Here is a 230,686-nt window from a genome sequence, read left to right on the forward strand (position 1 = left end):
GGTTCCACTCGGAACGGATGCGAGGACGGCGGGATCCAGAATGGCCGAAAACACGGCCGAATCATCTGCCAACATCGACAGCACAACACCGGACTGGAATGCCTCGGCAACGGTTTTCGCGCCGATCGCCCCTTCCTCGACCAGTTCGGCTACCGCTTCAGGGCTACGATTCCACACCGTCACGTCGAAGCCTGCGCCCAGTAGATTTCGAGCGATGGGACGGCCCATCGCGCCCAAGCCGACCACGGAAACAGAAGTCATGGATTTCCCTCTCGAAAGTGCTGAACCATCTAAGACGGTTCAAGACTCTCACACGGGTACAGTTGCTGTCGAACCGGTTGAGATGGTTCGCCACGAAGGAGGACGAAAGTGAACGAAGCAGGAGCTGATCAATCCGCTCGGGACGTGTTTCGACTCGACAACGACACGCTCGCCTTCCGCTTCACCGCCACCCTCACCAATCGGAACGGCTCGAGGTTCGAACGACTCACGAGCCCGCAGCGACTCGAATTATGGTTACGCGCCAACGATCTGATGGGCGCCCCCGCAACCGCGACAGAAGACGACCTCCGCGGCGCGCAGGATTTACGTGAGGCCATTCATCGCATCGGAACCGCCGTATGCGAGAACCGCCGTGCCTCACGCACCGATGTCGGGATCGTCAACACCGCATCCGAGCTCGGTGATGCCCACCTCGTCCTCGAGAGTGGCCGGGCCCTCTGGAAATCAGCCGGAGACAATCCGATCCGCGACGCTTTGTCGATAGTGGCTGCCGACGCGATCGCGGTGCTCGGTGGAGCCGACCGGGACCGCGTCAAAGCCTGCCAGGGCGACGGGTGCACCGGCCTCTACGTCGACACCAGTCGCGGCAACAACCGACGCTGGTGCTCGATGAACATCTGCGGAAACAAAGCCAAGAAATCCGCGATGACCGCTCGCACCGACTAGCTCATCTCACCTTCACCGCGACTCCATTTCGCCGCCACTCGGTTCCACAGCTTCTCGATCGGCGTCGACAGCAGGAGAAGAAACAGCGGGAAGTACGACGTCACCGGAACGAGCACACTGACGAGCAGCGCCACCACCATGATCAGGAAAGTGACGATTTCAGCGGTGAAATGCGGCTTCGCATTCTCTTCACTCAACGACGGGTTGCGAACCAGACCCCACGCGACCACCGCCAGGCACGCAGCACTGGCTGCCATTGTCCCGATGTAGAGAGCCCTGGTTCCGAGATCCTGCGACGGCGCCGCAACGAGCGCTGTCGGGAAGGGCAGGAACACGATGGTCATCACCCACAACCCCAGTCCGCGAACGACCACCTTGTCCGCGTCGACCACAAAACGAAGCAGCCGATGCTGCGACCACCAGAGCCGGAAGATCACCAGAAAGCTCAGGGCGAACGAGTAGAACTGCGCAGCGTGATCGCGCAGCAGTTCCGACGTGGTGCCGTGGTGGTCACTGGTGAGTTCGACCAGCGGCAGTACGAGCAGCGTGATCGCAATGGCGACAATCGCGTCGATGAAAGTGACGTAGCGCTCGAAGTAGCGGGTGCGTTCCGCAATCTCAGCCATTGCGGAAGCATAAGCCTCACAACAGGAAACAGACCGGCGACGCCACTTTACGGAAGCACGTACCCGGAAACATACAATTAACGAATCAAATTCGTTAGATCTCTTGACCGTGGCGGAGCCCATCCCCATACTTAACGAATCACATTCATTAAGTGACTCGCATCACGCCACCAGGGGTCGGTTCAGCCACCCCCTTCAGGACATGGGGTTGCCCTAGTGCCGATCAACGCTTCGACGAATACGCAGTCCGACCGGGTTCCACTCACCGCCAACCGCGGTATTGCCGTCTTCAGTATCGGCGTCATGGGGTTCATCACCGCGAACCTCATCCCCCTGATGATCGTGGCAATGGTCGAGGGCCTCGGTGTCACCGAATCCGCTGCCGGTGCCGTTCTGACCGCATCGCTGCTGGTCTGCGCCGTCACCTGCCTCGCCACCACCCGAATCGCCTCGGGCCGGCATCGCCATCTCCTCGGCCGCGTCAGCCTGATCGCGATGGCAGCCGCATTCGGCGTTGCGGCCATCGCACCGTCCACGACGATCGCATGCGCCGCGATCATCGTCGGCGGTATCGGCGCTGGTGGATCCGCATCCGTTGGCGGAGCGGCACTGGCCGCGCTCACGAACCCGGACCGGGCGTCAAGCATCAGCGGCCTCGTGAACCGTGTCGTCGTCACAGCCGTCCTCGCTCTCATACCCATCCTCGGCACACACATGACCAACGCATTCGGCATCGTCGCAGTCCTGGCACTGGCTACCGCAGCAACGGTCACCTGGTTGCCGTCGTCCCCGGTGAAAGAGTCGCCGGAGACGGCGAAGTCCGCCAATACGACCACAGCTCTCCCCGCCGGGGTCAGCGCGAAACGACTCACTTTTGCCGGAACCGCATTTCTCGCGATGCTTGCAGTCTGGGCGATCAGCGAGGACTCGTTGTGGGCAGTACTCGGCATCATGGGTTCCGAGCACGCCGGGCTCTCGGATCAACAAATGAGTCTCGCACTGAGCGCATCAACGGCGGGTGGTGTGCTCGCGGCTGTTACCTTGACCGCGTTGGGTTCTCGGGTCAGTCGGACAGTATCGATCTCCGTGCTACTGATACTCGGGGCAATTCTGAAGCTGTCTGCCGGCCTCACCACCGATCCCACGATCTACCTGGTAGTGATCATCGCTTGGAACACGATCTACGCGGCCACGTTCATCGTCCTGGTTGCCATCTCGGCCGCGCTCGACGCGGCCGGCCGATGGTCGGCGCCACTACTGGGCACCTACCTCATCGGCTCCGCGTTCGCGCCGCTGTTCGGAACTTCGGTGACGGCCGGCCTCGGGTATCCGACCTTCGGAGTCATCATCTCGGGGATCAGCTTCGTTCTACTGGTCCCGTTCGCCTTGGTTTCCCGACTCTCCGCACGTACCGAAGGTGCGTATCGTCACCACAGCGCCGCCATCACTACTACCGTCATCGCGTAAGGATCACGTAGAAGTCATGAATGACAGCATCACTCACTACCGCAACGGAAAGATCTTCACGGCTGCCGACGACGGATGGGCCGAGTCGATAGTCGTCGAGGACCACAAGCTCAGATTCGTGGGCGAAACCGTCTATGCCGATATCCTGGCACCCGACGCCGAGGTGATCGATCTCGAAGGTGCCGTCGTGCTACCCGGTTTCGTCGACGCCCATACGCATTTGGTGATGATGGGATTCGCGCTGCAGAAGTTGGATCTGCGTGATGCCGCCGATCTCGCCGACATTCAGTCCAGCATCAAGCAATTCGCGGAATCGAACCCGGACGCACCACGACTGCTGGGTCGCAGTTGGTTGTTCTCCGCGCTGGATGAAGGGCACCCGACGCGAGAGATGATCGACGCCGTCGTACCCGATCGCCCGGTGTACCTCGACGCCAACGACGTACATTCGGTCTGGGTGAACACTGCAGCACTGCGAGAACTCGGCATCGACGCGGACACTCCCGATCCGATCGGCGGTCGTATCGGCCGGGATCCGGACACCGGAGAAGCCACCGGAATGCTGTACGAGACCGCCATGATGCTCTACGTCTGGCCGAAACTGGCGGAGCTCGCATCCGACGAAGACCGGGACGCCGCCCTCGCTCTCGCCTTCCGCCACTATCTCGAGGACGGCGTGACCGGTGCGGTCGACATGGCTCTCGGCGCGGACGAATTAGCCTCGCTGGAAAGAGCATTGGACGCAGGAGACGGAACACTGCCGCTGCGCGTCGCGGCTCATTGGCTGATGACCCGCGAGGACAATGAGGCCGACAACGTCCGACAAGTTCACGACGTGATCGAACTCCACGAGCGTGTCCAAGGTCCGTGGCTCCGTATCGCCGGAATCAAGATCATCATCGACGGTGTGATCGACAGCTGCACTGCCGCAATGAAAGAACCGTACTCGGACGGCACCAACGCCGAGCCCATCTGGGATCTCGAATCCTTGATCCCCGTCGTGACAGCCGCCGACGCCGCAGGCCTGCAGATCGCGATGCACGCGATCGGCGACGAGGCGTCGGAGATCGGTTTGACGGCACTCGAGTACGCGATCGCCGCCAACGGAGACATTCCCCGCAGGCACCGAATGGAACACTTGGAGTCCATCACCCGGGACAACGTCGAAAGGCTTGCCCGCCTGGGAATCATCGCCTCGATACAACCGGTTCACGCTGACCCTGCAATCCAGGAGAACTGGCAGGCGATGCTCGGCGACTACCGGGTGAATCGCGCGTACCCCTGGCCTGAATTCACCGAGGCCGGAGCGGTTCTGGCCTTGGGTTCGGACGCTCCGACCGCTCCCCACCCGCCGCTGCCGAACATGTTCATCGCCACCACCCGTCGATCCGCAATCGATCCGTCACTGGCACCCAACCTGCCGAAGTACGCACTCCCCCTCGCGGACGCGCTGGCTCACGCAACTCGCGACGCTGCCTACTCGTGCCGGTGGGAAGATGTGACCGGCCAGCTGGTTCGGGGTAAAGCAGCCGATTTTGTCGTACTGAAACAAGATCCGTTCACCGAAGGGGTCGATTCTCTCCTGACCACGGAGATTGCGATGACCGTCGTTGCTGGATCCGTGCGATACGACGCGGCCGGGGCCAAGAGCACCGAAGCACGGAACACCGAGTCCGATAGCTGATCGTTACCGGTTGTTCGATAACGCACGCACGCGGCCCGGCGACAGAACGAAGGAGGGACTTGAACACGTGAACCCATACACTCTGGAGGACGCATGCGCAGGAAAGCTCCGATTTCGGCCGCCGTCGCAGCCGCTGCACTGGTGACGGCCACTGCCCTGACGGTCGCCGGTTGTGGGTCGACCGAAGGAACACCTGAAGCGGCGGCGAGTTCCACGGCAGCTAGTTCAACGGCGTCGGCGACATCGACGGCAAACGAAACCGAGACGACGGTAGCGAGCTCTCCCCCGCCACAATCGAACACCCGCACAAATGCATCCACGACGGCGACTACGACAGCAATCCCCGCTTCGGGTCCCTGTCTCGACGTCGGCTCCTCGCTCGTCACCGACGCCATCGGCACGCTGGGCACCGACATCAACGGGGGCAATTGGATACCGAGATCCGCGAGCGAAGAACAGATCGGGAATTGTCCTGACCTGCTCTGGGTTTCGGTGGACGGCGACGGCGTCGGCGATGCGACTTACCAGTCACACGTCCTGTTCTTCCACGACGGAACATACCTGGGCACGGCTACCAGTGAGCCGTACTCGTACACACACGTCATCGACAGCAACAAGGATTCGGTATCCGTCCAATACCGTTGGCTGCTGGACGACGATGCATTCTGCTGTCCCCAAGGCGGACCGAACATAGTGAATTTCACGTGGAACGGCAGCGCCGTGGTTGCCGACGGCCAGTTCCCGCCCTCCTGAACCTGCCTGGGTCCGAGAAGGCCCTGAATGCAACTGTGCCCCAGCGACGACGGTCACTGGGGCACAGTCTTGTTCGATCTACTCGCCGGCGCTCCTACTCACCGACACCGAGTTCGCGCAGGCGAGTCTTGTACAGCTCGATGTTGCCGAGCTTGATGTCTTCGTAACCGCGAACCACGTCCGGCAGTGCCGCGATCTCGACGGCGCGATCGTATCCGTCGGTTGCGAGCGTACGAGAGAGGTCAGCGATCATGGCCTCGTACTCGGCGAGCAGTTCACGCTCGACCTTGCGGACGTGCATGTAGCCGAAGGGGTCGAGCTTGGTACCGCGAAGCTTCTTACCCTTGGCCAGAACCTTCAGTGCAACATGCGACTTGGGTCCGAGACCGATCTTCTTCTTGCGGCCCATCACTCGAAGGATCGGCGGGTGGAGCTTGTAGGTCAGGTTCTCCCCGGCCGGCACCTGAGACTTGACGTCCTCGATGAATGCGGGGTCGACCAGCATACGAGCAACTTCGTACTCGTCCTTGTACGCGGTGAACTTGAAGAGGCCGCGGGCAACAGCCTCGCTGAAATCGGTCCGCTCGGTTGCGGCACGTTCGGCGGTCCAGACTGCCTGAACCTGATCGATGTAGCGCTGGGCGATCTTGACGGACTGGAACTCGATGAGCTGCGCCGCACGCAGTTCCACCAGTCGCAGGGTTTCACCGGTGAAGGTGGTTCCGGCGAACATGTGAGCCGGTGCGACAACGGGTTCGCGGACGGACTTGGCCGGCGTGGTGACGGCCGAGAACGCTGCGGTGTCGGCAATTGCTGCACGACCCCAACGGAATGCCGCGATGTTCGCGTCCACGGCAACGCCGTTGATGCCGATCGCTTCTTCGATGGCCTCTGCCGGCAGACGAAGTCCGCCGCTCTGGTAGGCCGCACCGATCAGCAGGAAGTTGGCTGCTGCGGTGTTACCGAACAACTCCTGCGCCGCGGCGAGTGCGTCGAACGAACGCAGGGTGCGCGACACCTTGTCGAGACGGGCGAGGAGTGACGTCTCCTCGGGGTAGCGAACAGCCTTGTCGTAGACCATGTCTCCGGTCGGCGTCTGCGACGTCGAGGCGATGGAGACCGTCTTCTCGGCGTTGCCGTAGTCGAGGTTCTTGTTGTCCGTCGCGGTCAGCAGGTCGAAGGCGACAATGCAATCCGCGCTGCCCGGAGTGAGGCGGTTGGACGGCTCGAGCGCGCTGGAGCTGAAACGCAGGTGCGAGACAACCGGTCCGGCCTTCTGGCTCAGTCCGATCTGGTCAAGGCTCTCCACCTCGAGGCCGGCGCGCAGTGCAGCCGTTGCGAGCACCTGGTTGACGGTCACGATGCCGGTGCCGCCGATGCCCGCGAGGAAAACGTTCTGCGTGCTGGTGAGCGGTCCGAAATCGGGGTCTGCGACGACGGGCGGGGCGGGACGTGCGGCCTTGGGAGCCTTCTTGCCCGGTACCAATTCGACGGTCACGAACGACGGGCAATCGCCGTCCATGCAGGTGTAATCGGTGTTGCAGGACGTCTGGTCGATCTTCGTCTTGCGGCCGTACTCGGTGTCCACGGGCTGGACCGAGAGGCAGTTCGACTTCACACCGCAGTCACCGCAGCCTTCGCACACTGCCTCGTTGATGACGACGCGAGTGTTGCGAGTGGGCAGCGTGCCACGCTTGCGCTGGCGACGAGCGTCGGCCGCACAGTGCTGGTCGTAGATCAACACTGTGACGCCCTTGATCTCGCGAAGCTCCTTCTGGGCCTCGTCGAGGCGATCGCGGTGCCAGAGCTTGGTGCCCTTGGCCAGAGCGCGCTTGTTGTGACGCGAAGGCTCGTCGGCGCAGATGATGATCTGCTTGACGCCCTCGGTGGTCAGCTTGTGGCTGAGCTGAGCAACGGAGAGGGCACCTTCCGCGTCCTGTGCACCGGTCATCGCCACTACTTCGTTGTAGAGCAACTTGTAGGTGATGTTCACGCCTGCGGCGATGCATGCCTGGACAGCCAACTGACCGGAGTGGAAGAAGGTGCCGTCGCCGATGTTCTGGAACAGGTGAGGCACGTCGGTGAACGGTGCCTGCCCGATCCACTGGCTGCCCTCGCCGCCCATTTGCGTCAGGCCGGTGACAGCGCTGTCCTCACGGCCGGACATGGTGACGAGTGTGTGGCAACCGATTCCGCCGCCGCCGATGGAACCCTCGGGGATAGCGGTGGAACGGTTGTGGGGGCACCCGCTGCAGAAGTACGCGGTTCGCTTGGCGGAAAGCACGTTGAGCGACAGCGGGGCCGGGAGGGTGCGCTTGAGCTCGACGTGCGGCTTCAGTACGCGGCGCAACGGGGCGAGCAGCCGGCCTGCGGTCAGTTCACCACTGGCAGGCATGAGCAGACGGCCCTGGCCGTCACGCTTGCCGATGATGCGAGGGGCATCGTCGGTGCCGTACAGGACTTCCCGGATCTGAGCTTCGATGAACGCGGTCTTGTCCTCGACCACGACGATCTGCTCGAGGCCTTCGGCGAACTCCTTGATCTTCTCGCCCACGACGGGGTAGCACATTCCGATGCGAAGGAGACGGATCCCGGCGCGGTGCAGTGCGGCATCATCGACGCCGAGGTCTGCCAAAGCTTGACGGACGGAGTCGAAAGTTGTACCGGTGGCGGCGATACCGATCTTCGCACCGGAGGGGTTGACCTCGATCACATCGAGCTTGTTGGCAGTTCCGTACGCGTGCACAAGATCCCATCGCGGGCCGTACAGATCGGCCTCGGCGATGACACTGTCCGGCGGCGCGGCCATCTGACGCTGCTTGTAGACGAAGGGCTTGCCCTCGAACTGCACTTCCGGAACCACGATGTCGAAGTCCGCGATGCTGCCGTCGATCGTCCAGGCACCGTCTGCGACGTCGGCGACGATCTTCAGCGCTACGACGCAACCGGAGACACGCGAGAGAGCAACGGCGTGCATACCCATCGTGATGATCTCTTCGGCATTGCGTGGGAAGAGAACCGGCACGCCCATCGCGGCAAGCGAGCGCTCGCTGACGGCCGGAACCGTGGAGGACTTCGACGCGGGGTCGTCGCCCACCAGGAGGACGACGCCGCCCTTGGGGTTCACGCCGTACATGTTGGCGTGGCGAATGGTGTCGGTAGCGCGGTCGACGCCGGGGCCCTTGCCGTACCAGACGCCGGTCACGCCGTCGTGGGTCGCGGTTCCGGCAGGGAGATCCGTCTGGCTTCCCCATACCGCCGTGGCGGCGAGCTCCTCGTTGAAGCCAGGGATGAAGGTGATGTCGTGCTCGGCGAGAACCTTGGGCATGCCGTGAAGCATCTTGTCGACGCCACCGAGGGGGCTGCCCTGGTAACCGGAGACGAAGGTGGCAATACGCTTACCTGCCCGAATGTCGCGAACGTGCTGCTCGACGAAGCCGCGTGCAATTGCCTGAACACCGGTCAGCAACACCGGTCCCGATCCCGACCGGTACCGATCATCGAGGTCATAGGGCTTGGCCTGGGCTACGCCCGACACCAGTTCAGTCATCGTGGACCACCGTTCCGTCTGCAGTGCATTTCAACTACCGTGCATTTTCAACAACCGCGTAACTCGATCTGTTCAGATGATCGTGGTCGAGGTATGTGAAAGCGTCAACAGAGGCTTTTTCAACTATTCAAATTGACAATTTGTGAGCCAAATCACGTGACCTAGGTCATCGAATCAATCAGTTGGAGACCCGTTCGTGGCGATACGGCGAAACGGACATAAAACGTTCCCGACAATGCACACCGAGAACTTTCTTGACATTGACGCAACGTCAACTTGCATGCTGAATGAGCACAACCGATCCGAGAGTAGGAACTCCACGTGAGCGAATGGTCCATCCAAGAACTCGCCAAATCCGCAGGTACCACCAGCAGAACGCTGCGTCACTACGGCGATTTGGGACTCCTGGAACCGAGTCGCATCGGCGCCAACGGCTACCGCTTCTACGACGAAGACGCCCTGGTGCGACTGCAACGCATCCTTCTACTTCGGGAACTCGGACTCGGATTGCCGGCCATCGCCGAAGTCCTCACCGGCGAACGCGATACGGCCGCCGCACTGCGTACGCACCTCGAACTCCTCGAGCAAGAGCGCACGCGGATCTCGAGACAGATCGAATCGGTCAACAGGACCTTGAACAAGACGAAGAATGGTGAATCACTCATGCCGGAAGATGTTTTCGACGGGTTCGACCACACCCGATACAAGGACGAGGTCATCGAGCGCTGGGGCAAGGACGCCTACACCAGCGGCGACAACTGGTGGCGGTCGATGTCGGAGCAGGACCGTAAAGCTCATCTGCAAGCTCAAGCCGACATCGCAGCGGCATTCGGAAAAGCACTGACAGCGGGGCTGTCCGCGGAAAGCGACGACGTCCAGACGATTACCCGAAGACAGTTCGAGTGGATAAAGATCGGTTGGCAGGGAAGGACTCCCAGCGCCGACGCCTTCACCGGACTCGGCCAGATGTACGTCGACGATCCCCGCTTCACTGCAAACTACGACAAGTACGGAGAAGGCACCGCTTCGCTGGTCCGTGACGCGATGAAGGTCTACGCCGAGCGCAATCTGCACTGACGCCGATCAGTCCTGCCCACTGCCGAGGAGGTTGTGTCGGTGCGCTGCCGCGACAGCCTCTTCCCGGGAATGTGCACCGAGTTTGCGATACAAGGCTCGGAGGTGACTCTTCAGCGTGTTGTTGGATACGAACAACCGCCGCGCGATCTCACCGATCGGAATGCCGAGACCCAGTTCCACGAGAACGTCCATCTCCCGTTTCGTCAATTGGACCCGAACGATGGCCGCCGGATATATCTGCGCCGCTTCGGATTCGAGAAAGGTCGCGACGGCACTGCTCGAGCCCTCGGCCCGATCTTCGAGTTGCCTGATCAGATCACGCGGTATCGTCGCCAGGGCCGACAGGACACCGGAGGTTTCGAGCAGTCCGCGAGCTTCCTCCCATGTACTCGCGGCAGCGGGGATCCTGCCCAGTTCACACAGAGCAGCGCATTCGATCAGCAGAGATTCGAGCCGAAACCTCGTGAGATACTGCCCGCTCCAGTCGATTTCGCGGCACAATTCCAATGCCTGGGACGGCGACCCGGTCAGGAGATGCGTCCGCGCCACGGAGACCGTGACAACTGCAAACGTATGTGGCGCAGCGACTGATTCTTCCAGCGCCTTGGTACCCTCCCCGGACGCCAACAGAAGATCGATACGTGCCGCGGTGAGAAGCGCGTCACCGAGCGATCGTTCACACGGATTCACGTGCCCGTGCGTTGCCACTGCGCGCTGGAGGGAAATCAGCCCCGAGAACGGGTCCGATTGCAGCAGTGCAAATCTGGTGTAAGTGTAGGCCGCGAACGCCCACAGGTCGCCCGGCGGTGTAACCTCGGCGAGTGCGTCCATCGCGGCAGCTCCGGCGTGCAGGTCCACGCTGTCGCACGCCACCAGTGCCCGCGCGATCGCTCCCCCCATGTGCGAGGGCGGTCCCAACCATCCCGAAACGTCCGGGTGTGTGCTTTCCAGGTGCAGCCAGTCCGTCGCGTGCGCGACGTCCCCGATCAGCGCGGAGTTGAGCGCGGCATTGCCTGCGGCGTGACGCAGGACGAACTCCGGACCATGTTGCACCGCACCTTGATAGGCGAGTCGCAATTCCACCGCGGCATCACCGAGGTCACCGGTCAATTGATGCGAGACCCCCCAGATCAGCCGCAGGGCGGGCAGTTGAGACCCCAACGCGCCCAACGACTCGTCGCCGAGGCCGTACACGACGTGCGCCAATTTGCGCGTGATCTCGGTAGAGCGTTGGTACTTACCGGATGTTCTCAGCACCACCGATTGGACAGTTCCGACGTTCAACAAGCTGTGCGCATGCGGACTACCACCTATCGCACGCAATTCCGCCGGTTCCGTCGGTAATGAATCGCCGTTGATCAACTGCGGCCGCAGACGTGATTCGAGCAGGTCACGACCCACCAGAATCGAAGGGTTCGAACTGAGTACGTCACCGGGTATGGATTGCAACGCAGTCCGGACCAATCCGGTGTGATCGACCAGAAGATCAGCCCAGTGGCGCTCGAGTATGTCGAGCACCCTGGTCCACTTGCGTCCGTCCAAGGCGTAGTGAACGGCACCGGCTATATCCGAAGTCCCGAGAGCGTGATCGACGAGAACCTGGAAGGGATCTTCGAATCCATCCCCTTGTTCGGCCCGTATCTGTATGAATGCCAGTCGAACTGACGGCGCGAAGTACCAGGACGGTTCTCCCTCGAAACCATTCCGGAAGATCAGACCGAAAGACTCGAGCAAGTCCAGTTTGCCCTCCACGTCAAGATCGTCGGACAAGACACGAGCGATCTCTGGTGTCACCGTGCGGGCAGCGGCGATCGTAGTCGCGAAGTCGAACAACTCGAGCGACTTGCCCGACCGAGGAGCGGTCCGACTGACGTACGCGTGGATCGCCTGGTCCACTCGCTGCTGAACGCGTTCGCGTCCACGGCTCGGTTCACTCAGCCCCGCAACCGCACTCAGAGCAACCTTCATCAGCACGGGAACGCCGGCGACGCGTTCACAGATCGAATGGACGATGCCCGAGGGAAGGTGAATCCCTGCCTCCGCGAACAGAACGGTGGACTCGTCGAGCGTGTATCTGAGGTCGTTCGCGCACAGGTACTCGTCCACACGGACGTCTTCGAGCAAGTCCGTCGCAGACCGATCCTGCAGCGTGACGATTACTTTCAATCCGGGAAGCCGCACGATCAGATCCACGATTCGGCGTCCCACCTCGTCACCCTCAACCAGGTCGATGCGGTTGAACACCAACACGAATGGTGCGGGCGACGAGTCGAGGAGTGATTCGATCGCGCCCACTGGATCCTCGCGCATTCGTGGCGGGGCCTCGAGTGATTCCAGCGAATCCTGAATTACTGCGAGCGCGGTGTTCCAGTACTCGAGGGGGGTCATCCGATGCGATGGCGCCGGCACCCAGACTACCGGTCTGCTCGGCACCTGCCCGAGAGTCGTGAGCCACAACGCGGCGAGTTCCGTCTTGCCGAACCCAAGCGGCGAATCGATGACAGTCAATCCCGCCGAGCGTTCCATCAATCCGAGGAGGCGGGGACGAATCGCCGTGGCTCCACGCCCGGCAAGCCGCCTTTGCAGCGTGCCCCTTCCTCGAGGATTTCGCTTTGCTCGAGATAGCTGCGATCGATTCGAAGTGGACGTCATGATGGCCGACAAACGAGCAGTCGATCCCCGCCGAACTCGAGATTTCGTTCGAGCATCGAACTCCCAACCTGTCCACCCATAACGAACAACATAGACAGCTTCGCCGCGACACGCGAGCACTGGCCGTCTCACAAATACGCCCGATTTGTCTCATTATGTGGGCTCGGTCACTATTGACGTCTATTTGCGGGAGAGTGACTGCGACCTGCGGGATCTGACATATCATGCCCGCGTGTCGATGAATTCCGCCCGCATCCGCGTGTCGACCCGATCGGTCGATCCTGCGGACGCCGACGACTTCTGGCGCAGTGTCACACGTCCGTTCTTCGTCACCGACCGAATTGACCCTGACACATCTCTCGAAGGCTCGATCACAGCGCTTTCCATCGGAACCTCGTTGATCGGTCAAACTACCTTCAACGCACAGAAGTACACCCGAAACAATCGGCTGATCGCCGAGAGCGGACTCGACGATGAATACATGGTCCAGGTCGTCCTCGACGGGCAGTTGAGCGGCAACGCCGACGGAGTCGATTTCGTCGCACGTCCAGGCGATGTCACATTCTTCGACCTCGGGCGTACCTGGACCGCCGACGCGGAGGCGGAATCGACAGGGCGCACCATCACGCTCCTCGCACCGCGTTCCCTCGTCGAGGCCGAGTCGAAGGGTCGTTCTCTACACGGGACGGTACTGCGCGGAGTTCCTGCCGTCGTGCTCGCTCAGTGCATGCAATCGGTCGTACTCGCGCTACCGCATCTCGATCCCGATGCTGCGGCCGGCTACGAGGACGTCGTCGCTTCCCTCCTTCGTGTCAGTTTGGGTATCGCCGAACCTGATCTGTCGCCGCGGCCCGATCACTCTCTCCGCGATCGTGCGTACGCCCACATCGCCGAGCATCTCTCGGAGACCTGGCTCGGCCCGACGAGCATGTGCGCAGCATTGTCCGTCTCCCGGGCACAGCTCTATCGCGCATTCGCATCCGACGGCGGAATAGCTCTTGTCATTCGGCGGAAGCGTCTCGAACTCGTCTACCGCGAATTGACCAGAACCGAGATGCCGAACGAAACGATCGAAGCGTTGGCCCTGCGATGCGGCTTCACCTCGAAATCCCAGTTGGCGCGAGCGTTCAAGGACTTCTACGGGATGACCCCGAGCCAAGCCCGAACCGACGGCAGACGCACGATCGGGGACCCGTCGATCGCACGCCTGCGCCGCCGACTCGAGTTCTTCAGCCCCTGAATCCGAGATACTCCACAGCCTCGCGAGCGTGCCTGTGTTCTAGTTGATCCATGAGCTGGGTCGACAAGGAACTGAGTCTGGCTGCGCTCACAGGTGCGGTCACAGGTGTCGCCGTGATGATCCCGATAGTCGGAGATGGAGCCTGGTCCTGGATAGGACTGTTCATGTCGGCTGTCGTCGCTACTGGTGACCCGGTGCGAGATGCCGCAGGGTTCCCGATGTCCTTGATCGTACTGGCGGTCATCGCCGCAGTTACGTACGTGTTCTCCTACCTGCTCGCCCCCGCCCAGGCCTCCCAGACGCCGTAAGAACCTCTATTTCATCGCAATTCATCACTCGAACCGCGGAAGCGACGACTGAACTATCCGCACCCGGCAACGAGCTCAGATCACTTCAGCTGGAAATGAACCGGAGAACAAACTGCTCGATGCCTTCCGATATGACCTTGGTCAGCGCGGTGAAGTCGTTCGACCAGCGTTGAATATCCAAGCTGCTCATCACTTTCCTCCGTTCTTCGTCCCGCTGCCCGTGACCGCACAACGTATGCGGGACGTTGGGGCGCGCTGGAACTATCTGCGACAACGCGGTTTCCGTTACCAATTGACCGGTCGAACAGCACAGCTTTTCGCTACCGCATCAGACGGTCACTTCTTCGACCGGTTTCTCCTCGTGGCTCGCCGCGCCGAAGACGGCCACGGCGACGGCGCCCGCGATTGCCCCGACGAAGCCGACCACGGCAAGCCATTCCAGGCCCGGTCTCGACGCGTCGCCGAGCACCACGACGCCGACGATTCCCGGAACCACCGTCTCGCCGACAACCAGAGCCGCTGTCGCTCCGTTGACGGATCCCAGTTGCAGCGCCACCGTGTGCAGATAGAAACCGCCCAGGCCCGAAACGAGGATCGCCCAGCCGGCCGGATCGCGGAGCATCGTACCGATTTCGAACGGATCGATTCCGTAGACCACGCGTACGGCAATGGCCAGACAGCCGAACAGCACACCCGAGATCAACCCGGCGACAACTGCTGCGCGTGAGCCCAACCATCGGATCAAACCGATGCCGATCAGCAAGATCAACGCCGAGCCCACGAGGACACCCCAATGGACGACGTCGTTGGAACTCCCACCGCCCGCGTGACCTGACGACAATCCGAGCAGCAGGAGCGATCCGATCACCGCAGCGATCGCGAACCAGTCGCGACGATGCAACTGGATGCCGAGGACCACGGTCCCCAGCACTGCCGTGATGACGAGATTGGCACTGACCACTGTCTGCGACAAGAACAGTGGAATGAGCCGCGCGGAGATGGCACTTCCGGCGAATCCGACCGCATCGAGCACGGTGCCCAGGATGAACGACGCCGTCAGCGCGGCCGCGAACGTCGAACGCAAGGTCGGGCCACCCGACGCCGTCACGTGTCCGGCCTCGCCACGCTGCTCGGCGGCAGCTGCCGACTTGCGCGCGCCGTAGGCTTGCAGCACGGATGCAACGCCGTACCCGACGCATGCCACGATCGCGGCAATCAGTCCGATCAGCATCGAAATTCCACACGAAGTTCCTGGGCAATGGTCATGGAGATAGACCCTGCCTTATTTCCCCAGGCCTGACATCACCCTCAGGTATTCGAACAAGTGCTACCCGAGAAGTACACCGACCGCCCCTGACCGGTACCTGGGGACACCCCGACCCCTAGTGGAATTGCTTGAGAGCCCTGATCTTGTTCATGACGTCGAGCGCCGCCACCTTGTACGCCTCGGACAGTGTCGGATAGTTGAAGACGGCGTCGACAAGGTATTCGACGGTCCCGCCGCACCCCATCACCGCTTGGCCGATATGCACGAGATCCGTTGCACCCGAGCCGAAGATATGAACACCGAGCAGTTTCAGGTCATCCGTCGACACCAGGATCTTGAGCATCCCGTAGGTGTCGCCTGCGATCTGCCCGCGTGCGAGTTCGCGGTATCGGGAAACCCCGACCTCGTACGGCACCGATTCCTTGGTCAAATCGACCTCGGTGGCGCCCACGTACGACACCTCGGGAATCGAGTAGATGCCGATCGGCTGCAGATCCATCAGCTTCGCGCCTGGTTCGTCGAAGGCATGATAGGCCGCGAGTCGACCTTGATCCATCGACGTCGCCGCCAACGCCGGGAATCCGATGACGTCACCGACGGCGTAGATGTGTTCGACCTTGGTGCGGAAATTGTCGTCGACGTAGATACGGCCACGTTCGTCGGCTTCGAGCCCGGCGTTCTCCAGCGCGAGTGGCGCCGTGAGGCCTTGCCGTCCAGCCGAGTACATCACGGTCTCGGCTGGAATCTGCTTGCCGCTGCGCAGCGTCGTGAGCGTTCCGTTCGCTCCGACGTCGACGGCCGTCACTTCTTCACCGAATCGGAAAGTGACCGCCAGATCGCGTAGATGGAATCGAAGCGATTCGATGACCTCGGGGTCGCAGAAGTCCAGCATCGACGTCCTCTTCTCGACGACGGTGACCTTGGTGCCGAGTGCCGCGAACATCGATGCGTACTCGATACCGATCACTCCCGCGCCCACGACGACCATGGTGGTCGGGATGGAGGTCAGATCGAGGATTCCGTCGGAGTCGAGCACCCGGTGACTGTCGAAGGACACCCCCGCCGGGCGAGCAGGCAACGTTCCGGTCGCGATCACGACGAACTTCGCCGTGATCGTCATCTTGTCTCCGCGCGAGGAGTCCTCGACGAGGATGGTGTGCTCGTCGACGAACGAGCCGACCCCTATCAACAATTCGACGCGGTTGCGCAGAAGCTGAGATCGAACGACTTCGATTTCTTTGGTGATGACATGCTGGGTTCGCGCCAGCAGGTCGGCCGGAGTGATGTTCTCCTTGACGCGGTAACTCGCGCCGTACAGTTCGCGTTGGTTCATCCCGGTGAGGTAGAGAACCGCCTCACGCAACGTCTTCGACGGAATGGTGCCGGTGTTGACGCACACTCCCCCGAGCATGTTGCCCTTCTCGACCATCGCTACCCGTTTACCCAGCTTGGCCGCCGCGATGGCAGCCTTCTGCCCACCCGGGCCGGAGCCGATCACAACCAGGTCGTATTCCATCGGATCAGTCATCGCTTAGAAATACCGTCTGCATACGACCGGCAGATGCCGAGCATGTCAATACTCGGTGAACAATCCGCGCGCCGAAACGACACGACGGCAGTACACGAACCCTGTTGCAATTAAAAGAGATACAGCCGAATCTATACGAAACTTGCTACACATAAACATATTCCGACGTTCGCATGCGCACATGCTTCGTCGCCGACGGAATTCACAACGGTCTGTTGAAATTTGTTTCACCACAGAGTGATTGATCGATCAACTGACAGGTGACCAGGGCCGTAAACCGGATGTCCAGTATTCGAATTGTCCGAAATAACGAGCGGAATGTTCCTCGTCACATCCCGCACCGAAGCAGTTGCGCGGAGCCTCGGGCCGCGTTCTACTTGCCTTGACTAATCATCTGTCACTCTCGGTTACAAACATCCGCCCCGTTCACGATCCCCACCTTTCGCCATCTCGAGAGATCAGGTTTCCCAATGGAATTCACGGAACTTGCCGACTATCCCCTACCTCCAGGGACCGTCACCGAGTGGACTCCCGCCGCGGTGAATCCGCCCGAGCTGTGGCCTGTCGACCAGCGTCCCGCCAGCTACATACACGAGGCACACTTGAAACATGCCGAGCAGGCGAAACGGCAGGTGCACCATCAGACCGACGTGTGCACTCCGTCGTGGCTGGGCACCTCGTTTCGCATCCACGACCGACTCGACCGAAGGACCTGGGCGGCCGCTCTCGATCACTGGATCGATCGCCACGAAGTGCTCCGAACACACGTCGCCGTGGAGGGCGAAACGATAGTCCGACGCACCGCGGCGTCTGGAGACGTTCGGATTCTGGGCGCCGAGGTCGGACACCTTGCGTCCTCGATGTCTGTCTTCACGCATCTGCAGCAACTGCTCGACCGATCGACCGATCCACTTGTCTGGCCTGCGTATCAGTTCGCGACGATCGAAGGCCCCAACCACTTCACCGTGGTTTTTGCCGCTGATCATGCTCTGCTGGACGGATATTCGGTGGCGTTGACCGCGCACGAACTGCAGACGATCTACCGATCGTTGAGCGAGGGAAGCCCTCCCTCGCCGCCGGAGACCGGAAGCTACATCGACTTCGGCACCAAGGAACGAGATCTCGTGGGACACGCGGACCGCTCTCACCCGGCAGTGCAGACGTGGCGCGAGTTCTACGCGCAGGGCGAGGCTCCGTACTTTCCAGCGCTACCCGAACCGGTCACCGGACGCCGAGTCCCTCAGCAGAGCCTGTCCGCCTGGCTTCTGAGCGCCCGGGGAGCCGAACGCCTGGCAGAAGCGAGCAAGCGCAGCAACCAAGGATTCCTGGCCGCGATACTCGCGTGCGCGGCCAAGGTGACCGGCGATCTCACCGGTGCAGACGAATTCCGCGTCGTCGTGCCGCAACACACCCGTTCGGAGCTTCGATGGGCCGCGTCGCTGGGATGGTTCATCGGTGTTGTGCCGGTGAGGATTCCGATTGCCCCCGCCGCAACCGTGAGCGATCTGGCCAAGGTTGCCGGCACGGAGATACGGCGCGTCCGCCCCGCCGCGGCACTGCCGTATTCGAAAGTGTGCGAGCTGATCGACTCCCCGCAGCACCTGCCGTTCGTGCTCTCGTACATGGACGTTCGTCACGTTCCTGGTGCCGAGCAATGGACGAGCTGGCAGACCAGGGGCCTTCGTAGTCGAGATCATTCGGGAACCGACGTCTACATCTGGCTCACGCGGACTCCCGAAGGGCTGAATCTGGCCATACGCCACCCGGGCAACGCGCGCACGAGCCGCCACATCCATCAGTTCGCGGGACTCCTACGCCGCGAAATGGAGGACTTTGCCTTCTCGACCGACACTTTCGCACCTCCGACCAACACCGCCGTACCGATCAATACCGCTGCACCGATCGAGGAGAACTCTCATGGAAATGACACCCATCGATCTCTGGGCACCGAAAGCCGGGACGCTCACCGAGTTCAGGCCTACTGAACAATCCCTGGCGGCGGCATCCGGGGCACCGCGGAGCGACCAACCGCTCTCGTTCCTACAGGAAGGACACATTCGTACCGCCGATCACAAGCGCGCACAAGGCGTCGACTGGTCACCGTGGATCGGATTCACGTTCACTCTGCCCGGTGATCTCGATCGGGAGGCACTGCGTCGGGCGGTCCAGGCGTTTGTCCTGCGGCACAACACACTGCACAGTTGGTTCGAGGTGAGATCATCCGAAGATCCCGACGGTAGCGGGGTCATCGACCGTCACGTGGTGGATGCGTCGACGATCGAACTCACGCCGCACAGCGTCGGTTCTCTGAACACGACAGATGCGGTTCGCGAGCATGTGAGCCGAAGTTTCGCCGGCGATACCAGCCCATTGCAATGGCCCTCGTTCATCAGTGGCGTCGTCGAGCACGGCGCCGGCTTCACCGTCTACTACGGCGTCGATCACTCGCACACCGACGGCCTGTCGTTGATGCTGGGCGTCGAAGAACTTCGTGCGCTGTACATCGCCGAAAGCGCCGGCATCGAGGCTCAACTTCCCTCTCCCGGCAGCTACGTCGAGTACAGCGGCGAGGAACGGACATCCGCGGGGAACCTCGACCTGGCCGCAGCGCCTGTGCAGCAGTGGATTTCGATTCTCGCCGCCAACGCCGGCCAACTCCCGACGTTCCCCCTCGACCTCGGTGTCGCGCGGGGCGAACAGGCCCGGTCGACCCGCACACACATCGACGTTCTCGACAGCGACGAGTCAGCCGCGTTCGCAGCGCTGTGCAAGTCCAATGGCGTCGGCTTCTCCACGGGGATCTTCGCAGCCCTCGCCCTCACCGAGATCGAAGTTGCGGATCGAGCGAACTACTTCGCGCTCAACGCAGTCGGCACTCGCTCCGATCCGAGATACCTCTATTCCCAAGGCTGGTTCATCAATCTCGTCCCGGTCTCGTTCACGCTGAGCGGTGTCACGAACTTTACCGATGCACTCCCCCTTGCCCACGCTGCTCGCGCTGCGGTGAAGGGACTCGCGGACGTGTCCATTCACTCGGTGATCGCCCAGGTGTCGAAGTTGACCGGATCCGACATCGGTGGAACCTCGGTCCCGCCGATGGTGTCGTACATCGACATGCGCCTGATTCCAGGTGCCGAGCACCATGACGAACTCGAGGCGCGGGCACTGGGTGGGCCAGGAACGACGGGTGATCTGTCGATGTGGATCAACCGGAAGGAAGACCGTACGTACGTGATGGTCAGTTTTCCGGACACCGAGCAGGCGCACACATCGGTGAATCGGTACCTACGACACCTTCGCAACGTCCTGAGAACGGTCGCTGATACCGGCGACTACCGTGTCGTGCGTCAGGCGGATGCACGTCAGGAAGTGGAGACCGCCTGATGCACATCACGTTTCTCGACAGGTTCGAGGCACGGCCGGGCCGCATTCTGCAGTGGACGCCGAGCGAAATCTCCACCGGAACGACGTATCCGGTTCCCCCGACCTCCAATCAGCAGCTGCATCTTGCCGGCAGCCGCGGCGATACGACTTGGCTCGCTGCCACTTTCGACGTTCCCGGCCCCATCGACACGGACGCACTCAAGGCCAGCTTCGAGGAATGGACGTCCCGTCACGACGCCCTGTCGTGCTCGTTCTCCCAGGCCGAAGAATCGGGTGAATCCTCGGCACTGTTCGTCGACGTCGCCGACGTCGGCGATCTGCGCCTGCGTGAGGAAACAGTGGCTGACGCGAGAACACCGGAGCAGGTGCGAGAACTCTTGGGCGAGCGCTTGGATCGATGGTGCAATCCTTTCGCGTTTCCCGCGTACTTTCTCGGTGCCATCACCCGCGAGGACCAGTCGACAGTGGTCTGCGGGTTCGACCATGCCATCTGCGACGGCTGGTCCATGAGCATCGCAATTACCGAGATCAGCACTCTGTATCGCGAATACACGCGGGCGGACCGTGATCCGATCGCGTCTGATCTCCTTCCGGAGCCCGGGAGTTTCCTCAACTACTGCTTCCGGGAATCGGCAACCGCGGATCCAGAGCCCGGCGACCACCGGATTGCGGGTTGGCGGTCCTTCCTCCGAGCATGCGGGGGTGACACTCCCCATTTTCCCGTAGATCTGGGACTGCCCGCCGGGGCGATGTCGCCCCAGGGCACAGACACCCGAATGCTCCTCGACGCCGACGAAGCAGAGCTGTTCGACCAGAACTGCGCCGATCATCGACACTCCTCGTTCGGTGCAATTCTTGCGTCGATCGGTTTGGCCACAACACAATTGACCGGCAAGAGGGACACGCACCTACTGTTCCCTGTTCACACGCGTCGGGAACCGCGACACAACCACACCTTCGGATGGCTGGTAGCCAATGCGCCCATCACCGTGACGAGCATGGACAATCTTCACAGCACTGCCCGGGCAGTCAATCTCGCTTTCCACGAGTCACTTTCACTGTCGTCCGTGTCGTCGAGGCAGGTTTTGCGGAGCTTGGGGCCCGAGGTTTCGCCCACTCGCAGAGACATCTTCTCGGTGTCCTACGCCGACTACCGAACCATGCCCGGTGGATCTCGCCCCCGTAAATCAAAGTCCAGCGAATCACAGCCTGCGCCGATCAATCCGCAGCAACTCAGTCGCGTCTCGAACGCCGACGACGTTCAGTTCTGGTTCTCACGAACTCACGACGGATTGGCAGTGCGGACCAGGTTTCCTGCGCCCGCTACCCGGACAGTGCACACCTTCCTCTCGCATGTCTCCGAGATCCTGTCGACGCCGTAGACGAACGGCCGCCTATCCGTAGATCTATTTGACACTTCTTTGTTGTGCACAACTTAACTGTGCGCTACAGTTGTTCTCGTGACCAACCCACTCGCCCTCGAACGCCAGGTCTGCTTCGCCCTCTATTCGGCGTCGCGGGCCACGACGGCCGCGTACCGGGCGATGCTCGACGACCTGGGAATCACGTATCCCCAGTACCTCGTCCTGTTGACACTCTGGGAACGAGACGGCCGCGGGGTGCGTGAGATCTGTGAGGCACTCGATCTCGATACCGGAACTCTGTCGCCGCTGCTCAAGAGGCTCGAGGGTCTGGGATTCATCGAGCGCCGACGCCTCACCACCGACGAGCGTCGCGTCGAGATTCACCTGACCGAGGCGGGTTCCACCTTGCGTAGCAAGGCCGAGGACATCCCGGCCAAGCTCGCAGGCGCCACTGGTCTGAGTAACGACGAACTCACCGAACTCCGAGACGTTCTCACTCGTCTCGGTGAGTCACTTCAAGCATCCAACGCCCACTCCGACGGAAAGAAGAAGTCATGAACATCGTCTACACCGCAGAAGCACTTGCCACCGGCGAAGGCCGCAACGGTCACGCTCGCACCTCGGACGGACGCCTCGATCTCGGCCTCGCCATTCCCAAGGAAATGGGTGGCAGCGGCGAAGGCACCAACCCCGAGCAGCTCTTTGCCGCCGGATACGCAGCATGCTTCCACTCCGCTCTGCAGATGGTCGCCCGTGCCGAGAAGGCCAACGTGGCTGATTCCGCAGTCGGCGCGCGGGTCGGCATCGGCCCCAACGGTGCAGGAGGCTTCGGACTCGCTGTGACGCTGGAGGTTTCACTCCCCCATCTACCCCATGATCAGGCCGTCGAGCTGACGGAGAAGGCACACCAGGTGTGCCCGTACTCCAATGCAACTCGCGGCAACATCGAGGTCACCCTCGAAGTAAGTAAGGACGACGAATGAGCACTACCACTGTCAGCCGGGAAATCCGTCTCGCTTCACGCCCGAACGGTTGGCCCACGTCGGAGAACTTCGCCACCGCCGAAGTAGAACTCCCCGAACTCGAAGACGGCCAGATCCTGGTCCGCAACATCGCCATCTCCGTCGACCCGTACATGCGCGGCCGAATGAACGACGTGAAGTCCTACCTTCCGCCGTTCCAGGTCGGTGCGCCGCTCGACGGTGGTGCCGTCGGCGAGGTCGTCGAATCCAAGTCGGCTGATCGCGCCGTGGGCGACGTCGTCGTCCACGGCCTCGGATGGCGTGAATACGCCATCCTCGACGGATCCGCAGTGACTCCGGCCGACACGTCCATCGCGCCGGCGACGGCCTACCTGGGTGCCCTCGGCATGACTGGCCTCACCGCGTATGCCGGCCTCACCGCGGTTGCGGAGTTCAAGGAAGGCGATACCGTATTCGTCTCCGGCGCAGCAGGTGCCGTCGGATCGCTCGTCGGTCAGATCGCCAAGTTGCTCGGAGCGAAGCGAGTAATCGGTAGCGCCGGTTCACCGGCGAAGGTTGCCCGACTTCTCGAACTCGGATTCGATGCGGCATTCGACTACCACGACGGCCCGATCACCGAACTACTCGCCGCTGCCGCCCCTGACGGCATCGACGTGTACTTCGACAACGTCGGTGGCGAGCATCTCGAAGCCGCAATCGATGCCATGAACCAGGGTGGCCGGATTGCCCTGTGCGGAGCCATCGCTCAGTACAACACCACCGAGAAGCCCACCGCTCCCCACAACCTGGCACTGGTGATCGGCAAGCAGCTCACACTGCGCGGATTCCTCGTGGGCGGCTACCGTCACCTCGGTGGCGAATTCCGCACCCACATGGCAGGGTGGCTCGCCGACAACAAGATTCAGTGGGACGAGACCATCGTCGAAGGTCTGGAGAATGCACCGCAAGCGTTCATCGACCTGATGCGCGGCGCGAACACCGGCAAGATGGTTGTCACGCTGTAACCCGAACAACATCTAGCTCGAACGGATATGAAAGTGGCCGCGAACTTCTCGAAGTTCGCGGCCACCTTCATATCTGAATCAAATCCCGAACGAGACTCCGGTCAACTTCTCCGACAGTGTCCACAAACCCGAGGCTGTCTTCGTATCGTGTGACTTCTTGTTCGACCCCACGACCTTCGGATACCCTCGCTGCTCGAACGGACCGTCCGGTCCGATGTAACTGCCGCCGAAGGCATCCGGCGCGGTTGCCGCCCACAGTTCGGGAAGGGCGCCCATCTCCGCGGACTGCGCGAAGATCGAATTGCCGATTCCCATCAGCTTGTCCTGGATCGACTCGGTGTGCCCCTGCAGGTTCGTCGACGCGTATCCCGGATGCGAAGCGAGCGCTTTGAGCGAAGATCCCGACGCCGCGAACCTGCGTTGAAGTTCGTACGTGAACAACAGATTGGCAAGCTTGGACTGCCCGTAGGCCAACCATCGGTTGTACTTCCGACGCTCGAAATTGAGATCGTCCAGATCGACAGTTCCGAGCTGATGCAGGGCACTGGACATCGTCACGACACGATCGGTGAGCTTGTCCTTCAGCAATCCGGTCAATGCGAAGTGTCCGAGATGGTTTGTGCCGATCTGCATTTCGAATCCGTCGACCGTCCGGCGGAACGGAACCGCCATCACGCCGGCGTTGTTCACCAGGACGTCGACCTTCTCCGTTGCGTCGGCGAAGGCTCGTACCGACGACAGATCCGAGAGGTCCAATTTGCGGACAACCGCGTTGGGCCCGATCTCGGCGGCTACGGCGTCGGCCTTCGTGGTGTCACGACAGGCGAGGACGACGTCGGCCCCGGCTTTGCCCAGCGCTCGTGCGACTACCTCACCCAGTCCGCTGTTCGCCCCCGTGACGACAAATGTGCGGCCGGTCTGATCGACTACGTCTTCTGCGGTCCATTTGGTCATGCTTTCCAGCGTACGTGCCTTACTCGCTGGTAGGGAGGGGTCGCTTTCCGTCATCGCCTGCGCTTGGCGCGGATGGGCTTGGCGCCCGGCAGCGGCGGTGCAGCCACTCTGGGCGACGGGGGCGCGGTCATTCCGGGAGTCGGCGACGATTCGGCTTCCTTCTGCTCCGCAGCGATGCGTCCGTACACAAAATGCTGTTGTCCCAGCGTCCAGCAGTTGTTACTCACGAAATACAGCAGGATCGCCACAGGCGCGAACGCACCGAAAGCGATCACCCCCACCGGAAACACCCACAATGCGAGCTTGTTCATGATCGCTGTTTGAGGGTTGACGGTTCCGGTGTCCACTTGGCGCGCGATGGATGCCCGCGATGTGAAATGTGTAGCGACGGCGGCAAATATCATCAGCGGTACAGCTACCAGAATGATGGAGATACGGCTGACGTCGCCGAATGCTTCCAGTTGTGCTGCCGGGCTCGAAATCATGGCGGACAACGGTGCGCCGAACAGTTTGGCGTCGAGAAAAGACTGCACGTCCGAGGCACTGAAGAAGTAGTTGGCCGTGTTCGCGTTGTCCGCCACCGACATCGGTTCGGTCGGGCTCAGAAACGGGACGTGCGATGCCGCTCCGGTCCGATTGAACGATCGCAGGACGTGATAAAGACCAATGAACACCGGTGCCTGAACCAGCATCGGCAGACAGCCGAGCAACGGACTGTAATTATGTTCTTTCTGCAGCTTGGCCATCTCTACAGTGAGTTTCTGCCGGTCACCCGAATACTTCTTCTGCAACGCCTTGATCTGAGGTTGCAGCTTCTGCATCACCAGTTGAGTGCGGACCTGCTTGACGAAGGGTTTGAACAGCAGGGCTTTGAGCGTGAAGACGAGAAATACGACCGACAACGCCCACACGACGCCGTTGTCGGGTGATCCGGAGACCAGTGAGAAGACCTTGTGCCAGAACCAGAGGATTCCGGACACGGGGTAGTAGACAAAATCGAGCATGACGAATGAACCTCACCGAAAGGCACGCTCAGAGAGATGAGAGCGCGGGAATTGTCGTGGACGCAAGACGTCTGACCGACCTACGACGAGTTCACACCCGCCGACTGCCGATCTACAGACCGATTCCCGGAGCTCGAGGTTGCGGACGACCGGGCGCGTCCGGGCTGCTCTGCCTGCGGAAAGCACCACGCAGGCAGCGTTCGTCATCAGACGGGCCAGTGGCCGAAACCGCGCACAGTTGCAGAAGTTCGTACTTCGAGGAAGTTGCGAGCGCAGCGACCACGAAGACGGCAATCGCAGTTCCCAGCACCGCGGCGCTACCCGAGGAACCAAGCGGAGGCACTGCGAGAAGAGCGATGAACGGCAGCAGAAGCAGCAACAGTGACCGTGTCACCGTTCCTGTGCTCCGCTGTTGCATGACTGCGAGAGTACAGAACGTCCGCCGAATCCAGCCAGACGCTTGCCTCACGTACTTGTTCGCGCAGCCATTTGTGCGCAGGATCGTGGTCCATCCGACCGTGCCACTGTTGAGCGTTCGGCGCTCCCGCTGCGAATCGCCTGACCGGAGCCGGGGTGAGGCCGGCCGCCGTGCCCTCCTTGATTCGGATCACGAAAGTCCGTCGAAGTTCTCGCGATCGATCAACAGGCCTTGCACCCACAATGCCGCTCGAAACAGGTATGCACCCCGTCCAACTGACCGATGCGAACACGTCGAGGCGCAACCAGGCTGAGTGTCGCAAGCCGAAGCCCGATCACACCCAGCTGGACACCTGCTTCGGGACGCATCGACGCAAAGGCAACACAAGAAATGTCGCACCACCGATTCACCGACCCCCGCACGAAGAAGCATGCACTCGGAAGAGCGCTTGTCGTCGGCGTTCTTTCCCTGACAACCCTTGCCGTGAGTATCGACACCGCGAACGCTCAGGCCCCCGTGCTTCGGGACTGGAACATCGCCGCAGTTTCCGTCGACACGAATCCGGCGAAGGTGTCAGCTTTCGCTTCCTCGGATACAGGCCGCGTATTGGCAGCCGCAGAGTCCAAGATCGGCGCTCCGTACGTCTGGGGCGCGACCGGGCCGGACTCGTTCGACTGCTCCGGTCTCGTTCAATGGGCCTATGCACAAGCGGGCGTTTCGATTCCGCGAACCAGCTACGACCAGGCGGTTGGCGGCACTCCAGTTTCCCGGGACGATCTACAGCCGGGTGACGTGGTCCTGTACTACGGCGGGGAGCATGTGGGGATCTACGCCGGAGGCGGTGAGATCGTTCACGCCCCGACGTCCGGGGAGTCAGTCGAACGCGCACCCGTGGACTCGATGCCGTACTACCTCGCCCGACGTTACTGACATGAATCCCGCAAGCTCGATGAAACAGCGTGTATCGCGGCGATATTCGAATCGCTCGTCGCGAGCCGAACGATTGACACTCCCCCATTGCGCGGAATGTGATGTCATCCTCTCGCCCGCGAGCGCGGTCTGCGCCAGGTGCCGTGGGGCGCGGTTGGACGTGACGCGGTGTTGCGGAGACGGCACTGTCGTGTCCTGGCGAACGGTTCACGGCGACCCCTCGACCGTTCTCGCCATCGTGGAATTGGACGAGGGGCCGTGGCTGTACACTTTCCTCACCGAATCCCCTCGCGCGGATGCGCCTGGACCGCTAAGAGTGTCGTTTCAGGGGCGTGAAGAAGGTAAGCGCTACCCGCTGTTCTGCTTGTGCGGCGACGACCGTGGTGAACTGCTATCGGACGTCAACTCCGGCCTGCTGAGCCATTGACCTCACGCGAGTCACGCTCCTGCGCGGTCGAGACGTACCACGCTGCGATCTGCGCTCTGGAACTGAATCCCAGTTTTGTCAGTACGTGTTCCACGTGTCCCTGAGCGGTGCGCAGCGAGATTACCAAGTGCTCCGCAATCGCGCGATTGGTCAACCCTTGGGCAACCAGTTCCGCAACTTGCTGCTCACGAGGAGTGAGGTGAGGCCCTTCAGCCGACGACGCAGTAGTGACACTGGAGCGCTTGTCGAGCGCATATGCGACAGCTTCACCCTCGGACATCGCAAACCCGCTGCGAAACGACTTGTCGAAAGCATCGTCACCCATGGCTTTGCGAGCAGTCTCTGCAGCAGTGTCGTGATGAGCTGACAAACCCGGCAGGCCCGCCAGCCGTCCCCCGACCTTCTGCCAATACATGGCTGCCGCGCCGAGCAGAACCGCTGCATGCTTCCAATCACATTGCGCTGCAGCAATCCACGCCAACGGCTCGATACACCACGCCGAGTTCATCGGGGCATCGAGAATTCTCAGACTTCGAGTCAAATAGTCACTTGCGGCATCCAATTCACCTCGGAGCCAGCTCACGAGCCCGAGAGTTCCCAGCGCAAATGCCTGGAACATCATCTCGTCGGCGGGCACGGTGATCGCGAGAATCTCTTCGTTGCACTCCACAGAGCGATCAAGAGCGCCGGACAGGAAGTACGCGACTCCCAAGGTGTCCAGGCCGATCACAACATGCAGCAGATTCTTGTCGAGTCGAAACAGCGTCAACGCGGATTCCAGCTTGGCTGTAGCGGTATCGAAGTTACCTCTGAAGGTATCGACGTATCCGTCTCCCCACGTCGCCAAGCCGCGCGAGCGCACATCCGCCAAGTCGTTTGCCAGGCGCCAACTCTCGTCGACCAACTCTTCTGCCCGTTCGAGCTCCCCCTGCATCGCGTGATTCACGGCGTCGATGGCCAAGACATCCACTCGGAACGGATCCAGCTCTCGATCCTCTGCATTCAAGGCTCGATCCGTCCAGTAACGCGCCTGCACAAGTAATCCACCTGCAAGCCAGAATCTGTACAACGCACCGACCATTCGCGTTGCAGATCGCGCCTCTCCGGCAGTGGAAATCGAGTACTCCAACGCATCGTTGACGTTGCGCTGTTCACGACCGAGCCTTGCGATCCAGGCAGCTTGCCGGCCACTGATCCACTCGGCTTCCGCATGAACGACCAGTGCCTCGAACCAATCACGATGGCTTCGACGCAGAGCGGAATACTCACCGGCGGACTCCAACTTTTCATGTCCGTACTCGCGGAGTAGGTCGAGGAGGTGGTACCGAACATCCCCGTCGGTTTCCTCACGAATCAGGATGGACTTCTCGACCAACGCGGTGACGAGATCGAGCACTTCGGTCGAATTCATGTCCTGCCCACACACGCCCTCAGCGGCATCGAGATCGAACCCACCCGAGAACACCGACAACCTCCCCCACAACTGCTGTTCGGTTGGCGAGCAGAGGTCGTAACTCCAATCGATCGACAATCGCAGCGTCTGTTGACGACTCGGAACGTCGCGTCCACCCGTTGTAAGAAGTCGGTATCGATCCGAGAGCCTGTTCATGATCTGCTCAGCAGACATACCACGCAGGCGAGCTGCCGCCAGTTCGATCGGAAGTGGGAGTCCATCCAAGTCGTGACAGATATGCGCAACGGCGCGCTTGTTCTCCTCGGTGAGGGTGAAACCAGGTACGACGGAAGCCGCACGCTCGGTGAACAACGACACCGATTCGTACTGGGCAATTCCCTCGAATTCGGGCGGCTGTTGCTGCGGTGTGGTGAGTGAGGGAACGCGCATCGTCACCTCACCGCCCAGGCCCAGCGATTCGCGGCTCGTCGCCAGGATCTTGACGCCGGCACATCGCCGTAGGATCGCGCCTACGAACACAGCGACGGCATCGACCAGATGTTCACAGTTGTCGAGCACCAACAGCAGACTCCGATCGGCGCAGTAGTCGATCAATGCCTGCAGCGGGTCCGCCGACGAGACCGACCGGACACCAAGGGTCACGGCGACATGATCTTCGAGGAGATCCGAATCTGTCTGCTCCCCCAGTTCCACCAACCAGGCACCATCTCGAAACACCCGTTGCAACGCGCCCGCAAGTCGGATCGCGAGCCGTGTCTTGCCCACGCCACCGATCCCGGTGAGTGTCAACAAACGGGACGTCTCGAACAATCTCCTGGCGTCGGCCAACTCACGCCGGCGACCGACGAAACTCGTCAGCTCCAAGGGCAGGTTGCCGACAACTCGCTGGTCGGCTTCTGAGCGCACAGCGGATGCCATCGACCGACTCGCTTTCTGCCATACCACTACACAACAACGCTACCCCCACGATCGGCCTCCCGAGCAGCACTCACGCGAGCATGTGATCGGAGCCCACTTGTTCTCCCCCGAGTGCGAGATGCACGACGGCCACACCGGTGTCACGCAGACGAAACAACGTATTCCTACTCTGGCAGACAGACGAAGGGAGAGCGACATGCCGCCGCGCCGTAGATCGGTACTGCTGACGCAACTGGTAATCGATGCTCCCGGAAGTCCACAACAAACGATCCTCGACGAACTGCGGCGAGTGATTCTGTCGGGTTCGGCGCCTCCGGGTACCCCGATTCCTCTCGGCGACGTGGCTGATGTGTTCGGTGTCAGTCGAATACCTGTGCGGGAATCACTGAAAACACTGGTCGGAGAGTCCTTGGTCGACCATCGACATCAATTCGGCTACACCGTTGCTCAGCTGACGCCGGCAGAACTGCGAGAGATGTACATCGTCCGCGAAACTCTCGAATCAGCTGCATTGGCCGTCGCCGTCGAGCAGGCAACCGAAGAGGATCACGAACACGCCGTCGAGGTGAACTCCCGTTTGGAGATCGCATTGCGCTACGACGACTCTCAGTCCTATCACTGCGAGAGCCGAAACTTTCATCTCGCACTGACCCGACCGTCTCAGATGCTTCGACTGCTGCACATGTTCGAAGCTGCCTGGAACATCACCGAACCAGTACAGCCGATGGTCCATGTTGCCGGCGTCGATCGCCGGGTTCTGCACTCGGATCACACCGCGATGCTGGACGCATTCCTGCGTCGGGACGCATCCGCACTTCTGAGCGCTTCCGAAATCCATCATCGCCGACTCGATACCGTGATCGCGACTCTACCGACAGACACCGGTCTATTGGCCGAAAAAGATATACCGATCACGCAATAGTCGTGCAACACAGCATCGATACCTTTCTCTCAACACAGTTTTCATCACTGACGCTGAGAGCTCGTGGCACCGTCCGCTGATTTCCTGCACTGACGCACAGGAGCTGTCATGACCGACATTCTTCCGTCCCGAACGACCACTACCCCCACTCCCCCAAAGGAAACCGGATCGGGTGACCTTGTCGAAGCCGCGGGTCACCCTGTCGGAAGCGGCCTGATCAAGCCGGGCTACGACCCTCGTTTGACCAACGAGGACTTGGCGCCGCTTCGCAAGCAGACCTGGTCGTCGTACAACATCTTCGCCTTCTGGATGTCCGACGTACACAGCGTCGGCGGATATGTCACTGCCGGTAGTCTTTTCGCACTGGGATTGGCCAGCTGGCAAGTACTCGTCGCCCTGCTGGTCGGTATCACGATCGTCTACTTCTTCTGCAATCTCGTCGCCAAGCCCAGCCAAGTTACCGGCGTGCCGTATCCGGTGATCTGCCGCAGCGTGTTCGGCGTCCTCGGCGCGAACATCCCGGCAATCATTCGTGGCCTGATTGCCGTGGCTTGGTATGGAATTCAAACCTTCCTCGCTTCAGCAGCCCTCGATGTCGTACTGATCAAACTCTTTCCGTCACTCGCGCCCTATGCCGTCGTCGAAGACTACGGATTCGCCGGACTCTCCGCACTGGGCTGGGGAAGTTTCATGCTCCTGTGGGTACTTCAGGCCTGTGTCTTCTGGCGAGGCATGGAATCGATCCGCCGCTTCATCGACTTCTGCGGGCCGGCTGTGTATGTCGTGATGTTCATGCTGTGCGGCTACCTGATCTACAAGGCAGGCTGGAGCGCCATCGATCTCACGCTCGGCGACGTCAAGTACTCGGGTTTCGACGCCGTGCCGGTCATGCTCGGTGCGATCGCTCTGGTTGTCTCGTACTTCTCCGGACCGATGCTCAACTTCGGCGACTTCTCCCGCTACGGAAAGTCGTTCACTGCCGTCAAGAAGGGCAACTTCCTCGGTTTGCCGTTGAACTTCCTCGTATTCTCGGTGTTGGTCGTCGTCACTGCATCGTTGACGCTGCCGGTGTACGGCGAACTGATCACCGATCCCGTTGCGACCGTTGCACGAATCGACAGCACCTTCGCCATCGTTCTCGGCGCACTCACCTTCACCATCGCCACGATCGGCATCAACATCGTGGCCAACTTCATTTCCCCGGCCTTCGACTTCTCCAACGTGAGTCCGCAGAAGATCAGCTGGCGCGCCGGCGGAATGATCGCAGCGATCGGCTCGATCCTCATCACGCCGTGGAACTTGTACAACAATCCGGACGTCATTCACTACACACTCGAAACCCTCGGAGCCTTCATCGGTCCGCTGTTCGGAATTCTGATTGCCGACTACTACCTCGTGCGCAAGCAGAAGGTGATCGTCGACGAACTGTTCAGCATGTCGCCGACCGGAACCTACTGGTACAGCAAGGGATACAACCCTGCTGCAGTGATCGCCACCGTGGTGGGAGCCGTCGTCGCGATGGTCCCGGTCCTGGGCAAGGACCTCACCGGGATGTACACCGCAGCGCAGTACAGCTGGTTCATCGGTTGTGGGCTCGGATTCACCGTCTATTACCTACTCGCCGCGCGCTCTTCCTCAGCTGTCCGGAATGTTTCCTCTCCCGACACTGTGACGGTCGACTGATCGTCATGAGAATCAAGGTGATCAACCCCAACACCACGTGGGCGATGACCGCCAAGATCGAGGAATGTGCCCGGACCGTCGCAGGCTCGGGCACATTCGTCGAGGCCGTCAGCCCTGCCATGGGTCCCGCGTCGATCGAAAGCCACTACGACGAAGTTCTCAGCGTCCCCGGAATCCTGACCGAGATCGCCGCCGGAGAAAAGAACGAAGTCGACGGCTACGTCATCGCTTGCTTCGGTGACCCAGGTCTTGATGCAGCCCGAGAGTTGGCCAAGGGCCCCGTCGTAGCTGTTGCCGAAGCGGCAATGAACTACGCAAGTTTCCTGGGTCGCGGATTCAGCATCGTGACCACTCTCGGTCGAACCCGCGGCCGCGCCGCCGATCTGGTGGACCGGTACGGCATGCAGGCTCGGTGCCGAGGTATCCACTCCTGCGAGATTCCGGTTCTGGAACTCGATCGTGATCCCGACGCGCGAAAGGTGATCTTGGAAGCCTGTTTCGACGCATTGGAGCAAGACGACTCGGACGTCCTCGTGCTGGGTTGCGCCGGCATGGCGGACCTGTGCCAGGACTTGTCCGACGAACTGGGTGTCCCGGTAGTCGACGGCGTTGCCGCTGGGGTCACGATGGTTCAGTCGTTGGTCACCCTCGGACTGTCGACCAGTTCGCGCGGCGAGTTCGCACGGCCACTTCCCAAGAACTACACCGGTACACTGACACCGTTCTCGCTGTGAGCGTGCCTGAGCGAGAGTCGAACACCTGTCACCAGCAGCGCCAGGATCGCGAACAATACTCCAGCCCAGACTAATTGGCGGGTTTCGAAATGCGCGAGAAACAGTCCACCGACCGCAGTGCCGAGCGTGATCCCCAGGTTGGAGAACGAGATGAAAAGGCTGTTGCCGAATTCAGGCGCGTCGACTGCGTCTCGCCCCATCCAGCTCTGCGAAACCACCAGTCCACCGGAATGCACTACACCCCAAACCAACACGGCTACAACCATCGCGCCGAAGTACGGGCCCGCCAGATAGAGCATCACGTAGACGACGATGTACAGCAAGGGAAAAGCCACAACCGTGCGCACCACCCCCTTGGCGAGCAGAGCCCCGAAGACGAAGTTGCCGAAGATCATCACGACACCGAAAGCCAAGAGCATCGCGCTGATCCACGATCCGCTCATGCCGGTCACTTCGCCGAGGTATTCGGCAAAGTATCCGTACACCGAGAACATGGCTGCGAAGACGAAGGTGACGGAAAGAATGGTCAACCACACGCGCGGCCGGCGAAGTATCCCGACCTGTGCACCGTACGACAGGCGTTGTGTCACAGGAGCCGAGGGCAGAAGTACGACAATCCCGAGAAACGCGAGAACGTTGACCACGGCGCCGAACACGAATGCTGTCGACACCGAAAAGTTCTCGGCCAAATAGGACGTCAAGGGCACGCCGAACGCGAATCCGACTGTGACGCCTGCAAATACCTTGGTCACCGCGGCGGTCGCCTGTTCCGGCGATACCAGACGAACCGCACTTGCAAGCGCGACAGCGAAGAAGACCGGATGAACCACGGCGGGGATGATCCGAAATGCAAACATCACCTCGAAACTCGATGTGGTCGCATACACCACATTGGAGACCGCAAAGACTGCAATCGCTACCAACAGAACGGTTCTCCTGTTGATTCCCGAGGTGATCAGCGTTGTGAACGGACCGGTCACCGCCACGACGAGTGCAAACACACCGACCAACCATCCGGCAGTCGACGCGGTGATACCGAACTTTTCGCTGATCTGAGGCAGAACCCCGATAATGCCCATCTCCGTAGTGATGATTCCGAATACACCCAACGCCAGAACCGGTATCAACAATTTCGACTTCACGACACACTCCTCACTACTACGTCACACGAGACAGTTACATATCTAGATATGTAGATATATTTGGTTGAACAAACCGGCCGACGAGGGCAATTCGGCCGCTACAGCTTTTCGCGAACGAATTCCCTGAACTCGCCGATCACGGATTCGTTTCGTCGGTAATACGTCCACTTCCCGATGCGCTCGGACTCGAGCAGACCCACATCTTTCATGCCCTGCAGGTACCCCGAGATCACCGACTGGGCAAGTCCCGATCGCCCCTGGATGTCACCGACACAGACTCCGATGTGAAACCCGAGATCCTGCTGCGTATACGAGTCCTCGTCGAAATACTTCGCCGGGTGCGCGAGCCACTCCATGATCTGCAGGCGAGTCGGATTGGACAGCGCCTTGAAGATCGCCAAAGCATCCATGGACCACACCCCTCTGCACGACAACCGGAACGCATCTACTTTTGTGGATATGTTTGGCGAAGTCAAGCCCGATCCGGACCGAAAGCCGTCTGCGTCACATCTGCGCATTCGAAGTGAGCTGTGACACTTACGTTTCGACGACCTGCGGAAATCTCAGCGCCGACTTTCTATCTGTGACGACTTGTTTATAGTTATCGCCAACAACGAATTGCCGGAAGTTTCCGGTTCACCTCAGAACGTCCGTGGGTGAACACAATTCGCTCAACACCAGCCGTACCCGGCTTGTCATTCGGGAGTCGAACCATGAACACACCGCATCAGTTCAGGGTCGTCACCTCATGGTGATGTCGAAGCTCGCCAAATGGCAGCTGGTCGCCCTCGTCGTGGTTGCACTCCTGGGCTTGATCTATGTCGGAGCGAAATACGTACGGCTGGACAATCTTCTGGGATTCGGCCAATACACGGTCAAAACCGAACTGGCGACGTCCGGTGGCATCTTCACCAACGCCGAAGTGACCTATCGCGGTGTACCCGTCGGACGCGTCGGTGACATGTCGCTCACGTCCGACGGAATCGAAGTCGACCTCTTGATCGACAGCAGTGCTCCGCAGATTCCCGCATCTGCGCGGGCCGTGGTGGCCAATCGCTCAGCCATCGGCGAGCAGTACGTCGACCTTCAGCCCGATACCGACCAGGGCCCGTTCCTCGAAGACGGCTCGGTGATCGCCGTGGGCGACACAACCACGCCGATCCCGATCGAGAATGTCTTGACCAGCGCCAACGGTCTGGTGCACTCCGTTCCGGTCGACGCACTCCACACCGTCGCGAAAGAACTCGGCGCGGCATTCAACGGCAAGGGCGAAGATCTGCAGGTACTTGCCGACTCGCTGTCGGGGATCTCCCAGTCGGGCCTCGACACCCTTCCCCAGACCCTCGGACTGATCCGCGACAGCCAGACGGTGCTCACGACCCAGTCCGATCAATCGTCGGCGATCAAGCAGTTCAGCACCGACCTCGACGCACTGACGGCGCAATTGCGCACCAGCGACCCCGACATCCGACGCGTGATCGACAACGGCATACCGGCCAGCGAACAAGTCGGCTCTCTCGTCACCGAAGCCGGCCCCGCGCTCACGACCAACCTCTCCAACCTTTCCGCCGTTGCAGCGGCAGCCGCACCGACACTGCCCTCGCTGCAGCCCTTCCTGCTCTTCCTGCCTGCGCTCGCCGGGGCGGCGCCCACCGTTGCACCGGGAGACGGCACAGTACATCTGGGCTTGGTACTCGAGACCAACAACCCGCTCTCGTGCACCGTCGGTTACGAAGGGACCATGGCGATCCTCGACGAGATGAAGCGCAAGGACCCGAACTTCGACGACACGACGCAGAACTTCCCGTTGAACACTGCCGCCAACTGCCAGGCACCTCAGGGCAGCGAAACGGGAGTTCGTAGCGCCAACCGCATCGCGTTCGCCGACCCGAACACCTCGCAACCGTGGGACAGCAAGCCCAAGGTGGACCCGGACAAGCTCAACCTGAACCCGATTGCCACTCAACTCGCACCGATGCTCGGCGCCACCCCGAAGTAGCCGTAAACAACTGGCACCGTCGCCCCTCCGCGACGATGATGATGTGATGTCGGAAGGAACGCCTGAAGGCGAGTCACAGAGCATGTCACGAGGTTTCGACGAACTTGTCGCCGAAGCGGAATCCGCCTCCGTCGACGGGTGGGATTTCTCGTGGCTCGACGGACGCGCCACGGAGCAGCGTCCGTCGTGGGGGTACCAGAGGCTGATGGGTGAACGTCTCGGCCGCGCCGGCGCCGCATTGGACATCCAGACCGGCGGCGGCGAAGTCCTCGCCGCTGCACCGTCACTCCCGCCGGTGATGGCAGCAACCGAATCCTGGCCACCGAACATCGCCAAGGCCACCGCCCTTCTGCGTCCCCGAGGTGTGGTGGTGGTCGCGGATCCGGACGAGCCGCCGCTACCGTTCGCCGATTCGGCTTTCGACCTGGTGACCAGCCGACACCCAGCGACGGTGTGGTGGACCGAAATCGCGCGGGTACTCGAACCGGGAGGAACGTACTTCGCTCAACATGTGGGTCACGCCAGCGTGTTCGAACTGGTCGAGTACTTTCTCGGTCCTCAGCCGCAGGCTCGTCGCGGACGGCACCACGAGGACGAAACTGCCGACGCGATTGCGGCCGGGCTCACCGTCGTCGACCTTCGTTTCGAGCGTCTGCGCATGGAATTCTTCGACATCGGCGCCGTTGTCTACTTCTTACGCAAGGTGATCTGGATGGTTCCGGGATTCACCGTCGCGCAGTATCGGGACCGGCTCCGCGAACTCGATCAGCAGATCCGTCGCGACGGATCTTTTGTCGCCCACTCGAGTCGATTCCTGATCGAGGCACGCAAGAGCTGAGCGCACCGCGACGGGCCGCACATCCCGAACGTGATCGATGCTGCTAGTCGGACTCGTCGGCGTCGCTCCGCGAGCCGATCGCAGCGGCAAGATAGTCGCCGAGTTCACGCTGAAGGTTCGCGTCGAGTGCCCGGGCCAGTGCCGAATGTACCGACGCCACACCGAGTTCACGCATCGTCTGGAGCATCTCGGCTGTTCCGGCAACCTCGTCGCCCTCCGGGAGCCAACCGACCCCGTGCTGATCGACGATGCGATCCTTCGCCGCCTGAATCAGGTCTTTGGCGATCCCGTCCACAGCGTTGTGAAGCTTTTCGTGCACATCGACCAGTTGATCGAGAGTGAAACCGTAGTCGAGGAGACTCGAAAATCCGCTGAGCAAAGCAGGATCGGTGAAAACGCAGTTCTCTCCTTCGATCTGTACCAGTCCGAGATCTACGAGACGATCCAGTTGACCATCTGCATCTCCCCCGAGAAACTCGCGTACGACGGCCATCTCGATACTCACGGTGTCGCTGCGGGACCATGGTTCGGTGACCGCGTGCTGCAGACCCAGCACCTCTGTCAGGTCTTTCCCGCTTTCCCACCCGGTGATGAAGTCGTCGATATGCGCAGTGGTGAAACCTCGTTGAAGAAGCGTGTCGATCAGCTTGAGGCGTTCGAGGTGCGCGTCGCCGTAGATGCCTACCCGCCCACGCTTCTCCGGCGGAGGAAGCAATCCTCGTTCCTGATATGCCCGTACATTCCGCGAGGTGGTGCCCGCAGCGCGCGCTAGATCGTCGATGCGGTACTCAGTCACCGCCTCGTCTCCTCTGCCGCGTCGGTCGTCACGATTCCAACTTAGTGGCAACACCAGGCCGATCAGAACCCGGGATCAGGTCTGCGCGGTGTCTTTCTCGCGCACCGTGCTCGTGTAGTCCCGAAGATCCACCGATTTCAATTGGTTCACGTACTGGGTCGCGAAACCGGGAAACATAGTGGCATTGAATCCTTCGTCGGTGAGATACCAACTCGAACATCCCGAGTTCCACGTGGTCTTCGACAGCCGACGCTGCAACTCTACGTTGTACGCATCTTCGACATCTTGACGAACATCGAGTGCCTTGAGGTCGCGCTCGAGAACGATCTTGATCGCTTGGGCGAGATAGTCGAGTTGCGCTTCCATGTACACAAGGGCGGAACTGTGCCCCGGACCCGAGTTGGGTCCGAAGGTGAAATACAGGTTGGGATAACCGGATACCGCAATGCTCTTGTACGCACGCGCCCCGGATTTCCACTCCTGGGCGAGCACACGTCCGTCCCGGCCGATGATCGGGACCGGTGTTCCGGTCTTGCAAACGTCGAAGCCGGTGGCGAAGACGATGCAGTCGAATTGATGCTCGATCCCTTCGACCGTGCGAATGCCATGTGGCGCCAATCTCGCGATCGGCCAGGTCACGAGTGTGCAATTGTCTTGCTGGAGAGCCGGGTAATACTCGCTGGTCATCAGCAACCGCTTGCACCCTGCGCGAAAGTCGGGAGTGAGTTGTCGCCGCAACCACGGGTCCTTCACCTGCATGCGCAGATGAAGACGCCCGACTGTTTCCACCACCCTCGTCAACGGGGATTCCCACACCACCCCGAGAGCTACCGATTCGTGTCCCCAGTACCAAGCCCGACGCGCCAGAGTCTGGACGACCGGATGACGACGGTACAGATCCTTCGTGCGAGATCGGGTGCGTAGGTTTGCTCGCGGCAATGCCCATCCCGGTGTTCGTTGGAAAACCTTCACTGATCGTGCAGTTTTCACGAGTTCAGGGACGATCTGGACGCCACTGGCCCCGGTTCCGATCACTGCGACCCGCTTGTCGGTGAAGTCGTAGTCATGGTCCCAGCGAGCACTGTGAATCTTGTGTCCTTCGTAGCTCTCCAAACCCGGAACAGCAGGAAAGCTGACGTTCGCCAGCGGACCGGACGCCATGACGACGGTCCGGGCAATGACCGCTTCACGGCCCTCGAGCGCGATCGCCCAGACACCTGTCTGCTCGTCCCACTCGACGCCCGTGACGTTGCACCGAAACCGAATCTTCGGCTCGAGGCCGAACTCTTTCACCATCGTTCGGATGTAGCCGAGGATCTCCGCGCTGGCCGAGTAGGTGTGCGACCAGTCCGGGTTCGGGGCGAAACTGTACGAGTACAGACGGGACGGAATGTCGCACGCAGCTCCCGGATACGTGTTGTCGCGCCACGTCCCGCCGACCTCCGTGCCGCGTTCGAGAATGACGAAGTCCTCGATACCGTTCTGCTTCAACCGAATCGCCGCTCCGATTCCTGCGAAACCTCCACCGATGATCGCCACTGACAGTGGCTCGGCAGTACTCATGCGAGTGGCTCGTACGTAAGTTCTTTGGCCCAGGTCGGCTCGGAATTGAGCCTGCTGCCGGAAAGTCGGCCAGTGACCTTGACCATCCGATCGGCAAGCAGATGGTAGGGATGGTTGCGATTGATGACCATGTTGCCGTGCCACTTCACCACCCGATACATCGGGACGCGGAGCGCGGCCGGACTCCGTTCGCCTACGTTCCTGAATCGCTTCATAGCGGTGTAGAGCCGTTCCTCGTTCACTCCCATGTCGACGATGTTGTCGCGCATCTTGTTCAGCAGCGGGATGTAGCGAAGTGTCCCGATGATCAACGCCGGATTCAACCAGGCGCCGACGGTTTCGACAACGAGCTTGCGCGTCGTCGAGTGCCCGAGCATCTCGATCACCGCAAAATCGACCGCCAGATGCCTGGACTCGTCTGCATTGATCTTCTTGAACACAGCCTGACAGACCGGATCCTCGATCTCGTCCATGATGAACTTGACCAGGGCTCCGTCGAGCGCCACCTCGAGCATCGGTATGACGGTCCCGAGAATCGAGAGCGACAAACCGTCGGAATGCTTGTCCAGCCAGTCGATGACGAGCTTGACGTTGATGTTGGGCTCGGGCATCTCGTCGCCGTCCAGCATTCCCCACCGACGCATCAGCGCGAGTTCGGCGTTGGCGTGCTTCTGTTCCTCGGCGTGGAAATGCCGATAGATGTCTCGGAGAGTTTCAGTCGGCGCCTTGAGAGCCATCGCAGCGAAGCCACGGGCACCGACGTTCTCGATCCACATCAGGTCCGACATGAACGGTTTCAGCTTCGCATGAAGCTCTGGACTGATCGTCTCGGCGCCCGGAGCATCCCAGTCGATGTCCACCAGAGCCCATTGGCGGTCCTTGATCTTGTGCAGCATGCCGTCGAAATCGAAGGACATGTCACGCTCCTTTCGTGCTCGGCGAGTTCGTCTCCGGCGCCGCCGAATTTCCAGATGATCCCGACTTCTGTTTCGGTGCAAAGCGATTGAGAACTCCACAGCCCCACGTGTATGCAACGGGCAGATACCGTTTGAGTCGCCAGATCACCTTCGCATCGAACTGCGGCACCACGTAGAGTCGACCCTTGTCGTAGGCGTCGAGAGTGGTGACGGCGATGCGCTCCGGCGAAAAGCCGGTTCGCCGCATCAACGCTTGCGCCAATTGTGTTGCTTCCGCGGTGATTCGGCCGTCGAGAGCAACATTTGTCTTGACGAAGGTCGGACACAGCACCGTCACCCGCACTCCCGTACCGGCAAGTTCAGCGGACAAGGTCTCCGAGAGCGACATCACGGCGGCTTTACCGACGTTGTAGGGCGCCATCAGTGGCGCAGCCGCAAACCCAGCAGCCGAGGCCACGTTGATGAATCCCCCGGCCCCGCTCGCACGCAGTTGTGGAGCGAATATCTCACAGCCGTGCACGACACCCCACAGATTGATCCCGAGTGCCCACTCCCAATCGTCGAAACCGATCTGGCCCACAGGTTTTCCACCGATACCGACCCCGGCGTTGTTGATCACCAGCGAAAGCGGACCCGCAAGTTCGAGTTCCGCGAACAACGCCAGGTCCTGAACCTGCTCACGAATTGACACATCGCATTTGACGGCGTGCGCGGTACCACCGATCTCATCGATGAGTGCCACTGTTTCCTTGGCCCGTTCCAGCGAGATATCCGCGCAGATCACCTCACCGCCTCTGCGCGCCAACTCCAACGAAAAGGCACGGCCGATTCCGCTGCCGGCGCCGGTCACCACTGCGCGGGCATTGTGGGACACCTTCGATCCGCGGTTCTTGGTCGGTTTCTTGGTCGGCACCGGTCGGCTCACCTTGAAGACGCTTCGACTGCTGTGTGTTTCTCCATCTCCAAAGAGTCATCCACAACCGTGCCAGTTGTCAATGGCCTAGAATTCGATGGCGGAATACGCGGCAGTCGAACCAGTACCCGGACTGCTCGAATGAAGTCTTTTGTCGACCGACCGTGATCTAAACGGGGTGCGCGGTCTTCCAGTGCTCGGCGATGTCGATGCGCCGCGCGATCCAGACCTTCTCGTGTGACTGCACGTGGTCCAGAAATCGCTCGAGAGCGGCCGCACGGGCAGGGCGGCCGACTATGCGGCAGTGCAACCCGATCGAGAGCATCTTGGGCGATCCGGCCGTCCCCTCCGCATACAGCACGTCGAAGGCATCGCGTAGGTGCGCAAAGAACTGATCACCGCTGGGAAATCCTGCGGGAGAGGCGAAACGCATGTCGTTGGTGTCAAGGGTGTACGGAACGACCAGGTGCTTCACCGATTCTGCGCCACGCGGAACGTCGACCCAGTACGGCAGATCGTCGGCGTACGAATCGGAGTCGTAGACGAAGCCGCCGTGCTCGACCACCAATTCGCGGGTGTTCGGTGAATCGCGCCCGGTGTACCAACCGAGGGGCGCCGAACCCGTCAGATCTCGCAGAATCTGCACTGCCTCGGCCATGTCTGCGCGTTCGCGCTCGATGTCCACGGATTGGTAAGACTTCCAACGTAATCCGTGGCACGCGATCTCGTGGCCCAACTCCTGAAAAGCACTGACTGCTTCGGGGTTCCGCTGCATCGCCCGCGCCACCGCAAAGACTGTGAGAGGCAGGTTTCGCCGCTCGAAGGTTCGCAGTACACGCCACAACCCGGCCCGGGAGCCGTACTCGTACAGCGATTCCATGCTCATGTGTCGATTCGGAAATGCCTCTGCCGGAGTCATTTCCGACAGAAATGTTTCCGAAGCCGCGTCCCCGTCCAGGACGTTGTTCTCGGCTCCCTCTTCGTAGTTGAGCACGAACTGAACCGCTATCCGCGCGTCGCCGGGCCAGTGCGGATGCGGCGGATGAGGGCCGTACCCCACCATGTCCCGGGGATAGTCGTCGCTCGGATAGTCGCTCATGCCAACAACTTTACCGTCAGCGCCCGGAGATCACAGCGCGAGCAGCGTCGGTGAGTACGCCGAAGACTCTCAGCCGCGCCAGGCCACCGTCCGGGAAGATGTCCAGACGAACATCGGTGACCTGGACTTCGGAATCGATCGGAAAGCGATGGCGCGTATCCGGACGCAGCGTCGTGCGCGGCAACAGTTCGATCCACTCCCCCTCCGACGTCCGCCCGGTCAGAGCGCCCTCACCTGGACTGTTTCCGAGGAAGTACGAGGTGTCGATCTCGACGAAACTCAGCACGCCTTCACCCGCGAGTTGTACTTGCACCCAGTCGTTTCCGTTGTCGCGGCGCCTGGCGGTCTCCCACCCGTCACCCATCGAAGCAGCGCGTCCGGGAAACAGGATGTTCTGCGGTGAGCTGTAGAACATGTTGGAGCAATCGGTCACGCGGCCACCGTTTTCGAGTGCTGCGAGGTCCAACGGCCCGGCATCGAGGAAACGCGGGTCCGGCCGCGCTTCGCCGTGAACACGGAATCTCGCCACGCCGCCGTCCGGGTAAATGGTCAGCTTGACGTGCGTCCACCGCTCCTCCGACGCCACCGAGAACGGATTCTCCGAGTCACCGTGCACGGTCGAGCGCTCGACGATGGTTGTCCACTCACCGGATACGGCCAGGTCGGCGGGATCCGGATACCCCTCGACCGAGATTGCTTCCACCGAGATCTCGGGCGGGTAATTGCCCTTGAACCACGCGGTGTCGACCACGACGCCTCGCACCACTCCGGGAACACCGAGTCGGACGATCGCCTCGTCATGGCCTGCCACCCGGCGGCGACGCGTCTCCCAACCGTCGTACACCTGCCCCTTGTGACCGAACGTCGCCGGCTGGTACCCGGCCTTGCCTGGGCGGATCAGGGCCTCACGCTCGGCAAACGCCTCGTCGTTCGCCCAGATGACGGCTCCGCCGAGGGTGCGCAGTGCCAGATCGGGCAGCAAGGTGAATTCGGTGGTGCTCATCGGTCAGTGTTCTCCTGTGATCGGTGTGGTGCGTCCTACGAGGTGACGGAGTGCGTTGGTGTCGGCGCTCGGGGCGAGTCGGAGAACTTCGGATTCCGGATAAGCCCCCGCGTCGAGCCCGCGCAGTACCACCGCTGCGAGCGCCTGGGCAGTTGCAGGTTCGTCCATCACGTCGCCACCTTGGCGCCCCAGGTACGACTGGATGCGCGGGGCAGCGGCGCCGAGCGCGTTGCGATAGAAGCCGAACGTGGCGAGCCAGCGGGTGACCAGATGCCCGGGGTGCATGTCCCACCCCTGGTAGTAACCGCGTTCCAGGGACCGCGTGACGAGGCGATGGTGCCGAGTGATCGCGTCGCGGATCGCCGTGGCGCTCCCGACGGGCGCGACCTGAGTCGACCCGTCGCACACCCAGACGCCGGTCTGCGCGGCAGCAGCCAACATGACAGCCTTTGCGTGGTCTGCCACCGGATGTTCGAGCGACTGATGACGCGATGCAATTCCGCAAGCTGCACTGTAATCGTAAGTACCGTAATGCAAACCGGTCAGACGACCGGCACCACGATGGATGGCCTGAGCAACTGCCACCGTTCCGTCGGCCGCGATGACCGCCTGCGGGCTCTCGATCTGCAACTCGAACCGAAGCGAACCGAGCTCGAGTCCGTGCGCCTTCTCCAGCTCTTCGCAGAGCAACACCGTCGCCGTGACCTGCTCCACCGCGCGCAGTTTGGGAACGGTGAAGACAAATCCGTCCGGCACTCCGCCGGCCGCGTCGAGCACAAGCTCGAGCGTCCTGATCGAGCGCCGACGCTCACCGGCCGGCAACCCCTTGAACCTGATGCCACTCCAGTTCGGCCCGGCAGGATCAGCGCTGAGCGCGGCAAGCGTCTGTCCGGCCGACGTCGCTGCATCGTCTTCTTCTTCGTCGCTGCGGCGTCCGTACCCGTCCTCGAAATCGATCCGAAAGTCTTGGACCGGCTTGCGGCCGAGTTGAACTCGCACATCAGCGAGCGCATTCTCCGTGTCGAGATCGGCGAACACATGAGCATGGGAATCGAGAAGCGCGATCGCCTGCTCACCCCAGAGTCGAGGGGTGTCGACGGTTGCATCCGCGGCACTGACGTAAATCGTGTGCACGGGTTGGATCTCGTCACGGTTTCCCGGGTACTGCGCCGCGAGCCGCTCGTCCACCGGATCCAGAAGTCCGTCCAGACGATCGTGGACGGCGGCGGAGAGTCGGGATTCTGTCATCGGACGATCTTCTCAGAACGTCCGCGAGCCCGCAGGTTCTCACGCCGCCGATCCAATCCGAGTCAGCGGCCCCCGACGAACGGAACGTTGACGAAGCTCGGCCGGTCTGCAGCCAACTCGATGTGCTGCGGTTTGAGTTGGCTGTCGGCGAGCATCGGGCCGAGCGCCAGGTATCGCGGCACGCTGGCAGCGTAGACGTCGACGCGGAGCCGGTGCCCCGGTTGCAGCACTGCGTCCGTCGGGAGCATGTTGATGTCGACGGTGGTGACCTCACCGGGAACCACCGGCTGACGCGTGTCGATCGTCAGATAGTGGTGCGGTTCACTGTAGTCACCGTTGGCCGAGCGAGTGCTCTTCGAATCGTCGACTGCCCGCAGCGACGCAGTCAAAGCGCCGTTCGTGATCGGTGTCGATGTTCCGTCCGGTGCTACGTCGTTGACCGTCGCTGCCCAGAATCCGTCCGTCGCGTCCAAGACTGTCTCGAGATGGACGTTGATCGGGCCCGAGAGTGAGGTCGGCTCCGTCACTGCCTCACCGGTGAACGTCAGGCCCTCCGCTTCCTGGAATCGGGAATCCTTGGAACACGTCGCACCGAGCACCACGGAGATCCCGGCAGTTCCCTGAGTTCCGTCACCGGAGCAGAAGCCTCGCAGTCCTGGTGCGACTGTCAATCGCGCTGCGGCACTGGGCGGGTCATTCGTCAGCGAACCGTCATACGATGCGTGGGCGGCAGTACCGCTGGGCGCAGAGTTCAGATACATACGTTCGTAGCTCGCACCGGCTCGCGGGAACTGATCGTCCGTGATCCATCCGCCGCCTTGCTGGAACATCGTCACCGGACCGTAACGATCGATTCCGTTGTCGATGCCCTTGAGCCACTTGTCGAACCACGCACGTTCGAGCACGTCGAGGCGCGGCGGCGCACCGTCCTTGCCGAATCCTCCACCGGGAGTGACGTGATAGCCGTTCCCCATGATCAACTGCTTCTGCCCGGGCGGCAGATCGATTCCGTTGTAGATCCGCGGCTCACTGTTGGCGAAGATGTCGTGCCAACCGCCGTAGACCATCGTCGGAACGGCGATGTTGCCGACGTCAGCGGCTCGGTCCTGATAGAACTGCCCGTCTTGCGCGACTTGCAGAGTCGACGGCGACACGTCCTCGATTCTCTGAGCCGTCATCGCTTGCACCAGTTCGGGAATCAGCGTTCCCGGATCCTCGAGGCGGCTCGCCAACCACAGGGGATCGAAGTTTCCTTGCAGGATGTCCTGAACGTTCGGGATGAGTTTGAGCCCGTTGACCGCGGTCAACCACAACGGCATGAACCCGACTCCGAGGCCGCCACCGGTTCCGACGATGTCGCGCAGCAGATCGTTGCCAGGTTCGACCGGGAAGATCGCCTTCAGTGCAGGTGGATTGTTGCTCGCCGCCTGCACCGAGTTGATCGCGGAGTACGAGATGCCCGCCATCCCTACTTTCCCGTCGGACCACCCCTGCTTGCTCATCCAGTCGATGACCTCGACCGAATCCTGTTGCTCGCGCTTACCGAGCACGTCCCAATTACCTTGGGAGAAGCCGGTTCCACGTGCGTCGACCACTACCTGCGTGTATCCGTTCTGGACCAGATCACGGTTGACGCCGAGAACCCTGGCGCCTCCGCCGGCGATGACGCCCGTCAACTCCGACACGCCGTCGAACGGCGCCGCGAGGTCGAGCGAGTTCGCAACGTCCATCAGCGTCTCACCGACCTGCGGGATCGACAGAGCTGAATCCACCAGTGTGTCCAGCAGTTTCGTGTACGGCGTGATGTTGAGGACCGATGGCGTCTTCGATTCCACGGCCCGCCCGGATGCATCCGCCGGTCGGTACACATTCGCTTGCAGAACTGTGCCGTCACTCATCGTGATGGGCACGTCCCACTCGATCGAGACCCCCGGATACTGCGGCGTCGCCTCCGTTTCCGCGAGCCAGGCCTGCCCGTCCGACCCTCCCGTCGGATCCGCAGAAGCGACGGCGCTCGGCACCGCCAATCCCACGACGCACAGCCCCACCGCAATCGTTGTCGACCTTCGACGTAGAAGTCGTGTCCTCACGAAAACTCCAATTTTCTGTTGTGATGACCCAGCCCTGCCCCCACGACAGTGACCGGTGTCACGAACTTACCGGATAGTAACTTCCGTCCCATATGTCGTCAATAGGTCTGAATGCCGACCGGACGGCTAGCTTTGAAGATGTGTCACGATCACCGCTTCCCGTCCGCGACGGCCTGAACCCGAGTCGCATCCGTCAGCCAGACGACGGCATGTGGACGACGACGCTCGACTACCTGCTCGAACGGTTCCCCCAGGACGCCGTCCGATTGCGCGAGAAGGTCGCAGCCGGGGAGGTCGTCGACGAGAAGGGTGTCGGAATCACCGAGACGAGCGCTTTTGCTCCCCGGCGGTTCGTCTACCTGTACCGCGACCCTCCCGTCGAAACGCGGGTGCCGTTCGAGATCGACATCCTTTATCGGGACGAAAACATCCTGGTCGTGGACAAGCCGCACTTTCTCGCGAGCACGCCCCGCGGGCGATACATCGCCGAATCGGCCTTGGTGCGGTTGCGTCGAGATCTCGATTTGCCGGAGTTGAGTCCAGCGCATCGCCTCGACCGCGTCACGGCGGGACTGCTGCTGTTCACCGTGCATCAGTCGGCCCGGCGCGGCTATCAGACCATGTTCGCCGAGCGCCGCGTCGCCAAGGAATACGAGGCCATCGCGCGTTACGACGCGCAGGTGAGCACTCCCGTGGTCGTGCGCAGTCGCATCGTGAAAGAACGCGGCGTGCTCAAGGCCGCGGAGATCGAGGGCGAACCCAACAGCGAGTCGCGGATCGAACTGATCGAAACGCGAGACGGCTTCGCGCGGTACCGGTTGATTCCCCATACCGGCAAGACCCATCAACTTCGCCTGCACATGACCTCGCTCGGGCTACCGATCCACGGCGACAACTTCTATCCCGACTTCTACGACGTTGCCGCAGAGGATTATTCGAACCCGCTGCGCCTGCTGTCGAAGGTTCTCGAGTTCGAGGATCCCACGACCGGCCGGCTGCAACGGTTCGAAAGTCGGCGGACCCTGTCCTGGCCGGACGAATCAGGCAGTGGCGACTCGCCGTAGGGACCCCGGACCCTTCCACTGCGCCTCCGATACCGGGAGGATGGAAGCGCAGACCGCACCGCAAGAGGAGACCAGATGAGCAAGACCGCCGTCGTACCCGAAGCCGTACGGGAGATCGAGCGCAAGTACGAGGCGCCGGCCGAGCAGGAAGTTCCCGCCTTGGGCGGACTTCCCGGTGTTGTCGGCGAACCGGTCCACGACTCGATACAGCTCTCTGCCACCTACTTCGACACCGCGGACTACCGGTTGCTGGCCGAGAAGATCACGCTGCGCAAGCGTGAGGGTGGCGACGACGCGGGGTGGCACATGAAACTTCCCGCAGGCCAGGACGCTCGAACCGAAATCCAACTTCCCCCGGACGAGAGCACCGATGTGCCCTCGCCGCTGTCGAGTCTGATCCGGGCGATCATTCGCGGTCACGATCTGGTGCCGGTCGCCCTGATCATCACCGATCGGGAGCGCACCAGGCTCAATGGCGAAAACGGTGTGCTGCTTGCCGAAGTGGTCTCCGACACCGTCATCGCCTGCAAGGCAGACGGTTCCGGAGAGTCGACGTGGCAGGAAGTCGAGGTCGAACAAGGCGCAGGCGGGCAAGAGCTGGCCGATGCAATCGAGTCGGTTCTACTGGGTGCCGGGCTGGAGCGCTCTGCGAGTCCGTCCAAACTCAAACGAGCACTGGGCACGTCGGTCACACCGTACGCCGGTCACGAGGTCACCTCGGGCAAGGCGTCGAATCCGCGGATTCTGTTGCGTAATTACCTCATCGAACAATTGCGCGCACTGGTCGCCGCGGATCTCGGCACGCGTCGGGCCGACGACGAAGCCGTTCACGACTTCCGGGTTGCGGCACGTCGCATCCGCAGCGCTCTGCAGTCGTACGCCGGCCACTCCCCCAAGACCGACGATCTCATCACGGATCTGCGGTGGATCGGTGGAAAGTTCGGTGACGCCCGCGACGTCGAGGTCCAGTGGGAGCGTCTTGTGGAACGCCTCGGCGAAATCGACGAGATGCCCGAGCGAGAAGCTGTGCGAGCTCGAATCGACGAGTTCTTCTCTGCACGTGGTGAAACCGCCCAGGAAACAGCCCTCGAGGCGCTCGATTCCGAGCGATACACCACGCTGCTCGATCGCCTCGACGAGTACGTCGGCGACCTCGAATTCGACACCGCCACCCACCGCGTCGGAAAGAAGGCATCGGCACGAGAGTTGGCCCATACCCTGCGGCACCTGGCACACAAGGTCGGTAAGCGGGTCGATCACGTCTTCGATGCCGATAGCCGCACCGAGCGTGACGAGCGAATGCACCGCGCCCGCAAGGGAGCCAAGCGGATGAAGTACGCGATCGAGGTCATGGAACCCGTGTCGAAGAGCCGAGCGAAGCGTGCACTGAAGCATTTCAGCCACTTCCAGGATGTTCTCGGCGAGCACCAGGATTCCGTTGTCGCCCAACATCATCTACTTGCAATGGCAGCCGAGCAGGAGCATACCTCGCTCACCAGTTTCGGATTGGGCATGGCCTACCGACGAGAACTGGAAATAGCCGACGGGCAATCGACCCTGCTACGCAAGACGTGGAAGGAAGCCGTGAAGTCAGCATCGTCACTCTGGTGACGTCGCTGTAACCAGTCGACCGATCTCGATCATTTCAGAGGGAGTAGACATGAACACACTTGCAGGACACCAGGATGTCGTCGCCGGTATCGACGGATCCGAGGCCTCGACGGCGGCGGCCCGGTGGGCGGCCTCCGTCGCGAACGCGGTGAACTCACGACTGATTCTGGCGCACGCCCTGCCGCAAGAGGGCCCGATCTACAGTCCCGCTGCGGTGATGTTGCAGTCACAGTTCCTCAGCCAGATCCGCGAAGACGGCGAGGCGATCGTCGATGCCGCCGCCACGGTGATTTCGGCCGAATTCCCCGGACTGACCATCGAATCCGAGATCGCGCCAGGGCCGGCGTCGACGCATATCCTCGAATCCTCGGGTACCGCACGCCTGATCGTGATGGGGTCGACCGGATCGGGTGCACTGCGCTCACGGCTGCTCGGATCGACCGCACTGAAGGTGGCCAATCATGCAACCTGTCCGGTCACCGTGTGGCGTGGTTCGGCGGAGAATCCCGGTCCGGATCAGCGTCCCGTCATCGTCGGAGTGGACGGAAGCGCGTTGAGCAAGAAGGCCGTCGAGTACGCGTTTCGTTATGCCGATCAGTTCGACGCGCCGCTCATCGCGGTCCACACCTGGCAGGGTTCGTCCACCTTCCGCGAAGGCGGAGCGGGAATCCTGATCGACTGGGAGGCTGTCGAGCAGGAGGAATCGGCGCTACTGGCGGAAAATCTAGCCGGTATGGCCGACCAGTACCCGGACGTGCCGGTCACCCGCATCAGTGAACCCGGTGCCGCTGCTCCCGTCATGCTCAAATACGCCGACGACGCACAGTTGATAGTTGTCGGAAGTCACGGACGCAGTGCGATGGCCGGCGCCGTGATGGGCTCCACCAGCCAGAATCTGCTGCACCATGCGCCAGGGCCGGTCATGATCTGTCGCGCCTGAATTGCTGTGCGCCTTTATTAACCCCCCGCGGTTAATAAAGGCGCACAGCAGGGGTCAGGCGAGACCCGTGCCCACCAGCTGACCTACTCCGTACGTCACGGCCATGGCCAGCGCGCCGCCGATCACCACGCGTAGCACCGCTCTGGTCTTGCGAGCTCCGCCGAGCGTCGCGCTGATCGTCCCGGTCAGCGCAAGTGCGATCAGCACCGCGAAAAATGCGATGGGGACGCGGATGCCTGTCGGCGGCACCAGAATTGCGACCAACGGGATCGCCGCGCCGATCGTGAACGAGATTGCCGACGAAATCGCTGCATGCCACGGATTGGTGAGATCGTCTGGATCGATACCCAATTCGACTTCTACGTGCGCTGCGAAGGCGTCGTGCTCGGTTAATTCTTCGGCGACGCGGCGGGCCGTCTCCGGACTCAATCCCTTGTTCTCGTAGATCTCGGTCAGTTCCTGAAGTTCAGCCTCCGGGGTCTCGAGGAGTTCCTTCTTCTCCTTCTGCAGGAGTGCGCGTTCGGTATCCCGCTGAGCGCTGACCGAGACGTACTCGCCCAACGCCATGGACACAGCGCCGGCAACCAGTCCAGCAAAACCGGCTGTGAAGATCGCGGAGCGCTCGGTTGTGGCTGCCGCAACACCGACCACGAGGCCCGCGGTCGAGACGATTCCGTCGTTTGCACCCAGAACACCTGCACGCAGCCAGTTCAGGCGATTGTTCAAACTCGGTGCATGAGGTTCCGATTCCCCACCGGGCGCCCCGTCGGTCAACTGCACACTGTCTCCGGACATGGCAACAGATTAGGACGATCAGTCCGGTTGCGATAGCAATCTGAGCCTGTCCTTCGCGCACTGATATATTCCGATTGGCACCCCAACCAAGCATTTGTTAGGTTTGGAATCGGCAGACATCTGGAGGCATTGTGAGCGCAGTACGCACCGCTTTTGTCAGCGGCGGAACCGGTGGAATCGGGTCGGCGATAGCCCTGACCCTTGCCGAACGCGGACACGACGTCGCCTTCACCTACCGAAACAACAAGGGCGCTGCCGAGCAACTGAGCGAGCAGATTCGAGCGCATGGCGTGCGCGCCCACTCGTACTGTCTCGACTTGACCGACGAGTTGTCGATCAGCGCCGCCGTCAACGATGCGGTCGATGATCTGGGCACATTGACGACGCTGGTCCACGCTGCGGGACCGCACGTCCCGATGACGCACCTCTCACGTGTGACGCCGGCGTTCTTCACCGAACAACTGAACCAGGAGGCCGCGGCGTTCTTCACCCTCGTCCACACCGCCCTGCCTGCGCTGCGTGCATCCTCGGGTTCGGTGGTGGCGGTGACAACCGCGGCAACGGATCGCTTTCCCGTGCGCGACGGACTCTCCGCTGGCACCAAAGGGGCTGTCGAACAACTTGTTCGCGGATTCGCCGCAGAGGAAGGACGCTACGGCGTCCGGTTCAACGCTGTAGGACCAGGCATGTTGACGGACGGAATGGCGGAGCGCCTGATCAGCTCCGCCGAACTCGACCAAGGCGCGCTCGACGTGACGATGAGCCGAATCCCGTTGAAGCGCTTCGGATCAGCTGCCGACATCGCCGAAGCAGTATGTTCCCTCGCAAGCGACGCGGCCGGATTCATCAGCGGTCAGAAGCTCAACGTCGACGGTGGCTACACCGTCTGAGCGCTATCCGCCCAACTTGCGAAAGACCAGTCGCACGGCAAGTTCCAGGTGCGCCATCACCTCGTCCGTCGTCATCCGGCCCGCAACCCACGAGACGAGACTCGACATCCAGACGTCGTCGATCACCTTCACCGCGTCCAACTGCTGCTGCGAGACTTCCTCGACACCGATCGCCTTCGCGAACATCTCGGTCACGACCCCACCGAGCGCGTTGAGTTCCGGGGTCGCCGACGCGTCCGCGAACATGTACGCCCGAACCAACGCTTCGTAACGGAGGTGATCGGTCTCGAGGACCTCCGTATTCTTGCGCAGCACAAACAGAATCCGGTCCGACGGAGTCTCGCCCGGGATTACAAAGTCTTGGAATCTGTCACGCAAACCCTCGAACATCCACAACAATGCGACGACAAGCATGTGGTTCTTGGACGGGAAATACCGGTAAACAGTGCCGATCGCGACGCCGGCGCGATCGGCCACCGATCGCATCTGCACCGCGTCGTAGCCGCCTTCGGAGGCGGATTCCATTGCGGCGTCGACAATCCGGCGAAAACGCGCTCGCTGCGACGGCGTCGTACGACGTCCGGTCACCGAGCTACGTTCGACCACCGACTGGTCTGCCTTGTCGCCACCTGCCATGTCCACAACCCTTTTTAGACGTCGTTTTGCCGACTCCCAATGTAGCCGCCCAACGCAATTGTCGGGTGCATGACTGCCCGCTTCCGAACTGCCCGCCAGTGGAACTGGCCCAGATCAGGAAGCGCGCCGCGGCCGATCGGATCGGCCGCGTCTACGTGGATCTTCCGACCAGTCGCGAGAGGGTGCGCGTCGGCCCGGAGCTGGAGCCCGGCGTCTGTCGGGTTGTGGTGCCCGTCGTTCCGGTCGGCGTTGCCCAGTTGGAGCAGGCTGGGCGCGGCGAGCTGGCGGCCTCCGTCGATCGGTCTGTGGCTTCTTGGCAATGCCGAACCGAGGCTTGCCGAAGACCAGAGGAATCCAGCCGCGACCGCTGCTCTCGGCCGAGGCGACAGCCTCGGGCTCACGGAAGGCTGCGTGCGCGATGAGCCCGAACATCAGCAGGGTGGTGATCATCGACGTTCCGCCCGCCGAGATGAGCGGTAGTTGCAGACCGGTCACCGGAATCAGGCCGACGACGTAGGCGATGTTGATGAACGCCTGCACGACGATCAACGTCGTTGCCGTCGCTGTCATGACTTTGAGGAACGGATCAGTGGACCGTTTCGCGATCCGCAGCCCGACGATCAGAACCGCGGCAAAGAGAGCGACGACGATCAGCGCGCCGACCAGACCCAACTCTTCACCGATCACGGCAAAAATGAAGTCGTTGTGCGCCTGCGGGAGATAGCTCCATTTGGCGTCGGACTGTCCTAGACCGCGCCCGAAGATGCCTCCGTTCGCCAGTGCGTACTTGGCCTGAGTGCTCTGGAAGTTCAAACCCTGCGGGTCGAGATCAGGATTGAGGAAAGCCTTGATGCGATCCGAGCGGTAACCAGCAGTAAGCCCGAGCACGAGAAATGCGACTGCGGAACCGAGCGTGAGGCTGATGAACGTCTTCATCCGGAACAGCCCGAACCACAGCACCGACATGAAGATGATGCCGATGGTGATGGTGGTTCCGAGGTCCTTCTCCAACACCACCAGAACCAGAACCAGCAGCGTCGTACCGCCGATCACCGGCAGCGCGCGGTTGACGTCCATCCGCGCCTTCATGAACGACGCAACCGTCGCTGCGGACCAGATCGCCAGAGCAAGTTTGGCCAGCTCCGACGGCTGGAAGGAAATGCCCGCGATCACAAACCAGCTGCGAGCACCCATTTGTTCCGAGCCGATACCTGGAATCAGCACCAGGACAAGCAGAACAAGACACAGGATCAGCAGCCACGGGGACGCTCTACGCATCGTTTCGGTCGGCAACCGCACGACTGCCACGAACATCACCAAGCCGATCGCCGCGAACATGCACTGGGGCCAGAATCTGGCATAGGACGTCCCGGACAACACATAGGATTCGACGCCCGAAGACGACAGCACCATCAGTAGTCCGAACGCGACGATCAGCACGACCAGACCGACGATCATATGGAAATCGAACAGAGGCCGATTGGTCCACATCGCCGTTCGAGCGCGGAAGGGTGTCGATGTGCGGTCACGTTTGTCCGACGCTCCACGGGGTGAGTTAACTGGCTCTCCACTCCCGCGACCGTTGGGCTTGTCTTCACTGCGACCGGTCACCACACAAGTATCGTCCCACGACTCCTAACCCATGGGTAACACAAGTCCCATGAGTCACACGGGCTCGGCCTCCCGAGGTCCATGTAGACCCACGAAATACCAGGTCACGTCCTTCGCCGGCGTCGGTCTGCCACCGCTCCCGCCAACGAGAGCGTCAACATGACCACGCAGACGGCAAGCGCGATCCCGAACGCACGTCCGTATCCGTCGGGCGACGATCCGAGCACACCGAGATACAACCCCGATACCGCGGCCAGCGAGATGGTCGCTGACAGGCGCTGAGACAGTTGAAGGAAACCCGCCGCAACACCGTTCGCGCCCGGCGGTGCATATTCGAGAGTCAGCACCCGATTGGGCGCGTCGACCAAACCGCTGGCAACTCCCGACAACACCGCCAGGACCACCAGCACCGGGATCAGATGTTCCCGCGGAATCAGATTGACCGCTGCGATGTAGCCGAGGATGACAAGGATCTCGCCGACGATGGCAAAAACCACCGCACTTCGGCCGAACCTGGCAACCAGCCGCCATCCGAAAGCCGACGTCAATGCCATCGCGAGTGAGCTACCGGTCATGATCAACGCCGCACTCAGCGGGGCGAAGCCCAAACCCTCGATCAGATAGAGGCTGAGCACCGCGTTGACGGCGAGGATGGATCCGAACCAGAAGAGTGCAACCGTCGTACCCAACCGGAAGCCCCTCGAGGCGATCAACGACGGAAGCAGTACCGGCGTCCCGCCGCGCTCGGCGTACCGACGTTCCCAGAACCAGAAGGCAACGGCAGCGCCGAACGCACCGATCAGGAAAGCCGCAGCCACAGTGACACTGGTTCGGGTCACGATGGGCCACAACAGGAGCCCGGTCGTAGTCGCCAGCAGACACAGCCCAACCGGATCGATCGATGCGCCCGATCGGGTAGTTCGATCACGGCGCAGAAAGCGAAACGCCAGAATCAGTGTGATCAGAGCAAACGGCACGTTGAGAACGAGAAGCAACCGCCATCCGAAGTCGGCGTCGGAATACTTCAGCAGAACGCCACCGAGGATCGGTCCGGAAACGCCGGCCAGACCACCCGCGGTGCTGTACGCGCCTAACGCCTTCGCCCGAGCCTTTCCGGACACCCGGTCGGTGATGATGCCGAGCACCTGCGAACTGATGGTGCCTGCGCCGATCCCTTGCCCAAGACGAGCCAACACGATCATCGACGGATCCGACGCACATGCCCCGAGGATTCCCATCACAGCGAAAATGCTCAGCCCCGCCAAGAACAAGCGTCGACGCCCGACGACGTCACCGAGTCGGCCCGCCGGCACAAGGGCCAAGCCGAAAGTCAGCGAATAGCTCGCAAGGATCCACTGCACCTCGGAGGTCGACGCGCCCAGCGACGCCCGGATCGACGGAACCCCGATTCCGAGCACCGCCGAATCGAGAAGAGTGGTGAAGCCCGCGGCTACGCAGACGATGATCTCCCAGCGGACGGCCGAATCGAGCTTGGTGGATTCGGCCGCCGCTGTGACCGTGTGGGACAGGACCCGTTACCCCGCAGCTTCAGACGCGGCCCGACGCGTGAGCGGCGGTCGCAACCCCAAGTGCTCTCGCAGCGTCGACGTGGAGTACTCGGTGCGGTACGCCCCACGCTCCTGCAGTTCCGGGATCAACCAGTCCACGATCTCGTCGAGGCCGGTCGGCACCAGGTACGGCGAGATGTTGAAGCCGTCCGAAGCTCCGTTGCGCACCCAATGGACCAACTGATCTGCGACCTGCCCCGGAGTGCCCGCAAAACCCGAACGCTGCGAGGTCTCGATGGCGACCTGACGTAGGGACAGATTCTTTGCCTCGGCGAGAGCCCGCCATTCACGTGCGATCGCAATGGGGTCGTTGCCGTCTCGTGCGGAACCGCGCGTCTCGGACACCGGGCGGGCAACCGGATCTTCCTCCGGTAATGGACCGTCCGGGTCTCGGTCGGAAAGGTCCTTCCCCCACACCAATCCGACGAGGGACAGTGCGGTTTGGCCGGTGAACTGACCTTCGAGGACCCACCGCGCCTTCTCTTCGACCTCGGACTCGTTCTCCGCCAACACGATCTGCGTGCTGGGCAGGATCTTGACGTCGTCCTCCGGTCGCCCGACGCTACGCAACCGAGCCCGAATGTCGTCGGCGAAGTCGAGTGCGCCGTCGAAATGCGTCCCGTGTCGCGAGAAGATGACGTCGGCGTGCGTCGCCGCGAAATCGCGTCCACTCGGGGAATCACCCGCTTGGAAGATGACCGGATGCCCCTGGCGGCTTCGGGGAAGCGTCGGCGTCACGGAGATGTCGAACTGTGAAGTCTGCCTGCGCACGTCGCCGACGGCACCCGGAGTAGACCAGTTCTCGGACGTGCGAGAATCCGAGATCGCGTCGTCGGCCCACGAATCCCACAGTGCCCGCGCGGTTTCGATGAACTGCCCGGCACGCTCGTAGCGCAGGGAGTGGTCGAGGAAACCACCGCGACGGAAGTTCTCTCCCGTCCACGCGTTGTCGGTGGTCACCGCATTCCAGCCGGCCCGTCCGTCGGAAAGTAGGTCGAGGCCGGAGAGTCGACGCGCAAGGTCGGCCGGTTCGTTGTACGTGGTGTTCTGTGTCGCGACCAACCCGATCTTGTCGGTGATACCGGCGAGGGCGGCCAACTGCGCAATGGCGTCGGGGCGGCCGGCGATATCCAGATCGAGAATCTTGCCGTTCTGCTCGCGAAGCCGCAGGCCTTCACCGAGGAAGAAGGCGTCGAACAGACCTCGCTCGGCGGTGAGTACCAACCGCCTAAACGTCTCGAAGTCGATCTGGGATCCGCTCGCGGAATCGGACCAGATGGTGGTGTGGTTGACCCCCTGGAAGAAGACACCGAAGTGAACGTGAGCGTCGGGTCGAGGTACGGCGGAGCGTGATGCAGTCATGGCCGAAATATCCTTAGCGCGAAGTCAAGTCAGGAGGAGTGGGCGAATCGATTTGCGGGCCGCTGCAGACCGAGGTTGCCCCTCAGGGTCGATCCCGGCACCGGGCGTCGCGTCAACCCGGCCTTGGACAGCGTCGGAAGCACGAATTTGGCCAGCACCGGAAGGTCCTCGTCGATCACGAGAGCATGGAAATGAACACCGTCGAGGTGTCCGGCCAATTCCTTCAGAACCACGGCCGCTTCCCCCGGATCTGCAGCCAGGAGCAGTCGGCCGGTGACGACGGCATTCCCGTACGAGTTCAGCTCGGTCCTCCGCTGCGCCGCAGACAGATTCGGCGTATCGAATGCCACATCGAGCTCGGCGACCACCAATGACGCGCCCTCATCGCGCGCCTTGGCAGCCGACTGTGCAATGGTCTCCACCGAATCACCGGAAACGAGAACAACATCCGGCTGGCGTGGATCGATTTCGCCGTAGCGGCCGAACACCACCAACTGGCCTTGAGGCGGCCGCGGAACGATTGCGGGCCCCTTCACCGAGAACGTGTCGCCCTCGAAATTGACGTAATGCAGACGATCACGCTCGAGGAAACGCCCACTGAGATAGTCACGAACGACGGCGTCGTCCTCCCACGAGTCCCAGAGATCGGTCACAACGGTGACCGAATCCCGCTGCTCTTGCTGACGCGCCGACTCCGTTGTTACCGGAGCCCTCCCCCACGCCCTCGCCGCGGCATCGTCTTCGACCGGAACAGCAAGCCAGCCGCCACGCCCACGCGAGGAGTAGTCCAACGTCGCCAATTGCGAGGACGTATGAAACGGTTCGGCGTACGTGGTCCCGACGACGGGGACCAGCCCGATCGTGCTGGTTGTCGCCGCCACGTACGACGCCCTCGAGACGGCATCGATGCGGCCGACGACGTCACCACTCGGGGGAGGATGGAATCGTCGAACGTCGCGAACGTGAAGCCGGCATTCTCGGCAGCCGCGACGCGATCGCGCACGGCTTTGCCCGTGAGCAGCTGGTCCGGGCGGTGTGAGCTTCGGCGCCAGGCAGCGGGCTGAGTGCCCTCGCCGTCCAGTTCGATACCCACGGCAAATACAGTCATGTGTCCTCCATCGGTCCTGGCGGTAGCACCCACACTGCGGTTAGGTAGCGGGTTGCTGCGGCATCATCGAGCCAGGTCTCTCAGCCACTCTGGATGGTGGATGCAATCTATGCGGGCCACGCTGGGCAAGTCAAATCGCGCTTGTCGAATCATATTGACCTACAACATATTTCAATACAATCATCCTGATCGAAAGGGTTGCGCAACGCTAGCCGACGTAGACACGAAAGAGCCCCGCCCGACTCGCGTCGGACGGAGCTCTCGGTGTGCGCTGGAACGCTACTTCGCGCCCATCCATGCCTGATCGAACAGCATGATGCCGGTTGCAGTCGGAACCACACCGTGCACGTTCTTCTGCCAAGCCCAGAACGACGTGAGCCCGCCGATCGGCGCCGACGGAACCGTCTCGTTCCACAGCGTCTGAATTTTGCCGATGATCGCAAGAGTCGACGAATTGTCCTTGGCCTGTTGTAGATCTGCGATCAGCTGATCCATCGCCGGGTTCGCATATCCAGCAGTATTCGCCATCGAGGTGCTGTTGGTCGTGGAGAACAATCCGAGATCGAGAATCGACTCGTACATTCCGATGCCCGCGTGCGCGAGGTCGAAATCGTGCTTGACGTAGACGTTCTGCACGATGTCTCCGGCGTTGTTGGCCAAGATCAAGTTCACCTCGAACCCGACGGCCTGCAACAGTGACTGCACGGCGAGGCCGATCGCGTGGTCCTTCGGCTCACTGAGAACGACGTAGTCGAGGCTGCCGTCGTACCCGTCTGCCTTTGCCTGATTCAGAAGTTCCTTCGACTTTTCGGGGTCGTAGGCAATACCCGGTGTGTCTACATGCCATTGCGACGTCGGACCGAACAACTCCGAGCCCGGCAGTCCCTCACCGTTTTCCACTCGCTGATCGATCAACGTGGTGTCCAGCGCGTAGCCGATGGCCTGGCGAACGCGAACATCCGAGCCCGGTCGGCCTTCACGGTTGTTGACGATCTCGGCACTGCCGGCATTGAGCACGTCGATGTAGCCGGGGTAACCAGCGGACTTGGCAGAATTGATCGCCGACGTGAGGCCGCGAATGTAGGCGACATCGAGCTGACCGCTGTTCAATGATTCGAGATTGGCCTGCGGGCCGTTGAGCGCAACCATCCGCAACTTGTCCAGCTTGGGAGCGCCGCCGTAGTAGGACGGGTTGGCTTTGAAGATTCGCTCGACGCTCGGTGTGAAGACATCTTCGGTGAAAGGTCCGGCTCCGACGGCGGTGAACTTGTCGCCTTGCTGCGAACTCGGGGCGACGATCATCCCGTGCCCGAGTGCGAGCATCGACGGAAAGCGCATCCACGGCGTCTTCAGCTTGAATTCCACCGTCGTCGGACCGCTTGCCTGCGCCGATTCCACCGAAGCCAGCCACAGTTCGGCGCCATTGCCCTTGCCCGCGTTGTACCGATCGATGCTCGCGATCACGGCGTTGGCGTCGAGGGTGGTGCCGTCACTGAACTTCACACCGTCGCGAAGTTTCAGCGTCCAGGTGGCTCCGTCGTCGGCTGTCTCGAGCGATTCAGCCAACTTGGGCTCGAACTCGCCGCTCGCAGTGTCGTAACTCATCAGGACGTCGTACACAGCAGCGAAGGCCTCACCGCCGGAACCGCCGCGAGCGGCCGTCTTCGTCGGGTCGAGTGAGGGAACGAGCACCTGTACGCCGTACGTCATGGTCCCGCCGGCCACCGCAGTTCCCGGATCGGGCTGCTCGTTGACCATGCCGGTCACGATGTCTCCCGACGCGGTCGTCGTATCGGTACCGCTGTCGTCATTGCTGCTCGCGCAGCCCACCAACAGGACACCGGCACCGATCAGCGCCACGGCGACCCGGCTGACTTTCCCGATAGGCCAAGATCTCGAGTGCGACACGGAGATTCCACCTCACTTCCAGTAGACGCGGCCAGGGATCGGCCGCAACCGGCTAATAGTGAGGTTCTTGACGGAGTGACGCGCAGCACGTTCCCGGTCACCGGAATCATTCACGGAGACAAAGGATGCGTATAACTCAGATGATCGAGCCGAGCGGTTTACGGCGACTGACATCCGAATACGAAAAAGCTCCAACCTTATGTTCGAAGAACATGAGATTGGAGCTTGTCGATAAGAATTATGGTGGCCAGGGCCGGGATCGAACCGGCGACCTTCCGCTTTTCAGGCGGACGCTCGTACCAACTGAGCTACCTGGCCGGACGGCACCCGAACCGAATGCCTATCGCATTGCTTTGTTCTCAACCGATTGATTGAGAACAAAGCTTTGCGACCCTGACGGGACTCGAACCCGCGACCTCCGCCGTGACAGGGCGGCGCGCTAACCAACTGCGCCACAGGGCCTTGCTTTTTCCTTGCTGTGAAACCGTACTACATCTTCGAGCCGCTCCCAAACCACTGTCCTGGCCTGGCATTTGTGCATCTCAAAGCGTGTCGTGCGGGTCAAACCATACTGCATCGTTTCGCTTTCGCAAAACGTACCCCCTACGGGATTCGAACCCGCGCTACCGCCTTGAAAGGGCGGCGTCCTAGGCCGCTAGACGAAGGGGGCCCGCCGGATCTCTCCGAACTAGTACCCCAACGGCGTTCCGTTGGGAGCTTGGATAGCTTATGGCACGGCATTCGGAAATCACAAATCGCCTGTTCACGGGCAGAAAAGTGCACTATTCAGTGTCAGGGAACTCGACTTGGGGCCACCCGTCACGATGGAACGTCTCCAACCACTGCGGCGTAGCCATGGCTTCGAGGACTACTTCGAGAGACTCCTCGAACCACTCGCCCAGATCTCCACTGGAGGCAATCAGGTCTGCCATGTACCGCTGGCCGGCAAGGCTCGCTGCCAGTACACGCGTGAATTTGTCCGGGTCGGCGTCTTCTCGGAGCAAACCGTCGTCCTTGGCACGCAATGCCAACTCATAGGCGGTCTTTCCCCAGACCTGCCCACCACCGGACTGCACATCCTTGTAGAACTCGGGCTCGATGATCAGCCGGAATTCCGCCTGCACGATCACCTCGGCACGGAAGACCTCGGCAATGTCGAGCACGAGACCGTGCAAAGCGACGAATGGATCGAGGTCTGTTCTCTTGGCCCAACGATCAGTAATTCCAGTGAAGGTTTCGATAGCCGAGGTCAGAACCGCTCGCGCCAACTCTTCCTTGGACTGGAAATGGAAATACATGGCGCCTTTGGTGGCGCGGGAGCCCTCGAGGATCGTGTTCACCGACGCAGCTGCATAGCCGCGCTTGGCGAATTCGACTGCAGCCGCTTCGACCAGGGCGGCGCGGGTACGCCGCGCACGCTCTTGTTGACGTGCCATTTACGGTGTTGTGCCTCTCGCAGAGTTGGTACGCAGAGCCGCCGTGATCGGCGCCTGTCATCCCCCGAAACTTCACAATATCCCCTCCAACACACCCTACGTAAGGACTAGAGCCATACCCGCCAAAAGTACTAGACGCAATCGGCTGTTCAGGGGACAAGAACCGACTTTATGCCCAAAAGACACCAAGTGGTATGGTTTTGGCCGCTCGGGTGCGCCGCAGGGGTGCGCATCCGAGCTTTTTCGTGCCCGAGATTCTGATAATTCGACCTCGCAGACGGAACTGCTTCGCCGACCGATGGACAGCAGTCCCAAGGTTTTAAACAACTAGTGCAATTGTTTATTCCCCCTTTTCCGTCGAAACCGTACTGGCAGCATCGAAACAACACAGTTAGACTGTCTAAATGAATGTTGGAGAGGGTCGCAGCAAGGCTCGAGACGAGATCGACGTACTTTGGGACGATCTGGGTGCCTTCGTCCGACGTCTACGCACCAAACGCAACGACCACAAGCTCACGCCGAGCCAGATCCAGGCCCTCGGCCACCTCGACCGACAAGGTCCGTCGACCGCCAAAGAATTGGCAAAATTCGAGCGCGTCACGCCGCAATCAATCGCAAAGACCGTGGCCGCGCTCGAAGAGCAGGGCATGGTGACGCGAAGGGCGGATCCATCGGACGGCCGCGCGGTCTTGGTCACGATGACCGAACTCGGCACATCGACCCTTCACGAAGACCGAACGAAACGAACAGAGTGGCTGGCCGAGGTCATCGACGCCGAGTGCACCGAAGCCGAGCGTGACTTGCTTCTGATCGCCGGCCGAATCCTGCGAAGACTCGGCCAGGGCGAGTCCCCAGCATCGACATCGATATCAGAGGAGTCACTGATGAACTCGTGACCACCGTCGTCGAAACGCCGACCCCCCAAACTCCCGTTCCACTGAAACTGAGTCTTGCTCTCGGCTCCGGAACCGTTCTTCAAGCGCTGAACTCGTCGATGATTGCGGTGGCAATCGTCCCGATCGCCACATACTTCGGTTCCAGTTCAGGCACAGCGTGGGTCATCTCGGCCCTCTACATCGCGACTGCGGTCACGGCACCGGCGGCTGGTCGACTCGGATCGATCCTCGGCGCCAAACGCGTCTACCTCGCCGGATTGGGCCTGATCGCTGCCGGATCGATCCTCGGCTCGCTCGCCCCGTCGCTGGGCTGGCTGATCGCCGCACGAATCCTGCTCGGAATCGGCACGGCGACACAGTATCCGAACGCGATGACCGTCATCCGCGAATACGCTGACCGCCACCGGACTCAAACCCGTTCAGCTATAGCAACACTCACCATTTGCGCTCAATCGGTCGTCGCGCTGGGGCCCACTCTCGGCGGGTTGTTGGTCGGCACACTCGGTTGGCAATCGATCATGTGGGTGAACCTCCCACTTGTCGTCGTCACTGCCGTATGGGTCTTCTTCGCCGCCCCGAGCGACTCCGCCCTGCCCGACCGGGCCGGCGCCGCTGCGTTGTTCAAGTCTCTCGACCCACTCGGTATCACCCTGTTTCTGGCTCTGACGACATCGACGATGCTCTTTCTCCTCTCTCTCGCCGAGCACGCGAAGTGGTACCTCGTCCCGTCGACGGCCCTCTTCGCGTTCCTGTTCGTCTGGTGGGAACGTCGAACGGCCTCGGCGTTCATCGACGTCCGCGCCGTCGTCCGAAACCGCGCACTGAGCATGACTCTCGGCCGGACCCTGCTGACTTACACAGCGTTCTACTGCATCTTCTTCGGACTCCCCCAGTGGCTACAGGTAGCCCGCGGAATGTCACCGATCAGCGCCGGGCTCTTCATGCTGCCCGTCGCTGCGGTCGGGATCTTCGCGACCATGTCCGCGTCCAGGGTGTACGGGAAATTCGGCGCACGGATCACCCTCCTGATCGGCACCGCCGCGTTGGCTGTCGGCGGGATTCTGATCGCCTTCGTCGAATCGAGTTCGACTCCCCTTGTGGCACTCCTGCTGATTGCGGCGATCCTGGGCATTCCCAACGGCTTCAACAACATGGGAAACCAGAACCTGATCAACTCGGTGACCACCTCCGCCGACGTCGGAACTGCGATCGGTCTGTACCGAACAATCCAGTACATCGGCGCCAACCTTGCTGCCGTCGTCATCGAGTTGACCATGCGCGGAACCATCGACGACGCGGGTCTGCATCGCACGGGCGGGACCATCGCCGTCATCGGAATCGCCCTTCTGGTGGGGGTGGTGTTTTCACGGACTCTGCGGTCCCGTTAGACTCTGCGCCGCGCCCCTATAGCTCAGTTGGTAGAGCTACGGACTTTTAATCCGCAGGTCGTAGGTTCGAGTCCTACTGGGGGCACAAACACAGACCCGGCGCCTCATTCGGAGGCGCCGGGTCTTGTGCATTCGTGCCACATCGATTCGTGCCACATCAATGCATCAGCAGGTCATCGAAGCAGGAACTCGAGGGTCACGCGCTCGAATGCCTCCTTGGCTTCGATCATCACCCAGTGCCCGCAGTTCGGGAATACGTGCAGTTCGGCGTTCGGAATCAGTCGCATCGGAATCATCGGCATGTCCGGTGGACACTGCCGATCATCGAGCCCCCATGTCAGCAAGGTCGGGCATTGCACCTTGTGCATCATCGACCAGTACGGCGGCACATCCGAGTTGGACATCATCTGCTGCTGAGCGGCAAAGGCTTTGGATCCGTACATCGCGGTCAATGCCTGGTGCGAGGCCGGATCGTTGGCCGTTTGCCATCGTTCCTCGATCCGCTCCTCGGTGATCACGGATCTGTCGTAAACCATGCACTCGAGCCAGCGAACCAACTTCTCACGGCTGGGAGCGTCGGCGAATTCCTGGAGGAGACGCGTACCTTCGCTCGGGTTCTGACTGAAGATGTTCGGGCCCACGCCTCCGATGGTGACCAATCTGCGGACGCGGTCAGGGAACCTCATCGCGACGTTGACCCCGACAACTCCGCCCATCGAATTGCCGATCATCGCAGCGGATTCGATTCCCAGCGCATCCATGAATCGAACCACCGCCGAGGTTGCCGTGAGAACTGGATGACCGTCGACGGGATCGCTCACGCCGAACCCCGGGAACTCGAGGAGGTAGCAGTGGAAGTGCTTTGCGAACACCTCGAGGTTCCCCCGGTAATTCCGCCATCCACTCACGCCGATCCCGGAGCCGTGCAACAGGATCAACGGCGGACCATCGCCCGCCTCGTGATAGCGCAAAGTCCCCCTGTCGGTAGCGACTTCGCGTTTGGTCCCTTCGTAAGTCACGTCCATACCGCAAGATTAGAACGTGTTACAGATTTGCGACGGCTGATTGCGGAACTTCGCAATCACTGTCAGAAGCATCCCCCGCTGCCTCGACGCCCACTGCGATTCGTGGACTTCTGCTCGCTCGGTTTCGACTTCCCCGTCCCGGCCTTCACACACCGGTTGGGGCGCCGCACCTGCTCGAAGTGCCCGGCGCTCACCACATGACCGGCCACGCTGACCTTGACCGGCGCATCCGCGCGGGCGGTTCCGACTTGCGCCGATCCCAACGTCAGGGCGCAAGCAGCCACAACGACCAGCGCTACCTTCTTCGAGATCTTCATATGCACAGCCACTTCGACACGGGTCCACTCCAGATGCTGAACAGGTGCGCGCACCGAAGGAACACGCTCGGCGTCGATGATATTCAGTCAGGGTGGCCGGCCGCGATCCTTTTGCTCACCAGCATCTGAACAGTCGACGACAAAAGTTTTGGCGGCACGTCAACATCCCGAGGGCGTCAACGAGCCGACGCCCAACGTACGCACCGTTACTGAGAAATCCGTAAATCCGGGCAACCACACAGCGACGGGCGTGGACGTTCGCGTTTGGACTCGCTACGCCACAATCAAACGCCGAACCGCCTCGACTGCCGCCTCCCGACGTCGAGGGATGGAACGAGACGACTTGAGCGCGAGCATCCGGGCGATATCCGTGATCAGCAGGATCAACTCCGTGGGATTCCACGCGGGGTCGATGTGTCCCTCGAGCTGCCCCTTGCGGATTTCCGCAACTTTAGGCCGGAAGGTCTTGCTTCGTATGTCGTCCTCGCTCATGACGTCCGGCGCTTCGAGATCCGCCCATTGCTGCAATCGGGCGTTCTCGGGATGGGCAACGTAGTTGTCGAAGAGGCGACCTGCATAGCCCGGCAAGTCGTCACCTCGAAGTGCTGTCTCCGCGGTTGTTTCGGACGTCCACTGTTCGGTCACGGCAGCGAACAACTCTTCCTTGCTTGCGAAGTACGCATAGAGACGGTCTTTGCTGGCACGCGCTTGCGCGGCGATCCGATTGATCCGCGCGCCGGCCAGCCCGTACGTGGCAAATTCGTCCTTTGCGGCCGCCAGAATGCGGTCCCTCGTAGCTTCCCCTGCTGAGCGCATGTTCACAGCCTAGAACGAATCGACCGTTGCCGAACCATCCGGTTCGGCGTAGCGTGCAGAGTTGACGAACAATTTGGTTCGCGAACTTCGGCCAACTCACCCGCCGACGCAAGGAGAGACATGAATCTCGATGACGCTCGAACCGCATTCACCCGGCTCCGTGCTGCGGAAAGTGGTGTATCACCAGCAGAACTCGACGAAGTGTGGGCCGCGCTGGAAACCGTCGCCGCCGAAGAAATCCTCGGCGAGTGGAAGGGTGACGACTTCGCCACCGGTCACCGTCTTCACGAAAAGCTGTTCGCGAGCCGTTGGTACGGCAAGACCTTCAACTCGGTCGAGGACGCCAAGCCGTTGATCTGCCGAGACGAAGACGGCAACCTCTACTCCGACGTCAAGAGCGGCAATGGCGAGGCAAGTCTGTGGAACATCGAGTTTCGTGGCGAAGTCACGGCGACGATGGTCTACGACGGCGCGCCGATCTTCGACCATTTCAAGAAAGTCGACGATTCGACGCTCATGGGCATCATGAACGGAAAATCGGCGTTGGTTCTCGACGGCGGACAGCACTACTACTTCCTGCTCGAGCGAGCGTGATTCGCGCCGAACAGAATTCGACGTCCGCCATGCAGATGACAGCGGCGCTCTCACACGGCCCGCACTCCCCCTTCACACTCGACACCGTCGAGATCGACGAACCCCGCGCAGACGAGATCCTGGTTCGCATCGTCGCGACCGGCCTGTGCCACACAGATCTGTTCACGAAGTCGGTGCTACCGGAACGACTCGGCCCCTGCGTGTTCGGGCACGAAGGGGCGGGGGTGGTCGAGGCCGTCGGCTCGGCGATCGACAAGGTCGTGCCCGGCGATCACGTGTTGTTGAGCTATCGCAGTTGCGGTGCGTGCAGGCAATGTCTCAGCGGTCATCGGGCGTACTGCGAAAGCTCACACGCGCTCAACAGCTCTGGCGCACGCACCGACGGCTCGACGCCGATCCGGCGAGACGGAACCCCGCTACGGTCCGCCTTCTTCGGCCAGTCCAGCTTCGCGGAATACGTCATCGCCTCTGCCGACAACACCGTCGTCGTCGATCCTGCGGTGGACCTGACCGTCGCGGCTCCCCTCGGCTGCGGATTTCAAACCGGCGCGGGTGCAGTGCTGAATCTACTTCGCCCCGAGCCCGACTCGACGTTTGCCGTTTTCGGGGCAGGCAGCGTCGGACTCGCAGCGCTGCTGGCGGCGAGGGCTGCCGGCGTTTCCACCCTGGTCGCCGTGGACCCCGTTGCGCAGCGGCGCGAACTCGCCGAGGAATTCGGCGCCGTCACTGTCGATCCGACCACCGAGGACGCGGTCGAAGCAGTACGCGCCGCCACCGACGGAGGTTCGACACATTCCCTCGACACCACCGGAATCGGCTCCGTGATCAATCAAGCCGTCACATCACTTCGAGCACGGGGAACACTGGCAGTAGTCGGACTCGGAGCATCCACGGTCGAGGTGAACATGGCCGACATCATGCTGAGCGGAAAGACAATTCGAGGATGCATCGAAGGAGAGTCGGAAGTCTCGACATTCATCCCCGAACTCGTCGAGCTCTTCACCGGTGGCCGGTTTCCGATCGACCGCTTGGTGACGCGCTACGCGTTCTCCGACATCAACAAAGCCGTCGAAGATCAGGCGTCGGGCCGAGTCGTCAAACCCGTTCTCGTGTGGTGAGGGGCGAAATGTCTCATTCGTCGACCCGACGAAATTCGCCCTAGACTGCGCTCCTGCACTACACGTCGGAGCAAGGTGGGGACGATGACAGAACACACCAGTACAGGCGCGGGCCACGGCCGGGCCGTAATGCCGATCATCCGGATGCGCGCACGCAGCCGCGACGAGGACCATCGAGCATCGACGCCGCTCGAACTGTTCTTCGACCTGTGTTTCGTGGTTGCAGCCGCACAGGCCGGAGTGCAACTGGTGCATGCTGTCGCCGAGGGCCACTACGCCGACGGCATCGCCGGCTATATGTTCGTCTTCTTCGCGCTGTGGTGGGCGTGGGTGAACTTCACCTGGTTCGCGTCTGCCTACGACACGGACGACGTCCCCTACCGGGTCGCGACCTTCGTACAGATTTGTGGCGTGCTCGTCTTCGCCGCCGGAATCCCCGACGCATTCGACGGAACCGACCGTACGACGGCCATCGTCGGCTACCTCATCATGCGAATTGCGCTCACCTGCCAATGGCTTCGAGCCGCCAGCGGTGAATCCGGTGCAGCGCGAACGACTGCTCTGCAATATGCCGCCGGGCTCGTGATCGTCCAGGCCGGCTGGATCGTGCTGCTCCTGATGCCGGCGTCGGCGTGGATACCCGGCTTCTTCGTTCTCATGATCGCCGAACTCGCGGTGCCGGCGATCGCCGAACGCAACCACCAGACGCCGTGGCACCCGCATCACATCGCCGAACGCTACGGCCTCTTCACCATCATCATGCTCGGCGAAACCATTGCTGCCGCCACCATCGCGGTCCAATCCGGCATCCGGGATTTCGACGCCGCCGATCTACTGATTCCGATTGCCGTCGGCGGAGTTCTGATCGTGTTCTCAGCGTTGTGGATCTACTTCGCCGTCCCGATCCACGAGCACCTCGCAGACCAGGGCAATCGCGCCGTCCTGTTGTGGGGATACGGGCACTACTTCGTATTCGGATCCGCTGCGGCCATCGGCGCCGGCATCGAAGTAGCCGTCGAGGAAGCAGTTGGCGAAGCGCACATTTCGACGTTCGCAGCATCTGCCGCGGTCACGATTCCGGCCGCGATGTTCCTGATCTTCGTGTGGCTCATGCATTCACGCCACTTCAAGCGCGACAGGATCGAGCAGGCCGTTCTACCAGTGAGCGCAATCCTGGTTCTCGCCTGCACATTTGCCGGACACTGGGCTGTCCCGCTCGCCGGACTGGTGGCGGCGGGAACCGTCGGAGTCGGTGTCGGCCTGAGTACTCGGTCGAAGAGCTGACTCAGATTTCCGGAGCCGGAGCCTCGCCCTTGCTCTGCGGCTCGTGCTGCTTGAGCTCACCGCGCATCTTGTCGAGATCCTTTCCACGCTTTTTGTACATGTAGCCGAGCGCGACAAGTCCAAGGAACAACGCAACGCCCAGGACGGCACCGACAACGGATGCTCCGCGGAATCCGGGGCCGTCGACGTCGAGGATCCGCTCGCCCGCATGCGCAGCGTTGTTGTTGCCGAGAACAACTGTCAGAGAGAGCAGATTCGGCAGCGCGAAGATCACACCCAACGCGAGAGCCGTGATCTGCATGATTCGAGCATGCTTGCGCTTGCGCACCTGCCAGACCGCCCGGAAGAAGATGAGCGGGACCAGGGTGCACACGAGACCGAACAGCAGCCCCCACGCGATTCCGGCGCTGAAACTGCCGTTCGCCAACGACGCAATGCGCTGCGCCCACCAACGCGGAAGGAAGGCGGCAAGGATGAAGTAAGCGATGACCAGGACCACCGCCATCACTGCGATCCCGATGGCCTTCTTCGCCCACGGCGGCATGCCCGGTTTTGCGGTGGCCGGTGAAGTTTCCGGTGTCGTCATGACAATTCCTCGTCTAGTCGGCGTCTGTACTGACGAATCTATCCGTTACGGGCGTTCCTCATCCGCATCGAGAACGATCCGGGCAAGCCGCTTCGGCGCAACGAGGGTGAACGAGGTGTAGATCCACTCCTCCAGTTGCGACCATTTCTCCTCGGAAACGTCGGTGCCGATGTCGAGTGCAACCCACCCGTGTCGACCGAGTCCATAGCCCGCAGCACTTGCGCCTGGTTCGGTGGCCACCACCGCTTCGGCTTCCTCCTTGCTCAGCTTGACGGTCAAGGAGGTGGCTTCGACGTTGCAGAACACGAAGTTCTTGCCGCGGACCCGGAACGTCGGGTGGCCGTCCCACGCTTCGATGTCGACGCGCTCCGCTTCCGGCAGCGACAGCGAGATCTCTTCGAGTCGACGCATGTTGTCGGGCATGGAGACGATTCTGCACGCCCGGTACCGAGCTTGACACCCGCGACACAGCTAGGCTCGGCGACGACCGCGTCACCGAACTCCGAACACAGGGAGACTGGCATGCGCACGTTAGTTCATCTCGTTCTGCTCATTTGTGGAATCGCCGTTGCCGTCGGCTCGTTCATGTACGTACTGGCCGGGGTCAAACCCGACAACGTTCGCCTCGAGGACCTGCGGGACGGCTTTCCGGCCGGGTGGGCAATCGAGCAACTCGGCGATCAGTCCGTGACCTTCTACCGGTCGATGGCGATACTTCTGCTCGCCGCCGCCGTATTGATTCTGATCGCCGCATTGTTCGGTTCTCGCATCGCAGCATGGATCGGAATTATCGTGGGATTGGGGACTCTTGGCACGTTCTACTACCGCGTGAACGATCAGTTCGACAATGTCATCAGGGAAAACTACTCCACGATCCTGACAAATCAGACAGGATTCATTCTGACGGCCGGCGGACTGATTCTCGCTCTCCTAGCGTGCCTGGTCCCCCGCGAGAAGACCCGAGCCTGACCGCTCGGCAACCGGAGGGTTACCGTCGACGCCGACATTCACTAGTGTCTGCAACAGCCGGGTACTGACGAGTAGTACCCCAGAAGAGGTAGGGCATCAATGGCATCGCTTGACGACCTTCTATCCCAGATCCCCATCGACCAGATCGCGCAGCAACTCGGCGTCGACCAGGCAACTGCCGAATCGGCGGTCAAGACTGCACTTCCGACCCTCGTCGGTGGCCTCGGCGCCAACGCTCAGGATCCCGCCGGCGCAGCCTCACTCGAAAGTGCGCTGCAGTCGCACGCCGACACCAGCCTTCTCGACGACGGCGTCGACATCAGCAAAGTCGACACCGCTGACGGTCAGAAGATCGTCTCGAACATCTTCGGCGGCAACACCGATCAGGTCGCCAGCGCACTGGGCGGTGTCGGTGGCGGCGGTGGAAACGATCTGGTGAAGCAGTTGCTGCCGATCCTCGCTCCCATCGTCCTGGCTTACCTCGCCAAGCAGTTCACCGGTGGCGGTGCCGGCGCGCAGACCCAGGCCTCCGGTGGCGGCGGACTCGGGGACCTCCTCGGCGGAATTCTCGGCGGCGGCGGCAATTCCGGCGGCGGCATCGGCGGAGCACTCGGCGGTATCTTGGGCGGATCCGGGGGCGGCGGCCTCGGAGACCTGCTCGGCGGCCTCCTCGGCGGCGGCAAGAAGTAATTCGCTCGACAGATTCGCACTGCGGCGATCCCGTTCGGGATCGCCGCAGTGCTCGGTTCAGTCAACCGTCGAAGATCGAAACATCCTCAGTGACAAGGCAAACGCAACCAACAGCAGCGCGCCCACAAAAGCACTGACCCCGACCCAACCGCCACCCGCGTATGCAAGACCCGCGAGGGCGCCCGCCACGGACGAACCCGCGTAGTAGGCAAACAGATACAACGCCGACGCCTCGGCCCGGTGATCGGTAGCGATCAGCCCCACCCAACCGCTGGCCACCGAATGCGCGGCGAAGAATCCTCCGGTGAAGAGCAGCATCCCCACGAGCGTCAACGCCAGATTGTCCGGAACGGTCAGTGCCAGGCCGATACCGATGACGACAACCGACCCGAGCAGCACGCTGCGCCTACCCAGTCGGTCAGAGGCCCCGCCGGCTACCGCCGAGGTGAAAGTTCCGGCAAGGTAGAAAAGGAACACCAGGCCCACAAGCGCTTCAGGAAGGCCGAAAGGTGCTGCCGTGAGCCGAAACCCGAGGAAGTTGTAAATCGACACGAAGCCGCCCATCAGGATGAATCCCAAAGCGAAGAGTGTTCGCAGCGACGGGTTCGCAAGGTGGCGTCGTAGATTCGACGCGATCGTGCGCGCCGATATCGGTTGCGGGCGAAAGAACTTCGACGCGGGAAGCCGCCGGATCATGTTGAGCGCGAACAATGCCGACAGCGCGGACGCAGTCAACAGCGCCCAACGCCACGTACTGAAATCGACGACGGCCGACGGCACGAGCCGTCCGATCAGCCCACCGATCGTCGTGCCGGCGACGTACCTTCCCATCGCTGCACCGAGGTCCTTCCGATCGACCTCCTCGGCCAGATAGGCCATCGCCACCGCCGGGACACCGGCCAGAGCCAATCCTTGTGCTGCGCGTCCGACCAGCAGAACCTCGATCGTCGGACTCAGCGGCAGAAGTAAACCGATCACACAGGACGCCGACGCCGACGCGATCATCACCCGCGTGCGACCGAAGCGCTCGGAGAGCGCACTGGCCGGAATGATTGCCAACGCCAACATGCCCGTCGTCGCCGAGACGGACAGCGCAGACACCGCAGGCGAGACGTGGAAGTCTTCGGCGAACGCAGGCAGCAACGCCTGTGCCGCGTACATCGAGATGAACGTCGACAGCCCGGCCGCGAACAACGCAACGGTCACGGTTCGATATCCCGATGTTCCGCGGCGAAGCGGCATCACTTCGGATTCGATCACATTCTCGACAGTCACCACGTACCTCCAGCATCACTTACCTCCGGCAAGAATCCTCCCGCCCCGACTTGGCAAAAGAAAATGCATAAACTTGGTGTTCTATATGCTCTGGGGGTATATAGATTGGGTTCGTGATGCTGACCGAAGACCTCGAATGGTTTGTCGTGCTCGCCGAAACCCAACAGGTGACCGCTACCGCGGATCTGACTCACCTGTCGCAGCCGACCCTTTCGCGCAAACTCGCTCGCCTCGAACGACAGATCGGCGTGACACTCTTCGACCGTCAGGGACGCCGACTCGAACTGAACCGGTACGGCGAGATCCTCTATCGACATGCTCGCATCGCACTGCGTGCCCTCGACGCCGCGCAGACCGAAATCCAGTCGCTGGCGAGCCCCGAGAGCGGCACGGTCCGGCTCGACTTCCTCCACTCGTTCGGCACCTGGTTGGTGCCGCACATGCTGCGCGGATACCGCGTCGAGCATCCCGGAGTGCGATTCGAACTGCATCAGGACAGCGCGCAGTTCCTGGTCGACAGAATCGCCGCCGGCACGTCCGACCTGGCCGTCGTCTCGCCTCAGCCGCGCGATCCGCAGGTGGCGTGGATGCAGATCGCCCAGCAGTCACTGGCATTGGCTGTTCCGGCTGATCATCGCTTTGCGAAGTTGCATTCGGTCGAGCTTGCGGACGCGGCCGACGAACCGTTCATCGGTATGCATCCGAACTTCGGGATGCGAAGAATTCTCGATGAACTGTGCGCGGCCGCAGGATTCACTCCGAATTTCGTCTTCGAGAGCAGCGAGCTGGCAACGGTCGGCGGACTGGTCTCCGCGTCCTTCGGCGTCTCGGTCATGCCGGTTCAGGATCCACCGATCTGGGCCGAAGGAGTCGTCTACGTACCGATCGAAGGAGCACAGCGAAAAATAGGGCTGATCTGGTCGAAGAGCCGCGAGCTGTCCGATCCCGCCCGGACTTTCCGCGACTACGTCGAAAGAACGACTTGGTAGTGAAAGTGCCCCCGGATAACTACGGATCGGTAACATCCCTCGAGGGGAGCAATTTTCATGCCATTCTTTTCAAACCTACGGTGCCGTAGGCTGGGGCGAAGTCGCGCATTCACTCAACATGGAGGCAAGAAATGACGAGGATTCTGACGCAGCTGGAGCTGCTACAAGAGCTGCAGCCGGTTGCCGAGGAGAACGTCAACCGCCACATCTCCATGGCCAAGGAATGGCATCCACACGACTACGTCCCGTGGGACGAGGGCCGTAACTTCGCAGCCATGGGTGGCGAAGACTGGAGTCTCGAACAGTCACAACTCGGCGAGGTAGCTCGCGCCGCGATGATCACCAACCTGCTCACCGAGGACAACCTGCCGTCGTACCACCGTGAGATCGCCGAGAACTTTTCGCAGGACGGTGCCTGGGGAACGTGGGTCGGCCGGTGGACCGCCGAGGAGAACCGCCACGGCATCGTGATGCGTGACTACCTCGTCGTCACGCGCGCAGTCGACCCCGTCGAGCTCGAGCGCTTCCGCATGGAACACATGACAAACGGTTACAGCGCACCCATCGACGAGGGCGACGCCGGCCTGCTGCACTCGGTCGCCTACGTGACCTTCCAGGAACTCGCGACGCGCGTCAGCCACCGCAACACCGGCAAGGCCTGCGACGAGCCGATTGCCGACAAGATGCTTCAGCGCATCGCCGCCGACGAGAACCTGCACATGATCTTCTACCGCAACATCTGCGCCGCCGCGCTCGATCTTGCTCCCGATCAGGCGCTCAAGGCTGTGGCGAACATCGTCCAGAACTTCCAGATGCCCGGCGCCGGCATGCCGAACTTCCGCCGCAACGGCGCCCTCATGGCCAAGCACGGCATCTACGACCTTCGCCAGCACCTCGACGAGGTCGTCTGGCCTGTCCTGCGCAAGTGGAACATCTTCGAGCGCAACGATTTCAGCGCCGAAGGCGAGAACACGCGCGAAGAGTTGGCGGCCTTCCTCGAGACACTCGCCGCCAACGCGACGAAGTTCGAGGAACAGCGCGATCGCATGCTCGCACGCGAAGCCGCCAAGCGCGAACAGCAGGCTTCTTAGTTTCACCAGCTATTCTGTGCCCGGTACCGGATTCGGTACCGGGCACTTCCAATTGTCACAAGTATTTGTTCAGAGGTAGACATGTCATCCCTTCGTATCGGTTCACTCGAGCTGCACAGCCCCGTGGTCCTCGCACCCATGGCGGGCGTCACCAACGTCGCCTTCCGCACGCTGTGCCGTGAACTCGAACTCGAACGTGCAGGCAGCACGTCCGGGCTCTACGTCTGCGAGATGGTCACCGCCCGCGCGCTCGTCGAACGCCAACCCGCCACGATGCACATGACCACGTTCGGTCCGACCGAAACGCCCAGGTCGCTGCAGCTGTACACCGTCGACCCGGATACGACTTACGCCGCGGCCAAGATGATCGTCGACGAGAACATGGCCGATCACATCGACATGAACTTCGGCTGCCCGGTACCCAAGGTGACCCGCAAGGGCGGCGGATCGGCGCTACCGTACAAGCGTCGACTGTTCGGTCAGATCGTCGCGGCAGCCGTGCGCGCCACCGAAGGCACCGACATTCCGGTCACCGTCAAGATGCGCGTCGGCATCGACCCCGAACATCACACGCACCTCGACGCCGGCCGGATCGCGGCAGCTGAAGGCGCCGCTGCCGTCGCACTTCACGCACGTACCGCGTCGCAGCGCTACTCCGGCACTGCTGACTGGAACGAGATCACGCGCCTCAAGGAACACGTCACCGACGTGCCGATCCTCGGCAACGGCGACATCTTCGACGCCTCGGATGCTGCCCGCATGATGAACGAGACCGGCTGCGACGGCGTCGTCGTCGGACGCGGCTGCCTCGGACGGCCATGGCTGTTCGCGGAACTCAGCGCAGCTCTCAACGGACAACAGATCGCCACGCCGCCGACGCTCGGCGAAGTCACCAAGATCATCGCCCGTCACGCCCAACTGCTCGCCGCACATCACGGTGAAATGAAGGGTCTGCGCGAACTTCGCAAGCACGTCTCCTGGTACATGCGTGGGTTCCCGGTCGGATCGGATCTGCGGGTCTCGATGGCTCTGGTCAGCACGTTGTCCGAACTGGACGATCTGCTCGGACAGCTCGACCACGACGTCCCGTTCCCCAAGGACGCCGAAGGCCCGCGCGGACGCCAAGGCTCACCCGGTCAGGTAGCACTCCCGGAAGGTTGGCTCGACGATCCCGAAGACGACCTTGTGCCGGTGGGAGCTGACATGATGCACTCTGGTGGCTAGCGAAAACACGCCGTCGGATTACTCACATCACTTTCTGAGTGAAGCACTCAGGATTCACCAGTAATATGGCTCCAGCTTCGTCGACAACCGGTTGACGCCGGCATCTGAATGACGAGTTACTGACAGTCGACGACGGGACAGGTTGCATCGGTGGGTGATGATCACGATTCGGGCCCACCTCCGCCCGAGAGCCGCGCCCCCTGGGAACGTCCGCTCGCAGACAAGCGCTTCCGCAACGCCCGACCGGACCAACCGGCAACGCCCCAGCGCCCTGCCACACCCCAGCGACCAACACCGCAACCACCCAGTCCCCCGGAGCGTCGCAGCAGTGGACGTACCGGGCGACGGGACTCGCCTCCGACCGACGACTCTGTTTCGGTCGCCGAGTTGGTCCGTCGGGTAGGCGACAAGAAGCCGCCACCAGCCCCGGCTACGCCGCCCAAGCCGGCGCCGAACAAATCCGTAACACCCAAGACTCAATCTTCAGCAGCGTCGTCGCCGCCCCCCGCCCGGCCGATTCCCGCCCGTCCGACCGTTCCGCCCGCCGCTGCGGACTGGATCACCGAAGAACATCCCGTCACCTCCGCAGTGCCGCGGGTAGTCGGTGACACCGGCGCCACTCGTCTGGCGCAAAGCAAGATTCGCCGCCGCCATCGCGCAAAAGTGATCGGCCGAGCGGCAGTAGCGTTCCTGGCCGTCATGTCTCTCGCATTGACCGGCGTCGTGTGGGGCTATCTGCGCTCGGTCGAAGGCGGATTCGATCAGATTGCGGCACTCGACACCGAGTCCGACGACATCATCGACGCCGGTGGTCAACTCGGCGACGAGACGTACCTGATCATCGGCACCGATACCCGCGCCGGTGCGAGCGGTGAGATCGGCGCCGGAACCGTCGAAGACGCCGAAGGCGCCCGAGCCGACACGGTCATGCTGGTGAACATTCCCGCCGACCGAAGCCGCGTCGTCGCCGTCTCCTTCCCGCGTGACCTCGACGTCGAACGTCCGATCTGTCAGGGATGGGACAACGACGCCGGCAAGTACACCAGCGAAACCTTCCCGGCAGCGAGCGGGGACAAACTCAATGCGACGTACGCACTCGGTGGCCCCAAATGCCTGGTCAAGGTCATCCAGAAGATGTCCGGCCTGAAAATCGGGCACTTCGTCGGAATGGACTTCGCCGGTTTCGAGCGCATGGTCGACACCGTCGGCGGTGTGAACGTCTGCTCCCCCGGACCGATCGAAGACGGCATCCTCGGAACCGTCCTCGCCTCCGGCGGCACGCAGATGCTCGACGGCCGTACCGCCCTCAACTACGTGCGTGCTCGCCACGTCGAAGCCGAGGGCAACGGCGACTACGGGCGCATCACCCGCCAGCAGAAGTTCCTGTCGGCGCTGCTCCGCTCGGCCCTGTCCAACCAGGTCCTCCTGAATCCGAGCAAGCTCAACGGATTCATCAACGCCTTCACCAGCGACACGTTCGTCGAAAACATCGACACCAAGTCACTGGTCACCCTCGGTCGCTCGCTCCAGAACGTCGACGCAGGCGCGGTCACGTTCTTGACGGTCCCCACGGACGGCACCAACGACTGGGGCAACGAGATTCCTCGCACGGACGAGATCAAGTCCCTCTTCCAGGCGATCATCGACGACGATCCGCTTCCGGGCGAAGAGCGCGAGGACACCACACCGTCGTCGACCAGTTCCACGACAACCGCGCCTACGTCCAGCACGCCGCCGGCCGCCACTTCCGTCGAGGCAATGAGCGCCTACAACATCTCGGTCGACGTCTCCAACGCGTCGGGAATCGCCGGGCAGGCCGCGACAATCGCCGACAGCCTCGCGGCTTACGGTTTCCAGATCTCCACGGTCGGTAACTTCAGCGCAGCCACCGGCCTGGCGAATGCTCAAGCGTCGACCACCGTCGTGCGCTACGCCGCAGGTTACGAGGCTGAAGCGGTGACTGTCGCGTCGTCGATTCCCGGCGCGGTTCTGGTTCTCGCTCCGAGCATGGGAGACATGATCGAGGTCGTCGTCGGAAGCAATTTCGCCGGCACCGTCGTCGCCCCCGCGGACCCGGGAACCATCCTGGCGGCAAATCCGACGTCGGTCGACACCAGCACCTCGACGGCTCTGCCCGCCGACATCGCCAGCGTCAACGCCGGCGACACCACCTGCGACTGACACGCGTTCATTCACCTTGCGTTCACCTGGTGCTTGTGACTTGGTCTTTCACGGCACGTAGGCTCTGACCTCATGCGCGTGGCTTACAACGAACAGATGACCGAGCTTGCAGACACGCTCGGCGAGATGGCAGGACTGGCAGGTGCCGCTATGGAGCGCGCCACCCAGTCCCTGCTCCAGGCAGACCTGTCCCTGGCAGAACAAGTAATCGGCGAACACGACAAGATCACCGAACTCAGCACCATCTGCGAGGAGCGCGCGTTTGCGTTGCTCGCCTTGCAGGCTCCCGTTGCCGGAGATCTGCGCTCGGTGGTCAGCGGAATCCAGATCGTCGCCGACATCGACCGCATGGGCGCACTCGCCCTGCACGTCGCCAAGATCGCGCGCCGCCGACATCCCAACCACGTGCTTCCTGAAGAGGTCAACGGCTACTTCGCCGAGATGGGACGCATCGCTGTCTCCATCGGTGCGGCCGCCAAGGTCGTCCTCGAGACCCGCGACCCCGAGCGCGCTGCCCGTCTGCGCGAAGAAGACGAAGCGATGGACGACCTCCACCGCCACCTCTTCACCGTCCTCATGGACCGTGAGTGGAAGCACGGCGTTGCCGCCGCAGTCGACGTCACGCTGCTCGGCCGCTTCTACGAGCGATTCGCCGACCACGCCGTCGAGGTCGGCCGACGTGTCATCTTCCTGGTGACCGGCAAGCTGCCCGAAGAGCCCGAAACCACCGAGAAGGTCGACAACCTCACCTCGTACCCGGATCTCTGAACCCAACCGTCCACGTGAGTAAAAGGCGGCCGCGCACTTGCGCGGCCGCCTTTCCTATTCAGTTCTCGTGCAACCAGGTTTCCAACGTGGGTCCTGCAGTTGTGGATCCCGGCGCGGGCAGCAACGCCCCACCCTTCATCGCCTTACCCGCTCCCGGCATCGAGATCGGGATCAGCCACTTACGTCGGCCACGGTATTTCAAGATCTCGCGCGTCATGGCCGGGATCTCGAGGACCTCGGGCCCGGCCAGGTCCGGAGCCCTCCCGGTCGGACCGTTCTGAGCGCAGGTCACGAGCGCCTCGGCAACGGTCTTCGCTGCCACCGGTTGTGACCGCATCCGAGGAACCATCGCGATCGGCCCCAGTCCGAACAGCGCGATCGTCTTCTCGCCGAACTCGAACCACTGAGTGGATCGCAGGATCGTGAAGGGAATACTCGACGCTTCCACCGCGCGTTCCTGCGCAGCCTTCCCCTGGTAGTAACCGAAGGACTTCAATCGCGGATCGTCGCAGTTCACGATCGAGAGCAGCACGTGATGCTTAACGCCTGCTCTGGCTTCGGCCGCGGCGATGTTCTTCGCTGCCGTCTCGAAGAACTCGATTGCCTTCTTGGCACTGTTGGTGACGTGATCACTCACGTCGACGACCACGTCGGCACCGACAAATGCTTCGTCCAACCCCGCACCCGTGGAGATGTCTACTCCCGTCGATCGAGCGGCGGCGACGACGTCATGGCCCCCGATTTTCGCCTGCTCGACGACCAGCTTTCCCATCTGGCCGGTTCCGCCCAGAACAACAATTCGCATGATGCCTCCGTCAAACCCGTGCGCCCGGCTCTCTTCGGCCTGGTCACATACTGGACGACGCAGCCTCCCGAAGTGTGACGGTCGGGCGAATCAGTCGCTGTACTTCTGCGAAACCCGCCCACGCCACCGCGACCAGATCGGATCCAACGCTGCGCTCGCCTCGTGTGCGTGATCGGCCACGGCCCGTGCCAGCATCCCTGCTCCCGCCAGCGGCGTCACGTGCCCTTCGACGTCGTCGGAAGTCTTGATCCCCAACAGCATGGTCGTACCGAGCACGCGATGGCCACCGAGAATTCCCGGCAGCGAACGGCCCGGCACGCTACGCAGGTCGAGAGTTTCCACGAGCAGCGCGTCACCGTCGACGGTAATGCGCTGATCCGAGCGAAGGGCACCGCCGGTTTCGCCGGTCCGGCCGAACACGATCATCTCGTCGAGCAGCGCAACCGCATCGGATTCCAGTGAAATATCCACGCGCCTGGTCACATCCGCGCCGCCCGCGACGACAAACGGTGCCGCGCGCCAGATCAGCGCCGCACCGGCGCCGACGCTCGCCGAAGCCGACCACGACGCCCGGCCGCCACGCGCGTTGTACGCGACGGTCCCCGACGGCTCGATCACCTCGAGGCACGTACCCGGAGCGACTACGAATTCGATACGCAGGTCGTCGCCGGCCAGCAGCGTTGCACTGTGCCCTACCAAGGCAATTCGCACGGTGAGCCCGCGAGCGTCGACGAACCGCGGGGCCAGGAAGTCGCCCGAGATCAGCTCTCGCGCAACAGCGGTGTCACCCACTCTCTCGACGACGACCCGCGTAGCTCCGGTGCGCATCAGTGAGCGTGAGAGTGGCTGTGCCCGTGACCGTGTCCGTGGTCTTCTTCATCGGCATGGAAGTGCGGCGCCATCGGCCCCGGATCCTGCGGGGTGTGACTACCCGCACGGTGAGCTGCGATGACCTGGCGAAGCCACGCACTGAGTTGGTCGATCGTCGCGTGATCCTTCTGGCTGAGCGCGAGAACGGGAAGTCCGTCTCGCGCGGCCGTGGCATCGGCCACCATCTGGACCGCGTCGACGTCGACGTACGGGGCCAGGTCGATCTTGTTGACCACCAACAGATCTGCCCGCTCGATGCCGGGACCACCCTTACGTGCGACGTCTCCGCCGCCCGCGACGTCGATGCAGAAGATCTGGGCGTCGACCAGTGCCGGGCTGAACGTGGCGGTCAGGTTGTCACCGCCGCTTTCCACGATCACCATGTCGAGGGGATGGAACTGACGCTCGAGGTCTTCGACCGCAATGAGGTTCGGCGTGACGTCGTCACGAATAGCCGTGTGCGGGCACGCACCGGTCTCGACTGCGACGATGCGCTCGATCGGCAGAACGTTGGCCGCGCGCAACAGTCGCGCGTCCTCGTCGGTGTAGATGTCGTTGGTGACCACCGCGATCTCGTACTCCGCCGCGAGTTCGCGGCAGATGGTGGCGATGAGGGTGCTTTTGCCGGTGCCGACGGGGCCGGCAACGCCGAGCCTCAAACCTCTTGCAGCAGTGGTGGTGTTGTTCAGGTTGTCAAGCACGGAAAATCCTCCTGGATCGAGCGTGGTGTTCGAGTGACCATTGTTCGACCAACGGCCCTGTTGTTGCGGGTATATCTGCGACGCCCTCGACGGCTACGGCAGCCGCGGCGACGGTTTCGATGGTCGGGGCTGCTCGGAGCAACCATTCGACCGGTTCTGCCGGATCCACCGGCAGTAGCTTCAATGCCGCCGACGCCACCGTTTGGGCGTCGTCGTACAAACAAGATCTGGCTGCCTGCAGGTCGTCCATCCCGGAGACCGCCGTGAAGACGCCCAACGCGAGCGGACGCATCGGATGCCCAGGCAGCGCCATGAGCATCTGCACCGCGGGGTGCTGCGGCCACAATCGCGACGCCAGTCTCGCCAGCCCACGGCCGAGCTGAATCGACGCCTCACGCAGCGGTGCGCTGGGAGTCCGAGCGAGCAGTTCCCTCGAGATGTCCTCGAGTTCGCCTGCACTACCCTCACTTACGGCCCAGCGGCGCGTGACCACCGTTGCAGCGGCCTCGACAAGTCCGACTGTTTCGAGTCGACCGCGAATGAAGTCAGGGACCTGACTCTGCAGGAGTCCGCCCGCCAGTGCCGGTTCCAACCCCGACGAGTGCGCGTGACCGCCGGTAGGCAGACGCCCGTCTGCCAAGAGCATCGATGCTATCTCGGCAGACGCCGTCTCGATCGACATGGTTTCAGAACAGCATGTAGCGCTGAGCCATCGGCACCACGTCAACGGGGTTGGGCGCGATCAGGTCGCCGTTGACCTTGATGGCAAACGTCTCCGGATCGACGTCGATGGACGGCAGCGCCGTGTTGTTCGGCATGTCCGCCTTGGTGAGGTGTCTCGTCGGACGAACACCGGTAAGGGTGCGGGTGAGACCGAGACGATCGGCCAGACCGTCCTCGATGGCCATCGGAGAGACGAACGTCGTGGACAGGTGCGGGGCCGATCCCGGAGTCGCCGCGATGGCCGGGCGAACGAACACCGGCTGCGGGGTCGGGATAGCAGCATTCGGATCACCAAGCGGCGCAGCAACTATCGCCCCGCCCTTGATCACGGCAGAAGGACGGACTCCGAAGAACGCGGGATCCCACAGCACCAGGTCCGCCATCTTCCCTGCCTCGACCGAGCCGATCTCGTGATCGATACCGTGCGCCACCGCGGGGCAGATCGTGTACTTGGCGACGTAACGCCGCGCACGCTCGTTGTCGGCCGGCATGCTGGTGCCCAGCTTGCCGTACTGGGCCTTCATGACGTGAGCCACCTGCCATGTCCGCAGGGTCACCTCACCGATACGGCCCATCGCCTGGGCGTCGGACGAGGTGATCGAGATGGCTCCGATGTCGTGCAGAAAGTCTTCTGCTGCAATCGTTGTCGGACGGATCCGGGACTCGGCAAAGGCAAGATCCTCCGGAACCCGGGGATTGAGCGCATGACACACGATGAGCATGTCGAGGTGCTCGGCAACCGTGTTGACGGTATGCGGCAACGTCGGATTGGTCGATGCCGGAAGAACGTTCGGCTCACCTGCCGTCACGATGATGTCCGGTGCGTGCCCGCCGCCGGCGCCTTCCGCATGGAACACGTGGATCCCACGTCCGGCGATCGCATCCAAAGTGTGCTGTACGTAACCGGTTTCGTTGAGGCTGTCGGCGTGCAGCGCTACCTGGAGGCCGAACTCGTCGGCTGCGCGCAGAGCTGCGTCGATCGCAGCCGGAGTGGAACCCCAGTCCTCGTGGACCTTGAATCCGCCTGCGCCGGCGAGAGCTTCCTGACGCATGGCCTCATGACTGACGGTGCTGCCCTTGCCGAGGAGAAGAACGTTGAGCGGGATGTGGTCGAGGGCGCGGTGCATCATCGTCAAGGACCAGGCGCCGGGTGTGACGGTGGTTGCCTTGCTTCCCTCGGTGGGGCCCGTTCCGCCGCCCGCCACCGTCGTCGTACCGGTCGCGAGCGCCTCCATCATCTCGATTTCACTGAGGAAGTGCACGTGAGTGTCGATCGCACCCGCGGTGAGGATCTTCCCCTCGCCGGCGATCACGTCGGTGCTCGGCCCGATGAGCAACTTGGGATGCACGCCATCCATGATGTCGGGGTTACCGGACTTGCCGATCGCAACGATGCGTCCGTCGCGAATTCCGACGTCTGCCCGGACGATTCCCCAGTGATCGAGAATCACCGTGTTGGTGATGACGACGTCGAGAGCGCCCTGGTCGCGAGTGGTCAGGCCCTGGCCCATCGACTCGCGGATGCTCTTACCGCCGCCGAAGACCATCTCGTCGCCGGTCGCGGTGTAGTCGTGCTCGATCTCGATCCACAGATCTGTGTCGGCCAAACGGATCTGGTCGCCTGCGGTCGGGCCGTACAGGGAGGCGTAGCCGCGTCGATCGATCCTGCTCATTCGGCTGTCCTCTCAACTGTCGTCGCGGCGTCGTCCGGTGAATCCGCCTCGACTGGAACATCACTCACACGCACGTTCACCGAGGACGCTCGCAAAGGTTCTTCGACCTCGACGCCGGGCGTGCCGAACGGCATGACGGTCTTGGGCTCGCGCGCATGTGTCGGTAGGTCTTCGTCCGGCACGATCTGCAGGCCCGGAACCCTTTTGAGTCCGCCGAGCGCGATCAGTGTCACCGTTCTGCTGACCCCGGGTTCGAACCGAACCGACGTTCCCGAGGGGATGTCGAGCCGGAAGCCGTCTGCCGCTTCGCGATCGAAGGTCAACGCCGGGTTGGCCGCGGGAAGGTGGAGATGTGAACCGATCTGAATGGGGCGATCGCCGTCGTTGACGACGACCATCGTGATCTTCTCCGCGTCCGTGCCGAACTCGAGCGGTTCGGTGGACACACGTACCTCGCCGGGAATCATCGAATGGGCTCCGTCACGGTGACCAGCTTGCGACCGTCCGGGAAAGTGGCCTCCACCTGGACGTTTGCAATCATCTCGGGTACCCCTTCCATCACGTCGTCGCGGGTGAGCACTTGCCGACCGGCGTTCATCAGTTCCGCAACCGTCATTCCGTCACGCGCGCGCTCGAGAATCCAGCACGAGATCAGTGCCATCGCTTCGGGGTAGTTCAGCAGTACCCCGCGCTCGCGGCGGTCACGGGCGACCATGCCCGCGACGCTCAGGAGCAGCTTTTCGGTATCTGAAGGGGTGAGGTGCACTGACAAGCCCTTCCGGTTGTGAAACGACATCGATCGACAGCGTGCTGTCGGGCCGAGATTAGCATTGTCCGAAGCGTCGTCAGTATCCACGAGATTCACGTCGTCGGCTACTTCAGCGCCCACTCGGCGCACTTGCGCTGCTCATCGAATTATTCGGGCGCCCAACGACGCTCAGCTCTGCGCACCGGAGTGGGAACTATCACCACAACCAAAAAGTTTCACCCCCGTCTCCTGTTGGAAACGGGGGTGAAACATGATCGTGCAGGGTTGATCCCGGGACCTATCCGAAGCGGCCGGAGATGTAGTCCTCGGTGGCCTTCTGCGTCGGGTTCGAGAAGATCTTCTCGGTGTCGTCGATCTCGACGAGCTGACCGGGCTTGCCGGTTGCCTCGAGGTTGAAGAATGCCGTCTGGTCACTCACACGCGCAGCCTGCTGCATGTTGTGCGTGACGATGACGATCGTGAAGTCCTTCTTCAGCTCGGTGATCAGGTCTTCGATCGCGAGAGTCGAGATCGGGTCGAGCGCGGAGCACGGCTCGTCCATGAGCAGGACGTCGGGCGAGACCGCGATGGCACGCGCGATGCACAGACGCTGCTGCTGACCGCCTGAGAGGCCGCCACCGGGCTTGTCGAGGCGATCCTTGACCTCGTTCCACAGGTTGGCACCGCGCAGCGAACGCTCGGCCACCTCGTCGAGCTTCTTCTTGCTGCGCTCGCCCTGCAACTTCAAGCCCGCGACGACGTTGTCCTTGATGGACATGGTCGGGAAGGGGTTGGGTCGCTGGAACACCATGCCGATGGTCTTGCGAACACCGACCGGATCGACGTTCGAGCCGTAGATGTCCTCGCCGTCGAGCAGCACCGAACCCTCGACGCGCGCACCGGGAATCACTTCGTGCATGCGATTGAGTGAACGGAGAACGGTGGACTTGCCGCAACCGGACGGGCCGATGAAGGCGGTGACGCTCCGGGGCGGGACGGACAGGCCCACATCGGCGACGGCGTGGAACTTGCCGTAGTAGATGTTGACGTCCTTGAGATCCAGACGCTTGGCCATTACCGGCTCCCTACTGAGTTGTTGACGCTGTTGAGTACGAACATGTTCCGAGGCCGCATCACTTACTTCTGACCTGTGAGAAGTGACCGATCAGCTTCGCGACGATGTTGAGGATCGCGATCAGCAGGATCAGGGTCAGTGCTGCGCCCCAGATGCGGTTGGTGCCGGCGTCGGTGGGGTTGTTCATCTCGGCGACCATGACGGAAGGCAGTGTGCCCATTTCGCCGTTGAACAGGTCGAAGTTGATGAACGGTGCGTAGCCGACGAGGATCAGCAGCGGTGCGGTCTCACCGAGCACGCGTGCCAGGGCCAGCATGACGCCGGTGATGATGCCGGGAAGTGCCGTCGGCAGAACGATTTTCGAGATGGTCTTCCACTTCGGCACACCGAGCGCGTACGACGCCTCTCGCAGATCCATCGGGACGATGCGCAGCATTTCCTCGGTGGAGCGGATGACGACCGGGACCATCAGAAGGACCAGAGCCAGTGACACCGCAAACGCGGACTTGGGGAAGCCGAAGGTCGCGATCCACAGGGCGTAGATGAACAGCGCGGCCACGATCGACGGAACACCGCTGAGGATGTCGACCATGAACGTGGTCAGCTTGCCCAGCTTCGACTTCCGGTCGGCGTACTCCACCAGGTAGATCGCGACGAAGATACCGAGCGGGATGGAGAAGACCGCGCACACGATGCCTTGCAGCAGGGTACCGATCAATGCGTGATAGATACCGCCGCCGTCGGCCGACGCCGTCAATCCGCTCAGCGAGTTGGTGAACCAGGTAGGCGACGTCAGAGCGGGCAGGCCCTTGGCGATGACCGTGAAGAGCACCCAGACCAACGGGATGAGCGCGATGACGACTGCCAGGCTCACCAGGATGGTCGCGATGACGTCCTTGGCACGACGACGAGCGCCGACGCCTTGGAAAGTGGGGGCCTTGACCGGCCGGTCCAGAGTGGAGGTCATGGGTCAGTCCTTCTTTCCGGCGATCACTGCGCGGGCAGCCGCGTTGACGACGAAGGTCAGTACGAACAGCACCAGTCCGGCCGCGATGTACGCGCCTGCCTGGATGTCGTTGTTGAACTCCGCGTAGCCGAGGGCGATCTTGGAGGCGATGGTCGAGCCGCCGTCGAACAGCGACCAGCCGAAGGCCTGAGAGGTGGTGCGCAGGATCAGGTAGAGCGCCATCGTCTCACCGAGTGCGCGTCCGAGACCGAGCATCGAGCCGCTGATGTAGCCGGACTTACCGAACGGGATGACCGTGGTGCGCACAACTTCCCAGCGCGTGGCGCCGAGGGCGAGTGCGGCTTCGATCTGTGATCGCGGGGTCTGGATGAACACCTCGCGGGTCACTGCGGTGATGACCGGAAGGATCATCACGGCGAGGACGATGCCTGCGGTGAAGATGGTGCCGCCACCGGTGATCGATCCGCTGCCGTCGGCGAAGAGCGGGAACCAGCCGAGAGTGTCGTTGAGCCACACCGCGACCGGGGTGATCGCCGGAGCGAAGACGAGAAGTCCCCACAGGCCGTAGACGATGGACGGCACAGCTGCCAGAAGGTCGATCGTGTACGACAGTGGCCGCGTGAGCCACTTGGGTGAGTACGAAGTCAGGAAGATCGCGATGCCCAGTGCGATCGGCATCGCGAGCACCAGTGCGAACAGCGAGACCAACACCGTGACCTGGAAAAGGTCGAGGACACCGAACGCCATCGCGTTGATGTTCTGCGTGACCCATTCACGGCTGGTCAGGAAGTTGACCTGGTTCCGGCTCAAAGCAGGAACAGCACGCCAGATCAGGAACGCGCCGATCGCCGCGATGACAACCGTGATGAAGATTGCCGAACCGGAGGCGAGCGAGCTGAAGATGCGGTCACCCGGACGGGTCACCGTCTTGCTGTTGCCGCTACCCGGACCGTCACCCTTCGGAGGATGCTCGGTTTCTGGAGCCTTGGTGGAAGTAATCGTGTCCTCCGTGGTGCCGTTCGGACCGCCCACCCCGGCCCCGCTGGTTGCGGGGCCGGGAGAACGAGATGTCGAGGTGATGGGCGCGTCACTCATGCGCGCTCACTTCCTTCACGTCTGAATGTAGATCCATGAGCTTGTCCGCACGAGTCTCTAGGTCAGCTGATTGCCGTGATGGACGCGTTGAGGCGATCCTGGACGTTGGACGGCAGCGGGACGTAACCCTGCTCGGCCAGGTTGGCCTGACCCTCGTTGGCCGCGCTCGTCAGGAACGACTTCACTGCTGCGGAGGTGTCCGCGTCGTAGCCCTTGGAGCAGACGATCGAGTACGTGGCGAGAACCAGCGGGTAGGCGCCGGCTTCGTTGGTCTTGAAGATCGACGCGAGGTCGAGCGTCAGGTCGCCGGTTGCGTCGGACTTGAACTTCGCGCCTGCGATCGACTTCGCGGCCGTGTCGTTGGTCAGTGCGACTGCCTCGGAGCCGGTGTTGATTTCGGCAACCGAGAGCTTGTTCTGATCGGCGAACGACTTCTCGACGTAGGTGATCGAACCCGGTGCCGTGGCAACTGCCTGTGCAACGCCCGCCGAACCCTTGGCGCCCTCACCGACGCCACCGGTGAAGTCGGACCCTGCGCCCGACGTCCAAGCACCGTTCGATGCCGCGTCGAGGTACTTCTGGAAGTTGTCGGTGGTACCCGAGGAATCGGAGCGGATCACGGTGGTGATCTTCTCGTCGGGAAGCGATGCACCGGAGTTGAGCGCGGCGATTGCCGGATCGTTCCACTTGGTGATGCCGCCGTTGAAGATCTTCGCGAGAACCTCTGCGTTGAGAACGAGCTTGTCGACGCCGTCGAGGTTGTATGCAACTGCGATCGGGCCGAAGACGAGGGGAAGGTTCCAGGCTTCGCCGCCGACGCAACGCTCCTTGGCCTTGTCGGCCTGCTCGTCCTTGATGGCCGAGTCGGAGCCGGCGAAGTCGATCTGGCCGGCGATGAACTGTGTACGACCGTCGCCCGAACCGCTGGGGTTGTACGCGACGTTGACCGTCTTGCCCTTTTCCTGGCACACGGAGATGTAAGTGGCGACGAACTGGTCCATGGCGTTCTTCTGTGCCGAGGAACCAGCGGCAGAGAGGTTGCTCTTGCCTTCGCACGTTGCGTTCGATGCGGACGCGTCCACACCCGTCGACGACGAGTTGTTGTCGCTGCCACATGCGGCCAAGGTCATGGCGCCCACGGCCACTACACCGAGCAGGGCACCACTGCGCTTGAGATTCACCAAGATCCTCCGGAAATCGCTACCGCCACGCCCACGATCGGGCGGCGACATGAGACGCAGAATGATTGAAATCTGCATCAGGCAACACGGCGCTGCCCACAGAGAAAAGTAGGCGGGCGCGGTGTCCGGCTGGACCACACATGGTTAACGGAGAATGAACAGACTGGACATTTCTGCGTGTCCGACTGTGACGTCAGAGCGCGCGGGCGTAAGCCATGTCCACATGGAAGCGATCGAAGCCGAGTCGTTCGTACGTGTGGAGGGCGGCCGTGTTGTCGCCTTCGACGTACAGAAGGACGGTTCCGAGGCCGCGATCACGCAGGTAATGCATGCCAGCGAGAGTCAGCACTCGGCCGAGACCTCGTCCCTGCGCCGCGGGATCGATCCCCACGACGTACACCTCCCCCAGCTCCGGATCGTCACCTTCGGGTGCGTGCACCTTGGTCCAGTGAAAGCCGAGAAGAGTATCGGGATCGGTGTCCGCGAACGCCATGAACAGACCAGCAGGGTCGAACCAACCTTCGGCCGTTCTCTCGTCGATCTCCGCCTGGGTCCAGCCACCCTGCTCGGGATGCCAGGAGAAGGCCGCATTGTTGACGCGAAGGATCTCGGAATCGTCTTCGGGTCCACGATACGTCCGAATCGTCACACCTTCGGGCACAACGATTTCCGGAAGCTGCGGAGCATCGAGTGGTCGACGCAGCTGCAGGAGTTCACGAACGCTGACCAGATCGAGGGTCTTGGCGAATTCGACTGCGGCGTCGACGTTTCCGTGCGCCCAGACACGCGTGCCCGGCCGGCCCTCGTCGAATACCGCTGCGGCAAGCCTGGTTCCGATGCCGCGGCGCCGCGCCTGCGGGTCGACCACCAACTCGGCCATGTCGGGATGCTCGTCCGAACCGGCTTGCAGCTGCGCATAACCGACGACTGCATCGCCGTCGAGTTCGAGGAAGTGTCGCGCGGCGCCGCGCCCGGCAACGGCATGGCGCCCCTGTTCCGACACGGGCGCCTTGCCGTCGAACTCGGTTGCGCGATCGAGAAGCGCGGAAACCTGCTCGGCGAATCCAGCCGGCAGTGAATCTGTCCAACCCACGTCAGACCACCGATCCGTCGGCCGCGTCGTAGTCGACGTCCTCGTCGTCCTCGAACTGAACGGGAGCAGCTGCGCCACCCTTGGCCCTGGTCGGACGCACTGCCTTATATCCGACATTTCGGACTGTACCGATCAAGGACTCGTATTCGGTGCCGAGTTTCGCCCGCAGACGACGCACGTGGACGTCAACCGTCCTGGTGCCGCCGAAGAAGTCGTAGCCCCACACTTCCTGCAGCAGCTGCGCCCGGGTGAATACCCGTCCGGCGTGCTGCGCGAGGTACTTGAGCAGCTCGAATTCCTTGTAAGTCAAATCAAGGGGCCGTCCACGCAGTCGTGCCGTGTACGTCCCCTCGTCGATAACCAGTTCGCCCAGCGTGATCTTTCCCGACGCTTCCGGACTGGCCACACCGCCGCTGCGGGCGACCAACAACCGCAATCGGGCGTCCACCTCAGCCGGACCGGTACCGGGAAGCAGGATGTCGTCCAACCCCCAGTCGGCGTTGACGGCAACGAGTCCGCCTTCGGTGAGGACGGCGACCACAGGTACTGCGGATCCTGTGCTTCCGAGCAATCGACACAACCCGCGTGCGGCAGCCAGATCGGTGCGCGCATCCACCAATGCCACGTCCGCGGAACTTGCCTCGAGTAGCGAGGAAACCTCTGTGGGGGCAGGCCGAACCGAGTGCGCCAGCAACGCCAACGCCGGTAGTACAGCTTCCGGGTTGGGGTCGGAGGTGAGGAGGAGCAGTTCCACACGGCCTCCTATCTAGTAGCCCGCGCAACCCGTGAGGGCAACGCTCGAGTAGTTCGACGCTTTTGGTCGGTCCCTACATTAGCGTGCCTGGTACCGGGGCCGTCGCATCGAACCCCGACCGGAGTCCGTCACAATGGTGCGGTGCGCAAACTGATCATCGGCATCGTCTTTCTCCTCGGCCTCGGACTGGTGGCCGATTTCGGCGCGGCCGCGTACGCCGAGTACCGGGTTTCCCGCGAGCTCCGAACCGGCGCATCACTCGAGTCGGATCCGGAGGTCACCTTCAACGGGTTCCCCTTCCTCACCCAAGCACTCGGCGGGAAATACAAGGACGTCTACGTCAGAGCTACCGGCGTCCAGAGCGACGTGGTGGGCGAAGTGACCGTCGAGGCCGATCTGCGCGGGGTCACCGTTCCCTTCTCCGACATCGTGAACGGCAATGTCACCCAACTCCCCGTCGACAAACTCGACGGCCGGATGGGAATCAACGCCACCGACCTCGGAAAGCTGCTCAATATCCCTGACCTGCAGGTATCTTCGCCGCCTGCCAACAAGTCGGATGGCACCGGGGGCAGCGGCGGAACCGGAGCGAGCACCGCGGGCGCCGTCGTGCTGACGGGAACGGTTGCCGTCGGTCCGGTCGAGACTGCAGTGAGCGTGCAGGCCAACCTGGTTCTGGAAGGTGGGCAGGTCAAGATCGTCGCCAGCAATCTGTACTTCGGTCCGGAGGGCAAAGCCGATTTCTCGATCCCCGCAGCACTCGAACCCGTCGTCCTCGGCTTGTTCAGCTACACGATCGATCCGCAGGCACTTCCCTACGGAATTCAGCCGAGCCTGGTCTACGCGGAAGGCGGAAGAATCGTGATCGAAGGCAGCGCCGAAAACACGACGATCGATCTCGCAGAGCTGCAGAACCGATGACCGGGATCACAATTCTGCTGGTCGCGCTGGTCGCCGTCGTCGCGGTCGGGCTCTTTCTCAAGTCGCGCAACGGAAAGGTCCGAGTCACCGCGCCGGCCGCGACCAACGCGGCGGACAGTCGCCTCGAACTGCTCCGCGCCGCTGGAGTCTCTTCGCCGAACGGCGGACCCGTCGTACTGCATTTCTCTGCCGACTGGTGCGGACCGTGCGCGGCAGTACGCCGCGTCGTCGGTCAGGTCGTGATCTCGATGGCCGACGCTCCCCGTCCGCCGGTGGAGATCGAGCTCGACATCGACAAGGAACCGGCTCTGGCACGCGAGATGAGTGTCCTCTCGCTGCCCACCACCTTCATCCTCGACGGTGGCCTGGAGGAACAGTTCCGGGTGTCCGGAGTGCCATCCGCAGCCGATCTGAAAGCTGCACTCGTACCACTATCCGGACCCCACGAGCCAAAATCCGAGAATTCGGGGTAAACTCGCCGACGTGCAAACCCGCCACGAGCTGATGCTCACCCGACGCCGCGCAGTAGACCTGTGCCGCCTCGGGGGCTGTTGCTGTACCTGTTGCTGATCACCACATCCGTCAGATCTCTCTGACCTTCGAGCTTTCGCTCACGTGATCAATCCACCGAGTGGGACTTTGACGTCCCGTTTTCTCGGTCCAGGCACAGCATCATGCAATCCAGCGCAGGAGCACTCCCGATGTCCACAACCACACCCCAGCTCGAGCAGGTCGACGTCCGCGGACCTCGATTCGCCGCGTGGGTCACCACCGGCGTTCTCGTACTCACGCTCATCCTCTCGACCTTCTCACTGCCCGCCGCCACCGTCGTTCTCGCACTGCAGGCCATCGTCTTCGCGGTCGGAGCGGTACTCGGCCCCAAGCGCAGCCCGTACGGCCAGATCTTCGGCAAGCTCGTCGCCCCGCGACTCTCGCCGGTCAGCGAACGCGAACCCGTAGCGCCGCTGCGCTTCGCGCAGTTCGTCGGCTTCGTCTTCGCATTGGCAGGCACGGTCGGTTTCCTGGCCGGGTCGACGATCGTCGGCACCGTTGCCACCGGCTTCGCCTTGTTCGCGGCCCTGCTCAACGCCGCGTTCGGTATCTGCCTCGGCTGCCAGATCTATCCACTCGTCGCAAGGCTGCGAAATACCGGCCGCGCTACCACCGCGTGAAAACGCTTGCCCCACAACCCTGCTGATCCCCTGCTAGATAACGACCGATGCAAGACCACATCGAAAGGAACACCATGGCTCGCTCCGACGTCCTAGTCTCCGCTGACTGGGCTGAGCAGAACCTCAACACCCCCAAGACCGTTTTTGTCGAGGTGGACGAGGACACCAGCGCATACGACGGCGGCCACATCGAGGGTGCAGTCAAGCTCGACTGGCGCAAGGACCTCCAGGACGGCGTCCGACGCGACTTCCTGAACCAGGAGCAGTTCTCGGATCTGCTCTCCGCCAAAGGCATTGCGAACGACGACACCGTCGTTCTCTACGGTGGCAACAACAACTGGTTCGCCGCTTACGCTTACTGGTACTTCAAGCTGTACGGCCACCAGGACATCAAGCTGATCGACGGCGGCCGCAAGAAGTGGGAACTCGACGGACGCCCGCTCTCCAAGGACGCAGTCAACCGCGAAGCCACGCAGTACAAGGCCGAGACCCCCGACTTCTCGATCCGCGCTTTCCGCGACGAGGTCATCGACGCCATCGGCAGCAAGAACCTCGTCGACGTTCGTAGCCCTGACGAGTTCTCGGGCAAGATCCTCGCTCCCGCCCACCTTCCGCAGGAGCAGGCGCAGCAGCGTGGCCACGTCCCCGGAGCCATCAACATCCCGTGGAGCACCACCGCCAACGAGGACGGCACCTTCAAGTCGGACGACGACCTCGCCAAGCTGTACGCGGAAAAGGGCTTCGACGACACCAAGGAAACGATCGCCTACTGCCGCATCGGCGAGCGTTCGAGCCACACCTGGTTCGTCCTGCAGGAGATCCTCGGCAAGAACAACGTCAAGAACTACGACGGCAGCTGGGTCGAATACGGCTCACTCGTCGGCGCACCGATCGAATTGGGAGCCTGATCATGTGTGGAGCACCTACTCAGGGCCAGACCCTGCCTGCCGGCGTCGACGTCGAGAAGGAAACGGTCATCACCGGCCGCGTTCTCGCAGCTGACGGCCAGCCCATCGGCGGCGCATTCGTGCGTCTGCTCGACGGCTCCGGAGAGTTCACGGCCGAGGTCGTGGCATCGGGAACCGGCGATTTCCGCTTCTTCGCCGCTCCGGGCGAGTGGACCGTGCGTGCACTGTCCAGCTCGGGCAACGGCACCTCCACCGTCGCTCCCGAGGGCTCGGGCGTGCACAACGTGGACGTGACCGTCAGCAAGTAATTCCTGCTTTGTCAGGCGGCCCCGCACCCCTCCGGTGCGGGGCCTTCTGCATTCCGGCTCCCGATTTTTCCGGTCGGTCGCCGCGGTCTAAGATGTACCCGTGGTCATTTTCTTCGAGGTACTCCTCGCACTCGCATCCGTCATGATCGCTTGGTTCTCCGTGTACGTCGTGTACCGCTTGGTCACCGACGAGTCGTGAGTCAGGCTCCGGATTCAGGGTCCGACGCGACCGCTGACGATTCCGCCGCTGCAGGTGCCGTAAGGCGCGGCAGCGGGGACGAAGCTGTCGCCATCGCCGTCGAGCGCTCCAAGTCGACGGCGTCGCTCAACATTCCGACCCTGCCGGACCTTCCGTTGCCGGAGGACACCGCAAACCTGCGCCTCGGCCCGGACATCAATCCCGAACTCCTCGCGCTTCTCCCCCTCGTCGGTGTCTGGCGCGGCGAAGGTGAAGGACACGACGAGAACGGCGACTACGCCTTCGGTCAGCAGATCGTCATCTCGCACGACGGCGGCCCGTACCTCAATTGGGAGTCCCGGTCCTGGCGCCTCGACGCCGAGGGCAAGTACGTGAGCCCCGATCTGCGCGAGAGCGGTTACTGGCGCATGGGCGGCGACGGCATCCCGGGCAGCGTCAACCAGGAAGTGGTCGAACTCCTGCTCAGCCACAGCTCCGGTGTCGTCGAAATGTACTACGGGCGCGCACTCACCCAAGCGTCGTGGGAACTTGCCACCGACGTGGTGATCCGCAGCCAGTCCGGTGCACTGTACGGCGGCGCGAAGCGTCTGTACGGCATCGTCGAAGGCGGCGACCTCGCGTACGTCGAAGAGCGGATCATGTCTGACGGTGGCCTGGAACCGCGTCTCTCGGCCCGCCTGACGCGCTACATCGGCTAGCTCTGCTGTGCGCCTTTATTAACCCCGGCGGTTAATAAAGGCGCACAGCAGATTTATCCACAGGCACCGACAAATTCCACAGGCGGGCTTCGGAGCGGCATCTTCGACCGATTCTTGTCGGTCCGCGATCTCACGGTATTCGCATGAGCTGCGACTACATCGATCCTGATCTCCGAAGACTCTTCGACTTCCAGCACGGACTCGCGACCAACAAACAACTACGCCCTTTCGGCTATTCACCGCGGCGCATCCAACATCTGGTCGAATCGGGTCAATGGACAACCGTCCTCCACGGCGTTCAATCCAGCACCAACGGCCCGCTCAACCGAGCAATGATTCTCGAGGCCGCCCTTCTCTTCGGCGGCGGAGAGACCTACCTGAGTCACCGGACGGCAGCTGAAGAGTGGGGACTCACGCACATCGAGTCCGAACTGCCGATCCACATCACGGTCCGATACGGCAGATCCTCCCGCTGTCAGAGTCCGACGGTCAGACCCGAACGCTCCCCGGCGCGCCCCGTTCCGTTGGGGTGGTCCACTGCCCATCCCGGAGTGATCGTTCATCGTTCACGCGCTCATGCCCACATCGGCGTTGCCACTCAGCCTGCTCGTACTTCGCTGGCCGACACCGCAATTGACCTGGCGGTTGCAGAGCCGTCGGCTCGCGACGCCGCTCGTTCTCTGGTTCGCTCCGCCACGGCGTGCAAAGTGTCACGGATGGAATTGCGCACCCGAATGGAATGCCGACGGCCGAGGCGATATGTCAAAGCACTGTCCTCGACATTGGACCTGTTGGATCGCGGTGTCCAGTCGGTACTCGAGCATCGCTACGCAATCGAGGTCGAGCGAGCACACGGTTTGCCGGAAGCACGACGGCAATCGCCGGTCCTCGTCGATGGGAGAACTTTCTACGAGGACGTCGACTACCGCAATTGCGGTGTCGCACTGATCGTTCGACTCGACGGATTTGCCTTCCACTCTTCTCGGGCGACTGCGCTGCGGGATCGTCGGCGAGGAAACGCATCCGAACTGTCAGGCAACGCCACACTGGTCTTCGGTTGGGTGGAGGTGGAGGGGCCTCGTGCCGAACTGCAGCCGAGGTCAGAGCGATCCTCGAGCGCGGTGGATGGTGGGGGCCTAATCCTTGTCCACGCTGTGCGCCTTTATTAACCGCCGGGGGTTGATAAAGGCGCACAGCACGAAGCGACCCCCGAGCCACACCCACGCTTTCGCGCGGATCCCGGTCGGACTGATCGGGGGCTCGGGGGTCGGGTGGCTGCCTGGGATTCGCCGGCCGCTCACGCGGTAAGTGAATTCCATCAGCGATTGCGGCTAGCTGGCAGCCACCTCACGCGTCCGTCTGTACTTCAATTTCAGACCACCTCCTTCCTTGTGTACAGGAGAAAGTACGCCCACTTCACGATGACGGCAACGTATTTTCCACAGAAACTTTTCCGACGCATATCACCTGGTCAGCTGGTGTGCCGTCCGGAAGTTGGTGGGTGACGACAACAACGGTTCGCGAAGAATCGACCAGCGTTGCGTCGCGACTGAGCAACTCGCGGAGCAACTGATCGCCCGCCTCCGCGTCCATGTGCTCGGTCGGCTCGTCGAGCAGCAGTACCTCCGCGGGCGAGACGATCGCGCGCGCCAACAGCAACCGACGACGCTCACCGCCCGAAACCGCTCGCATGCCGCCGACCAGGTAGGTGTCGAGCCCTTCCGGCAGTTCCGACAGCCAGTCGCCGAGACCAACTGCGGCAAGTGCCTTCTCCGCGTCCTCGGCGGTGAGGTCACCCCGCGCGACGCGCAGGTTCTCGAGTACCGACGTCTCGAAGAGGTGTGCGTCTTCGGCGAAGTACCCGACGTGCCTGCGCAGTTCGGCCGGATCGACTTCCGAAACATCCACTACGCCAACGCGCACTGTTCCCGCGATAGGCGGCAGCAGTCCCGCCATCGTCATCAGCGCGGTGGTCTTTCCGGATCCGCTCTCGCCGACGACGGCAACACGAGCACCGCGAGGAAGATCCACCGACAGCGGTTCGGTCACCTTTCCCCCGGGCCAACCCGCCCGCAACGCGTGCACACTCAGGACCCCGTCCTCCGGCCACGCACGATTTCCTTCAACGTGTTCGGCGTCGGCTCGATCGAGTACCGCCATGATGCGTGCCGACGCCAGCCTCGCCTTGGTCAGTGCCACCGCCGCGCTGGGCAGTATCGCGGTTCCCTCGAAAGCCGACAGCGGAAGCAGTACAAGGATTCCCATGGACATCGGTGACATGTCGGTGGTTCCGTACAGCGAGATTCCGATCAGCAGGGCACCGAGGACGCTCACTCCGATTGCCAGGGGCGCGGCAGCGGCGGCAAAGGCACTCGGGACCGCCGCGCGATCGGTTGCGTCGACCACATCGTTCTCGGCAGAGACCGCCTCGCTCACCGCCTGGTCCAAGCGACCCGATACCCGGAGCTCGGCGGAATGGTCGAGGGCGGTCACCGCGGACTCACTGAATCGCGCTGCGGCAGCAGAACTGTCGGCCTCGGCGAGACGAGCAGCACGAGCCGACAGCCAGGGTGCCGCGATCCCGGACACCGCCAGCGCAACAGCCAGGATGAGCGCGGCCGGAACCGAGATGAACAACAGGATTCCCACCGCAGCAAACGCGAGGACAATCGAGACCGCAATCGGGATCAGTGCTTTGACGACGACGTCGCCCAGTGCATCCACGTCGGCGCCCGTACGTGAGAGCAGGTCACCGCGTCGTAGTCCGGCTGCTGCCGCGGGATCTCCTGCGGCCAACTGCTGGTAGATCCTCGATCGCGCCGCGGTGGTTCCGCGCAACGCGACGTCGTGCGTCGTCAATCGCTCGAGGTAGCGGAAGACACCACGCGAGATTCCCAACGCGCGTACGGCAACCACAGCGACACTGAGGTCGAGAACGGGAGGCATCTCCCAAGCCCGCGTGATCAACCATGCGGACAGCGCCGCCAAGGCGAGTGCGCTACCGAGTGTCGCCACACCCGCCGCTACCGCCGTCAGTACGCGTCGTGGCCGAAGTTCCAGTAGCCGCAGAGCACGCAGGAGCGGATCGTGAGTTTCACTTCTCATGAGCGTGTACCTCGACGATCCGGTCAGCTGCGGCAAGCACACTCGGACGGTGGCCGATCACGACAACGGTGTCGCCACGCTCCGCCCGTGCTCTCAGAGAAGCCAACACTGTCCCTTCCGAATCCGAGTCGAGGTGAGCGGTGGGTTCGTCCAGGACAAGAACTGCGCGGTCCGAGGCAAGCACGCGTGTCAGTGCCAGCCGTTGCCGCTGCCCCAAAGACAGACCTGTACCGCCGACGCCGATCACGGTCTCGACGCCCGCAGGCAGCTCGGCCAGTACCGCGTCGAATCCCGTCGCAGCAGCGGCGTGGGTCAGTGCTTGCGCATCGACGACCCCGGTGAGATCGAGATTTTCACGAACGGTGCCGGGTAGGAGGACCGGATGCTGGGGAAGCCAGGCCAACTGACTCCACCACGCGTGCTCGTCCAGGTCTCGGACATCGACGCCGGCGACCGTCACACGCCCACTGCTCGGTTCGATCAACCCGAGCAGCGCGTGCACTGCCGTCGACTTGCCGCAGCCGTTGGGACCGGTGAGCACGGTGATCGCCCCTGGCGATGCCATGGCGGAAAGTCGAGACGGTGCGACTCCCCCACGAGAGGCCACACCGAGTCCGTCGAAGACGATGTCGGCGCCTCGAGCGACCACCGTCGTGCTACCACCCTCCGGCGCGGCAGAATCCGCCTCGATAACCTCGAATGCCTTGTTGGCTGCCGCCATTCCGTCCTCGGCGGCGTGGAACTGGGTTCCCACCATCCGAAGTGGCAGGTACACCTCGGGGCGAGGATCAACGCGACTATCCCCGGCTCGAGTGACATGTCGCCGTACACCAGTCGCAAGCCGATACTCACGGCCACCAACGCGACGCAGAGCGTTGCGAGCAGTTCCAGCACCATCGAGGACAGGAACGCGACGCGGAGAGCTGACATCGTCGTTCGCCGATGAGCGTCACCGAGTTCACGGACGCGCTCGGCAGGACCTTGCTGACGACCGAGCGCCCGCAGCGTCGGCAAACCGGCAAGAAGATCGAGCAGTTGCGAAGACAACGTGGTCATCGCTGCCAGCGTCTTCTCCGACTTACCCTTTGTCAGCAAGCCGATCAGAATCATGAAGATGGGGATCAGCGGCAGCGTCACGAAGATGATGACCGCAGACGTCATGTCCTGCACCGCAATGACTATCAGGGTGATGGGTGTCAGCGTCACCGACAAGACCAGGGCCGGAAGGTATCCCGTCAGGTACGGACCAAGGCCGTCGACACCTCGGGTGACCACGGTCGCGATCTCGTCACGCCGCGGATCCAGATCGCGAGGACTCATCGCCGTCGCCGACGTCAGCACGCCGTTCTTGATCTCGGCAACGACGCGAGTCGACGCCCGGTGCGCATACCTGGTCTGCAGCCAAGTCCCCAGAACTCGGACCGCCACAGCTGCGGCGAGAACAACCAATTCGGTTGTCCACGAGGAAACATCCACAGTTCGAGTGGTGATCACTCCGGCCAGCACCCGGCCGATCATGAGCGCCGCGACGATGACCATCACGACGTTCACCATCGACAGAGCGACCGTGAGGATCAGATAGCCGCGCGCAGAAGCGGAATGTCGCCACAGCCGCGGGTCGATCGGCCCCCGGCGACGCTCCCGAGTGGTGGGAGCGTCACCTACTTCGATTGTCACGTGAATTCGACCGTCAGTTCTTTCGTGTTTCGAATGTGTCGTGATTCAGGGTTCGTGACTACCACGTCTTCTCCTTGAATCGCAGACCGATCGACGCCGGAATCTGCTTGGAGGAGATGCGCTGTCGGAACACCCAGTACGTCCAGCCCTGGTAGATGATCACCACCGGCGTCATGAATGCCGCGGCCCACGTCATCACCTTGAGCGTGTACGGACTCGACGACGCGTTCTCGATGGTCAGGCTGTACGCCGGATCCAGCGTCGACGGCATGACGTTCGGGAACAGCGAGGCGAACAGCAGCACGACGGTGGCGATGACGGCCACACAGGTGAGAACGAAGGCCCAGCCTTCGCGCTCGGCCCGCGTCAGGAAGACGACGCCGATCAGTGCCGCAGCAGCGGCAGCTACCAGAATCCACGTCCATCCCTTGCCGTAGGCGAGTTGCGTCCAGAGGACGAATCCGCCGGCGACCGGAATAGCCGGAATTGCCAGTCGTGCGGCAATTTTCACGGCGTCTTCACGAACCTCGTCGGCACTCTTGAGTGCCAGGAACACTGCGCCGTGGAGAGCGAACACCAGCGCGGTGGTCAGACCGCCGAGCAGCGCGTATGGATTGAGCAGATCGAAGAATCCCGACTCGACCTGCTTGTCGGCGTTGATCGCCACGCCCCGAACGATGTTCGCGAAAGCCACGCCCCAGAGAACTGCCGGGACCCAGGAGCCGAAGATGATGCCCCAGTCGCAACGCTGACGCCATTTGTCGTCGTCGATCTTGCTTCGCCATTCGATGGCACAGATACGAACGATCAAGGCCACCAGGATGATCAGCAGCGGTAGATAGAACCCGGAGAACAACGTCGCGTACCACTCCGGGAATGCCGCGAACATCGCGCCACCGGCGGTGATCAGCCACACTTCGTTGCCGTCCCACACCGGGCCGATCGTGTTGAGCGCCACCCGTCGACGCGTATCGGCCGGGAGGTCACTGCCTCTGCCGACGATCGGCATGAGCATCCCGACACCGAAGTCGAACCCTTCGAGGACGAAGTACCCGATGAACAGTACTGCGACGAGCACGAACCATACTTCTTGAAGTCCCATGATCGCCTCCTAGTACGCGAACGACAGTTGTTTGGGCTTGTCCGGATCTTCCGGCTCATCATGATCTGTATCGCCCGGCGGATGCATGTCGTGCTCCAACGGGCCTTCCTTCGCGTACCGCACGATCAGCTTGAACCAGACGACTCCCAGCGCTCCGTACAGCAGGGTGAAGGTGATCAGCGAAGCCCAGACGGTAGCCGACGCGTGGTCCGAAACACCTTGGTCGACAGTGAGTCTGATCATGTCGACGCCGGTCGGATTGGGATGCACCACCCAGGGCTGACGGCCCATCTCGGTGAAAATCCAACCGGCACTGTTCGCCATGAACGGAGTGGGAATCGCGACGAGGCTGAGGACTCCGAACCACTTCTGGTCCGGGACTCGCCCCTTACGTGTGACCCACAGCCCCGCGAGAGCCAGTGCTGCCGAACCGGCGGCGAGGCCGATCATGGCGCGGAAAGACCAGTACGTGACAAAGAGATTCGGTCGGTAGTTACCCGGTCCGAAGTCCTGCTCCGCCTGCTCCTGCAGTTGGTTCACGCCTTGCAGTTCGACGCCGGTGAACTTGCCCTCGGCCAACCATGGCAGAACGAACGGCACCTTCAGAACGTGCGTCACGCTGTCACAGTTGTTGTGAGTGCCGATAGTGAGGATCGAGAAGTCCGGATCCATCTCTGTCTCACACAGCGATTCCGCCGACGCCATCTTCATGGGTTGCTGCTGGAACATGAGCTTGCCTTGGACGTCACCGGTGTAGATGATTCCGATTCCGGCCACGATCATGACGAGCAACGCGAATCGTGTTGCCGGACGGTACATCGTGCGCGCGTCGGACTCGAGGCGTTCGGCTTCGGCGGCCTCAGCCTGCTTGGCGCGGCGCATGTTCCGCACCATCCACCAACCACTGATGCCGGCAACAAACGTCGCCGCCGTCAGGAAGGCGCCGGCAACCGCGTGCGGGAAGGCAGCAAGAGCGGTGTTGTTGGTCAACAGCTCCCAGATACTGGTGAGCTCGGCACGACCCGTTTCAGGGTTGTACGTCGCACCGACCGGATGCTGCATGAACGAGTTGGCCGCGATGATGAAGAACGCCGACGCGTTGACGCCGATCGCCACGAGCCAAATGCACGCCAGGTGTACAAGTTTGGGTAGCCTGCCCCAACCGAAGATCCAGAGTCCGATGAAGACGGACTCCATGAAGAAGGCGACAAGGCCTTCCAATGCGAGCGGAGCTCCGAAGACGTCACCGACGAATCGCGAGTACTCGCTCCAGTTCATGCCGAACTGGAACTCCTGCACGATGCCGGTGGCTACACCGAGTGCGAAGTTGATGAGGAAAAGCTTGCCGAAGAACTTGGTGAGCCGATACCAGTGGTCCTTTTTGGTGACCACCCACATCGTCTGCATGATCGCGATCATCGGCGCAAGTCCGATGGTCAGCGGAACAAGGATGAAGTGGTAGACGGTAGTGATACCGAACTGCCACCTGGAGACGTCCAAAGTATCCATTGGCTACTCCGAGAGTAGGGCCCTGGGACAGGCTTCGGGGTTCGAGACGCGGGCAGTCGCTCGGCCCCTGCGGACACGGTACTGCTGTCCGGTTTGGACCGCAGGACTTTGCTACTACCAAATGTAGTAGAGACCTGTCGCGATTCCTATTCGCCTATCGCCCTGCTGAATCCGAATCAATTGCACGTTCAACCAATTCCGCGAATTCCCCGGAGACCTTCGGCTCTGGCAATGTGAGCCCGTCGAGTGTATGGACGCGTGCGGCCAGCGTGACGCTCGAAACCATCCACACTCCGTCGGCCGCAATCAAATCCGCAGGTCGGAGGGTTTCGTATCGGCAATCGAAGCGAGCACTGCCGGCAACGTCGAACAGGGCGCGCTGCGTAGTGCCCATCAAAATGCCCTGTGCGGGAGGCGGTGTGATCAAAGTCCTGTCCCGAACGATCACCACCGTCGAGCGTGGCCCCTCCAACACATTGCCCTCGGAACTGACGAAGATCACATCGTCAGCACCCAAATTCGCCGCATATCGAAGCGCTGCCATGTTGGTTGCGTACGACAACGTCTTCGCGCCCAGTAGCTGCCAGGGTGCCCGGGCAGAGAGATCGACAGAGAAACCTCGCTCGAGAGTCATCACCGACAACCCCGATTCGCGGACCTGTCTGACCCGATCGGCCACCGGACCGACCATCACGAAGGCTGTCGGCTTGTCGCCGCTCTCACGGCCGCGGGTCAGAACGAGACGAAGGGCGCCTTCCTTCTCGGTCCCCCATTCCTCGGCAGCCATCTCGATCGCCAGACGCCAATCATCGAGAACGGGAGCGGGCAGGCCGAGTGCCCGTGCGCTCAGAACCAGTCGACTCAGGTGTCCCTCGACCACCCGGGCGCGGCCGTCGCGTACCAACAGCGTCTCGAAGACTCCGTCGCCGCGCACCACCGCCAGGTCGTCGGCGTGCAGAAACGGTGCGTCAGCATCGAGCACCTCATGGTCGAGAGTCACCAATACGCGATCAGGCATGCCATCAACCCTAACGATCCGCCAAGCCGCCGGGGCCGCCCTGTAACCGCGATCCCGCCCACACTCCTAGACTGGTCTCGTGGTCGACAACGCTCTTGTGCCCAACAGCCCACTTCTGACTTCCCCCGGCGCGGTCACCGCACCGGACGGTTCGGCCGACATCGGTGTCGCGTGGCACTACGGCGATCCTCTCGGCGAACAGCGAACCGCGCAGCGCGCAGCAGTGGTGGTCGACCGCAGTCACAGATTCGTGATCGCCATTCCCGGCGACGAACGCCTCACGTGGCTGCACACGATTTCGAGCCAGCACATCGCCGCGCTCCCCGACGGCAAGAGTGCCGAGAACTTGAGCCTGGACGTCAACGGACGCGTCGAGCACCACTTCGTGCAGACGGACCTGGCAGGTGTCACCTGGATCGACACCGAGGCGAACCGCGGACCCGACCTTCTCTCCTTCTTGAAGAAGATGGTGTTCTGGTCCAAGGCCGAACCTCGAGACGGCAACGAACTCGCGGTCCTGAGCCTGATCGGACCCGAAGCGTCAACTGTCCTCGCCGCACTCGAGGTTCAGACACCCACCGAGGCCTACGACGCTCACGCCTTGGCCGACGGCGGATTTGTCCGCCGCATGCCGTGGCCTACCGAGAACTCTTTCGACCTTCTCGTCCCACGTGAGCAACTGGCAGCGTGGTGGACCAGGCTGACCGATGCCGGCGCCAAGCCCGCCGGCAGTTGGGCCTTCGAGGCACTGCGCGTCGAAGCGACGAGGCCTCGCCTCGGACTGGACACCGACGAACGGACCATCCCGCACGAGGTCCACTGGATCGGTGGGCCGGCCGAGCACGGCGCCGTCCACCTCGACAAGGGGTGCTACCGCGGTCAGGAAACCGTCGCCCGGGTTCACAATCTCGGCAAGCCCCCGCGCCATCTCGTCATGTTGCACCTCGATGGCAGCGCCGAAGCCGTCCCGGAACCGGGTGACCCGATCACGGCGGGCGGACGGGCCGTCGGACGCGTCGGGACCGTCGTCAATCATCACGAACTCGGCCCCATCGCACTCGCTCTGATCAAGCGCAACATCCCGGTCGACACCGAACTGATGGCCGGCCCCAGCGCTGCGTCCATCGATCCGGATTCGATCGTGGCGGACGACGCACCCCAGGCCGGACGTGAGGCTGTCAACCGATTGCGCGGAAAGTGACGGGCATGGTCGACGCGGTCTGCGTCGTCCACACCGAACGTGACAGTGGCGTCAGGCGAGTCCCCCGTACCGCGATCGACAAGCGTCCCGTCGACGGCCGCGTCGCGGTCGGCCGACTCGGTCTGGGTGGCGACTACGTCTGCGACACCGAGTTCCACGGCGGCGCCTTCCAAGCTGTCTACGCGTATCAGCGCGACGAAGCGCAGCGCTGGTCGGACGAATTGGGCCGACCACTCGGCCCCGGATGGTTCGGCGAGAATCTTCACATCAGCGGGATGCTCGTCACGGACGCCGTGATCGGCGAGCGTTGGCACATCACCGGAGCCGAGGCGTCGGACGTTCTCGAACTCGAAGTGACCGCTCCCCGGGTCCCGTGTGGCACCTTCGGCATCTGGGCCGCGGAGAAGGGCTGGGTCAAGCGATTCACCGAGCGGACCGACGTCGGCGCCTATCTTCGCGTCAACCGGACCGGCACGATCGCCGCGGGCGATTCGGTCACCCGAGTCCACGTACCGGATCACGGAGTGACTGTTCGAGAGGTCTTCGCCGGAACGGACCCTGAGCGGCTTCGACGGCTGCTCGCAGAACACACCGATCTTGCACCGAACGTCACCGCGCGTGTCCAGAGGTTCATCGAACAAGCAGAAGCGCAGGTGCACTCGTGAGTATCGAATTGGTGGAAGTGGTCCGCTCCGGATTCCGCGAATGCGTGCATCGCGGATCGGCCGTCATTCTCGGCGCCGACGGCGAGGTCGTTGTCGGACTCGGGGAAATTCACACACCCATCTACCCGCGCTCGGCGAACAAGCCGCTGCAAGCCGTCGCTGCGCTTCGTAACGGCTTTGCACCCACCAGCCCGGAAGAGCTGGCCGTCGCGTCGTCCTCACATGCGGGCGAGGCCGATCACATCGAACTGGTCGCAGCGCTTCTCGCTCGCTACCAACTCGGTGTCGACCAGTTGCAGTGCCCCTCCGATCTGCCGGGCAACGAACTGGCCCGAGCCGAACTGATCGCAGCGGGCGAGCTTCCCAGCCCGATCTACATGACCTGCTCGGGCAAGCACTCCGCGATGCTCGCCACGTGCGTCGTGAACGACTGGCCGCTCGAGACGTACATGGAGCCGACTCATCCCCTCCAACTCGCGATCCAGGAGACGATCTTCGATCTCAGCGGCGAGGAAGAGCAGGAACTCGGCATCGACGGTTGTGGTCTCCCGATCGTGCCGCTCTCGCTCACGAACCTGGCTCGGGCATTCGGACGCCTGCCCTCGTCTGAGCCCGACTCACCCGAACGAGCTGTGGCCGACGCGGTCCGCGAGAACCCCTTCCTCGTCTCGGGCACCGGCCGCAACGATCAGCGCCTGATGTCCGCCGTGCCGGGTCTGTTCTCCAAGACCGGATACGACGGCATCTACGCCGGAGCGCTTCCCGACGGGTCCGCTTTCGCCCTCAAGATCGACGACGGTCACGAGCGGGCGCTCCTGCCCTTGGCGGCAGCTCTGCTCAAGCGGATGAACACCGAGTGGACCGAGGAGTTGGCGGCTCTCGCATCCGCTCCGGTCTTCGGCGGCGACGCCCGAGTGGGGACGATTCGCGCAATTCCCGGAAACTTCTGAGCAGTTCTCACAAAGTTCTGACGAGTTCTTTCAGCATCCTGGCAGCTCGCGGCCATAGTGAGAGCAATCAGACACGGCGGTGAGGCCTTCGTGGAAGCGGAAGCGACTTTTCCACGCTAGAGTGTGTGTCAGGAAACTTACACACTCAAACGGGGCCGCCAAATTCCCCAGGCCGCCCCGCGAAAGCGCGAGGGGGTCAGCCATGGGCCGCGGCCGGGCTAAGGCAAAGCAGACCAAGGTTGCACGCGAATTGAAATACAGCGTACCGACCACGGATTTCGACAGCCTGCAAAGAGAGCTCGCAGGTGGATCGAACAACTCGCATCGGAGCAGTGTCCGATCGGACCAGACTTCCGATAGGGAAGGGCATGCGCGAGAGGACGACTACGACGACTGGCGGCGTTGACCGCGCACTGCCACCGCGCAGACTGTGAAATGAGGAAGAGCTGATCGCTCTTCCTCATTTTTGCGTTCGATTTTCCGCCTCGCGTCTGCTTGCACGGACACACAAAACTGCCCCACCGGATCTCTCCGATGGGGCAGCTGACGTTGCGGTCTAGAAGCGCGGGTGGTCTCCGGCCAGGAACGCACGCTCTGCAGCGGCGTCCGACGCCTTCTTGACGCTACCGAGCGTCCAGCAGTCGATGTGGCGTGCGGTGAGGACGGCAAGTGCACGGTCGACGTCCTCGGGTGCGACGACGGCGACCATGCCGACGCCCATGTTGAACGTCTGCTCCATCTCGGCGCGCTCGACGCGTCCGCGCTGCGCGATCATGGCGAAGACCGGAGCGGGGCTCCAGGTTCCGCGATCGAGTTCGGCGACCAAGCCCTTGGGCATGACGCGCGCGAGGTTGTTGGCGAGGCCGCCACCGGTGACGTGGCAGAACGTGCGCACGTCGGTCTCGGCAGCGAGTGCCAGGCAGTCCTTGGCGTAGATCTTGGTGGGCTCGAGCAGTTCCTCACCGAGCGTGCGGCCGAACTCGTCGACGTGTGCGCTCAGGTTCATGCGGTCGATCTCGAGCAGGACCTTACGGGCCAGTGAGTAACCGTTGGAGTGCAGTCCCGAAGAACCCATCGCGATGACGACGTCGCCGGGGCGAACGCGATCCGGTCCGAGCAGCTTCTCGGCCTCCACGACACCGACGCCGGTGGCGGAGAGGTCGTAGTCACCGTCAGCCATGATGCCGGGGTGCTCGGCGGTCTCGCCACCGAGGAGAGCGCAACCGGCCTGGATGCAGCCCTCGGCGATACCGCTGACCAATTCCGCGACGCGCTCGGGGATGACCCGGCCGACAGCGATGTAGTCCTGGAGGAACAGCGGCTCGGCGCCACAGACGACGAGGTCGTCGACAACCATGGCGACGAGGTCGAGTCCGACCGTGTCGTGCTTGTCCATCGCCTGCGCGACAGCGAGCTTGGTTCCGACGCCGTCGGTCGATGCGGCGAGCAACGGCTCCTTGTAGTCACCCTTGAGGGAGAACAAGCCGGCGAAACCACCGAGGCCACCCATGACCTCGGGGCGGCTGGCCTTCTTGGCCAGAGGGGCGAAGAGTTCCACCGCCCGGTCGCCTGCGGCGATATCGACTCCTGCTGCCGCGTAGGAGGCGCCTGCGGTGCGGTGACTGTCCTCGGTCATCGGGTTACTACTCCAGCCTTGTATTTCTCGCGAGCACGTATTGCTCGTGCACAGGTAAGTGGTCTTGCAATGTGAAGTGTTTGCAATCCTCGTGACGCGAGATGGATCGTTCGACTCGAGACCCAGAGCGCGCACACAAATACCGACGATTACGCCCATACGCTACCGGACCGGCCCCCTCGGTGAGACCTCGCGTACCCCGAGACGTCAGTTCTGCAGCCGCGCACCGATCGAGGCGTGCAGTGCGCGCAGACTGTTCTGCCCGAGTGCGACCGTCTCGGATTCGATGTGTTTGAGGAGGTGTCCGTCGTGGACGACCTTCTCGCTCGACTGGATAAGTACCGTCCCGGCTCCGGTGAAATCGAACTGGCGTTCTTCGCCGGTGTTCGCGCCGAACATGCTTCCGCGAACCGCGCCCAGGAAGCTCTGCATCCAGTCGGCATCGAAGTGGTGGGACGGCGACGGGCAGTCGGCCCAACCCACCAACGCCTGCGGGTCGATGCGCAGCGGCGGCTCCGCGAACATGACCGGGCCATTGGACGACGCCAGGAACTTGCCTGTCCCCAGTAGCGTCAAAAAGCCTGGGACGATGGACTGTTTGAGGTCCAGGCTGGTCTCGAAGGCGAGGAGATTGGCCGCGCGAATCGTGAGGTTGCCGTCGTCGAGGTCGTAGGAATTGATGTTGAATCCGCGGTCCCCGAGGATCAACTTGCCCTGTCCCTGAGCGAGCACCCAGTCGTCCGCGTAGAGCGGTGAAGAAAACCTGGCCGCGACGATCGCCGTCATGCTCGTGCGCCCGAGCGGCTCGAAGTTGATGTTTCCGTAGTACGCGATCATCGCGCCCTTGGACGTGAACCACGGTTGTCCGGCCATCTCGACGCAGAAGGCGTAGTCGTTGCCCGGGACGTTGTCGTTGGCGGGCAGAGTTGCCGGATTGTGAATTTCGATACCCATGCTCTGTGCCCTCTCAGAACTTCTGCTCGGACGCCTGGACCCAAACGGTGCCGGCGCCGGTCATCTTCAGCTGGATGGACTCCCCCGAGCCCTTGCCGACGGCCTCGCGCCAACCGACGTTCGCGGAGATGTCGACGTTGATCTGACCGATGTGGCACACGTATGCCTGCGGGTCGACGACGACCTGAGGATTGTTCGGACCGACCTGCAACGGAATCGCGCCCCCGTGCGAGAGGACCGCGACGCTTCCCTGTCCGTGCAACTGCGTCGTGAACAGCCCTTGACCGGTCATGGCGCCGCGTACTGCTCCGCGCACACCGCCCTGCGACGTGAGAGCGACTATCGAACTCTGGAGGTAACCGTCGTGTGCGAGGAGTCGGTCGGCTTCGACGGTGAGCATTGACGACCCGTCGAGGTGGATGACCTCGACGTAAAGACCGGCGTGCCCGTAGAAGACCTCACCGTTTCCCTCGGCCGCCATCATGCGTGCGTGTTCGCCGGACATCATGCGGCCGGCCATCCCGGCGATACCGCCCATGTTCGGCACGGCGCCGGGCCCACCGCCCATGCTGTGCGGGATGAAGCGGACGTCACCGGTGTAGTAGAGCATCGACCCGGTGCGGGCGAGCACGTTCTGGCCCGGCGCGAGGGTCGACTTGACGACCTTGCTGTTCACCAATTCCAACGGCATGGTTCAGCGCTCCTCGGGCTGGATGTAGACGACTCCGGATCCGTCGAATCGCAGCGAGAACGCTTCACCGCTGCCACCGCCGATCGCGGAGCGCCAGGTGACGTCGGTGACGAAGCTCTGGTTCAGCTGACCGCGGTGAGCGACGAAGGCGTCGGGATCGGCAACCAGCGGATACTGCGGGCTGACTTCGAGCGCGATGATCGGTCCGCCCTTCGACAGCACGGCCACCAGACCGGTGCCGCTGACGACAGTCGTGAACAATCCCTGTCCGGAACCTGCGCCGCGGAGACCGGCAAATTTCACGTCGGTTCGCAGTTGGCCGACCAATGCGAGCAATTGCGAGGCTTCGACGTGCAAAGCGTCGTTGTTGAGCTCGATAATCGTGATGTCCTGGGCGTCGACCGCGAAGTAGACGGTGCCTTGACCGCTGACTTCCATCAGGGACAGTGATTCACCTGCCGCCTTCTGTTTCAGCGCGGCACGTAACCCACCGCCACCGCCCATTCCGGCGTTCTTGAAGGTGATCGCACCCTCGTACGCCACCATCGAGCCGTTGATCGCTTTGATGGTGTCCCCCACCAGGTCTGCGACCAGGACCCGGTGCCCATCCATTCTCAGTTGCGCCACGGAGGGCACTATGCCAGATGCTCACGACGTATGCCGTGTCGTGGAACAGAAAGTCGTGAACAGAAAATCTGCCGCCCACATGCTGTGGACGGCAGATTCTCGGCTGTCGAATTTCAACGATTCTGATGTTCAGGGCGGCTGAGCGCGCTCGCGTTGTCGTTGTCGCGAGTGGCCGTCGAACCTGCGGTGCTCTCGAGCATCCCCTCGAGGACGTTCTTGCCGATCGAGGTTTCCTTGGGAAGCGCGATCGGGTAGGTCCCGTCGAAGCACGCGGCGCACAGACGGCTGGCCGGCTGCTCGGTGGCGGCGATCATGCCTTCGGTGGAGATGTATCCGAGCGTGTCCGCTCCGATGGAACGACGCACGCCGTCGAGCATCTCCTCGAACGTCGCGTCTTGTCCGCCCGCGCCGTTGGCGATCAACTCGGCTGGTGAGGCGAAGTCGATGCCGTAGAAGCAGGGCCACTTGACCGGTGGCGAGGCGATACGGACGTGAATTTCAAGGGCGCCGGCTTCGCGGAGCATCCGGATGAGCGCACGCTGGGTGTTGCCGCGGACGATCGAATCGTCCACCACCACAAGGCGCTTGCCGCGGATGACTTCCTTGAGCGGGTTGAGCTTGAGCCTGATACCGAGCTGACGGATCGTCTGCGACGGCTGGATGAAGGTGCGGCCGACATAGGCGTTCTTCATCAAACCCTGGCCGTAAGGAATGCCTGAGCCCTGTGCGTACCCGACTGCTGCGGGGGTGCCGGACTCGGGAACGGGGATGACCAGATCACCTTCGGCGGGATGCTCGCTGGCGAGCAGACGGCCGATCTCGACGCGGGTCGAGTGGACCGAACGGCCACCGATGACGCTGTCGGGACGGGCAAGGTAGACGTACTCGAAAACACAGCCCTTGGGCGTCGGATTCGCGAAACGTGAGGAGCGAACGCCGTCGGCGTCGATCGCAAGCAGCTCACCGGGTTCGATGTCGCGAACGAACGACGCACCGACGATGTCGAGGGCTGCCGTCTCGCTGGCGACTACCCAACCGCGGTCGAGTCGACCGAGGCAGAGCGGGCGGATGCCGTGCGGATCGCGCGCTGCGTACAGCGTGTGCTCGTCCATGAAGGTGAGGCAGAACGCGCCCTCCAACGTGGGAAGCAATTCCATCGCGGCCTGTTCGATGGTGCTGTCGCCGGCAGCGTGTGCCAGGAGACCACCGATGAGGTCGGAGTCGGAAGTCGCGGCATTGGGGCGCTTGTCGTTGACCAGGCCGGCTGCACGGGTGCGGCTCGCGAGTTCAGCGGTGTTGACCAGGTTGCCGTTGTGGCCGAGCGCGATGCCGGTACCGGCAGTGGTGGTACGGAAGATGGGCTGCGCGTTCTCCCACGTCGTGGAACCGGTGGTGGAGTAACGGCAATGTCCGACGGCGACGTGACCTGGCATCGCTGCGAGGGTCTGCTCGTCGAATACCTGGCTGACCAGGCCGAGATCCTTGAACACCAACACCTGGGAGCCGTCGGCTACCGCAATGCCGGCAGCTTCTTGACCACGGTGCTGAAGTGCGTACAGGCCGTAATAAGTGAGCTTCGCCACATCCTCTCCCGGCGCCCAGACGCCGAATACACCGCATTCTTCGCGGGGCTCGTTCTCGTCCTCGTCGGACGGGTTCGAAGCGAGGAGATTTGGACTGTTGACCGACAGATCGGCACGAGTCACCGGGCGCTCCCTTTGTGGGCAGGGGTTGGGGGGCATCCACAGTCTACGGCCATTTTGGGACTCACTTCCCCTGAGGGCTGCCTTGGGTCTCAGATCACGCCGAAGCGAACCGGATGGTCTCTCTCTGTTACTGCGTCAACCACTCTGTCACTACGCCAACCCCTCTGTTGCTAGGTCAACCGCAGCAGTGGGAGCCAGTGCGCAATTTCGGGAGCGCGGCTACCTGAGGCGTCGACTCTTCCGTCACCTGAGGCCTCGGAGAACTCGAGCAGTCCGGTGACCATCTGCAACCACGTCCGAGCGTCCGTCTCGACGACGTTGGGCGGGGTTCCGCGCGTGTGACGCGGACCTTCGATGCATTGCACCGCAACAAACGGTGGGACCCGCACCTCGACGCTCGATCCGGGGGCGATCTGTTCGAGAGTGCGCGCACTCATCTTCACTGCCGCACCGAGTTCACTGCGCGAAGGCTTCGGCAGTTCCGGATCTCGAAGCCACGGGCCGACGGCCAGGACGGCGGCACGAAATTCGGCGGGGTCGACGGCGCGGCGGGGCGGCATCAGTTCACTCCATGTCTGCGAGTAGCGATACGAACGGCAAGTGCGCCACCGGCATTCGTGGCCAGGTGCAGCAGGGCGGGGGCAAGTACGCTGCCGCCACGGCGGTGCAGCCACTCGAACAGCAATGCCGAAGCGCCGGTGAACGCCACGGCTGCGGGAACGTTGTCGCCGGCGCCGCGGGCGGGGGCGACGTGCCACAGCCCGAAGGTCAGTGCGTGAACAGCCTGCGCGGTCGGCCTGTTCAGTTCGCGGCTCCAGACGGCCGACATCGCGCTACGGAACAACAGTTCCTCGGAGAGCACCGTCCCGAACGGGATGTGCAGGATGATCCATTCGAGGAAGTCTTCGCGGCCGTCTGCTCGCTCGTCGGCAGCGAGAGTCGCGCGCAAGGAGGGAACGGCCAAAGCGACGCTGTAGCCCGTGAGGACCGCCCCCGCCGCGGCTCCGCCGAACTGAGAACCACCACGAATGCCGGTGTGCGCCAAGCCGAGTTCCTCGCGGGTGTAACCACGTGCGAGTAGGACTCCGATAGCCGACAGACCAGCCGCGGTGTTGACCACGGCACGGGCTCGGGGCGAAAGACCGAATGCCGGAAGCACGACGTTGCTCCAGGTGATCGCGGTAGCGGAGAGCGCGATCGAGGCGACTCCCCTCACTTCTCGGGGCCCTCTGATTTCACGGCGACAACCAATGCCGACCGCACTCGCTCGGTTTCTGCGGCCGTCCATCCCTCGGGCTGGACGACGCTGATCCAGGCGTCCAGAACGGAGGTTCCGTAATTGTGACCATGGCCGTCCGGAACTCCCGCGGCGTTACCGAGGTCTGCAGACACCTGCCAGAACGTCACGACCGGGAACCATTTCATCGACGGCGAGCGGTCGAAACCGGGCACTTCCTTGAGCCACTCGGGCCGATTGAACATGAGGTCGGGTGACCACCACACCACTGGATCGGAAGGGTGCTGGACAAACAGAACCCGCGGCTGCGGCCACGTCATCCCGTCGGTCGGAATGTCTTCGGAGCGATCCGCGAACCGCACACCGGCCAAGCCGTCCGCGTAGACAGGAGCTACTTCGGGAGTGCCTGGATCGCGCCTCTTCTCGATCGAACGCCACAACTGTGTCGCGTTCGGCGGGCCCACCCACAGAATTCCGTCGGCGGTATCGCGCGCCGCCTGCAGTGTGTCGAAGGCTCCGGCGCCGGCCATGACGCCGAGGCTCTCGCCGTAGACCATGAACTTCGGCCTGGTGGCTTCCGGTTCCTGGAGCCATCTTTCGTGTACCCGCTCGATCAACAGGCGTCCGGCAGCTTGCGCCTTCTCCTGGTCGGCGAGGAACGAGATCCAACTCGGCAGGTACGAGTACTGGCTGGCGACAAGAGCAGTGTCGCCGTCATGCACAAGTTCGATTGCCTGTGCCGCAGTGGGATTGACCCACCCCGTACCCGTCGTCGGAATGACCACGAGGACCTTGCGTTGGAAGGCGCCGGTTCGCTCCAGCTCCTTGATGACCAGATCCATACGCTCTTCGGGATCTTCGGCGCTTTCAAGTCCGGCATATACGCGAATCGGATCCATCGCAGGCTTACCGGTTGCCGCTTCGAGTTCCTGCGCGTCGAGTCCGCGCGAGACGAAGTTTCGTCCCTCGAACCCCAATGTGTCCCAGGGAGCGGCTGATTCGGGGCTACCCGATTTCATCGGATCCTGCGGTTCGACGACGCCGTCGCGAGTGGTCGAGTTCTGCAGACTGAAGATCGAGTTGGTCGCTGCATAGATTCCGCGGACCAGGACGCCGTCGACCAGCATGAAGAACAGGACGGTGACAACCAGGGCACCGACGCCATTGGCCACCGACCGTGACCAGTGGAACCGCCGCATCAGCTGTCGGGCAATCAGTTTCACCAGATCGTGGAGGGCCCGCCAGATCGAGATGAGCAGGCCACCGACGAGCAGGCTCAGTCCGAGGGTTCGGATGTAGCCGGAAGTGGTCGTGCCTTCGGCATCGGTCAGTGCCGCGATTTCACGTTGCCACCCGGCCGCGTAGACCAGCATGATGATCGCCGCGACGATGGACGCGACCGGAACGAAGACCTTGATCGCGGAAGGCACCGGCTCGGGCAGTGGCCACCACCGTCGCCCGCTGAGCAGGTATCGCTCGACAGCCCAACCGATCGCAGTACCGACGCCGTAGCCGATGGCCGAGTTGATTCCGCCGATCAGACCTTGGAAAAGCCAATCGCGCGGCAACAGCGAAGGGGTCAACGACCAGCAGAAGAAGAACGCGGCAAACGCGATGCCGGTGAAGTCGAGTTTGAGGAGCCCCCACGCCCACTCGGTGAAGCGGTTGTCGAGCTTCTCGAGGGGTGCGGGAACAGCCAGCCGCAGGTGGTGTTCCTGCGGCTGGCTGTCAGAAGAAGTCAGTTCTCCGGAATCGACCATCTATCACCCGAACAGTGCGGGCAGCGTTCCCTCGAAGGCCTCACGGAGCTTGGCCATCGTGACGGAGAAGTGTCCCTGGACCTCGACGGAGTCGCTGCCCTCGTCGACGACCCCGATACGCGTCCACGGCAAGCCGCGGGCGGTGCACATACCGGTGAAACGAGTCTCCTCGGTACGCGGAACTGCAACGAGGACGCGTCCCGACGATTCCGAGAACAGGGTCACGAACGGATCGGCGCCCTCGGGAATCAGGATGCGGCAACCGGTTTCGCCGGCCAGCGCGGCTTCGACGACAGCCTGGGCCAGTCCACCCTCGGAGAGGTCGTGGGCTGCGGTGACGAGACCGTCACGCGAAGAGGCGAGCAGAATGTCGGCGAGCAGTTGCTCACGGGCGAGGTCGACCTTCGGCGGCACGCCACCGAGGTGACCGTGCTCGACCTGCGACCAGATGGAGCCGTCGAACTCGTCGTGGGTGTCGCCGAGCAGGATCAGCGTCTCGCCGGGCTCGAGTCCGAGGCCCGTCGGGATGCGGCGGTGAACGTCGTCGATCACACCGAGGACGGCAACCACCGGCGTCGGCAGGATTGCCGTGGATCCGGTCTGGTTGTAGAAGCTGACGTTGCCGCCGGTGACGGGGATGCCGAGGGTGGCGCAGCCGTCGGCAAGGCCGCGAACGGCCTGCTGGAACTGCCACATGACACCCGGGTCCTCGGGAGAACCGAAGTTCAGGCAGTTGGAGACGGCCTTGGGCGTTGCGCCCGTGACTGCCACGTTGCGGAAAGCCTCGGCCAACGCGAGCTGCGCACCGGTGTACGGGTCGAGCGCGGTGTAGCGGCCCGAAGCGTCGGTGGACAGTGCGATTCCGCGTCCGGTCTTCTCGTCGATGCGGATGACACCGCCGTCGGCGTTCTCGGCCAGGACGGTGTTTCCGCGGACGTAGCGGTCGTACTGCTCGGTGATCCACTTGCGGCTGCACAGGGCAGGCGAGGCGATCATCTTCAGCAGGGTCGCTTCGAGCTCGGCGTCGGTTTCGGGACGCTTCAGTCCGGCAGTCGTATTCGCGATCAAGGCATCCTGCGTTGCCGGACGCTCGACGGGGCGGTGGTAAACCGGACCCTCGTGCGCGACGGTGCGCGGGGAACGTCGACGACGGTCTCGCCGTGCCAGGAGATGGTGAGGTGCTCACCGTCGGTGACCTCGCCGATGTCGGTGGCCAGGACGTCCCACTTCTTGCAGACCTCCATGAACGCATCGACGTTCTCGGGCGTGACCACGGCGCACATGCGCTCCTGCGATTCGCTCGAGAGCACCTCGGCCGGGGTCATTCCGGTGGCGCGCATCGGAACCTTCTCGAGGTTGATGTGCATGCCGCCGTCGCCGGCCGCGGCCAGCTCGGAGGTGGCGCAGGACAGCCCGGCGCCGCCGAGGTCCTGGATGCCGACGACGAGGCCGGCCTTGTAGAGGTCGAGACAGCACTCGATGAGCACTTTCTCGGTGAACGGGTCGCCGACCTGAACCGCGGGCAGCTTCTTACGTCCGCCGGTGTCTCCACCCTCGTCGTCGAACGTCGCCGACGCGAGGACCGAGACGCCGCCGATTCCGTCGAGACCGGTGCGTGCGCCGAACAGGATGATCTTGTTGCCCGCGCCCGAAGCGAAGGCCAGATGCAGATCCTCGACGCGCATGACGCCGGCAGCGAGGGCGTTGACCAGCGGGTTACCTGCATAGGACTCGTCGAAGACCGTCTCGCCGCCGATGTTCGGCAGGCCGAGGGAGTTTCCGTATCCACCGACACCGCGCACGACACCGTCGACGACGCGACGGGTATCGGGGGCGTCAGCAGCACCGAACCGAAGCTGATCCATGACGGCGATCGGACGAGCACCCATGGCCATGATGTCGCGGACGATGCCGCCGACACCGGTCGCCGCACCCTGGTAAGGCTCGACGTACGACGGGTGGTTGTGGCTCTCGACCTTGAACGTGACTGCCCAGCCGTCACCGATGTCGACGACGCCGGCGTTCTCACCGATACCGGCCAGCATGTTGGCGCGCATCTCGTCGGTGGTGGTCTTGCCGAAGTATCCGAGGTGGACCTTGGAGGACTTGTACGAGCAGTGCTCGCTCCACATCACCGAGTACATCGCCAGTTCGGCGTCCGTGGGACGGCGGCCCAGGATCTCCTTGATGCGTGCGTATTCGTCGTCCTTGAGACCGAGCTCCTTGAACGGCTGAGCGGCATCGGGATCAGCCGATGCGTGCGTGACGGTATCGACCTGGTGAGCAGACACTGGAGAGTGGTCCCTTCCCTACGGGAGTCAAGAGGCAAGCCGGCGCGGAGCGGGACACCACGAATGTGCCCAACGAAAGAACGTGCCGGGGGACAGTCTATCGGTGTGGGCCGACGACTTCCGCAGACGGCAGCACCCGCAACACCTCCGGGCCTGCGAAGTATCGCCGGTCACACCCGCCCCGGTTGGGTGATCCGGTCGGTTTTCCTAAAGTCAGGGCCGGTCCACTCTCTCCCTCGAAAGGTCTCGCATGCCCCAGGATGTTCGTCAGTCCGACCTCACAGCACAGTCCCAGTCGGTGACCACTCCCCTCACTCCGGCTGCGATTTTCCTGGTCGCGACCGTGAATCCGGGTGGCGAGAACACCACACGAGAACTACTCGCCGACGTCGCCGGCCTGCAGCGCGCCGTGGGGCTGCGCGTCCCCGGATCAGGTTTGGATGTGGTGACAAGCATCGGTTCGTCGGTTTGGGATCGACTGTTCGCCGGTCCGCGCCCCGCGCTACTGCACCCGTTCACCGCTTTGCAGGGCGACGTTCACTGGGCGCCGTCGACTCCCGGCGATCTGCTCTTCCACATCCGCGCGATGAGCATGGATGCGTGTTTCGAGGTGGCTCGGCAGATCACGAAGCGACTGCACGGCGCAGCCACGGTGGTCGACGAGGTTCACGGGTTCCAGTACTTCGAGAACCGAGACCTCATCGGCTTCGTCGACGGCACCGAAAATCCGGTGGGCCGCGACGCCGTCGCCGCCGTGACTGTCGGAGACGAAGATCCTGCGTTCACCGGAGGAAGCTACGTCCATATCCAGCGCTACGTCCACAAGATGCGGGACTGGGAAGCAATCACCGTCGACGAGCAGGAACGTGTGATCGGACGCAGCAAGCTCGAAGACATCGAGATGACATCCGAAGTGAAGCCGGCCAACTCGCACGTAGCCCTCAACGCAATCAAGGACGAGAACGGCAAGGCCCTCGAGATCCTGCGTGCCAACATGCCGTACGGGCGCCTCGGCGACGACGAGATCGGCACCTTTTTCATCGGCTACTGCCGCACGCCGGCGATCACCGAACGGATGCTCGAGAACATGTTTCTCGGCAACCCTCGCGGCAATTACGACCGTCTGCTCGATTTCTCGACGGCCGTGACGGGCTCGATGTTCTTCACTCCGAGCGCCGACTTCTTCGAGGATCTACCGGCTACACCCGCTGGGCTCTCTGCCCGTTAACTGCCCGCTCCCCCAGCTACCCGCCCTCTAACAACGCGGCGTGAGGAACGCACCGAGCGCGTCGGCATACATGCGGACATCTGCCGCGCCCATCAGCTCGCGGGCAGAGTGCATCGCGAGCTGAGGCGCGCCGACGTCGACGGTGGACAGTCCGGTGCGTGATGCCGTGATCGGTCCGATGGTGGAGCCGCACGGCAAATCGGCGCGGTGGACGTAGCGCTGCATCGGCACTCCCGCCTGATCGCACGCGAGCGCGAATTCGCCGGCACCGGCCGCATCGGTGGCGTAGCGCAGGTTCTGGTTCACCTTGAGTACCGGCCCACCGTTGATCTCGATCCGATGAGCGGGCTCGTGGCGGTCCGGGTAATTGGGGTGCGTCGCGTGTGCCATGTCGCCCGACGCGCATACCGAGCCGGCCATCGCCTGCAGGAATTCTTCGCGGCCACCACCGCGTCCCAACACGATCCGCTCGAGCACGGTGTTCAGCAGGTCCGAGAAAGCTCCGCGATCGGACATGCTGCCGACCTCTTCATGATCGAAGAGTGCAAGCACTGGGACCTGCTGACCGGGCGACTCGACTGCGGCCAGAAGTGCTTGTGTCCCTGCATAACACGTGCCCTGATTGTCGAGCCTGGGGGCGCTGACCAGTTCCTTGTCCACCCCCACGACTGCGCTGGGCGCAAGGTCGTGTGTCATCAATTCCCAGCCGAGAACCGACGACGCGGCTACACCCGCACGCTCGGCGACAAAGCCGATGAAAGACTTGGGCTTCGAACCCACGCCCCAGATTCCGTTGACGTGCCTCTGCGGATCCAGCGTCACACCCTTGCGATCTTCGGACAGGTGGATAGCCAGCTGCGGAACACGAAGAATCGGGTCGTCGATGCGAACCAGCTTCTGCTCCACAGTGTTTCCCACCCGGACACTCAATCGTCCGGAGATACCGAGATCGCGGTCGAGCCAGGAGTTCAGCCACGCACCGCCATACGGTTCGAGGCCCACCATCTGCCACCCGGCCGAAGTGAGGTCGGGATGCTGTTTAACCCGCAGGTTGGGGCTGTCGGTATGACCTCCGACAATCCGGAACGGAGCGGCGTTTCCCACGCCCTCGGTGCTCCAGGCGATCAGCGAACCGCCACGCACGAGGAAGTACCGTCCGGGCTCGGCTGGCCACGACTGCGTTTCGTGGACTTCGACGAACCCGCCGGCCGTCAGCTCGGTCGCCACCGTCGCGCACACATGGAACGGCGACGGTGACGAATCGACGAAGCTGCACAAGCCGTCTGCGTCGGCCCCGGTCCGAGAAGTCTGAGAAGTCATGCCCCTCATCATGCCCGAATCGGTGTCCGCGAAATCAGTGGGCACGAAATCAGTGGGCGGAATCGGGCGAGCTCAGAACCTGTCAGCTCAGGCGTGAGGACCCGACACGCAGAACTGATTCCCATCAGGATCGAGGAGCGTCACCCAGCGGAAACCGTCCATGTTCTCGCGGTGGTGCTCAGTTGCTCCGGCCTCGACGAGCCGCGCCACCTCGGCGTCGAGATCCGGACTCCCCAAATCGAGATGGATGCGATTCTTGCCGGCGGTGGGGTCCGGGACCTTCTGGAATGCGAAGTTGGTGGCGCTGTCAGGGACCGCGACGATGTAGAACCAACCGTCGTTTTCCTCGACGATGTTTCCGCCCAACTGCGCTGCCCACCACGTTGCGAGCGGACCGGGATCGAGACTGTCGAAGGTGATCATGCCGAGTGTGAGAGTCATGCGCACACGCTAATGGAAGCCACCGACAAAGACTCTCGATCTCGGGCTGAGATGAGACGATCGTCGAATGCGACTCACAACGCTGCGCGACCGTGTTGCAGAACCACTCTTCGCAGTTTTCATCGCGACCGGCTTGCTCCTGAGCATCCTCGGAGTGCTCGCCTGGCGATTTGCCACGCCATCCACGCGAACAGAACATGTCGGAATCCAACCCCCACCACCGCCGCCGATGGAGGACGGCAAGACCGGATACATGTGGGTGATCGACGGCTACAGCTACTCTGACGCGCCACATTGGTTCCCCGCAACTGCGTGGTTTCTGACAGTCGGAACCGCTGTCGCCGTTGCCGTCTCGGCGATACTGAACGCGACGGGATGGCGGCTGGCCCGTGACACACGCGGTAGAAAATTTGCTCTTCCGCCTGCACTTTCAGCTTTCGGCACAGCCTACGGACTCGCGGTCGCCGTTGTCGGACGAATCTGGCCGCCCACCTTCTATTCGGTGGTCCTTCCCGAACCTCGTGACCCGCAGAAGCCCTACCCCGAATCGGCCATCATCCACTTCGACCTCGAGCCGAACCTGATCACCTTCACCGCAACAGGTCTTGCCGTCGGCCTTCTCGCGGCCGCCCTGCTTTATGTCCGGAACTACTCGCTCACTCGATCGAACTAGCAGATCGGTAGATCACTCGACCGCTTCGAGTTCCGCGACACTCCCGTCCGAGATCACCCGGACGTGGCGGGTGATCTTCTCGATCGGCCAGTCCCACCACGCAATTCGCACCAACTTCTCGATGTCTTCGGCACTGAAGCGGCGCTTGATCTCCGTTGCCGGGTTGCCGCCGACAATTGCGTAGTCCGGGACGTCGCGCGTTACGACGGCGCCAGTGGACACGATCGACCCGTGACCGATCCGGACACCGGGCATGACTGTCACGTTCCCGCCGAACCACACGTCGTTCCCGACGACGGTGTCACCGCGTGACGGCAGATCCTGCACCAAATCCATGTGCCTGGCCCAATCACCGCCCATGATCGGAAACGGGTAGGTGGAGACACCGTTCATACGATGGTTCGCGCCGTTCATGATGAAGGTGACACCGGTGGCCAGGGCGCAGAACTTGCCGATCACCAGTTTGTCGGGACCGTAGTGATGCAACACGTTTCGAGTCTCGAACTCTTCGGCGAACTCCGGATCGTCGTAGTAGGTGTACTCCCCTACCTCGATCAACGGGTTGTCGATCAACGGCCTCAGCAACACCACTCGCGGTTGCCCGGCCATCGGATGAACATTTGTGGGATCCGGCGCAGTGAAATCTGACGCAATGGGATCTGACGCGTTCACTGCTTACTCCGATCCGTCGGCGCGGTGTCGCCGACCGCAGCAAGACTATCTGGTTCCTGCTGCGATCGACCGACAAGCGAAAACGTACCGGTGTCAGCCCAGGAGACCCTTGGCGATATGGGTGACCTGAATTTCGTTGCTGCCCGCATAGATCATGAGCGACTTGGCATCACGCGCCAACTGCTCGACTCGGTACTCGGCCATGTAGCCGTTTCCACCGAACAGCTGCACGGCTTCCATCGCGACCTCGGTCGCTGCGCGCGAGGAGTACAGCTTCATCGCCGACGCCTCCGCCAGGCTCACTTTGTCTCCGGCTGCGGTGCGCTCGATCGCATTGAAGACCATGTTCTGCACGTTGATTCGAGCGACCTCCATCTCGGCGAGCTTGAGCTGGATGAGCTGGAACTGCCCGATCTCACGTCCCCACAGTTTGCGGGACTTCGCGTATTCGATGCTCAGACGGTGGCATTCGTTGATGATGCCCAGTGAGAGCGACGCGATGCCGATGCGTTCGGCGGCGAAGCTCTCCTTGGCGCTGGATTTGCCGTCCGACTTTCCGCTGTCCTCGGTCTCGCCGAGCAGACGGTCCTTGGTGATGCGGACGTTGTCGAAGAACAGCTCACCTGTGGGTGAGGAGTTCATGCCCATCTTCTTGAACGGCGGGCTCTGGGTGAGACCCTCCATGCCCTTGTCGAGGATGAAGGCGAGCACCTTGCGATCGCGACGATCAACCGACGCATCGCCCTCGTCGAGCTTTGCGTACACGATCATCACGTCGGCGTACGGACCGTTGGTGATGAAGGTCTTGTTGCCGTTGAGAATGTAGTCGTCGCCGTCGCGGCGTACGTAGGACTTCATGCCGCCGAAGGCATCCGAGCCGGAGTCCGGTTCGGTGATCGCCCAGGCGCCGACGGTCTCGAATGTCACCAGGCCGGGGAGCCAGCGTTCCTTCTGCGCGAGTGTGCCGCGGCTGCGGATAGTTCCGGCGGCCAATCCGAGGCTGACACCCAACGATGCGACCAGGCCGAGGCTGACTCCGGCCAATTCGCTGTTGAGCACGACGCCCATGCTGCCGGCGCCGCTGAAGGCGCTCGACTTCTCACCGTCACCGGAGGGCGCATCGCCGCGCTCGCGTGCCAGCGACTTCTCGAGGCCCTCGCGTGCCATGTCGGCCAGACCAAAGGTCGAGTACAGCTTGCGAATGATGTCGAACGGCGGCAGCGCACCGCTTTCGAGCTCGTCGACGTGAGGTCGCACCTCTTTGTCGATAAAGCCCCGCAAGGCGTCGCGGAACATCAGGTCGGTGTCGGACCACTCGTACATGTGCCTGAACTCCAGTCGGTGAACGATCGAGAGACTGCCGAACGACAGCCACACACCGAATATAGAACACGTTCCAAAACCGGAACAGGATTCAGCTGATCAGTCCCATTCGCTGCGAGATCCACGTCAGCTCCTGCTCGACGCCGGCCGACCACACCGAAAAGCTGTGACCACCGGGAAGCTCGAGATACCTGGCGTCCATTCCGGCCGCTTTGGCCGCTTCGTACACCTTTTGCTGACCGGGCTTGAACTCATTGTCATCTGTTCCGACGACGAACACTCCGCCCGAGTTCGGGAACTTCCGAGTCGCCAGCAGGTCCATCGGATTCACCTTCACGAACGCCGCTTCGTCGCCGCCGAATATCTCGTCGACGGTTCGCTGTCGGTCACCGAGCGAAGGCTCCAATTGACCGGACAGATCGAGGAATGTCGGGTACACCTCGGGGTAATTGGTCGCCATCTGCAGTGAGCAGGTGCCACCGTAGGAGAGCCCGCCGATTGCCCACGCTCGCGGATTCGTGTCGATCTGGAACGCATTCGCCACCGCAGCGGGCAAGTCCTTTGCCAGATACGTGCCGACCTTGCCCTGTGACGAGTCGGTGCACAGCGGATTGGCCATCTGCGACCCTGTTCCATCGGCTATCACGACGACTGGAGCCAACCCCTCGTGATCTCGTGCAAAGGCATCCATTGTCGCGGTCAGCTTTCCGCCCTGGAGCCAGTCCTCGGGCTTGCCAGGCTGACCTGCCATGAGCACGAGCACGGGAAGAAGCGGACGCGGATTGGTGAAGTACGACGGCGGCAGATACACCTGCGCGTCGCGCGCGGAGAATCCTGAAATCGTCCCGGGGACAGGCAAAGTCGTGACCCGTCCGCGAATCGGCATGCCCTCCGGCGCTTTCCACACAGTGTCGGTGGGATCGCCGGTGACAACAGGATCGGTCGGACCGGGAACTTCACTGAGTGAGATGCGGTCGAAATCGTCGTGTCCGAACGCAATTCCCACAGTCGGATACGCGGCGAAAACCAGATTGATCTGCGTCGCGGCAGTGATGACGACCAGAACCGTCGCGATCACGGACAGGAGCGCTTTCGCGACGGTTCCGCCCGCCTTGATTCGCGGCCCGAGAAGTAGCAACGCGTAGATACCGATTCCGATCCACACGTAGATCGACATCTCGATGGGATCGGGGAACGGCACGATCACCTTTTCGACGGTGATCCACACGGCGATCATGATCACCAGTGCAATCAGCCCCGCGATCGGCACCGCTCTGCGGTAGTACCAGCGCACGTTCGAACCGAGCAGCCACACACCACCCAGGACCCCAAGGACAGTCAGGATCACCGGCAGCGGTCCCGAGATCAAACTGATTCGGTAGAGCCAGTCCACGTCAAGCCTCTCGCGCGTAGAAATGTCGCACGCACGAGGCTAGACGACGACGCTAGTACTCTGTATCAGGTGACATTCATCAAGGTCTGTGGCCTACGCGACGTTGACACGGTCGACCTCACGGTGGGCCTGGGCGTCGACGCCATCGGTTTCGTCTTCGCCGAGAGCGTCCGCAAAGTCGACCCCACACTCGCAGTCGCTCTGCTCGCGCGAGTTCCCGATCACATCCGTGCAATCGGAGTCTTTCTCGGCAACCCGATCGGACAGATCCTCGAGATCGCGAAGATCACCGGGCTTCGCACCGTACAGGTTCACGATCTTGTCGACGCCGAGCAAGTGCAGCGGCTGCACGATGCCGGCCTCACCGTCATCCGCGCGGTCGTCTCCAGCAACGTCCGCGACGGTTACAATCTCGACCTCGGCGAGGACGAACTCCTGATCGACGGCGCAGACGCCGGATCAGGGGTGCCGTGGAACTGGGCCCAACAGCAATCGCGCCCGCAAGGCCAGTGGATCCTGGCGGGCGGACTGTCCCCGGACAACGTTCGCGACGCACTCGATGCCACCGGCGCCTGGGGCGTCGACGTCTCCAGCGGCGTCGAATCCTCCCGCGGCGTCAAGGACCACACGTTGATCGAGAAGTTCGTCAGCGCTGTCCGGCAGACCGATCACTCGAAATAGGACGCGTAGTCACTGAAAGCGACTTGACCGGTGGGACTCGCCTTCACGGCGTCGGCAACGGCCGGCGGAATGGGAGCCCAGTTCGCAGGCATGGCCGCCGCCAGTGACGGCTTCAAGATGTAGAGCAGTGCGAAGTTCACTATCCAGAGCGGCGGCGCCATCGACATGCCGACTTCCGAACTCACATTGCCTTTGGTGTTGGTCACCAGCTGCGCTGCTCCCGAAATCTGTTGCGCTGCAAATCCGTAGACTGCCTGCACCGTGTATGCCGACTGATAGAGCGCAATCAGAGTGTGCGTCGCACCGTTGTTGCGCAACCAGGTGCCCACGAAACCGCCAGGGGCGATCAGCGTATTCACCTGTCGCGTCGGCGCATCCGCGTTGGCCGGACTCTCCAGCAATCCGTCGGGATTCACGTACAACCCGTAACTGGCCAGAACCGACGGCGTAGTGCCGGAATAGAGGGGCCGCCCGTTCGTATTGGTGAGAATCCGGGCGCATTCGTCGATCACCGCGGCGTCCTCGCGATTTCCGCCGACCCCTCCGCCGGAGATGAGATCGCGATACTGCTCCTCGGTCAAAGCGTCGGCTGGCTCGAGTCCGATCTGCGCGGCAATCTCTTCCGCAGTCTGCTGACCGAGTGGCTGGTTGAGTTGATCCGGAGTAGTCATCTGCGTGGGCGCGACGCTCTCGTAGCCAGGCGCCCCAGCAAAAGGGATCACGAACCCGGTATCGACTGTGTCTGCAACGGGTTGCGCGCCGGCCATCTGAGTGGCGGCACACGAAAGTACGCACACCCCAACCAAAGCCAGCACCGACACGGTCCCGCGATGAGACCGTGCTCCACGTCTACAGCCCTCGTTTGAGAAAGCCTTGCCTGCAATTCCATTGCCGCGCATAGGTCAACCTCCCGGGACACAGTCCGGCGAATCAACTCGAGCTTGCATCTCAGTCAAACGCTGTGACCAGCGCCGTGTCAAGACACTGGTCAGGTCGAGGCACGGCGACAGCTCGCTCGATACAGGCGACAGCTCGCCCGCTACAGTGATGCTTCCATCTGAAGTGACCTCACCCCATTTGAATTGCAGGACATCTCGGGAGGCGAGCAGTGTCTGACAAGCGCGGGACCGTATTGATCACCGGTGTCGGTCGGAGCAAGTCGATCGGAGCGAGCCTCGCATTGGGCCTTGCCGAGGATGGTTGGGATCTGGCTATCGGCTACTGGGAGCCTTACGACGAACGCGTCGGGTTCGGGCGCGGAGCGCACGATCCGCAAGACATTGCCGAGAAGTGTCGCGCACTCGGAAGCCGTGTCGACCTCGTTCCTGGAGATCTGGCCTCGCCCGACGTGGCCGATCAGCTCGTTGACGCTGCCGCAGCGCGGAACGACCTCCGTGGGCTGGTGCTCTCACATTGCGAAAGCGTCGACAGCTCGATCCTCGATACCACCGTCGAGAGCTGGGAACGACATTTCGCCGTCAACGCTCGCGCCTCCTGGCTGCTGATCAAAGCGTTCGCTGAACGGCTTCCGGAACAGCGCGACGTCAGTCAGGTGGCCGGGCGGATCATCGCACTCACCAGCGACCATGCGGCCCACAATCTTCCGTACGGGGCCAGCAAGGGCGCTCTCGACCGCATCGTCATCGCCGCCGCAGTCGAACTTGGATCACGCGGCATACGAGCCAACGTCGTCAACCCAGGACCTATCGACACAGGATGGATGACACCCGCGATCAGACAGGCCACAACCCTCCAGACTCCTGCCGGCCGGCTGGGTACTCCCGGCGACACTGCAAACCTCGTTCGGTTTCTGATGTCCGACGCCGGAGGCTGGATTACGGGACAACTCCTTCACTCCAACGGCGGATTCAGTACGAACTGAGCCTTGGCCGGACTCAGTTCAGGCTTTGTAGGTCGGTAGCGTCTGCCCGAGCCTCTTACCCATTTCGGCAGCCAAAGCCGCGAGCCCGCTGGCCGGACGCACCATGACCTCGAAATCGACGATCTTGCCGTCCTCGTCGAATTCGACCATGTCGATTCCCTTGAGACTTTTATCGCCGATGTTCGCACTGAATTCGAGCACGACCTGCCGACCGTTGGCTCCGGCGAACTGACGGTGGTACTCGAAGTTCTCGAACACCTGGATCACCGTATTGAGAATGAGCACAACGGCATCCGCGGACTGGTACGGCTTGAATCCCGTGGGCGATCGGAACTGCGCGTCGGGCGCGACGATCGTCGGTAGCGCCGACAGATCGCCGGTTTCGATCATGGTGTGCCACAACTTCAGTGCAGCTTCGACTTTCGGTTCGAGCGTCAATTCCGTGCTCATGCTTCTACCCTTCCCTCGACGTTACCTGCCGCTTGATTTACCGGCACTTGACTTGCGACGGACCACGCACTCAACACAGTTCGCACCCCGGTCACGAGTTGCAACGGCTGATCGATCATGACGTGATGTCCGGCTTCGGGAATCTCCGCCACGATGGCCTCCGGTCCGAACAATCCGCGCATGTGCTCCATGAGTCGATCGGACACGATGCCGTTCTCAGCTCGGAAATAGGCTACGCGGCAACGTGGTTCGCTGTCGAGAACATCTTCGGCGCCTACTCGGAGAAAGAAATTCGGATCGAACTTCCACGACCAACCGCCCTCGACTTCCTCCATCGACGTGGCCGCCACATGGTCACGCACCGCAGGCAGACCCGAATCCTGCGGCGGAACGAAGCGGAAACGGCCCATCGCGTCTTCCCTGGTGGGATAAACCTTCTTGGGGCCGAACGCATTCTGGCGTCGAGCCGCCTCCTCTTCGGGCGTACGCGCCTTGAGCGGAGAATCGATGATGACAACCCCGTCCAACAGTTCGCCATGCAGATGCGAGGCCACGAAAGAAACAATCCCACCCATACTGTGCCCCACCAGAATCGGCTTGCCGTCGATTCCCCCTGCCTCGGCCGCCGCCAGCACCTCGCGAGCCCACTGGGACATCGCGTAGGCGTCGCGAGTGTCACTGTCGCCGTGGCCCGTCAAGTCGAGAGCGACGACGCGGCGCCCCTCGGCGAACTGCGGCGCAATGTGATCCCACCAGCGACTGTGGGCTGCGCCGCCGTGAATCAGCACGATTCCCGGCCCCGCCGGCCCCCAAGCCCGAAAGTGCACCGAGGCACCCTCGACCTCCACCGACCCCGTCTCGACCGGCGCTGCCAACGCCCGAGTGAACCAACCAGGCGCGTCTTCGACCACATTGCTCATCGATCGAACATACATAGTCGTCAATCGGTTCATCCAACTCTTCCCAGTTCGTGATCCATCACCTATATTGAATCCGGCCTCAAGTTCAATTCGTTTCGCCGAAGGGGAGAGATGACCAACCGCCAAGTACGCCTCGCCGCCCGCCCGACAGGACTTCCCGACGCTTCCACCTGGGAATACGTCGATGCCGAGATCCCGTCCGCCGGACCGGGCGAGTTTGTCGTCAAGGTCGAATACCTCTCCCTCGACCCCGCGATGCGCGGTTGGCTCAACGACGTCAAGTCGTACGTTCCGCCGGTCAAGCTCGGTTCCGTCATGCGCGCCCACGGCGTCGGACGCATCACCGAATCACAGCACCCCGATTACCAGGTTGGGGACATCGTGGCCGGATCCTTCGGCGCTTCCGAGTACGGCGTTTCCGACGGTACAGACGTCACTCGGGTCGACGAATCGATCGCTCCCCTGCCGACCTGGCTCGGCGCTCTCGGTTTCCCCGGCGTCACTGCGTATTTCGGATTACTCGACGTCGGAAAGCTGAAAGACGGTGACACCGTCGTCGTGTCCGGTGCCGCGGGTGCGGTCGGCAGTCTGGTCGGCCAGATCGCAAAGCTTCACGGATGCAAGGTCATCGGCATCGCCGGCGGTCCGGAGAAGTGCGCGTGGCTCACCGAGGACCTCGGCTTCGATGTCGCCATCGACTACAAGAACGAATCCGTATACAAGGCGCTCAAGTCCAACGCTCCCGACGGTATCGACGTGTACTTCGACAACGTCGGCGGAGAAATTCTCGACGCCGCTCTCTCCCGTCTGCGCCTCGGAGCTCGGGTGGTCATCTGCGGCGCCATCGCGGGCTACAACGCCACCGAACCTCAGCCAGGCCCTGCTCACTACCTGTCACTTCTCGTCAACCGCGCCACGATGGCCGGCTTCGTGGTCTTCGACTACCTCGATCGCTACGCAGAAGCACAAGAGCAGATCGGAAAGTGGATCAAGAGTGGCGAATTGACTGCTCGCGAGCACGTCGTCGACGGCGGTATCGACGCGTTCGGCGACAGCCTCAATCTTCTCTTCGCCGGAGCGAACACCGGAAAGCTGGTCTTGAAGGTCAGCTGAGTCGGCCACACACGCAGATCGGCCACCGGTATTCCGGTGGCCGATTCGCTTGGGTCAACTGACTCCGGACGGAGTGGGAACGCTGTCCTCCCCCAACCGCGGCGGGGCCGACCGATAGGTTGCCGGCGTGCCGCTCATCCGAATCGGATTGGCTACCTGCCGAGTCGGTGCATCGCGACGCGGGTCGTCGATGGACACCACCGGATCGAGATTCAGCCGTTCCGCCAGCGCTATCGCGTCGGCGATGTCGTTGAGAGGCCCACACGGAACATCTCGCTCGGTCAGTGCCTCGAACCACGAGTCCGCAGAGCCCTTGGCCAATGCAGCAGTGACGGCGTCGAACAGTTCTTCTCGATGCGCAACCCTGTCGCTGTTGGACGCGAAACGCGCATCAGCGGCAAGTTCGGAAACTCCGAGAACCTCTGTCAACGAACTGAATTGCCGATCATTGCCGACCGCGAGGACCAGCGGACGGTCCGCGGTGTCGAATACCTCGTATGGTGCGATGCTCGGATGCCGGTTGCCCATTGCCTGCGGCACCACGCCCGCGGCCACGTAGCCGGACGACTGGTTGGCCAGTGCGGACAGCAACGAGGACAACAGATTGACCTCGACGTGCTGCCCTTCGCCTGTGCGATCGCGATGGCGCAGCGCTGCAGGGATTCCCACGCTGGCATGCAGGCCGGTGATGACGTCGACCACCGCGACACCGACCTTGGTGGGAGTCTTGGGATCGGGTCCGGTGATACTCATCAATCCGCCGACCGCCTGAATCAACAGGTCGTATCCCGGCAGAGAGTTGTTGCCACCGAAGCCGCTGATCGAGCAGTAGACCGCACGCGGATTCATTTCTCGGACAGCGTCGTAGCCCAGCCCCAGACGGTCCATCGTTCCCGGCAGGAAGTTCTGCACCACGACGTCCGCATTGCGAACCAGCTCGCGTGCACTCTCCAGATCCTCGCGCTCGCGCAGGTCCAGAGTGACCGACTTCTTGTTACGGTTCACCGACAGAAAGTAGCTCGACTCGTCCCCCACCCACGGTGGGCCCCAGCTGCGAGTGTCGTCCCCGACACCCGGCCGCTCGATCTTGACGACCTCGGCACCCAGGTCGGCGAGAATCATCGTGGCGTACGGACCGGCGAGGACGCGGCCGAAATCAGCGATCACCAACCCGTCGAGCGCTCCGACAGCGTCTGCCGTCACCGGAAAGCTTCTTCACCGGTGAGAGCGCGGCCGATCACGAGCTGGTGAACCTCGGACGTGCCCTCGTAGGTGAGAACGGATTCGAGGTTGTTGGCGTGCCGGATCACGGGGTACTCGAGCGTGATGCCGTTGGCGCCCAGAATGGTTCGGCATTCACGGGCGATCTTGATGGCCTCGCGGACATTGTTGAGCTTGCCGGTGCTGACCTGCTCGGGGCGAACCGTCCCGGCGTCCTTGAGGCGCCCGAGGTGGATGGCGAGCAACTGCCCCTTGCCCAATTCGACTGCCATGTCGGCGATCTTGGCCTGGGTGATCTGATACGCGGCGAGCGACTTGTCGAAGACCTTGCGATCACGTGCATATGAGATCGCAGTCTCGAGGCAGTCACGTGCTGCACCCATTGCCCCGAAGATGATGCCGAAGCGTGCCTCGTTGAGGCAGCCGAGCGGGCCGGACAGTCCGCGAGCCTTGGGCAGCATCGCCGAGGCAGGCAGACGCACGTCCTCGAGCACCAGTTCCGAGGTGACCGACGCCCGGAGCGACATCTTGTTCTTGATCTCGGGGCGGAGAATCCCGGAGTGTCGGTGGGAACGACAAATCCGCGCACGCCGTCGTCGGTTCGAGCCCAGACCACGGCGACGTCCGCGATGGAGCCGTTGGTGATCCACATCTTGGTGCCGTTGAGGATCCAGTCGTCGCCGTCGCGCTTGGCGTTGGTTCGCATACCGCCGGGGTTGGATCCGAAATCGGGTTCCGTGAGACCGAAGCAGCCGATGGCTTCACCCGCCGCCATTCGCGGGAGCCATTCTTCCTTCTGCTCTTCACTTCCGTTGTGGTGGATCGCGAACATGGCGAGCGAGCCCTGGACCGAGACGAGGCTGCGAATGCCCGAATCGACAGCTTCGAGTTCCTGGCAGGCCAACCCGTACGCCGTGGCGCTCATCCCGGCACAGCCGTAGCCCTCGAGGTGCATGCCCAGTACGCCGAGCGCGCCCAGTTCCTTGGCCAGCTCACGAGCCGGCAGTGCTGCCGCTTCGAACCATTCACCTACGTGCGGGCGAATGCGATCGTCGACCATCTTGCGGACCGTGTCGCGGATCGCGATCTCCTCGGCGTCCAGCAGGGTGTCGATGGCAAAAAGCTCGGACAGGGACTGCGGCGTGGTCACGGGGCCTCCAGTGTTCTCGGGCGCAATCCTTTGCGAGAACGATTGCGCAATCGTTTGCATCGCCTAGAGTAGAGCCCGGTTGCGCACCCGTCAATCCCCGAACTGCCGACCGACACCGAATCAACTCAGGACCGACGCACACCAGGAGCCACGACGCAGATGACGCCCGATCCGTCGAACCGCAGCAACGGCCGTCCGCCGACGTTGCGCGAAATCGCCGACCAGGCCGGGGTCCACATCTCGACGGCGTCGCGGGTCCTCCGTCAGCCCGAGCCCGCCGACGGCTGGTCCGACTCCGCACTCCGAGTTCGTCAGGTTGCCGAGGAACTCGGTTACCAACCGAATCTGTGGGCAGCCAGCCTTCGTACCCGCAAGACCACCACCATCGGCGTCGTGATGCCGAGACTGACAGACGTTGTAGTGGCCACCATGTTCCAAGGCATCGAGGAAGCCGCCACCGCAGCCGGGTACTCCGTCTTGCTCTCCAGCCCGCCCGACGATCTGGAAGCGCAACGCAAAGCGGTCGAGTTCCTGGTGAGCCGACAGGTCGACGGTCTCATGCTGAGCAGCATTCACCTGCCGGGTACCGATTTCGTCGACTCGCTCCCCCTGCGCTCACTGCCGATCCTGCTGCTGAACCGGCACATCGACTCGGCGACGTCATCCGTCAAACGAAGCCTTCCCTTTGTCAGCGGCGACGACCGCCTCGGCGGCTACCTCGCGGGGAAGCATCTACTGGACTGCGGCTATCGCGATCTCGGAGTGATCGCGGGGCCGGATCACGCCAGCACGTCGCGGGAACGCGTCGCGGGTTTCCGCGATGCCCTGGCCGAAGCCGGTCTGGAACTGCCGCCGAACCGAATAGTGGCCTCCGAGTTCGAAGTTCAAGGGGGTGTCGATGCGGCTGCCACACTGCTCAGTGGGAACACGCGCCCTGACGCCGTCTTCACGGTGAGCGACACCATCGCGATCGGCGTACTCGGTGTGGCCCGTGATCTCGGGTTGAGCATTCCCGACGATCTTGCGTTGGTCGGCTACAACGACATTCCGGTTGTCTCCCAACTCCCGGTGCCCCTGACGACGGTCAGGTCCCCCGCTCGAAAGATCGGTGCGACCGGGCTCGAGCACCTACTGGCACTGATCTCCGGCAAGAGCGTCGAATCCGTGAAGCTTCCCGTCGAACTGATCGCGCGAGCCTCCACCAGAAAGCCTGCCAGTCGCAAACTCTGAGCAGCTACCAGACCTGAGATTCGTCGATGCCCAACTGTCGCGCGTAACCGGAGTTGAGTGCGTCCCAGCCGTACTCGCGCGCCCGTTCACCCACAATCGGTCCGAAGGGCTCGCCTGCCAGAAGGGCATCGAGTACGTCGAAGCACAGATGCCACCCCGCAGCGAGCGCCGACGCCATCCCCTCGGCGCGCGACCTCTGCGTCAGCACGACGCGGGTACCGCCTTCGATCGGGGTCAGGTCCCACACCAATTCGTCCGGGCCCCACTCGTGTTCGAGCCGCCGAGTGGTCTCCACGACGTGAACGGTGACCGGCAGCGACATTTCGGGGGCGCCGTCCTCGGTGAGCATGGTGATCACCGCATCACCGGTACGGCTCAGGTTCCGATCGGCGGTGTACGGCGTCCATTGCGCCAACATCTCCGGGTCGGTGATCGCCTCCCACACCTTCTCGACGGAATACGGCAGCACCCGAGGAAAGCTGACGACTGTGTCGTCACCGTCGACGCTCACCGTGACGTCGGACAGGGCACTGGGCTGATACGGCTGGGCACTCATGGTTCGATCTCACCAGGAACCACCGACACGGGCAACCGCCCGCTCGGCGTTCAGAACGCAAACACCGCCGATGCGGCCGCGACTGTCTCCTCCACCACCGGAAATTTGACCACGGACAAGTCGTGTCGAGCTCCTTCGAACTCCACCAGACGCGTCGCGGCGGGAATCAAGGCGAGTGCTGCCCGCATCTCCTCCGTTGTCGCGAACTCGTCCTTCGAACCGTGGACGACAACGGTCGGTGTGTTCAGTTCGGGCAGGTGTTCGGTTCTGAGCTTCTCGGGCTTCTTCGGTGGATGCAGTGGATAGGAGAGAAGGACCAGGCCGTCGACAAGTCCCGGGTTCTCCGCCGCAAGCATCGACGCCTGCCGACCGCCGTACGAATGTCCGCCGAGCAGAACGGGTCCGGGCACCGAGTAGTCCTTGCGAAGAGCAGCAATCACCTCGGCAATGCCCGCGCGATCCTCCGCAGCACGCGACGGATGCGGAGGCCCCGAAGCTCGACGCACCCGAAACGCGAGATCGAAGCGCAGAACTTGCGCTCCTGCCGCAGCAAAGCCGTCGGCAACAGCACGCAACAGCACGGTGTCGCAGTTACTTCCCGCGCCGTGAGTCAGTGCAAGCGTGGCGACGGGCGACGCGAAGGACACAGAAGCAGGTCGATGAAGGAAACCGTGCACCGCACCTTCGTCGACCGTTTCGACAGTAGTCATGGACGCATCCTTGTCCGACCCGCTCGGGCCTGTTCGACCGCGGCAGTCATGCTGCCCTCGTAAACCGGACCGTGTCCGGGAAACAGCACGCCGGCAGGTGCACCGGCGATATTGTCCAACGCCTGGTCGGTCGCTTCACGGTCATGATTGAAGGGGCACACCAGAAATTGTGGTCCGGCGACACTCGACGTCGCGTGTCCGGTCACCAGAGCGTCACCCGACGCGATCACTCCTGCGTCGGGAACAAGGTAAGCGCTGTGGCCGTCGGTATGCCCATGAGTGGGAATCGGCACGATCCGACCGGGAACGTCCAGCGCACCACCGGACGCAAAGGACTGTGCCCGAGGCAGTTCCGCACCTTTCAACGCGCCGACTCCGATCACGTCGCGAAGCCATTTCGGAGCACCTCGCCGCCACAACAGCAACGGAACTCCGGCCGGCGACAACTGTTGCAGATACTCCCTCTTCGCATGCGGCACTTCCAACGGATCCATCAGGACCGGAACCTCGAGCCGAGTCACGATGTCCGCGATCCCACCGATGTGATCGATGTGCGCGTGAGTGACGAGAATTGCCCGAACATCCCCGAGCTGGTGACCGATCTGTTCGATCGAGCGTTCGACGTCGGTGCCGTTGGCCGGATATCCGCCGTCGATCAAGGTCAGATCGGACCCCTCTTCGACCAGGACCCAATTGGCGTGACCGCACCGAACCAGATGTGTGTTCTCGATCTGCGTGATCGACAGTGCCGCAGTAGTCATGCTTGGTAGTCTGCGCCACGTGTCGGAATCCGTGAAGCAGGCCAGCAGCCGCAGCATTCGAGATCGCGCCGAAGCATCCTTGGTGGCAGCCGCATTCGCACTGCCCAGCGCGGTGAAACGTCGAATCACCGGACCACCCGTCGTCATCGAGGGCAACACGCTCGACGCCGACGCACACCTTCTGCTCACGCTCGCGAAGACGCGGCCACTCCCCTCGCATTCAACCGATCCCCAGTCACTCGCCGCTGCTCGCGCCAATCTCACCCGAACCGCGATCATGATGGGCGGCAGGCCCACGCCCGTCCACACCGAGGAGATCTCCGTTTCGGGTGCCGACGGCCCGCTTCGCGCCCGGCTCTACGTCCCGACAGCCGACACCGGCGCTCTGCTCGTCTACTTCCACGGCGGCGGGTGGGTACAGGGCAGCATCGAATCCCACGATGCCCCGTGCCGCCTGTTGGCCGAAACCTCCGGCGCACGGGTCATCTCGGTCGACTACCGGCTCTCACCCGAATTCGCTTTCCCCACACCGGTACACGATGCCTACGCCGCCTACCTCGATATCGTCGACCGCGCCGACGAGTTCTGCGCAGACCCGACGCGCATCGCTGTCGGGGGCGACAGCGCGGGCGGGCATCTTTCCGCAACGGTCGCGCTGCGTGCCCGCGACGACGGCAAGACCCCACCGGCGGCGCAGCTGTTGATCTACCCCGCGACCGACTTTCACGAGAAGGCCCCCTCGCGAACGACGTTCGGTGAAGGTTTCTTCCTGACCGAGGCCAACATGAACTTCTACGAGTCCAGCTTCCTCGGCAGCAATGCCGATCGACTCGATCCGATGGTGTCGCCGCTACGCGCCCCCGACGCGACCGGACTGCCGCCGGCCATCGTGATCACGGCGGGATTCGATCCACTCCGGGACGAAGGCGAAGCCTACGCAGCTCGATTGCGCGACAACGGTGTTCACGTGACCGATCGACGCTATCGCGGGTTCATCCACGGCTTCGTCAACGTTCTGGGACCGAGCGTGGGTTCGCGCACCGCCGTCGCCGAGATCGGCGGAATGCTCCGCGTTCTACTCACCCACCCAGCAAAATCTCCCGCAACGTATCCACCAGCGGATCAACCGGCAGCTCAGGGCTGATCGCACGCTGTAGCCCCAAACCGATTCCGACGCTGAGTATGCGCAGTGCCGCGGCGTTCGGGTCCAGTGCCGGCGTCACGCCGTTGGACTCGGCAAGATGTTGCACCACTCCGGCAATCAATCCGCGCACCTGATCGGCACCCGTCGCGATCTTTTCGCGGATCTCTTCGCTGTGCCGCGATCGCACCGAGAACTCGACTTCGAGCAACGTCCATCTCTTGTCCCCGATGGTTCGCTCGGCCCATCGCGCGAACTCGGCCACCGCGTCGTCGAGCGTCGAATTGGCTCCGAGCTGTGAGGTGATCTCGCCGACCTTGGTCAACCTGATTCGGCCGAGCACCTCGGCGCACAACTCGTCCTTGTTCTTGAAGTTCGAGTACACCGCACCTTTGGAATAACCGGCATTCTCAGCGATCTGATCGAGCGACGCGGCGGCGTACCCGCGATCGAGGAAATGTTCGACGGCCGTCGCCAACAAGGTCTCGCGGGTCATCGCCTGCGCTTCCTGCCTGGTCAATCGCGCCATCGGAACCTCCTCGCGGTTCTGAGTATCGAGATTCCAACGGTAGCCGAATACCGGAAGCGCACCGCAGGCGCACTCCCGAAACCCAAATTTGGGGTACCCACGTTATTCAGATACTGATAGTCTCCGAAATATGACTTCAGAAGTGACCGGCACCACCGCACCCGGGTCCGGACGACACAGCGCGCCTAGACGGGGATTGGCAATCGGATGCGGCGGCACCCTCGGCTTCGCCTGGACCGTTGCTGCCCTCGCCTCGGTTCGGGACGCCCTCGACTGGGATCCCCGCGAAGCCACCGCCATCATCGGCACGTCCGCCGGAGCCGAGTTCGTGACAATGCTCGGCAGCGGAGTCGGCGTCGACGAGTTGGTAGCCATGCAACTCGGAGAGCCCGCCGCACGTCCCGAACTCCTCGCCCACACAGCATCGGCGCCCGGAAGAATCCCGCCACTTCCGAGTTTGGGGATCGGCAATCCACGACTGGTGACGCGTCGAGATCTTCCCGTTCTGAGCCGGATGAGCGGTATCGCACCGCGTGGTGGCGGCGACCCGTCCTGGCTCACCACGCTCGCCGAATCTCTTGCCCCTGGCGATTCGTGGCTCCCACATCCGTGCGCGTACATGGTATCCATGGACTACAGAACCGGGCGACGGGTCGCGTTCGGGGCACAGGGGGCTCCGAAAGCGACAGTCGGTGAAGCGCTTCGAGCGTCTTGGGCGATTCCCGGCTGGTTCCCACCTGTCACCATCGACGGCGTCAGGTACATCGACGGCGGCGCGGCGTCCACGGCATCGGTAGACCTCCTGCTCTCCCTCGAACTCGACGAGCTGGTTGTACTGGCGCCCATGGCATCTCGAACACTGAAGCCGGCGCGCGGCGCCGCCCGTATCGAACGCGGCGCCCTGCGGAACTCCATGTCCAAGGGCCTCGACCGGGAAATCGAACTGGTCCGCGCTGCGGGAACCAGGGTCTTGCGCATAGACGCCACCGACGACGATCTCGCCGTCATGGGCGCCAACTTCATGGACGGCCGACGGCGGCTCGCCACCTTCGAATCATCCCTACGTACAACACGTGCGAGCGTGAAACGCGAACTCGATGCGCGCCCGTTCCACTCCACCCCGTCCCACCAGTGAAAGCGCAGACTCAGTGAACAACAGAACTGACCACTTCGAGGTCGTGATCATCGGTGGCGGGATCTCCGGGATCGGTGCCGCAATTCACCTGCAGCGCCTCGGGATCGACAATTTTGTCCTGCTCGAGAAAGCTGACTCCCTCGGCGGCACCTGGCGCGCCAACACCTATCCCGGTTGTGCCTGCGACGTTCCGTCCGGCCTGTACTCGTATTCCTTTGCCGCCAATCCGGATTGGACCCGACTGTTCGCGGAGCAGCCGGAGATCCGCGAGTACATCGAGGACACGGCCGTCCGCCACGGCGTCGACAAGCACGTTCGCTTCGGGGTCGAAATGCTCTCCGCACAGTGGGACGCATCGCAATCACTCTGGAAGATCACAACTTCCAGCGGTGAACTCACTGCTCGTTTCGTGATAGCCGCCGCCGGCCCGTGGAACGAACCCTTGACGCCCACGATTCCCGGGCTGGAAACGTTCGAGGGCGAGGTGTTTCATTCCTCGCAGTGGAATCACGACTACGACTTGACCGGAAAGCGCGTCGCCGTCGTAGGTACCGGCGCTTCCGCAGTCCAATTCGTGCCGCGCATCGTCTCCGACGTGTCCGCCCTTCACCTTTACCAACGCACCGCTCAATGGGTCCTTCCCAAGCCCGATCACTACGTACCGCGGATCGAAAGGTCCGTCATGCGATTCGTACCGGGAGCGCACAAGGCTCTACGCAGAATCGAATACGGAATCATGGAAGCGCTTGGATTGGGGTTCCGCAATCCGTGGATCCTGCGTATCGTGCAGAAACTCGGGTCGGCCCAATTGCGCTTGCAGGTGCGCGATCCGAAGCTACGCAAGGCGCTGACTCCCGACTACACCCTCGGTTGCAAGCGACTACTCATGTCGAACTCGTACTACCCGGCCCTCGGCAGACCCAACGTGACCGTCCATGCCAACGCAGTCGAAGAGATCCACGGCAACACCGTGATCGGAGCCGACGGAGTGGAATCGGAAGTGGACGCCATCATCTTCGGAACGGGCTTCCACATCCTCGACATGCCCATTGCATCAAAGGTATTCGACGGAGAAGGTCGATCACTCGACGATCATTGGCAGGGAAGCCCGCGGGCGTACTTCGGTTCCGCCGTCAGCGGATTCCCCAACGCGTTCATTCTGCTGGGCCCGAGCCTCGGCACCGGACACACGTCGGCCTTCATGATTCTGGAAGCCCAACTGAACTATGTGGGACAGGCGATCGGCCACGCTCGTCGGCACGGCTGGAAAACCATCGACGTGCGCCCGGAAGTACAGGCAGCCTTCAACTCTCAAGTTCAGGAGGCATTGGGTACAACGGTCTACAACGCCGGTGGTTGCGAAAGCTATTTCTTCGACGTCAACGGCCGCAACAGCTTCAACTGGCCGTGGTCGTCAAGAGCCATGCGTCGACGGCTACGGGCCTTCGATCCATACGCCTACAACCACACGCTGTCCGACAACCCTGCGTCAGACGACACCGCCGCTGAGCCCACCACCACCCCCGAACCGGAGTACACCACATGAGCCTTTTCGGCACCACCTACCCGCCGATCGATCTCGACGGAGCAGTCGTCGTCATCTCCGGAGGTGGCCGCGGAATCGGCCGGGCCACAGCGGAGTTGTTCGCAGCTCGCGGCGCACTCGTCTGCGTCGGCGACCTCGACGAGGAGACGGCCGTCGACACCGCCGCATCCATCGGCGCACGGGCCCGCGGGTACGCTCTGGACGTCACCTCACGCGAATCCTGGGATGTGTTCGTCTCCACAGTGATCGGCGAATTCGGTCACATCGACATTCTGGTCAACAATGCGGGCGTGATGCCGCTCGGCAGCTTCCTCGACGAGTCCGACGCCACCAGTCGAGTAACCCTCGACGTCAATGTCTGGGGCCCGATTCACGGGATGCGCACCGTGCTGCCCGGCATGGTGGATCGGCGACGCGGCCACGTCGTCAACATCGCATCCATGGCAGGCAAGCTACCGGTGCCAGGAATGGCCGTGTACAACGCAAGCAAGTTCGGTGCGGTGGGCCTTTCCGCCTCTGCTCGTGTCGAATTCGCAGATTCCGGCGTCAGCGTCAGCGCCATCCTGCCCAGCGCGGTGCGCACCGGGCTCTCCTCCGGTGTGCCACTCGGAAAGGGCATGCCGACGGTTGAACCCGAGGTCGTGGCCAAAGCTGTCGTCGACACGGTCGCGCACCGGCGAGCCGAAACTACTGTTCCGCGTTACCTTGCGGGCTGGGACCTCATCGACGCTGTAGTACCCGAATGGATGATAAACATCGGACGCCGGGTGATCGACGATCGCCGCGCGCTGACATCGGTAGATCCGAACGGGCGTGCGGACTACGAAAAGCGAGTGGCACGTCAGGCCGAAAACGAGGAGCACGATCGGAGATGAAGCGGGTAGTTTCGTGGCCATGTACATCCGCCGCGAAACTTCTTCCGACCGTGACGCAATCTATTCACTGCTCGGGGCGGCGTTTGCCGACCAAGCGCCGCCCGGCGAGTCTCCCTACGAGATCGAACTGACACGTCAGCTCTTCGCCTCGAACGACTACTTACCGAAGTTGTCCCTTGTCGCCGTCGCCGGTGATGAGATCGTTGGTTTCGTGATCGGAACACGCGGATGGGTCGGTCCCGTTGAGGCGGTTGGCCTCGGCCCGTTGGCAGTCACACCGGACAACCAACGCAGCGGCGTCGGTTCGGCGCTGATGCACGCGGTGATCGGTGCGTCCGACGCTCTGGACGTGCCACTGCTCGCCCTCCTGGGCAGCACCGAGTACTACCCGCAGTTCGGGTTCGTCACCAGCACGGACGCCGGGATCGAGTCTCCGGAAGCCGAGTGGGGCGAGCACTTTCAGATCAGGACCCTCACCACGCACCGCCCCGATCAGACGGGGAAGTTTTCATACGCAGCGCCTTTCGGGGTCGCTTGACCCTCAGCGCGATGTAAGAGTTCTTTGACATCCAGCGCACGTAGACCTACGCTCAGGCATGTCAAAGAACTCTTACACCTGGGAGGCTTCATGAGCACCACGGCACGGTGGAGCCTGATCATCGGTATCGGCGTCGCAGCAACGCTAGCCTTCAGCTTTTTTGCAGCATTGACCGCCGATGATCGGAAGACGTTGGCCTTCATCGTCTTCGCAATCGTCATGGCACCGGCTTGTATCGGGTCGGCGTGGGCCCTTTTTCCATCGGAGAACGACAAGGCCCCCGCCTACCCCGAGGACACCGTCGAAACAGAATGGAGTCGCAAGGCCGGCTTCGGCGCGTTCACCGACTTGATCACTGCCATGGGGATCGCGCTGATCGCGCACAATGTCTTCGGCGCTCCCGAACTGCCGCTCGTAATGTTTACAGCCCTCGGTCTGGCCGACTTCGGAATCCGGTACTGGGCAGTGTCGAGGGACCGCACCCCACATTCGAGATCTGACGAGATCTGATGCGCAACAACCTTCAAGAACTTCGTACGGCAGCCGGATTGTCACAGCAAGCGTGCGCCGACGCGCTCGGCATCACACGCCAGACCGTCATCTCGATCGAGAAGGGACACTTCGACCCGCGTCTGTCACTGGCGTTCCGAATCGCCGAATACTTCGACAAACGCGTAGACGACATTTTCTCCAGCTGACGCCGTCTCGAACTGACGGAAGATCAGTCGAGCTGCGGTTTCAGTCGAACAGAGTTGGCGATCCGTTTTCGTCGTTCCCGTCTTCGACGGCCGTTGCCTTCTTGCCCGAGCCCTTGCGGACGACGGTCAACGTCGTCGTTCGACGCGACAACCTGTGCCCGTCACTGTGTTCGAGCAGCGCCATCCCCTGGCGAACTTCGACTACCGTCCACGGACCCGCATGGCCGGCTGCCTGCACGAGGTCACCGGACTCCACCTCAGTTGCCATGACCACTCCTTGTTCGTCGTGTCCTGCACGTTCTCCTTCCTATTATCGACGCGGCCACCTGGTAGTCGACGCGCAGGGTACCTACGCTGCAGCTGCAACCTTGACCGCATGGCCGACTTCGGCTCGGAATGCCGCGTATTCGGGTGAGCCTCGGAGATCGTCGGGATCGACGCCGGTTCGTGGCAGATCGATTTTCAGGTCGAGCGCGACCTTGCCCGGTCGGCTTGTCAGAACTACGACGCGGGAGCCGAGAAAGGCCGCCTCGTCGGCACTGTGAGTGACGAAGACACTTGTTCGCCCCGATTCGGCACTGACACTGCGCAGATCCTCCTGCAGACGCTCGCGAGTGAGGGCGTCCAGCGCGGCAAAGGGTTCGTCCAACAGGAGCAACGACGTTTCGGCCGCCAAGGCACGAGCAATTGCCACCCGCTGCTGCTGCCCGCCGGAGATTTCCCAGATACGCCGGTCCGCAGTGCCGACCAGACCGACGCGGTCGAGAAGCTCGTCACGCCTTTGCCCGCGTTCGCTCTTCGCAACGCCGGCGTATTTGAGTGCCAGATCGATGTTGCCGCCCACCGATTTCCACGGAAAGAGCCGTGGCTGCTGAAACACCACTCCCGCACTCGACCCGGGAATCGGGTCGGATCCGGAGACCTGAACCGTTCCACTGGAAGGACTTTCGAAACCCGCGATCAGCCGCAGCAATGTGCTCTTGCCGCAACCCGACGCTCCGACGAGAACCAGAAACTCACCAGGTGTGACGTCGATCGATACGGGCCCGAGTGCCGTGACGGACTCTCGACCGTGGCCGTACCTGTGTGAGACGGTGTCGATTCGGATCGCGCCCGGGCGGTCGGGGGCGAATCCTCCCGAGGCCTGCTGTGCGGTCACGCTACTGGTCAAGGACATCGGGAAGCCCCTTCACATAGAGAGCATTCTGAAAGACCGCCAGATCAGGCACACTGTCGATCTGCTTCTGCTCGGCCAGGAATTGCGCTGCACTCTGCAGGTTCACTGCCAGATTCCCGGGAGCGCCCTCGGTGCCCAACCATTCCGGCGAAGAGATCTGCTCCGGAGTGAGGAACACACCCTGTTTCAACTGCGCTGCCGCGTCTTCCTTCGAGGCGCCTAATTGTGCGGCAACAGCTTCCGCTGCCGCGTTCGGATCAGTGGCGATCGTCGTGAGCGCACGGGCCTGAACCTGGCGCCAGGTGTCGACGATCTCGGGGTGATTCTTGGCAAACGCAGTCGACACCACACCAAGATCGAGTGTCGGCTTTCCTGCTGTCGCGAGCTCACGGCTGGCGATCAACTGTGTTCCGTCCTTACGGAGTTCGTCGAGCGTGGGCAGCCAGGTGTAGACGGCATCGATGTCACCGCGCTGCCAGGCTGCGAGGGATGCTTGCGGCTGGAGATCCACCAATTGGACGTCGTCGGCACTGAGTCCGGCCTGGTTCAGCGCTGCCAGCAGACTGTAGTGCGCGGTCGAGGCGAATGCCGTGGCCACTTTCTTGCCACGCAGATCTGCGACGGTCTTGATTCCGGTTGCGTTGCGCGCCACCAGGGCTTCGTTGTCGCCGGCCACGTCGAGAACAAACGCGACCTGGTACGGAATGTTCAGCGGTGCCGAGAGGCCACGAGCAACCGGGCTCGAACCGATTGCGCCGAAATCGATTTCACCGGCGATGAAGGCGGTGTTGATGTCGGCTCCCGAATCGAACTTCGTCCACTTCACGTTGTACTCGGGCAGTGCGTCTTCGAGCCAGCGATTGTTCTTGACTATCAAGTCGCCGCTCGGGAACGACTGGTAAGCGATACGGATTGTTTCCTTGGACGAATCCTGGCCCGAATGATCCACCGAGCACGCACCGAGAACAAGGGCAAGGACGCCGATCAGCACCGTGAACGCCGTCCGGGCAGCCCTTCCTTCATTGGGCGTCGAATTACTGCTGCGCTTCAGATTGCTGCTGGCGTGTTTCTGATTGTCAGTCATACTTTTCCCCTCCAGGGAACGGCGCGGCGCTCTGCAGCCCGCAGCAGTCCGTCGATGATCAGGCCGGAGAATCCGATGGCAAAGATCCCCACCAGCACGACCGGTGTGTTGTTGTAATTGCTTGCATCCTTGACCATTCCGCCGATTCCGGGGATGCCGTTGAACAGTTCGGCCGCGACCACCGACGAGTACGCCATACCTACCGACAACCGAATGCCCGTGAAAGTTTCCGGTAAGGCCGACGGGACGACGACGTCCCGGATCACTTGCGCCCGTGAGGCTCCCAGGGCCCTCGCCGCTTCGACCAGTCCGACCGGCGCCGCGACCACAGCAGCTGTGGTGGCCACCGCTGCCGGCGGAAGAGCAGCGAGCGCCAGCAATGTAATCTTCGGCGCCTCGTCGATTCCCAGCCAGATCACCAGCAGGAAGAAATACGCCAGGGGCGGCAGTGCGCGCAGGAACGTCAACCACGGTTCGAGCAGGCTCCGCAGCCATGTCACCGATCCCATGGCCAAACCGAGGATCACGCCCAATCCGACGCCGATGATCACACCGACCAGCACCCGTCGCAGCGTCATGTAGAGGTGCTCCCAGAGCAGGTAACCCTGGTAGCCGCGCACTCCGTCGTGCGTGGTCATCGTGTTGACGAAGGCATGCCAGACCGTGCTCGGGAACGGCACGAAGGTCTCACTCCAGGTGCCGCTCGCGGCAGCGACCTGCCACAGGGCCAAGAATGCGATCACGGAAAGCACCGGCAGTCCGACAGTGGTCGCACTCGAAGTCCACGGCCGACGCGGCTCACGGTTCGGTTCCGTGACTGATGTTGGTTCTATTGCTTCGACAGGAGTCGACATCGCTGTTCTTCCTCGACGTACGGAAAATTCCGGCACACATGCAGCAACGGGCGCATATGCAGGGGCGAAGGCGCACAGAGCGGCGCCATTCTCACTCAGGAGAGTCGGAAGGAATCAACAGCAACAGCAGTTGGCACCAAGACGGCACAGGTCGACGGCGATGCGTCGTGTCAGTGGCGTCGAGGGCATGGGGGTAATTACTACCTGTGTCTGCAATTACCCGCAAATGCGGGGGAAATAGGCGTCAGTCGGCCAAGCGAACCGACAGCGAATACATGAGCGGGATCTCGGGTCGTCCGGCCGGGACTCCCCAACGCTTGCCGCCGAGTTCAGCCATCTCCTCGAATCCTTGCCAACCGTTGGCGTACGGGTACTCGTCGAAGGACTCGAGCGTCAATCCGGCGCGCCGCAAAGCTCCTAGCACCTCGGAAATGGACCAGTTGAATTCACATGAGGGGAAAGGATTTTCGAAGTTCTCGACTCCGTTTCCCTCAGCGCCTGGCAAGATGAGATCGGCCGAATCTGCCACGTAGTCGCCCACGCCACGGGGTTCGGTCACGGGAGTCCCGCCTCCGTACGGGTATGTCAGCGACCACTTCTCGTCGAAACACATGGCAAACGGATGAAACTCCACCAGAACGAATCGACCGTTCGGCGCGAGAACACCGGCAATCCCCTCGGCCCACTCGTCGAGATCGGGTAACCAGATCACCGTTCCGTACGAAGAAAAGACTCGGTCGAACTTTCTCTGGCCAGCGGCAGCAGCGCGGAGCCACGCAGATACATCGGCACGCTCGAAATCGGCGGCAATTCCGGATTCCGCGGACAAGGTTCGGGCGAAGTCGATCGCGGAATCCGCGATGTCGACGCCGGTCACCGCGGCACCGAGAGCGGCCAAACTCAACGAATCCTGACCGGAATTGCACTGCAGATGAAGAATCGAGGAGCCGTCGATCTCGCCGAGCAGCGCCAGTTCTTCCGGATACAAGGTCGACCCGCCGTTGCGAAAGAACTGTGCCTGGTCTCCTTTGTGACTGTTGTGAGCGACGGTCGCCGCATTCCACGACAACCGATTCATCTCCGCTGCATCCATCACTACTGCATCCACCTCTACTGCATCCACTTCTCGACCCACAACAAGTCCGCCCGAGTTCACCACGTCCCCGGTCACGTCGGCAATCGATTTACTGGGCTGGAAACCTATCCGAACGAAGATGCAACAGGTTACAGTTTTTCGACGGACCATCGAAGGAGAACCAGTGCGCTACGGACTCAGCCTGTTCACCAGTGATCGCGGCATCCGCCCTGCCGATGCAGCAAAGGCTGCGGAGGCGAATGGATTCGACGCCTTTTACGTTCCGGAGCACACTCACATCCCCGTCTCGAGGGATTCCGATCACCCCGGAACCCAGTCGGCCGAATTGCCCGACGACCGTTACATGCGCACACTCGACCCCTGGGTTGCCCTCGGCACCGCCGCGTCGGTCACGAACACCATCCGATTGGGCACCTCCGTGGCCCTCCCCCTCGAACACGATCCGATCACTCTCGCGAAAACCATCGCATCGCTGGACCATCTTTCCGGCGGACGCGTGGTCTTCGGCGTCGGATTCGGCTGGAATGCAGAGGAACTCGCCGACCACGGCGTACCGCCCAACAAACGCCGGACCGCACTCCGCGAGTATCTCGAAGCCATGGGCGAACTGTGGTCGAAGGAAGAAGCGTCGTACGACGGCCAATTCGTGAAGTACGGACCCAGCTGGGCGTGGCCCAAACCAGTTCAGAAGCCCCGTCCTCCCATCCTCTTGGGCGGCGGCGGCAACGAGAAGACTTTCAAGTGGATCGCAAAGTCTGCCGACGGGTGGATCACCACACCCATCGAGCAGGAGATCGACGGAAACGTGGAACTGCTCCGAAAGATCTGGGCCGAAGCAGGTAGAGTCGGCGAGCCTGAAATAACCGTCCTGGCAGGCAAACCCGATTCGGAGAAGCTCGCCCACTGGGAAGACATCGGTGTCACCGAAGCAATGTTCGGCACTCCGGACAAGAGCCCCGAAGAGGTTGTCGGATACATGGAACGCCTGGCAGCCAAGCTCGGACGGTGAGGTCCGCCACAGCATCTTGACCTCAACTGCACTCGAGGTTTTAACGTCGGTATTGCACAAGACAGTGCAACGGCAGCAAACCCGAGACAGAAGAGGGGCGAGGAGTGACCACAAAACTGGTTGGCACCCAATCTGTTTCGGGCGACTCTGTTGATGCGGAGCCGTCCATCCGAAACTCCTTCGTCGAGGCGTTCCGGAACCATCCCGCCGGCGTCTCGATCATCACCGCAACGGGCGATGACGGCCCGGCCGGCATCACGTCATCGTCGGTGATCTCGATCAGCGCCGATCCTGCAGTTCTGGCGTTTTCACTGCAGTCGTTGCGAGGCTCTGCGAGCGTCATCGCTTCCGCCCGCAGTTTTGTTGTTCACCTGGCAAATTCGGCGAACGAACGACTGGCTTCCACGTTCGCAACCCGCGGCGCTGTGCGCTTCGGAGACGATATGCCCTGGTCGTTTCTCTCGACGGGTGAACCGTTCCTACATGGGACAGGCCACGCCCTGCGTGCGGTTCCCTTGAATGCCACTACATGTGGCGCCGCAGTGATCGTCACTGCACGCGTCGTCGACGTCATCGATCCGCAGCACATGTCAGCGCCGCTCGTCTATCACAATCGAACCTATCGAAATCTCTCGACTCACAACATTTCCTCAAAGGAAGGCATGTCACATGACTGAATACGTTCTCCCCGAACTGGATTACGACTACGCCGCTCTCGAACCGCACATCTCCGGCGAGATCATGGAACTGCACCACAGCAAGCACCACGCCACGTACGTGGCGGGCGCCAACAGCGCAATCGAGCAGTTGGCTGCTGCGCGCGAAGACGGCACGATCACCGCGAAGGCGCCGCTGCTCAGCAAGAACCTCGCCTTCCACCTCGGCGGCCACACCAATCACTCCATCTTCTGGAAGAACCTCTCCCCCAACGGCGGTGAGCGGCCAGAGGGCGAGTTGGCAGCCGCAATCGACGAGCACTTCGGCACCTTCGACGCATTCGTCAACCACTTCTCCGCTGTAGCAACCACTTTGCAGGGGTCCGGCTGGGCGGTACTGGCCTACGACACGGTCGGGCAGCGCCTGGTCATCGAGCAGCTCACCGACCAGCAAGGCAACATCAGCATCGGTATCGTTCCGTTGCTCATGCTCGACATGTGGGAGCACGCTTTCTACCTGCAGTACAAGAACGTCAAGGCCGACTACGTGAAGGCCTACTGGAACGTCATCAACTGGGAAGACGTTGCACAGCGATACGCGACGGCCACAGCCTCGACCGGCTTGATCGTCCCCGCCTGATCGTCCCCACCCGATCACTGCCATATCACCCCGATCAGCCCAGCTCGGCACGGTGGCTCCGTTGCCGAGCTGGGTTTTTACACCCCCGAGATCGATGTATGTGAAGGCAGGTAACATACACCGAGCGCGGCTGACTCGGCCGTCCGCCGATTCGACTCCGAGGGGAACCAGTGCTCGATATCAGTGGTTTGATCGCGACGTGGCGTCCGACGCTGGACACCGCAGCACGCAATGCATGGGGACTCTCGTTCGGCGACGGTGTCGAGAAGACCGAACGCACCCCGTCCGTACTGATCAGCGAAGGTCCACACCGCGATCTGTATCGCTTCGGCGCATTGTGGAGGCCAAGAGGTAATCCGGTTCTCCTCGTACCGCCCCTCGCGGTTTCAGCCGACTGTTACGACCTTCGTGCGGGCCAAAGCCTCGCCGCGCACCTACTGGATGGGGCGAACACGCCCTACCTCCTCGACTACGGGACCATGCGGTACTCCGACCGCGGGATGGGTTTCGAGGCCTGGGTCGACGACATCATCCCCGAAGCGATCCGTACGATCTCGGATCTACACGACGGCGCACCGGTTTCGCTGATCGGGTGGAGCCTCGGCGGGACCATGTCTCTGCTCACGGGCTCCGCTCACTCCGACCTGCCGATCGCATCGATCACGGCAATCGGAACGCCAATCGATTACACGAAGATTCCCGCTATCAGCCCCTTGAGGCTGATCGGCAAATACACGGGCGACACCCCACTCACGTCCGCGACCAATCTTGTCGGCGGACTACCTGCTCCACTCGTTCAGGCGAGTTACAAGGTGACGGCGTTGCAGCGCGAAGTTCTCAAGCCATGGTTCATCATGCGCAACCTCCACAACACCGAGACACTGGCTCGCATGGAATCGATAGACAAGTTCATGGCAGCCATGCCTGGATACCCTGGCAAGGCTTTTCAGCAGATCTGCGAACAACTCATGCTCGGCAACAATCTCTACAACGACGCCGTCACGCTTGCCGGACGCGAGATCAAACTGTCAGCTCTGAGCGTTCCCGTTCTCGCGATCGGCGGCACCACTGACGTGATTGCACCCATCGCTTCGGTGGAAGCAATCACGTCGGTCCTCACCGGCGCGCCGTCGGTCCGGTTCGAGAAGGCGCCGGGAAGTCACCTCGGGCTCGTTGCCGGCCCCACCGCGAGAGACTCCACCTGGGCGCACATCGACGAATTCTTGAAAGAGAATGCACCGCAGTTGGTTTCGACCAGCTAAATCACGGCGTTGTGATGCCCGCGGCTACAGCTGCCTTGTGCCAATCCGGGAATTCACTCAGCAAACGGGTGTACAACTGGGCGTCGTCGACGGTGTCGATGTCGTCCAGCGCGAAGAATCCGGCATTGTCGACCACCCTGCCGTCGAGGTCGTCGAGCTTCTCCAGCACTCCGTAGTTGGCCTTGCCGATTCCGACGAACTGCCAAAAGGCCGGGAGCCCAGACGCTTCGCGCATCAATTTCGTGATTTCCTTGCGCTCGCTGAAGCCTCCGTCGGTGAAGAACAGGACGAGCGTCGGCGCGGAACCACGTGTCAGGCCGGAAAGAATCTCAGTCATGATCGGCACTTCACGATTTGCGGCGCCGATCTTGTCGTAGTTGAAACCGCCGTGCGAGCCGCGCAAGTGCAGGTAGGTATCCGACCACTCTTCCGCGTCATGGACAGAGATCTCGGGAAGTTTGACGAAGCTGACTGCATACAAGTACGGCTCCAGCTTGCCGTCGTCATCGAGTTGGATCGCAACGGGAATCATGCGTTCGACAACACGATGCACCACTCTGGTGCGGTACTGCTTGGCCATACTTCCGGTTTTGTCGATCACCAGGACCACCCGTGCCCGAATTCCGTTGCCACCCTTGGTCAGCAGGACCTTGGCCACTTCGCGCTTTCGGAGGTCCAGCTTCTCCCGCTTCACCATGGAGAGTTTGGCTTCGTCGGGCACGGTCCGGATACCGCCTGTCGATTCAGCAGAGCCGGCGGGTCGAGCCGGCGGTTCCTCGTCGACCGAAACGCCGAATGCTGTTACCAGGTCCGCCAATCCGCTGTCCCAGCCAGCTGACACGTTTCGCAGCTTCCAGCCCGCGCCGCGGCGATAGATCTCGACGAGAACCGCTGCCCTCTCACTCGTCAACCCCAAAGCCTGAGCCACGATGGCGGTGGAACCAACCTGCTCCACCACGACACCAAGGCCCCCGACAGCAGACAGGGTTCCGTTTGCCGCCGCATCAAGTGCCACGGCAACACTCAGCTGATGGATGTCAGCGGGCAACCTCGCAATGTCGATTTCGATGACGCCGCCGGACTCCAAGCGCACCGCGCCTTCGGGTGAGACCGGCTGATTGAAGAAGACAAAATCTGCGTCGTCCCGTACTTTGTTCCGTTCGTCGAGCTGGAACACCATCAGGTCTACCGTGCCCGGGGCGCTACCGTTCACCGCCACCTTCAGCGAAGTTCCCTCAACGACTGTGTTCGCTCCACGCGCCAGCTCCATACCGGAAGATTAGCTGGCCACCAAAGAATCAACGGCCCCGCGGTCGGAAGAATCACAGCACACTTTCAGCAATCGCGAGGATTATCGAGGCAGACTGTTCGTGGAAGATTTGTCGCACGCGGGACCAAGAGCCTGAACATCGACAGAATCCTAGGGTCGATCAGGAGGTCAAAATGCCGCACGGCCAGACGCGCACCATCCCGATGTTGCCACTCTTGCCACCTCTGACGAATTTCGACGACGCAAGTCGCTCGGTCGTGTCCTACCTCGACGAATATCTTCCGCTGGCACTGTGGTCGATCACGCGGTTCGACGGGTCCAATCAAATCTTTCTCACCGTCTCACCCAACCCACTTCACATCGAATTCGGCGAGACCCGGGCTTGGCCAAACACCATGTGCAGCGAGGTGGTACTCGGAAATGCGCCGCCAGTCTCATCGAATCGCGCGCTCGTGCGCGCACTGTCCCGTGATGGCAGGTGGGAAGGCATTGGCGCATACGTCAGCATCCCAATCCTCCACAACGACGGCAGTCTCTTCGGCACTCTGTGTGGCGCCGACCCGAGTGCGGGCGACTCAGCACTCGAGGACAACCTAGCCCTCCTCAATCTCCTGTGCCGACTTCTCGGAACCATTCTCGATGTCGACTATCAGCGCGCGCAGTCAGTCCGACTGGCCGAAACTGCGCAACTCGATGCCGAGACCGACCCGTTGACAGGTCTTCTCAATCGGCGCGGGTGGAATCGCATCCTCGAGGCCGAGCAAACTCGGTACCGCCAATTCGCCGATCCGGGAGCTATCATCATCGTCGATCTGGACGGCATGAAGACCATCAACGACGAACTCGGCCACGCCGCGGGCGACGAATACGTTCAAAGGGCCGGCAAGATCTTGGCAGCGTGCGCGCACCCTGGTGCGGTGGTTTCACGGTTGGGCGGAGACGAGTTCGGAATCGCTCTGCCCGATACACAGCCGCGCGCCGTCGACTACCTGCTCGAGTGTTTGGAGAAGGCGTTCCGGAATGCCGACGTCTGTTGTTCGATCGGTCGAGCCGACTTTTCCATGACCCAAAGCCTTTCCGAGACTTGGGATACGGCCGATGCGGAGATGTACCGCCACAAGCGCTCGAAGCACTGATTCGACTCCTCCACGGCCGGTTGGCACCGCATCGGAGGATCCCTTCGATGCGGTGCTCGGTCCGTGTTCTGTTGTCGCCAAAGAGGTTTGACCTCTCAGGTTTTGAAGGTGGTGTTCGCCGGCCAGGGTTGCTGTCCGGGGTCGATCGAGGGCGGCGGGATGAACCAGGGTTTATTGTCGACTCCTATCCGAATTTCCCATTTGCCGACGAACCCTGATTTCCGGTGCATCAGTCGGTGGTGTGAACGGCACAGCAGGACCAGGTTGTTCATCACCGTCGGGCCACCGTTCGCCCAGTGCCGGATATGGTGCGCATCGGTCCAGGCGGGCACGCATGTGCAGCCCGGGAACGCGCAGCCTCTGTCGCGGGCAATCAACGCAGTCCGTTGTTCGGCGGTGACCAACCTCTTTCCTGGTTTCGCATCCAAGGGCGTGCCGTGATCGTCGAGCAGCACGGTCGAGAGGAAACAATCACACCCGAGAAGCCTTGTCTGCGAAACGGACAGCGGTCCGAGCCAGGGCATGTGCCCGACATCGAGATCAGACACAGCCACTCCACCACCATCAGTTGGTGTGGCGGCGCAGTCCCGATGCTCAGCCAGATCCCGAGCATTGATGTGCACGTTCACATGCGGACGCTGACCACCATCGGTACCGGTCTTGGCGCAATCGAGATAGCGGCGAATCAGTTCGGTGAACCCATCCGCAGTCCGCTTCGCCGCCGACCGAGAATCCGGCGTCCCATCTGGTGCCGGGGTCGGCATCGTCAGATTCGACAACGCCGACAACAACATTTCACCGGTGAGGGCATCGAAATCACCGCGCACCACCACCCGACCGTTCAACGTCGACGCGATCCGCAACTCGTTCCGGTCGACGTCTTCGGCGGGCGGAATCTCATCGGATTCGAAAATTCGCTCCAACGTCGCGATTACATTCCGCACCTTCGTGGTCGTGGCCTCGACACCGGATGCAGCCGCCAACAACAAATCGATGCACTTCGGTAATGCCTCCTCCGGCATCCCCTTCGGCGGCGATTCACAGAACGCCACGATCAACACGGCATGATCGAACGAGCAATCCCCGCAATCGAACCGAGCTCCCACCGCCGGAAACGGCCGCAAAGCCGCACCCAACGCGGCGATCTTCTTCCCGTCCCGAACCTGCAACATCGTGTTGCCCGCCAACCAGGACCCCACCCCGCGACTGGCAATCACCTGATCATCCGGGCGCAACGAGAGTTCGTCGACCACCGCCACTCGAACGGCTTCCAGGCGCAGAATCTCCACACTCGCCTCGACAGCAGCCTCACGCAACTCAGCAGCAGTCAACCGCCACAGGCGTCCGCGCAACCCCACCGCAGAACCAGACACCACATCCGACAACAAGACACTCATTGAATCCCCCGATCCCCTCCCCAAACAATACTCGAACACGCGTTCGAGTCAACCCCTTGCTACCAGCGCAAATGAGAGCAGGGAATAGTTCGACCGTCGCACGCGTATTATTTGAGTAAGCAATACTTGCGGTCGCAAATAAATGGAGGGCGTCACCGATGACAACTGATGAACACGTACGTGGTCGTGTGTGGCGCGACCTCGTCGTCTCCCACAGCGTCATCCTCGGCAAGATGGAGGCGGACCTTCGAACCACCACCGGACTCACCCTTGGCCAGTACGACGTTCTGCTCCGACTGCACGAAGCTCCGGGAAACACGATCCGAATGGGCGATCTGGCCGAACTGGTCCTGGTCACCACCAGTGGCGTGACGCGCGTCGTCGATCGATTAGTCGAGGCCGGATTAGTGGAGCGTGTTAGACCGGACAACGATCGACGCGTCGTGACGGTATCGATGACGCCTGCGGGCAAGAAGACGCTTCGAAAAGCGTCCGCCATACACACGCGAGGGATCGCCGAATACTTCTCCGATCTCATTGAAACCGAGGAGCTTCCGGTACTCGAACGCTTCTTCTCCCGACTTGCCACACATCACACGAATCAAGGCGGCGCATGCGATGCGCACGTAGAACAACTCTCCATCACCCCCACGAACAGATAGCGAGAAACAACATGGCTTTCGAATTGGGCGTCTACCATTTCGGTGAACTCACCCCAGATCCCACCACCGGCGCGATGATGAATCCCGGTGTCCACCTTCGTCATTTGGTGGAGCAGGCAACCGTTGCCGATCAGGTTGGACTCGATGTCTTCGGCGTCGGCGAGCACCATCGCACCGACTTCGCAGTCTCAGCCCCTGCCGTTGTGCTCGCGGCAATGGCTCAGGCTACCGACAACATCAAGCTGTCCAGCGCCGTAACCGTACTCAGTTCCGACGATCCCGTACGTGTGTTCCAACAGTTCGCGACAGTCGACCTGCTTTCCGAAGGCCGTGCCGAGATCATTGCCGGCCGAGGTTCGTACACGGAGTCATTTCCGCTCTTCGGGTACGACTTGTCCCAGTACAACGAACTCTTCGCCGAAAAGCTTGATCTACTACTGAAACTGCGCGACGAAAACCCGATCAACTGGGAAGGACAACTTCGCCCACCACTGATCGACGGTGACGTGACGCCCCGCCCGGACCGTCAGATTCCGGTGTGGATCGCAGTCGGAGGTACTCCGGCCTCTGTCGTCCGTGCCGCGAAACTGGGCCTGCCCCTCTCACTGGCCATCATCGGTGGAAGTTACCAACAGTTCGAACCGTTCGTCGATCTATACCGCAGGGCTGCAGCGGAGTTCGGACACGATCCGAAGAAACTGGCTGTCTCGATTGCTTCGCCAGGATTTGTCGATACCTCGAAGCAAACAGCACTCGACACGTCGTACCCGTACTTCCAGGCCGGGTGGATGCAGAATCATCATCAGCGCGGAAACGGAGTTCCCATGCCGCGCAGGGCATATGAAGCGCAGGCAACCACCGCGGGTGCGTTCTTCCTCGGCGGCACGCAGGAAATCATCGACAAGACGATGGCGCAGTACGAACTGTTCCATCATGACCGCATCATGATCCAGATGGGGTTCGGCAACGTGCCACAGAAGGACATGCTGCGGGCGATCGAGATCCTCGGCACCGAAGTAGCCCCCGTTGTGCGTAAGGAAATCGAATCGCTGAAGTCGTCCCAAAAATAGGAGTTTCGATGAGCACACCGCTCAAAATTGTTGCCGTTGTCGGCAACCTCCAAAAACCCTCCAAGACTCGCGCCCTCGTCGACCTGATCGTCGAAACCTTGGGAGACTTCGAGCAGATCGACACACGAGTTTTCGAAATCGTGGATCTGATTCCAGGTCTTGCATCTGCTCTGGATCGCGATCACGTCGACTCAGTGACCGCCGAAGCGCTGGCAGCAGTCGAGTCCGCCGATATCGTCATCGCGGCGTCACCGGTGTTCCGCGGTTCGTACACGGGAATGTTCAAGCATTTTTTCGATCTCGTCGACCAGTACGCGCTTGCCAACACTCCGGTGATTCTTGCCGCTACAGGTGGCAGCGACCGCCATGCTCTCGTGTTGGATCATGCCCTGCGGCCACTGTTCGCTTTCTTCCAAGCGCTGACCGCTCCGGTCGGGATCTATCTCAGCTCAGGTGATTTCGACGGAACGACTATCCTCAACCCCGAGGTATTCGAACGTATCGAGATGGCAGCAAAGGACGTCCTGCCGGTAGCGAGGATGCTCGCGGAGCGGCATCGAGTTGCGCTGACGTGAACGCCCCTCGTCTGCACAACAATGACCCGGAACCACCACCAGCGGTCACGACTGGCAATGCGGCTGATCCAGCACACTTACGCCGCTGATCCACATCGCATCACCGAACACCGTTTTTCAGTGATTCTTCAGCTCCATCGCAGTAGCGTCGAAAGGGCCACCTCATGTCAGGAGCCCCCCATGACCACCCCGGATCAACCCACTGTCCAGCAATCCGTTCCTCAGCACCCGATTCGACCACCCGTCAATGCGGGCTGGGCAGTGGTCTCGCTGCTGTTCTTCTGGCCGCTTTCCTTCTCCGCTTTCACGCACGCCTTCAACGTGTATCCGCTGTGGGCTGACGGCGATGTGGCCGGGTCGCGGTATGCGTCCGATCGAGTGAAACGGCTCGGTCAGATCTCGCTGTGGATCGCAGGCGGCCTACTACTCCTGGTCTGCATCCTGTACGCGATTGCGGCAATCGTGTGGTTCGCCAACGGTGGCCACGATTACGGTCCGCGGCGTATGCGCTGAACAGCCACCCTGGACAACCACACCACCAGGACATCACCTCATCAATCGATCGACGAACTCCATGGTCTGGTCCATCGAAGCGACCGTCGTTTGACCGTGGCTGATTCCGGCGAGTTCTTGATACTCGAACTGCGTTCCCCGCGAACGCATGTCGACCAGTTGCGCCCAGGTAAGGGCGACAGGAACCGTTGTGTCCGACACGCTCTGCACCACGCGCAGTGGACGGTCGTAGCCGTCGACCGGCACCTGCATCATCTCGCGGAACAGGTCGTACATGCGCGGCGTCCATACCGACCGAGAAAACAACGAGCTCAACTGGATTCGTTCGGCTCGAATGTGTCGGCCGAGATCTCCGGCGCACAGTGTCCGAGCCTTTTCCATCCACTCGATCCCCTGCGGCGAGAGAACCTCGCGAATGTTCTCTTCGGGTCGTTGATCGTCGATCCCAGCCAGGACGTACAGCGCATATCCCACCAGCCCGGTGATACCGATGTCGGGAAACAGCGGGCCGCCCAACGGAAACAGCCCTTCCATGTGTGTGGGGCCTGCGACGACAACCGAGCCACGGAAATCCAATTCCGGTGCACGAGTGGTGGCATCGTGTCCCGCGAAGTACGCCGCATGACCACCTTCGGACAAACCCGCGACCATCCACCGCGGACTCAGCACATTGCCGTACAACTCGTGCGCGGCCCGCACGATGTCGACGGCATTCGCCCCGGCGGCATGTCCGTCGAGATAGGCCAGCACCCCGTCGGTACCGACTCCCGAGTAGTCGGTAGCGACCACCGCGTACCCCTGCTCCAACCAGCGTTCGATCGGTTCGATCTCGCCCGGACCGAATCCGGTCGACGAGGGTGCACACTGATCCGCACTGCCCAAAGTTCCGTGGGCATAGGAGATGACGGGCCAACCGCCCGCCGGTGGGGCGCCTTCCGGCAGAAACACGGACCCTGACGACTCTCCCCATCTGTCAGCGGTACGCAGAGTTCGATAGACGACCCGCTGCGTCTCACCGGCGCCGACCGGAAACACTGCGGCCGAGAGTTCGCCATAGGACTCCAGCGCGCCCGCGACTTCCGGTTCGTCCGCCGTCGCCACTGCAACACCTGACCCCCACCCGAGACCCGACAACAGAATGCTCGCCACCACGGCCGCAACAGAGGTTCTACCCGAACGACTCACCACGCCAACCCCTCCCGACCTATGCAGAGCATGATGTCGATATGCAGATCATCATCACCGGTCACAGCCTGCCCGGACGTGAGTGTTCCGAAACCGCAACCTTCGAAGAGCGCAGCAACATCCACGTCGGCGTTCAGCGCCGAGGCAAGCCACACGAAATCCTCGACCTCGTACCGGGAGATACCGAGACAGTGCGATGGGAACTGACAGCGAGTCTGGAGCGAAAGTCCGGTGCCTGGGACTTACTCGGTCCATACATCCAGGGTCCACCTCGCGGACGCTTCATCTACCTGTCCTGGGTGACGGTATCCGATGACCAGACGTTCGAGATGTTTCGGCGCGCAAAGCTGATGCTCGACGCGATCCCCGAGCACATCGCCGAGGAGGCCGACGCTTCCGGCATGCTCCACGGAGACCTCGGCCTCACCGACGCCGCAGGTAAACCACTGTGTGCGGCTATCCGACCGCCGACGATCACATGGTCATCCTCGCCTTACTGAGCATCGTTCAGTAGTGTGGAGATCGAACACTTAGCCTGCCCGGTGGCCCCACACGATCGATACGGAGTCCGAACTGATGAGCACCGAACACCTCGATGTCCTGATCGTCGGCGCCGGCTTGTCCGGCATCGGTGCTGCGTATCGACTCCAGACCGAGCTTCCCGGCAAGTCGTACGCAATCCTCGAGGCCCGCGCGAACAGTGGGGGAACCTGGGACCTCTTCAAATACCCTGGCATCCGGTCGGATTCCGACATGTTCACGCTCGGCTACCCGTTTCGGCCGTGGACAGATGCCAAAGCAATCGCCGACGGTGATTCGATCCTCCGGTACGTGCGCGACACCGCGCGAGAGAACGGGATCGACAAGAAGATTCGGTACAACCGGAAGGTGACGGCCGCATCATGGTCGTCAGCTGACTCGACGTGGACGGTCACTGTCACGACCGGTGACGAAGATGAAACCCTGACCTGCAACTTCCTCTATCTGTGCAGTGGTTACTACAGCTACGAAGGCGGATACACCCCCGACTTCCCTGGACGTGAATCATTCAGCGGCGACGTAGTGCACCCGCAGTTCTGGCCCGAGGATCTCGATTACTCCGACAAGAAGATCGTTGTGATCGGAAGCGGCGCCACCGCAGTCACTTTGGTCCCCACGATGTCGCGCGACGCGAGCCATGTCACCATGCTCCAGCGATCACCGACATACATTCTGGCTCTGCCGTCCAGCGACAAGGTATCGGACACCATCCGCGCAGTATTGCCGAATCAACTCGCGCACAGCATCGCTCGATGGAAGAGCATCGTAGTGAACCTGAGTTTCTACCAACTGTGCCGGCGCAGTCCTGCGCGCGCAAAGCGGTTGCTGAACCTCGCGATCAGTCGCCAACTCCCGGAAGAGATCCCACTCGATCCTCACTTCACACCCACCTACGATCCCTGGGATCAACGCTTGTGCGTCGTACCGGACGGCGATTTGTTCAAAGCCCTCCGATCCGGCAAGGCCTCGATCGAGACCGATCGCATCGACACTTTCACCGAGACTGGAATTCGTCTCGCGTCAGGTCGCGAACTCGAAGCTGACATCATCGTCACTGCAACAGGATTGAAGATGGAAGCGTGCGGCGGGATGTCGATCGAAGTGGACGGCGAACCCGTCACCCTCGGTGATCGTTACGTCTACAAGGGCATGATGATCAGCGACGTACCGAACTTCGCGATGTGCGTCGGCTACACCAACGCCTCGTGGACTCTGCGAGCAGATCTCACGTCGATGTACGTCTGCCGACTGCTGACGGAGATGGACAAGCGCGGCTATTCGAAGTGCGTGCCGCACGCGAGCGAAGAGATGGACCAGCGGCCGATCCTGGACCTGGCGTCGGGGTACGTCATGCGCGCTGTGGAACAGTTCCCGAAGCAGGGATCGAAGTCACCGTGGAACATGCGTCAGAACTACATCCTTGATCGTCTTCACTCGACGTTCGGGAGCATCAACGACCACATGACGTTCTCGAAGGCGCCAGCTCGACATTCGACACCGGTACCGAGCAAGAGTTGAGCGGACCACGAACAACCAGGTAGAGCAATCGGGCGAAGCCACCAATCGATCCGACGACAAAGAACACACCCGAACCTGCGACTACTGCACAGAGCGCACCGAGAACGATGATCGCCGACGCCTCTACCATTCGACCGGCGGACTCCGATCCGAGAACGTGTATTTCATCAACTCCTTCGTCCATAAAACTATTTTCAGCCAACCGTCCAGCCGGTTTGTAGGGACTTTAGTCGCGAGTCGGATCAAAATGGACTCATAATTGCAGGTCAAGCGTTCAGTTGGCCATTCCGGCCGGATGATCTCCAGTCCGTTCCGTTGTGATGGTCGGCAACCGAGTGCTGGTCGAATACATGGACGATTCACGAATCGACACGGTCGTATCAAATCTCCGTGCCTCTCCACCCACTCTTACGCAGGGTGTGGCCCAGCAGCGTGACCACCAGTGAAAACATCGGCAGGGCAATGATCACCCTCGCGGCAAACACCCCGATCTTCCCGGCCGCGTCCTTCGCAGCGACAAGATCAACGAACTCGCGCAGGCCTGACAGCTTGACCTCGAAAGACGAAACCGCGGGCGACGAGTTCCAACGCCACGGCCACCGAGCAGGTTTGTGCCAACAACAACCCTGCCAATACAAGAATTTGCACAGCACCGGCCTGAACGGCCGATCCCGTCGCGAGCAACACACCGACAAAGGCTCCGGGCAATGTCACGAGGCCGACGGTGCGTGTCTGGTCGACTCCAGGCAGCAGAGCATCGGAGGCAGCGGTGCGGGCTACCTCCCACCGCGCATCGCGTTGGGAAAATCCAAGGCTCAGTGCTGCTTCCACTTCCCCGTACCGGTCGTCGACGGCGTCGAGTCCGCGTTTGGCTGCCATCGATGTTGCAGTCATCGCGCCACCCAGAACAATGCCGCCGATCGGCACCAGAGCGACGCCTTGCAGCGGAACCACTCCGGACAGCAGCATCAGTGGCAGAACCACACCGATTCCCGACGCCAACGCGATGGTCAGCCAAACTCCGGACGTCCCCGCGTTCGAGCGTCGTGCCGCGGTGAAAGACGCCGCAACGAACATGCCGGCGAGCACGAGGAGCGCCGACCAGATGTGGGCCAAGGCGGCGGCAAGGATCAACGAAATCGCAGCCAGCTGAAGAGCGCCACGAGCGAGGGCACCGGGGACCACCCGAACGCTACCGAGATAGGTGAATCGGTAGACGAGCGTGGCGACAAGTGCCATGACGATGCAGAGCACAGCCAGACGGATGCCGGAGTCGGCTATCGAAAGGCTCATGGGTCTCAGTGTTCCCTACGAGCCGAGTCCGATCCGAATTCGAGAACCGCTCAGAACACCCAACCGCGAAGGGCGACGAATCGCAGGCCACCGACAATTCCGCTCACGGCGATCACAAGCCCGGCTTGAAGAAGCCCGTCGGCGCCTGGGAGAAGGAAGCCGAGCGCACTGATGGCGGCAGAACTGGCGATCAACCCGACCAGTGCGAGTCCACCGCCTTCCCACTGCGCGGTGAACCAGTTGACGCGATCCGCGGCGTGGAAGGTGAGCCGGCGATGCAGCTCATTGGCCAGAATGGTGCTCAAGACCGCACCAACTGCGTTGGCGACCAGCGCTCCGTCACCGCGCAGCGCCAGAAAAGCGGCAAAGTACAAGATGTTGCTGGCTCCGCCGACGAGGGCAAAACGAACGAGCTGAGCAAAGGCGCCGTCGCCGGCAAGGGCGCGAAGCCTCGTTGCCGCGAAACCTGCACTCCGCGTACCCACCATCGAGATCGGATTGCTCCCGACCCAGATGTCAGACGTGCTCATATCGGCTTCTCTCATACGGACAATCGGAACCACACGTTCCGCTTAGTAATATAGCACTAACGGAATCGATCATTCCGCTTAGTGCCGTAGACTGTGAGGATGCCGACAACACACCCCGACGCTTCTCATGCGGGGACCTCGGCCGACTGCTCACAGCCGCGCCTTCGGTCCGACGCCAAGGCCAACCTCGAGCGCATCCTCAACTCCGCTCGCGAGGTGTTCGCTGCCCAAGGACTCGACGCCACGCTGGCGGACGTCGCGAAGCACGCCGGCGTCGGCGTCGGCACCGTCTATCGCCGGTTCGCCAGCAAGGACGAACTGATCCAGGCACTGTTCGACACGCGGTGTTCCGAGATCGAAACGATCGCCGCCACCGCCCGAGAGATGCCCGACGCCTGGGAAGGTCTTGTCTACTTTCTCGACGTGATCTCTCTGCGCATGGCAGACAACCGCGGATTCGGCGATCTCCTGATGGACGGACGCTTCACGTCCGACACCTTCGCTCGCGCGCGCGCCGGGATCGCTCGACACACCGCGGTACTTGTCAATCGAGCCAAGGAACAGGGCACCCTGCGCAGCGACTTCGAAGTCAACGACATTCCGCTTCTCATGCAGGTCGTCAAGATGGCCCAGAAGTTCGGTGGCGACGAGGCCCCTCAGGCTTACCGCCGCGCACTCGGGTTCATGATCGACGGACTCTGCGCGTCCCGCACCGACCATCGGGAACTGCCCGTGCCGGCGCTGTCCTCCGAGCAACTCGATCACGTCCTTCATCGGTTTCAGGCAACGCCCGGGAAGAACTGCTGAGTCGATTTCGGGGTCGACGCCATTGCGGCGTCGACCCCGAAATTTGCTGTCAGTGGGCGATTACCGGTTCACCTTCCGGCGAATCCGGAAGCAGTCCACTCCGAAGAACCAGTCCGGTCAAGACCGCACCGACCGCGAATATGCCTGCGGCCCAATAGAACGTCGTGGTGTAACTCTCGACGGCGGCCTGCGCCTGAGTCAGCGGATTCATCTCGCGGCCCACCAGGTAGTTGGTGGAAGCCGAGGCGGCAATCGTGCTGAGCAGTGCAGTTCCGATCGAGCCGCCCACCTGCTGCATCGTGTTGACCGTGGCAGATGCGACGCCGGCATCTTCGTGATGCACGCCTGAAGTTGCTCCCTGCATCGACGGGGCGAAAATGCTGCCCATGCCGAGTCCGGTGACGACGAGCCCCGGCAGAATGTGTACTGCATAGGTGCTGTCCACGGAAATCTGGGCCAGCAGCGTCATTCCGATCGCCGCGATGACCATTCCGCTCACGATCAGCACTCGCGGACCGACGCGCGGCAGCAAAACCGCTGTCGAAAGCGTTGCCGCTGTCACGATTCCGAACACCATCGGCATGAATGCGAGGCCGGTCATGATCGGGCTGTACCCGAGGATCAGCTGCATGTAGTACGTCAGGAACAGGAAGACTGCGAACATGCCTGCGCCGGAAAGGAAGATCGCCAGGTACGAGCCAGCCCGGATTCGGTCGAGGACCACCCGCAGCGGAAGAAGTGGGTGCTCGGACTTGGTCTGCCAGTAGATGAACGCCGCCATGAACACGACGCCGGCAACGAGCCACGAGATAGTGGGAGTTGCACTCCACCCGTCCGACTCGGCCTTCGAGAATCCGAAGACGATGCTGAACAAGCTGATCGACACCAGGATCGTTCCGGGGATGTCGAGTTTGGGTCGCGAGTCACTGGTGTGCGGCGCGAGCAACAGGACTGCTCCGACCAGGGCGATCGCCGCGAAGAAGAGATTTACGAAGAGGCACCAGCGCCAGTCGACCCACTCGGTGAGTGCGCCGCCGAGCAGCAGTCCGATGGCGCCACCACCGCCGGCAACGGCACCGAAGATACCGAACGCCTTGGCACGCTCACCTGGATCCGTGAATGTCACGGACAGCAGCGACAGGGCTGCCGGGGCAAGGAGCGCACCGAATACGCCTTGGCCGGCACGAGCGGCAACAAGCATTTCGAAGTTGACGGCTGCGCCACCGATGGCGGAAGCGACTGCGAAGCCGATCAGGCCGACGATGAAAGTTCGCCTGCGCCCGAACAAGTCGCTCAATCGACCGCCGAGTAGCAGCAAACTGCCGAACGCCAATGCGTATGCCGTGATGATCCACTGGCGGTCCGAATCACCGAACTCCAGTGAGCGCTGCGCAGCAGGCAGCGCGATGTTGACGATGGTGGCATCCAAGACCACCATCAGCTGCGCAATTCCCAGAACCGCGAGAACCAGCCACCGCTTTGCGTGGTTGTCCCCTGAAGGCGCTGAGGACTGCTCGAATTCAGTCCGTTCAGCAATGTCTGACATAGTCCCTCGCCCAACCTATGCGGAGATGGCTTCTCCGGTTAGCAAAAACGCTACACGAAAACGGAGAGGCTGTCTCCACTTGGCGGGTAGAGTGGGGACATGAGTACCGCAATGGAGCGCCCCCTTCGCGCCGATGCTGCACGTAATCGGCAGTTGATCATCGACGCCGCACGTGAATTGTTCGCCGAAGAAGGGATCGACGTCACACTCGACGACGTCGCCCGGCGCGCGGGGGTCGGCGTCGGAACGGTCTATCGGCGGTTCGCCAGCAAAGAAGAATTGATCGACGGAGTCTTCCAGCAGAACTTCGCCGACATGGCAGCGGCCGCGGACGCGTCACTTGCCAATCCGGATCCGTGGGACGGACTTGTCACCTTTGCCGAATTCGCCTGCAGCCGTATGTCGGTCAACCGCGGACTCAAAGACGTCCTGAACGGAACCGACGAGGGATGCGAGCAAGTCGCATGCCAACGATCCATCATCGAACCGTCGGTCGAGAGGATCTTCTACCGGGCCCAGGAGGCCGGGATGCTGCGCACCGACGCCGTACCGACGGACCTGTTCGGCCTCATCTTCATGGTGGGCGCAGTCACCGAATTTGCTCAGCCCGTCAACCCGACCGTGTGGCGTCGATACCTCTCGGTAATGCTCGACGGCCTACGCACGGAGGGCTTGCACCGTGACGCACTGCCCCTTCCTCCACTGAGTTCGGAGGAATTGCACGAGGCCAAGCAATGCCTGAAAGACCGCCGCCGTTGAGCGGTTCGGTCAGATCTGCTCACGAGGAATGAAAATCCACATCACGATGTAGATCAGAAACTGCGGGCCGGGCAGCAGGCACGAGAGTACGAACAGCAAGCGGACTGTCGACGACTTCCAACCGAAGTACCGAGCGATTCCGGCGCACACCCCACCGAACATTGCTCCCGAGCGGGCGCGGGTGAGCTTGCGGGTATTCATCGGGGAGGTCATGTGTTGTTTCCTTTCAACGGAACTCGCGGTTCATCCGCGTCGACCTCCACTATCCGCTGCCGATCCACCTGTGCGCATCAGGCCATGGACCCATCTTTTCCGACGCGGTGTGTCCTCAGGTACGAGTCCGTCCCCGCGTCAGACTCAGGGTTCTCCCCCACACCCCGGCCTCGGACCTCAGCCTCGCACCTCAGCAGGGAAACATGCGTCGAAGCCGTTTCGGAGCCGCAAAAGGTTGCCAGTTGTCGACGTCCTGCGCCAGACGATCGGCAACGGTCCACAACGCCGACGGGTTGTGGGTCAACCCCATGTGACTGCCTTGCACCGCAATGCTTTCCGACAGGCCTGCCGAGGTTTCACAGCACGCTTGCCATGGAACGATACCGTCGTGCCTGGAGTAGACCGACGTGGCGGGAACGGAAATAGGCGATCCCTGTTCGGATTCGATGCCGTCGACCGGAGGCAGTATCGCGTGATTGCCGGACAAACGAGCGTAGAGAGATCCGACTCTCGTCTGCTCCAGACTGGTGAGACCGAAAGGACTTCCCAGTGTCACTACCTGACGCACCGAATCCGGCAGGTCCCTCGCCAGCTTTCGAGCGTAGATACCGCCCAGACTCCAGCCAATTACCGACACCTTCTGCTCGTATCGATCTGCTACCTCGGCCAATGCGGCAGGCAGTCCGTCGACCACCGTCGCCGTCGGACCGGTGTTCAGACCCAGATTCCAACCGTGAACCCGGTATCCGAGAAAGCTGAGGTATGTCCTCAAGGCGAGAGTCGAAACGTCCGAAGTCAGCAATCCGGGGAGAACGAGGACCGGATGCCCGTCCCCACGCGGCGATCGAAGCAACCAAGGAGCCGCGAGAAGCAGTGAAGCGATGTCGACCAGTCCGCGCGTCGGCTCGCTCAGACACATCGCCAAGGATGGTGGCCCCGGAACGAGTGGGTCGACTTCACGAATCAGCGTCGATCGCTGCGCCCAATCGAATTCGGTCTCCGCGAAATCGATCGCCGAGACTTCCGCAACTACGGACACCTGAACTCCTGTCGGCCGGTGCCCTCGTCGGGGCGTGTGGTGGGGCGGTTCCGCGAGCTGTGTGCTCAACCCGCGGAACCTTGTCCTCATCCACCACCGGTAGCGAACCAGGACCCGTTCTGCCCACAGATTCGTGACCAAAGGCCTCTCGACCACACGAACACTGTGTGATCCAGAACACTAGTTTTGGCTACGTTGCATCTACGTTGCGTAGATGTTTCGTCGCTTCCTACGAGATTTCGTCCCACAGAAGCGCGACCCACGCGGTCGCGGCGCCGGCGTCCTAGCGAGCGCTCAGTTCGAGCAACTCTCGGGTGGCAGATTTTCGGCGGCCCACGTTGTCAGTTCACTGAGAGCGGGGAGCAGCGCCTGCCCCGACGCTGTGAGTTCGTACTCCACGGCGATGGGCGGACCTGCATCGACGCTCCTCGTCACCAGGCCTGCCCCTGCCAACTCCGTCAGGCGTTCCGAGAGCACCGAATCACTGATCCCGCCCACCGCGCGCTTGAGTTCGGAGAATCCCGCCGGCCCGTTCAGCAGCGTGCCGAGAATGACGCCGTTCCACCGTTTGCCCAGGAAGCCGAACGCGCGGGCCAGAGCCCCGTCACATGCGCGGGGCTCGTGTCCCGCTTCGCTCTTGCTTGCCACCCCACCATCCTAGCCACAGTGCTAACGTATCCGTAGGCACTATTTTTTTACTAGCAACTAGCTTTACCGGGTGATGCTCGGTCGAGCTACCACGGAACGGAAACCCCCGATGTCTCTCGACGCAGCCACCCCATTCACCGCCCAGCAACTCGACGAAGCCGGCCGCGAGCTCCTCTTCACTGCGGCTCGCACCGCCAACTCCTTCTCGAACGAACCTGTGACCGACGACGAACTGACTGCGATCTGGGAGCTCGCGAAGTGGGCACCGACCGCGGCCAACACCAATCCGCTACGTGTGCTGTTCGTCCGTACCGAGGAGGGCAAAGCACGCCTCGTCGAGCACATGGCAGACGGCAACAAAGCCAAGACCGAGGCTGCTCCTGCAGTTGCCGTTCTGGCGGTGGACACCGAGTTCTACAAGCACATCCCCAACCTGTTCCCCATTCGCCCGGAGATGAAGGACTACTTCGAATCCGACGAGGCCGCCGCCAGTTCGACGAGTCGGTTCAATGCCGCACTTCAGGCCGGCTATGTGATCCTCGCGATTCGCGCACAGGGTCTGGTCGCCGGCCCGATGGCCGGGTTCGACGCCGACGGCATCGACGGCGAATTCTTCGCAGACGGACGTTTCAAGACGATCCTCGTGGTGAACATCGGCCATCCCGGTGAGAACCCCTGGTTCGATCGTCTGCCGCGCCTCTCCGATGAGGATGCGCTCAGCTGGGCCTGAGGCCAATTCGGACAAATCAAGCAATGCGGGAGAGTTCTGCGGAACTCTCCCGCTTTGCCATCTCCAGCGCGTTTCAACTCTGCTCGCAGTGGGTACATACCCGCGTCTCGCAAAATCTCACGTCCAGAACAACATCCGACACGCTGCAATCGGAATTAGTTGCAGTATCTCAGTTTTTGGACGACAGTCGAGGGAAACCCCTCGGCCTACGGAGGCTGCGGGGAAAGCCCTTGTGCGCCGGTCGGTGTCGAGGGAAGACGTTCGAGCGAGCAGAAGTCCGAAGAAAGTGGGTTCGGAAATATGGGCGCCCTATGGGATTTTGTCGTTGCACGACGACAACAATTGATGACCGACTCGTACCTACATGTTTCAGCAGTTATCCAGTCCGTGATCATCGCGACGATTGCCGCCGTGATCATCGGTATTCTCGTCTACCGGAGCCCGGCGGGATCCTCCATCGCTACGGCGTTGGCCAGCACGATCCTGACGGTTCCTTCATTCGCCCTCCTCGGACTGCTCATTCCGATTCTCGGTCTCGGCGTCGCTCCCACGATCACCGCGTTGATCTTGTATGCCCTGCTCCCGATCATTCGGAACACGATCATCGGTCTGGATGCAGTCAACCCGGCGATCACGGACGCAGCCCGCGGTGTCGGAATGAATCGCATGCACGTACTGAGTCGAATCGAGCTACCGATCGCGTGGCCGTCGATCCTCACCGGCATGCGGGTCAGTACACAGATGCTCATGGGCATCCTCGCCATCGCGGCGTACGCCAAAGGTCCTGGTCTGGGAAACCTGATCTTCTCCGGACTCTCGCGTGTCGGTAGCCCGAATGCTGTTCCGCAAGCGCTGGTCGGCACCGTACTGATCGTCATTCTCGCTCTGATTCTCGACGGAATCTACGTCGTCATCGGTCGTCTCACTACTTCGAAGGGGCTGCAATGACTGAAACCATTCCGTCTGACGTATCCACAGATCAGAAGGTATCCGGGGTCGAGATCGTCCTGGAGTCCGTCACCAAGCGGTACCCGGGCCAGAAAGCTGCAGCGGTGGACAATGTTTCGCTGACTGTTCCGGCCGGTGAAATCGTGGTCTTCGTCGGACCTTCGGGTTGCGGCAAGACGACGACGATGCGCATGATCAACCGCCTGATCGAACCTACCTCCGGCAAGATCACCATCGACGGCAAGGACGCGCTGTCGATCGACCCGGACAAGCTCCGCCGTGGCATCGGGTACTCGATCCAGCAGGCAGGCTTGTTCCCGCACTTCACGATTGCGAAGAACGTCGCGACTGTCCCGGGTCTGATCGGTTGGGACAAGAAACGTATCGCAGCGCGCACCGACGAGATGCTCGACCTCGTAGGCCTCGATCCCGATACCTATCGCGACCGCTACCCTCGCCAATTGTCCGGTGGGCAGCAACAGCGTGTGGGCGTGGCGCGGGCGCTGGCTGCCGATCCTCCGGTGCTGTTGATGGACGAACCTTTCGGTGCCGTCGATCCGATCACCCGCGGCCTGCTCCAGGACGAACTGATGCGTCTGCAGTCGGAGTTGGGTAAGACCATCGTCTTCGTCACGCACGATTTCAACGAGGCAGTCAAACTCGGTGACCGTATTGCCGTGCTGGGCAATCAATCCAGCATCATGCAGTACGACACTCCGGAAGCGATTCTCGCCAATCCCGCAAACGACATGGTCGCCGGATTTGTCGGGGCGGACGCCTCGCTCAAGCAGCTGACCCTGACACGCGTGCGCCAGATCAAACTCAAGCAGTGCCTCACCGCCCGCGAAACCGATTCGGTCGATGATTTGAGAACCGCACTCGCAGCGCGTAAGTGGAAGTGGGCCCTGATTCTCGATCAGCGCGGACGGCCGCTTCGCTGGGTCTCGCCCGGCCACCTCGCCCATGCGTCGACTCTTCGAGGTGTCGGTAACGAGATCGGAGAAGCCGTGTCCATCCAGTCCACCCTGCAGGATGCGTTGGAAGCTCTTCTCGCAGAGAGCAATGCGTCCACCGTGGTCACCGGACGGCGTGGCGAGTACGTCGGTCTCATCACCATCGACACACTGGTCAGCCATCTCTCCGAAATGCGCGAGGAGCATGCGCACGACCACGACGAAGAGCCAGACACCGAGAACGTCGAGGGTTGAACATGACTGCCACGACAGAGGAGCGCGTCTCCGCGCCTGAGATGGAACCGGACGCCCCCGATCTGGGTGCGGCCGAGAACGCCGCCACGCGCCGTGCGGAACGGATGCGACTGTATGTGCAGCCGGTCATCGTCCTGATCCTGGTTGCGGGCGTGTTGATCTGGGCATTCAGCCGAGATCTCAACGCGACGCAGAAGGCGAGCATCAACCTCGACAACATCGTCACTCTGACCTGGCAGCACGTACTGATCACCGCCGCCGTGGTCATCATCGTCGTCGCCATCGCGGTTCCACTCGGAACCCTGCTGACCAGGCCGAAATTCACCCGCCTGGCACCGTTCTTCGTGGGAATAGCCAACATCGGAGCCGCAGCGCCTGCCATCGGCCTGCTCGTGCTGTTCTATCTCGCGACAAGAACGACCGGCTTCTGGATCGGCGTGTTTCCCATTGCGTTCTATTCGTTGCTTCCGGTGCTGCGCAACACCATCCTCGGCTACCAGCAAGTGGACAAGACCTTGATCGATGCGGGGCGCGGGCAGGGAATGTCTTCGCTCACGGTCCTACGTCAACTCGAGTTCCCGATGGCCGTCCCGTACATCCTTGCAGGACTGCGTACTTCGCTCGTTCTGGCCGTCGGTACCGCGACGCTGTGCTTCCTGGTCAGTGCCGGCGGACTCGGCATTCTGATCGACACCGGATACAAGCTCCGCGACAACGTCACCCTCGTTGTCGGTGCCGTACTGGCGGTGTCGCTGGCCTTGCTGATCGACTGGCTCGGCGCGCTCGCCGAAACTTATCTCGGGCCCAAGGGATTGCGATGACCAAGACTTCGATCACCAGAACGTGGGGCTGGAAACTCGCGGTTGCCACGATCGGCCTCACACTTGTCGCTTCGTGTGGTCTCGAGTCCGGTGGCGCACTGCCCCTGGCCGTCGGCCCCGGCAGCATCGAGCCGGTTCCGGAGCTCGAGGGTGTGAAGATGACCGTCGGCTCCAAGGACTTCACCGAGCAGATCGTGCTCGGGTACGTCATCGAATTCGCGATGGCCGCTGCGGGCGCGGATGTTCGAGACCTCACGAACATCCAGGGCTCGAACAGCACCCGTGACGCACAGTTGAACGGCCAGATCGATCTTGCGTACGAATACACCGGAACCGGCTGGATCAACTACCTCGGCAACGAGACACCGCTTCCCGATTCGCAGGCGCAGTTCGAGGCCGTCCGCGATGCGGACCTTGCTGCGAACGACATGGTGTGGACCGATCCGGCGCCGATGAACAATACGTATGCATTGGCGATGAGCAAGGAGACCGCTGAGAAGACCGGTGTCAAGACCGTTTCCGACTACGCGAAGTTGGTCGAATCCGATCCCGGAGCTGCGGTGACGTGCGTCGAGACCGAGTTCAACGTCCGCCAGGACGGATATCCCGGCCTGGCAGCGAAATACGGTTTCGACGCCTCTCGTGCCCAACGCCAGATCCTGCAGACCGGCATCATCTACCAGGCGACAGCCGATGGCGATCAGTGCAAGTTCGGCGAGGTGTTCACCACCGACGGTCGCATCATCGCACTCGATCTCGTTCTGCTCGACGACGATCTCCAGTTCTTCCCGAAATACAATCCGGCACTGGTGATGAAAAAGGACTTCGCGGAAGCACATCCGCAGGTAGCAGAAGTCATGGCACCGATCTCGGAGCGACTGACCAACGAGGTGATGACCGAGCTCAACCGGCAGGTCGACGTCGACGGCAAGGAGCCGGCGGACGTGGCCCGCGACTGGCTGGTCTCGGAAGGCTTTGTCACGGCGCAGTGATCGGCTGACCGCAACCCAGCCGAGTAGTTACCGTTTGCGTCCGACGCAGAACACCCGCCGGAACGGAAAGAGCGTTCCGGCGGCTGTTGCGGGGTAGGCCTCCCTCAGCAGATCGGAATACTGACGCTCGAACTCCGGAGCGTCAGCTTCGCCGAGAACGTCGAGCACGGGCCGTAACCCCGTCCCCCGTACCCATCCGAGCACCGGGTCGGCACCTGCCAGCACGTGTACGTACGTCGTCTCCCAGGCGTCGACGTCGAATCCGTGTTCCTGGAGACGCTGCGCGTACTGAACTGGACTGTCGACGCCTTCCGGGCCGCGTAGGACGCCACCCAGTCGCTCACTCCATTCCGCTGATTCCGCGAGATCTCGCATGAGCGCATGGGACGGAGCATCGAAGTTACCCGGCACCTGCCACGCCAGCCACGATCCGGATTCCAGGGTGTCCGCCCACTGGTCGATCAGCTCGCGATGGCTCGGAACCCACTGCAATGCAGCGTTACTGACGACCACGTCGTAACCGGTGGCGTCGAAGGACATGATGTCCCCCAACTCGACGGTGACGTTTCCCGGTAGGTCTGTAGGGGCCTGCGCGACCATTTCGGGAGACGAGTCGAATCCGGATACCGAGGCGTCCGGCCATCTTTCCCCGAGCATCGCGGTCAGGGTGCCTGATCCGCAGCCGAGGTCGGCTACCCGCGTCGGGTCTTCGGTGGCCACCCGAGACACCAGGTCCACGAACGGGCGTGACCGCTCACCCGAATAGCGGCCGTAGACTTCGGGATTCCACGTGACAGTGCGCATGAACCCATCCTGCACCCTGTTCCTGAGAATTGCCGCCCGTCAGATCTCGCTCTTCACGATCCGGCCATTCGAAAATCACCGACGCGGCACCACGGTGGACAGTACGTTCGGCAACCTCGACCAGTCCGCGGTGATGTAACTTGCGTGCTGCCCGGCCAACAGGTCGAGACGCTCGCTCGCCTCGGTTTCGGTGGCATGGGTTCCGTCGATCTGCGGAGCGACCTTGTGCGCGTCGGTCATGACGAGCAGGTAGCCGCGATCGTGGTACCAACTCGGATCCACGACTCCGGCGCTGTAGTCGAGAGCGTCGCCGTCGAAAATCACGAACCACGGACGGATCCCCGGGTCGGTATAGCGGTCGAGACGTGGGTCTCCCGGTGATGCACGGTGAACAGCGGGAAAGGCGGCGCCGAGTTCGACGAGCCCGGCGGAGGACAGATCTCGCAGGTGCGTCGCATACTGCCGGTCCGTCCACTCCGTATCGAGAGGGTTTCCCTCCTCGATCGTTCCCGGTATCAACTCGAACAGAAATTTCCCGGTCATTTCGGAATTGCTCGGCCATCCACGCTCGGTGACGGCGGCATCCGGGGTGGAGTAGGACTCCCCCATCAAATCGGCCGGCGTGAAAACCGCGTCTCCGAGTGTCCCGAGAATCAGGGCGTCGAGATCCGCGGGCCCACGTCCGTACCCGGCAGTGAACCCGTCCTTGATTTCCAACTTGATCATCACCGGCGGGTGCTCGGGATTGGCCTCGTGCCACGCCCGCATATCTGCCAGGCATCCACGGAATCCCTGATCTCGTAGACCGCTTCGCAACCCGGATGCGTCCTGAGCGCCGACGCAGTTGCTCTCGCTCGCCACCGGATTCATGTGCGACACACGCCAGTCCGGACCGCCCCCGTTGGTCCACAGGTCCAGCTCGAGCAACGACGCCCCGGAATCCAAAGCGTCGGCGAAGTACGGAAACGTCGCCTTCTCGTAGGAATTGTGGACCCCGACTGACGTGGTCTCGGAAAACGAGCGCACTTGGTTCGTAGTCGTTTCGGCGCCGGCAGAGGGCGCCGAGACGACCGCCACGAACGCACTCATACCGGCTACCAGGATTGCTCGCATGTTCGACACTCTCGCAGAAATCACCCCACGGCAGGATGGAATCGTCAGAGTTAACTGGACAATCGTCTAGATTGCACCGGAGTGGGGCATGATTTCAGGCGGTGGGTGAGGGCAATTGTCAGGCCAATAGCATCAGTGCCGGAACTGATCCGAGTCAGAGCACTCGCCGCACACTCGCAGGAGGAATCGCATGCAGCTGACTCAATTCGTTCATCGATCCCTACGAGCGTCGCCCGAAGCGGTGATGACGATCTCCGATGGCCGAGTGCGCACGTCTCGCGAATCGGTCGACCGGATCAAGAGGCTCGCGGGCGGGCTGCAGACGTTAGGCCTGCACACCGGTGACAGAGTCGCGATCTTGGCATCGAACTCCGACTACTACCACGAGGCGCTCCTGGCCTGCTGGTGGTTCGGAGCAGTGGCCAGTCCGGTCAATTCTCGCTGGAGCACGGCGGAAATCAGGTACGCCCTGGAAGATTCAGGGTCGACGGTATTACTCGTGGACGAGAATTTTGCTTCCGTCGGATCTACCCTTCGCGAGGCGTGTCCAGGCCTGACCACTGTCGTCTACTGCGGCAACGACCGAGTTCCGGACGGAATGCTCGACTACGAACAGGTGATCGCGGAGGCGATTCCGGTCGACGATCTGCGCGTCGGCGGCGACACGCTTGCACTACTCCTCTACACCGGCGGGACCACCGGAGTGCCGAAGGGCGTGATGATCAGCCATCAAGCGCTGATGACCTCGGCGCTGGGCACTCTCGCGGCAGGCGGCGTGGCAATCAGCAACGGAACGAACCTCGCGGTGAACCCTCTGTTTCACATTGCCGGGATCGTCGGATGGTTGGCTCAGTCGCTGATGGGTGGAACTCAGGTCTTCGTACCGAACTTCAGCCCACGGACGTTCCTCGAGGCCGTGGACCGCTATCGCCCGACAACCGTGGGTCTGGTGCCGACAATGCTCCAGATGTTGGTCGCCCACAAAAACGAAACGGGCGAAGACGCAACCACCTACGATCTGTCCAGCGTCAGGATCCTGAGATACGGCGCCTCGCCCATATCTCCGACGCTTCTCGGACAGGTCATGCAAATGTTCCCCAACAGTTCCTTCGCTCAGGGCTACGGGATGACTGAAACCGCGCACATCAGCATGCTGAGTCCAGCCGATCACCTCGAAGGTGGTGACCTCCTCCGCAGCGCTGGTCGCGCACTCCCTCATTGCGAGGTGAAAATCGTCGACCCGGCCGGCTCGGAACTCCCACCCGGCGAGGTGGGCGAAATCGTCACGTTCGGCAGCCACGTCATGCTCGGATACTGGAACAAACCGAAGGAGACCGCTGAAGTGCTCCGCAGCGGGTGGATGCATACCGGCGACGCGGGGTACCTCGACGCCCGCGGTTACCTGTTCATCGTCGATCGCATCAAGGACATGATCGTCACCGGTGGCGAGAACGTCTACTCCACCGAGGTCGAAAACGCTCTGGAACAACACGAATCCGTCGCGGCCTGTTCCGTGATCGGTCTGCCCGATGCCCAGTGGGGCGAGCGTGTCCATGCCGTGGTCGTCCTTCGGCATGGTTTCGACGCCGACGCCGACGAACTGCGCGCTCACGTGAAAACGCTGATAGCCGGATACAAATCTCCGCGCACTTTCCAATTCGTCGATGCATTGCCGCTGTCGGCAGCAGGCAAGGTGCTGAAGCGCGATCTTCGTTGCAACGCAACGTAATCCTTTACGACGGTCAGGATTACAGCTTCAATGTCGGTTCTGGGTCGGTGATCAAGCGGTGCAGTGACGGCGACGCCGCTACGGCCTCTCCTAGTTGCGTCGCACTCGCGATTTCGTCGCCGAACTCCGATCGCCAGGCGTGCAGTCGACGCGTCAGTTCTTGCAATCGGTATTCGCGGGTCATGCCGATTGCACCGTGTGCCTGGTGGGCGGCGCGGACGCTCACGAGCGCATTCTGCGAAACCACCAATTTGGTTGCGCTCACTTCGAAGTCGGCGTCGCCTCTGATGAGTGCATGTGCAGTGCGATCGACGGCCAGCGTGGACATCGAAGCCATCTGAGCAAGCGTCACGATATGCTGCTGGACTGCTTGAAACTGCGCGACGGGCCTACCGAATTGCACCCGGTCGGACACATAGCGCCGGGTCAACGTCGACGCCGACTCCATCGCTCCCGACATCTGCACCGAGCGCAAGAACGCGCCGAGCTTGCTGAGAATCCGGGCATCGACCGGGTTGTCGCCGTCAATGGTCCGCGCTTCGGAGAACGTCAGGCTCTCACGCGGTTGCCCCGCAAGATCCGTCCCGCCACCGATCTCGGCGTCGGAGATGTCAAGGAGTACGACGCGATCACCGAGAACTGCTGCCAGCACTGATGCAGCGCTACCCCACGGCACGTCGTGAAAGGTTCCCGAGAGAACACCGTCGTTGGTCCGGCGCACATCGTCGCGCGGCGAACCCGGGGCGACCGTTGCGATTCCGGAGGGCACGGGTAACCCGCCCGCTGTTGCCAGCCTGCCCGCGAGGTACGTCTCGGCAAGCGGCAGCGGCGCAGCGTGCCTCGCCGCCGCGCGCTGGACAGTCACGGCGTCGAGGAGCGAGCCACCGGAACCACCAACCGATTCGGGAAGACCGACCAGAGGTAACCCTAGTTCGACTGCCGCGCTCCATAATCCGGCGGGCAGACCGCCGATCTCCGCCTGCGCTACCACCTCGGTGCCGGACTTCTCGGCGAAAAATTGCTCGACCATCGATTCGAGGTCGGCGTCGAATGTGTACGCGTTGATCTGTGACCCCGAATTCATCGGTCCAACCCTTTCATGATCACGGTGCGGAGAATTTCGTTGGTACCGCCGCGAATCGACCACGACGGCGCCACCAGCACGGCCCGGGCGAGCAGCGACTCGTACGGATCGTCGGATGCAAGGTCCGGAGCCCGGCCGAGGTGCCGCGCGACGGTCGCAACACAGTCCTGTTCGAAGCGTGTTGCCATCTCCTTGATCAGCGCGGCCTCCGTGACCGGCGAGCGACCGGCGTCGACCATCCGTGCGATGGACAGCGACATCCCGCGAAAAGCCCAGCAGCGTGCGGTAATCGAGCCCAGATCGGCGAGGGCAGCTGGACCGCATTGCGCTGCTTGGTTGGCCGCGAAGTTCTCGAGGACCGGCATCAGCGACATCCAACGGTCGACGCCACCTCGCTCGAGTGCGAGTTCACCGGTGTTTTGTCCCCAGCCCGCTCCGACGTCTCCGAGGCGACGCGAATCCGGCACGAAAACATCCTGGAACGACACCTCGCAGAAGTCCTCACTACCGTCGATGAACGGAATGGGTGAGACGGTCAGACCCTCGCTGTCGCGATCGACGATCAGCTGAGTGAGACCGTTGTGCTTGTCTGCCGAGGTTCGAAGCAGGGCGAGTATGTGTGTGGCATGGAAGGCGCCGGTGGTCCAGATCTTGGTGCCGTTGACTTTCCAGCCACCATCGACACGTTCGGCGCGCGTGCGCACCGATGCCAGGTCCGAACCCGAGTCGGGCTCACTCATCCCGATCGAGAACGAGAACTCACCGCTCGCGATACCGGGAAGGAAGTACCGCTTCTGTTCTTCCGTGCCGTTGGCGGCGATGCTCGGACCCGACTGTCTGTCTCCGATCCAGTGATAGCCGACCGGCGCTCCCCGCGCGAGAAGTTCTTCGACGACGACCAATCGATCCACTGCTGACCGTCCGCCCCCGCCGTATTCCTTCGGCAGCGACATGCCGAGCCACCCACGTCGACCCAGATCTCGCGAGAACACCGGATCCACCGCCCCGGCCATCCCGAGTCCGAGCGAGTAGGTACCGGGGGTGAGTCGCTTGTCGAGGTACTCCCGCACTTCAGCCTGAAGAGCAAGCTCCTCGATCGTCAGTTCTGTTGCGTCGAAACGCATGACGTCTCCGATCAGTTTCGTGAGTCGATCCGCCGCCCGTGGCGCTTACCCGAATTTTTCATGCGCCCAGCAGCAGGGCGCAGCCGATCTCGAAGAGTCTGTCCGACAGGTCGTCGCGACGGCGAAGCCGGCCGATTCGGACGGCGTTCTCCACAACTGTCAAAGTGGCATTGACGGTGATCCTGGCGGTGGCGGACTCGAGGCCCGGACGGACTTCTTCGAGCATCTTGACCCATAGCGCGACGTACTCACGTTGATTCTGTTCACACGTGCGGCGGAACTTGTCCGGTAATTGGTCGAGTTCGCTGATCAACAACCCGATCAAATGACGCTCGTTGATCGCGAAATCGATATGTGCGGCAAGCAATCCGGACAGCGCGTCCTCCGGGCCGGTTGCGGCGCCGAGAGCCTGTGCAACGCCGAGCCGGCGACGCTCGCCGCCCCTCGAGACCGCGGAGATCAGCAGGTCGATCTTGGCATCGAAGTGGTTGTACACATTCGGGCCTGTCGTTCCTGCAGCCTCACCGATGTCCTCGGTATTGACTGCTTGATATCCACGCTCGTCGAACAGCCGAATTGCTTCGGTCAACAAGAGTTCACGTCTGGGTATCACAACGGGCAGGTGACCCGTTGCCGCCACGACTTTCACTTCTGAGCGACCCAGTTCCGCGTATGCAGCGCGGTCTGCCAACTCGACAAGCAGCAGTTCCATCTGACGCCTCGGCAAGGACACTCGATGCGAAGACACACTGTTGAAGACTGCGATGACAGCCCAGGCGAGCAGATAGCTGTCTTCCTCGTCGAGGTCGGGACGCTCAATTCGGATCAGCGCTGCATCGCGCGAAGCTGCACTCTTGAGGGTCGAACGCATTTCCTCACGTTGCTCGTCAGGCAGATAGCGTGCCTCTCGCTGCCACAGGAGCGACAGACCCCGACGTTTGGACACCGATGCCGCAAGTTCGGTGATCAGTGTTTTCAGATCCTCGGCACCTGCGACCCGATCGTAGAGCGATTCGATGCCTGCGTTGACCGCGGCGTAGAGGAGATCCGGCTTGTTCTTGAAGTGCCGATAGAGCGCAGGTGCCGTGATTCCAACTGCAGCAGCCACCTGAGCGACAGACACGTTGTGATAACCGTGCTCACGGAAAAGCTCACCTGCAGCCGCAAGAATCTGCTGCTTACGGTCGCGGGGCCTGCGTACGACCATCGTGACTCTCTCCTTCGCGGCAGCGGACACGCTCAGAGTACCGAGCCGAGGAATGAAGCAATGAACCGAACCGTCTACAGCAGCGACGATCCGATGCACCGTTCACGAACACGGAATCCCGCTCAGGAGTAGATGAACGACTCGACCATCCCTCGTTCGGCGGCCCTGTCTGCAAGAGGCCACGCCAACAGCATCAACACGATCCGAACCACCCACTGCGACTCTTGACCTTCAGGATCCAATCCTGCAAGTTCCAGTGCAGTACGCGGGAGCAACGGCGAGGACACGAGATACTCGTCGATTCCGTTGGCCCGCGCTGCCGCAAGGCCGTGGCTCATGGCAGCGTCGGATCTGATCGCGTCGACGGCGACGAGGATCGACTCCACGATGCGCTCGTCGCCGTGCAGTGATTCGACGGCAGTTGCGACCTGGCTCGCCACGGATGCCGCGCCTCGTGACAACAACCCCTCGCGGATCGCGGACTTGCCACCTACGTAGCGGTAGAGCGTTGCCCTCGAACAGCCTGCGCGGGCAGCGACGTCGTCGGCGTTGAACCGATCGAATCCCTGTTCTCGAATCAGCTCTGCCGCAGCCGCGAAGATGCGCTCGGTTGCGAGTTCACGGCGGTTACCGCCGGCCAACCAGTCGGCGGCGCGGCGCTCGTTTGCACCGGTCACTCTCCGTCACCTCGTCTCACTCTGAGACAGATTCAATCAGAAATCTCAAGGCTACGGAAGGCCGCGAGCCTCTGACCTGGGAGAAGTACGAGGGGGTTGAAGTGCGTGAGATTTTCTCAAAATGCCAGTTCAGAGGCATTTTCCACCTGTTGACTTCTCCTCGACGGCCGTGACATCTTCCCTTCGTGACACCATCGACGCTCGACATCAACCCTTTCCTGCCGTCGAACATCGACGACCCGTACCCGCTATACGACGTACTCCGGCGCGAGCACCCCGTGTACCGCATTCCTGATACCGACTTCTATCTGGTGTCCACGTGGGAATTGGTCACCGAAGCCGTTTCCCGTACCGACGACTTCTCCAACAACCTCACCGGCGTGCTGGTTCGTACACCGGACGGTTCGGCAATGACATTCGACATGAACGGCGGCGGCCAAGCTGTTCACGTTCTCGCGACTGCCGACGAGCCCGACCATCAACACCAGCGCAAACTTGTCTTGCCGACACTGGTCGCCAAACGTATACGAGCACTCGAGCCGGTGATGACCGAGTACACGCAGCAGTTGTGGGACAACGGCTTCGACGGTCGACGGATCGAATGGGTCACGTCGGTAGCGGACACGCTGCCGCTGCAGATGGTTGCCACGCTGATCGGCCTGCCGGCACACGACGTCCCCCAATTGCTGGCGTGGTCGTACGACAGCACCGAACTTCTCAGCGGCATCGTGACGTCGGAGCGTTTGACAGGCGTCGTCACCTCGGCGGCCGAACTCACCGGGTACCTCTACAGCAAGTTTCGTGACGCACGGGCTCACCCGGTGGATGATCTACTCGGAGACCTCGTCCGTTGCTGTGACGCAGGCGAACTCAGCGAAGACGTGGCCGTGCCGATGTTGGTGCAACTCGTCGGTGCGGGTGGCGAATCGACCGCCGGACTGATCGCCAACTCTGCACGGTTGCTCGCCGAGCGCCCTGAGATTCAGACGCAGCTGCGCGAGGACCCTCTACTCGTGGGCGCGTTCCTGGAAGAAACGCTCAGGCTCGAGTCACCCTTTCGCGGACATCACCGACATGTCAACGCGGACACGACACTCGGTGGCATGACACTGCCCGCCGGCAGTCATCTCATACTGCTGTGGGGTTCGGCGAACCGCGACCCCGAGTCGTTCGTCGAACCACAGGTGATGAACCTCGACAGAGTCAATCCCCGAGCACATTTCGCCTTCGGCAAAGGAGCACATTTCTGTGTCGGGGCCGCGCTGGCTCGTCTGGAAGCAAAGATCGCGATCGCAGTCCTTCTCGAAAACAGTGCGCACTTCACAATCGATTCCGAATCCCCACCCCGTTGGGTCCCCAGCATGTTCGTACGCCGCCATCAGAGTTTGCGTCTCGCTGTCACCGGATAGTTTCACTCAGTTGTCGAAATTGTGGGCTATCCAGTCGATCGTCTGCATTCCGAACAGATCAGTTCCCCAACCGTATGGATTCGTGAATGCGCGGTCCATACTGCAGTCGGTGGGCTGGTAGCTCACGTCGGTCCCTCCACTCCTGTACGTGTCCGCCAGTTCTCGCGCATCAGCTGCCGGTACAAGTGACATCGGGGAGTCGTCCTTTGCGCACGAAGTTATCAATACCTTCGACGCCGGAGCACCGTGGCCCAGTACGTTGTCGTCGTACGCGCGCTGGAAACTGGGTTCTGTGATCGGATCGATCCCCGGCTCGAAAAGGCTCGCCAGCGGTACGAACGGAAGCGTGAAGTACGCCGGCATCTGACACTCATCCCGGTACACGTCGGCAATCGCTCGGCCCACCGGATTGAGCTTGTCGTTCAACTTCATCTCGGGGTACCAGGGCTCGAGGCCGAGGAGCGTCGCCAATCCGAAGCCGGCCCCGACCGAGGAATCTGTTGTCTCCATGAATGTTCGGGGCTTGATCACCATTCCCTCGAGGACTGTCGAGACGATGTCGAGTTCCGGTGCGTAGGACTGCGCGGATTCGGCGGCGAATGCCGAACCGACTCCACCACCAGCGATTCCGAACAACGCAATCTCCGCATCCGGATTCAGCTCGGAATCCTGCACCTGAAATGCTGCGCGCACTGCATCCAACTGGGCGTGCCCGGCGAACTTACCCGCGAAGACCCCGTGGGGATCACGGTCTCCGTTGTTCCCGACGTCGGAAATTACTACGGCATAACCTTTTCCGAACATCAGCGCCAGCGGACCCAAGGCCGACCAGGAGGCGCCGTCCAGCGGATCACCGCCCGTCCAGTGCGAACTCGGATGACAGTAGCCGCCGACGCTGTCGTTGGCCTCCTGGTAGCTGATGACTTTCTTCTCCGATGCCGGTGTTCCGTCGATCGGGATCATCATGATCCCGGTGCTCACCACCGGCGTCGAACCGTCGATTCCAGTTGTGACGTACATGATCTTGTAGGCGTCGAGCTGTCCCGGTTTGTATCCCGTGAACAGTACATCCACCTTCTTCGACTTCAGGAGGTCACCGGGACGCTCGACGCCGGTCAACACCGGCTCGTCGTAAAACGGATCATCGGCGGTGAGCGCAGTGAAGATCTCTCTTCCGATGCGAACTCCCCCGACCTGAGCGCACCGACCGTGAACCCGTTGAAAATCTCTCCCAGAGTGGGAGTATCGGTCCGAAACTCCTGGGATACCGGAGCTTGCGCATCGTCTGGAACACCACTGCCTGGGGCCTCGGCTTCAGCAGTCGCAGGCAGAACCAGCGCAACGGTCAGCGCTACCAGCGGGGCAAACCTTCGAAATCTGGCACCCGACATCACTGAACTGTCACTTTCAAACTGGAGAGGGCCGATTCGAGCGTTTGTGGGAGGGTCACCATCGGGCGGTGACTCTCCAATTGAATTTCGTAGGGAACACTTAATGTGGCTACGAGCCGTGGCCAATCTTCTTCGACCATCGCTCGGTACTTCGGCAAGAGCTGTGAGGTGATGTAGTCCCACCGTTCCTCGTACACCGACCAGTTCCAATCCGGTAAGGGCAGTGTCACTGTCGCGGTGCGTCCGTCCGCCAGTGTTGTCGCGAACTCGAGAGACCGAAACGAGCGAGGCGGTACGACGCCGGCGACCGAGGGCGAGCCGGCGACAGTCGATGCGTAAGTGATCGCCTCTCCCACATCACCTTTGTAGGCGCGCACGGTATCCCACTGGTCGCGGATGATCATCCCTTGCTCGCGTTGGAGCAGTGCTACGTTCCCACGTGCAATCCGATTCGAATCGCCGGAGGCTACATCACGCCAGGCGTCCATGACATCCTGACCGAACAATCCGGCACTCTGCATTTCCTCCAGCGCGGGAAGTCCTTCATCCACGTATGCCTGATGCATCGGCATCAGATCCGAGAAGATGTTCTTCTGCATCACCAGGATCATCCCCAGCACATAATCCAAGTCGTCCGCCGTGACGTTCCTGCCCACCGCGGCGAGCGCGCGCAGCCCTGCCGGCAATTGGTTCAGCGCTTGCACGCCAACCTGATCCGTGACCTGAGAAACTATCGAATTGGCAACATATTGCAGATTCGGAAACGAGTACATGTCCGCCATCAGTTCGAAGTCGATCAGTCCCCCGCCGAAGTCCGCACCAACCTGTCCGCCCATGCCCGCCCACTGCAATTCCGGGTGACCGAGTTGCAGATCCTCGTAGTAGCGGTACGACTTCACCAGGTTCGTGCGATTAGCCGACACTCCGGCGCGCGGATTCCACGATGAGAGATCGATTCCGGCGGCTTCGGTGGCAGCGACCAATCGATACTGAAACAGCAAGGCCGCATAGGATTCCGGACTGCGACCACTGGCGCGGGCTTCTTCCACAAGGGCTTGCAAGGTGCCGAGATCAGTCGGCAACGCGGGATGGACACCGCCCGGACCGTGTTCGGCATTCCGATTCACCAAAGGCAAATTCACGTACTCGCCCAGCTCGGACGCCGACGCTGAAATCTGTACCGAGAGCAACGCGGACATCGCCAGCGCACATGCCGTCGCGGCTGCCAATACGTCGCGCGCCCAACGACGTCGCCGAACACCTGCCCCAGGTTCATCCGCATATCGATCCCTGTACTCAGGTCGGCACCGCCCCGATCGATTGCCGAATACTACCTACTTTGCAGTAAGATAACTGAATCTGGGAGAAAATCCAAATTCCGAATCAACATCTCTGCAGCGACTGAAGCCATTGCAGATGAGAATCTTTTACCCCGAATAGTCGGCATCGAAACCCACTCGACAAGCGATCGTCCAGCTATCCGCGCCCCAATCTACGTGTCGCATCCACTCCGATTACAGTTCATTTTCAGCTCCCTCGCAGATTATTGATCAAACTTCCGAAAATGGTTGCACAACAGACAGTTAACTCTCACTACTCCTCACGCTTGGACGTTTGTCCGACTAGAATTCGGGTTATGAAAACTACCAGTTACTCATCTCGAAAGCCTGGCGCGCTATGGAGCACAGTCATAGGGATACTCACGGCCCTCGTACTTGCACTGGTGGGCGGAGCACTGATGCCGTCGCTCGCTCACGCAGCGGACGGTGAGAGTGGAATCATCGAGTACTCCGCAGACAACTCGACCTGGGGAGATACTTCCAAAATCGTCTGGAGCACAGACATACTCATCCCGGGTGGGACCAACACAACCACATTCTACGTCCGAAACGCATCGGACCGCGCAGGTGAGGCACACTTCTACGTCGGAGACTACGAAATCAGCGACGGCATGGAAGCCTTCCTTCGTGTCGACGTAAACGGCGTCACCGGCAATCCGCTCACCGCCACCGGCAATGCCGCCACACCAGGGACCCAGTTGAACTCGGTCCGCCTCGCACCGGGCCAAAGTGCCAAGGTTGCCTTCGTGATCGGAATGCCCGTCGAGGCAGGGAATTCTTCGCAGAACGGCAGTATTACGCCGAACTGGAGTGTGGACCTCACACTCGATTCCACCGATACACCCGTCACGCCCGGCGGAACCGGATCACTCGATTTCGGTTCCCTGAATTTGGGGTCGGCGAGCTTCGGTTCACTCGACACCGGATCAGTGAAGACCGGATCTACCAGCTCCGGATCGCTTGATGTCGGATCGCTCGGCAAGCCGGTCACATTCATCGGATAACCTCCCCTACAACAATTCACAAAGTGAGGCCGGATAGCAGATTTGCTACCCGGCCTCACTTCTGAACAGCTACAGCGCTCGTGTTGTCCGCACCGACATCATGCGGGAATCTGCACCAGATTCACGTCGAATCGCGCCAAGTTCAACGACTGATCCATCGACAACGCTGTCGCGGAATCCTTGTCGAAGGTGAAACGTATTGCCACGTCGACTATCTTGCCGTCCTTCGCCGTACTGACCACAGTTCCGTCGGCACCGACAGGCACTGGCACCCCGTCGAGCTTGACTTCGGTGACCGGCTTCAGCTGGGCAACCAGCGCAGCTCCACCGGAGACACCCAGATCACTGGTCGACAGCTTTGCCTTCATTCCAGTTCCCTTGATCTCCAACGCGAAACTGGCGTGGTAGGTCAGAACGTCGCCCGGCACGACAACCATCGTCGACAGATCGATCGGACCGTTCTGATCCGTCCAGGTAGGTGCGGTGACGGTTTTCAGCGCCAACGAACCGGATTCGACCGGAGTAGTCACCACAGGCGTAGTTGTGGCCGGAACGGACGTGGTCGTGGTGGGCTTACCGCCGCCGGACGAACCCAATGAGCCGGTATCAGCACAGCCAGTCAGGAATGCCGCCCCTCCGAGCATGACCAGCGATGTGCCGATCATTTTGGTACGTCGCGTATTCCATCGACTTGCGGGAACGATGCGATTATTCATTCGAACTCTCCCGTTCCCGAATTCCGTCTCTTCTATATTCATCACTTCTGCCCGTCGATCCAGGCAGCGATCTCTGCGGGAGCTTCGCCGGAGGGGTTCTTTTCCGAGACCCCTGTTTCGGCGTTGACGCGATAGACGTTGGCGCCGTCCACGATCCACAGGTCGTCTGCGTCAGACTGCCACATCACGGTCGCCGTGGCGCTCACCGGTGTGCTCGACACCGCCGTACCCGAACTGTCGGTGACCACCACTGCGACGCTGGCACCGTCCTGCATCAACGCTGCGCTGTAGCCGGTCAGCGATGTCTGCGCCGCACCCAATGCCACCGGCGCTTCCTTCGTGGTCGTGCTGGTTGTCGTGGTTGCATCCGTTGTCGTCGTTGCATCCGTTGTCGTTGTCGGAGTTGTCGACTGAGTCGTAGTGCTGGTCGAGGTCTCCGTTGTTGTGGTGGGACCGGTCGTGGTTGTCACGTCAGCCGTAGTGGGAGCCGTCGTCGACGCGCCTGTCGTTGTCGGTGTACTGGACATGGTGGTCTCGGCAGCCGTCGCGGTTGTCGGAGCAACTCCGCGAGCAAGCTGCTCAGTTTCAGCGACAGCCGCGCCGGCGATCGATCCGGCCTCACTGAAGCAGTAGATGCTTGTCTGAGACGCAGGTTGGCGTAGGTTCCACCCTCGCCAGTCCGTTGACGATTCGCCCGTGATTCGGTTGATCGTGTAGATGCGAAGCGTGTACGTGTATGTGTTGAAAACGCTGTAACCAGCATCTGTGTAGTAGATAGTGGATGAGACCTGGGTTCCTACTGCGGCACCAACACCGGGATCGTATCCCCATGTTTTCATCAACGAGTTTCCGTTGTAGTACCGCGCCTCGTAGCGATATTGGGGACCTATGTGACTCCACTTAACAGTGGACGATTGAGAGCCACCTATGCCGTTTGTCGTGCAACTGACGCTGCTCGTTGCGGGATTGATCTTCCCGCTCACGGTAATGGCACCACTCGTTGCGACGGCAGTGTCTGTGAAGGCCGCTGCGGTGCCGCTCACCTGCGTAACACCGATCAGTGCAAATGCCGAAACACCGAGAACCGCAAGCTTTCGGAGCGAGAACGCCGAGCGATGTCCGCCTGTCCCGCTGTTCGAAGAAACCATCGGAAACTCCATCGTTGCAGCGGCTTCCGTGTCCACACTGCCAACTCCTCCACTCGGACCGTCATCCGAATCCTTGCGGCGAGAGTTGGGCCGGAAGGCAATGATCACCAATCCGCCGACCAACGCTCCGCCGAGGAAGATCGCGAGTGGGCTGGAGAGCCAAGCAATTGCGTAGCCCAGGCCCCCGACGCTGAAGAAAATGCGGTCGGCTTCGGTGATGAAGTAGGGCTCCACGTCTGGCTTGGCATTTGCGTCACCCTTGAGAGTCACCGTGACGGAGTTACCAGCCTGCTGGTCAAGTTCGTACACGCGGTGTGTGATGCGCGTGCCCTGTCCGTTGACGACGCTTACGATGTCGCCCACTGAGAGGTCGGTGGCGGGCACGGTTCGGGCCAATGCCAGGGAGCCAGTGGTGATTTCGGGAGACATCGAACCCGAGCGAAAGACGAGCGGCTTTATGCCGAACAGCATCGATGCCGCGGCGGCGAGAACACAGATGAGTCCAGCCACCGCCCCTATTGTCAGCGCAAGTTCGCGACCGGCACGTGCCGATCTCGAACTGCCGGGAGTTGTGTGATCAGACATGGTCACCTCAGGCTGTCGTCGCCGCGAACTGGAATGAAACATTGATCGACTTGTTCTGTTGTGCCGAAAGCACTCCCGTATCGAGCGCAACCTTGAAGCACAGCGTCTCAGAACCTGTATTCGCAGCCAACTGACGTCCTGTTGTGATGATCGGAGTCGCGGCAGTCGTCGACAAGCCGACCGGGCCGGCAATCGGGGTTGTGCAACTCTGATCGAGAACAGTCACCTTCATAAACGGGGCAAGCGCGGCCTCGCCTGTTGCGGTTGCTGCCATGGTGTATTTGAACTGTGCCGCGCCAGTGTTCTGTACAGGCAGAGTTGCCGTGACACTGTCGCCGGGCATCATGCCCGTCTTGGTCAACGCGGTGAAGCCGTAAGCAGTCGGATCTCCCGGGTCACCGTTGAGCTTCATCTCGATCGAACCGGTGCTGAATACGCCGGAAGTCGCTGTAGCGTTGTCAGTCCACGCAGCAAGAGTGCCAACGGCACCGAGGCCCAGAACAATTCCCACCGACATGATCGCGCGTGCGCGGCCGCTGGTTGCGCCCCCGACCAGACGTGTACCGAGCGAGGCGGGCGCCTGCTGCTCCTCGTGCTTAGACATGGCTGTGCCTTTCTTGCTGCTCAACTCGAGGCGCCGGCGCACTCGGTTCGGAAGGTTGGGGGTCTGCAGACGCAGAACGTCGCCGGGTACGGTCACGGACCGATCCGACGAACATGAACACGGCATAGATCGACAGTGCGCCGACGACAACCGTCAGCATCACCGAGCGCATCTGCCCCGTGATGGCGTTGTATACGTACCCGATGTACGGCACGCTGTACCACACCTTGCCGCGAATCTGCTCCGGTACAACGGGATTCTGATCCGCTATCGGATTTGCATCGCCTTGTGTGACGAAGGTGAGATCACCGGCGGAGTTGAGTCGCACAATCGTGATTCGGTGCGTAACCACATCGGGCTTCCCCGACTCGATTTGGTAGGTGATCGCATCACCTGCCTGCAATTGGGCAGCGTCCTGCGGTTTCACCACGATAAGGGTGCCGGGTGGATAGGTGGGCTGCATCGAACCGGTCAACACAGTGAAGGGCGTCGACCCCGTCAAACGTGGAACAACGACCGTCGACAACAGAATCGCCAGAACACCCAGCAGCAGAGCCCACGAGACAATATTGCGGATCCACCACCAGGCGCCGGTTCTCTGATCAGAACCCTTCACTGCGTGCGTCATACCGACTCCGCTTCGAACGAGAAATGCACGCTCGTGGAAACACCCGATGCGACGTCAGGACCGACAGTGCCACGCAGGCACAAGATTTCGGTACTGCCGGCAGCAACCGTGCGCCATCCCGAAGCTGTCGGTACCTGAGCGCCGACCATGGGACCGTCATAGATCGCGGTGCCGGCAGCTGCGCCCTGGGCAGGGCAACCGGCTTCGGTAGCCACTGGCGTCACTACCAACGCGAGCGGAACATCAGCGGAAGTCTGCGTGACGTTCTGGATCCGGTAATTGAGTGGAACGCTACCGGAGTTGTGAACTGTCAACGGAGCCTGTGCATATGCGTTGGGGAACATACCGGTGGCGCCCAGAGCAGTGAAGTCGTAACTGCTCTGGCCGCTCCCGGCACTGCCCACCGTCAGGTCGAGGATCCCGGACTGGATCGTGCCACCGGACAGTGTTTCAGCGGCCGTCCACCGCGCGCTGGTCTGCTGCACCGATACGAAGATCAGTCCGATGACCAGCGCGGCGGCGGTTGCCCACCAACGGTAGTGCTTACGCAAGACTTATGCCTGATCGAGAGTGACGTTGAAGTTCGCCAAGCTGATCGAACCATCCTGCGAACCATTGGTTGCAGCAGCCTTGGTGAAGTCGAACGAGACATTCACATCGACGAGATCACCGTTGTTAGCGGACGTGATCGCAACACCGGTTCCGTTGGTCGGGAGGGTGGCGGCACCGACGCTGGCGGTCACAACAGGCGCCATCTCGGTCGGCAAGGTGGAGGTTCCTCCGATTGAGGACAGGTCGGCCTTCAACGTCGCGCTCAGGTTGTTACCCACAGCGCCGATGGTGACCTTGCCCGAGTACACAACCTTGTCGCCTGGAACTACCTTGTAGGTGTCGATTGCGCCAGGCGCGAGGGCCGTGCCATTCACTGACCAGGTGGGAGTTCCCGACGCTGTCAGCGTCAAATGACCTGAGTTGATCGTTCCGCCGGTCATCGGTGCGTTTGCGTTCCACGCCGCCATGGTTCCCGCGCCACCGGCGAGGAGAAGTGCTGCTGCACCGGCCGCGACTGCGCCCTTGGTTGCCTTGTTCATGGAGAACACTCTTTTCGTCTGGTCCCCGTGGCGGGGAGCTTGCAGGGTGAGAAAGCTGGTCGGATCCAGTCATGTGCGCCCTGGTACGGGCAGAGGGTTTCGTTCATCCGTGGTCAGTGAGGGGTCGTAGCGGTAAGTGCAGAGCGAGAGCGTGTTGCGGAAAGATTGCGAGCCGTTCTCGCGAACGGGTCATTCCTCTCTCGTGCTGTCGACGTCCGCTTGCGTCGTTTAGATTTTTACCACACGTATCACGAATTTTTGGCGAAAAGCTGGTCGAATGTCCAGAAGCTTGTTGAAACCTGAACTTGACTACAGAATCGCCTCTCACCTGGATCATTTAAAAGACGCAGCACTTTGTTGCAACCCGTTTGCTGAAGTAACCTTCGCCCGGATGGTCCAAACAGTCGGAAATTCGCCTGAAACAAGTTCTACAAACTTTTGGTTTGTTTTGGGGATCGTTCGATTGCCTCCGCTTTGAAAGCAGCGACAATCGAGCAACAAACTAAGGCGGAGGCCCTACACCTCGAAGACGGTCTCACCTCCGACAACCGTGCGCAGGACCGACAGTTCATTCAAGTCTGTCGAATCGCTGCGCAGCGGATCTCCGTCGAGCACAACAAAATCCGCCAAAAGTCCCACCGCTATCCGACCTTTGTCCGATGACTCACCGGTGAGACGAGCGGCTGCGCTTGTGTAGCCGGCCAGCGCCTCGGACGCGGAAACCCGTTGCTCCGCACCCAGAACGTGACCTTCTCGCGTCACACGATGTACGGCGGTGTTCATCGTGAAGAGCGGGTTCACTGGAGTGACAGGGCAGTCGCAATGCAGCGCGTAGGCAAGCCCCGCCGCCACGACCGACGCCACGGGGCTGATCCGCTCGCCGCGACCCGGTCCGAGAAAACGATCGCGGTGCCGGTCACCCCAGTAGTAGACGTGGTTCACGAAGATCGACGCCACCACCCCGAGTTCGACCATCCGCGCGATCTGATCTTCCCGCAACGTCTGAACGTGCTCGAGTCGATGCGAAACTTCGATGTCCGGGTGCGCCGTCCGTGCCGCTGCAATTGCGTCCAATGCAAAATCGATGGCCTGATCACCGTTGGTATGAATCGCAACGTGTCGGCCGACAGCGTGATGTTCCTCGACGAGTGCCCCGAGCGCACCTGCCGGGATTGCCATTCCGCCGCAGTGGCATCCGCCCAGATCGTGGTACGGCGCGGTCAGCGCAGCGGTGTGCAACTGAATCGACCCGTCCGAAATGAGTTTGACGCCGCCCACACGAACTCGCTCGGTCGGATCGGCGAGTTCACCCAACTGATCGTGAACCCCGTGGCCGAGATAGAGGCGCGCACGCAGCCTCAAGTCACCATCGGCGTCGAGTTGCCGGTACGCCTCGTACACCTCGGCCGTGACGTACATGTCGTGGAAACTCGTCACGCCCACCGACGCCATGACTTCCTGCGCCCGCAGCATCGCGATCTTGGACGCATCCGGGTTCATATCCGGAACAAGTCCGTGCACCAGAGACATTGCCGGAACCTCGCACAGTTCACCGGTGGGTACACCGTCGCTGTCTCGAACGATGACACCACCCTCCGGATCGACCGTGGTGGCATCGATCCCGGCCTTCTCCAGTGCGACCGAGTTGACATAGATTCCGTGAGCAGACAAGTGCCGCACCAGAATCGGATGATCGGTGGAAGCCTTGTCCAGATCAACCGCGGTCAGGCCTCGATCTTCCGCCACGAGGCTGTCGTCGAAGCCCCACGCTTCGATGGGCTCGCCAAGTGGTGTGATCGCGGCCCGCGCGGCCAACGCCGTGATCAACTTCTCGATGGTCGGGCACGTATTCGTCGTTGCGTCGACCCCACTGAGCATCAAACCCCACATCATCGGATGAAGGTGCGTCTCGATGAACCCCGGCACAACCACCGCTCCGGCGAGATCGACAACGGAGGTTTCGGAATCGGTCAGCGCCGAGATCTCGGCGTCAGTTCCGAGGGCGACAAATCTGCCGTCCTTGACTGCCACAGCGGTGGCGTTATCGCCGACCGCACCGTCCATGGCCCTGATGTCGCCGTTGATGTAGATGTGGTCAGCCGCCGTGGTCATACGCTTGTCTCCATTCGTTTTCCGACAACAGTCGTCGAGGATTTCTTCGCGGGTATCCGCGTCGCCACAACCACTCCGGCCAAAATCATTCCGGCACCCGCAAGTTGGACGAGAGTTGGGGTCTGTGCAAGCAGCACTGCGCCGAACAACAGTGCTGACGCCGATTGCAACACGAGGCTGGCGGCGACTGCACTTGCAGGCAGACGCTGACTGGCGCTGGCTACCAGCAGCCACCCGATCACCTGAGATACCAACGCGAGCAGCACAAGCCAGCCTTGAGCTACGAGCGAAGGGGTCAGATCCAAAGTTCCACTCACGAGGCCGTATGCACCTGCCGTGAGGGCAGTGGCTCCCGTCGAGACGAACATCGGCAACGCCGTTCTGCCCGCCGCCCGAGTAGCCAGACCCATGAGGAAGATGTAGACCGCGTACGCGCCTGCGGCGATCACGGCAAACGACACTCCGACAGCAGGATTCGACCCGGTGAGCGTTGTGCTCGTCCCGGCTACCAGAGCAACTCCGACAAAGAGCAACGGAAGGCTGGCGACCAGTTCCCGGCCGATCCGTTGGCGCAGGACAACGTAGCCGAGGATTGCGACGAACAGCACCTGCAAATTCAGGATCACAGTCGAAAGACCTGCCCCGATCGAATGAATCGACTCGTGCCAGAGCACCAGATCGATTCCGAGGAACGCGCCGGCAAGTAGAGACTTCACGATCCAGGGCGCCGAGACCGAAGGCCGGGGTGACCGACGACGCTGAACGAGCACGAGCATGCCGAGAGGGATGAGCGCATAGAGACACCGAAAGAATGCACCCGTCGACGGAGACACTCCTGAGAGTTCGTAGAGCACCGAGGTCAACCCGAGGATGCATGCACCGGTGACGACTACGCGCAGGTCACGACGGCGTAGTTGATCGCCGGACAGCTCGCGTGGCGATACTTCATCACTCATGGTGATAATGTATCACCGACGTGAAGCCTGTCATACAGGGAAGATGCGTGCATGAGAACTCCGGTTACCCGTGAACGCGTGATCGCTGCCGCAGCCGATCTGGTCGACAGCAAAGGCGCCGACGCTCTGGTACTGAGTCAACTCGCCGAGACCCTCGACGTCCGGCAGTCAGCGCTGTACAAACACGTCGACGGGGTCGACGACGTCCACCATCAACTCAGCCTCCTCGCACGCAGCCTTCTCGCCGAACAACTGCGTGCCGCCGCGGTCGGTCTCTCGCGCGACGACGCCGTCATGGCGCTCGCGGACGCATGGCGTGCGTTCGTCCGAGTACACCCCGGGCTCTACGCCATCACCGACCGCTACCCCACTGCTCCGCATCCCGATCTGGTCTCCGCCGTCGGCGAGGTGGTCGACGTCATCAACAAGGTGATCGCGGGATACGGTCTGAGCCCGGATGATTCGGAGCAGGCGGCGTGGTCTCTTCGCAGTGCGCTGCACGGCTTCTGCATCCTCGAATCGGTAGAGGGACAACCGGCCGGCACCGACCCGGATCGGGTGTATCGACGACTGGTCGAACTTCTCTGCGCCGGTATTGCTCGTATGTAGATACCGGCTCCTGTTATCGTCGGATGAAACAACACAGACCAAAAAGGATCAGACATGGTTGGTGAACTCGACATCTCCGGATAAAACCGGGCATGACGGCCACCGGCAGACGCCTCGGAGCGCTGCCGTCGTGGCCATGTTGTCGTTCACTTACCCGACTCTTCGCGGAGCAGCGTTGCCGCGCCCGCACAACACCTGAGGTCTATTCATGTCCGATACCTACATCGTTTGCTCGAATCTGTCTTTTGCCTGGCCGGACGACACTCCGGTCTTCGACGAATTGTCATTCACCGTGCCCGGCGGCCGAACCGGGCTGGTGGCCCAGAACGGCGTCGGGAAAAGCACTCTGCTCAGATTGATCGCCGGCCAGTTGCGGCCGCGCGCCGGCAGTGTGTCCGTCGACGGCGTTCTCGGATACCTTCCGCAGGACCTGCCACTGACGGGCGATCTGACCATTGCCGAGGTCTTGGGCATCGCCCCGACGCTCGCTGCGTTGGACGCAGTCGAATCCGGGGACACACGAGAAGAACACTTCACGACAATCGGGTCCGACTGGGATATCGAGGAACGAACGCGAGCCCAACTCGGTCGACTCGGTTTGGCCGACATGACGTTCGATCGTCGCCTCGACACTCTGAGCGGCGGGCAGGTCGTCTCGCTCGGACTGGCGGCGCAACTCCTGCGACGCCCCGATGTCCTTCTCCTCGACGAACCCACCAACAACCTCGACCTGGACGCGCGCCGCAGGCTTTACGACGTTCTCGACGACTGGAGTGGTTGTCTGTTGGTGGTCAGTCACGATCGAGGACTACTCGACCGCATGGACCGCATCGCCGAACTTCACAGCGGCGAGATCAGCTTCTACGGTGGCAATTTCACCGACTACGAAGCCGCGGCACGCTCGGCTCGCGAAGTGGCGGAGAAGAACATCCGCAACGCCGAGCAAGAGGTCAAGCGCGAGAAGCGCGAACTGCAGCAGGCCCGAGAACGTGCTTCGCGACGCGCAAGTAACGCTGCCCGCAATCTCGGGAACGCGGGCTTGCCCAAGATCTTTGCGGGGACCATGAAGCGCAATGCTCAGGAGTCGGCAGGCAAGGCCAACGAGACACACCTCGCCCGGGTCGACGCGGCGAAGGACCGACTCGACAAAGCGGGCCGCGCTCTTCGAGACGACCAGACGATTTCACTCGAATTGCCTGGCACACATGTACCCGCCGGCCGGACGGTGTTCCTCGGTGAGCGAATGCAATTCGCGTTCGGCGATCATGCGATCTTCGCCGACTCCGGAATCGACCTGGCCATTCGAGGACCGGAGCGTATCGCGTTGACCGGGCCGAACGGCGTCGGAAAGTCGACGTTGCTACGCATCGTCAACGGGGATGTGGCGCCGACTTCCGGTGAGATCACGCGAGCCGACGGTCGAGTGGCATACCTGTCGCAGAGGCTCGACCTACTCGACCCCGCACACACCGTCGCAGAGAACTTTGCCTTGTCTGCTCCAGGCCTACCGGCACCGGAACGCATGAACATCCTGGCGCGCTTCCTCTTTCGGGGTGCGGGTGCTCATCTTCCCGTCGCTGCACTCTCGGGCGGTGAACGACTGCGGGCTACATTGGCGTGCGTTCTCTTCGCCGATCCGGCCCCGCAGCTGCTTCTTCTCGACGAGCCGACCAACAACCTCGACTTGGTGAGCGTTGCTCAACTCGAAAGTGCCCTGAATGCATATCAGGGGGCGTTCGTGGTGGTCAGCCACGACGAGAGATTCCTGGCCGAGGTCAAGGTCGAACGCTGGCTCAGGCTCTCGGACGGCCGTTTGACCGAGGTCGCCGCACCAGGCGCAGTGGGCTGACACGAGAAGTGAACAGGCGAAAGGCCTTCACACACGATGTGTGTGAAGGCCTTCGTCTGCACTACTGGTCAAGGCGTCCTGGTGTACACCGGATCGTCGAAGGATCGACGTTGCGTCACCCAGTCCGTGGACAGGATGTTCTCGATCACGTCTTCACGGGATTCGTCGAACACGACAATCCGATCGGCGATTCGCCATTCACCGTGGCGCCTTTCGAACCTGTCGACGTAACGGCATTTGATCGTCGCAAGCGTCTGCACCGTATCCGTACCGGAACGCTCTTGCCGCAGAAAGCACAAACAGTACGACTCGCAATGAGCGACATCGCCGTTGACGTCGATCAGTATGTTGGAAATGCAGTGAATCGACGAGTCGATCGTCTTGTGTCTGAGCTTCATGTCTTCGATCAGCCCGTCGACGGTTCCGATGTAACCACCATGGTTGTCTATCGCGTCGTCGAAGTAGCAGAGGGCCACGCTGTCGAAATCCTTCCGATCGACGGCCCGAGCGTAGCGATACAGAACTTCGGTGATTTCTTGCTTGTCAGCGAGGGACACGGTCAGGCTCCTGTTCTACCCGATGATCAATCAACCTGCAGTTCAACACCCTTGGTCTCCTTGATGAAGAAGACCGTGACGAGGGTGATCACCGCACAGAAGACGAAGTATCCAGCCGGAGCGAGAGAGTTACCGGTCAAGCTGATGAGATAGGTGGCGATGAAAGGCGCGGTGCCACCGAGGAACATGTTGGTGACGTTGTTACCCAATGCCAGACCGCTGTACCGCACAGATGCTTTCAGCATTTCGACATAGGTCACGTACGAAGCACCGTTGACAACGGAAACGCAGATGAAGAGCACTGACTGACCGACAACCGCCTGCCAGATGCCAGAACCGGCCATCATCATGAACATCGGGATTCCGAGAACCACTGCGGCGGCACTACCGGCGAACAGCACCGGCCGACGCCCGTACTTGTCTGCCATGTATCCCGAGATCGGCAACGTGATGACGCCGAGAACCAGTGCAAGAGAGGTGGAAAGGAAAGCAACGCGCGACGAATGACCGCCGGTGGTCTGCAGGTACGTCGCGGCATACACCGAGGCGATGTAGTAACCGCCGGTGATGAGTGCGCCCAGCAGGATGATCTTGACGACGCTGCCACCGGAGGTGCTGAGCAACTCACGGATGGGAAGCTTCTTGGTCTCACCCTTGTCCTGCAGTTCTTCGAACTGAGGAGTGTCTTCCATCTGGCTGCGGATCCAGATACCGATGCCACCGATCAGCAGGCTGAGCAGGAACGGGATACGCCAAGCCCATTCGAGGATCTGCTCTTGCGAGAACACCGACGTCAGGCCGAGGGCCATGAGCGAAGCTGCCAGCGAACCCAGGTAGGTGCCGGTATTGACCATCGAGGTCTGCGTCGCACGCCACCGTTTGGGAGCGGACTCGGAGACGAACGCGTTGGCGCCGCCGAGTTCACCGCCGGCCGCGAAGCCCTGCAGGCAACGAGCCAGAACCAGGATGGACGTCGCCCACACACCCAACGTGGCGTAAGTCGGCAGCAGGCCCATTCCGGCTGTCGCGAGAACCATCAGGAGGATGGTCCAGGACAGCGCGTTCTTGCGGCCGTACTTGTCGCCGATGTGGCCGAAGAAGATGCCGCCGGGCACGCGTAGGAAGAAGGCCACGGCGAATGCTGCAAAGGTACCGAGCAGTGCTGCGTTCGGGTCATGGGAAACGAAGAACAGCGCGGCGATCGTCGTGGCCATGTATCCGTAGATACCGAAGTCGTAGTACTCGACGACGGTACCGACGATGGCCGCGCGAATTACCTTCGTCGTCGACTGTCGTTCGGTTGCCACGCTGCTGCCCTCGGTGGATTCGGCTCTCGCCATGGTCTCATTCTCTGACATGTTGTTCCCTGCCTGGATTGGATACTGACTGGATTCGGTGCCGCGCAGACGTCGGACGTCAGGAGTGCGCGATGGAATGGACCGGTGCGCTCTCAGCGCTGGTCCTGGTGTAATTCGCCGCATTACGTCCCGCTACGCGGCCCATGGTCAAAGCGTTGGCAACCGCATTGCCGCCGCCCACGTATCTCAGTCCGAGGATTCCGGCGCCGGCCTCACCTGCGGCGTACAGACCCTCGATAGGTACTCCGGTGCTGCCGAGCACGGCCGCATCGGTGTTGATCTCCATTCCCGCATGCGTACAGACGAGCTCTGCCGGAAGGATTTTCGCGGCATAGAACGGAGCTGTCGCAATAGGATCCGGATCGCCGACGGCACCCTTGTTCCGCAACGTGCGATGGCGGAGGAAGTCGTCGTCGTGACCGCTGGGCAGTTGGTCGTTCCATCGACGCAGGGTTTGCGCCAACGTCGCAACCGGAACACCCGTAGCCACTGCGAGGTCTTCGATCGTGTCCGCACGAATCGTGCCACCGGCGGCAACTTCTTCCTCGATGCGTTCGGGATTCCAATCCGCATATCCTGGAGCCAGATTCACGCGAGCGTTCTCGTCGAAGATCATCCAACCGTATCCACCCTGATGGTCGATGATGCCGGTCGAGACCGCGTACGAGCTGTCCTCGTCCATGAAACGACGGCCGTCCTGGTTGACGTAGATCCGCGACTTCGGCGGAAAGCCGGCCTGCCAGTGGTGGAATCGCTGGAAGTAGACGGTGGGCAGCATCAGACCCCAGCCGTCGCCCGCCAGGGAAGCACCGAGGTCTTCGGCAAAACGAAGATGGTCTCCGCGGCTCCCCTCGGCTGCGACGACGAACAAGGCCTCTCCGGCCTTGTTCGCGTCCGGGAAGTGGCGTTCCACCAAACCCGGATCTTGCGCGAATCCACCGGAGGCAACAACGACGGCGCCCGCAGGCACCTCGATGTCGTCGGCGACAACGCCGACAACCCGACCGTCTTCCTCGATCAGCTTCTGCACCCGTGTTCCGAAGATGACCTCGATCCCGTGCTTACGACGAGCCTTGTCCAGCACCTGAATCAGTCCGTATCCCTGATCCTTGGGCACGTGGCCGCGCCAGACGTCCTCGACGCCGGCTTGGGCGAGTCCCGGCTGGTGAGCGTTACCTGAGATCGCCGCGGGAATCTCGACGCCGAGTCCGATGAGCCATTCCAGTGTCGGACCGGCGTTTTCGCAGAATGCACGAATCAATCCGGGTGAGAGCATCCACTGGTTGAGGTCCATGTAGTGCTGGAAGAACTTCTCTGCCGAGTCGTCGACTCCGAGGCCGGCCTGCACGCTCGTTCCGGCGGCCGTGAAGATACCGGCCGACAGCGCGGTGGATCCACCGAGTTCGGTTTCGGATTCGAACAGCAGAACGGATGCGCCTTCTTCAGCTGCCGACACCGCAGCGGCGAGACCTGCTCCGCCGCCACCGATGACAACGACGTCCCAGTGTTCGGTCATGAAAGTTCTCCAGTCTCCGCGATGATGCGGTGGTAAAGACCGTTCGACACCAACCCGCCGTCGACAGTGAGTTCCGTACCGGTGGTGTAGGTGGAACTGTTCGAGAGCAGGAACAGCACTGCTTCGGTGATCTCGTCGAGAGTTCCCATGCGTCCGAAGGGAACCGACTTCAGTGACGCGGCGACGAAGTCGTTCGCGCCGCCGAGCAGCGCCGTACCGACCAGTCCCGGGTGCACCGAGTTGACGCGAATCCCCCACTGCGCGAAGTTGCCTGCGGCCGACTTCGACAGACCGGTCAGACCCCACTTGCTCGACGAGTAAGCCGGAGAGAAGTATCCGATCTGACCGGCGATGGACGAGATGTTGACGATCGATCCGCCACCACTCTCGCGCATCAGCGGCGCCACCGCCTTCATACCGTAGAACGGGCCGAAGAGGTTGATCTTCATGGTCAGCTCCCAGATGTCGTTCGGGGTGTCCATGAATTCGAGCCGACGCGAGATACCGGCATTGTTGACCAGTCCGCCGAGTTCCCCACGGGTGGTGCGAATTTCGTCGACAACCCGGTCCCAGGCCTCGGCATCGGTGACGTCGAGAATATGAGCGGATGCCGATCCGCCTGCGGCGACGATGTCGTCGACCACGCCGGATGAATCCGAAATATCGGCAATGCAGACATGCGAACCGCGCGCGGCGAGAGTGCGCGCGTGATGCGCCCCCATCCCGGCAGCACCGCCGGTAACGAGAACGACGCCGGGATATGTCGTGGACTCAGACATGCCGCGAACCACCGTCCACCGCAATGCTGTGCCCGGTGACGTAACGCGCGCTGTCCGAGAGCAGGAACAGCAGCGGGCCGAAGACCTCTTCGGGCGAGCCCAGACGATGCAGTGGTACCGCGTCGAGTGCGTTCGCGAGCGCGATCGGATCTTCCTGGACCCACTTCGTCATCGCCGTGTCGATGTAGCCGGGTGCAATGGAGTTGACCCGAATACCCTTGTCGCCGAACTCCACTGCGAGAGACTCCGTGAGGTGCGCAACGGCAGCTTTCGACGTGCAGTATGCGCCTCTCCCCTTCCGCACACGCAGCGCAGACACCGAAGACATGTTGACGATGGCGCCGCCGGGACCGAGGTGACGTGCCGCCGCCTGAGCACCGTAGAGCACTCCCTCGACATTGACACTCAGCGTTGCGCCGATCTGCTCCGGGGTGATCTCCTCGGCCAGCGCAAACGGGAAGATACCCGCATTGTTGATCCAGAAATCAACCCGGCCGAACTCCTTCAACGCCAACTGCGCAAGCAATTCATGCTCGTCGGGCTTGGTGACGTCGACCCGAGCTCCGACGACGCGACCCGGGTTGTCCGCCAGTGCATTCGATTCGAGGTCCGTGTTGATTCGTGCGGCCGTGGCGAGCATCTGCTCTTCGTTGATGTCGGCGCCGACGACATGTACGCCGCGCGTTGCCAGTCCTTCGGCGAACGTCGCACCCATACCCTGAGCCGCGCCGGTCACCACTGCGACCTTGCCTGCCAACTCCGGGTACACCGCCGACATCTGCGTCACAACGGTACGGCCCGGGTTCGTCTGGTCAGAGCTTTCGGTCATGATGTACTTCTCCTACTGAATATTGTTGTGCAAGAATCATTTCGGTACTTCAAGCTTGTTCGGACGCTCGGGGCGCGTCGTCGCGAGAAACGGTGCGGCGGGCGATCTTCCACTCCTCACCGACCCGAACCACGTGATCTGTGACAGTTGTCATCCGCACCAGTCGCGAGTCTCCGCCGCGAGCGGTGGCAACGATCTGCAGGTACCCGTGCACTGTGAGAGCACTCTCGTCCACCGCCTCGACGACGAGGTTGGTCAGAACGTGGCGATGCACTTCGTCGGCGGCTTCCGCCGCAGCGAAGAAGCGAGCAGCAAAAGCCGCAAGGTCGTCGAAACCGACCACGGGTTCCGGATAACTGGGGGAATGAAACTCACCGCCATCGGTGAATGTCTGCGCCCAATCCTGCTGGCGCCCAGAGTCTATGCAATGACTCTGGTGGCCGTACAGCTGGTGGATTGCGGCAACATCCTCCGTTGCCACGACGCTGTAGTTGCTCATGAAGGTTCTCTCCGAACACGCTGTGCTGCATCCACCCGAAGGTTGTGCAGCTCCGTAAAGTGTGCGATAATCGCACACACTGTGCGATATGTTCAAAGCGTAGGTGGCATACCTCACAAACGTCAAGAAGGGGATTTGATGTCAGAGCTGAGCGAGGAACACCGACCGCGCAAAAGCGCAGTTCAAGTGGACTCGAGCATGTCGAAAACGCTGCACCACGGACTCGAGATCTTGGAACTCCTGACGTCCTATCCGCACGGTTTGTCAGTCACGGACATTGCCGACGGAGTGGGAGTCCACCGGACTGTCGCACATCGGTTGATCCGCACGCTCGAGGCTCATCACCTGTGCCGCAAGGACTCCTTCAAGCGCGTCACTCTCGGCGCCGGCCTGGTCACCCTCGCCGAACCGGTGGAACAGGATTTGCGCACTCTCGCTCGCCCGATACTTCAAGAACTTGCCGAGGCCACCGAGGCGACAGCGCACCTGGTGGTCCGCGAGAGTGATACCGAAGTGCGCGCGCTGATGGTGGTCGAACCGCGCAGCGCCAAGGTTCACGTCGCGTTTCATCCAGGGCAGGTCGATCCGATCGACCGCGGCTCCGCCGGGCTTTCCATCCTTGCCTCACTCCCGCCGACGAGCGGGGAACGAGAGGAAGTGACGGCGGCACGCGCACGCGGCTACGCAGTGACCGTCGGCGAGGTCATCCCGTCCGTCCTGGGAATCTCAGCGGTGATCCCCGGCCGACGCCGCGACGCCATCTCCAGCCTCGGAATTTCCGTCTTCGACTCCGAGGACCAAGCAGCGCTGGGCGCCGAGGTCATGGCAGCGGCAAAAGCCCTCGGCAGCATGTTGCGCTGATCCGAACACCAGTCGAGCCCCGGGAATACCCGGGGCTCGACTTTGTTGACTCCGAATGAGATAGTTGAACAATCAACTACCTGACATCAGCTTCACGGATACAAGGAGTACGACATGCCTGCTGTGACAGTCGAGAACATCTTGGCCCTGCCCCGTCTCGACGAGCCGGCAGAGTCAGCAGTCGACCGCCCCGTCAAGAGCATCACCACCGCACCGGTCGGATACGAAGGTGAAGGCTTTCCCGTTCACCGCGCCTTCGCCGGCATCGACCTCTCCGCCCTCGATCCCTTCATCCACATGGACCAGATGGGCGAGGTCAACTACGCACCCGGAGAACCCAAGGGCACACCGTGGCACCCGCACCGCGGCTTCGAAACCGTGACCTACATGATCGACGGCATCATGGAGCACCAGGACTCCAACGGTGGCGGTGGCATTATCGGCGGCGGCGACACCCAGTGGATGACCGCGGGTGGCGGCATCCTCCACATCGAAACTCCGCCGGAGCACCTCGTCCTCAGCGGCGGCCTTTTCCACGGCGTCCAACTGTGGGTCAACCTGCCTCGCGACAACAAGATGGCATCTCCGCGGTACCAGGACATCACCGGTAACAAGGTGGCCCTGCTTTCCTCGCCGGACGGCGGAGCCTTGGTACGCGTCATCGCCGGAGACATCGCCGGCCACGCCGGACCTGGTTCGACGTACACACCGATCGCGCTCTCCCACACGACTGTGGCCCCGGGTGCGAGCCTGACGCTTCCGTGGAACCCCGAGTTCAACGCGATCGTCTACGTGCTCGCCGGCGAAGGCACGGTCGGGGCCGAGCGTCGGCCCATTCGTGTCGGACAGACAGCTGTCTTCGGACGCGGTGACTCCATCACCGTCGCCGCTTCCGATCGCCAGGATTCACGGACCGAATCTCTCGAGGTATTCATCCTCGGCGGCAAACCGATTCGTGAGCCCATCGCGATGGCCGGGCCGTTCGTCATGAACACCAAGTCCGAGGTCATGCAGGCCTTCGAGGACTTCCAGGCCGGACGCCTGGGATCCATCCCGGCGGCACACGAGACGCTGAGCTGACATGTCGTCGGTAGTCGTCCAGCGAGCTGACGAACGTGCGCATCTCAACTACGGCTGGCTCACGGCGCGTCACAGTTTCCCCTTCGCCGGAAACTTCGATCACGCCGCGTACGCGCACGGACTTCTGTTGGTGAACAACGACGACATCATCGAAGCCGACTACGGTTTCGACACTCATCAGCACCGCGACACCGAGATCGTGACGTGGGTGCTCAGCGGATCTCTGGTTCACCAGGATTCCGCTGGGCACTCCGGGGTCATCCATCGCGGACTCGCGCAGAGAATGAGCGCCGGTACCGGAATCCTGCACTCCGAGCGCAACGATCGCTTCCGGGCCGACGGCTCGCGTGTCACCGAGCCCGTTCACCTCGTCCAGATGTGGATACCCCCGGACGAATCCGGAGTGACTCCGAGCTATCAGGAACTCGACATCAACTCCGAACTCGACGGCGGTGGCCTGATCACCCTGGCGTCGGGGATGCCCGCGCATCGCGACCACAGCGCGATCAGCTTGCACAACAAACATGCGGCACTGCATGTTGCTCGCCTCGAGACCGGTGGGTCGGTATCTCTCCCGGATGCGCCGTACGTGCACGGCTTCATCGCCGGTGGCACTGTCGACGTCGAGGGAGTCGGATTGCTCGGTCCGGGAGATTCGTTGCGACTCAAGGATACTGGCGGTCAACGAGTCGAGGGAATCGGCGATGCGGAGATACTCGTGTGGGAGATGCACGCGTCGACGAACTGACGACACCACCGAGTACGCCCAATGTTCGGACTACACAGCAGGTTCGTCGTAGGGTGGATGCCGGTAGTGGCGGATCCCGATTGTGGTGGATCCCGGTGGTACAGAAGGAGGAGCCATGGCATCTGGTCGAGCACAGGCCCCACGGACGACACCGCACATCGATGTGCACCGCTCCGGCGATCGCTTGAAATCCCGCGTCTCCTGGCTGGATTCGAAACATTCGTTCTCGTTCGGACAGCACTACGATCCGGACAACACGCATCACGGATTGCTGCTCGTCAACAACGACGACACCGTACTGGCGGGAACCGGTTTCGACACCCATCCGCACAAGGACATGGAAATCGTGACCTGGGTGCTTCGCGGTTCGCTCGTGCACCAGGATTCCATCGGCCACACCGGCGTCATCTATCCGGGACTCGCCCAGCGCATGAGCGCCGGTACCGGAATCATGCACAGTGAGAAGAACGATTCGTGGCGTATCGGCGGCGAACAGCATTCCGACCCCGTGCATTTCATCCAGATGTGGGTGGTACCGGACGAAGGTGGACTGACCCCCGGTTACGAACAGCTCGAGATCGACGACGAACTGCTGCGCGGCGGTCTGATCCCGGTTGCCTCCGGGATGGAGCGCTACAAGGATCATTCGGCGATTCGCATCAACAACAAGAACGCCGCCATGCATGTCGCACGCATTCTGCCGGGCACCTCCGTGAATCTTCCGGGCGCACGGTTCCTGCACGTCTTCGTCGCGCAGGGCACTGCCGAGATGGAGGGCGTCGGCACACTGTACGAAGGCGATGCTGTCCGGTTGAGCGATTCGGGTGGCCAGCAGCTGACCTCCGACGCCGGGGCCGAAGTCCTCGTCTGGGAGATGCATTCACGTATCGGTGGTTGAGACCCGGTCTCGGCAGGACTCGGCGCGCTGGAGATACTCGACAGATGAGCATCGACAACTCCGCCGCGCCCGTCAAGAAGCTTGACCCACTCAACACATTGATGGGTGTGCGCGCCGTTTCGGTCGAGCCCGGGGACCTGGCCTTCGCGCAGGCCGTCGGCGAGCGATTCCACGATCACCGTGGCAAGACCGTGCTCGGTTCCATCGGAGTCATGATCGACGGTGCCATGGGTGGCGCGGTGTACTCGGGACTGACCTCGGGCCATCAGTCCGTGCTCGCGCAGGTCACGGTCAGTGCGGGCGCCGACATCCCCGACATCGCGGACGTCGGTGCCACCGGAACACTCGTGCATCTCGACGACGGCGTCGGACTCGCATCCGGGCAACTTCGCGACGAGAACGGCACCCTTCTGGCAGTGATGGCCGGTCGCGCCATGGTGGTCTCGCGTCCCCCCGTCGTGGGAATCGACGACTACGTGGAGGGCGAGCCGCTGCCCGTCCCGACGCCGGAGAAGACAAGCAACCTGAGCGGGTTGTCCGGGTCCGACGTCGTCGAAGGAATCCGCGACGGCAAACTCGAACGCGGTCCACTCGCCGGTCTCCTCGATCTTGCTGTCGTCGACGTGACCCCGGGTTCCGTCGTCGGTGAGTTCGCACCCGTGGCCTGGATGGCCAACCCGTTGGGCGCCGTTCAGGGCGGTGTCCTCATCTCGGCAGTCGACGCCATCACTGGCCTGTCTGCCCAGACCCTGACCCGCGTCGACCAGGACTATCGCGTCCTCGACCACAAGATCGACTTCCTGCGCTCACCCGACATCGGCGGGCCGGTCTTGCGCGCCGAGGCCTCCGTGATTCGTGCCGGGCGCAGGCTCGCGCTGATCGAAACTCGCATCGTCGACGCCGGCGGACAGGTCTATGTGCGGGCCACTTCGAGCATTCAGATGCTCTCCCAGCAAGTTCACAGCGGATAACCAGTTCCGCACCAGGTCGCCCGTCCACCATTGAGACAACAGCCCACACAATGGAGGTACAGCGGCGTGAACAAAGACATCGAAGCGAGCAGGCTGCGCGTGAGCCGTCGGCGGGCTCTCGCCCTCGGCGGAACCATCAGTCTCGGCGGGCTCATCGCAGCGTGCTCCGGCAACAGTGGCACCGCCACGACGACTTCGGCTGCGGCTGCGTCGACGACAACCACTTCCGGCACTTCCGCCGCGGCCACGTCCGGCGACGCTGTCACCGCACTTCTGGCCAAAGCACCGCAGTGTGTCATGAGCAAGGAAGAGACGCAGGGTCCCTACTGGTTCGACGTCGACTCCATTCGCGGCGACATCCGCGAGGACCGTCCGGGCACCACGCTGCAGGTTGCGATGCGCGTGCAGGACAACAGCCAGTGCAACGTCGACGGCAGCATCGGCGCGGTCAGTAACGCCGTCGTCGAGATCTGGCACTGCGACGCCGGCGGCGTGTACTCCGGCTTCGAATCCGGTTCGCTGAGCGCCAACGGCGGCGGCGGTGGCGGAACTCCCCCGGCCGGCGGGATGGGTGAACCTCCGTCAGGTGCACCCGGAGGCGGAATGGGCGAACCACCGTCAGGCGCCCCCGGCGGAATGGGCGGCGGCATGGGAGGGTCCGGTGAGACCTCCGACGGTTCGTACAGCGTCGGCGACACCGAAGCCACCACCACCGACGACGGCACCTACCTGCGCGGCGCCCAGACCACCGATGCAAACGGCATCGCGCAGTTCACCACGATCTTTCCCGGCTGGTACATGGGCCGCACCACCCACATCCACGTCAAGGTTCACATCGACAAGAAGACGGTCCTCACGACGCAGACCTTCTTCGACGAGACCCTTCTCGACGAGGTGTACTCGCAGTCCCCGTACAGCGAGCACACCGGTCGTGAGAACAACACGAACAACGCCAGTGACGGCATCTACGACGACACCGGCCTCATGACCGTCGAAAAGCAGTCGGACGGGTCCTACCTCGCCGTCATCAACCTGGGTATCGACGCCTGAGGTAGGAGCCCGGTCAGCTGCCGACGTATGCCGCGAGGTGCTTTCCGGTGAGTGTGGAGCCGTCGGCGACGAGCTCCTCGGGAGTGCCCTCGAAGACGATCCGACCGCCGTCGTGACCGGCACCAGGGCCGAGGTCGATGATCCAGTCTGCGTGTGCCATCACCGCTTGGTGGTGCTCGATCACGATGACTGACTTACCGGAATCGACCAGTCGATCGAGCAGGCCGAGCAACTGCTCGACGTCGGCCAGGTGCAGTCCGGTGGTCGGCTCGTCGAGGACGTACACGCCGCCCTTCTCACCCAGGTGGGTTGCCAGCTTGATGCGCTGACGCTCACCGCCCGACAGCGTCGTCAATGGCTGGCCGATCGTGAGGTATCCGAGCCCCACGTCGACCAGTCGGACGAGGATCTTGTGCGCAGCGAGGGTCTTGGCCTCACCGTCGCCGAAGAACTCCTCGGCCTCGGCCACCGACATCGTGAGAACCTCGTTGATGTCCTTGCCACCGAATTTGTATTCGAGTACCTCGGCTTGGAAGCGCTTGCCCTCGCACTCCTCGCAGAGAGTGGCAACGCCGGCCATCATCGCCAGGTCGCTGTAGATGACGCCGTTGCCGTTGCACGTCGGGCAGGCGCCCTCGGAGTTGGCACTGAACAGCGCCGGCTTCACGCCGTTGGCCTTGGCGAATGCCTTGCGAATCGGGTCGAGCAGCCCCGTGTACGTCGCCGGGTTGCTCCGACGCGAGCCGCGGATCGCGCTCTGATCGACCGACACCACGTCTTCGCGTTTCGCGAGCGAGCCGTGGATCAGCGAACTCTTGCCCGACCCGGCGACACCGGTGACCACGACCAGGACGCCGAGCGGTACGTCGACGTCGACGTCCTGCAGGTTGTGCGCGTTCGCTCCACGAATCTCGATTGCCCCGGTGGACTCGCGAACGGTCTCCTTGATTGCGGCCCGGTCGTCGAAGTGACGGCCGGTGACGGTGTCGCTGGCACGCAAACCGTCGACGGTGCCCTCGAAGCAGACGTTTCCGCCGGCGCTACCCGCACCCGGACCGAGGTCGACGATGTGATCGGCGATCACGATCGTCTCCGGCTTGTGCTCGACCACGAGCACGGTGTTGCCCTTGTCCCGCAGGCGCAGCAGTAGGTCGTTCATCCTCGCGATGTCGTGCGGATGCAGGCCGGTGGTGGGCTCGTCGAAAACATACGTGATGTCGGTGAGCGAGGAACCCAGGTGACGAATCATCTTGGTGCGCTGAGCTTCACCGCCGGAGAGGGTTCCCGACGGCCGATCGAGACTGAGGTAGCCGAGTCCGATCTCCACGAACGAGTCGAGCGTTTCACCGAGCGTCGTGAGCAACGGCGCGACCGACGGTTCCTTCAGTCCGCTGACCCATTCCGCGAGATCGCTGATCTGCATCGAGCAGGCGTCGGCGATGTTGACGCCCTTGATCTTCGACGACCGCGCCCCCTCGCTCAGTCGCGTCCCGTCGCATTCGGGGCAGGTGGTGAACGTGATCGCCCGCTCGACGAAAGCCCGGATGTGGGGCTGCATCGCGTCGACGTCCTTGGCCAGGAACGACTTCTGAATCTGCGGAATCAGACCCGTGTACGTCAGGTTGATGCCTTCGACCTTGATCTTGGTCGGCTCTTTGTAGAGCAGATCGTTCAGTTCCTTCTTGGTGTACTTCTTGATCGGCTTGTCGGGATCGAAGAAACCGCAGCCGCGGTAGATCCGGCCGTACCAACCCTCCATGCTGTAGCCGGGGACCGTGATCGCACTCTCGTTGAGCGACTTGGTGTCGTCGTACAACGCGGTCAGATCGAAATCGTTGACCGCCCCTCGTCCCTCACACCGCGGACACATGCCGCCGGTGATCTTGAAGCTGCGACGCTCTTTCGTCTGACGTCCGCCGCGTTCCATCGTGACCGCGCCTGCTCCGGAGATCGAGGCCACGTTGAACGAAAACGCCTGAGGCGAACCGATGTGAGGCTTTCCGAGACGGCTGAACAGGATGCGGAGCATCGCGTTGGCGTCGGTGGCGGTTCCGACGGTCGAGCGCGGGTCGACTCCCATCCGCTGCTGATCGACGATGATCGCGGTGGTCAGGCCGTCGAGAACATCGACGTCCGGCCGCGCGAGCGTCGGCATGAATCCTTGAACGAAAGCGCTGTAGGTCTCGTTGATCATCCGCTGCGATTCCGCGGCGATCGTACTGAACACCAGCGAACTCTTCCCCGAACCGGAGACGCCGGTGAATACCGTCAGCCTCCGCTTCGGGATCTCGACACTGATGTCTTCGAGGTTGTTCACCCGCGCGCCTTGCACGCGGATCAAATCGTGGCTGTCTGCGGTGTGCAAGGCAGTCATCGTGTCTCCATCTGTCAGTCGATCGCCGACGGTCTCAGCGCAGTTGACGGGCTCAGCGCAGTTCTTGAATACGGATCAGGTTTCCCGCTGGGTCCCGGACGGCGCAATCGCGAACGCCGTACGGCTGCTCGGTCGGTTCCTGGACGACGTCGATGTCGCCGGCCTGAAGCCGCTCGAACGTGTCGTCCAGATCTTTGGTGGCCAGGAGAAGTCCGCCGTAGGTGCCCTTGGCCATCATCTCGATGATGGTGCGGCGCTCCTCGTCGGTGATTCCGGGATCGACGGCCGGCGGATGCAGCACGATGGAGGTGCCGGGCTGGCCGGGCGGCCCCACCGTGATCCAACGCATCCCGTCGTAGCCGACGTCGTTGCGAACCTCGAAGCCGAGCGTGTCGCGATAGAAGTTCAGGGCGGCTTCAGGGTCGTCCTGCGGAAGGAAACTCGAGTGAATGGTGATGTCCATGGCGATCACGTTAATTGCGGCTGCGCGGTCTGCGCTTCTCGATTCCTGATCGGTCTGGTGACTTGTTTGGACACGCAGGACGGCATTCCTGCCGTCGACTGCTCGGCCTCGCGCCGATAGACACTGGGCGGAACCCCCACCAATTCGGTGAACTTGCTGCTGAAAGTGCCGAGAGAGCTGCAACCGACCTCGAAGCAGACGTCCGTGACACTGAGGTCTCCGCGCCGCAGTAACGCCATCGCTCGCTCGATTCGCCTGGTCATCAGGTAGGCGTACGGCGGTTCTCCGTATGCCTGACGGAATTGGCGACTGAGATGCCCCGCAGACATGTTCACTCCCCGCGCGAGCGCCTCCACGTCCAGAGGCCGCGCGTACTCCCGGTCGATACGGTCTCGCACACGTCGTAGTCGCGCGAGGTCCTGCAGGTGCGGATCTGCGGCAGGTCTGCTGGTCACGTATTCGATCGTGCCATGCCATACCGACGTTGCCCAGCACAAGAGATGAACTCGGCGTGGAGCGATCGCGCACACACCGAGCAGTTCGTCATGATCGTGTAAGGATGGAGAAATGACCACGGCTCATCGCTCAGGCATCGACCTCACCCACCTCGACGGCGACACACGGGCGCAGGACGATCTGTTCGTCCACGTCAACGGAAAATGGCTCGCCGAATACGAGATTCCGGCAGACCGCGCAGTCGACGGGGCCTTCCGGACGCTCTACGACAAGGCCGAAGAAGACGTACAGACCATCATCACCGAAGCCGCGGAGTCCAACTCGGCCGCCGGTACCGATGCACAGCGCATCGGCGACCTGTACTCGAGTTTCATGGACGCCGACGCCGTGGAGGCCGCAGGCCTCGGCCCCATCGACGACGAGCTCGACGCCGTCGCCGATGCGCCGGACCGGTCGTCGCTGGCCACCGTGATCGGACGCCACCAGCGCGTCGGCGTCGGCGGTGCCATCTCGCATTACGTCGACACCGATGCCAAGAACTCCGAGCGGTACCTGATCCACTTCAGCCAGTCGGGAATCAGCCTCCCCGACGAGTCGTACTACCGCGAGGACAACTACGCGGAGATCCGCGAGAAGTACGTCGCGCACATCGACAAGATGTTCACCCTGGCCGGCGTCGGGTACGACGCCCAGCGTGTGTTCGAACTCGAGAAGAAGATCGCGGCCGGGCACTGGGACGTCGTCAAGCGTCGTGACGCAGATTTGAGTTACAACCTGGTGGGCTTCGAGGAACTGACCGAGCAGAACCCCGGTTTGGACTGGGCTGCGTGGCTGTCGGGTCTCGGCGCCGATTCGGAGAAGTTCGCCGAGATCGTGGTCCGCCAGCCCGATTTCCTGCACACCTTCACCGCACTCTGGGCGTCGGAGTCACTGGACGACTGGAAGGCATGGGCGGCGTGGAAGGTGCTTCATGCCCGCTCCCCTTATCTGCATTCGGCCCTGGTCGACGAGACTTTCGCTTTCTACGGCACCACACTGTCCGGGACCGAAGAGAACCGTGAGCGCTGGAAGCGCGGGGTAAGCCTGGTCCAGGATCTGCTCGGCGAGGCCGTCGGCAAGCTCTACGTCGATCGACACTTCCCCGCAGAGGCGAAGACCCGCATGCTGGAACTGGTCGCAAACCTGCAGGAGGCGTACCGCCGCAACATCTCCGACCTCGAGTGGATGAGCCCGCAGACTCGTGAGGCTGCATTGGCCAAGCTCGAGAAGTTCACCCCGAAGATCGGTTACCCCGACAAGTGGCGCGACTACGCCGGACTCGAGATCTCGGCAACCGACCTGGTGGGCAACTACCGTCGCGGATACGCCGCCGAGTACGACCGTGACCTGGCCAAGCTGGGCGGCCCCGTCGACCGTGACGAGTGGTTCATGACGCCGCAGACCGTCAACGCCTACTACAACCCGGGCATGAACGAAATCGTCTTCCCCGCAGCCATTCTCCAGCCGCCGTTCTTCGACGCGGCAGCCGACGACGCTGCCAACTACGGCGGCATCGGCGCCGTCATCGGCCACGAGATCGGTCACGGATTCGACGATCAGGGCGCCAAGTACGACGGCGACGGCAACATGGTCGACTGGTGGACCGACGAGGACCGCAGCGAATTCGGCAAGCGCACAAAGGCTCTCATCGAGCAGTACAACGAGTTCGAGCCCAAGGAACTGCCGGGCCACCACGTCAACGGCGAGTTCACGATCGGCGAGAACATCGGCGACCTCGGCGGGCTGTCGATCGCGATCGCGGCGTACAAGATCGCGACCGAAGGTACCGAACCTCCGGTCATCGACGGACTCACCGGCTTGCAGCGCGTGTTCTTCGGGTGGGCGCAGGTATGGCGCACGAAGGCCCGTGAGGCCGAAGCGCTTCGCCGTCTGGCCGTCGACCCGCACTCGCCGCCGGAGTTCCGGTGCAACGGCGTCGTCCGAAACCTCGACACGTTCCACGAGGAGTTCGACGTCAAGCCCGGTGACGCACTGTATTTGGAGCCGGAGAAGCGTGTGAAGATCTGGTAGCAGGGGCAAGCCCCTGTGTGCGCTTAGGGACCCCTGGACTCCCTGAGCGCGCACGGGGCCGAAGGCCTACCGGGCGTACATGATCACCCCGACGCCGACCAGACAGATCAGCGCACCGGCGATGTCGAAACGATCCGGGCGGAATCCGTCCATCACCACCGCCCACAGCAGTGAACCTGCGACGAAGATCCCGCCGTACGCGGCGAGGATGCGCCCGAAGTTCGCATCGGGTTGCATGGTGGCGACCAGACCGTAGAGGCCGAGCGAGATGACGCCGAGCCCCACCCAGATCCATCCCTTGTGCTCGCGAATTCCCTGCCACACCAACCACGCGCCCCCGATTTCGAGCAGCGCGGCGAGTACGAACAGCAACAGCGAACGTGCGACGGTCATGCCGCACACAGTATCGCTACAGACGTACTCCGGTCTCCGCGGAAAAGAAGTACACCTCGCCGGCCTTGGGCAGCAGATGAAGCGACTCCCCCGGTGCCACCGACATCTTCCGGTCGACGCGAATGACGATTCGACCGGATCGGCTCTGCCACTGCGAATCCGGGGCACCCTTTGCATAGACGAACGATTCGGCTCCCAACTCTTCGAGCAGATCGGCATCCACGGCCAGCGAGCCCTTTCGCCACGCTCCCACCAGATCCCACGATTCCGGGCGCACTCCCACGACGACCCGCTCCCGCTCGGACGCCCCGGTGGGCAGCGGAATCCGCAGATCACCGAGCACTGCGACGGTTCCCTCGACCGGCGCTTCGATCAGGTTCATGCCGGGCGATCCGATGAAGGCGGCCACAAAGGTGTTGACGGGGTTGTCGTAGAGTTCGCGCGGCTTCGCCACCTGCTGCAAGCGACCGTCCAGCATCACCGCCACTCGGTCCCCCATCGTCATCGCCTCGACCTGATCGTGGGTGACGTAGACCGTCGTGGTGCCGAGTCGACGCTGTAGGGCGGCGATCTGCGACCGTGTGCTGACGCGCAGTTTGGCGTCCAGATTACTGAGTGGTTCGTCCATGCAGAACACCTTGGGATGGCGAACGATGGCTCTACCCATGGCAACTCGCTGACGTTGCCCGCCCGACAGCTTTGCCGGTTTCCGTCCGAGCAAGGGTTCGAGTTCGAGCATCCGCGCGGCCTCGAGTACCCGCTCCCGGCGCTCCGTCTTTCCCACTCCGGCATTCTGGAGCGCGAAGCCCATGTTCTGCTCGACGGTCATGTTCGGGTACAGCGCGTAACTCTGAAACACCATGGCGACGTCACGTGCTCGCGGAGCGAGGTGCGTGACGTCCGTGCCGCCGATCTCGATCCGACCGTCCGACGCGGACTCGAGACCGGCGAGCATTCGGAGGCTGGTGGACTTACCGCAACCGGAAGGTCCTACGAGTACCAGGAACTCACCGTCGGCGATGTCGAGGTCGAGACGGTCGACTGCCGGTCGATCAGTTCCTTCGTAGCGGTGCGTGACTCCCGCGAATTGCACGTTGGCCATGAGTGTTCTCTCCTACTACTTCGGCAGCTTGGGGGTGATCTGCCGGTCGATGATCTGCTGCAACTGCGTGGCAACGCCGGCGAATGTCGATGCGACGTCGGCCTTCTGGAGAGCGATCTGCTCGAGTCCGGTGCCGATGATCTGATCCCCACCCGGGACGAACACGCGTGCGTAGTCCTGCGAGCGCGTACGCGAGAGCTGATCCACAGCGGTACGGGAGTTGGGGTTCGCGTCGAGGAACGCCTTCATGCTCGGCTCCGAGGTTGCCGACTTGCGGACCGGCATGTAGCCGACGTTCTGCGAGAAGTACGCCGTGTTCTCACCATTGGTGATGAAGTCGATGAACTTGAGCGCGTTCTTCTTACGCTGATCGGAGATCTTGGACGGGATGGCAAGCCCGGCACCGCCGGTGGGGCAACCGGGAGTTCCGTCCACTGCCGGGAGGAAAGCGGTGCCGAAGTCGAAGTTGGCAGTCTTCTTGATGCCGGACAGATCGCCCGTCGACGCGATGGTCGACGCCAGAATGCCGGTACCGAATTCGTTTGCGATGTCAGTGGAGACCGCGGCGTACTTCTTGTCGTGAATCATGCTGGAGAGGAACTGCCCTGCGGCAATGGTCTTCTCGTTGTCGAGCTGCAGATTCCACTGGTCGGAGTACGAGCCGCCGAACGTCCAGATTGGGCCTTCGTAGGTCCAGCCGAGGTAATCCTTCGCGTTGCCCCACCCGTGTGCCAACTTGCCGTTGCCCACGACCTTCTGCAGCTCGGGTCCCCACTCGTCGAACTCCTGCCATGTCGCCGGCCCACGGTCGGGAAGACCTGCCTGCGACCAGACCGCCTTGTTGTAGTAGAACAACGGCGTCGACCGCGCGTAGGGAAGCGCATAGTGCTTGCCCTGGAACAGGTAGTCGGCGAGCAGTGAATCGACGTAGTCGGCCGAGTCGACCCCCACCTCGGAGAAGAGTCCGTCGAGCGGCTCGATTGCCCCGGCCAGTGCATAGTTGAACCACCAGACATCCGACAGCACAACCACATCGGGCACATCTCCACCGGAGAGGGCAGCGTTGAACTTCTGTGCCACCTCTTCGTAGTTCTTGCCGCCGTCCACCAAGTTGACCTTCAGGTCCGGGTACTTGGTCTGGAAGCGGTTGATCAGTTCCTTCTCCACGTCGGTGGACTTACCCGGATGGTTCGACCAGAAGGTGATGGTGTTGGAATCACCCGACGCACCGGATGTTCCCGCAGCATCAGCGCTCGACCCGCCGGATCCCGCGCACGCGGTCAGTGCGGCGCCGGCGGCGATTGCACCGCCGAGGCTCAAGAATCCGCGCCTGTTCATGTTTGCCATTACTGCTCCTCGAGAAAGAAATGTGACGGGAAAGCTGTCAGCCCTTGACCGCACCGGAGGTGAGGCCCTTGATCATGTGTCGTTGCAGCAGAAGGAAAATCACCAGGATCGGTAGCATCGTCAGCACCGTTCCTGCCATGACCGGACCCCAGTTGGTAAGTCCGTCGTTGTTCTGCAGTTGGGTCAATCCGATCGGCAGCGGCGCTACCGAGGAATCGTCGGACATGAGGAACGGCCACAGGTACTCGTTCCATTCGTTGACCACCGTGATGATGCCGAACGCCACCATCGTGGGTCCGGAAACGGGGAGCACCACGCGCCAGAGCAACCGCCAGTGGCCGGCTCCGTCCATCCGCGCCGCCTCGACGATCTCCGAAGGGATCGAGAGGAAGTGGTTGCGCATGAGGAACGTACCGAAGGCTACACCCGCGAGCGGAACTATGATGCCCTGGAACGTGTTACGCCAGCCCCACTCTGCCACGAGCGCGTAATTCGAGATCACGGTGATCTGGTTCGGAACCATCAATGCGGCGATGATTCCGAGAAAGACGAAGTTCTTCCCCGGAAAGCGCAGGAAAACAAGCCCATAGGCGCTGAGAGTCCCGAGAACGAACTTCGCCGCCGACAGAATCGTCGTGATCACTATCGAGTTCCGCAAGAACATCCAGAACGGGACCGATGTGGTTGCTTCCGAATAGTTTTCGGGATGCAGCGACGACGGCCACCACGTTGCCGGCTGCGTGTAGATCTCCGGGCGCTCCTTGAACGAGGTCATCACGATCCAGTAGAGCGGCAGGACGATGATGACCAACGCGATCACCATTGCCGCATAGCCGAGGATCTTCACACCGACCTCACGCCGGTCCACGTTCTTGCGGTCCGGCCCCGGCCTAACGACGGAAGTCGGAGCAGCGCTTTTCTTTTCCTCTACCGCTGTCATTTCTCTTCTCCCCGATCCATGGCACGAACCTGGTAGACGGTGATGATCAGCAGGATCAGGAACATGATGGTGGCAACCGTCGCACCGTAGCCCGCCCGGAAGTTTCGGAACGTCTCGTTGTACACCTGGTAGACCATCGTCGTCGTCCCCGTAGCCAGCGGGCCACCACGGGTCATGACGTTGATGATGTCGAAGACCTGGAGCGAGTTGAGCATGACGGTGATGGAGAGGAAGAACGTCGTCGGGCGCAACTGAGGTAGGAGCACCCGGCGGAACTTGGTCCACGGCTTGGCGCCGTCGATTTCGGCAGCTTCGTTCAGCTCCTGCCGAACTCCTTGCAGTGCAGCGAGATAGATGACAAACGTGTACCCGAGGTTCTTCCACATGTATGTCACCGTCACCATGAACAGCGCCCAGTGGGGATCCTGATAGAAGTCGGGCGATTGGAGTCCGACACGGTGCAGGAGATCCTGGATCAGGCCGAAGTTGGGGTCGAAGACGAACTGAAACGCGACACCGATCGCTGCACCGGAGATCACGAACGGCGCGAAGATGGCCGACCGAACCAGGTTTCGCCCGACGAGCTTGCGATCGAGCAGCATGGCCAACGCCAAACCGATGACCATCGAACCCACCACTGTAACCAATGTGAATATCACTGTGTTGGTGACGATCTCCCAGGTGTCGCTTCGTCCGAACCACTCGCGGTAGTTGCTCAGCCCGATGAACGTCGCCTTCGGGTCCGCAATGTTCCAGTCGAAGAACGAAAGTCGGATGTTGTCCACCAGCGGGCGATAGGTGAACAAGATCAGCAACGCGAGATTGGGGCCGACCAAGAGCGCGAAGAGCGCGTAATCACGCCATGGTCTGCCCCACAGACCTGGCTTGCCTGAAGTGGGCAGCGTTCTTTCCGGACTCGATCTCACTGAGGCAGTCTGACCGCCCGCAACGAATGAATGGTGAACGTACAAGACACTCGAGCTGAACGCGACACGAAAAAGGCCCTGCGCGAATACTTCTCGCGCAGGGCCTTCCTCGTCGATGTCTAGCGGTTCCAGTCGCCCAATCCGTCGGCGCCGCTGAGGACTCCACCTGCGGTGTTCTGCACGATCACCGGGTCACCCTTGCCTGCGTTCTCGAAGAACCACTTGGCGTCCTCGGTGCTGACATTGAGGCAGCCGTGGCTGACGTTGGTGAAACCTTGTTGCGCAACCGACCACGGAGCGGCATGGACGAAGATGCCACTGTAGGAAATTCGTGTCGCGTACTCGACGTAGGTGCGGTAACCCTCGGGAGAATCGATCGGGACGCCGTACGTGGACGAATCCATGTACATGTCGCGCAACTGCTCGCCGACGATGTACGTGCCGTTCGGTGTTTCGTGACCCGGCTTGCCGAACGACGTCGGCATGGTGCGCACGACCTCACCGTTGCGGGTGACGGTGACCTGCTTGGTGTTGTCGTCCGCGACGGTGACGAGTGCGTCACCGATGTTGAACGTGGAGTGCGAATCACCGGCGTCGACGGTCACGGAGATGTTCGCCGGCCAGAACTGTGTCGGCTTCCAACGGACCTGGCTGTCGTTGATCCAGTAGAAGCTGCCCTCGACCGGCGGATCGGTGGTCACGCGAATCGCGCGTTCGGCCGTAGCACGGTCGCCGACGGCCTCGTTGAATCGAATGATGATCGGTTGCGCGATACCGACGGTCTCGCCCGCGGACGGATTGAGCGACGGCGCGGAGAAGTTGGGAGCGCCGATGGGCGCCTGGATCGGCGTACCCGGGATGCCCGGAACCGGAATCGCCGGATCGAGGTACGGAACGCCGGGAATGACGGGCAACGGAATGTCCGGTCCACCGGGGAAGAGAGGAACGGCCGCGGAAGGTCCGGCGAGAGCCAGGCCGGCAGCCACCGCTCCGACGATTGCCACGGCAACCCGTGACGTCCGACGACCCTGTTTGCTGCCCATGTCACTACCTTCGCTCGAATGACCACGTACTCACGTGGAGTTTGCGCGGCCGGCATCGATACCCGCCTGGTACCGATGCCGATGCACCATTCGGACACACCCGCTCGGAGCACACCTACACACCCGAGCACGCCGAAGAGAGCAAACCGCGCATTTCCATAGTCATTAACACACAAATGCGGCAATCGAGCAATTCGGATGTTCGCCCAAACGTTGCTATCCCTCGCTGCGGGCAGCCGCCAACATGGATTCGATGGAGATGAGTTTGGTTCGCGGCCGTCCGGTTGCGGCACCGGATGCGCGTTCTGCCTTGTCGATCCGCTGCCAACCTTGATAGTCCACCTGATCCGGCGACCGGTCTGCCAACAAAACCTGCAACTTGTCGGCATCCTCGGTCGGGGTGGCGAGGCGCCCACCAGCGAAGTCGTCGAAGATCATCGACACGGTCTCGGCGGAGCAGTACTTGTTGGTGCCGATCACGCCAGTCGGTCCGCGCTTGATCCAACCCGCGACGTAGACACCCGGGATCGGCGTGCCGGTCTCGGTGTCGATTACTCTGCCGTTCTCGTTGGGGATCACGCCGCGAGCGTCGTCGAAGGGCAAGTCGGCCATCGGTGTGCCGCGGTATCCGACCGACCGAAGCACCAGTGAAGTGTCGATCGTCTCCTCGGTTTCGGTAGGCCGGGCGGAGAGCTGACCGGTCGGCGTTGCCACCAATTCGTTTTTCACGATCCGCACCTGTGAGACTGCACCGTCGCCGAGGACCTCGACGGGAGAGGTGAGGAACCGGAGAACGATCCGCTTGCGAGAAGGATCTGCGGTACGCGAAGCAAATTCCTGCGCCTGCTTGACCTTGAGCAGGACGGACGGCTCGGCGGCATCGCTGTCCACGAACGCCTGACTGGCCTCGTCGAGTTCGGCTTCGATCGGGTCGACGACTACGTCCACGTTCGCCATCTGTCCGAGCGCCAACAGTTCGGGATTGGTGTACGCGGCCTGCGCCGGCCCACGACGCCCGAGAATGACCACCTCACGAATCTTACTGTTCCGCAGCGCTTCCAATGCGTGCTCGGCGAGGTCCGTCTTCGCAAGCTGGTCAGGGTCGGTCACCAGGATGCGTGCGACGTCGAGTGCGACGTTGCCGTTTCCGACGATCACCGCTCGCTCGCCGGACAGATCGAAAGTCCGATCGGCATATCCCGGGTGGCCGTTGTACCAGGCGACGAACTCGGTGGCGGCGTGACTTCCCGGCAGATCCTCGCCCGGGATCTCGAGCTTGCGATCCCCGGCAGCGCCCACCGCGTAGATCACTGCGTGGTGATGGTCCAAGAGTTCCGAATGCGAGATGTGGGTGCCCACCTCGACGTTGAAGTGGCAGCGCACAGTCTTCTTCGCGACGACGGCGCGGAACTGATCGGTGACCCCCTTGGTTCCGGGATGGTCTGGCGCCACGCCGGCGCGCACCAAACCGTATGGAGTGGGAAGTCGATCGAACATGTCGACCTCGACGCGAGGCTTGCCGGTCAGTTCCATCGCCGCGTAGCAGGCGGCCGGGCCGGAGCCGACGATCGCCACTTTCAGCGTTCCCAGTTCGGGATCGATCTTGGCCATCGTGATCGGCTCGGGCCAATCCGGGCCCATCGGATGCTTCTCGAAGTACGACGCGTTCATCTGCAGGTACGGCGCGTCGTCCTCGTCGAGTTCGTTGTCCGGGAAGATCGCCTCGACCGGGCATTCGTCCACACACGCACCACAATCGATGCAGGTGTCGGGATCGATGTAGAGCATTTCGGTGGTCGCGAACGGGGCTTCGTCCGGTGTCGGGTGAATGCAATTGACCGGACACACGTCAACACACGAGGCGTCGTTGCAGCACGGCTGCGTGATCACATACGCCATGACATTCCCCTATCCCTGAAACACGAAGCTCGAACTGGTTCCCAGACTATAACGTGTTCCAATTTGGCGCGAGAATCGTTTTCAGATCACCCCATTGCGCTTCAGCAGCCACACCGCCTGCACGGTGGCGTGACCTCGCCATTCCAACGCCGCGACGGGCGAATAGCTGTCGAAATCCACCGCCCAACCGCCGTCGCCATGTTGTCGCGCAGCGAGCGCAGACAGTTCGGACTCGATCACTGATGCGTCGAACAACGCGCGGGTCGGGCCGCCGGGAAGCGGTGAGAAATCGAGGGGCCGCATGAATTCGCCCTCGGCTCCCCCGTCCACGTGAACCAAGCCGTCAGCCGGGATACGCGAACCAAGAGTGCTCACCAACGACGACGCTTCGGGACTGTTCCGGTGAACCGCGTCGAGAAACTGCAAGGCAAAGGCGAGCTCGAGGGCATGCAGAGAATCGGCCCCGTCGATCGCGTCGAGGCAATATCGAACGGCAGAGGCGAACCACGGATGTTCGGCGACGGCCTCGTCGAATTCGGCAACGCGAGCCGCTGCAGCACACACGATGCTGGTGATCTGCAACGACGGCGCCGACGGGTCCGCGCTCACCCAGAAGGGCGCACACCCGGCTGGGTCTGCAATCGGGAAGGCGAAGGGTAAACCGCCGCCTGCCAGCGAATTGGTCTGCAACCAGTCGCACAGTTCGACCGCTCTGGGCGTCGGCGTTCCGATGTCGGCAAAGGCTTCGAAGGCATGCAGCGCTCCGCCAGGTTGGCTGGTTGCCGAGCGAAGATCCGGTTCGAGTCCCCAGCCGTACCCACCGTCCGGGTTGCGATAACCGTCCACGGCCGCACAAGCCGCGGCCCGGTCACCCTGTCCGAGAATCAAATTCAGCCGATGCCGATCGAGAGTCCTGGCATGTCCCGCCATGAACCCGACGGCTGCCGTGAGATCAACAGTCATGAAGAACGGTTCAGGATTCGTCGCCGTCGAGCCGGAAGCCGACCTTCAACGTGACCTGGAAATGCGCCACGGCGCCGTTCTCGATGTGGCCGCGAGTTTCCACCACCTCGAACCATTCGAGGTTGCGCACCGTCTCGTTCGCCCGGGCGATGGCGGTGCGAATTGCCGCGTCACTGCTCTCGGTGGACGAGCCGACGATCTCGGTCACCCGGTACACGTTGCTGCTCATGGCATTCCCTTCGTGTCAGATTCGACGAACCAACTCCTGCGCCTCGGCGCCGAGCCTCGCAAGGCGAAGATCACCGAGAGCTGTCACAGCACTACCCAACCTGTTGGTGGTGAAACCGAGCGAGAGTCCGCTGGACAGGTCCGCATACGCGCCTGAACCGCCGACTCCGTAGTGGCCTATCGCATTCCGCGGCTGCCGCCGCGCGGCAATGATCGGCGGGTGGTAACCGAGAGTCCAGTTGGGCCGCACCGCCAGCACGTAATCCCGATCGCGAGTCTGGATGGTCGACATCTGTTCGATGGTCGATTCCTTCAGGAACCGCTTCCCGTCGATCACGCCGCCGTTCGCGATGGCGCCGTACATCTTCGCGAGAGCACGCGCGCTGAACACTCCGTTCCAGCCCGGCATGACGGCGTCGTGGACAGCCGGGTTGCGCACCATGACGTCGAAACCGTCCGGCATCGCGGCCTCCGCGAGTCCGCGAGTCGGACCGACGTGTGAGAGCACGGTCGACGCGAAGGCCCAGTTCAAGCCGGCAGGGTTGATATGTGGGAACAGCTTCGCGATCCGTGGACGCTCGGTTTCGGGTACGCGGTACCAGAATTCGTCGACTCCGAGGGGCTTGGCTATCTCCGCTTGTACGACGTCGATGAACGGCTGACCGGACACCCTGGCCACAAGTTCGGCTACCAACCAGCCGTAGGTCACAGCGTGATAGCCGGGGCCTCGAAGCCGACGCGGATCCGGTTTCTCGGCAGCCAGGGCGGCAACGACCGCGTCGTAGTCCATCAGGTCGAGAGGATGCGGCATCAAGCCGCGAACTCGGTGAAGGCCCGCGCGATGTGACATCAGTTCACGGACGGTGATCTTGTCCTTGCCGGCCGCCGCGAATTCAGGCCAGTACCGAGCAACCGGGGCGTCGTAGTCGATCAACCCACGTTCGGCGAGTCGGTGAACGACGGTGCTGGCGACGCCTTTGCCGGTCGAGAACGACAGCGACACCGTGTCGTGGTCCCAGCGCCGATCACGATCGGCATTGCCGGCCCAGATGTCGAGAACTTTCTCGCCTCCCAGGTACACGACCAGCGCGCCGCCGCCTTGTTGCGGTTGGCGATACATCGCGAAAAAGCGGTCGGCCAAGGGAAGGAATCGCCGGTCCACGTACAGCTCGGTGCGCGAAGGCACCTCCACCCGGGCGAGCGAACCCCGTCGTGCACTGGGAGTCATCGCGTCCTCCGATCCCCGCTGATCAAGTTGTCCGGTCACCCGATCGGTGGCAGGAGCTTGACACCATTGTGACCACTGTCACGCAAGAGGCTCAGGGCCGGGGTGCCCTCACGGGGTGACCCACGTCGAAGTGCCGTCGCTGAAACATCCCTGACCTGTGGCGATATTGAAAACAAGGGTGGGACCACCTGAGCAGATCGCCCCGACGTCCGCGTCACCCACTGCCGCTCTGCCGCCAGGTCCGCTGAGCACGACGGCAAATGGTGAGGAGTCGGTGCGACCGAGTGCGAGCGAACCCGGGCCGTACGCGACGGCGGCAAGTAACCCACCGCGCGACTCCGCCGCAGCAACGCCGCCGAAGAGGCCGAGGCCTGCCGACCTGCCGCCGTCTCGAGAATCCGCGACGCCGACGCCGTCGCCCTCGACGTGTGAAATCGCGTAACTGGAGGCATCTGCCACCGCTCGGCATGCGGATGACCCGTCGACGATCGTCTGATCTTGCCCGCGCGCCGAACAATCCAACGTCGCGGCTGACGCTGTTCCGCTACCGAGTGACAATCCGAAGGCGGCAAGAATCACACCGCCCGCCGCTAAGCTTGCTGCTCGCATTTTCCGGCGATCCATATCCAACCCCCACAGTGCATTCGACGTGACCGTACATTCGACGTCTGATCGAATTACCCGATATGTCCGCCTCTGACGCTACCCGTCTTTGTTCTTCCGATCGCGGTCCTTGCTCGGTTGAACACGTTTGGGTTCACCGGGCATTTTGGGATAGTTCGGCGGGTACGGCAGATCGCCCAGTCCTGCCGCCAGATCCTTCTCCCACATCTCCAACAGAACATCGAGGGCAAAGGCCTTGTCGTGCATGGCTTCCATCGGATCACCACGATCGGCGAGCAAGCCGGGAACCGTGGCGATGGTGCAGTCGTCTGGATGCACGTCGCGCAGTTCGTCCCAGGTCACCGGCGTCGACACAGTTGCGATCGGCGTCTTACGAGCGGAATACGCCGCCGCGATCGTCCGGTCACGGGCATTCTGATTGAAGTCGATGAAGATCCGTTCACCCCGCTCTTCCTTCCACCACGCGGTTGTGGCGCGATCGGCACTACGACGCTCGACTTCACGAGCAAGGGCGATACCCGCGTGACGGACCTCGACAAAATCCCAGCGCGCCTCGAGCGGGATGTAGACGTGAAGGCCTCGGCCACCGGACGTCTTGGGAAATCCTTCCAATCCCAACTCAGCGAGCAGAGGGCGAAGGACCTCGTCCGCGATGGCAACGGCCTCGTCGAACCCGGTCCCCGGTTGCGGATCGAGATCGATGCGCAGTTCGTCCGGGTGGTCGGTGTCCGGGCACCGCACGGCCCAGGGATGAAACGTGACAGTCCCGAGATTGGCGGCCCACACGATGTTCGCAGCACTTCGCACTCGAAGGACGTCGGCCTTGCGACCCGACGGGAACGTGACCTCGCAGGATTCGACGTGCTCGGGCCGTTTTGCCGGCAGCCGCTTCTGGTAAACCTCTTCGCCCTCGATGCCGTCGGGGAATCGCTGAAGATGCGTGGGCCGATCTTGGAGCGCCCGCAACGCTGCACCCTGCAGCGCCACCGTTCGGTAGTACTCGACAAGATGCCGTTTGGTTCCGCCGTCCTCACCCAACTGCGGATAGTAGATCTTGTCCGGGCTCGACAATCGGACCGCGATCCCGTCGACGTCCAGTTCCTCTGCCGGGCTCGCCATCACTTACCGCCTGCAAGAACATCCGCGAAGTCGTATCGCACCGGAACCTCCAACTGATCGAATGTGCATTCGTCGGGCACCCTGTCCGGACGCCAGCGCAGGAATCGTGCAGCGTGCCGAAAGCGTTCCCCTTCCATCTGGTCGTACGCCACTTCGAGCACCCGCTCAGGACGAAGCGGAATCCAGGAGCGGTCTGCGGCCGATCTCCACCGGCTGGCCTCTCCCTCGGCTACAACGTCGTCCCCGAGGCGCAAAGGTTCGAGTTCGGCCAACAACTCGATCCGCCGCGCCGCGGTGAAAGCAGAAGCGCCACCGACCATCTTCAATTCGGAACCGTCGTACAGACCAAGAAGCATCGACCCGATACCTGGCTGACTCTTGTGGGGACGGTAGCCCAGCAGTACGACATCCGCGGTCCTGGCGTGTTTCACCTTGATCATCTCGCGCTTGTTCGGCAGGTACGGTCCCGCCAGCTTCTTGGCGACAACCCCGTCGAGACCCGCGCCTTCGAAGGTTTCGAACCAGGCCATTGCTTCGGCGCTGTCTGCCGTCGCTGCCGTGACGTGGCAACTCGGCCCGCCACCGATGCAATCGAGGAGCAGCGCACGTCGGACCCCGAAGTCCTCGATCGAGACGTCGCGATCGCCGAGCGCCAGTAAATCGAACCCGACAAATTGCGCTGGCGTCTGTTCCGACAACAATGCGACGCGGCTCGCGGCGGGATGAATCCGCTCGGAGAGCGCTTCCCAACTCAGACGCGTCACACCGTCGATCTCACGGGGAACCACCAGTTCTCCGTCCACGACACATTTTTCGGGCAATTCAGACTTGACAGCTTCCACCGCTTCGGGAAAGTACCGCGCCAGGTCCTTTCCTCCTCGCGATCCGAGCACCACTTCGTCACCGTCACGAAAGATGATTGCTCGAAATCCGTCCCATTTCGGCTCGTACGACCACGTCGGGTCACCGGACTCGGGCTGAGGCGGCACAGTGGCCGCAGCCTTCGCGAGCATCGGGGCAAGCGGCGGCATCAGGGGTAGCTCCACCTACCCATACTGACAGTCCGGTTGGCAATTCGACTACCGATGTATTGGAATAGGTCCCGAACAATCCACGAACCAACAGAATTATCCAAGAATCAACAAAGGGGTCCTTATGTCCGGAATCGTCCGGCGACTTTGCACTGCGGTGATCGCAACTTCTGCAATCGCCGCCTTCACCGTCGGTTGCGGTTCCGACATCGAGCCGAAAGCCATTGCGGAATCATCTTCCTCGGTTGCCGATTCGACCACTACCTCCGCGGCCCCGACCACCTCGAAGATCACCGGCCAGGAGGGCTCGGACGACGGCGGCGACGTCGACATCGACGTGTCGATCGGTGATTGCGTCAAGCTCGGAGGCACCACGACGGCCGCAGAAATCGACAACGCGGACTGCGGTAGCAAGGATTCGAACTACAAGGTGGTCGCCAAGGTTCCCACCTCTGATCTGTGTGCCTCCGACGTCGACTCGTACTACTACGAGACCCTCGCGGGTGACGAGCAGGGCGCTGTCTGTCTCGACGTCGACTGGGTAGTCGGCGGATGCATGGACCTCGGCAGCGGAATGGATGAGCCCGCCCGCATCGAATGCTCGGATACCAGCGGCACCAACGTCGTCGAGGTCGTCGAAATCCTGCAGAACTCCACGTCGATCGACGAATGCGGTTCGGGGGCAGACTCGGGATTCGAGCACCCGGAACGTAAGTTCACGGTCTGCGTCGCAACGCTCTGATTCGAGCGCCCTCCCGAAAAACACCTGTGCGCCTTGCCAACCGATCTCGGTTGGCAAGGCGCACAGCGCTTTCTACAGCCGGCGCTTTCTACAGCCAGCCCCGACGCTTGAAGATCGTGTAGAGACTTCCACAGGTCAGGAACATCATCGAGAGCGCAAACGGATAGCCCAAGTGCCAGTGCAGTTCCGGCATGTCGTCGAAGTTCATCCCGTACACGGTTCCGATGAGCGTCGGCGCGAAGAGAATTGCCGCCCACGCCGAGACCTTCTTGATCTCCTCGTTCTGCGCGTAGCTTGCCTGCGTCAGATTGCGCATCTCCTCGTTCTGGTTCTGCGACACCAGAGTTGCGTTCACCGTGAGGATGTTTCCGAGCAACTGACGAAAGCCGTCGGCCCGCTCCACCACAGTCGTCGCATGGTCGGTGACGTCGCGCAGGTATCGCTGGAGTTCCTCGTCCGTGTGGTACTTGTCGAACCCTGCCGACAACCCACGCAGCATTCCCAGCAGCGGACGCGTCGCCCGCTGGAATTCGATCACCTCACGGGTCAGTTCGTAGATGCGACGCGAAACTCCGGGATCGCCACTGAATACTTCGGTTTCGATCTCGTCGATGTCGTTCTGCAGTCCGGCCACCACCGGGGCGTACCCGTCGACGACTGCGTCGAGAATGGCATAGAGAACGGCCTCGGTACCCAACCGCAACAGGTCAGGATCGTTCTCCATGCGAGTCCGCACCGCCGACAGATCCGGCGATTCACTGTGACGGACGGTCAGAATGAAGTTCGGACCACAGAAGATGTGCAACTCGCCGAATTCGACCCGCTCGGTCTCGTCGCGGTACCGCGCAGCACGCAGCACCACGAACAGTGTCTTGCCGTAGCGCTCGAGCTTGGGGCGCTGGTGCGCGACGATCGCATCCTCGACCGCCAGTTCGTGGAGGTCGAAATGTTGTGCAGCGGCATACAACTGGGCGTCGTCGGGCCGGTACATGCCGATCCACGCCATCGACTGCGAATCCGGAAGGCATGACAGTGCTTCCGCCAGCGTGGACGGTGACGCTATCCGCTCGCCGTCGCGGTACACGCCGCTGTTGACGACGGTCGATTCGACGGGCGCCACCGCCTCGGGCGGGGCAGCCTTGACGACGGTGCGTGCGGCACGCGAGTGTCCGGGATGTGAGTCACCGAGCCCCGCGGAACGACGCGGCAGTACCGAACGTGAACGACGAAATTCGCGCATGCTGAACAGCTTTCGAGGGAAGAGTGAACGACGACGCTTGCTTCACAGCAAAGCCGAAGCCGATGAACACACGATGAAGCTGCAGCAAAATACCGGATCAACCCGGGCGGCTACAGCTTCAGTTGGTACTCGGAGGTTGGCCACGCATTACAGCCACACCTCCTCTTCCCTGAATTCCTACGCAAGTCCGCGCACGACGCCAACATGCTACCCCGACTGTCAGAGCGGGACAAACCGAACGACAAGCCGCAGGACAGCACGAACCGGTCGGAGGAAACCCGCTCGACGAATGCAGCTTTCAGTCAGTTCGCAGCGCGCAATCCGCCGATCAACAGTTCGACGATCTGGTCCGCCAACGACTCCGTCTCCGCCAAAGTCTGCCCTTCACGCCTTCGGTACCAGAGGTCGATGCCGTTGAGACTGCTGAGGAGGACTTTTGCCGCCATTCGAGGTGAGCCCGCACGAATGGAACCATCCGCGACACCTTCGGTCATCACGTCGACGAACAGATTCTCGTAATCGAGTCGCAGCGAATTCAGTTCCACGAGGACTTGCTGTTGTCTCGGTTTGAGCGCGGAGTTCATCTGGCCCCGGACGCCTTGGTGGATCGTGTGGTGGTACCCGAGATGTGTCATGAGATTGACCAGGTGGGCGTGCGACATCGCTTCGAGACGCGCGAGGCCGCTTTCTGCCCCGCCCATCCGAGACTCGACCTCAGCGCGGAGCAGGCTCATCCCGCGCTCGTAGATTGCCAGGTAGATGTCGAACTTCGAACGAAAGTGGTAGTAGACAAGACCTTTGGTGGCGCCGATTCGATCGGCCAGTAAATCTACAGTCGTGGCCGCGTAACCGTCTTCGGCAAAGGCGTCGGCGGCGCTGGTGATGATCGCGGATCGCACGTCCGGAAGATCACTACTCATTCGACTTCCACTCCCATTCACACTGCCTGCCGGCCCTTGACTGTTTCCACGCCATCGCATAGTAATACTGAGTAGTATCCCAGATCAGAGAGGTTTTCCAATGTCGTTGGATTTTTCCGGCAAGGTAGCGATCATCACGGGCGCAGGCGGCGGACTCGGCCGTTCACACGCATTGGCCCTCGCCGCACGCGGCGCACGCGTCGTCGTCAACGACATGGGTGGCTCGGTCAACGGCAGTGGCGGCGCTGATACCGCAGCAGCCAAAGTAGTGGCGGAAATCGTCGAGCTGGGCGGCGAGGCCATCGCGGACCACTGCGACATCACCGACGTCGACGCCGTTGCCGCCATGGTCGCGACGGCCGTGGACAAGTGGGGCCGCGTGGACATCCTGATCAACAACGCCGGAATCCTGCGCGACAAGTCGTTCATCAAGGCCGAGCTCGACGACTTCCGCAAAGTCATCGACGTGCATCTGATGGGTTCCGTCATCTGTTCCAAGGCAGTCTGGCCGCACATGGTCGAACAGAACTACGGACGCATCCTCATGACTACGTCAGCATCGGGAATTTACGGCAACTTCGGCCAGGCGAACTACGGCGCCGCGAAGTCCGGCGTCGTCGGCCTGATGAACGTTCTCGCCATCGAGGGCGAACGCAAGGGCATCCGCGTCAACTCGCTGGCCCCGACCGCCGCGACCCGCATGACCGAAGACCTCCTCGACGAGAAGACTCTCGCTCTGCTTGCACCCGAATCGATTTCACCCGGCGCACTGTTCATGGTCTCCGATGACGCACCGACGAAGACCATCCTCAGCGCCGGCGCCGGCGTCTTCGCGATCGCTCGCATGGAAGAGTCGCAGGGCGTCTACATCCCCGAAGGCGCACTCTCGCCCGAGGTCGTCGCCGAACGGTGGTCCGAGATCAGTGACATGACCGATTCCGTCCAGGTGCCCGCGGCGTTCGATCAGACCCGCCGGTTCGTCGAGAAGGCCGTGGCGGAGCAGCCCAGCAACTGAGCAGGGCAACCAGACAACTGATCGACCCCGCTCCCCCTAAGGTGTGGTGGTGACCACACCTACGGGAGTATCGATCGTCGACATCGTCGACAGACTGGGAATGACGTTCCTCAGCGGTGGCGACACCGTCGACGGCGCCCGCACTGTCAGCCGCGTGACCCTGCACGAAGGGTCCGAAGCTACCCAGGACAGTGCGGGCGCCGTCGTACTCGGCGCAGGTCTCGCAGGTTCGGCCGATATCGCAACGGCGGTAAGAGAATACGGCTCGGCAGGTGCGGTAGCGCTGATCGTCAAAGAGCCCCTGGACTTCGACGGCCTCGTCGAGAAAGCGGTGGCCGACACCGACGTCGCACTCCTCGGAATGGTCAAGGATGCAAGCTGGCTGCAAAGCGCGTCGTTGATCAACGAGATCCTCGAATCCGGCAACAACGGGGACCGCACGTCGGCCGCCGACGCCGACCTGTTCGATCTTGCCAACTCGATCGCTCAGGTATTGAACGGCCCGGTCACCATCGAGAATCAGTCGAGCCGGATCCTCGCGTTCTCGGCGGATCAAGCCTTCGGCGACGAGGCACGTAAGCAGAGTGTCCTCGGACATCAAGTGCCGCAGCACTATTCCGATCGGCTCAGGTCAATGGGGTATTTCAACAAGATCTACGGCTCTACCCTGCCGGTATTTCTACCGGGTATCGGGCCGGGCATCAGGCCCCGCGTCGGCATGCGAATACATGCGGCATCGCAGATCCTCGGTTCGATCTGGGTGATCTTGGACGAGGAGCCGAACGAATTACAGGTCAAAACGCTCGTCGAGGCTGCGGGCGTGGCCGCCATGAGTTTGCTTCGCGCCAAACTGGCCGCGGATTCGGCACGACGACTGAGGTTGGGCGAGGTGATCACGTTACTGAGTGGCGGCACTTCAGCGAAGGAAGCGGCCGAGCGACTGGGCTACGGCCGTTCGAAAGCAAACGTGCTTGCGGCCGGCTTCCGTAGCGGCGCCGGTGCATCGTTGGAGGCCGAAGCCGACGTCGATCAACTGGCCCTGACACTCAATACCTATCTCGACCAAGTATTTCCGCTGTCGGTGGCGGCAGCGATCGGCGGCACCGTCTACGCCGTAATCCCACACACCCGGCACCAGACCGACGACGACTACGTGCGTCGGATCGCGTCGGAGTTTGCAGACCGTTCCCGTTCGGAAAAGTCGGTGGTCATCGGAATCGGTGCGACAGTGGCCGACGTGATGACGCTGGAGAAGTCACGCGACGAAGCCGACCGAGCGCTTCGCGTTCTGAGGTCGACGTGGAATTCTTCGGGCCGGACCGTCGCGCGCGCCGACGACGTGCAGATCAATTCCCTACTTCTGCGCCTCTCCGACGCCCTGGCGGACGAGAACGAGACCGCATCGGGTCCGCTCGCGGTACTGCGTGAGTACGACCGCAGTCACGACATCAACCTTGTCGACACGCTCCGCGCCTGGCTCGACACGTTCGGTGACATTCCGGCTGCTGCGTCCTTGGTTCACATCCACGTCAACACGTTCCGGTACCGCCTCAAGAAGCTTGCCGGGATTGCCGGCATCGATCTCGATGATCCGGAAACTCGATTCAGCCTGATGCTCCAGCTTCGTCTCTTCCATCCGACAATGTTGTAGCGATCTACCAAGTCTCACGAAACATTCGTAAATCCGGACGATGTTCTCGTCCTTTTGTTGGGTGAAGATTCAAGCAATCGTCTTTTGCTCCTGACCCGACAGACCTCGCGTCATTCGGGCGGGACCACACCTTCCGGAGGCACCATGAAACAACGGTCCTACGCACTACTGGCTGCGGCAACTGGCACCGTTCTTGCCCTGACCGCGTGCTCAACGGGTGGCTCATCGGGTTCGGGTGGGGGTGAACCCGTCACGGACGGCACCTTCAAATTGGCTCTCGTGGCCGACCCTGGCGCTCTGAATCCGCTGATGACCGCCGCTTCGCCGGCGCACCAACTGGCGCGTCTGAGCTACGACTATCTGCTCCATCCGGATCCCGATACCGGCGTAACCAAGCCCTGGCTCGCCGAGAAATGGGAAGAGACAACCACTTCCGCGTCGTTCACCATTCGCGACGGCGTCACCTGTAACGACGGATCCGCTCTGACTGCCCAGACCGTCGCCGACAACGTCAATTTCATCACCAACGCAGCAAACAAATCCGCTCTCCGCGGGGTGTACGCACCGGCAACTGCAACTGCCACCGCCGACCCGGCGACCCGGACCGTAACGGTCACAACTCCGGAACCCTCTCCGTTCCTGCTTCTCAACCTGGCGCGAATACCGATCATGTGCGAGGCCGGGTTGAAGGATCCGACGGCGGCAAACAAGACGACCTTCGGGTCGGGCATGTTCCAGATGACCGAGGCAGTCGCCAACGATCATTACTCCTACGTTCGGCGCGACGGATACAACTGGGGACCGGACGGCACTACCTCCGACACTGCCGGTGTACCCAAGAATGTCGTCGCATCCATCATCACGAACAACAGCACAGCGGCCAACCAGGTGTTGTCCGGTGATCTGAATGCCGCTGCCGTCTCCGGCCCCGATCAGGACCGCATGAACGCCGCGAACTTGGATACCGTCAAGCAGCCTGCTCCAGCGGGCGAGATGTTCTTCAACCACAGTCCCGGCAATCCGACGAGCGATCCTGCCGTACGCAAGGCGCTGGTCCAGGCTCTCAATCTCGACGACCTCGCCGAGATCTTCACCGCCGGCCGCGGAACCCGATCGACCACAATGGTGTCCATCGAACCGCGGGCCTGCATCTACGACTCTGTCGCCGGAAACCTACCGGACTTCGATACCAGTGCGGCCGCAGCAACTCTCGAGTCTGCGGGCTGGAAGGTCGGCGCGGACGGTAAACGCAGCAAGGACGGCACACCGCTCCGAATTCGGATGGTCTACGAGACGTTCGGCGACGCGACCGATGCTGCCGCCGACGTCGCAGTCAACGCGTGGAACGACCTGGGCGCCACCGTTGAACTCACCAGTGGAGACTCGAACAAGATTCTCGATGTCGCACTCAGCGGCAAGGACAACACGGCGTGGGATGTCGCGTGGGAGCCGATCAACGTCGCGCTGCCCAGCATGCTGGTCCCCTTCCTCTCCGGTCCGGTGCCCGCTGCGGGAATGAACTTTGCGTCGATCTCCAACCCGGCCTACGACGCAGCCGTCACCAAGGCTTCCGGGCTGACGGGCGAGGACGCTTGTGCCGCTTGGGCAGACGCTGAGTCCGAGATCATCAAAGCAAACTCGGCGGTACCTTTTGCCGACAAGATCACGACTCTCTACTTCAACAATGCGGGTCTTGCATTCGGCCGCAATTTCATCGGTTCGGCCCTGCGCCTGTACCAGTAGACCGCCGGTAGCGACCGGGGAAATCGTCGTGTTTCGCCGGTCGCTGTCGGTATACGGACAGGTATTCACTGATCCTGACGGTTTTCGTGGGAGCGGACGAAAATCGACCCGATTTTCGTGAGGATCGACAGAGATGCGCGTCACGTCATGCGCCAAGATTTAGCAGTCAACACTCAACCGCGCCCTCACGTTTTTCGCTCGGGCCCCTGCTCCATCACGGAGGCACCATGAAACACCGCTTCTATCCAACACTTGCGGCAGCCGCAGGGCTCACGCTTGTGTTGTCTGCTTGTGGCTCGGGAGGCACGTCCTCGGGCGCCAGTGGCGGTGAACCGGCCACCGACGGGACCTTCCGTTTCGCCCTGCAGGCCGATCCGGGTGCACTCAACCCGATCATGTCGGCCGCCTCGGCGACCGCCGAGTTGTCTCGTTTGGCGTACGACTACCTGATCTACCAGGATCCCGATACCAG

General features: G+C 62.1%; 218 protein-coding genes, 4 tRNA genes, 6 pseudogenes and 1 riboswitch (2 of these 229 running past the window's edge). Of the genes and pseudogenes, 96 read left to right on the plus strand and 132 right to left on the minus strand.

The annotated features are described in order from the left end of the window. Window positions 1–261, minus strand: partial view of an NAD(P)-dependent oxidoreductase gene (locus EHW12_RS23475; RefSeq protein WP_050654757.1) — the 5' portion only. It extends 642 nt beyond the left edge of the window; the window shows 261 of its 903 coding nt (coding positions 1–261); the start codon lies at window positions 259–261; its stop codon lies beyond the left edge, outside the window. Between the two features lie 108 nt (window positions 262–369). Between EHW12_RS23475 and EHW12_RS23480 the strand changes: the two genes are divergently transcribed. Further along, window positions 370–948 carry a CGNR zinc finger domain-containing protein gene (locus tag EHW12_RS23480; protein ID WP_047271022.1) on the plus strand — a complete coding sequence of 193 codons (579 nt, stop codon included), beginning with the start codon at window positions 370–372 and terminating at the stop codon, window positions 946–948. Here EHW12_RS23480 and EHW12_RS23485 read toward each other — a convergent pair. Next, on the minus strand, window positions 945–1,574 hold the full coding sequence (locus EHW12_RS23485; protein WP_030535295.1) for a TMEM175 family protein: 630 nt from the start codon (window positions 1,572–1,574) through the stop codon (window positions 945–947). The genes EHW12_RS23480 and EHW12_RS23485 overlap by 4 nt on opposite strands. A 216-nt stretch (window positions 1,575–1,790) precedes the next feature. On the opposite strand from EHW12_RS23485, the gene EHW12_RS23490 reads away from it, so the two are divergent. The 3 genes from EHW12_RS23490 (at window position 1,791) to EHW12_RS23500 (ending at window position 5,478) form a co-directional block, all read left to right on the plus strand. After that, complete coding sequence (locus EHW12_RS23490) at window positions 1,791–3,041, plus strand: MFS transporter (protein WP_125051886.1); 1,251 nt, start codon at window positions 1,791–1,793, stop codon at window positions 3,039–3,041. A gap of 16 nt (window positions 3,042–3,057) precedes the next feature. Then, entirely contained in the window at window positions 3,058–4,725 is a 1,668-nt protein-coding gene (locus EHW12_RS23495; protein ID WP_125051888.1) for an amidohydrolase, read from the plus strand. Window positions 4,726–4,818: 93 nt separating this feature from the next. Next, window positions 4,819–5,478 carry an LppP/LprE family lipoprotein gene (locus EHW12_RS23500; protein ID WP_003940243.1) on the plus strand — a complete coding sequence of 220 codons (660 nt, stop codon included), beginning with the start codon at window positions 4,819–4,821 and terminating at the stop codon, window positions 5,476–5,478. Between the two features lie 94 nt (window positions 5,479–5,572). Here EHW12_RS23500 and EHW12_RS23505 read toward each other — a convergent pair whose 3' ends face one another. Continuing rightward, window positions 5,573–9,028, minus strand: coding sequence for an indolepyruvate ferredoxin oxidoreductase family protein (locus EHW12_RS23505; RefSeq protein ID WP_125051890.1), 3,456 nt, complete (start codon window positions 9,026–9,028; stop codon window positions 5,573–5,575). 321 nt (window positions 9,029–9,349) lie between these two features. Here EHW12_RS23505 and EHW12_RS23510 point away from each other — a divergent pair, with 321 nt between their 5' ends. Then, the gene (locus EHW12_RS23510) at window positions 9,350–10,105 is read left to right on the plus strand and encodes a MerR family transcriptional regulator (RefSeq protein WP_030535291.1); all 756 of its coding nucleotides are present in this window, start codon (window positions 9,350–9,352) and stop codon (window positions 10,103–10,105) included. A gap of 6 nt (window positions 10,106–10,111) precedes the next feature. Here EHW12_RS23510 and EHW12_RS23515 read toward each other — a convergent pair whose 3' ends face one another. Beyond that, window positions 10,112–12,631, minus strand: coding sequence for a LuxR C-terminal-related transcriptional regulator (locus tag EHW12_RS23515; protein ID WP_030535290.1), 2,520 nt, complete (start codon window positions 12,629–12,631; stop codon window positions 10,112–10,114). Between the two features lie 364 nt (window positions 12,632–12,995). On the opposite strand from EHW12_RS23515, the gene EHW12_RS23520 reads away from it, so the two are divergent. Together EHW12_RS23520 and EHW12_RS23525 are read left to right on the plus strand one after the other, a co-directional pair. Beyond that, window positions 12,996–13,997 carry a helix-turn-helix domain-containing protein gene (locus EHW12_RS23520; protein WP_230691730.1) on the plus strand — a complete coding sequence of 334 codons (1,002 nt, stop codon included), beginning with the start codon at window positions 12,996–12,998 and terminating at the stop codon, window positions 13,995–13,997. Between the two features lie 50 nt (window positions 13,998–14,047). Further along, window positions 14,048–14,305, plus strand: a complete 258-nt coding sequence (locus EHW12_RS23525) for a hypothetical protein (RefSeq protein ID WP_054782014.1) — start codon at window positions 14,048–14,050, stop codon at window positions 14,303–14,305. 328 nt (window positions 14,306–14,633) lie between these two features. On the opposite strand, the gene EHW12_RS23530 is transcribed toward EHW12_RS23525, so the two are convergent. Both EHW12_RS23530 and sthA read right to left on the minus strand, forming a co-directional pair. Next, on the minus strand, window positions 14,634–15,536 hold the full coding sequence (locus EHW12_RS23530) for a hypothetical protein (RefSeq protein WP_003940348.1): 903 nt from the start codon (window positions 15,534–15,536) through the stop codon (window positions 14,634–14,636). A gap of 151 nt (window positions 15,537–15,687) precedes the next feature. Further along, a complete protein-coding gene (gene sthA, locus EHW12_RS23535) occupies window positions 15,688–17,100 on the minus strand; it encodes a Si-specific NAD(P)(+) transhydrogenase (RefSeq protein WP_054188916.1) in 1,413 nt (470 codons plus the stop codon). Between the two features lie 470 nt (window positions 17,101–17,570). On the opposite strand from sthA, the gene EHW12_RS23540 reads away from it, so the two are divergent. The 6 genes from EHW12_RS23540 (at window position 17,571) to EHW12_RS23565 (ending at window position 23,835) form a co-directional block, all read left to right on the plus strand. Then, window positions 17,571–19,085, plus strand: coding sequence for a condensation domain-containing protein (locus EHW12_RS23540; RefSeq protein ID WP_058037780.1), 1,515 nt, complete (start codon window positions 17,571–17,573; stop codon window positions 19,083–19,085). Next, entirely contained in the window at window positions 19,018–20,484 is a 1,467-nt protein-coding gene (locus EHW12_RS23545) for a condensation domain-containing protein (protein ID WP_058037779.1), read from the plus strand. The genes EHW12_RS23540 and EHW12_RS23545 overlap by 68 nt, the downstream gene beginning before the upstream one ends. Further along, complete coding sequence (locus EHW12_RS23550; RefSeq protein ID WP_050654765.1) at window positions 20,484–21,866, plus strand: condensation domain-containing protein; 1,383 nt, start codon at window positions 20,484–20,486, stop codon at window positions 21,864–21,866. Before EHW12_RS23545 ends, EHW12_RS23550 begins: the two co-directional genes overlap by 1 nt. A gap of 78 nt (window positions 21,867–21,944) precedes the next feature. Then, window positions 21,945–22,406 (plus strand): MarR family transcriptional regulator, encoded by a 462-nt coding sequence (locus EHW12_RS23555; protein ID WP_003940568.1) that lies wholly within the window; start codon window positions 21,945–21,947, stop codon window positions 22,404–22,406. Beyond that, window positions 22,403–22,831 carry an organic hydroperoxide resistance protein gene (locus tag EHW12_RS23560; protein ID WP_003939720.1) on the plus strand — a complete coding sequence of 143 codons (429 nt, stop codon included), beginning with the start codon at window positions 22,403–22,405 and terminating at the stop codon, window positions 22,829–22,831. The genes EHW12_RS23555 and EHW12_RS23560 overlap by 4 nt, the downstream gene beginning before the upstream one ends. After that, window positions 22,828–23,835: a zinc-binding dehydrogenase gene (locus EHW12_RS23565; protein WP_019745038.1), complete on the plus strand. Its 1,008-nt coding sequence runs from the start codon at window positions 22,828–22,830 to the stop codon at window positions 23,833–23,835. The genes EHW12_RS23560 and EHW12_RS23565 overlap by 4 nt, the downstream gene beginning before the upstream one ends. 78 nt (window positions 23,836–23,913) lie before the next feature. Here EHW12_RS23565 and EHW12_RS23570 read toward each other — a convergent pair whose 3' ends face one another. From EHW12_RS23570 to EHW12_RS23580, 3 genes are all read right to left on the minus strand, one after another. After that, the gene (locus EHW12_RS23570; protein ID WP_030535283.1) at window positions 23,914–24,789 is read right to left on the minus strand and encodes an oxidoreductase; all 876 of its coding nucleotides are present in this window, start codon (window positions 24,787–24,789) and stop codon (window positions 23,914–23,916) included. Window positions 24,790–24,839: 50 nt separating this feature from the next. Further along, window positions 24,840–25,793 (minus strand): membrane protein insertase YidC, encoded by a 954-nt coding sequence (gene yidC / locus EHW12_RS23575; protein WP_003939695.1) that lies wholly within the window; start codon window positions 25,791–25,793, stop codon window positions 24,840–24,842. Between the two features lie 112 nt (window positions 25,794–25,905). Continuing rightward, the gene (locus EHW12_RS23580) at window positions 25,906–26,187 is read right to left on the minus strand and encodes a DUF6412 domain-containing protein (protein WP_003939922.1); all 282 of its coding nucleotides are present in this window, start codon (window positions 26,185–26,187) and stop codon (window positions 25,906–25,908) included. A gap of 306 nt (window positions 26,188–26,493) precedes the next feature. On the opposite strand from EHW12_RS23580, the gene EHW12_RS23590 reads away from it, so the two are divergent. Both EHW12_RS23590 and EHW12_RS23595 read left to right on the plus strand, forming a co-directional pair. Next, window positions 26,494–27,141 carry a C40 family peptidase gene (locus EHW12_RS23590; RefSeq protein WP_231916226.1) on the plus strand — a complete coding sequence of 216 codons (648 nt, stop codon included), beginning with the start codon at window positions 26,494–26,496 and terminating at the stop codon, window positions 27,139–27,141. 190 nt (window positions 27,142–27,331) lie between these two features. Further along, complete coding sequence (locus tag EHW12_RS23595; RefSeq protein WP_082901004.1) at window positions 27,332–27,568, plus strand: hypothetical protein; 237 nt, start codon at window positions 27,332–27,334, stop codon at window positions 27,566–27,568. Here the strand turns inward: EHW12_RS23595 and EHW12_RS23600 are convergent. After that, a complete protein-coding gene (locus tag EHW12_RS23600) occupies window positions 27,543–29,900 on the minus strand; it encodes a LuxR C-terminal-related transcriptional regulator (protein WP_125051894.1) in 2,358 nt (785 codons plus the stop codon). The genes EHW12_RS23595 and EHW12_RS23600 overlap by 26 nt on opposite strands. Before the next feature lie 196 nt (window positions 29,901–30,096). On the opposite strand from EHW12_RS23600, the gene EHW12_RS23605 reads away from it, so the two are divergent. The 3 genes from EHW12_RS23605 (at window position 30,097) to EHW12_RS23615 (ending at window position 33,239) form a co-directional block, all read left to right on the plus strand. Then, window positions 30,097–30,822: a GntR family transcriptional regulator gene (locus tag EHW12_RS23605; protein WP_042451513.1), complete on the plus strand. Its 726-nt coding sequence runs from the start codon at window positions 30,097–30,099 to the stop codon at window positions 30,820–30,822. 108 nt (window positions 30,823–30,930) lie between these two features. Beyond that, a complete protein-coding gene (locus tag EHW12_RS23610; protein ID WP_125051895.1) occupies window positions 30,931–32,505 on the plus strand; it encodes an NCS1 family nucleobase:cation symporter-1 in 1,575 nt (524 codons plus the stop codon). Between the two features lie 5 nt (window positions 32,506–32,510). Further along, a complete protein-coding gene (locus EHW12_RS23615; protein WP_003940161.1) occupies window positions 32,511–33,239 on the plus strand; it encodes an aspartate/glutamate racemase family protein in 729 nt (242 codons plus the stop codon). On the opposite strand, the gene EHW12_RS23620 is transcribed toward EHW12_RS23615, so the two are convergent. Both EHW12_RS23620 and EHW12_RS23625 read right to left on the minus strand, forming a co-directional pair. Continuing rightward, window positions 33,206–34,381 carry an MFS transporter gene (locus tag EHW12_RS23620; RefSeq protein WP_003939751.1) on the minus strand — a complete coding sequence of 392 codons (1,176 nt, stop codon included), beginning with the start codon at window positions 34,379–34,381 and terminating at the stop codon, window positions 33,206–33,208. The genes EHW12_RS23615 and EHW12_RS23620 overlap by 34 nt on opposite strands. A 98-nt stretch (window positions 34,382–34,479) precedes the next feature. Next, on the minus strand, window positions 34,480–34,791 hold the full coding sequence (locus EHW12_RS23625) for a metalloregulator ArsR/SmtB family transcription factor (RefSeq protein WP_007733929.1): 312 nt from the start codon (window positions 34,789–34,791) through the stop codon (window positions 34,480–34,482). A gap of 341 nt (window positions 34,792–35,132) precedes the next feature. On the opposite strand from EHW12_RS23625, the gene EHW12_RS23630 reads away from it, so the two are divergent. After that, window positions 35,133–36,380: an MlaD family protein gene (locus tag EHW12_RS23630; protein ID WP_041816170.1), complete on the plus strand. Its 1,248-nt coding sequence runs from the start codon at window positions 35,133–35,135 to the stop codon at window positions 36,378–36,380. Window positions 36,381–36,462: 82 nt separating this feature from the next. Continuing rightward, the gene (locus tag EHW12_RS23635) at window positions 36,463–37,218 is read left to right on the plus strand and encodes a class I SAM-dependent methyltransferase (RefSeq protein WP_003939908.1); all 756 of its coding nucleotides are present in this window, start codon (window positions 36,463–36,465) and stop codon (window positions 37,216–37,218) included. Between the two features lie 43 nt (window positions 37,219–37,261). Here EHW12_RS23635 and EHW12_RS23640 read toward each other — a convergent pair whose 3' ends face one another. The 8 genes from EHW12_RS23640 to EHW12_RS23675 form a co-directional block, all read right to left on the minus strand. Beyond that, entirely contained in the window at window positions 37,262–38,014 is a 753-nt protein-coding gene (locus tag EHW12_RS23640; protein ID WP_030535276.1) for a MerR family transcriptional regulator, read from the minus strand. 75 nt (window positions 38,015–38,089) lie between these two features. Continuing rightward, entirely contained in the window at window positions 38,090–39,577 is a 1,488-nt protein-coding gene (locus EHW12_RS23645) for an NAD(P)/FAD-dependent oxidoreductase (RefSeq protein ID WP_054827925.1), read from the minus strand. Further along, window positions 39,574–40,494, minus strand: a complete 921-nt coding sequence (locus tag EHW12_RS23650) for a hypothetical protein (protein WP_030535274.1) — start codon at window positions 40,492–40,494, stop codon at window positions 39,574–39,576. The genes EHW12_RS23645 and EHW12_RS23650 overlap by 4 nt, the downstream gene beginning before the upstream one ends. Before the next feature lies 1 nt (window position 40,495). Next, on the minus strand, window positions 40,496–41,407 hold the full coding sequence (locus EHW12_RS23655) for an SDR family NAD(P)-dependent oxidoreductase (RefSeq protein ID WP_125051897.1): 912 nt from the start codon (window positions 41,405–41,407) through the stop codon (window positions 40,496–40,498). 169 nt (window positions 41,408–41,576) lie between these two features. Further along, window positions 41,577–42,506, minus strand: a complete 930-nt coding sequence (gene puuE, locus EHW12_RS23660) for an allantoinase PuuE (RefSeq protein ID WP_042451351.1) — start codon at window positions 42,504–42,506, stop codon at window positions 41,577–41,579. 16 nt (window positions 42,507–42,522) lie between these two features. Beyond that, window positions 42,523–43,509 carry an allantoicase gene (gene alc / locus EHW12_RS23665; RefSeq protein ID WP_007733917.1) on the minus strand — a complete coding sequence of 329 codons (987 nt, stop codon included), beginning with the start codon at window positions 43,507–43,509 and terminating at the stop codon, window positions 42,523–42,525. Window positions 43,510–43,512: 3 nt separating this feature from the next. Next, on the minus strand, window positions 43,513–44,757 hold the full coding sequence (locus EHW12_RS23670; protein ID WP_007733914.1) for an aldolase/citrate lyase family protein: 1,245 nt from the start codon (window positions 44,755–44,757) through the stop codon (window positions 43,513–43,515). 62 nt (window positions 44,758–44,819) lie between these two features. After that, window positions 44,820–46,847: a CocE/NonD family hydrolase gene (locus EHW12_RS23675; RefSeq protein WP_063315862.1), complete on the minus strand. Its 2,028-nt coding sequence runs from the start codon at window positions 46,845–46,847 to the stop codon at window positions 44,820–44,822. Between the two features lie 140 nt (window positions 46,848–46,987). Between EHW12_RS23675 and EHW12_RS23680 the strand changes: the two genes are divergently transcribed. The 3 genes from EHW12_RS23680 (at window position 46,988) to EHW12_RS23690 (ending at window position 50,462) form a co-directional block, all read left to right on the plus strand. Next, window positions 46,988–47,911: a pseudouridine synthase gene (locus EHW12_RS23680; RefSeq protein WP_042922243.1), complete on the plus strand. Its 924-nt coding sequence runs from the start codon at window positions 46,988–46,990 to the stop codon at window positions 47,909–47,911. Window positions 47,912–47,986: 75 nt separating this feature from the next. Then, window positions 47,987–49,522, plus strand: a complete 1,536-nt coding sequence (locus EHW12_RS23685) for a CYTH and CHAD domain-containing protein (protein ID WP_075834241.1) — start codon at window positions 47,987–47,989, stop codon at window positions 49,520–49,522. Window positions 49,523–49,571: 49 nt separating this feature from the next. Continuing rightward, window positions 49,572–50,462, plus strand: a complete 891-nt coding sequence (locus EHW12_RS23690) for a universal stress protein (RefSeq protein ID WP_007733903.1) — start codon at window positions 49,572–49,574, stop codon at window positions 50,460–50,462. Between the two features lie 54 nt (window positions 50,463–50,516). Here the strand turns inward: EHW12_RS23690 and EHW12_RS23695 are convergent, their stop codons facing one another. Then, window positions 50,517–51,257, minus strand: a complete 741-nt coding sequence (locus EHW12_RS23695) for a VIT family protein (RefSeq protein ID WP_007733901.1) — start codon at window positions 51,255–51,257, stop codon at window positions 50,517–50,519. A 131-nt stretch (window positions 51,258–51,388) separates the two neighbouring features. Between EHW12_RS23695 and EHW12_RS23700 the strand changes: the two genes are divergently transcribed. Continuing rightward, on the plus strand, window positions 51,389–52,147 hold the full coding sequence (locus tag EHW12_RS23700) for an SDR family oxidoreductase (protein ID WP_125051899.1): 759 nt from the start codon (window positions 51,389–51,391) through the stop codon (window positions 52,145–52,147). Between the two features lie 3 nt (window positions 52,148–52,150). Here the strand turns inward: EHW12_RS23700 and EHW12_RS23705 are convergent, their stop codons facing one another. The 10 genes and pseudogenes from EHW12_RS23705 to EHW12_RS23750 all read right to left on the minus strand — a co-directional run bounded on the left by EHW12_RS23705 (window position 52,151) and on the right by EHW12_RS23750 (window position 61,776). After that, on the minus strand, window positions 52,151–52,783 hold the full coding sequence (locus EHW12_RS23705; RefSeq protein WP_007733896.1) for a TetR family transcriptional regulator: 633 nt from the start codon (window positions 52,781–52,783) through the stop codon (window positions 52,151–52,153). 114 nt (window positions 52,784–52,897) lie between these two features. Beyond that, the gene (gene ftsW / locus EHW12_RS23710; protein WP_007733895.1) at window positions 52,898–54,274 is read right to left on the minus strand and encodes a putative lipid II flippase FtsW; all 1,377 of its coding nucleotides are present in this window, start codon (window positions 54,272–54,274) and stop codon (window positions 52,898–52,900) included. Window positions 54,275–54,498: 224 nt separating this feature from the next. Next, on the minus strand, window positions 54,499–55,860 hold the full coding sequence (locus EHW12_RS23715; protein WP_164490633.1) for an MFS transporter: 1,362 nt from the start codon (window positions 55,858–55,860) through the stop codon (window positions 54,499–54,501). Between the two features lie 69 nt (window positions 55,861–55,929). Then, a complete protein-coding gene (locus EHW12_RS23720) occupies window positions 55,930–57,324 on the minus strand; it encodes an NtaA/DmoA family FMN-dependent monooxygenase (RefSeq protein WP_064443807.1) in 1,395 nt (464 codons plus the stop codon). A 29-nt stretch (window positions 57,325–57,353) separates the two neighbouring features. Further along, window positions 57,354–58,432 (minus strand): annotated as a pseudogene (locus tag EHW12_RS23725) (LLM class flavin-dependent oxidoreductase). Between the two features lie 4 nt (window positions 58,433–58,436). Then, window positions 58,437–58,532, minus strand: a riboswitch (SAM riboswitch). 179 nt (window positions 58,533–58,711) lie between these two features. Further along, window positions 58,712–60,340: an ABC transporter substrate-binding protein gene (locus EHW12_RS23730; protein ID WP_042451367.1), complete on the minus strand. Its 1,629-nt coding sequence runs from the start codon at window positions 60,338–60,340 to the stop codon at window positions 58,712–58,714. Window positions 60,341–60,581: 241 nt separating this feature from the next. Further along, window positions 60,582–60,658, minus strand: a tRNA-Phe gene (locus EHW12_RS23735). A 70-nt stretch (window positions 60,659–60,728) separates the two neighbouring features. After that, window positions 60,729–60,802, minus strand: a tRNA-Asp gene (locus EHW12_RS23740). A 135-nt stretch (window positions 60,803–60,937) separates the two neighbouring features. Beyond that, a tRNA-Glu gene (locus EHW12_RS23745) sits at window positions 60,938–61,010 on the minus strand. Between the two features lie 112 nt (window positions 61,011–61,122). Then, window positions 61,123–61,776: a TetR/AcrR family transcriptional regulator gene (locus EHW12_RS23750; protein ID WP_003940323.1), complete on the minus strand. Its 654-nt coding sequence runs from the start codon at window positions 61,774–61,776 to the stop codon at window positions 61,123–61,125. 404 nt (window positions 61,777–62,180) lie between these two features. Between EHW12_RS23750 and EHW12_RS23755 the strand changes: the two genes are divergently transcribed. The 3 genes from EHW12_RS23755 (at window position 62,181) to EHW12_RS23765 (ending at window position 64,145) form a co-directional block, all read left to right on the plus strand. After that, window positions 62,181–62,672, plus strand: coding sequence for a MarR family transcriptional regulator (locus EHW12_RS23755; RefSeq protein ID WP_007733882.1), 492 nt, complete (start codon window positions 62,181–62,183; stop codon window positions 62,670–62,672). After that, the gene (locus EHW12_RS23760; RefSeq protein ID WP_030535260.1) at window positions 62,669–64,060 is read left to right on the plus strand and encodes an MFS transporter; all 1,392 of its coding nucleotides are present in this window, start codon (window positions 62,669–62,671) and stop codon (window positions 64,058–64,060) included. The genes EHW12_RS23755 and EHW12_RS23760 overlap by 4 nt, the downstream gene beginning before the upstream one ends. 12 nt (window positions 64,061–64,072) lie before the next feature. After that, window positions 64,073–64,145 (plus strand) — tRNA-Lys (locus EHW12_RS23765). Window positions 64,146–64,233: 88 nt separating this feature from the next. On the opposite strand, the gene EHW12_RS23770 is transcribed toward EHW12_RS23765, so the two are convergent. The 3 genes from EHW12_RS23770 to EHW12_RS23780 form a co-directional block, all read right to left on the minus strand. After that, window positions 64,234–65,085, minus strand: a complete 852-nt coding sequence (locus EHW12_RS23770; RefSeq protein ID WP_042451375.1) for an alpha/beta fold hydrolase — start codon at window positions 65,083–65,085, stop codon at window positions 64,234–64,236. A 62-nt stretch (window positions 65,086–65,147) separates the two neighbouring features. Continuing rightward, window positions 65,148–65,402 carry a hypothetical protein gene (locus EHW12_RS23775; protein ID WP_007733879.1) on the minus strand — a complete coding sequence of 85 codons (255 nt, stop codon included), beginning with the start codon at window positions 65,400–65,402 and terminating at the stop codon, window positions 65,148–65,150. Between the two features lie 273 nt (window positions 65,403–65,675). Next, window positions 65,676–66,218 carry a TetR family transcriptional regulator gene (locus EHW12_RS23780; RefSeq protein WP_030535258.1) on the minus strand — a complete coding sequence of 181 codons (543 nt, stop codon included), beginning with the start codon at window positions 66,216–66,218 and terminating at the stop codon, window positions 65,676–65,678. Window positions 66,219–66,338: 120 nt separating this feature from the next. On the opposite strand from EHW12_RS23780, the gene EHW12_RS23785 reads away from it, so the two are divergent. From EHW12_RS23785 to EHW12_RS23795, 3 genes are all read left to right on the plus strand, one after another. Beyond that, entirely contained in the window at window positions 66,339–66,812 is a 474-nt protein-coding gene (locus EHW12_RS23785) for a DUF4334 domain-containing protein (RefSeq protein WP_125051901.1), read from the plus strand. Between the two features lie 29 nt (window positions 66,813–66,841). After that, entirely contained in the window at window positions 66,842–67,930 is a 1,089-nt protein-coding gene (locus EHW12_RS23790) for an NAD(P)-dependent alcohol dehydrogenase (protein ID WP_164490634.1), read from the plus strand. Window positions 67,931–68,014: 84 nt separating this feature from the next. After that, window positions 68,015–69,214, plus strand: coding sequence for a low temperature requirement protein A (locus tag EHW12_RS23795; RefSeq protein ID WP_125051904.1), 1,200 nt, complete (start codon window positions 68,015–68,017; stop codon window positions 69,212–69,214). Between the two features lies 1 nt (window position 69,215). Here EHW12_RS23795 and EHW12_RS23800 read toward each other — a convergent pair whose 3' ends face one another. Both EHW12_RS23800 and EHW12_RS23805 read right to left on the minus strand, forming a co-directional pair. Then, the gene (locus EHW12_RS23800) at window positions 69,216–69,800 is read right to left on the minus strand and encodes a hypothetical protein (RefSeq protein WP_003940111.1); all 585 of its coding nucleotides are present in this window, start codon (window positions 69,798–69,800) and stop codon (window positions 69,216–69,218) included. Window positions 69,801–69,845: 45 nt separating this feature from the next. Further along, the gene (locus EHW12_RS23805) at window positions 69,846–70,223 is read right to left on the minus strand and encodes an MmcQ/YjbR family DNA-binding protein (protein ID WP_007733864.1); all 378 of its coding nucleotides are present in this window, start codon (window positions 70,221–70,223) and stop codon (window positions 69,846–69,848) included. A gap of 99 nt (window positions 70,224–70,322) precedes the next feature. Between EHW12_RS23805 and EHW12_RS23810 the strand changes: the two genes are divergently transcribed. Next, entirely contained in the window at window positions 70,323–70,769 is a 447-nt protein-coding gene (locus EHW12_RS23810; protein ID WP_003939955.1) for a hypothetical protein, read from the plus strand. A 99-nt stretch (window positions 70,770–70,868) separates the two neighbouring features. Then, on the plus strand, window positions 70,869–71,459 hold the full coding sequence (locus tag EHW12_RS23815; RefSeq protein ID WP_003940105.1) for a DUF937 domain-containing protein: 591 nt from the start codon (window positions 70,869–70,871) through the stop codon (window positions 71,457–71,459). Between the two features lie 57 nt (window positions 71,460–71,516). Here the strand turns inward: EHW12_RS23815 and EHW12_RS23820 are convergent, their stop codons facing one another. Next, window positions 71,517–72,701 carry an MFS transporter gene (locus EHW12_RS23820; RefSeq protein WP_164490635.1) on the minus strand — a complete coding sequence of 395 codons (1,185 nt, stop codon included), beginning with the start codon at window positions 72,699–72,701 and terminating at the stop codon, window positions 71,517–71,519. Between the two features lie 146 nt (window positions 72,702–72,847). Between EHW12_RS23820 and EHW12_RS23825 the strand changes: the two genes are divergently transcribed. From EHW12_RS23825 to phoU, 5 genes are all read left to right on the plus strand, one after another. Continuing rightward, on the plus strand, window positions 72,848–73,723 hold the full coding sequence (locus tag EHW12_RS23825) for a LysR family transcriptional regulator (protein WP_081377546.1): 876 nt from the start codon (window positions 72,848–72,850) through the stop codon (window positions 73,721–73,723). 131 nt (window positions 73,724–73,854) lie between these two features. Next, the gene (locus tag EHW12_RS23830; RefSeq protein WP_003940492.1) at window positions 73,855–74,814 is read left to right on the plus strand and encodes an acyl-ACP desaturase; all 960 of its coding nucleotides are present in this window, start codon (window positions 73,855–73,857) and stop codon (window positions 74,812–74,814) included. Window positions 74,815–74,895: 81 nt separating this feature from the next. After that, complete coding sequence (dusB, locus tag EHW12_RS23835) at window positions 74,896–76,038, plus strand: tRNA dihydrouridine synthase DusB (RefSeq protein WP_003939756.1); 1,143 nt, start codon at window positions 74,896–74,898, stop codon at window positions 76,036–76,038. Window positions 76,039–76,188: 150 nt separating this feature from the next. After that, the gene (locus EHW12_RS23840; protein ID WP_241199035.1) at window positions 76,189–78,219 is read left to right on the plus strand and encodes an LCP family protein; all 2,031 of its coding nucleotides are present in this window, start codon (window positions 76,189–76,191) and stop codon (window positions 78,217–78,219) included. Window positions 78,220–78,291: 72 nt separating this feature from the next. Beyond that, window positions 78,292–78,987, plus strand: a complete 696-nt coding sequence (gene phoU / locus EHW12_RS23845; RefSeq protein ID WP_003940130.1) for a phosphate signaling complex protein PhoU — start codon at window positions 78,292–78,294, stop codon at window positions 78,985–78,987. Between the two features lie 58 nt (window positions 78,988–79,045). Here phoU and EHW12_RS23850 read toward each other — a convergent pair whose 3' ends face one another. From EHW12_RS23850 to EHW12_RS23910, 13 genes are all read right to left on the minus strand, one after another. Next, window positions 79,046–79,792, minus strand: a complete 747-nt coding sequence (locus EHW12_RS23850; protein ID WP_003940029.1) for an SDR family oxidoreductase — start codon at window positions 79,790–79,792, stop codon at window positions 79,046–79,048. A 90-nt stretch (window positions 79,793–79,882) separates the two neighbouring features. Further along, window positions 79,883–80,620, minus strand: a complete 738-nt coding sequence (locus EHW12_RS23855; RefSeq protein ID WP_047271073.1) for an urease accessory protein UreD — start codon at window positions 80,618–80,620, stop codon at window positions 79,883–79,885. Further along, window positions 80,620–81,363 (minus strand): urease accessory protein UreG, encoded by a 744-nt coding sequence (gene ureG / locus EHW12_RS23860; RefSeq protein ID WP_030535251.1) that lies wholly within the window; start codon window positions 81,361–81,363, stop codon window positions 80,620–80,622. The genes EHW12_RS23855 and ureG overlap by 1 nt, the downstream gene beginning before the upstream one ends. Then, on the minus strand, window positions 81,356–82,045 hold the full coding sequence (locus tag EHW12_RS23865) for an urease accessory UreF family protein (RefSeq protein WP_042451391.1): 690 nt from the start codon (window positions 82,043–82,045) through the stop codon (window positions 81,356–81,358). Before EHW12_RS23865 ends, ureG begins: the two co-directional genes overlap by 8 nt. Window positions 82,046–82,049: 4 nt before the next feature. Next, complete coding sequence (locus tag EHW12_RS23870; protein ID WP_030535249.1) at window positions 82,050–83,759, minus strand: urease subunit alpha; 1,710 nt, start codon at window positions 83,757–83,759, stop codon at window positions 82,050–82,052. Beyond that, a complete protein-coding gene (ureB, locus tag EHW12_RS36070) occupies window positions 83,756–84,226 on the minus strand; it encodes an urease subunit beta (protein ID WP_007733849.1) in 471 nt (156 codons plus the stop codon). The genes EHW12_RS23870 and ureB overlap by 4 nt, the downstream gene beginning before the upstream one ends. Next, window positions 84,223–84,525, minus strand: a complete 303-nt coding sequence (ureA, locus tag EHW12_RS23880) for an urease subunit gamma (RefSeq protein WP_003939800.1) — start codon at window positions 84,523–84,525, stop codon at window positions 84,223–84,225. The genes ureB and ureA overlap by 4 nt, the downstream gene beginning before the upstream one ends. Before the next feature lie 280 nt (window positions 84,526–84,805). Then, entirely contained in the window at window positions 84,806–85,582 is a 777-nt protein-coding gene (gene pstB, locus EHW12_RS23885; RefSeq protein WP_003939968.1) for a phosphate ABC transporter ATP-binding protein PstB, read from the minus strand. Between the two features lie 58 nt (window positions 85,583–85,640). Then, window positions 85,641–86,549, minus strand: coding sequence for a phosphate ABC transporter permease PstA (gene pstA / locus EHW12_RS23890; protein WP_003940100.1), 909 nt, complete (start codon window positions 86,547–86,549; stop codon window positions 85,641–85,643). 3 nt (window positions 86,550–86,552) lie between these two features. Beyond that, the gene (gene pstC, locus EHW12_RS23895; RefSeq protein ID WP_007733846.1) at window positions 86,553–87,644 is read right to left on the minus strand and encodes a phosphate ABC transporter permease subunit PstC; all 1,092 of its coding nucleotides are present in this window, start codon (window positions 87,642–87,644) and stop codon (window positions 86,553–86,555) included. A 62-nt stretch (window positions 87,645–87,706) separates the two neighbouring features. Further along, on the minus strand, window positions 87,707–88,825 hold the full coding sequence (pstS, locus tag EHW12_RS23900; RefSeq protein ID WP_003940482.1) for a phosphate ABC transporter substrate-binding protein PstS: 1,119 nt from the start codon (window positions 88,823–88,825) through the stop codon (window positions 87,707–87,709). Between the two features lie 193 nt (window positions 88,826–89,018). Continuing rightward, window positions 89,019–89,918 carry a mycothiol synthase gene (gene mshD / locus EHW12_RS23905; RefSeq protein WP_030535247.1) on the minus strand — a complete coding sequence of 300 codons (900 nt, stop codon included), beginning with the start codon at window positions 89,916–89,918 and terminating at the stop codon, window positions 89,019–89,021. A 1-nt stretch (window position 89,919) separates the two neighbouring features. Next, complete coding sequence (locus tag EHW12_RS23910) at window positions 89,920–90,672, minus strand: response regulator transcription factor (protein ID WP_003939728.1); 753 nt, start codon at window positions 90,670–90,672, stop codon at window positions 89,920–89,922. A gap of 141 nt (window positions 90,673–90,813) precedes the next feature. Between EHW12_RS23910 and EHW12_RS23915 the strand changes: the two genes are divergently transcribed. The 7 genes and pseudogenes from EHW12_RS23915 to EHW12_RS23945 all read left to right on the plus strand — a co-directional run bounded on the left by EHW12_RS23915 (window position 90,814) and on the right by EHW12_RS23945 (window position 96,061). Next, complete coding sequence (locus EHW12_RS23915; RefSeq protein ID WP_003939847.1) at window positions 90,814–91,593, plus strand: LmeA family phospholipid-binding protein; 780 nt, start codon at window positions 90,814–90,816, stop codon at window positions 91,591–91,593. Continuing rightward, on the plus strand, window positions 91,590–92,066 hold the full coding sequence (locus tag EHW12_RS23920; protein ID WP_125051906.1) for a thioredoxin family protein: 477 nt from the start codon (window positions 91,590–91,592) through the stop codon (window positions 92,064–92,066). Before EHW12_RS23915 ends, EHW12_RS23920 begins: the two co-directional genes overlap by 4 nt. 228 nt (window positions 92,067–92,294) lie before the next feature. Continuing rightward, the gene (locus tag EHW12_RS23925; RefSeq protein ID WP_003940408.1) at window positions 92,295–92,765 is read left to right on the plus strand and encodes a DUF4395 domain-containing protein; all 471 of its coding nucleotides are present in this window, start codon (window positions 92,295–92,297) and stop codon (window positions 92,763–92,765) included. Window positions 92,766–92,839: 74 nt separating this feature from the next. Then, window positions 92,840–93,673, plus strand: a complete 834-nt coding sequence (locus EHW12_RS23930; RefSeq protein WP_003939859.1) for a sulfurtransferase — start codon at window positions 92,840–92,842, stop codon at window positions 93,671–93,673. A 2-nt stretch (window positions 93,674–93,675) separates the two neighbouring features. Then, the gene (locus tag EHW12_RS23935) at window positions 93,676–93,981 is read left to right on the plus strand and encodes a DUF1416 domain-containing protein (RefSeq protein WP_003939797.1); all 306 of its coding nucleotides are present in this window, start codon (window positions 93,676–93,678) and stop codon (window positions 93,979–93,981) included. Window positions 93,982–94,272: 291 nt separating this feature from the next. Then, window positions 94,273–94,878, plus strand: a complete 606-nt coding sequence (locus EHW12_RS23940; protein WP_172827035.1) for an FABP family protein — start codon at window positions 94,273–94,275, stop codon at window positions 94,876–94,878. A gap of 143 nt (window positions 94,879–95,021) precedes the next feature. Continuing rightward, window positions 95,022–96,061: pseudogene (locus EHW12_RS23945) on the plus strand (type IV toxin-antitoxin system AbiEi family antitoxin domain-containing protein). Between the two features lie 233 nt (window positions 96,062–96,294). Here EHW12_RS23945 and cydC read toward each other — a convergent pair. The 5 genes and pseudogenes from cydC to EHW12_RS23970 all read right to left on the minus strand — a co-directional run bounded on the left by cydC (window position 96,295) and on the right by EHW12_RS23970 (window position 103,289). After that, window positions 96,295–97,983 (minus strand): thiol reductant ABC exporter subunit CydC, encoded by a 1,689-nt coding sequence (cydC, locus tag EHW12_RS23950; protein WP_125051908.1) that lies wholly within the window; start codon window positions 97,981–97,983, stop codon window positions 96,295–96,297. Further along, window positions 97,973–99,660 (minus strand): annotated as a pseudogene (gene cydD / locus EHW12_RS23955) (thiol reductant ABC exporter subunit CydD). The gene cydC and the pseudogene cydD overlap by 11 nt, the downstream one beginning before the upstream one ends. Before the next feature lie 58 nt (window positions 99,661–99,718). Then, window positions 99,719–100,762, minus strand: coding sequence for a cytochrome d ubiquinol oxidase subunit II (gene cydB, locus EHW12_RS23960; RefSeq protein WP_003939727.1), 1,044 nt, complete (start codon window positions 100,760–100,762; stop codon window positions 99,719–99,721). A 9-nt stretch (window positions 100,763–100,771) separates the two neighbouring features. Then, on the minus strand, window positions 100,772–102,271 hold the full coding sequence (locus tag EHW12_RS23965; protein ID WP_116057927.1) for a cytochrome ubiquinol oxidase subunit I: 1,500 nt from the start codon (window positions 102,269–102,271) through the stop codon (window positions 100,772–100,774). A gap of 154 nt (window positions 102,272–102,425) precedes the next feature. Continuing rightward, window positions 102,426–103,289, minus strand: a complete 864-nt coding sequence (locus EHW12_RS23970) for an aminodeoxychorismate lyase (RefSeq protein WP_007733829.1) — start codon at window positions 103,287–103,289, stop codon at window positions 102,426–102,428. Window positions 103,290–103,368: 79 nt separating this feature from the next. Between EHW12_RS23970 and EHW12_RS23975 the strand changes: the two genes are divergently transcribed. From EHW12_RS23975 to EHW12_RS23990, 4 genes are all read left to right on the plus strand, one after another. Further along, window positions 103,369–104,490, plus strand: coding sequence for a folate-binding protein YgfZ (locus EHW12_RS23975; protein WP_007733828.1), 1,122 nt, complete (start codon window positions 103,369–103,371; stop codon window positions 104,488–104,490). Between the two features lie 5 nt (window positions 104,491–104,495). Beyond that, window positions 104,496–105,155: an MOSC domain-containing protein gene (locus EHW12_RS23980; RefSeq protein WP_228401286.1), complete on the plus strand. Its 660-nt coding sequence runs from the start codon at window positions 104,496–104,498 to the stop codon at window positions 105,153–105,155. Continuing rightward, window positions 105,152–106,105 carry an asparaginase gene (locus EHW12_RS23985; RefSeq protein WP_125051910.1) on the plus strand — a complete coding sequence of 318 codons (954 nt, stop codon included), beginning with the start codon at window positions 105,152–105,154 and terminating at the stop codon, window positions 106,103–106,105. The genes EHW12_RS23980 and EHW12_RS23985 overlap by 4 nt, the downstream gene beginning before the upstream one ends. Before the next feature lie 202 nt (window positions 106,106–106,307). Beyond that, window positions 106,308–106,511, plus strand: a complete 204-nt coding sequence (locus tag EHW12_RS23990) for a DUF3073 domain-containing protein (protein ID WP_125051912.1) — start codon at window positions 106,308–106,310, stop codon at window positions 106,509–106,511. Between the two features lie 150 nt (window positions 106,512–106,661). On the opposite strand, the gene purM is transcribed toward EHW12_RS23990, so the two are convergent. The 9 genes and pseudogenes from purM to purL form a co-directional block, all read right to left on the minus strand. Then, a complete protein-coding gene (gene purM, locus EHW12_RS23995; RefSeq protein ID WP_003940225.1) occupies window positions 106,662–107,741 on the minus strand; it encodes a phosphoribosylformylglycinamidine cyclo-ligase in 1,080 nt (359 codons plus the stop codon). Between the two features lie 207 nt (window positions 107,742–107,948). Next, window positions 107,949–108,695, minus strand: a complete 747-nt coding sequence (locus EHW12_RS24000; protein WP_003939813.1) for an AIM24 family protein — start codon at window positions 108,693–108,695, stop codon at window positions 107,949–107,951. Between the two features lie 13 nt (window positions 108,696–108,708). Next, window positions 108,709–109,386 carry an AIM24 family protein gene (locus tag EHW12_RS24005; protein WP_125051914.1) on the minus strand — a complete coding sequence of 226 codons (678 nt, stop codon included), beginning with the start codon at window positions 109,384–109,386 and terminating at the stop codon, window positions 108,709–108,711. Window positions 109,387–109,389: 3 nt separating this feature from the next. Then, window positions 109,390–109,998 carry an AIM24 family protein gene (locus EHW12_RS24010; protein WP_003940441.1) on the minus strand — a complete coding sequence of 203 codons (609 nt, stop codon included), beginning with the start codon at window positions 109,996–109,998 and terminating at the stop codon, window positions 109,390–109,392. Between the two features lie 128 nt (window positions 109,999–110,126). Beyond that, window positions 110,127–111,719, minus strand: a complete 1,593-nt coding sequence (purF, locus tag EHW12_RS24015; RefSeq protein WP_125051916.1) for an amidophosphoribosyltransferase — start codon at window positions 111,717–111,719, stop codon at window positions 110,127–110,129. A 170-nt stretch (window positions 111,720–111,889) separates the two neighbouring features. Then, window positions 111,890–112,279, minus strand: a complete 390-nt coding sequence (locus EHW12_RS24020) for a sterol carrier family protein (RefSeq protein WP_007733822.1) — start codon at window positions 112,277–112,279, stop codon at window positions 111,890–111,892. Continuing rightward, window positions 112,279–112,935, minus strand: a complete 657-nt coding sequence (locus EHW12_RS24025; protein WP_047271084.1) for a type II CAAX endopeptidase family protein — start codon at window positions 112,933–112,935, stop codon at window positions 112,279–112,281. The genes EHW12_RS24020 and EHW12_RS24025 overlap by 1 nt, the downstream gene beginning before the upstream one ends. After that, window positions 112,932–114,716, minus strand: coding sequence for an alpha/beta-hydrolase family protein (locus EHW12_RS24030; protein WP_125051918.1), 1,785 nt, complete (start codon window positions 114,714–114,716; stop codon window positions 112,932–112,934). The genes EHW12_RS24025 and EHW12_RS24030 overlap by 4 nt, the downstream gene beginning before the upstream one ends. A gap of 3 nt (window positions 114,717–114,719) precedes the next feature. After that, window positions 114,720–117,007 (minus strand): annotated as a pseudogene (gene purL / locus EHW12_RS24035) (phosphoribosylformylglycinamidine synthase subunit PurL). Window positions 117,008–117,257: 250 nt separating this feature from the next. On the opposite strand from purL, the gene EHW12_RS24040 reads away from it, so the two are divergent. Next, the gene (locus EHW12_RS24040) at window positions 117,258–118,235 is read left to right on the plus strand and encodes a Dyp-type peroxidase (RefSeq protein ID WP_058226184.1); all 978 of its coding nucleotides are present in this window, start codon (window positions 117,258–117,260) and stop codon (window positions 118,233–118,235) included. 27 nt (window positions 118,236–118,262) lie between these two features. Here EHW12_RS24040 and EHW12_RS24045 read toward each other — a convergent pair whose 3' ends face one another. Next, a complete protein-coding gene (locus EHW12_RS24045; protein ID WP_206434773.1) occupies window positions 118,263–119,555 on the minus strand; it encodes a M18 family aminopeptidase in 1,293 nt (430 codons plus the stop codon). Between the two features lie 87 nt (window positions 119,556–119,642). Then, complete coding sequence (locus tag EHW12_RS24050) at window positions 119,643–119,996, minus strand: VOC family protein (protein ID WP_020970627.1); 354 nt, start codon at window positions 119,994–119,996, stop codon at window positions 119,643–119,645. Window positions 119,997–120,063: 67 nt separating this feature from the next. On the opposite strand from EHW12_RS24050, the gene EHW12_RS24055 reads away from it, so the two are divergent. Further along, complete coding sequence (locus EHW12_RS24055; protein WP_125051920.1) at window positions 120,064–120,669, plus strand: hypothetical protein; 606 nt, start codon at window positions 120,064–120,066, stop codon at window positions 120,667–120,669. A 12-nt stretch (window positions 120,670–120,681) separates the two neighbouring features. On the opposite strand, the gene EHW12_RS24060 is transcribed toward EHW12_RS24055, so the two are convergent. The 3 genes from EHW12_RS24060 to EHW12_RS24070 form a co-directional block, all read right to left on the minus strand. Further along, window positions 120,682–121,278 (minus strand): CatB-related O-acetyltransferase, encoded by a 597-nt coding sequence (locus EHW12_RS24060; protein ID WP_037125853.1) that lies wholly within the window; start codon window positions 121,276–121,278, stop codon window positions 120,682–120,684. Between the two features lie 156 nt (window positions 121,279–121,434). Next, a complete protein-coding gene (locus EHW12_RS24065; protein WP_007733810.1) occupies window positions 121,435–122,664 on the minus strand; it encodes an acyl-CoA dehydrogenase family protein in 1,230 nt (409 codons plus the stop codon). Window positions 122,665–122,755: 91 nt separating this feature from the next. Then, window positions 122,756–124,057, minus strand: coding sequence for an alpha/beta hydrolase-fold protein (locus EHW12_RS24070; RefSeq protein WP_047271090.1), 1,302 nt, complete (start codon window positions 124,055–124,057; stop codon window positions 122,756–122,758). A 69-nt stretch (window positions 124,058–124,126) separates the two neighbouring features. On the opposite strand from EHW12_RS24070, the gene EHW12_RS24075 reads away from it, so the two are divergent. Beyond that, the gene (locus EHW12_RS24075) at window positions 124,127–124,738 is read left to right on the plus strand and encodes a phosphoribosylanthranilate isomerase (RefSeq protein WP_042451422.1); all 612 of its coding nucleotides are present in this window, start codon (window positions 124,127–124,129) and stop codon (window positions 124,736–124,738) included. Here EHW12_RS24075 and EHW12_RS24080 read toward each other — a convergent pair. Continuing rightward, window positions 124,726–125,637, minus strand: coding sequence for a hypothetical protein (locus EHW12_RS24080; protein ID WP_125051922.1), 912 nt, complete (start codon window positions 125,635–125,637; stop codon window positions 124,726–124,728). The two genes, EHW12_RS24075 and EHW12_RS24080, sit on opposite strands and share 13 nt — an antisense overlap. A 209-nt stretch (window positions 125,638–125,846) precedes the next feature. Between EHW12_RS24080 and EHW12_RS24085 the strand changes: the two genes are divergently transcribed. Then, window positions 125,847–126,620, plus strand: coding sequence for an SDR family oxidoreductase (locus EHW12_RS24085; protein WP_007733807.1), 774 nt, complete (start codon window positions 125,847–125,849; stop codon window positions 126,618–126,620). Between the two features lie 18 nt (window positions 126,621–126,638). Here EHW12_RS24085 and EHW12_RS24090 read toward each other — a convergent pair whose 3' ends face one another. Both EHW12_RS24090 and EHW12_RS24095 read right to left on the minus strand, forming a co-directional pair. Beyond that, complete coding sequence (locus EHW12_RS24090) at window positions 126,639–127,070, minus strand: nuclear transport factor 2 family protein (RefSeq protein WP_003940510.1); 432 nt, start codon at window positions 127,068–127,070, stop codon at window positions 126,639–126,641. Further along, window positions 127,067–127,990, minus strand: coding sequence for an alpha/beta hydrolase (locus tag EHW12_RS24095; RefSeq protein ID WP_039973369.1), 924 nt, complete (start codon window positions 127,988–127,990; stop codon window positions 127,067–127,069). The genes EHW12_RS24090 and EHW12_RS24095 overlap by 4 nt, the downstream gene beginning before the upstream one ends. A gap of 111 nt (window positions 127,991–128,101) precedes the next feature. On the opposite strand from EHW12_RS24095, the gene EHW12_RS24100 reads away from it, so the two are divergent. Next, window positions 128,102–129,103 (plus strand): NADP-dependent oxidoreductase, encoded by a 1,002-nt coding sequence (locus tag EHW12_RS24100; RefSeq protein WP_003939765.1) that lies wholly within the window; start codon window positions 128,102–128,104, stop codon window positions 129,101–129,103. 54 nt (window positions 129,104–129,157) lie between these two features. On the opposite strand, the gene EHW12_RS24105 is transcribed toward EHW12_RS24100, so the two are convergent. Next, window positions 129,158–130,306 carry a CoA transferase gene (locus EHW12_RS24105; RefSeq protein ID WP_125051924.1) on the minus strand — a complete coding sequence of 383 codons (1,149 nt, stop codon included), beginning with the start codon at window positions 130,304–130,306 and terminating at the stop codon, window positions 129,158–129,160. Next, a pseudogene (locus EHW12_RS24110) lies at window positions 130,303–131,474 on the minus strand (acyl-CoA dehydrogenase family protein). Before EHW12_RS24110 ends, EHW12_RS24105 begins: the two are co-directional and overlap by 4 nt. Before the next feature lie 159 nt (window positions 131,475–131,633). Between EHW12_RS24110 and EHW12_RS24115 the strand changes: the two are divergent. After that, window positions 131,634–132,704 (plus strand): LacI family DNA-binding transcriptional regulator, encoded by a 1,071-nt coding sequence (locus EHW12_RS24115; protein ID WP_125051926.1) that lies wholly within the window; start codon window positions 131,634–131,636, stop codon window positions 132,702–132,704. 4 nt (window positions 132,705–132,708) lie between these two features. Here the strand turns inward: EHW12_RS24115 and EHW12_RS24120 are convergent, their stop codons facing one another. Genes EHW12_RS24120 through EHW12_RS24130 form a run of 3 tightly spaced genes read right to left on the minus strand, consistent with a single transcriptional unit; the run spans window position 132,709 to window position 134,731 of the window. After that, entirely contained in the window at window positions 132,709–133,260 is a 552-nt protein-coding gene (locus tag EHW12_RS24120) for an SRPBCC family protein (RefSeq protein WP_003940599.1), read from the minus strand. 50 nt (window positions 133,261–133,310) lie between these two features. Next, window positions 133,311–133,970, minus strand: a complete 660-nt coding sequence (locus EHW12_RS24125; protein ID WP_058037738.1) for an alpha/beta fold hydrolase — start codon at window positions 133,968–133,970, stop codon at window positions 133,311–133,313. Further along, window positions 133,967–134,731: an MBL fold metallo-hydrolase gene (locus EHW12_RS24130; protein WP_042922301.1), complete on the minus strand. Its 765-nt coding sequence runs from the start codon at window positions 134,729–134,731 to the stop codon at window positions 133,967–133,969. Before EHW12_RS24130 ends, EHW12_RS24125 begins: the two co-directional genes overlap by 4 nt. 19 nt (window positions 134,732–134,750) lie before the next feature. Between EHW12_RS24130 and EHW12_RS24135 the strand changes: the two genes are divergently transcribed. Then, window positions 134,751–135,875, plus strand: a complete 1,125-nt coding sequence (locus EHW12_RS24135; RefSeq protein WP_228232235.1) for an alpha/beta hydrolase — start codon at window positions 134,751–134,753, stop codon at window positions 135,873–135,875. Here the strand turns inward: EHW12_RS24135 and EHW12_RS24140 are convergent. Continuing rightward, entirely contained in the window at window positions 135,811–136,401 is a 591-nt protein-coding gene (locus EHW12_RS24140) for a TetR/AcrR family transcriptional regulator (protein WP_125051928.1), read from the minus strand. The genes EHW12_RS24135 and EHW12_RS24140 overlap by 65 nt on opposite strands. 130 nt (window positions 136,402–136,531) lie before the next feature. Here EHW12_RS24140 and EHW12_RS24145 point away from each other — a divergent pair, with 130 nt between their 5' ends. From EHW12_RS24145 to EHW12_RS24170, 6 genes are all read left to right on the plus strand, one after another. Continuing rightward, a complete protein-coding gene (locus EHW12_RS24145; protein ID WP_125051930.1) occupies window positions 136,532–137,536 on the plus strand; it encodes a patatin-like phospholipase family protein in 1,005 nt (334 codons plus the stop codon). Between the two features lie 13 nt (window positions 137,537–137,549). Next, window positions 137,550–139,082, plus strand: a complete 1,533-nt coding sequence (locus EHW12_RS24150) for an NAD(P)/FAD-dependent oxidoreductase (protein WP_125051932.1) — start codon at window positions 137,550–137,552, stop codon at window positions 139,080–139,082. Continuing rightward, the gene (locus EHW12_RS24155) at window positions 139,079–139,957 is read left to right on the plus strand and encodes an SDR family oxidoreductase (protein ID WP_007733788.1); all 879 of its coding nucleotides are present in this window, start codon (window positions 139,079–139,081) and stop codon (window positions 139,955–139,957) included. The genes EHW12_RS24150 and EHW12_RS24155 overlap by 4 nt, the downstream gene beginning before the upstream one ends. Before the next feature lie 19 nt (window positions 139,958–139,976). Continuing rightward, a complete protein-coding gene (locus EHW12_RS24160) occupies window positions 139,977–140,495 on the plus strand; it encodes an N-acetyltransferase (protein ID WP_003940356.1) in 519 nt (172 codons plus the stop codon). Window positions 140,496–140,585: 90 nt separating this feature from the next. Further along, window positions 140,586–141,005 (plus strand): hypothetical protein, encoded by a 420-nt coding sequence (locus tag EHW12_RS24165; protein ID WP_030535224.1) that lies wholly within the window; start codon window positions 140,586–140,588, stop codon window positions 141,003–141,005. Further along, on the plus strand, window positions 141,005–141,193 hold the full coding sequence (locus tag EHW12_RS24170) for a helix-turn-helix transcriptional regulator (RefSeq protein ID WP_003940277.1): 189 nt from the start codon (window positions 141,005–141,007) through the stop codon (window positions 141,191–141,193). Before EHW12_RS24165 ends, EHW12_RS24170 begins: the two co-directional genes overlap by 1 nt. 40 nt (window positions 141,194–141,233) lie before the next feature. Here EHW12_RS24170 and EHW12_RS24175 read toward each other — a convergent pair whose 3' ends face one another. From EHW12_RS24175 to EHW12_RS24195, 5 genes are all read right to left on the minus strand, one after another. Beyond that, a complete protein-coding gene (locus EHW12_RS24175) occupies window positions 141,234–141,461 on the minus strand; it encodes a hypothetical protein (RefSeq protein ID WP_007733785.1) in 228 nt (75 codons plus the stop codon). Between the two features lie 81 nt (window positions 141,462–141,542). Further along, entirely contained in the window at window positions 141,543–142,370 is an 828-nt protein-coding gene (locus EHW12_RS24180) for an ABC transporter ATP-binding protein (RefSeq protein WP_007733784.1), read from the minus strand. Continuing rightward, a complete protein-coding gene (locus EHW12_RS24185) occupies window positions 142,354–143,454 on the minus strand; it encodes an aliphatic sulfonate ABC transporter substrate-binding protein (protein WP_007733783.1) in 1,101 nt (366 codons plus the stop codon). The genes EHW12_RS24180 and EHW12_RS24185 overlap by 17 nt, the downstream gene beginning before the upstream one ends. Beyond that, window positions 143,451–144,308, minus strand: a complete 858-nt coding sequence (locus EHW12_RS24190) for an ABC transporter permease (protein WP_003939782.1) — start codon at window positions 144,306–144,308, stop codon at window positions 143,451–143,453. The genes EHW12_RS24185 and EHW12_RS24190 overlap by 4 nt, the downstream gene beginning before the upstream one ends. A gap of 244 nt (window positions 144,309–144,552) precedes the next feature. Then, a complete protein-coding gene (locus tag EHW12_RS24195; protein WP_007733782.1) occupies window positions 144,553–145,479 on the minus strand; it encodes a class I SAM-dependent methyltransferase in 927 nt (308 codons plus the stop codon). Window positions 145,480–145,567: 88 nt separating this feature from the next. Between EHW12_RS24195 and EHW12_RS24200 the strand changes: the two genes are divergently transcribed. The 4 genes from EHW12_RS24200 (at window position 145,568) to EHW12_RS24215 (ending at window position 148,971) form a co-directional block, all read left to right on the plus strand. Beyond that, window positions 145,568–146,413, plus strand: coding sequence for an LLM class F420-dependent oxidoreductase (locus tag EHW12_RS24200; protein WP_007733781.1), 846 nt, complete (start codon window positions 145,568–145,570; stop codon window positions 146,411–146,413). 104 nt (window positions 146,414–146,517) lie between these two features. Further along, the gene (locus tag EHW12_RS24205; RefSeq protein WP_007733780.1) at window positions 146,518–147,090 is read left to right on the plus strand and encodes a flavin reductase family protein; all 573 of its coding nucleotides are present in this window, start codon (window positions 146,518–146,520) and stop codon (window positions 147,088–147,090) included. Continuing rightward, window positions 147,083–147,709 (plus strand): superoxide dismutase, encoded by a 627-nt coding sequence (locus EHW12_RS24210; protein ID WP_003940303.1) that lies wholly within the window; start codon window positions 147,083–147,085, stop codon window positions 147,707–147,709. Before EHW12_RS24205 ends, EHW12_RS24210 begins: the two co-directional genes overlap by 8 nt. Before the next feature lie 170 nt (window positions 147,710–147,879). Beyond that, window positions 147,880–148,971, plus strand: a complete 1,092-nt coding sequence (locus EHW12_RS24215; protein WP_007733778.1) for an alpha/beta fold hydrolase — start codon at window positions 147,880–147,882, stop codon at window positions 148,969–148,971. A gap of 1 nt (window position 148,972) precedes the next feature. Here the strand turns inward: EHW12_RS24215 and EHW12_RS24220 are convergent, their stop codons facing one another. Next, on the minus strand, window positions 148,973–150,241 hold the full coding sequence (locus EHW12_RS24220) for a VWA domain-containing protein (RefSeq protein WP_007733776.1): 1,269 nt from the start codon (window positions 150,239–150,241) through the stop codon (window positions 148,973–148,975). 173 nt (window positions 150,242–150,414) lie between these two features. Between EHW12_RS24220 and EHW12_RS24225 the strand changes: the two genes are divergently transcribed. Further along, the gene (locus EHW12_RS24225; RefSeq protein WP_007733774.1) at window positions 150,415–151,377 is read left to right on the plus strand and encodes a sensor domain-containing diguanylate cyclase; all 963 of its coding nucleotides are present in this window, start codon (window positions 150,415–150,417) and stop codon (window positions 151,375–151,377) included. A gap of 95 nt (window positions 151,378–151,472) precedes the next feature. Here EHW12_RS24225 and EHW12_RS24230 read toward each other — a convergent pair whose 3' ends face one another. Beyond that, window positions 151,473–152,774, minus strand: coding sequence for an HNH endonuclease signature motif containing protein (locus EHW12_RS24230; RefSeq protein WP_125051934.1), 1,302 nt, complete (start codon window positions 152,772–152,774; stop codon window positions 151,473–151,475). A 158-nt stretch (window positions 152,775–152,932) separates the two neighbouring features. On the opposite strand from EHW12_RS24230, the gene EHW12_RS24235 reads away from it, so the two are divergent. From EHW12_RS24235 to EHW12_RS24250, 4 genes are all read left to right on the plus strand, one after another. Beyond that, window positions 152,933–153,436, plus strand: coding sequence for a MarR family transcriptional regulator (locus EHW12_RS24235; RefSeq protein ID WP_007731489.1), 504 nt, complete (start codon window positions 152,933–152,935; stop codon window positions 153,434–153,436). A gap of 11 nt (window positions 153,437–153,447) precedes the next feature. Continuing rightward, complete coding sequence (locus EHW12_RS24240; RefSeq protein ID WP_007731487.1) at window positions 153,448–154,506, plus strand: LLM class flavin-dependent oxidoreductase; 1,059 nt, start codon at window positions 153,448–153,450, stop codon at window positions 154,504–154,506. A gap of 8 nt (window positions 154,507–154,514) precedes the next feature. Then, window positions 154,515–155,081, plus strand: coding sequence for an FMN reductase (gene msuE / locus EHW12_RS24245; protein ID WP_007731485.1), 567 nt, complete (start codon window positions 154,515–154,517; stop codon window positions 155,079–155,081). 180 nt (window positions 155,082–155,261) lie between these two features. Next, window positions 155,262–155,594, plus strand: coding sequence for a CD225/dispanin family protein (locus EHW12_RS24250; protein WP_007731480.1), 333 nt, complete (start codon window positions 155,262–155,264; stop codon window positions 155,592–155,594). A gap of 33 nt (window positions 155,595–155,627) precedes the next feature. Here EHW12_RS24250 and EHW12_RS24255 read toward each other — a convergent pair whose 3' ends face one another. Next, window positions 155,628–156,782, minus strand: a complete 1,155-nt coding sequence (locus EHW12_RS24255) for a lipase family protein (RefSeq protein WP_042922323.1) — start codon at window positions 156,780–156,782, stop codon at window positions 155,628–155,630. Between the two features lie 38 nt (window positions 156,783–156,820). On the opposite strand from EHW12_RS24255, the gene EHW12_RS24260 reads away from it, so the two are divergent. Together EHW12_RS24260 and EHW12_RS24265 are read left to right on the plus strand one after the other, a co-directional pair. Further along, window positions 156,821–157,279: a DUF5990 family protein gene (locus EHW12_RS24260; protein ID WP_042452701.1), complete on the plus strand. Its 459-nt coding sequence runs from the start codon at window positions 156,821–156,823 to the stop codon at window positions 157,277–157,279. 76 nt (window positions 157,280–157,355) lie between these two features. Then, a complete protein-coding gene (locus EHW12_RS24265) occupies window positions 157,356–158,837 on the plus strand; it encodes an NAD(P)/FAD-dependent oxidoreductase (RefSeq protein ID WP_047271111.1) in 1,482 nt (493 codons plus the stop codon). 522 nt (window positions 158,838–159,359) lie between these two features. Here the strand turns inward: EHW12_RS24265 and EHW12_RS24275 are convergent. Beyond that, entirely contained in the window at window positions 159,360–160,130 is a 771-nt protein-coding gene (locus EHW12_RS24275) for an ABC transporter permease (protein WP_007731470.1), read from the minus strand. Window positions 160,131–160,180: 50 nt separating this feature from the next. Next, a complete protein-coding gene (locus EHW12_RS24280; RefSeq protein ID WP_020908979.1) occupies window positions 160,181–160,618 on the minus strand; it encodes a GtrA family protein in 438 nt (145 codons plus the stop codon). A 141-nt stretch (window positions 160,619–160,759) separates the two neighbouring features. Here EHW12_RS24280 and EHW12_RS24285 point away from each other — a divergent pair, with 141 nt between their 5' ends. Beyond that, window positions 160,760–161,467, plus strand: coding sequence for a TetR/AcrR family transcriptional regulator (locus EHW12_RS24285; protein WP_007731468.1), 708 nt, complete (start codon window positions 160,760–160,762; stop codon window positions 161,465–161,467). A gap of 49 nt (window positions 161,468–161,516) precedes the next feature. Here the strand turns inward: EHW12_RS24285 and EHW12_RS24290 are convergent, their stop codons facing one another. Then, window positions 161,517–163,013 (minus strand): MFS transporter, encoded by a 1,497-nt coding sequence (locus EHW12_RS24290; RefSeq protein WP_003940566.1) that lies wholly within the window; start codon window positions 163,011–163,013, stop codon window positions 161,517–161,519. A gap of 99 nt (window positions 163,014–163,112) precedes the next feature. On the opposite strand from EHW12_RS24290, the gene EHW12_RS24295 reads away from it, so the two are divergent. Then, the gene (locus EHW12_RS24295) at window positions 163,113–163,772 is read left to right on the plus strand and encodes a TetR/AcrR family transcriptional regulator (RefSeq protein WP_080712681.1); all 660 of its coding nucleotides are present in this window, start codon (window positions 163,113–163,115) and stop codon (window positions 163,770–163,772) included. Between the two features lie 9 nt (window positions 163,773–163,781). Here EHW12_RS24295 and EHW12_RS24300 read toward each other — a convergent pair whose 3' ends face one another. The 3 genes from EHW12_RS24300 to EHW12_RS24310 all read right to left on the minus strand — a co-directional run bounded on the left by EHW12_RS24300 (window position 163,782) and on the right by EHW12_RS24310 (window position 165,672). Beyond that, a complete protein-coding gene (locus EHW12_RS24300) occupies window positions 163,782–163,985 on the minus strand; it encodes a PspC domain-containing protein (RefSeq protein ID WP_003939828.1) in 204 nt (67 codons plus the stop codon). 190 nt (window positions 163,986–164,175) lie between these two features. Then, window positions 164,176–165,024: an alpha/beta hydrolase gene (locus EHW12_RS24305; protein ID WP_020970664.1), complete on the minus strand. Its 849-nt coding sequence runs from the start codon at window positions 165,022–165,024 to the stop codon at window positions 164,176–164,178. 294 nt (window positions 165,025–165,318) lie between these two features. Next, window positions 165,319–165,672, minus strand: a complete 354-nt coding sequence (locus tag EHW12_RS24310; protein ID WP_007731459.1) for a helix-turn-helix domain-containing protein — start codon at window positions 165,670–165,672, stop codon at window positions 165,319–165,321. A gap of 109 nt (window positions 165,673–165,781) precedes the next feature. Here EHW12_RS24310 and EHW12_RS24315 point away from each other — a divergent pair, with 109 nt between their 5' ends. The 5 genes from EHW12_RS24315 (at window position 165,782) to EHW12_RS24335 (ending at window position 170,371) form a co-directional block, all read left to right on the plus strand. Continuing rightward, on the plus strand, window positions 165,782–166,402 hold the full coding sequence (locus EHW12_RS24315) for a malonic semialdehyde reductase (RefSeq protein WP_007731458.1): 621 nt from the start codon (window positions 165,782–165,784) through the stop codon (window positions 166,400–166,402). 300 nt (window positions 166,403–166,702) lie between these two features. Continuing rightward, a complete protein-coding gene (locus tag EHW12_RS24320) occupies window positions 166,703–167,350 on the plus strand; it encodes an ABC transporter permease subunit (protein ID WP_019745160.1) in 648 nt (215 codons plus the stop codon). Next, a complete protein-coding gene (locus EHW12_RS24325; protein ID WP_007731456.1) occupies window positions 167,347–168,558 on the plus strand; it encodes an ATP-binding cassette domain-containing protein in 1,212 nt (403 codons plus the stop codon). The genes EHW12_RS24320 and EHW12_RS24325 overlap by 4 nt, the downstream gene beginning before the upstream one ends. Window positions 168,559–168,599: 41 nt before the next feature. Next, entirely contained in the window at window positions 168,600–169,379 is a 780-nt protein-coding gene (locus tag EHW12_RS24330; protein ID WP_007731455.1) for an ABC transporter permease, read from the plus strand. Continuing rightward, entirely contained in the window at window positions 169,376–170,371 is a 996-nt protein-coding gene (locus tag EHW12_RS24335) for a glycine betaine ABC transporter substrate-binding protein (RefSeq protein ID WP_003939988.1), read from the plus strand. The genes EHW12_RS24330 and EHW12_RS24335 overlap by 4 nt, the downstream gene beginning before the upstream one ends. Before the next feature lie 27 nt (window positions 170,372–170,398). On the opposite strand, the gene EHW12_RS24340 is transcribed toward EHW12_RS24335, so the two are convergent. After that, window positions 170,399–171,175, minus strand: coding sequence for a trans-aconitate 2-methyltransferase (locus EHW12_RS24340; RefSeq protein ID WP_030535206.1), 777 nt, complete (start codon window positions 171,173–171,175; stop codon window positions 170,399–170,401). 75 nt (window positions 171,176–171,250) lie between these two features. Continuing rightward, window positions 171,251–172,288 carry a phosphatidylinositol-specific phospholipase C domain-containing protein gene (locus EHW12_RS24345; RefSeq protein ID WP_164490597.1) on the minus strand — a complete coding sequence of 346 codons (1,038 nt, stop codon included), beginning with the start codon at window positions 172,286–172,288 and terminating at the stop codon, window positions 171,251–171,253. A 190-nt stretch (window positions 172,289–172,478) separates the two neighbouring features. On the opposite strand from EHW12_RS24345, the gene EHW12_RS24350 reads away from it, so the two are divergent. Next, window positions 172,479–174,017 carry a long-chain fatty acid--CoA ligase gene (locus EHW12_RS24350; protein WP_125051936.1) on the plus strand — a complete coding sequence of 513 codons (1,539 nt, stop codon included), beginning with the start codon at window positions 172,479–172,481 and terminating at the stop codon, window positions 174,015–174,017. Between the two features lie 19 nt (window positions 174,018–174,036). On the opposite strand, the gene EHW12_RS24355 is transcribed toward EHW12_RS24350, so the two are convergent. From EHW12_RS24355 to EHW12_RS24370, 4 genes are all read right to left on the minus strand, one after another. Continuing rightward, window positions 174,037–175,101, minus strand: coding sequence for an acyl-CoA dehydrogenase family protein (locus tag EHW12_RS24355; protein ID WP_064113487.1), 1,065 nt, complete (start codon window positions 175,099–175,101; stop codon window positions 174,037–174,039). Further along, a complete protein-coding gene (locus EHW12_RS24360) occupies window positions 175,098–176,225 on the minus strand; it encodes an acyl-CoA dehydrogenase family protein (protein WP_042922335.1) in 1,128 nt (375 codons plus the stop codon). Before EHW12_RS24360 ends, EHW12_RS24355 begins: the two co-directional genes overlap by 4 nt. Window positions 176,226–176,283: 58 nt before the next feature. Then, entirely contained in the window at window positions 176,284–177,432 is a 1,149-nt protein-coding gene (locus EHW12_RS24365) for a TetR/AcrR family transcriptional regulator (protein WP_178377370.1), read from the minus strand. A 122-nt stretch (window positions 177,433–177,554) separates the two neighbouring features. Further along, window positions 177,555–178,109, minus strand: a complete 555-nt coding sequence (locus EHW12_RS24370) for a helix-turn-helix domain-containing protein (RefSeq protein ID WP_007731448.1) — start codon at window positions 178,107–178,109, stop codon at window positions 177,555–177,557. A 185-nt stretch (window positions 178,110–178,294) separates the two neighbouring features. Here EHW12_RS24370 and EHW12_RS24375 point away from each other — a divergent pair, with 185 nt between their 5' ends. Continuing rightward, window positions 178,295–179,518 (plus strand): cytochrome P450, encoded by a 1,224-nt coding sequence (locus EHW12_RS24375; protein WP_125051938.1) that lies wholly within the window; start codon window positions 178,295–178,297, stop codon window positions 179,516–179,518. A 6-nt stretch (window positions 179,519–179,524) separates the two neighbouring features. On the opposite strand, the pseudogene EHW12_RS24380 reads toward EHW12_RS24375, so the two are convergent. After that, a pseudogene (locus tag EHW12_RS24380) lies at window positions 179,525–180,912 on the minus strand (lipase family protein). Further along, entirely contained in the window at window positions 180,909–182,108 is a 1,200-nt protein-coding gene (locus tag EHW12_RS24385) for a hypothetical protein (protein ID WP_241199036.1), read from the minus strand. The pseudogene EHW12_RS24380 and the gene EHW12_RS24385 overlap by 4 nt, the downstream one beginning before the upstream one ends. A 437-nt stretch (window positions 182,109–182,545) precedes the next feature. On the opposite strand from EHW12_RS24385, the gene EHW12_RS24390 reads away from it, so the two are divergent. Further along, window positions 182,546–183,253, plus strand: coding sequence for a hypothetical protein (locus EHW12_RS24390; protein WP_125051942.1), 708 nt, complete (start codon window positions 182,546–182,548; stop codon window positions 183,251–183,253). A gap of 98 nt (window positions 183,254–183,351) precedes the next feature. On the opposite strand, the gene EHW12_RS24395 is transcribed toward EHW12_RS24390, so the two are convergent. The 8 genes from EHW12_RS24395 to EHW12_RS24430 all read right to left on the minus strand — a co-directional run bounded on the left by EHW12_RS24395 (window position 183,352) and on the right by EHW12_RS24430 (window position 191,093). Further along, window positions 183,352–183,969, minus strand: a complete 618-nt coding sequence (locus EHW12_RS24395; protein ID WP_158170642.1) for an alternate-type signal peptide domain-containing protein — start codon at window positions 183,967–183,969, stop codon at window positions 183,352–183,354. 41 nt (window positions 183,970–184,010) lie between these two features. Next, window positions 184,011–185,627: a signal peptidase I gene (locus EHW12_RS35000; RefSeq protein WP_241199037.1), complete on the minus strand. Its 1,617-nt coding sequence runs from the start codon at window positions 185,625–185,627 to the stop codon at window positions 184,011–184,013. Between the two features lie 82 nt (window positions 185,628–185,709). Further along, window positions 185,710–186,306 (minus strand): SipW-dependent-type signal peptide-containing protein, encoded by a 597-nt coding sequence (locus tag EHW12_RS24405; RefSeq protein ID WP_030535194.1) that lies wholly within the window; start codon window positions 186,304–186,306, stop codon window positions 185,710–185,712. Then, window positions 186,299–186,934 carry a signal peptidase I gene (locus tag EHW12_RS24410; RefSeq protein WP_125051944.1) on the minus strand — a complete coding sequence of 212 codons (636 nt, stop codon included), beginning with the start codon at window positions 186,932–186,934 and terminating at the stop codon, window positions 186,299–186,301. The genes EHW12_RS24405 and EHW12_RS24410 overlap by 8 nt, the downstream gene beginning before the upstream one ends. Continuing rightward, window positions 186,931–187,485, minus strand: coding sequence for a hypothetical protein (locus tag EHW12_RS24415; RefSeq protein ID WP_125051946.1), 555 nt, complete (start codon window positions 187,483–187,485; stop codon window positions 186,931–186,933). Before EHW12_RS24415 ends, EHW12_RS24410 begins: the two co-directional genes overlap by 4 nt. 3 nt (window positions 187,486–187,488) lie before the next feature. Next, window positions 187,489–188,025 carry an alternate-type signal peptide domain-containing protein gene (locus tag EHW12_RS24420; RefSeq protein WP_050654815.1) on the minus strand — a complete coding sequence of 179 codons (537 nt, stop codon included), beginning with the start codon at window positions 188,023–188,025 and terminating at the stop codon, window positions 187,489–187,491. A 516-nt stretch (window positions 188,026–188,541) separates the two neighbouring features. After that, window positions 188,542–190,137 (minus strand): amidohydrolase, encoded by a 1,596-nt coding sequence (locus EHW12_RS24425; RefSeq protein WP_125051948.1) that lies wholly within the window; start codon window positions 190,135–190,137, stop codon window positions 188,542–188,544. Further along, a complete protein-coding gene (locus EHW12_RS24430; RefSeq protein WP_064113427.1) occupies window positions 190,134–191,093 on the minus strand; it encodes a DMT family transporter in 960 nt (319 codons plus the stop codon). The genes EHW12_RS24425 and EHW12_RS24430 overlap by 4 nt, the downstream gene beginning before the upstream one ends. A gap of 51 nt (window positions 191,094–191,144) precedes the next feature. Between EHW12_RS24430 and EHW12_RS24435 the strand changes: the two genes are divergently transcribed. Together EHW12_RS24435 and EHW12_RS24440 are read left to right on the plus strand one after the other, a co-directional pair. Next, a complete protein-coding gene (locus EHW12_RS24435) occupies window positions 191,145–191,702 on the plus strand; it encodes a TetR-like C-terminal domain-containing protein (protein WP_021332048.1) in 558 nt (185 codons plus the stop codon). A gap of 208 nt (window positions 191,703–191,910) precedes the next feature. Further along, on the plus strand, window positions 191,911–193,551 hold the full coding sequence (locus EHW12_RS24440; RefSeq protein WP_064113426.1) for an ABC-F family ATP-binding cassette domain-containing protein: 1,641 nt from the start codon (window positions 191,911–191,913) through the stop codon (window positions 193,549–193,551). Between the two features lie 68 nt (window positions 193,552–193,619). On the opposite strand, the gene EHW12_RS24445 is transcribed toward EHW12_RS24440, so the two are convergent. The 6 genes from EHW12_RS24445 to EHW12_RS24470 all read right to left on the minus strand — a co-directional run bounded on the left by EHW12_RS24445 (window position 193,620) and on the right by EHW12_RS24470 (window position 199,089). Continuing rightward, window positions 193,620–194,108 carry a nuclear transport factor 2 family protein gene (locus tag EHW12_RS24445; protein WP_007731425.1) on the minus strand — a complete coding sequence of 163 codons (489 nt, stop codon included), beginning with the start codon at window positions 194,106–194,108 and terminating at the stop codon, window positions 193,620–193,622. A gap of 26 nt (window positions 194,109–194,134) precedes the next feature. Beyond that, window positions 194,135–195,448 carry an MFS transporter gene (locus tag EHW12_RS24450; RefSeq protein ID WP_007731424.1) on the minus strand — a complete coding sequence of 438 codons (1,314 nt, stop codon included), beginning with the start codon at window positions 195,446–195,448 and terminating at the stop codon, window positions 194,135–194,137. A 76-nt stretch (window positions 195,449–195,524) separates the two neighbouring features. Further along, entirely contained in the window at window positions 195,525–196,982 is a 1,458-nt protein-coding gene (locus tag EHW12_RS24455) for an FAD-dependent oxidoreductase (RefSeq protein ID WP_125051950.1), read from the minus strand. Continuing rightward, window positions 196,979–197,761, minus strand: coding sequence for an SDR family oxidoreductase (locus tag EHW12_RS24460; protein ID WP_064443754.1), 783 nt, complete (start codon window positions 197,759–197,761; stop codon window positions 196,979–196,981). Before EHW12_RS24460 ends, EHW12_RS24455 begins: the two co-directional genes overlap by 4 nt. Then, complete coding sequence (locus EHW12_RS24465; RefSeq protein ID WP_064113425.1) at window positions 197,754–198,590, minus strand: SDR family oxidoreductase; 837 nt, start codon at window positions 198,588–198,590, stop codon at window positions 197,754–197,756. Before EHW12_RS24465 ends, EHW12_RS24460 begins: the two co-directional genes overlap by 8 nt. A gap of 49 nt (window positions 198,591–198,639) precedes the next feature. Continuing rightward, window positions 198,640–199,089, minus strand: a complete 450-nt coding sequence (locus EHW12_RS24470) for a nuclear transport factor 2 family protein (RefSeq protein ID WP_007731417.1) — start codon at window positions 199,087–199,089, stop codon at window positions 198,640–198,642. A gap of 138 nt (window positions 199,090–199,227) precedes the next feature. On the opposite strand from EHW12_RS24470, the gene EHW12_RS24475 reads away from it, so the two are divergent. The 6 genes from EHW12_RS24475 to EHW12_RS24500 all read left to right on the plus strand — a co-directional run bounded on the left by EHW12_RS24475 (window position 199,228) and on the right by EHW12_RS24500 (window position 204,697). Then, window positions 199,228–199,950: a helix-turn-helix domain-containing protein gene (locus tag EHW12_RS24475; RefSeq protein WP_064443752.1), complete on the plus strand. Its 723-nt coding sequence runs from the start codon at window positions 199,228–199,230 to the stop codon at window positions 199,948–199,950. Window positions 199,951–200,064: 114 nt separating this feature from the next. Beyond that, entirely contained in the window at window positions 200,065–201,030 is a 966-nt protein-coding gene (locus EHW12_RS24480) for a pirin family protein (RefSeq protein ID WP_007731415.1), read from the plus strand. Window position 201,031: 1 nt separating this feature from the next. Beyond that, complete coding sequence (locus tag EHW12_RS24485; RefSeq protein WP_003939960.1) at window positions 201,032–201,778, plus strand: pirin family protein; 747 nt, start codon at window positions 201,032–201,034, stop codon at window positions 201,776–201,778. Between the two features lie 115 nt (window positions 201,779–201,893). Beyond that, window positions 201,894–202,676, plus strand: coding sequence for a pirin-like bicupin family protein (locus EHW12_RS24490; RefSeq protein ID WP_003940511.1), 783 nt, complete (start codon window positions 201,894–201,896; stop codon window positions 202,674–202,676). A gap of 44 nt (window positions 202,677–202,720) precedes the next feature. Next, complete coding sequence (locus EHW12_RS24495; RefSeq protein WP_064443751.1) at window positions 202,721–203,647, plus strand: hotdog fold thioesterase; 927 nt, start codon at window positions 202,721–202,723, stop codon at window positions 203,645–203,647. Window positions 203,648–203,713: 66 nt separating this feature from the next. Beyond that, a complete protein-coding gene (locus EHW12_RS24500; protein WP_064443750.1) occupies window positions 203,714–204,697 on the plus strand; it encodes a hypothetical protein in 984 nt (327 codons plus the stop codon). 13 nt (window positions 204,698–204,710) lie between these two features. On the opposite strand, the gene EHW12_RS24505 is transcribed toward EHW12_RS24500, so the two are convergent. Genes EHW12_RS24505 through EHW12_RS24515 form a run of 3 tightly spaced genes read right to left on the minus strand, consistent with a single transcriptional unit; the run spans window position 204,711 to window position 207,989 of the window. Further along, complete coding sequence (locus EHW12_RS24505; RefSeq protein ID WP_063315807.1) at window positions 204,711–207,071, minus strand: excinuclease ABC subunit UvrA; 2,361 nt, start codon at window positions 207,069–207,071, stop codon at window positions 204,711–204,713. A gap of 52 nt (window positions 207,072–207,123) precedes the next feature. Then, window positions 207,124–207,534: a VOC family protein gene (locus EHW12_RS24510; protein ID WP_003940539.1), complete on the minus strand. Its 411-nt coding sequence runs from the start codon at window positions 207,532–207,534 to the stop codon at window positions 207,124–207,126. 5 nt (window positions 207,535–207,539) lie between these two features. Next, the gene (locus EHW12_RS24515; protein WP_030535180.1) at window positions 207,540–207,989 is read right to left on the minus strand and encodes a helix-turn-helix transcriptional regulator; all 450 of its coding nucleotides are present in this window, start codon (window positions 207,987–207,989) and stop codon (window positions 207,540–207,542) included. A gap of 112 nt (window positions 207,990–208,101) precedes the next feature. Here EHW12_RS24515 and EHW12_RS24520 point away from each other — a divergent pair, with 112 nt between their 5' ends. Then, on the plus strand, window positions 208,102–210,060 hold the full coding sequence (locus EHW12_RS24520) for a M13 family metallopeptidase (protein WP_058037706.1): 1,959 nt from the start codon (window positions 208,102–208,104) through the stop codon (window positions 210,058–210,060). Window positions 210,061–210,126: 66 nt separating this feature from the next. Here the strand turns inward: EHW12_RS24520 and EHW12_RS24525 are convergent, their stop codons facing one another. The 13 genes from EHW12_RS24525 to EHW12_RS24585 all read right to left on the minus strand — a co-directional run bounded on the left by EHW12_RS24525 (window position 210,127) and on the right by EHW12_RS24585 (window position 222,918). Continuing rightward, window positions 210,127–210,453 carry a YnfA family protein gene (locus EHW12_RS24525; RefSeq protein ID WP_003940244.1) on the minus strand — a complete coding sequence of 109 codons (327 nt, stop codon included), beginning with the start codon at window positions 210,451–210,453 and terminating at the stop codon, window positions 210,127–210,129. Window positions 210,454–210,469: 16 nt separating this feature from the next. Beyond that, on the minus strand, window positions 210,470–211,555 hold the full coding sequence (ugpC, locus tag EHW12_RS24530; RefSeq protein ID WP_007731405.1) for a sn-glycerol-3-phosphate ABC transporter ATP-binding protein UgpC: 1,086 nt from the start codon (window positions 211,553–211,555) through the stop codon (window positions 210,470–210,472). A 15-nt stretch (window positions 211,556–211,570) separates the two neighbouring features. Next, a complete protein-coding gene (locus EHW12_RS24535; RefSeq protein WP_003940485.1) occupies window positions 211,571–212,902 on the minus strand; it encodes an ABC transporter substrate-binding protein in 1,332 nt (443 codons plus the stop codon). A gap of 37 nt (window positions 212,903–212,939) precedes the next feature. After that, on the minus strand, window positions 212,940–213,842 hold the full coding sequence (locus tag EHW12_RS24540) for a carbohydrate ABC transporter permease (protein ID WP_003939837.1): 903 nt from the start codon (window positions 213,840–213,842) through the stop codon (window positions 212,940–212,942). Continuing rightward, on the minus strand, window positions 213,839–214,813 hold the full coding sequence (locus tag EHW12_RS24545) for a sugar ABC transporter permease (RefSeq protein WP_206434776.1): 975 nt from the start codon (window positions 214,811–214,813) through the stop codon (window positions 213,839–213,841). The genes EHW12_RS24540 and EHW12_RS24545 overlap by 4 nt, the downstream gene beginning before the upstream one ends. 74 nt (window positions 214,814–214,887) lie before the next feature. Beyond that, window positions 214,888–215,811 (minus strand): L,D-transpeptidase, encoded by a 924-nt coding sequence (locus EHW12_RS24550; RefSeq protein ID WP_064113418.1) that lies wholly within the window; start codon window positions 215,809–215,811, stop codon window positions 214,888–214,890. A gap of 216 nt (window positions 215,812–216,027) precedes the next feature. Further along, window positions 216,028–217,710 carry an FAD-dependent oxidoreductase gene (locus EHW12_RS24555; protein ID WP_007731395.1) on the minus strand — a complete coding sequence of 561 codons (1,683 nt, stop codon included), beginning with the start codon at window positions 217,708–217,710 and terminating at the stop codon, window positions 216,028–216,030. A gap of 81 nt (window positions 217,711–217,791) precedes the next feature. Beyond that, window positions 217,792–218,673: a hypothetical protein gene (locus EHW12_RS24560; RefSeq protein WP_007731393.1), complete on the minus strand. Its 882-nt coding sequence runs from the start codon at window positions 218,671–218,673 to the stop codon at window positions 217,792–217,794. Window positions 218,674–218,683: 10 nt separating this feature from the next. After that, a complete protein-coding gene (locus tag EHW12_RS24565; RefSeq protein ID WP_003939815.1) occupies window positions 218,684–218,902 on the minus strand; it encodes a dodecin in 219 nt (72 codons plus the stop codon). Between the two features lie 15 nt (window positions 218,903–218,917). Then, the gene (locus tag EHW12_RS24570; RefSeq protein ID WP_007731391.1) at window positions 218,918–220,129 is read right to left on the minus strand and encodes a serine hydrolase domain-containing protein; all 1,212 of its coding nucleotides are present in this window, start codon (window positions 220,127–220,129) and stop codon (window positions 218,918–218,920) included. Between the two features lie 108 nt (window positions 220,130–220,237). Further along, window positions 220,238–220,738: a DUF6764 family protein gene (locus tag EHW12_RS24575; RefSeq protein ID WP_081558406.1), complete on the minus strand. Its 501-nt coding sequence runs from the start codon at window positions 220,736–220,738 to the stop codon at window positions 220,238–220,240. Between the two features lie 93 nt (window positions 220,739–220,831). After that, window positions 220,832–221,872 carry a non-homologous end-joining DNA ligase gene (gene ligD / locus EHW12_RS24580; RefSeq protein WP_003940248.1) on the minus strand — a complete coding sequence of 347 codons (1,041 nt, stop codon included), beginning with the start codon at window positions 221,870–221,872 and terminating at the stop codon, window positions 220,832–220,834. Further along, window positions 221,872–222,918 (minus strand): ATP-dependent DNA ligase, encoded by a 1,047-nt coding sequence (locus tag EHW12_RS24585; RefSeq protein WP_003940354.1) that lies wholly within the window; start codon window positions 222,916–222,918, stop codon window positions 221,872–221,874. The genes ligD and EHW12_RS24585 overlap by 1 nt, the downstream gene beginning before the upstream one ends. Window positions 222,919–223,027: 109 nt before the next feature. Here EHW12_RS24585 and EHW12_RS24590 point away from each other — a divergent pair, with 109 nt between their 5' ends. Next, entirely contained in the window at window positions 223,028–223,645 is a 618-nt protein-coding gene (locus tag EHW12_RS24590; RefSeq protein WP_007731384.1) for a hypothetical protein, read from the plus strand. Between the two features lie 88 nt (window positions 223,646–223,733). On the opposite strand, the gene EHW12_RS24595 is transcribed toward EHW12_RS24590, so the two are convergent. Beyond that, the gene (locus tag EHW12_RS24595) at window positions 223,734–224,885 is read right to left on the minus strand and encodes a magnesium and cobalt transport protein CorA (protein WP_007731382.1); all 1,152 of its coding nucleotides are present in this window, start codon (window positions 224,883–224,885) and stop codon (window positions 223,734–223,736) included. Between the two features lie 302 nt (window positions 224,886–225,187). Then, window positions 225,188–225,805, minus strand: a complete 618-nt coding sequence (locus tag EHW12_RS24600) for a TetR/AcrR family transcriptional regulator (RefSeq protein WP_007731377.1) — start codon at window positions 225,803–225,805, stop codon at window positions 225,188–225,190. Window positions 225,806–225,905: 100 nt separating this feature from the next. On the opposite strand from EHW12_RS24600, the gene EHW12_RS24605 reads away from it, so the two are divergent. The 4 genes from EHW12_RS24605 to EHW12_RS24620 form a co-directional block, all read left to right on the plus strand. Beyond that, entirely contained in the window at window positions 225,906–226,820 is a 915-nt protein-coding gene (locus tag EHW12_RS24605) for an SDR family NAD(P)-dependent oxidoreductase (protein ID WP_007731375.1), read from the plus strand. Between the two features lie 49 nt (window positions 226,821–226,869). Then, window positions 226,870–228,471 (plus strand): helix-turn-helix domain-containing protein, encoded by a 1,602-nt coding sequence (locus EHW12_RS24610; protein ID WP_007731373.1) that lies wholly within the window; start codon window positions 226,870–226,872, stop codon window positions 228,469–228,471. 144 nt (window positions 228,472–228,615) lie between these two features. Further along, a complete protein-coding gene (locus EHW12_RS24615; protein ID WP_007731371.1) occupies window positions 228,616–230,214 on the plus strand; it encodes an ABC transporter substrate-binding protein in 1,599 nt (532 codons plus the stop codon). 227 nt (window positions 230,215–230,441) lie between these two features. Continuing rightward, window positions 230,442–230,686, plus strand: partial view of an ABC transporter substrate-binding protein gene (locus EHW12_RS24620; RefSeq protein WP_030535172.1) — the beginning only. 1,357 nt of this gene lie beyond the right edge of the window; only the first 245 of its 1,602 coding nucleotides appear in the window; the start codon lies at window positions 230,442–230,444; its stop codon lies beyond the right edge, outside the window.

Source organism: Rhodococcus sp. NJ-530, from assembly GCF_003860625.1.
Taxonomy (GTDB): domain Bacteria; phylum Actinomycetota; class Actinomycetes; order Mycobacteriales; family Mycobacteriaceae; genus Rhodococcus_F; species Rhodococcus_F qingshengii.

Excerpts from the sequence above, each read along its gene's own strand:
- dusB (WP_003939756.1), top strand. The coding sequence starts at position 74,896 with ATGTCATCCCTTCGTATCGGTTCACTCGAGCTGCACAGCCCCGTGGTC.
- EHW12_RS24290 (WP_003940566.1), bottom strand. The coding sequence starts at position 163,013 with ATGTCAGACATTGCTGAACGGACTGAATTCGAGCAGTCCTCAGCGCCT.
- ftsW (WP_007733895.1), bottom strand. The coding sequence starts at position 54,274 with ATGTGGACCAATCGGCCTCTGTTCGATTTCCATATGATCGTCGGTCTG.
- EHW12_RS23530 (WP_003940348.1), bottom strand. The coding sequence starts at position 15,536 with ATGCTGATCGGACTGATTGCCGCGATCGTGGCATGCGTCGGGTACGGC.
- EHW12_RS24435 (WP_021332048.1), top strand. The coding sequence starts at position 191,145 with ATGAGAACTCCGGTTACCCGTGAACGCGTGATCGCTGCCGCAGCCGAT.
- EHW12_RS24125 (WP_058037738.1), bottom strand. The coding sequence starts at position 133,970 with ATGACTACTGTCGAAACGGTCGACGAAGGTGCGGTGCACGGTTTCCTT.
- phoU (WP_003940130.1), top strand. The coding sequence starts at position 78,292 with ATGCGCGTGGCTTACAACGAACAGATGACCGAGCTTGCAGACACGCTC.
- EHW12_RS24225 (WP_007733774.1), top strand. The coding sequence starts at position 150,415 with ATGCCGCACGGCCAGACGCGCACCATCCCGATGTTGCCACTCTTGCCA.
- EHW12_RS23545 (WP_058037779.1), top strand. The coding sequence starts at position 19,018 with ATGGAAATGACACCCATCGATCTCTGGGCACCGAAAGCCGGGACGCTC.
- EHW12_RS24330 (WP_007731455.1), top strand. The coding sequence starts at position 168,600 with ATGGAACCGGACGCCCCCGATCTGGGTGCGGCCGAGAACGCCGCCACG.
- EHW12_RS23755 (WP_007733882.1), top strand. The coding sequence starts at position 62,181 with ATGAATGTTGGAGAGGGTCGCAGCAAGGCTCGAGACGAGATCGACGTA.
- EHW12_RS24525 (WP_003940244.1), bottom strand. The coding sequence starts at position 210,453 with ATGACCGTCGCACGTTCGCTGTTGCTGTTCGTACTCGCCGCGCTGCTC.
- EHW12_RS24000 (WP_003939813.1), bottom strand. The coding sequence starts at position 108,695 with ATGGGTATCGAAATTCACAATCCGGCAACTCTGCCCGCCAACGACAAC.
- EHW12_RS24540 (WP_003939837.1), bottom strand. The coding sequence starts at position 213,842 with ATGACAGCGGTAGAGGAAAAGAAAAGCGCTGCTCCGACTTCCGTCGTT.
- EHW12_RS24570 (WP_007731391.1), bottom strand. The coding sequence starts at position 220,129 with ATGACTCCCAGTGCACGACGGGGTTCGCTCGCCCGGGTGGAGGTGCCT.
- sthA (WP_054188916.1), bottom strand. The coding sequence starts at position 17,100 with ATGACTGATCCGATGGAATACGACCTGGTTGTGATCGGCTCCGGCCCG.
- yidC (WP_003939695.1), bottom strand. The coding sequence starts at position 25,793 with ATGCTCGATTTTGTCTACTACCCCGTGTCCGGAATCCTCTGGTTCTGG.
- EHW12_RS24355 (WP_064113487.1), bottom strand. The coding sequence starts at position 175,101 with ATGAATTCGGGGTCACAGATCAACGCGTACACATTCGACGCCGACCTC.
- EHW12_RS24535 (WP_003940485.1), bottom strand. The coding sequence starts at position 212,902 with ATGGCAAACATGAACAGGCGCGGATTCTTGAGCCTCGGCGGTGCAATC.
- EHW12_RS23930 (WP_003939859.1), top strand. The coding sequence starts at position 92,840 with ATGGCTCGCTCCGACGTCCTAGTCTCCGCTGACTGGGCTGAGCAGAAC.
- EHW12_RS23720 (WP_064443807.1), bottom strand. The coding sequence starts at position 57,324 with ATGACTGCATCACGCTCCGCCGTACCTCGACCCGACGCTCACGTTCAC.
- EHW12_RS24295 (WP_080712681.1), top strand. The coding sequence starts at position 163,113 with ATGAGTACCGCAATGGAGCGCCCCCTTCGCGCCGATGCTGCACGTAAT.
- alc (WP_007733917.1), bottom strand. The coding sequence starts at position 43,509 with ATGAGCACCACCGAATTCACCTTGCTGCCCGATCTGGCACTGCGCACC.
- EHW12_RS23770 (WP_042451375.1), bottom strand. The coding sequence starts at position 65,085 with ATGGACGTGACTTACGAAGGGACCAAACGCGAAGTCGCTACCGACAGG.
- EHW12_RS23970 (WP_007733829.1), bottom strand. The coding sequence starts at position 103,289 with ATGCCTGATCGCGTATTGGTGACTCTCGACCATGAGGTGCTCGATGCT.
- EHW12_RS24160 (WP_003940356.1), top strand. The coding sequence starts at position 139,977 with ATGTACATCCGCCGCGAAACTTCTTCCGACCGTGACGCAATCTATTCA.
- EHW12_RS24575 (WP_081558406.1), bottom strand. The coding sequence starts at position 220,738 with ATGCGAGCAGCAAGCTTAGCGGCGGGCGGTGTGATTCTTGCCGCCTTC.
- EHW12_RS24390 (WP_125051942.1), top strand. The coding sequence starts at position 182,546 with ATGAAAACTACCAGTTACTCATCTCGAAAGCCTGGCGCGCTATGGAGC.
- EHW12_RS24220 (WP_007733776.1), bottom strand. The coding sequence starts at position 150,241 with ATGGAGCTGGCGCGTGGAGCGAACACAGTCGTTGAGGGAACTTCGCTG.
- EHW12_RS24095 (WP_039973369.1), bottom strand. The coding sequence starts at position 127,990 with ATGAGCAATGTGGTCGAAGACGCGCCTGGTTGGTTCACTCGGGCGTTG.
- EHW12_RS23790 (WP_164490634.1), top strand. The coding sequence starts at position 66,842 with ATGCAGATGACAGCGGCGCTCTCACACGGCCCGCACTCCCCCTTCACA.
- EHW12_RS24155 (WP_007733788.1), top strand. The coding sequence starts at position 139,079 with ATGAGCCTTTTCGGCACCACCTACCCGCCGATCGATCTCGACGGAGCA.
- EHW12_RS23605 (WP_042451513.1), top strand. The coding sequence starts at position 30,097 with ATGCCGCCGCGCCGTAGATCGGTACTGCTGACGCAACTGGTAATCGAT.
- EHW12_RS23515 (WP_030535290.1), bottom strand. The coding sequence starts at position 12,631 with ATGGAACGCTCGGCGGGATTGACTGTCATCGATTCGCCGCTTGGGTTC.
- EHW12_RS23795 (WP_125051904.1), top strand. The coding sequence starts at position 68,015 with ATGACAGAACACACCAGTACAGGCGCGGGCCACGGCCGGGCCGTAATG.
- EHW12_RS24360 (WP_042922335.1), bottom strand. The coding sequence starts at position 176,225 with ATGCGTTTCGACGCAACAGAACTGACGATCGAGGAGCTTGCTCTTCAG.
- EHW12_RS24590 (WP_007731384.1), top strand. The coding sequence starts at position 223,028 with ATGTCCGGAATCGTCCGGCGACTTTGCACTGCGGTGATCGCAACTTCT.
- EHW12_RS24210 (WP_003940303.1), top strand. The coding sequence starts at position 147,083 with ATGACTGAATACGTTCTCCCCGAACTGGATTACGACTACGCCGCTCTC.
- EHW12_RS24410 (WP_125051944.1), bottom strand. The coding sequence starts at position 186,934 with ATGACGCACGCAGTGAAGGGTTCTGATCAGAGAACCGGCGCCTGGTGG.
- EHW12_RS24115 (WP_125051926.1), top strand. The coding sequence starts at position 131,634 with ATGACGCCCGATCCGTCGAACCGCAGCAACGGCCGTCCGCCGACGTTG.
- EHW12_RS23505 (WP_125051890.1), bottom strand. The coding sequence starts at position 9,028 with ATGACTGAACTGGTGTCGGGCGTAGCCCAGGCCAAGCCCTATGACCTC.
- EHW12_RS24280 (WP_020908979.1), bottom strand. The coding sequence starts at position 160,618 with ATGGTGGGTACGCGGAGTGCAGGTTTCGCGGCAACGAGGCTTCGCGCC.
- EHW12_RS23775 (WP_007733879.1), bottom strand. The coding sequence starts at position 65,402 with ATGAAGATCTCGAAGAAGGTAGCGCTGGTCGTTGTGGCTGCTTGCGCC.
- EHW12_RS24340 (WP_030535206.1), bottom strand. The coding sequence starts at position 171,175 with ATGCGCACTGTCACGTGGAATCCCGAAGTCTACGGCCGCTATTCGGGT.
- EHW12_RS24055 (WP_125051920.1), top strand. The coding sequence starts at position 120,064 with ATGCGACTCACAACGCTGCGCGACCGTGTTGCAGAACCACTCTTCGCA.
- EHW12_RS24495 (WP_064443751.1), top strand. The coding sequence starts at position 202,721 with ATGAGCATCGACAACTCCGCCGCGCCCGTCAAGAAGCTTGACCCACTC.
- EHW12_RS24020 (WP_007733822.1), bottom strand. The coding sequence starts at position 112,279 with ATGCCGCCCCGCCGCGCCGTCGACCCCGCCGAATTTCGTGCCGCCGTC.
- EHW12_RS23650 (WP_030535274.1), bottom strand. The coding sequence starts at position 40,494 with ATGTCCTTCGATTTCGACGGCATGCTGCACAAGATCAAGGACCGCCAA.
- EHW12_RS23810 (WP_003939955.1), top strand. The coding sequence starts at position 70,323 with ATGCGCACGTTAGTTCATCTCGTTCTGCTCATTTGTGGAATCGCCGTT.
- EHW12_RS23870 (WP_030535249.1), bottom strand. The coding sequence starts at position 83,759 with ATGAGCAGGATCGATCGACGCGGCTACGCCTCCCTGTACGGCCCGACC.
- EHW12_RS24170 (WP_003940277.1), top strand. The coding sequence starts at position 141,005 with ATGCGCAACAACCTTCAAGAACTTCGTACGGCAGCCGGATTGTCACAG.
- EHW12_RS24470 (WP_007731417.1), bottom strand. The coding sequence starts at position 199,089 with ATGAGCAACTACAGCGTCGTGGCAACGGAGGATGTTGCCGCAATCCAC.
- cydB (WP_003939727.1), bottom strand. The coding sequence starts at position 100,762 with ATGGGACTTCAAGAAGTATGGTTCGTGCTCGTCGCAGTACTGTTCATC.
- EHW12_RS24315 (WP_007731458.1), top strand. The coding sequence starts at position 165,782 with ATGTCTCTCGACGCAGCCACCCCATTCACCGCCCAGCAACTCGACGAA.
- EHW12_RS24490 (WP_003940511.1), top strand. The coding sequence starts at position 201,894 with ATGGCATCTGGTCGAGCACAGGCCCCACGGACGACACCGCACATCGAT.
- EHW12_RS24395 (WP_158170642.1), bottom strand. The coding sequence starts at position 183,969 with ATGAATAATCGCATCGTTCCCGCAAGTCGATGGAATACGCGACGTACC.
- EHW12_RS24030 (WP_125051918.1), bottom strand. The coding sequence starts at position 114,716 with ATGGTCGATTCCGGAGAACTGACTTCTTCTGACAGCCAGCCGCAGGAA.
- EHW12_RS24320 (WP_019745160.1), top strand. The coding sequence starts at position 166,703 with ATGGGCGCCCTATGGGATTTTGTCGTTGCACGACGACAACAATTGATG.
- EHW12_RS23550 (WP_050654765.1), top strand. The coding sequence starts at position 20,484 with ATGCACATCACGTTTCTCGACAGGTTCGAGGCACGGCCGGGCCGCATT.
- EHW12_RS24425 (WP_125051948.1), bottom strand. The coding sequence starts at position 190,137 with ATGACCACGGCGGCTGACCACATCTACATCAACGGCGACATCAGGGCC.
- EHW12_RS23690 (WP_007733903.1), top strand. The coding sequence starts at position 49,572 with ATGAACACACTTGCAGGACACCAGGATGTCGTCGCCGGTATCGACGGA.
- EHW12_RS23485 (WP_030535295.1), bottom strand. The coding sequence starts at position 1,574 with ATGGCTGAGATTGCGGAACGCACCCGCTACTTCGAGCGCTACGTCACT.
- pstC (WP_007733846.1), bottom strand. The coding sequence starts at position 87,644 with ATGAGTGACGCGCCCATCACCTCGACATCTCGTTCTCCCGGCCCCGCA.
- EHW12_RS23635 (WP_003939908.1), top strand. The coding sequence starts at position 36,463 with ATGTCACGAGGTTTCGACGAACTTGTCGCCGAAGCGGAATCCGCCTCC.
- EHW12_RS23500 (WP_003940243.1), top strand. The coding sequence starts at position 4,819 with ATGCGCAGGAAAGCTCCGATTTCGGCCGCCGTCGCAGCCGCTGCACTG.
- EHW12_RS23965 (WP_116057927.1), bottom strand. The coding sequence starts at position 102,271 with ATGGATACTTTGGACGTCTCCAGGTGGCAGTTCGGTATCACTACCGTC.
- EHW12_RS24555 (WP_007731395.1), bottom strand. The coding sequence starts at position 217,710 with ATGGCGTATGTGATCACGCAGCCGTGCTGCAACGACGCCTCGTGTGTT.
- EHW12_RS24045 (WP_206434773.1), bottom strand. The coding sequence starts at position 119,555 with ATGACTTCTCAGACTTCTCGGACCGGGGCCGACGCAGACGGCTTGTGC.
- EHW12_RS24175 (WP_007733785.1), bottom strand. The coding sequence starts at position 141,461 with ATGGCAACTGAGGTGGAGTCCGGTGACCTCGTGCAGGCAGCCGGCCAT.
- EHW12_RS24145 (WP_125051930.1), top strand. The coding sequence starts at position 136,532 with ATGACTTCAGAAGTGACCGGCACCACCGCACCCGGGTCCGGACGACAC.
- EHW12_RS24050 (WP_020970627.1), bottom strand. The coding sequence starts at position 119,996 with ATGACTCTCACACTCGGCATGATCACCTTCGACAGTCTCGATCCCGGT.
- EHW12_RS24130 (WP_042922301.1), bottom strand. The coding sequence starts at position 134,731 with ATGACTACTGCGGCACTGTCGATCACGCAGATCGAGAACACACATCTG.
- EHW12_RS24560 (WP_007731393.1), bottom strand. The coding sequence starts at position 218,673 with ATGACTGTTGATCTCACGGCAGCCGTCGGGTTCATGGCGGGACATGCC.
- EHW12_RS24275 (WP_007731470.1), bottom strand. The coding sequence starts at position 160,130 with ATGAGCCTTTCGATAGCCGACTCCGGCATCCGTCTGGCTGTGCTCTGC.
- EHW12_RS23990 (WP_125051912.1), top strand. The coding sequence starts at position 106,308 with ATGGGCCGCGGCCGGGCTAAGGCAAAGCAGACCAAGGTTGCACGCGAA.
- EHW12_RS23565 (WP_019745038.1), top strand. The coding sequence starts at position 22,828 with ATGAGCACTACCACTGTCAGCCGGGAAATCCGTCTCGCTTCACGCCCG.
- EHW12_RS23750 (WP_003940323.1), bottom strand. The coding sequence starts at position 61,776 with ATGGCACGTCAACAAGAGCGTGCGCGGCGTACCCGCGCCGCCCTGGTC.
- EHW12_RS24100 (WP_003939765.1), top strand. The coding sequence starts at position 128,102 with ATGACCAACCGCCAAGTACGCCTCGCCGCCCGCCCGACAGGACTTCCC.
- cydC (WP_125051908.1), bottom strand. The coding sequence starts at position 97,983 with ATGAGAAGTGAAACTCACGATCCGCTCCTGCGTGCTCTGCGGCTACTG.
- EHW12_RS24430 (WP_064113427.1), bottom strand. The coding sequence starts at position 191,093 with ATGAGTGATGAAGTATCGCCACGCGAGCTGTCCGGCGATCAACTACGC.
- EHW12_RS24455 (WP_125051950.1), bottom strand. The coding sequence starts at position 196,982 with ATGACCGAACACTGGGACGTCGTTGTCATCGGTGGCGGCGGAGCAGGT.
- msuE (WP_007731485.1), top strand. The coding sequence starts at position 154,515 with ATGAGCACACCGCTCAAAATTGTTGCCGTTGTCGGCAACCTCCAAAAA.
- EHW12_RS24550 (WP_064113418.1), bottom strand. The coding sequence starts at position 215,811 with ATGGGCAGCAAACAGGGTCGTCGGACGTCACGGGTTGCCGTGGCAATC.
- purM (WP_003940225.1), bottom strand. The coding sequence starts at position 107,741 with ATGACCGAGGACAGTCACCGCACCGCAGGCGCCTCCTACGCGGCAGCA.
- EHW12_RS23495 (WP_125051888.1), top strand. The coding sequence starts at position 3,058 with ATGAATGACAGCATCACTCACTACCGCAACGGAAAGATCTTCACGGCT.
- EHW12_RS24465 (WP_064113425.1), bottom strand. The coding sequence starts at position 198,590 with ATGACCGAAAGCTCTGACCAGACGAACCCGGGCCGTACCGTTGTGACG.
- EHW12_RS24510 (WP_003940539.1), bottom strand. The coding sequence starts at position 207,534 with ATGGACATCACCATTCACTCGAGTTTCCTTCCGCAGGACGACCCTGAA.
- EHW12_RS23925 (WP_003940408.1), top strand. The coding sequence starts at position 92,295 with ATGTCCACAACCACACCCCAGCTCGAGCAGGTCGACGTCCGCGGACCT.
- EHW12_RS24235 (WP_007731489.1), top strand. The coding sequence starts at position 152,933 with ATGACAACTGATGAACACGTACGTGGTCGTGTGTGGCGCGACCTCGTC.
- EHW12_RS24185 (WP_007733783.1), bottom strand. The coding sequence starts at position 143,454 with ATGACTGACAATCAGAAACACGCCAGCAGCAATCTGAAGCGCAGCAGT.
- EHW12_RS23830 (WP_003940492.1), top strand. The coding sequence starts at position 73,855 with ATGACGAGGATTCTGACGCAGCTGGAGCTGCTACAAGAGCTGCAGCCG.
- EHW12_RS23540 (WP_058037780.1), top strand. The coding sequence starts at position 17,571 with ATGGAATTCACGGAACTTGCCGACTATCCCCTACCTCCAGGGACCGTC.
- EHW12_RS24350 (WP_125051936.1), top strand. The coding sequence starts at position 172,479 with ATGCAGCTGACTCAATTCGTTCATCGATCCCTACGAGCGTCGCCCGAA.
- EHW12_RS24080 (WP_125051922.1), bottom strand. The coding sequence starts at position 125,637 with ATGCGCGGCAATGGAATTGCAGGCAAGGCTTTCTCAAACGAGGGCTGT.
- EHW12_RS24230 (WP_125051934.1), bottom strand. The coding sequence starts at position 152,774 with ATGAGTGTCTTGTTGTCGGATGTGGTGTCTGGTTCTGCGGTGGGGTTG.
- EHW12_RS23685 (WP_075834241.1), top strand. The coding sequence starts at position 47,987 with ATGAGCAAGACCGCCGTCGTACCCGAAGCCGTACGGGAGATCGAGCGC.
- EHW12_RS23615 (WP_003940161.1), top strand. The coding sequence starts at position 32,511 with ATGAGAATCAAGGTGATCAACCCCAACACCACGTGGGCGATGACCGCC.
- EHW12_RS24120 (WP_003940599.1), bottom strand. The coding sequence starts at position 133,260 with ATGAGTGCCCAGCCGTATCAGCCCAGTGCCCTGTCCGACGTCACGGTG.
- pstB (WP_003939968.1), bottom strand. The coding sequence starts at position 85,582 with ATGGCCAAGCGTCTGGATCTCAAGGACGTCAACATCTACTACGGCAAG.
- EHW12_RS24060 (WP_037125853.1), bottom strand. The coding sequence starts at position 121,278 with ATGGCCGGGCAACCGCGAGTGGTGTTGCTGAGGCCGTTGATCGACAAC.
- EHW12_RS23590 (WP_231916226.1), top strand. The coding sequence starts at position 26,494 with ATGCGAACACGTCGAGGCGCAACCAGGCTGAGTGTCGCAAGCCGAAGC.
- EHW12_RS23815 (WP_003940105.1), top strand. The coding sequence starts at position 70,869 with ATGGCATCGCTTGACGACCTTCTATCCCAGATCCCCATCGACCAGATC.
- EHW12_RS23780 (WP_030535258.1), bottom strand. The coding sequence starts at position 66,218 with ATGCGCTCAGCAGGGGAAGCTACGAGGGACCGCATTCTGGCGGCCGCA.
- EHW12_RS24285 (WP_007731468.1), top strand. The coding sequence starts at position 160,760 with ATGCCGACAACACACCCCGACGCTTCTCATGCGGGGACCTCGGCCGAC.
- EHW12_RS23850 (WP_003940029.1), bottom strand. The coding sequence starts at position 79,792 with ATGCGAATTGTTGTTCTGGGCGGAACCGGCCAGATGGGAAAGCTGGTC.
- EHW12_RS24440 (WP_064113426.1), top strand. The coding sequence starts at position 191,911 with ATGTCCGATACCTACATCGTTTGCTCGAATCTGTCTTTTGCCTGGCCG.
- pstA (WP_003940100.1), bottom strand. The coding sequence starts at position 86,549 with ATGACCTCCACTCTGGACCGGCCGGTCAAGGCCCCCACTTTCCAAGGC.
- EHW12_RS23865 (WP_042451391.1), bottom strand. The coding sequence starts at position 82,045 with ATGTCGATCGAGACGGCGTCTGCCGAGATAGCATCGATGCTCTTGGCA.
- EHW12_RS24600 (WP_007731377.1), bottom strand. The coding sequence starts at position 225,805 with ATGAGTAGTGATCTTCCGGACGTGCGATCCGCGATCATCACCAGCGCC.
- EHW12_RS23670 (WP_007733914.1), bottom strand. The coding sequence starts at position 44,757 with ATGACAGAATCCCGACTCTCCGCCGCCGTCCACGATCGTCTGGACGGA.
- EHW12_RS23645 (WP_054827925.1), bottom strand. The coding sequence starts at position 39,577 with ATGAGTACTGCCGAGCCACTGTCAGTGGCGATCATCGGTGGAGGTTTC.
- EHW12_RS23705 (WP_007733896.1), bottom strand. The coding sequence starts at position 52,783 with ATGGCAGGTGGCGACAAGGCAGACCAGTCGGTGGTCGAACGTAGCTCG.
- EHW12_RS24480 (WP_007731415.1), top strand. The coding sequence starts at position 200,065 with ATGCCTGCTGTGACAGTCGAGAACATCTTGGCCCTGCCCCGTCTCGAC.
- EHW12_RS23805 (WP_007733864.1), bottom strand. The coding sequence starts at position 70,223 with ATGCCCGACAACATGCGTCGACTCGAAGAGATCTCGCTGTCGCTGCCG.
- EHW12_RS24190 (WP_003939782.1), bottom strand. The coding sequence starts at position 144,308 with ATGTCGACTCCTGTCGAAGCAATAGAACCAACATCAGTCACGGAACCG.
- EHW12_RS23695 (WP_007733901.1), bottom strand. The coding sequence starts at position 51,257 with ATGTCCGGAGACAGTGTGCAGTTGACCGACGGGGCGCCCGGTGGGGAA.
- EHW12_RS23920 (WP_125051906.1), top strand. The coding sequence starts at position 91,590 with ATGACCGGGATCACAATTCTGCTGGTCGCGCTGGTCGCCGTCGTCGCG.
- EHW12_RS23980 (WP_228401286.1), top strand. The coding sequence starts at position 104,496 with ATGGTCGACGCGGTCTGCGTCGTCCACACCGAACGTGACAGTGGCGTC.
- EHW12_RS24265 (WP_047271111.1), top strand. The coding sequence starts at position 157,356 with ATGAGCACCGAACACCTCGATGTCCTGATCGTCGGCGCCGGCTTGTCC.
- EHW12_RS24565 (WP_003939815.1), bottom strand. The coding sequence starts at position 218,902 with ATGAGCAGCAACGTGTACCGGGTGACCGAGATCGTCGGCTCGTCCACC.
- EHW12_RS24335 (WP_003939988.1), top strand. The coding sequence starts at position 169,376 with ATGACCAAGACTTCGATCACCAGAACGTGGGGCTGGAAACTCGCGGTT.
- EHW12_RS24485 (WP_003939960.1), top strand. The coding sequence starts at position 201,032 with ATGTCGTCGGTAGTCGTCCAGCGAGCTGACGAACGTGCGCATCTCAAC.
- ligD (WP_003940248.1), bottom strand. The coding sequence starts at position 221,872 with ATGGCGAGCCCGGCAGAGGAACTGGACGTCGACGGGATCGCGGTCCGA.
- EHW12_RS23610 (WP_125051895.1), top strand. The coding sequence starts at position 30,931 with ATGACCGACATTCTTCCGTCCCGAACGACCACTACCCCCACTCCCCCA.
- EHW12_RS24450 (WP_007731424.1), bottom strand. The coding sequence starts at position 195,448 with ATGGCGAGAGCCGAATCCACCGAGGGCAGCAGCGTGGCAACCGAACGA.
- EHW12_RS24475 (WP_064443752.1), top strand. The coding sequence starts at position 199,228 with ATGTCAGAGCTGAGCGAGGAACACCGACCGCGCAAAAGCGCAGTTCAA.
- EHW12_RS24520 (WP_058037706.1), top strand. The coding sequence starts at position 208,102 with ATGACCACGGCTCATCGCTCAGGCATCGACCTCACCCACCTCGACGGC.
- EHW12_RS24595 (WP_007731382.1), bottom strand. The coding sequence starts at position 224,885 with ATGCGCGAATTTCGTCGTTCACGTTCGGTACTGCCGCGTCGTTCCGCG.
- EHW12_RS24460 (WP_064443754.1), bottom strand. The coding sequence starts at position 197,761 with ATGTCTGAGTCCACGACATATCCCGGCGTCGTTCTCGTTACCGGCGGT.
- EHW12_RS24385 (WP_241199036.1), bottom strand. The coding sequence starts at position 182,108 with ATGTCCGCGTTGCTCTCGGTACAGATTTCAGCGTCGGCGTCCGAGCTG.
- EHW12_RS24505 (WP_063315807.1), bottom strand. The coding sequence starts at position 207,071 with ATGACTGCCTTGCACACCGCAGACAGCCACGATTTGATCCGCGTGCAA.
- EHW12_RS24615 (WP_007731371.1), top strand. The coding sequence starts at position 228,616 with ATGAAACAACGGTCCTACGCACTACTGGCTGCGGCAACTGGCACCGTT.
- EHW12_RS23785 (WP_125051901.1), top strand. The coding sequence starts at position 66,339 with ATGAATCTCGATGACGCTCGAACCGCATTCACCCGGCTCCGTGCTGCG.
- EHW12_RS24405 (WP_030535194.1), bottom strand. The coding sequence starts at position 186,306 with ATGTCTAAGCACGAGGAGCAGCAGGCGCCCGCCTCGCTCGGTACACGT.
- EHW12_RS23820 (WP_164490635.1), bottom strand. The coding sequence starts at position 72,701 with ATGCCGCTTCGCCGCGGAACATCGGGATATCGAACCGTGACCGTTGCG.
- EHW12_RS23525 (WP_054782014.1), top strand. The coding sequence starts at position 14,048 with ATGAGCTGGGTCGACAAGGAACTGAGTCTGGCTGCGCTCACAGGTGCG.
- EHW12_RS23625 (WP_007733929.1), bottom strand. The coding sequence starts at position 34,791 with ATGGATGCTTTGGCGATCTTCAAGGCGCTGTCCAATCCGACTCGCCTG.
- ureB (WP_007733849.1), bottom strand. The coding sequence starts at position 84,226 with ATGATTCCCGGCGAGGTACGTGTGTCCACCGAACCGCTCGAGTTCGGC.
- EHW12_RS24010 (WP_003940441.1), bottom strand. The coding sequence starts at position 109,998 with ATGGATGGGCACCGGGTCCTGGTCGCAGACCTGGTGGGGGACACCATC.
- EHW12_RS23560 (WP_003939720.1), top strand. The coding sequence starts at position 22,403 with ATGAACATCGTCTACACCGCAGAAGCACTTGCCACCGGCGAAGGCCGC.
- puuE (WP_042451351.1), bottom strand. The coding sequence starts at position 42,506 with ATGAGCGACTATCCGAGCGACGACTATCCCCGGGACATGGTGGGGTAC.
- EHW12_RS24180 (WP_007733784.1), bottom strand. The coding sequence starts at position 142,370 with ATGTCCTTGACCAGTAGCGTGACCGCACAGCAGGCCTCGGGAGGATTC.
- EHW12_RS24140 (WP_125051928.1), bottom strand. The coding sequence starts at position 136,401 with ATGGCGCGATTGACCAGGCAGGAAGCGCAGGCGATGACCCGCGAGACC.
- ugpC (WP_007731405.1), bottom strand. The coding sequence starts at position 211,555 with ATGGCCAACGTGCAATTCGCGGGAGTCACGCACCGCTACGAAGGAACT.
- EHW12_RS24165 (WP_030535224.1), top strand. The coding sequence starts at position 140,586 with ATGAGCACCACGGCACGGTGGAGCCTGATCATCGGTATCGGCGTCGCA.
- EHW12_RS23600 (WP_125051894.1), bottom strand. The coding sequence starts at position 29,900 with ATGGCATCCGCTGTGCGCTCAGAAGCCGACCAGCGAGTTGTCGGCAAC.
- EHW12_RS24605 (WP_007731375.1), top strand. The coding sequence starts at position 225,906 with ATGTCGTTGGATTTTTCCGGCAAGGTAGCGATCATCACGGGCGCAGGC.
- EHW12_RS24065 (WP_007733810.1), bottom strand. The coding sequence starts at position 122,664 with ATGTACGAGTGGTCCGACACCGACCTGATGTTCCGCGACGCCTTGCGG.
- EHW12_RS23800 (WP_003940111.1), bottom strand. The coding sequence starts at position 69,800 with ATGACGACACCGGAAACTTCACCGGCCACCGCAAAACCGGGCATGCCG.
- EHW12_RS24300 (WP_003939828.1), bottom strand. The coding sequence starts at position 163,985 with ATGACCTCCCCGATGAATACCCGCAAGCTCACCCGCGCCCGCTCGGGA.
- EHW12_RS24040 (WP_058226184.1), top strand. The coding sequence starts at position 117,258 with ATGCCCCAGGATGTTCGTCAGTCCGACCTCACAGCACAGTCCCAGTCG.
- EHW12_RS24420 (WP_050654815.1), bottom strand. The coding sequence starts at position 188,025 with ATGAACAAGGCAACCAAGGGCGCAGTCGCGGCCGGTGCAGCAGCACTT.
- EHW12_RS23520 (WP_230691730.1), top strand. The coding sequence starts at position 12,996 with ATGAATTCCGCCCGCATCCGCGTGTCGACCCGATCGGTCGATCCTGCG.
- EHW12_RS24090 (WP_003940510.1), bottom strand. The coding sequence starts at position 127,070 with ATGAGCACGGAATTGACGCTCGAACCGAAAGTCGAAGCTGCACTGAAG.
- EHW12_RS24250 (WP_007731480.1), top strand. The coding sequence starts at position 155,262 with ATGACCACCCCGGATCAACCCACTGTCCAGCAATCCGTTCCTCAGCAC.
- EHW12_RS24005 (WP_125051914.1), bottom strand. The coding sequence starts at position 109,386 with ATGCCGTTGGAATTGGTGAACAGCAAGGTCGTCAAGTCGACCCTCGCG.
- EHW12_RS23855 (WP_047271073.1), bottom strand. The coding sequence starts at position 80,620 with ATGCGCACCGGAGCTACGCGGGTCGTCGTCGAGAGAGTGGGTGACACC.
- EHW12_RS24240 (WP_007731487.1), top strand. The coding sequence starts at position 153,448 with ATGGCTTTCGAATTGGGCGTCTACCATTTCGGTGAACTCACCCCAGAT.
- EHW12_RS23570 (WP_030535283.1), bottom strand. The coding sequence starts at position 24,789 with ATGACCAAATGGACCGCAGAAGACGTAGTCGATCAGACCGGCCGCACA.
- EHW12_RS24345 (WP_164490597.1), bottom strand. The coding sequence starts at position 172,288 with ATGCGAGCAATCCTGGTAGCCGGTATGAGTGCGTTCGTGGCGGTCGTC.
- EHW12_RS23935 (WP_003939797.1), top strand. The coding sequence starts at position 93,676 with ATGTGTGGAGCACCTACTCAGGGCCAGACCCTGCCTGCCGGCGTCGAC.
- EHW12_RS24325 (WP_007731456.1), top strand. The coding sequence starts at position 167,347 with ATGACTGAAACCATTCCGTCTGACGTATCCACAGATCAGAAGGTATCC.
- EHW12_RS24365 (WP_178377370.1), bottom strand. The coding sequence starts at position 177,432 with ATGGTCGTACGCAGGCCCCGCGACCGTAAGCAGCAGATTCTTGCGGCT.
- EHW12_RS24260 (WP_042452701.1), top strand. The coding sequence starts at position 156,821 with ATGCAGATCATCATCACCGGTCACAGCCTGCCCGGACGTGAGTGTTCC.